Raw genomic sequence first — 229101 nt, forward strand, 5'->3', positions numbered from 1 at the left:
TTGCCCTATGACACGCCCAGGCTGGGCGAATTGCCGCTCTTGAGAAAAGCGAGCGCCGCCTGCCGTGCGCCGGCAATCGCAGCCGCCTCGCTTTCGAATACGGTTTCGTCGACCACCCATTGACGGGGCAAGACTGCGGCCGCCGGTTCGTCGGCAGCGGCCTCGACCGCGTGGATCGCGGCAAACGCGGCCCAGCCGCCGTTGTGAATCATTTGCCGGGCCGAGAGTTCGACCTCGAAATGTCCGAGTCTTTCGGTGTGCATCGAAGAGCTCCCGAGGTTTCAGCGGGTTTCAGGATTGCTGGGCCTGTGCTTCGAGTTCGGTGATGCGTTTCTTGAGCGCGCGCTCCTCCTGGAACCGCACCGTCTCGTCGCGGATCACGGCGACGATGCCGTCGAGTTCGCCCTGCGGCGAGTGCAGCAACGCCACGGTGAAGGCAATGGAAAGCGCCTTGCCCGCCTTGTCCACGGCCGGCACGCGCAGCACGTCGTTGCCATAGCGCGTCTGGCCGGTCGCCATCGTCTTGTGATAGCCCTCCCAATGGCGCCCGCGCAGCCGCTCGGGAATGATCACGTCGAGCGTCTTGCCGAGCGCTTCTTCCTGGGTATAGCCGAACATGCGCGTGGCCGCGGGATTCCAGAAGGTGATGTCGCCGGCTGCGTCCGAGATGACGATGGCGTCCCCGATGGCGTTTGCGAACTGCTCGAAATCGATGGCGGATTGCATGGCGATGACTATGTGGGGTGAGTCGTTTATCGTCGCCGCGCGGCACGCATTGCACATGCCGCGCGGCGTCCTGCCTGCCAGTCTGGTATTGCGGTGCTGCGCGGGCACAGCGTTGGCCGCGCCCGCTTCCTGCGTTCAGCTTGTGGAACTCGATGCGGAACTCAAACCGCGCGCACCTCGTGCAGCGCCGCGATCTGCTGCGGCGTGTAACCGAGGTCGGCCAGCACCTGGTCGGTGTGCTCGCCGAGCAGCGGCGAACCCGTGATCTCCGGCTTCAGCTCCGAGAACTTGATCGGGCTGCCCACCGTGAGGTACGAGCCGCGCTCCTTGTGCGGCACCTCGACGATAGTACCGCTAGCGCGCAGCGACGGGTCATTGGCAATTTCCTTCATGCTGAGCACCGGCGCGCACGGGATGTCGAACTTGCGCAGGATGTCGACCGCTTCGAACTTGGTCTTGTCGGCGAGCCACGCTTCGATCGTCGCGAAGATGTCGAAGATATGCGGCTGACGCGCCTGCGCCGTAGCGTAGTTCGGATCGTCGATCCATTCGGGTTTGCCCAGGGCGCGGCAGATCGGCTCCCACGCGTGGCCCTGCACCGTGAAGTAGATGTACGCGTTCGGGTCCGTCTCCCAGCCCTTGCACTTCAGAACCCAGCCCGGCTGTCCACCGCCGCCCGCGTTGCCACCGCGCGGCACGACGTCGCTGAAGGTGCCGTGCGGATACTGCGGGTATTCCTCAAGGAAACCCTGGCGGTCCAGACGCTGCTGGTCGCGCAGCTTCACGCGGCACAGGTTGACCACGCTGTCCTGCATCGATACGGCCACCTTCTGGCCCTTACCGGTCTTGTCGCGGCCGATCAGCGCCGTGAGAATGCCGATGGCGAGGTGCATGCCCGTGTTGCTGTCGCCGAGCGCAGCGGCGCTCACCGTGGGCGGACCGTCCCAGAAGCCCGTGGTCGAAGCCGCGCCGCCCGCGCACTGTGCGACGTTCTCGTAGACCTTGAGGTCGTCGTAGTGGTGGCCTTCGCTGAAGCCCTTCACCGAAGCGACGATCATCTTCGGGTTGAGTTCCTTGATGCGCTCCCACGTGAAGCCCATGCGGTCCAGCGCGCCGGGGCCGAAGTTTTCGACCATCACGTCCGATTCGCGAATCAGCTTCTCCAGCACTTCCTTGCCTTCGGGCTTCTTCGTGTCGAGCGTGAGCGAGCGCTTGTTGCTGTTGAGCATGGTGAAGTACAGCGCATCGACTTCGGGAATGTCGCGCAGCTGCGAGCGCGTCACGTCGCCGGCGCCCGGGCGCTCCACCTTGATCACGTCCGCACCGAACCACGCGAGCATCTGCGTGCAGGCGGGACCGGCCTGTACGTGCGTGAAGTCGATGATCTTGATACCGTCGAGGGGTTTGCTCATTTCTCGTATCTCCTGGTCTACCTGATCTATGGGGCTTATTTCTTCATTGCCGCGCTTTGCGGATTCAGATTCGTGAGACGGCCGCTTTCGGTCCCGGCCGATTCGTCGATGACTGCGTTGATCAACGTGGGCTTGCCCGACGCGATCGCTTCGAGCAGCGCGCTCGTCAGTTCTTCCGGTGTCGTCGCCTGATGGCCGATGCCGCCGAAGGCCTCGATCATCTTGTCGTAGCGCGCGTTCTTCACGAACACCGTCGGCGCGACGTCGCAGCCGCCGCTCGGGTTGACGTCCGTGCCGCGATACACGCCGTTGTTGTTGAACACGATGGTGCAAACCGGCAGGTTGTAGCGGCAGATCGTCTCCAGCTCCATGCCCGAGAAGCCGAACGCGCTGTCGCCCTCGATCGCGACGACCTGCGTGCCGCTCGTCACGGCTGCGCCGATCGCGAAGCCCATGCCGATGCCCATGATCCCCCACGTGCCCGAGTCGAAGCGCTTGCGCGGCTGGTACATGTCGATGATGCTGCGCGCGTAGTCGAGCGTGTTCGCGCCTTCGTTGACCACATTGATGTCGGGACGCGTCTTGAGCACGTCGCGGATGGCGCGCAGCGCGCTGTGGAAGTTCATCGGCGACGGGTTCTTCGCGAGCGTCGCGGCCATCTTTTCCAGGTTCTTGTTCTTGCGTTCGGCCACGGCGTCGAGCCACTCTGCGGGCGGCTTCGGGAAGTCATTGCCGATGGCTGCAACGAGCGCTTCCACGCATGAACCGATGTCGCCGATCACGGGCGCTTCGATGGCGACGTTGCTGTCGATTTCCGTCGGCGCAATGTCGATCTGCACGAAGTGCTTCGGGCCGGCAGCCGCGCCCCAGGTCTTGCCCTTGCCATGCGAAAGCAGCCAGTTCAGGCGCGCGCCGATCAGCACCACGGCGTCCGACTCGGCCAGCACGAACGAGCGCGCGGCCGACGCCGACTGCTCGTGCGTGTCGGGCAGGAGACCCTTGGCCATCGACATCGGCAGATACGGGATGCCGCTCTTCTCGACCAGTTCGCGGATTTGCGCGTCGGCCTGGGCGTAGGCGGCGCCCTTGCCGAGCAGGATCAGCGGACGCTTCGCATTCCTGAGCACGTCGATAGCGCGTTGCACCGCATCCGGTGCGGGAATCTGGCGCGGCGCCGCGTCGACGACCTTGATGAGCGACTGCTGACCCTTCACCGCGTCGATGGTCTGCGCGAGCAGCTTGGCTGGCAGGTCGAGATACACGCCGCCGGGGCGGCCCGAGACGGCCGCGCGAATCGCGCGCGCCACGCCGACGCCGATGTCCTCGGCGTGCAGCACGCGATACGCCGCCTTGGCATAAGGCTTCGCCGCGTTGAGTTGGTCCATCTCTTCGTAGTCGCCCTGCTGCAGGTCGACGATCTCGCGCTCGCTCGAACCGCTGATGAGGATCATCGGGAAGCAGTTCGTGGTCGCGTTGGCCAGTGCCGTGAGGCCGTTCAGGAAACCCGGCGCGGAGACTGTCAGGCAGATGCCCGGCTTCTTCGTCATGTAGCCCGCCACGGCCGCGGCGTTGCCGGCGTTCTGCTCGTGCCGGAAGCCGATGAAGCGCATGCCCTCGGCCTGCGCGAGACGGGCGAGATCGGTAATCGGAATACCGACGAGACCGAAGATCGTGTCGATATCGTTGAGTTTCAGCGCGTCGATGACGAGATGAAAGCCATCGGTCGTTTGCTGCGCTTCCGGCACAGGGTTCTGCTGTGCCTCGTTGATGCCTGCTTCTGCCATGACGTCTCCTCTTTGGCGGGGCGTTGTGTGATTAGTGATATACAATATTCCACACACAATATTAGTCAAGACGTTTTTTTACCCACGCCGCGTTTGCTGCACTGCGTCGCGCCGCGCTCCACCGTTGCTGTCTCGTGCGATCGCTCGCCAGGCGGCAAACTTTGATGCGGCACACCATGGGCAGGCACCTTCAATCGGCCCAAACGTCCTGACGAACTTGTTACGGACTCCATACCTTTCTTTCAGCATCGCGACGCGCATTCAGACGAGCTGCGTATCGATGCCGCTGACTCATGCGCCGAACCGATATGAACCGGCGGCTCGACGCGGCGCGCCCTACACTTCAGTCCAGAAAATCGCAGTTGGCTTCCACGAACAGCGCGAGTTCGATCGAGTGCTGCCGCACGAGCTGCTCGACACGCTCGGTGTCGCGCGCCTCGAGCGCTTCGATAATGCGCATGTGCTCGACGATCGAGCGCGACGCGCGATCGCTCTGCGCGATCGTCATGCGCCGGATCGCGCGCACATGCATGAAGATGTTCTTGATGGTGTCGACGATGATGGGCGACTTCGAAAGCTCCACCAGTGACTGGTGAAACATGATGTTCGCTTCCGAGTATTCCTCGATATGGTCCGAGGGCGTCGAATCGCCGAAGGTCGCGAACATGCGCCGCAGTCCCGCGATGTCGTCGTCCGAGGCGCGCTGCGTGGCGAGACGCGCGGCGATGCTTTCGAGCGCGGCCCACATATAGATCATCTCGACGATCTCTTTGCGCGTCTTGCGCAGGATGTAAACACCGCGGCGCGGCACCGTGCGCAGAAAACCCTCCTGTTCCAGCAGCGTCATCGCCTCGCGAACCGGCGTCCGGCTCACGCCGAGCTTCTCGGTCAATTCCTTCTCGTCTAGCCGGATCTCGTCTCGCGAGCGGTAGATGTCGGTTTCGGCAATGGCCTGCTTGAGCTTCGCGTAAGCCTGATCGCGCAGCGAAGCGGTTGCGTTGATCGGCTCCAGCGTCAAGGTGACCGGGGGCATCCCGGTGACGAGTTCTCTTTCGGCGGACATCGGTCGCTTGTCTCCAACGTTCTGTTTAGCCGGCGCTGCTGGGGAATTTAATATTTGCAATACAATATATCAGTAACACGCTCGTGGCTAAGCGGGTTTACGCGTACCGGGTGCGTGTCTCGCTCGATTCGCGGGCTTACCCGCGATCCATACAGTCTTTCTTATATTTTTCGAAAAAAACTTTAACTATCGTTTATTCATTGGCGCTTCTACTCTTGCTTCACGCCACTCGACATGAGGAGACAGCCATGAGCCACCTGGACACCCGCCACGATCGTCAACTGGAAGCGCAACTGTGCGCATTCAATACGGCATTTGCCGAGCTGGGCCTGCGTTTTCGTTGGGATGCGCGCACGCTCTATTCGCTCGCGTCGATTGCCGGTGAACATGCGCGCGTCGCCGCCTATATCGAGACGAATCACCCGCATCTGCTGAAGGCGTACAGCATGGAATTTCTGTGCGAGGCGATCCTTGCCCGCAAGAACGCCCAGGCGCCCGGTGAATGGCCGCTCAGCGCGCCCGCTCCACGCGGTTCGCAGGAATGGGGCATGCCAGCCGCCATGGAGCAGGATTGGCGCGAAGGCGGCTTGCCCGCGCTTGCCGGCGCCTGATGCACACGCACGAACGTGCGAGCCCGATAAGAACGAAACCCGTCTGGATCGGCGCGCACTAGCGCGCCGATCCAGACGGGCTCGAGATTGAAGGACAACGAAGAGAAATCGCGCAGGCCTGCGCGCTCAGGCGTTGCCGCGCGCCTCGGCCTCTTCTTCCTGCAGCTTGCGCCACAGAATCTTGCCGCTGCCCGACTTCGGCAGCGCGTCCACGAACTGCACGATGCGCGGCGCCTTGTACGCGGCCATGTTGTCGTGCGCCCAGGCGATGATGTCGTCTTCGTTCACGCTGCCGACCTGTTTCGGATCGAGCACGACCACGGCTTTCACGGTCTCACCGCGGCGCGCGTCCTGCGCACCGATGATGCACACTTCGTTGATCGCCGGGTGCCGGTACATCAGCGCCTCGACCTCGGCCGGCCAGACCTTGTAGCCCGACGCGTTGATCATGCGCTTGAGGCGGTCGGTCATGAAGTAATAGCCTTCCTCGTCGCGCCGCACGAGGTCGCCCGTACGCAGGAAGCGCTTGCCGTCGCGTTCGATGAACGCTTCGCTCGTCGCCTTGGGGTTGCGCCAGTAGCCCTGCATTACCTGCGGCGCATGCATGATCAGTTCGCCCGACTCGCCTGGCGGCACCTCCTCCAGCGTGATCGGATCGATCACGCGCGAGTCGACGTCGAATACCGGAATGCCGAGACACTGCGGCTTGGGGCGCTGCGGCGGATTGATATGGGTGCCTGCCATGGTTTCCGACATGCCGTAGCCCTCGACGAAGTCGAGCCCGGTGAGATCCTTGAGCTTCTTCACCACCGCGTCGGGCATCGTCGCGCCGCCGCCGCGCATCCAGGCGAGGCTCGACAGGTCGTACTCGTGAATGCGGGGGTTCGAGATGAAGTCCACCACCATCGTCGAGATCGCCTGCCAGCCGTTGATGCGGTAATGCTCGATCGCACGCGCCGCGGCATCGCGATCCCAACGCGGCAGCAACACCACGGTCGAGCCGTTGTAGATCGGGCTGTTCATGCCGCCCTGCATGCCGGTTACGTGAAAGAGCGGCAGTACCGAAAGTTGTACGGCATCCTGATTACTTCCGAACCAGTTGCAGCCGCCCACGGCGGTCGCCATCACGCTGCGATGCGTGTGCATGCAGCCTTTGGGCTTGCCCGTCGTGCCCGAGGTGTAGGGCATCACGCAGAGGTCGTCGGGACCGGCGGTGAGTGCTCCGGGTACGCAGCGCGCCTCGAGCACGTCGGCCCAGTGCGCGACGCCCGGGCCGCTCACGGAGCGCGGCGCGCTCACGAATTCGGGCGGCGGCGAAAACGGCTCGCACTTCAGATAGTCGCTATACGTCGCAACGAGCAGGTGCTTGAGGCCCCCGCCCTCCTGGACGAGCGGCGCAACACGCGGGTAGAGATCCTGCGCGACGAAAGCCGTCGTCGCGCCACTGTCTTCCACGTAGTGCGCGAGTTCCTCGGTGAGGTTCATCGGGTTGACCGGCACGACCACGGCGTTGGCGCGCAGGATGCCGTAGTAAGCGATGACCCATTGCGGGCTGTTCTGCATGTAGAGCAGCACGCGGTCGCCGGCCTTCACGCCGCACTCCTGCTGCAGATAGCCGGCAATGCGCTCGGCCTCGTCCTTGAACTGCGCGAACGTAATGGGCGTGTCGTAGAAAACGATGAACGGCTTCTCGGGATAGCGCGCCGCCGAGACCTCTGCGTTATAGAAGAGGTTCGTTTGCGGAATGCTCAGATGCGGCGAAAGATGCGCGGGCCAATGCGGCGAGGCTGGCTGGGGCGATGCCGGCGAAGGTACGGAAAGCGTCGGGGCGGACGTGGACATGGCGGGCTCCGTCAGGCAAGACTTGTGAAGAACGCGGCCGCCAACTGCTCGCTGAGCGCTGGCGCCGCGTACCGCGCGGAATCAGACGATGCTCGAGCCGCCATCCACGGCGAGATACTGACCCGTCATATGCCGCGAGGCCTGGCTCGCGAGAAACACCACGGCGCCCTTGAGATCGTCGTCGTCGCCGAGACGGTGCAGCGGCGTGTGGTCGATCACCACCTGCCCCAGCTTGTCGAGCAGCCCGGCCGACATCTTCGAGGGAAAGAACCCCGGGCAGATCGCATTCACGTTGATGTTGTACTTGCCCCATTCGGCAGCCAGCGCACGCGTAAAGTTGATGGCCGCCGCCTTCGAGGTGTTGTACGCGATGGTCTGCATGGGCCCGAGCGACCCCTTCAGGCCCGCAATCGAAGCCACGTTGATGATCTTGCCACGCTGGCGCGGGATCATGCTGCGCTTGCCCACTTCGCGCGCGAGGAAGAACGGCGCGGTCACGTTCAGGTTCATGACCTTGTGCCACGCCTCGTCGGGATAATCCTCCGCGGGGGCGCCCCACGTGGCGCCCGCATTGTTCACGAGAATGTCGATCTGACCGCCGGCCGCCAGCGTCTCGTCGACGAGCGGCTTGACGGCCTCGGCGCGCTGCAGGTCGCTCACGATCGTGGTCGCCTTGATGCCGAGCGCCTGCAGATGGCTCTGCGCCTCACCCAGTTCGTCGGCCTTGCGCGCCGTGATCACCACGTGGCAGCCCATCTCGCCGAGCGCCTGCGCCATCTGCAAACCCAGCCCGCGCGAGCCGCCGGTGATGAGTGCGACCTGACCGCCCAGCTCGAACATTTCCCTGACCCGCATGCTTTCGTCTCCTTGATGTCTTGTGGACCGGCCGACGTTCCCGGATGGCGGAACGCGATGAGATGCCAACGATTCTAGCGAGGCCCGCTAGTCAGAAAAATAGGGAAAAGCACGACCGTTCATTAAACGGTATTTGTGCTGTTGCCACCGGCCGTATGCGGGTTGGGTAGGCTGAAAAAGCAAACATGCGGGGAGTTAATTGCGCGCGCAACCGTTGCAAGCGCGCGACAGCCCGCGTTTTCACCCCTTCACCAAGCGTCTATCATCGGCCCCCCGGCCAGCATCCACTGGCCGGCACACGAAAAATTCGGGCCCCGGCACCCCGGCGGTCCGACGGACTGACAACACGCAGCAGAAGAAAAGGATTTCACCGTGAGACACACCCAGATCGCATCCTCCGTCGGCGGCCTCGCCCTCGCACTGGCTTGCCAGCACAGCTTCGCGCAAAGCTCGGTCACGCTCTACGGAATCGTCGACACCAGCATCCGCTACCTGACGAACGCCAACGCGCACAACGACAACGAGCTGCAGATGACGCAAGGCCCGATCACCGGCAGCCGCTGGGGCCTGAAGGGCGCCGAGGATCTGGGCGGCGGCCTCTCGGCCGTGTTCCGCCTCGAGAACGGGTTCAACCTCTGGAACGGCCAACTGGCGAGCTCGAATACGCTGTTCAACCGGATGGCGTACGTGGGGCTGTCGAGCAACAAGTACGGTACGGTCACGATGGGCCGACAGAACACGCCCCTGTTCGACCAACTGGGCAACACCTTCGACCCGCTGACCGTTGGCAATTTCGACCAGGACGGCTGGCTGCCGGGCGCGCTCGGCTACGGTCTGCGTGAGAACAACTCGGTCAAGTACGACGGCAAGTTCGGCGGCCTCGAAGTCGAAGGCATGTACAGCTTCGGCGGCGTGGCGGGCAGCGTCGGCGCGAGCAACATGTACGGCTTCACGGCCACCTACGCAGCCGGTCCGGTCTCGCTGCTCGCGGGCTACCAGCAGAATAGCGACGCACACAACAACAAGTACCGCGTGGCCAACCTCGGCGCAGTCTATGCGCTCGGTCCGGTCCACCTGTACGGCGGCTGGCTGTGGGGCCAGGACAATACCGGCGTGGTCGACCAGTCCATGGCAGCCGCGAACTCGCCCGCGGCGATCAACTTCGTGACGCCCGTGACGAAAACCAACCGCATCGACAACGGTCTCTATGCCGGCGCAACGTGGCAGGTCAGCTCGCCGCTGCAGCTGACCGCAGCGTATTACTACGACCATGCAAAGAACGGCCTGAATGAAGACCGCGTGACGCTCAGCACCGGTGTGCGCTACTCGGCAGTACTGCTGGCCGAGTACTCGCTGTCCAAGCGCACCGAGGTGTATGGCACGATCGACTTCATGCGCGGCACCGGCTCGACAACGGCCGACTTCCCGGGTCGCAACAACCAGACCGGCGTCGCCGTCGGCTTTCGCAACATCTTCTAATAGCGGGTTGCCTCGCCGGGTCTGATCACCGGCACAACGGCGGCGCGGCGCTTCGAGCGCGGCGCCGCCGTTTTTCTTTGCGACGCGCCGGCGGCGCCGTCCACGCGATATCTATCATTCGTCCGATTCGAGCGGGTAAATGCCCGCTCGTTTGCATTCGTTCATGCGCATCGATTAACTCATTCGCGCATTGAGTTACCTTCATTTAAATTACATTTAAATTACGCATAAAACAAAAAGCTTTCGCCTTTACCCGAATTCCCCAGGGATTACTACGGGTTCCAGTCAAGATGCATGCAAATGTTTAATGCCGGGCGTACACTGCTGGCGCGTGGCCCATTGCGGGGGGGCCGCCCAAGCCACACAACCAGGCCACACAAGGCAATGCCGACACGTGCATGAGATCGCGCGAGGTGCACAAGCGCCCATCGCGATCGACAGGAGACATGGCATTGCCCCCAGTATCAAAGGAGAACAATCAACATGAGCTGGACGCGTGAACAGAAGAACGTCACGATCGCGGCGTACCTGGGATGGACGCTCGATGCATTCGATTTCTTTCTGATGGTTTTCGTTCTGAAAGACATCGCCACCGAATTCAACACCAAAATCCCGGCAGTGGCATTTGCCATTACGCTGACACTGGCCATGCGCCCGCTCGGCGCGCTGATATTCGGCCGCCTCGCCGACAAATACGGCCGCCGTCCCACGCTGATGATCAACATCGCGTGCTACTCGATACTCGAACTGCTCACGGGCTTCTCGCCCAACCTCACGACCTTCATCGTCCTGCGCGGGCTCTTCGGCGTCGCTATGGGCGGCGAATGGGGCGTGGGCTCGGCGCTCACTATGGAAACCATTCCGCCCAAGTCGCGCGGCATCATTTCCGGGCTGCTGCAGGCGGGCTACCCGAGCGGCTATCTGCTCGCCTCGATCGTGTTCGGCGTGCTGTATCAGTACATCGGCTGGCGTGGCATGTTCTTCGTCGGCGTGCTGCCCGCGCTGCTCGTGGTCTATGTGCGTATGCACGTACCCGAGTCGCCGGCTTTCAAGGAGATGGAAAAGCGCGCGCGTCCGAGCCTGCTCACCACGCTCAAGCACAACTGGAAGCTTTCCCTGTACGCCATCGTGCTGATGACGGCGTTCAACTTCTTCTCGCACGGCACGCAGGATCTGTATCCGACCTTCCTGCGCGAACAGCATCACTTCGATCCGCACACGGTTTCGATCATCACCATCGTGCTCAATATCGGCGCGATCGTGGGTGGCCTCTTCTTCGGCCGGATTTCCGAAAGTATCGGCCGACGCAAGGCAATCTTCATCGCCGCGCTGATCGCGCTGCCGGTGCTGCCGCTGTGGGCATTCTCGCAAGGGCCGGTGCTGCTCGCGCTCGGCGCGTTCCTCATGCAGATTTCGGTGCAGGGCGCCTGGGGCGTGATCCCGGTTCACCTCAACGAAATTTCGCCTGACGAAGTGCGCGCGACCTTCCCGGGCCTCGTCTATCAGCTCGGTAACCTGTTCGCTTCGGTGAACGCCACGCTGCAGGCGTCGCTCGCCGAAACGCACAACCAGGACTACTCGATGGCCATGGCGATCGTCGCCGGCACGGTCGCCATCGTGATCGCGGTGCTGATCCCGTTCAGCCGCGAACGTCGAGGCATCGACATGACGCAGACCGCGAAAGAGGTGTCGGGCGTCTGACGTGCCGCACGCGGCCGCCCCGTAACGCCGCACCGCAGCACCACGATGAAAGGCCGTGCCGGGTTCGCCCGCACGGCCTTTTTTGCTGGTTTTGGCGATGGTCGAGCCGCCCGCGCCCGCACACCGGGTAAGACCTCCTGGCCGCACGGCGCGTGGCGTTGCATGATGAAAGGCACTCGGTTGCCCTACCGTCCGGAGATCCATCATGAGCGAAACGCCCCAGCCCGATCCGGCGAGCCCCGTGGCAGCTTCCGCACCTCAGGCGGCCACACCTCAGGCGGCCGATCCCAACACCGACGGCATCTGGTACGCCTCGTACCCTCCCGGCGTGCCGCGCGAAATCGCCGCGAGCCAGTACGCCTCGCTCACCCATTTCTTCGACGACTGCACGGCGCGCTTCGGCGAGCGCGTCGCCTACGTGAGCGCCGGCTCGCCGATGACCTACGCCGCACTCGCCCGCAGGGCCACGGCGTTCGCGTCCTGGCTGCAAGGCGCGGGCGTGCAGCCGGGCGAGCGCGTCGCGATCATGCTGCCCAACACCTTGCAGTATCCGGTTGCCCTCTTCGGCGCGCTCAAGGCCGGCGCCGTGATCGTCAACGTCAACCCGCTCTACACCGTGCGCGAGCTCGAGCATCAGTTGCAGGACAGCGGCGCGCAGACCATCGTCGTGTTCGAGAACTTCGCCGCCACGCTCGAAGCGGCGCTGCCCGGCACGCAGGTGCAACGCATCGTCGTGACGGCGCTCGGCGACTTGCTGGGCGAAGGGCTGAACCTCAAGGGCCGCTTCGTCAACATCATGCTGCGCCACGTGAAGAAGATGGTGCCGCCCTACCACCTGCCGCGTGCGGTGCGCCTGCTCGATGCGCTCGCGCAAGGCGCGCGCGCCCCGCACGCGCCGGTGGCGACCCATGCCGACGATCTCGCGTTCCTCCAGTACACGGGCGGCACCACGGGTGTCGCGAAGGGCGCGATGCTCACGCACGGCAACGTGCTCGCGAACGTGCAGCAGGCAAAGGCGTGGATTGGCAACCAGTTCGACGCCAACGCCGAGACGGTGCTTACGCCCTTGCCGCTCTATCACATCTATTCGCTCACCATCAATGCGCTGATCTTCCTCGCACTCGGCGGACGCAACATCCTGATCGCCAATCCGCGCGACATGAAGCGCATGATGAAGGTACTGGAGCACGAGACGTTCAGTTGCATCAGCGCGGTCAACACGCTCTATAGCGCACTGCTCGACAACGCGGCGTTCCGCCAGCGCGACTTCTCGGGCCTCAAACTCGCGATGGCGGGCGGCATGGCCATGCAGAAGGCCGTCGCCGACCGGTTCCGGGCCGTCACGGGCAAGCCCGTCGTGGAAGGCTACGGTCTCACCGAATGCTCGCCGATCGTTTCGATGAATCCCGTCGATATCGCGCATGCAGAGGGCGACGAGGCGCATCCGGAAGGCTCGATCGGGCTGCCCGCGCCGTCCACGCAGGTGCGCTTTCGCAGGGACGACGGCACGTGGGCCGGCATCGGCGAAGCCGGCGAGCTCTGTGTCAAGGGTCCGCAAGTGATGAAAGGCTACTGGAATCGCCCGGACGAAACGGCGAAGGTATTCGCCGATGGATGGCTCACGACCGGCGACATCGGCGTGATGGATGCGCGCGGCTATATCCGCCTCGTCGACCGCAAGAAGGACATGATTCTCGTGTCGGGCTTCAACGTGTATCCGAACGAGATCGAGGACGTGGTGGCGATGCACCCCGGCGTGCGCGAGGTGGCGGCGATCGGCGTGCCCGATCCGGTGCAGGGCGAGCGCGTGAAGGTGTTCATCGTGAAGCGCGATCCCGCGCTCACGGAGGCCGCGCTGATCCAGTTCTGCCGTCAGCAGCTCACGGGCTACAAGGTGCCGCGCATCGTGGAGTTCCGTGAGTCCCTGCCGCAGTCGACCATCGGCAAGATCCTGCGCCGCCAGCTGCGCGACGAGGAAATCGCGAAAGCGGCGAAGAAGCCGCCGACGTGAGATGTCGATGCGCGATCGCCAAGGTTGCCTAAGCGAAGTCGCGCAGCGTCACCCCGCGCGCGCTGGCGAGCCGCGCGAGCACGAAACGGTCCGAGGGACGCAACGCGCCAGTCAAGGCCGCACCGGGCTCGAGCCGCGTTGCAATGCGTGCGTGCCACAGGGTGCCGATGTCGCTAGCGGCCGTGTCGGCGCAGCCGTCGCCGATGGCCCACGCAACGCATCCCGCGCGCGCCGCGGCGCGTGCGAGCACGCGGCCCTGGGCGAGCGCCGGATCGTACACCGCAACACCACGCGCATACGCTGCACCCGCGCGAGGCGCGCGTTCGCCAAACGCAACGCTGAGCGGATGCGCCTGCCATGCCGCGCCTAGCGCCACGGCACCGGCATCGCAGAGAAAAGCCCGCCTGTCCATCGAGTCCTCCGTGCGCCTTTCAACGAATCCTACCCGCCAATCGATACGCAGTCTTGATTAAATCGATCACGTATAGCCGCGCTCCGCACGCCACGCCTCGGGCCAGATGCCCTGCTTGCCCGGTGAGAGCACGCCTTGTGGATCGAGTGCGTCTTTCACGGTTTGCGCGAGGCGCAACAGCGCGCCGTCGTTGAAGGCGTACTGCGCCGCGGCGTAATCCATGTAGAGCAAATGCGAACGGTAGACGCCGTAGCCGGCCGCGCCCGCGTCGCTCATCAGCGCGCGTAGAAGGTCCCCCGCGCGCGCAGCATCGTCACGGCGCTCACGCGCGAAGATCGCGGCGAATACGTGATGCAGATAGCGCCCCGCCGCCGTGAAACCGCCGTAGTAATCGAAACCGTACTCGGCCGCGCGCGCCTTGACGAGCGCGTACTGACGCAGCGCGTCGCGGCCGTCGGCGGGACACAGCGGCGAGAAGTCCACGTGCGCGCCGTCACCGCCGCGCCAGTCGAGCATGCGAAACGCGCTCATCGCGGGAATGCCGGCGAGATTGCGGTCAGCGCCGCCCTGCGGTTCGTCGCCTTCGGCATAGCGCCGCGCCGAGAAACGCACACCCGGCACGCCGGCAAACGCACGCTCGACGATGCGCCGCTCCACGTCGATCACCTCGGGCTCGCCATAGAGCGCGTAATGCAGATTCCAGCGGCCCACGTTCAGATCGCGCTGCATCGCGGCGACGGCGGACTCGGGCATCGCGCCCTCGCCTTCGTACCAACGGGCACGCGGCGCGAGGCTCGCGGCGCGGCGGATCGCGCCTTCGATCGCCGCGTGCTGGCGTATCGTGCCGCCGAGTTGCAGCGCGCGCAGCGTATCGACAAGCACGCCGAGATCGTCCTCGCGCGCGAACTGGATCTCGCCGATCACGAACGCCTGCGGCGCCGGCATGAGCCAGAGCCCCATCTTCGTGACGACGCCGTAGTTCGACTGCGTAAAGAGTGCATCGAACGAGGGCCCATAGCCCGGCCGGTAGAGTTGCCACGCCGTGCCGTTGGCGATCGCGCCCATGCCGGTGCGCACCACGTCGCCGTTGGCGAGCACGACCTCCATGCCACACTGCGACGCGGCGTGGTCGCCGTAGGCGGTCGTACCGAAGCCGCGCTCGAGCGTGTTGCCGACCACGCTGCCCCAGCCCGCCGCGGGCGGATCGACCCACAGGCGCAGATGCTGCTCGCGCAGATGCGCGTGCAAATCGAAGTAGCTCACGCCCGGCTCGACGCGCGCCCATGCAAGGCGCTCGTCCACCTCGAGGATGCGGTTCAGGCGCTGCAGGTCGAGCACGACCGAGCCCGCCAGACGCGGCGCGGCGCCGCCGTAGGCGAAGTTGCGCCCCGTGGACACGGTCCACAGCGGCACGCGCGTTTCGTTCGCGACGCGCAGGATCGCGCGGATCTCTTCGACACTCGCGGGGAGGATCGCAGCGGAAGGGGCGAAGGCGTGCGCATCGGCGAGCGGCACGAACGGATCGAAATACGGATCGAGCGCTGCGCCGCCGCGGCAGACGTTCGGCGCGCCCACGATGCCTTCGAACGCAGCGAGCGCACGCGCGAAACGGGCCGCGTCGATGCGGGGAGGCAAGGTGGGCGCGGGATGGCGCGCGGCGTCGCTCATGGGCCCGCTCCGCCGGCGTCGCGCATCACCACTGCCCGGGCTTGCCGCCCAGCGCGCCGCACACGTCGAGCGCGATCTCGCGCAGCTTGGGTTCTGTCTGCGGACCGGAGAGCGCGTAGCCCGTGCGTTCGGTGCTCCAGTAAAACGTGCGGCGGTTGCCATCGCGCAGAAGGCGCACGGGGTCCCTATCCCTTGCCGAACTGCCCACGTAGAGCGTGAGGCGCTCGCCCGCATCGTTCTCGTACATGAATTGCGCAGCCGGCCCCGTGTTGCCGGGCAAGAGACGCCCGCCCACGAGCGTGTAACCGTATTCGGCCAGCGACGGCACCGAGAGCGGCTTGCCGAGCCGCTTGGAGAGCCACGCGACGAGGTGTGCCTCGTCGGCCGCGCCCACTTCCACGGGATGCCGCTGCTCCGGCGAATACACCGCGTAGGCGATGTCGGCGCGGCGCGCGAACGCCTCGGGCGTTTCGCTGCGCACGGCCGCCGGCGCCGAGACGGCCGCCAGTTCTGGAGCCAGGCCCGGCGCGAGGCGCGGCACGAGCGCGGTGGCCGCCACCGCGAGCCCCGCACCCACCGCCACCCACGACGCCGCGATGCCGGCGCGCCACCACCACGGCACGCCCGGACGCAGAATGAGCACGGCGGGCGCACTGTCTGCCTTTTCGGCGGCGCCGGGCGCTGCATCCTCGCCCGACACGCGCGCGCCTTCGCACAACGCCTGCAGCGCGGCCTTCTGAGCGCGCCAGGCCGCGACGCGTGCCGCCGCGCGCGGGTCGTCCGCGAGGCGCCCCTGCAGCGCCTCGCTCTCGCCCGCCGGCAGTTCGCCGTCGACGAAAGCGCCCAGCATCGTGAGGTCCTCTTCAGGCGAAGCAGGCGGCACGCCTTCGCCGTCGCGTCCGTGGCCGAGATCGTTGTCGTTCATCGTAGCGTCCCCACCACCCTGAGCGGCGCGGTGCGTTGCGACGGATCGCGCCCCGGGTCCTGCACCGGCCCCGTATCGAGCAACGCTCGCAGATGCTCGCGCGCCCGCGACAGGCGTGACATCACCGTGCCGGCCGGCACCCCGAGCACCGCCGCCGCCTCGCTGTAGCTCAACTCCTCGACGCACACGAGCAGCAGCACCTCGCGCTGCGCCGCCGGCAACGCATAGAGCGCGCGCTGCAGATCGCGCAGCACGAGGCCGTCCACCTCGCCGTGCGGCGCCTCGAGCGTGCGCCACGGCGCGGCTTCGTCGTCGACGGCGATCTCGCGCCGGCCGCGCAACTGATCGATGTACAGATGCCGCAGGATCGTGAGCAGCCACGCGCGCAGATTGCTCTGCGGGCGAAACGAAGTCCAGCGCGAGAGCGCACGTTCCGCGGCGTCCTGCACGAGGTCGTCAGCCCAGGCGGCGTCGCCGGTCAAGGCGCGCGCATAGCGGCGCATGGGCCCGAGCTGAGCCACGACCTGCGCTTCGAACTCCGGCGACGGATGACGCAACACGCCGCACGCCGCTCAGTAACCACCGCCCGACGAGCCGCCCGAACTGCTCGACGACGCCCCGCCTGTATTCATGTCGCTGCAAGCCGTGAGGCCGGCACCCGCGACGCCTGCCAGCGCCGCACAAACGAGACACGCGAGAACTTTGCGAAACCGCTCCATGACCACCTCCATTGAGTTCATCGCCGATATCGCGTTAAACGTTGCAAGCGGTGCGCTTATTCCGCGCAAGCGGTGATTTCGCCTTGCGTGTGCCGCCGCACGGAACGAAGCCCCCGGGCACCGCGAGAATCGTCGCAAGCGGATCGAAATCCATCGTGTAAGCGCGGGCCCGGCCTCGAATCGGTCGAGCATGGCCTGCCGTCATGGACTACGCTGTGTGAATGAGTTCATGCGCGTCGAAAGGTCGCGCGGGTCTGACAACCCGCGGGCGTATCGTCGGCAGGCCTCTTTCCGAAAACCGCTGTCGCTGCCCATCGCAACCTGTCATCCGGACGCGCCGCTTGCCGGCAGCCGACGACGAGGGACGCAGCGATACATTTTTCGTCAATCTGCGGTCGCGGCCGCGAGCCGGTATAGTTCTGCAGTAAGCTTACTTTCCCGCACGCGCGCTTCGCCGACACAAGGTAGAATCGCGGCGAGCAAACGTTTCCAACTGATTGCGGCATTGCGCCGCCTGGCCAAATCTAGTCCATGCCTTCCGCAGAATCGCACCCGCAAAACGACTTCATGAACGCCGCGCGTAAGGAAAGAAAGCGCGTCGAAATCTATCTGGTCAACGGCATTCGCCTGACCGGATGCATCGAGTCGTTCGATCAGTACCTGGTGATGCTGCGCACGCCCGTCGGCCTGCAAGGCATTTACAAGCGCGCCATTTCGACCATCCAGCTCGACACCGGCACCCGTCCGGGTCCGCGCCCCGGCGGCGCTCGCAGCTCGCACGGCGAGCATACGAGCCGCGGCCCGCACGGCAGTCACGGCGGCCATGGCCCGCGTGAACAACGAGAACCGCGCGAGCCGCGCGAGAGCTGGTCGGCGCCGTCCGGCGCGCCATCGGGCGCATCGAGTGCGCCCGGCAATGACCGTGGCTCGCAGGACGGCCCAGTCGTCGTGACGCGCCGCCGTCGCCTCTACGGCGCGGTGAACAACGGCGGTAACGGCGGCGAAGGCTCGGGCAACAGCTAAGCCGCTGATGGCTGGCGCACCTGCTGCACGGTACGCCGACCACGCCGACATTTCAGTACAGTACGGGCGCGCCTTGGCGCGCCCGCTTGTTTGCGCGCGCAGTTTCGTACAACTGCGGTGCAGTCGCGTTCAGTTTCGTCCCGTGTCTTCTGAAGCGCTCTGGCAGCCGTGGCTCACGGTCACGATTCTGGCTTTGCGTTATTCTGGGGCTGACGCATATCGCCACGGAGGCCGCCATGAGCGCATCCAAGCCGAAAGCCCCGCAACCCTCGCAGGAAGACCCGCTGGACGAAGCGCTCGACGAGACCTTCCCCGCGAGCGATCCGATCGCCGTCGATCCCTCGCCGACCGGCTCTCAACCGAAGCCCGGCTCTCAACCGAAGCCCCATTCCGCAGACGAAACCCACAAGGGCCGCGACACGCATCGCCACGGCAAGCACTGAGCGCGCCCTGAACGATCGCACCATGAAGAAAGGCGGAGCGCCCACGACGCTCCGCCTTTTGCGTGTCGCATCGGCGTGTCTTGCTCAACCGGTGGCACGACCCGGCGCCTGGCGAGCATCCTGGCCACACCGCATACCGGCGATCAGCGGATCGGCAGACCGCCTTCCACTTGTTGCTGCAGCTCACGCACCTGACGCTGAACCGTACGCAGTTCCGCCTGGGCAGCCGTCTTCTGCGCCTGCAATGCGTTCGCCTGATCGCGGCCCTGCTTCTGCCGGTCCGCGACGAGCGCCTGTTGCTCGCGCGCGATGGCCAGATCCGCCTGGAGCCGGTTCGCGTGGTCCTGCGTGAGGGCGATCATGCGGTCCGTGAACGCCTTCTGCGCTTCGAGGCGCGTGCGGCGGATTTCCACTTCGGCGAGTTGCCCCGACTTCACCGCGAAGTCGCGATAGATCGCTTCAGCGCGCGTCTCGTCGCTCGTCTTGATCACGCGCCAGAACGTCTTGTTCTGGAACAGCGTGACGTAGTACGTCATTTCCTTGCCGTAAAACAGCAAGCTCGCGCCATACGAGCCGTTGTAGGTCGTGCGTAGCTCGGCGAGATCCGAGCCTCGCAGCATCTGCTGCAACTCGGCGACGTTGCCCGCGGCGTTCTGCTTCGCTTCATCCGGCGTTAGCACGCCTGGCTGGCTCGCTGCCAAAGGCAGCGCAGGGGTCGCGGCCTGCTCGTCCTGCACTGCGGGTGCGGCGGTGGTCTGTGCTACGGGCGCCGCTGCTGCATTCGCTGCTGCTGAATTGTCAGGCGGCGTCTGTGCGCAGCCCGTACCGATTCCCCCGATTAATACCAGCGCCGCCAAGGCGGTGCGACGAACTCTCCACTTGTAGTCCATGTAGTACCTGCTTTGAACAGTTCTAATTTTTACAAATCGGCACAATTATTACTCACTTTCACATGTTTCGGGCCCCTCGTAGAAAATTTGCCGATTACGTATCTTTTCCCACAACACCTGGCAAGAAATTCCTGGAAATTGCGCGGTGTCCTTGCATCGCCCGCCGTTTTGGTCCAGCGCGGCGAGAGGCCGACCAAACTAGAGTGCCTTCTCTCAAACGCGCGCGATGCTTTCCAGTATCCTGCCCTGACCTTGCGGCGTGCCAGGCGCGACGCAGGGTCGGCATCGACACGACAAACAACATCAGTGGAGGAAGACATGAACCGAGTCATCGGACGCGCGGCGCGCCATGTCGCGCTTGCGAGTGCCCTGCTGTGCGGCGCCCTCGCCGCACACGCTCAAACCGACACGCCCGTCGGCGTCTGGCAGACCATCGACGATCACACCGGCCAGCCGAAAGCGCTCGTGCAGATCAGCGCCGACGCCAACGGCGATCTGAGCGGCAAGGTCATCAAGGGACTGGGCGCGAATGACCAGCCCGACCGGCGCTGCACGGCCTGCACCGACTCGCGCAAGGATCAGCCGATCCTCGGCATGACGATCATCGACAGCATGAAGAAGACCGGCGAGGGTTATGACGGCGGCCACATTCTCGACCCTGAGAACGGCAAGCTGTACCGCTGCAAGATGCATACGGAAGACGGCGGCCAGAAACTCGTCGTGCGCGGCTATATGGGCATTTCGCTGCTCGGCCGCTCGCAGACGTGGGTGCGTCAGCAGTAAGTGGATGCGTGAGCGGATCGACCTGAGGACCGGTGCGCAAACCGGCAAGGGGACCTGAGAGACGAAACCGGCCGGAGCGCGCGCAAGCGCCGCTTCGGCCGGACCTCGTCAGCGCCAGGATTACGCCGTGTGACGATACACGGAGCGATAGTGGAAAGGCTGCGATTGCGCGGAGGCGCTCGCCACCGGCACGAACGGCGAATTGCGCGGCGTGTTGCGCGCCGCTTCCTGCCTGCGCGCCGCTTTTTCCGCACGGCTCGCGTGCTTGCGCATGCGCGTTTCGATGGTGCCGCACAACCTCACGCCGTCTTCGCCGAACAGCTCGCCCATCACGCGCTTGAGCGCGCCGTTGTAGTGCCAGGTCTTGAAGCGGCGATGGCAGGTTTGATACGAAGGGTAGCGGCGCGGCATGGCCGACCAGTTCGCACCGCTATACATGACCCACAGCACGCCGTTGAGCACCGAGCGCGTATTGGCGAGCGGCCGGCCGCGCAACTCGGTGCGCGGGCGCAGTTCGGGCAGGAGCAGCATCACGCGCTGCCATTCTTCGTCGGTGATATCGCGATGCGGGGTCATGGAAGGTCCTTTGTCAGAGGGTGTGCTGACAAACGATATCCACTCGCCCCCGTCGCCCATATCAGACGAGTCCGAATCTTGAAAATGGTGCCGCCGCGCTATTTTGAGACTGGCTCGGCACCGGCGTGGCGCCAGCTCGACATGGGTGTGTCGCCGCAGATGCGCCCACAGCTCGCAGGTGCGGCGCGGACGCCGTACGCTCAGGTCAGGGCCGTATCGACGATGCGGCGCGGCGTTTCGAGATATTCCTTCGACTGCATTTCGACGATGCGCGACACCGTGCGCGTGAACTCGTTGGCCATCGGGCCTTCCACGTAGAGTTCCTCGGGCGGCACCGCGGCCGACATCAGCAGCTTGACCTTGTGGTCGTAGAACACGTCGATGAGCCAGGTGAAGCGGCGTGCTTCGGACTGCATACGAGGCGTCATTTGCGGCACGTCGGAGAGGATCACGGCGTGAAAGCGGCTCGCCAGCTCCAGATAGTCGTTCTGCGAGCGCGGACCGCCGCACAGCGTCGCGAAATCGAACCACACCACGCCGTCCGCCTTGCGCAGCGCCTTCAGTTCGCGCTTTTCGATGCGCAGCAGCGGGCTTTCGTCGGGGACGGCGGCCAGCTCCGCGAACGAGTGGCGCAACGCCTTGTCGGCGGCGGCGCCGAGCGGCGTGTGATAGACCTCGACCTGCGCGAGCGTGCGCTGGCGATAGTCGATGCCCGCATCGACGTTGAGCACGTCGAGCTTGCTCTTGATCAGCTCGATCGCAGGCAGCATGCGGTCGCGATGCAGGCCATCGGGATAGAGCAGATCGGGATCGTAGTTGGACGTCATCACGAACTGCACGCCGTTCTCGAAGAGACGGTCGAGCAGACGGTAGAGGATCATCGCGTCGGCGATGTCCGAGACGTGGAATTCATCGAAGCAGATCAGGCGATAACGCCTTGCAATGCGGCGCGCGAGTTCGTCGAGCGGATCGGCCTGGCCCTTGAGCTCTTCGAGCTCGCGGTGCACCTCGCGCATGAATTCGTGAAAGTGCAGACGCGTCTTGCGCTGCAGCGGCACGACCGCATAGAAGCTGTCCATCAGGAAACTCTTGCCGCGCCCGACCCCGCCCCACATGTACACGCCGCGCGGCAGGTCCGGGTGAATGAGAAACTTCTTGAAGGCGTTCGAACGTCGCGACTTGTAGGCGACCCACTCGTCGTAGCACCGCTGCAGCCGGTCGATCGCGACGCGTTGCGCCGTATCGGGCTTGTATCCCCGCTTCTGCAGTTCGTTTTCGTAGTATTCGGTGACGTTCATTTTCCGGGCCGCAAATGAGGAAAGGCGGGAGAGCAAAAGCCCACCCGCCTCCGTACGTAATGCTGGGTACTGCGGGGCAGCGCGGCCAGAAAAGTCGGCCGCCCTGCCCTTCGCGCTTACATGTTGAGCGCGCGCTTGTCAGTGGCGAGTGCAGCTTCGCGCATGACTTCGGACAGCGACGGGTGCGGATGGCAGATGCGGCCGATGTCTTCGGCGGCAGCCTTGAATTCCATCGCCACCACGGCTTCCGCGATCAGGTCCGATGCGTTGGCCGAGATGATGTGCACGCCGAGCAGCTCGTCGGTCCTGGCGTCGGCGATCATCTTCACGAAGCCGTCCGCCTTGTTGATGCCCAGTGCGCGGCCGTTCGCCATGAACGGGAACTGGCCCGTCTTGATGTCGCGGCCTTCTGCCTTGAGCTGCTGCTCCGTCTTGCCGACCCATGCGATTTCCGGCTCGGTGTAGATCACCCACGGAATGCAGTTGTAGTCGATGTGCGGCTTCTGGCCGTCGATGATCTCGGCCACCAGCACGCCTTCGTCTTCGGCCTTGTGCGCGAGCATCGGGCCACGCACCACGTCGCCGATCGCGTACACGTTCGGCACCGACGTTGCGCAGTGGTCGTTCACGTCGATGAAGCCACGCTCGTTGGCCTTCAGGCCGATCGCTTCGAGACCGAGGTTGTCGGTGTTCGGCACGCGGCCAACCGACACGATCAGGCGGTCGGCTTCGAGCTTCTGCGCGTTGCCGTCCTTGTCCGTGTAGTTGATCGTGACGCTCTTGTCGGTCGTCGTCACTTCGCCGACCTTCACGCCGACGTGAATGTCGAGACCCTGCTTCTTGAAGAGCTTCGCCGCTTCCTTCGCGAGCGCCTGGTCAGTCGCGCCGAGGAATTCCGGCAGCGCTTCGAGGATCGTGACGTCGGCACCGAGACGGCGCCACACCGAACCCAGCTCCAGACCGATCACGCCTGCGCCGATCACGGCCAGCTTCTTCGGCACGCTGTCGAACGTGAGCGCGCCTTCGTTGTCGGAGATGATCTTGTTGTCGACCGGAATGCCCGGCAGATGGCGCGCCTTCGAGCCCGTCGCGATGATCACGTTCTTCGCCGTGACGACTTCGGTTTCGCCTTCGCCGCTCACTTCGATCTGCACGCCGGCTTCGTTCTTGCCGGTGAACTTGCCGTGGCCCTTGAGCCACGTGATCTTGTTCTTGCGGAACAGGAACTCGATACCCTTCGTCATCTTCTCGACGATGCTTTCCTTGCGGGCGATCATCTTCGCGACGTCGATCTTCACGTCGCCCACGCTGATGCCGTGGTCGACGAGGTGATGCTGGGCGTTTTCGAACTCTTCCGACGAGGCGAGCAGCGCCTTCGACGGAATGCAGCCGACGTTCAGGCAGGTGCCGCCGAGCTTCAGCGCGCCGGCCGGGTTCTTCCACTTTTCGATACACGCAACCGATTTGCCGAGCTGCGCGGCGCGGATCGCCGCGATATAGCCGCCGGGGCCGGCGCCGATCACGACGACGTCAAATTCTTTGGACATGACTATCCTTTGGATGGCGAGCCAGCGCGGCCGCGTTTCGCGGCGCGCGTGGCTTCAATACTGCGGAAATGCGAGAGACTTGCTGCCTAAGTTGACATCGCGACGGCGGCGCCCGGTTTCAAGCCGCACGCTGCCGTCGCGCGTCATGCAATTACAGGTCGAGCAGCAGACGAGCCGGATCTTCCAGCGCGTCCTTCATCGCGACCAGCGACAGGACGGCTTCGCGGCCGTCGATGATGCGGTGGTCGTACGACATCGCGAGGTAGTTCATCGGACGGATCACGATCTGGCCGTTCTCCACCACGGCGCGTTCCTTCGTCGCGTGCACGCCGAGGATCGCCGACTGCGGCGGGTTGATGATCGGGGTCGAGAGCATCGAGCCGAACACGCCGCCGTTCGAGATCGAGAACGTACCACCCGTCATTTCCTCGATCGAAAGCTTGCCGTCCTTGGCCTTCTGGCCGAATTCGGCGATCTTCTTCTCGATGTCGGCGAGGCTCATCTGGTCTGCGTTGCGCAGGATGGGCACCACCAGACCGCGCGGCGAGCCGACCGCGATACCGATGTCGAAGTAGCCGTGGTAGACGATGTCGTTGCCGTCGATCGAGGCGTTGACGAGCGGGAACTTCTTGAGGGCGTGCACCGCAGCCTTCACGAAGAACGACATGAAGCCGAGCTTCACGCCGTGTTCCTTCTCGAACTTGTCCTTGTACTTGTTGCGCAGATCCATGACCGGCGCCATGTTCACTTCGTTGAACGTCGTGAGGATGGCGTTGGTTTGCTGCGACTCGAGCAGACGCTCGGCGATACGCGCGCGCAGACGCGACATCGGCACGCGCTGTTCCGGACGGTCGTTGAGCCAGCTCGCAGCCGATGCCGGCGCGTTGACTTGCGGCAGCGACGGCTTGGCGGCAGCCGGCTTCGCAGCCGGTGCGGCGGCGGGAGCGGCCTTCGGCGCGCCTGCGCCCAGCACGTCCTGCTTCGTGATGCGGCCGTCGCGGCCCGTGCCGGCGACGTCGCCGCCCGACAGACCCTTCTCGGCCATCAGCTTGTTCGCTGCAGGCGAGGCGATCGTGCTGCTCGCAGTCGTTGCGGCGGCAGCGGCAGCCGGTGCAGCGGCAGGAGCCGCGGCGGCAGCCGGAGCAGCAGCGGCTGCGGGAGCCGCAACGGCGCCAGCCTTGGCTTCCGTGTCGATCTTTGCGATCACCTGTTCGCTGGTGACGGTAGCGCCGTCGCCGATGAGGATCTCGGCCAGCACGCCGGCAGCCGGCGCGGGCACTTCGAGCACGACCTTGTCGGTTTCGATCTCGATGACAACTTCGTCCTGGGCGATAGCTTCGCCCGGCTTCTTCTTCCACTGCAGCATCGTGCCTTCCGACACCGACTCCGAAAACTGCGGGACTTTGACTTCTACGATAGCCATGTGATTTTCCTGAATACGTATCTGGGTACGAACCGGGTCGCGCACTTGAGCGCGGGAAAGCGCGCGTCGTTCAGCACGCCTTCCCGGTTCGATTTGCTCTAGTGCTTACTTCGCGACCTGCGCGCCCTTCAGGCGGCCGAATGCACCTTCGATCAGCGCCTTCTGCTGCTCGTAGTGCTTCGCGTAGTAGCCAACAGCCGGCGATGCGGAAGCAGGACGGCCGCTGTACGCGAGCTTCATGCCTTCCTTCATGCCTTCCTTCAGGTGGTGCTCGATGTAGAACCACGGGCCCTGATTCTGCGGCTCGTCCTGCACCCAGACCACTTCGGTCGCGTTGTCGTACTTCTTCAGCTCGGCTTCGAACTGCTTGTGAGCAAACGGATAGAGCTGTTCGATACGGATGATCGCGACGTCGTTCGCCTTCGATTCGCGGCGGTGCGCGACGAGGTCGAAGTACACGCGGCCCGAGCAGGCGACCACGCGCTTGACCTTCTTCGCGTCGATGGCTTCGTCCACTTCGCCGATGACCGGCTGGAACGAGCCCTTCGCGAGTTCGGACAGGTCCGACACGGCTTCCTTGTGACGCAGCAGCGACTTCGGCGTGAAGATGATGAGCGGCTTGCGGAACAGGCGGATCATCTGGCGGCGCAGCACGTGGAAGATCTGGGCCGGCGTGGTCGGCTGGACGACCTGCATGTTGTGCTCGGCGCACAGCTGCAGGAAACGCTCGATACGCGCCGACGAGTGCTCCGGACCCTGACCTTCGTAGCCGTGCGGCAGCAGCATCGTGAGACCCGAAACGCGGCCCCACTTCACTTCGCCCGACGAGATGAACTGGTCGATCACGACCTGCGCACCGTTGACGAAGTCGCCGAACTGGCCTTCCCACGCGACGAGCGTGTTCGGCTCGGCGGTCGAGTAGCCGTATTCGAAGCCCAGCACTGCCTCTTCCGAGAGCACCGAGTCGATCACCGTGAACTGCGCCTGGTTCTCGCCGATGTTCTGCAGCGGCACGTACGTGCCGTCGTCCCAGCGCTCGCGGTTCTGGTCGTGCAGAACGGCGTGGCGGTGCGTGAACGTGCCGCGGCCCGAGTCCTGGCCCGTCAGGCGAACGGCGTAGCCCGAAGCGACCAGCGACGCGAACGCGAGGTGCTCGCCCATGCCCCAGTCGAGCTTCGCTTCGCCCTTGCCCATCGCGCGGCGGTCGTTGATGACGCGCTCGACCAGCGGGTGAACCTTGAAGTTCTCGGGGACCGTGGTGATGCGCTCGGCCAGACGCTTGAGTTCGGCGAGCGGCACGGCCGTGTCGGCAGCGTCGGTCCACTTGCGGTTCAGGAACGGCACCCAGTCCACCGCGTACTTGCTCTTGTAGTTCGAGAGCACGGGGTCGACCGTGTGGTGGCCTTCGTCCATCGCGGCGCGGTAGGCCTTGACGTAGTTGTCTGCGTCTTCGGCCGTGATCACGCCCTGCTGCACGAGCTTTTCGGCGTAAAGCGCACGGGTGCCCGGGTGCTTCGCGATCGTCTTGTACATGAGCGGCTGCGTGACCGCCGGGGTGTCCTGCTCGTTGTGGCCGAGCTTACGGAAGCAGATGATGTCGACCACGACATCCTTGTGGAACTGCGTGCGGAAATCGACCGCGAGCTGGATCGCCAGCACGACCGCTTCCGGATCGTCGCCGTTCACGTGCAGCACCGGCGCTTCGATCATCTTGACCACGTCGGTACAGTAGAGCGTCGAACGCGCGTCGCGCGGGTCCGAGGTCGTGAAGCCGATCTGGTTGTTGATGACGATGTGCAGCGTGCCGTGCGTGCCGTAACCGCGCGTTTGCGCGAGGTTCAGCGTTTCCATCACGACGCCCTGGCCTGCGAAGGCCGCGTCGCCGTGGATCTGCACCGGCAGCACCTGCAGGCCGTCTGCATCGCCGCGGCGATCCATACGGGCCTTCGCCGAACCCTCGACCACCGGGTTGACGATTTCGAGGTGCGACGGGTTGAACGCGAGCGACAGATGGACCGGACCGCCTTCGGTCGCGACGTCCGACGAGAAGCCCTTGTGGTACTTCACGTCGCCTGCCGGCAGGTCGTCGACGTGCTTGCCTTCGAATTCGGCGAACAGGTCAGCCGGCATCTTGCCGAGCGTATTGACCAGCACGTTCAGACGGCCGCGGTGAGCCATGCCGATGACGATTTCCTGCACGCCCTTCGCACCCGCGTGACGAACGACTTCGTCCATCGCGGCGATGAAGGACTCGCCGCCTTCGAGCGAGAAGCGCTTCTGGCCGACGTACTTGGTGTGCAGGAAGCGCTCGAGGCCTTCGGAGGCCGTCAGGCGCTGCAGGATGTGCTTCTTTTTTTCAGCCGTGAAGCTGGGCGTCGAGCGGATCGACTCGAGACGCTCCTTCCACCAGCGCTTCTGTTCAGGATCGCTGATGTACATGTACTCGGCGCCGATCGTACCGCAGTACGTATCGCGCAGCGCCTTGACGATCTCGCGCAGCGTCGCGCGCTCGAAGCCGAAGTACAGGTTCGTGGCGCTGAACGTCTGGTCCATGTCGGCTTCGGTGAAGTCGTAGAACGCAGGCTCGAGTTCGGGGATGTTCGGACGTTCGCGACGCTTGAGCGGATCGAGATTGGCCCATTGCGAGCCGAGGAATCGATAAGCGCCAATCAGGGACTGAACGTAGACTTGCTTGCGTGCCGTGGCGAGATCTTCGCCGCCGCCGCGCGGAACAAATGCATTGGCCTTCGCGCGTTGAGCGAAGGATTCGACGATCGGCCCGTGGGCGATGTCGTTGTCTGCCGTGCCACTCGACGACGGCACGTTTTGCAGTGCGTCGAAGTACTCACGCCAGTTGTCCGGAACGGACGCAGGGTTATCAAGATATGCTTCGTATAGCTCTTCGACATACGGAGCATTGCCGCCGAACAAATAGGAGTTCAGCTGGAATTGCTTCATCGTTTCCGACATTTACGCTCACCTTTCTTCGAGTTTCTCGAGAAATAGCGGGTTACTCAACCTTCCGCGCCACGGCCTGACCGTTTAGCGGATTGCGAATCAAGTCTGCTTGGAAGGACCTAAATCATGCATCCGCGGAGTATAGCGCATATGCGCATCTCGCCACAGGATGCAATGCGACCGAACACCACGCGGGAACCCTGTTTACACGGGCCCTTGCGGCATTCGCAACGCACTCTTCCCGCACCGCAATGCAATCCCCGCCAGACGCAAAAAAGCCGCCCGTAAAGCGGCGGCTTTTCTGTGAGTCTTTGTGCATTGCAGTGCAAAAAAAGCGCTAAAAATGCAAATTACTCGGCAGCGCCTTCGCGGCTCGCGCGGCGACGCTCGTGCTCTTTGAGGTGACGCTTGCGCAGACGGATCGACTGCGGCGTGACTTCCACGAGTTCGTCGTCGTCGATGAATTCGACGGCGTACTCGAGCGACATCTGGATCGGCGGCACGAGACGCACGGCTTCGTCGGTGCCCGAGGCGCGCACGTTGGTGAGCTGCTTGCCCTTGATCGGGTTGACGACGAGGTCGTTGTCGCGGCTGTGAATGCCGATGATCATGCCTTCGTACAGCGCGTCGCCCGGCTTCACGAACATGCGGCCGCGGTCCTGCAGCTTCCACAGTGCGTAGGCGACAGCGGCGCCGTCGTCCTGCGAGATCAGCACGCCGTTGCGGCGCTCGCCGAGCGAGCCTTCCTTGATCGGACCGTACGCGTCGAACACGTGGCTCATCAGGCCCGTACCGCGCGTGAGCGTCATGAACTCGCCCTGGAAGCCGATCAGGCCACGCGCCGGAATACGGTACTCGAGACGCGTGCGGCCGCGGCCGTCCGAAGCCATGTCGAGCATTTCACCCTTGCGGCGGCCCAGTTCTTCCATCACGCCGCCCTGGTGGCCGTCTTCGACGTCCACGGTCAGCATTTCGTACGGCTCCTGCTTCACGCCGTCGACTTCGTGCAGCACCACGCGCGGACGCGACACGGCGAGCTCGTAGCCTTCGCGGCGCATGTTTTCGATCAGGATCGTGAGGTGCAGCTCGCCACGGCCCGACACTTCGAACGTGGTTTCGTCGCCGGTGTCCTTCACGCGCAGCGCGACGTTGTGGTTCAGTTCCTTCGTGAGACGGTCGCGGATCTGGCGGCTCGTCACGAACTTGCCTTCGCGGCCGGCGAGCGGCGACGAGTTCACGAGGAAGTTCATCGTGAGGGTCGGCTCGTCCACCGTGATCATCGGCAGGGCTTCGGGGGTGTCGACCGCGCAGATCGTCGCGCCGATGCCGATGTCTTCGATGCCGTTGATCAGGACGATGTCGCCGGCTTCAGCCGATTCGACCTGCACGCGCTCGAGGCCGCTGAACGACAGCACCTGGTTGATCTTGCGGTTCATCACCTCGCCTTCCGGGCCGAAGCGCAGCGCCACCGGCTGACCCGGCTTGATGCGGCCACGCTTGATACGGCCCACGCCGATACGGCCGACGTAGGTCGAGTAGTCGAGCGAGGTGATCTGCAGCTGCAGCGGGCCTTCCGGATCGGCGTCGCGAACCGGCACGTGCTCGAGCACGGCTTCGAACAGCGGGCGCATGTCGCCTTCGCGCGCGTCCGGCGACAGCGAAGCGTAGCCGTTCAGGCCCGAAGCATAGACCACCGGGAAGTCGAGCTGCTCTTCGGTCGCGCCGAGCTTGTCGAACAGGTCGAAGGTCTGGTTGATCACCCAGTCGATACGGGCGCCCGGACGGTCGATCTTGTTGACGACGACGATCGGCTTCAGGCCGAGCGCGAGGGCCTTCTTCGTGACGAAGCGCGTTTGCGGCATCGGGCCTTCGACGGCGTCGACGAGCAGCAGCACCGAGTCGACCATCGACAGCACGCGTTCCACTTCGCCGCCGAAGTCGGCGTGGCCCGGGGTGTCGACGATGTTGATGTGGGTGCCTTCGTACTCGACCGCGCAGTTCTTCGAGAGAATCGTGATCCCGCGCTCTTTTTCGATGTCGTTCGAGTCCATGACGCGTTCGGCGACCTGCTGGTTGTCGCGGAAGGTGCCGGACTGGCGCAGCAGTTGGTCGACGAGCGTGGTCTTGCCGTGGTCGACGTGGGCAATGATGGCGATGTTGCGAAGAGCGCGGGACATAGGAACCTGGGTACAGTTGAGTGCGCCGCGCATGCCCTGCTGGCAGGCCCTGCGAGGGCGCGCGGCCGCCGCTTCGATCCGCCCCGGACTACTGCCGGCGGGTCAATTCAGCATCGCTGCGATGACGCACTTTTGGGAACCTGAAATTGTAGCACGCGCAGATGAATTGATCTCGCGCATATCAGGGAGCGCCCTGGATCGGGGCGGCCGGCGTCGCAACCGCGCAACGCGGGTAAAGATTCGACGGGCGCCGCGGCGCGCCGTTCACGCCGCATTCTCTCACTCTCATGGGGCCGGACTAAGCCCCTACTCTGCAAAGGTTTCTCGGCAAAGGCAGAATAAACCTTGCCGCGTCAACTAACCGCCCCTATAATCCCTGCCTGGTCAACCATTGCATTCGCAGCAGAATCATGACGGATCCGACTCCCACGCCCCCGCCCGAAGTCCGCGACTATGACCTCGGCGAAAGCGTCGGCTACCTGATCTCGCGGGTGAAATCGACGATGTCGAACATGGTCACCCAGCGTGCCGTCGCCGAACTCGGCGTCACGAGCCAGCAGGCCAGCATCCTCTTCATGGTCGCGACGGGCAAATGCACGCTCGCGGCCGAACTCGCGCGCGAGTACGGCATCGACGCGAGCGCCGTCACGCGGCTCGTCGACCGGCTGGAGAAGCGCGGCCTCCTGAAGCGCGTGCGCAGTTCCGAAGACCGCCGCGCGGTACGCCTCGCGCTCACGCCCGAGGGCCTTGCCATCGCCGCGCGCATGCCGGCGATTTTCCGCAGCGTCACGGAGCATCTGTCGGCCGGATTCACGCCCGAGGAAGTCGGCTTCCTGAAGAGCATGTTGCGGCGGATTCTTTCGAATAGCTGCGAAGCTAGCCAGAGTTCGAACCCGAATCCGTCCGAGAATTGATGACGGGGCAAGCAAATTTGAAAGCGCCGAACAAAAAAATAGCTGCATCGTCCAGTATCACCACACACTCTCACGCATCGAGACGAGCAATGAAATCCCAAACCGAGTTTGCGCCAGTTCCGGCCGTGCGGGCACTGTCCTGCCGGGCGGCGGTCGCCGCCGCGGTCGCGGCGCTCGCCCTTGCGGGTTGCGCGAACTACATCGGCATCAAGAGCGACAAGACCATCGATCAGCCGCAGCAGTTCGAAAGCTCGCAGAGCATTCCGGCGCAAGGCGGCCAATGGCCAACGCTCGACTGGGCGAACCAGTTCGGCGATCCGCAGCTGCCCAAGCTGATCGACGAGGCGCTCGAAGGCAGCCCGACCATCGCTCAGGCGCAGGCGCGCCTCGCGAAGGCGTCGTCGTATATCGAAACCTCGCGCTCGGCGCTGTTTCCGAAGGCCAACCTGAGCTACTCGTGGACCCGCGAGCTGTACTCGGCCAACGCCCTCTTCCCGCCCCCGTATGGCGGCACCTGGTATAGCGAGAACAACGTGCTCGCGAGCGCCTCGTGGGATCTGGACCTCTGGGGCAAGAACCGTCAGCGCCTCGCGCAAGCCGTGTCCTCGCAGCGTGCCGCGGAAGCCGACATGCAGCAGGCGCGCATCACGCTCGCCTCTTCGGTTGCGCGCACGTACAACCAGCTCGCCCAGCTCTACGAGCTGCGCGACATCGCGGTGCACGAGATCGACAACCGCAAGACCATCGGCACGATCACCAACGGCCGCGTGGTGGCGGGCCTCGACACCAACGTCGAAAAGCAGACCGCGAACGGCAACATCGCGACGAGCCAGGCGAACCTCTCGCAGATCGACGGCCAGATCGAATCCGTGCGCTATCAGCTCGGCGCGCTGCTCGGCAAGGGCCCCGACCGCGGCCTGCAGATCGCAAAGCCGGTGCTCAACCCGGTCGCCAACGTCGCCCTGCCCGACAATCTGCCCGCCGACCTGCTCGCGCGCCGCCCCGACATCGTCGCCGCGCGCTGGCAGGTGGAAGCCGCGATGCACGACGTGAAGGAAGCCAAGGCCGAGTTCTATCCCGACGTGAACCTCGCGGCCGGCTTCGGCTTCGACGCGTTCGGCTGGGGCAAATTCCTGAACTTCACGAGCCGCCAGATGAACATCGGCCCGGCCGTGCATTTGCCGCTCTTCGATGCGGGCGCGTTGCGCGCGCAACTCAAGGGCCGCTACGCCGACTTCGAGCTCGATGTGGCGAACTACAACCAGACGCTCATCGGCGCGTTCCAGGACGTGGCGACCAACGTGTCGACGATCCGCTCGGCCGACCGGCAACTGGTGGACGCCGATCGCGCGCTCGACGCATCGACGAAGGCCTGGCAGCTCGCCGTGATCCGCTACAAGGCGGGGCTCTCCGAGCAGCTCCAGGTGCTCACCGCCGACCAGAACCGCCTCGCCGCGGAGCAGACGGTGTCGAACCTGAAGGCGCAGCGCCGCGACCAGCAGATGGCGCTCATCAAGTCGCTTGGCGGCGGCTTCGAAGCGCAAGGCGCGGGGCTCACGCCGCCCGCCGAAGTCGGCAGCGAAGCACGCGGCCAGAGCGACGTAAACGGCGCACCGTGGCGCGGTACGCGCTCGCCGCAGAACGCGGCGGCCGCGGCGAATGCGGCCAACGCCGCGCCCGTGTCGAACTGAGTGTCGAACCGAGCGCCGAGCAGCACACGCACATCAAAAACTGAACGAACAGCACGCAAGCATCCGGAGATCCTTCCATGAGCACCCCCCAGCAGCCGGCGGCCAATCCGCAGCCGAACGCGAACAGCGGCAAGCGCAAGCGCATGATGACGCTGCTTGTCCTCGTGATCGTGATTGCAGCCGTTGCCTACGGCCTTTACTACTTCCTCGTCGCGCGCTTCACCGAAAGCACGGACGACGCCTACGTGAACGGCAACGTCGTGCAGATCACGCCGCAGGTCACCGGCACGGTGATCGCACTGAAGGCGGACGACACGCAAACCGTGAACGTCGGCGACCCGCTCGTGCTGCTCGACCCGGCCGACGCGCGCGTCACGCTCGAGCAAACCGAAGCGCAGCTCGCGCAGACGGTGCGCCAGGTGCGCGGCCTCTTCGCCGACGACAGCCAGTACGAAGCGCAAGTCGCGCAGCGCCAGTCCGACCTCTCGCGTGCGCAGGACGACCTGCGCCGCCGCATGCAAGTCGCACAGACGGGCGCGGTCTCGCAGGAAGAGATCTCGCACGCCCGCGACGCCGTGCGCAGCGCCGAAGCCGCGCTCGAAGCCGCCCAGCAGCAGCTCGCGGCGAACCGCGCGCTGACCGCCAACACGACCATCGCCAATCACCCGAACGTCGAGGCCGCCGCCGCCAAGGTGCGCGACGCCTATCTCGCGAACGCGCGCAACACGCTGCCCGCGCCGGTGACCGGCTACGTCGCCAAGCGCTCGGTGCAGGTCGGCCAGCGCGTCTCGCCGGGCAATCCGCTCATGTCGGTGGTGCCGCTGAACTCGCTGTGGGTCGACGCCAACTTCAAGGAAGTGCAGCTCAAGCACATGCGCATCGGCCAGCCGGTCGAGATGACGGCCGACGTGTATGGCTCGTCCGTCGTCTATCACGGCAAGGTGGTGGGCTTCTCGGCGGGCACGGGCTCGGCCTTCTCGCTGCTGCCCGCGCAGAACGCGACGGGCAACTGGATCAAGGTGGTGCAGCGTCTGCCGGTGCGTATCTCGCTCGATCCGGAAGACCTGCTGAAGCACCCGCTGCGTATCGGCCTGTCGATGCAGGTGGACGTGAACATCCGCAACGACGCGGGCACGCAGCTCGGCAATGCGCAGAACACCGTCTACGAGACCGATGTGTTCGCCAAGTACGGCGCGGAAGCCGATGCGGAAATCGCGCGCATCATCGCCGAAAACGCCGGTCCGAATGCGCACAAGGCAGCCAGTGCCAGCAATAACGCCAGCGGCGCGAGCAGCAACGCAGCCGCGAAGGCGCAGATGTCGTCCGCTCACGCGGCGAAGCCGGGCGCAAAAGGCTGATTGAAGAAGCCCTGATACAAGCACTCGCAAACGCCGGCGCGGGCTGATCCTCAGCCCGCGCCGCTTTGTTTCGCGCGGCCTCCAACCGGTCAACAAGAAAGGACGCAATGGCAGCAGCACAACAACCCGTCGCGCATCCGCCGCTACAGGGCGCGCAGCTCGTGATCGGCACCATCGCGGTGTCGCTCGCGGTTTTCATGAACGTGCTCGACACCTCGATCGCGAACGTGTCGATCCCGTCGATCTCGGGCGACCTCGGCGTGTCGTCGGACCAGGGCACGTGGGTCATCACCTCGTTCGCGGTGGCCAACGCGATCTCCGTGCCGCTCACCGGCTGGCTCACACAGCGTTTCGGCCAGGTGCGCCTGTTCATGGCGTCGATCATCCTGTTCGTGATCTCGTCGTGGATGTGCGGCCTCGCGCCCACGCTACCCTTCCTGCTCGCCTCGCGCGTGCTGCAAGGCGCCGTGGCCGGCCCGATGATCCCGCTTTCGCAAACGCTGCTGCTCGCGAGCTATCCGCGCGCGAAGGCGCCCATGGCGCTCTCGATGTGGTCGATGACCACGCTGATCGCGCCAGTGGCTGGCCCGATTCTCGGCGGCTGGATCTCCGACAATATCTCGTGGCCCTGGATCTTCTACGTGAACATTCCGGTGGGCATCGTCGCGGCGCTCGCCACGTGGGCGATCTTCCGCAATCGCGATTCGGAGGTGAGGAAGGCGCCGATCGACGGCGTGGGCCTCGCGCTCCTCATCATCTGGGTGGGCTCGCTGCAGGTGATGCTCGACAAGGGCAAGGACCTCGACTGGTTCTCGTCCACCACGGTCGTCGTGCTCGCGCTCACCGCCGTGGTCGCCTTCGCGTTCTTCGTGGTCTGGGAGCTGACTGCGGATCACCCGGTGGTCGACCTGTCGCTGTTCGCGCGACGCAATTTCACGGGCGGCACGATCGCGCTTTCGGTGGGGTACGGGCTGTATTTCGGCAATCTCGTGCTGCTGCCGCTGTGGCTGCAAACCACGCTCGGCTACACCGCAACGGACGCGGGCCTCGTGATGGCGCCCGTGGGCTTCTTCGCGGTCATGCTCTCGCCGATCACGGGCAAGATCCTGCCGCGCACCGACCCGCGCTATATCGCCACGACCGCGTTCCTCGTGTTTGCGCTGTGCTTCTGGATGCGCTCTCAATACACGACCGGCGTGGACACCTGGGCGCTCACGCTGCCGACGCTGATTCAGGGCATCGGCATGGCGGGCCTCTTTATTCCGCTCGTGTCGATCACGCTTTCCGGCTTGCCGGGCCATCGCATTCCCGCAGCATCGGGCCTATCCAACTTCGTGCGGATCATGTGCGGCGGCATCGGCACGTCGATCTTCGAAACCGCGTGGGATCATCGCACGACGTTCCACCACGCACGCCTGACCGACGTGGCGACGCCGGGCAACCCGGTGTTCAACCAGTCGATGCAGCAGTTCCAGCACGGCCTCGGCATGGACACTGCGCAGGCGCATGGCCTCTTCGACCGGATGCTCTCGCAGCAGGCCGCGCAGCTCGGCGTGAACGATCTGTTCTGGATTTCCTCGATGATCTTCATCGTGCTGATCGCGCTCATCTGGATCACGCGGCCCGAGCGCGCCGGTGGCGCGGACGCGGGTGCGGCGGCTTCGGCTGCGCATTGAGGTCGATGCGTTAGCCCTTGCGACTGTCGATAGCAAGACGGCACGTCCGGTTGTTCACCGGCGTGCCGTTTTTGTTGGTGCGTTTGTTTGTGCGCTCCGCGCGCGATGCGAGTGCGCTCAGGCTGCGCCGCTGACCACCAGCCGCTCCGGCGCAAGCACGCCGTTCGCTGCCTTGGCGACGCCGAGCAGGCGCCCGTCTTCCGCGTAGACGCGCACGCGCTCAGCCGCTTCGCAAACCGCGCGGTCGAGCACCAGCTCGTTCAGCGGCAAGCGCTGGCCATGCGTGAAGCGCCGCGCCGCCTCCGCGTCGAGCGTCACGGCGGGGAACGTGGAGAGCAGCGCATCGACGGGGCGCAGCCAGGTGTCGCGCTCGGGCTCGTCGGCGGCGGTGAGCGCGTCGAGCGTCACCGCATGCTCGAGCGTGAGCGCGCCCACACCCGTGCGCCGCAGCATCACGAGATGCGCGCCGCAGTCGAGCGCCTCGCCGATATCTTCGGCCAGCGTGCGGACGTACGTGCCCTTGCTGCACGTCACGCGAAACGTCACCTCGGGAACCTCGGGAAGTGCGCAGGCGATCATCTCCAGCGCAAGGATCTTCACCTCGCGCCCTTCGCGCTCGACCGTCTGGCCCGCACGCGCATATTCGTAGAGCGGCTTGCCGTCGCGCTTGAGCGCCGAATACATCGGCGGCACCTGCACGATGTCGCCGAGAAAGCGCGTCATCGCCTCACGGACGGCCGCTTCGTCGCAGGTGACCTCGCGCGTTTCGATCGCCTCGCCTTCGGCGTCGCCGGTGGCCGTGCGAATGCCGAGGCGCATGGTCGCCTCATAGGTCTTGTCGGCTTCGAGCAGATCCTGCGAGAACTTGGTCGCCTCGCCGAAGCACAGCGGCAGCAGACCCGACGCGAGCGGGTCGAGCGTGCCGGTGTGGCCGGCCTTCTTCACGCGGTACAGGCGCTTCGCACGAATCAACGCGTCATTGCTCGAAAGGCCAATGGGCTTGTCGAGCAGCAGCACGCCGTCGAGCAGACGGCGCGGAACTTTGGGTCGGGCCGCGTCAGGCCGCGCCGCGTCAGATCGCTGCCCGCCAAGATTCTGTTTCGATGATGCAGTCATTGCCCGCGTCAGTCGTCCTTCGCGCGCGTGGCGTTCGCTTCGTCGATCAGGCGCGACATCTCGACACCTTTCTCGACCGACTGGTCATAGTGGAAATGCAGCGTCGGCACCGTGTGAATGTGCAGGCGCTTGAAGAGCTGGTTGTGCAGATGGCCTGCGGCGTGATTGAGCGCTTCCTGCGTGGTCTTCGGGTCGCCCGTGAGGGTCGTGAAGTAGACCTTGGCGTGCGCGTAGTCGGGCGTGAGCTCCACGCTCTGGATCGTCACGAGCCCGATTCGGGGGTCCTTCACTTCGCGCATCAGCTCAGACAGATCGCGCTGGATCTGATCCGCGATCTGCACGTTGCGATTCGGGGAAGTACGTTTTTTCGGCATGATGGTTCCACCTCTTAATCTGCGAGGCATTCAGGCGGCGTTGCGTCCATGAAGGCGCACACGGCCGCGCAAAAAACAAAACGGGCGGAGCTGGCCAGCGCCCGCCCCGCCCGTTATCGGCAAACCCGCGGCAAACCCGCGGTCAGGCGGGCGACCCGAAGGTCTGCCCGCGGGCGCCGCTGTATTACAGCGTACGCGCGACTTCGGTGATCTCGAACACTTCGAACTGGTCGCCTTCGACGATGTCGTTGAAGTTCTTGATCGACATACCGCACTCGAAGCCTTGCTTGACTTCCTTGACGTCGTCCTTGAAGCGCTTGAGCGAGTCGAGTTCGCCGGTGTGGATGACCACGTTGTTGCGCAGCACGCGCACCGACGACGAACGCTTGACGATACCGTCCGTGACCATACAGCCCGCCACCGCACCGACCTTCGGCACCTTGAAGACCGCGCGCACTTCGACCATACCGGTCACGACTTCGCGCTTCTCCGGCGCCAGCATGCCCGACATCGCCGCCTTCACCTCATCCACTGCGTCATAGATGATGTTGTAGTAGCGGATGTCCACGCCGTTCGTTTCGGCCAGCTTGCGCGCCAGTGCATCGGCACGCGTGTTGAAGCCGATGATGACCGCCTTCGAAGCCGTTGCCAGGTTGACGTCGCTTTCGCTGATGCCACCCACCGCGGCGTGCACGATCTGCACACGCACTTCGCTCGTCGAGAGCTTGAGGAGCGCGTGAACCAGCGCTTCCTGCGAGCCCTGCACGTCGGCCTTGACGATGAGCGGCAGGTTCTGCACTTCGCCTTCGCCCATTTGCTCGAGCATGTTTTCGAGCTTCGCGGCCTGCTGCTTCGCGAGCTTGACGTCGCGGAACTTGCCTTGACGGAACATCGCGATTTCGCGCGCCTTGCGCTCGTCCGGCAGGACGATGACTTCTTCGCCCGCGCCCGGCACTTCCGACAGACCCTGGATCTCGACCGGAATCGACGGGCCCGCTTCCTTCGTGGGCTTGCCGGTTTCGTCGAGCATGGCGCGCACGCGGCCATAAGCGCTGCCAGCCAGCACCACATCGCCACGGTTCAGCGTACCGGACTGGACAAGGATCGTTGCAACCGGACCCTTACCCTTGTCGAGCTTCGCTTCGATGACGAGACCCTTGGCCGGTGCTTCGACCGGTGCCTTCAGTTCCAGCACTTCGGCTTGCAGCAGCACGTTTTCGAGCAGGTCGTCGATGCCCGCGCCGGTCTTCGCCGACACCGGCACGAACGGCGAGTCGCCGCCGTACTCTTCCGGCACGACGCCTTCGGCCACGAGCTCCTGCTTCACGCGCTCGGGGTTCGCATCGGGCTTGTCGATCTTGTTGATCGCCACGACGAGCGGCACACCCGCAGCCTTGGCGTGCGAGATCGCTTCCTTGGTTTGCGGCATCACGCCGTCGTCGGCTGCGACCACCAGAATGACGATGTCGGTTGCCTTCGCACCGCGGGCACGCATGGCCGTGAAGGCCTCGTGACCCGGCGTGTCGAGGAACGTGATGACGCCACGCGGCGTTTCGACGTGGTAAGCGCCGATGTGCTGCGTAATGCCGCCCGCTTCGCCCGCTGCGACCTTGGCGCGGCGGATGTAGTCGAGCAGCGAGGTCTTGCCGTGGTCGACGTGACCCATGACCGTGACGACCGGCGGACGCGGCAGTTGCTCGGCGTCCGTAGCCGTGCCCTGACCTTCGACCAGCAGCGCTTCCGGATCGTCGAGCTTCGCGGCAACCGCACGGTGGCCGAGTTCCTCGACGATGATCATCGCCGTTTCCTGGTCGAGCATCTGGTTGATGGTGACCATCTGGCCCATCTTCATCATCGCCTTGATGACTTCCGATGCCTTCACGGACATCTTGTGCGCGAGGTCGGCCACCGTGATGGTTTCCGGCACGTGCACTTCACGCACGATCGGCTCGGTCGGCGCCTGGAACGTCGACGCGTCCTGGTGACGGCCACGGCCCTTCGGGCCGCCGCGCCAGCCGCGGTCCACGCCGCCCGACGAGTCGCCGCGCGTCTTGATGCCGCGGCGCTTGGCCGCGTCGTCCTGCCAGCCGCCCTTGCCTGCGCCCGGCTTCTTGTTGCGGTCGCCCGCGCCGGCACCCGGCGCGCTCGTCGAAGGCGCGGCCGTCGTGGCCGGCTTCTTCGCCGCGGCGCCTGCACCGGCTGCCGGACGCGCCGGCGCACCTTCCGGACGGGCCGGCTTGTGCAGCGTGCCCTTGGCTTCGGCGGGCTTGGGCGGCTCGACCGGCTTGGGCGGCTCGGGCGCCTTCACTTGCGCCTTGCGCGGCGTGTTCATCATTTCGCGGATCGCGCGCGCTTCGGCTTCGGCAGCCGCACGGCGGCGGGCGATCTCGTCCTGTTCCTTCTGCGCCTTATCGGCGGCTTCGCGTGCGGCGGCTTCGGCCTTCTGGGCCGCTTCGCGCTGCGCGGCGCGCTCGGCTGCGGCGCGCTGTTCTTCCTGCTGGTCCTGCACTTGCTTCACTTCTTTCGCTTCCGCTTCGGCATTGCGCTGCGCAGCCACGGCCTGAGCGGCCAGCTCGCGAGCGGCGGCATCGGCCGATGCCTTCTTCCTGGCAGCTTCTTCTTCGGCACGGCGGCGCTCGGCCTCGGCGGCCTCTTCGCGCGCACGGCGCTCCGACTCTTCACGCGCGAGCAGTTCCTGGCGCTCCTTGAGCTCCTGGGCCTGACGCTCGAGCAGTTCTGCCTCGCGGCGCGCTTCTTCCTCGCGGCGCTGCAGCTCCGCCTCTTCGGCGGCAGCGGCTGCGTCGGCTGCATGATTCGATGCATCCGCCTCACCGGCGGACTCGTCGCGGCGGACGAACGTGCGCTTCTTGCGCACCTCGACCTGAATGGTGCGTGCCTTACCCGTCGAATCGGACTGCTTGATCTCCGACGTATGCCGTTTCGTCAGCGTGATCTTGCGTTTGTCTGCATCAGTCGAGCCGTGAGACTTGCGCAAGTGATCGAGCAGACGCGCTTTGTCGGTCTCCGACAAAGCATCGCTCTCGCTCGCTTTCGTGACGCCCGCCGCCTGCAGCTGCTCGAGCAGCACGCCGGCAGGCATTTTCAGTTCCGCGGCAAATTGGGCTACGTTGTTACTCGCCATTCATTCCTCTTAATGCAAGGACCGATTCCTTGCGGTTGACATCGGGTCATGCGGCCTTCGGTGCCTCGCGTTCTGCAAGGCTCCGCCGCGTTCAGTTCAGTGGGTCATGGTCGCTTCCTGCTCGTCGCGCCCTGATGCAGTTTCCCGTTGGCGGGTTACTGGAACCAGTGCTCACGTGCCTTCATGATCAACGCCTTGGCGGCGTCCTCTTCCATTCCCGTCATTTCGACCAGCTCGTCCACGGCCAGCTCGGCGAGCTCGTCGCGGGTGTGAACTTCATGCTGCGCCAGTTTCGCGAGCAGGTCCGGGTCGATACCGTCCAGGCTCTTCAGGTCCAGGGCGGCGCTTTCCACCTTCTCCTCGTTCGCGATGGCCTGCGTGAGCAGCGCGTCGCGTGCACGGTTGCGCAGCTCGTGCACCGTGTCCTCGTCGAACGCCTCGATTTCCAGCATTTCGTTGAGCGGCACGTAGGCGATCTCTTCGAGGCTCGTGAAGCCTTCGTCGATCAGGATGTCGGCGACTTCCTCATCCACGTCGAGACGCGCCATGAACAGGTCGCGCAGCACCGTGCGCTCCTGATTCTGCTTTTGCGCGGATTCATCCGGCGTCATGATATTGATTTGCCAGCCGGTCAGTTCGCTGGCGAGACGCACGTTCTGGCCACTACGGCCGATCGCGACTGCGAGTTCGCTCTCGTCGACCACGACGTCCATCGAGTGCTTTTCCTCGTCGACGACGATCGACTGCACGGCAGCCGGCGCGAGCGCGCCGATCACGAACTGGGCGGGATCTTCCGACCATAGCACGATGTCGACGTTTTCGCCACCGAGCTCGTTGCGCACGGCCTGCACGCGCGAACCGCGGATGCCGACGCAGGTGCCGATCGGATCGATGCGCTTGTCGTAAGCCACCACGCCGATCTTGGCGCGCACACCCGGATCGCGCGCCGCCGCCTTGATCTCGAGAAGGCCCTGTTCGATTTCGGGCACTTCCATTTCGAACAGCTTCATCAGGAACTCGGGCGCCGTGCGCGAGAGTTCGATCTGCGGGCCGCGCGCGGTGCGGTCGACCTTGCCGATCCAGGCGCGCACGCGGTCGCCCACGCGCAGGTTTTCCTTCGGAATCAGCTGGTCGCGGCGCAGCAGCGCTTCCACACGGCCGGATTCGACGATGAAATTGCCCTTGTCCATGCGCTTGACCGTACCGGTCATGATGCTTTCGCCGCGCTCGAGGAAGTCGTTCAGGATCTGCTCGCGCTCGGCGTCGCGCACCTTCTGCAGGATGACCTGCTTGGCGGCCTGCGCGCCGATACGGCCGAACTCGACCGAAGGTACCGGCTGCTCGACGAAACCGTCGATCTGTGCTTCCGGGTCCTGCTCGCGGGCCTCGAACAGCAGGATTTCCTGGTCCGGCTCCTGCAGGCCCGCCTCGTCCGGCACGACGCGCCAGCGGCGGAACGTTTCGTGTTCGCCGCTTTCGCGATCGATATGCACGCGGATATCCGCATCCTCGTCGAAGAGTTTCTTGGAGGCCGACGCAAGCGCCGCTTCAAGGGCGGCGAACACCACGTCCTTGTCGACATTCTTCTCGCGTGCCAGCGCATCCACCAGCATCAACACTTCGCGACTCATTGTTTGCGGCTCCTAAAGTCAACTTTGGGGACAAGGCGTGCTTTGTCGATGTCCGCGAGCGTGAAATCGAGCATCGCAGGACCCGCCTTCCCTTCGAATTCCAGACCGATGGATTCGCCTTCGGGAGCATGCACGATACCCCGGTACGATTTCCGTCCGTCCAATGGCTTTTTCAACGTGATTACCGCTTCGCAGCCTGCGAAGCGTTCGAAGTCCGCCAGTTTCTTCAGCGGACGGTCGAGACCCGGCGACGAAACCTCGAGTCGCTCGTAGTCGATGTTCTCGACCGTCAGAACGTGCTGCAGCTGACGCGTGACCTTCTCGCAGTCCTCGATCGCGATCCCCGCGGGCTGATCGATGAAGATGGTCAGCATGCCGCGCCCGGTGCGCTCGAGGTCGACCAGCTCGTAACCGAGCCCGGTGACCGTGGTTTCAATCAGTTCCGTCAGTTGCACAATGCCCACTCCAGATGTTCTGCGCAGCGGGCCAGCAACTTCCTTCGCTCTAATTCTTGCTTCGCTAGGGATTCGCGGGCCGCGCGCCAGGTGAGCGCGCGCGCTTCTCACCTACTGCCCCCCGATGACGAACGACCTGGATGGTTAGACGGCCCCCAAATTGACAATGCCGAACGTGAAACGTCGGCATCTGTTGGTATCCAATTTGGGGCGAACCAAAAAAAAATGGGCGAAACGCCCATCTTCTCACTTAGCCAGGTGGTCGCACCTGGGGCGCGAATTACTACCCAGATGACAGCCGCACGCCCAGCGACTTTGTGATTCTAGCCTTTTTTGCACATTAACGCAAATCACCGGTCAAGCCCAATGCGCCTTTTGCCGTTATTTATGGGCTCGCAAGGGGATTTTCCGGTGTTTTACGCGCGAACCGCGCGCATTGCCGCCGTTGCATGGCCGCGACGCCCGCCGCATGTCGCAGACGGACGTCGCGCGCTTCGCGCGTCAGTGGCCGCGAGTGCGGTTGCGCGGCGTGCCGCGCTGGCCGCCACGGCTGTTGCCGCCCGCGCGATTGCCATTGGGGTTGGCATTGCCGCCGCCGTTGCCGGGACCGCTGCGGCGATTGCCGCTGGCATTGCCGCCCGCACGCTTGCCCTGCGCGCCCGGCGCACGGTTGCCGTCGACCTCGCGGCCGCCTGCACGGTTGCCGCCACGGCCGCCGAAACCGGAGCCCGCGCCGAAATTGCCGTGACCGGCACCCGCGCCGCCGCCGAAGCCACCCGCTGCGCCGCGCCGTCCCTGGCCCTGACGCGGCTGACCCATCGCACCGTGCGAGCTCAGCACCGGCTCGCGGTTGATGAAGCCCATCGATGTCTGCATCGGATCGGGCTGGCGACGCTCCTGCTCCTTGCCGCCACGACCGCCCTTCTCTTCGCTCGGCGCCTTCAGGCCGACCGCGGCCATCAGCGCGCGCACCTGGTTGTCTTCGAGCTCTTCCCAGCGGCCGCGCTTGAGGCCCTTGGGCAGCGCGATCGGGCCGTGGCGCGTGCGGATCAGGCGGCTCACCATCAGGCCCGCCGCCTCGAACATGCGGCGCACTTCGCGGTTGCGGCCTTCGGCCAGCGCGACGTGATACCAGTGGTTCGTGCCTTCGCCGCCGCCATCGCGGATACGCAGGAAGCTCGCGGGGCCGTCCTCGAGCTCGACGCCCTTGAGCAGCTTCTGGCGGTTCCCCTCGGTCAGCTCGCCCACCACGCGCACGGCGTATTCGCGCTCCACGCTGTAGCGCGGATGCATGAAACGGTTGGCCAGATCGCCCGAGGTGGTCAGCATCAGCAGACCTTCGGTGTTGAAGTCCAGACGGCCGACGGCCAGCCACTTCGCCGTTTTCATCGGCGGCAGGCGGTCGAACACCGAGGGACGGCCTTCCGGATCGGCATGGCTCACGATTTCGCCGGTCGGCTTGTGATAGATCAGCACGCGCGGCGGCTTGTTCTGCAGCTTGCGCTTGATCGGCTTGCCATTGATGCGGACCTGGTCGGTCGGCAGAATGCGCTGGCCGATGTGCGCGGGTTCGCCGTTCACCGAGACGCGCCCGGCGATGATCAGCTCTTCCATGTCGCGGCGCGAGCCCATGCCCGCATCCGCCAGCACCTTGTGCAGCTTCGGTGCGTCGTCGTCCGGGCTCAGCACGCGCTTGGGCTGCTGGGCACGGCCGCGGCGCAGCATCGGTGCGCGCACGCCCGAACCGGCGCCGTTGTCGGCGTCGAACGCCGGCGACGTCACGTAGAGGAACAGGTCGTCCTGGGTGGACTCGCCCGCGGCGGCGGCCGGCTGGCCTTCGCCTCGGCCCTGGCCCTTCTGGCGCTTGCCCGCGCCCTGCTGGCGCTCGCCCTGCTGGCGTTCGCCCTGACGCTCACCCTGAGCGGCGGCGCCCGCGTTCTGCCGGCGGCCCGGCTTCTTCGCGCCTGCGTCCTTGCGCGGTGCGCGCCCGGCGGGAGCCCGCTCAGGCGCCGCTTCCGGCGCGTCAGCGGGCGCTGCGGCCACGTCGGCGCCTTCCGCGCCTTCGGTCGCTTTTGCCTTCGCGCCCGCGCGGCGGCGCGCGATCAGGCTGCGCGGCCCGCGGCGCAGACCGCGGCGTGGACGCTCTTCGCCCTCGCCGCCCTGTGCTTCGCCTTCGACCTGCGAAGCACGCGTGTCGTCGTCGCGCGCGGAGGACGCGCGGCGCGCGGATTCGGACGCGTCGGTCGAATCGGTGTCGTGGATATCAGTCAAAACAACCTCAAAATGTCAGGTTGCGCGCCCGCTTGCGGGGCGCGTCAAAAATGCTTGTTGCTTCAGATGCCGCGTCGTGCGGCTTCGTCGTCCGTCGTCGAGACGGGGTCGTCCTGCGCCGCGTCGCGGCGGTCTTCGTGTTCTTCTTCGCCCGCCGCATCTGCTGCGTGCGCGGCATCCTGCGCGTGAGCGTCGGGGGCTGACCCGTGCTGCGCGAGGCTGGTTTCTTCATGTACCGCTTCGCCCGAGGCAGCGGCTGCGTATGCAACGTTTGCGCCTGCCGCTTCGTGCGTTTGTTCCGCTTCTTCCGTTGCGTGCGTCTCGCGCGCTGCGCTTTCGGGCTGTGCGGGCGTTTCGAAGCCCGACTCATCGCCCGATGTTTCGACGCCCGACGCTTCGCCCTGCGCTACCGGCGCCAGCGCATCTTCCGCGCCCGCGACATCGGCGGCCGCCTCGGGCTGGCCTTCCGCGACGAGCTGCGCCGCGGCGCTGTCGGGAAACTCGATCGCATGCTGGGCAAGCAGTTGCTCGCCGAACTGGCTCGACGGATCGTCGAGCGGCGGCAATTCGTCGAGCGACTTCAGGCCGAGATCGTCGAGAAACTCCCGTGTCGTTGCATAGAGCGCCGGGCGGCCCGGCACGTCACGATGACCGATGACTTCGATCCAGTTACGGTCCTCGAGCTGTTTGACGACCTGCGTGTTGACCGTGACGCCGCGAATTTCCTCGATGTCGCCGCGCGTGACCGGCTGCCGGTACGCGATGATCGCGAGCGTTTCGAGGACCGCGCGCGAGTAGCGCGGCGGCTTTTCGGGGTGCAACCGGTCAAGGTAGGTCCGCATGGCCGGCTTGCTCTGAAAGCGCCAGCCCGACGCGAGCCCCACCAGCTCGACGCCGCGCCCGGACCATTCGTGCCGCAGGTCTTCGAGCAGGTTGCGGACCGTGTCGGCCGAAATGTCGTCGGCAAACAGTTTGCGCAGTTCGCCGATCTTCAACGGCTCCTGCGTGCAGATCAATGCAGTCTCGAGGACGATTTTCGCCTCTTGGGTATTCATGCAGCCAGGTCAGACCCTAAGTAAGGTAAATCAGGTTCAAGGAACCGGATCAGACAGACGAAAGACGATATGGAACTTGGAGACGCGCTCGCCCGATTCTGATCGGTCATATTGATGGGAGCACGCACCGGGGGGCCGAAATTCAGGCAAAGAGCCAGACCCAGCCGGAGGGAGCCGCGAAGTTCCCGCAGGGAATCGCTTGACTGAGCGCCATATTACGCAAAAACGCTGGGTGCGTAAAGACGCCATTCCGCATGGGTGGCCTCATTTTAATCCGGACCCCGCCACCGCTTTATGCCCGCTCGCGCCACGCCGGTGCATGGCGCGCCGCGAGCCGCGTCAGCGCGCTCCCACTGTCTCCAGGTAGCGCGCGAGTCGCTCGACGCCCGCGTCGAGCCGCGCCGGATCGCAGGCATAGCACCAGCGCACGAAGCCTTCCCCTTGCGGTCCGAAGGCGCTGCCCGGCGCGAGGCCGAGGCCCGCGTCGCGCACCAGCGCCTTGCACAGCTCGAGGCTGTTCTGCGCGGCCAGCCGGAAAAAGAGGTACATCGCGCCGTGCGGCACTTTCACATCGACGCCGGGCAACTTTGCCAGCGCCGCGGCGAGGTGGTCGCGCGAGGCCCGCAGATCGGCCACCAGCGCGTGCGTGAACGGCTCGCCGTGCTCGACTGCCGCAATGCCGGCCTGCTGTACGAACGACGGCGCGCACGAGGTGTTGTACTCGACCAGCTTGCTCAGATCGTCGGTCAGGCTGCGCGGCACGACCATCCAGCCAAGCCGCCAGCCGGTCATGAGCCAGGCCTTCGAGAACGAATTGACGCAGATCAGACGCTCTTCGCGCGACGCAAGATCGAGGAACGAGGGCGCGGTCCGCTCACCCGCGTCGCCGTAGTAGAGGCGCTCGTAGACCTCGTCGGCGACGATCCAGATGCCGAGGCGCCGGCAATGCTCGAGCACCGCGCGCTGCTGGTCGCGCGTCATCACCCAGCCGGTCGGATTGTTCGGCGAGTTGATCATCAGCAGGCGCGTCTCGGGCGTGAGCGCCGCCAGCAGCCGGTCGAGATCGAGCGTCCAGCCGCGCTCGCCGTAGCCGAGCGAGACCGTCTCGACCGTGGCGCCGAGGATCTTCGGGATTTCGACGAGGTTCGGCCACAGCGGGGTCACCGCCACCACCCGGTCGCCCGCGCCGACGACGAGCTGTGCCGCCAGCATCAGCGCGTTGACGCCGGCGCTCGTGACCGCCACGTTGTCCACCGACGTCGCGCCGTGCAGTTCGCTCACGTAGCGCGCGAGCGCTTCGCGCAGCGGCGCGATGCCGAGGTTGTGGGTATAGAACGTGTCGCCGCGCCCCAGCGCCTCGGCCGCCGCCTCGCGGATGAACGGCGGCGTCACGCGGTCGGACTCGCCGAACCAGAACGGCAGCACGTCGGCAACGCCGAACCCGGCATTCGCCACTTCGCGGATCTGCGACGAGCGCAACGCACGCACCGCTTCTCGCGGCAGGGAGAGGGAGGACGACGGTTCGAAATCGCTCATCGGGGTTCCGGGTGGCACAGCATGTGGGAAAGCATCGAGTGTAGCGCGCGGCCCCGCGCGACGAGGGCGGCGCCTGCAAGCGTGAGCACAGCGGCTTCAGTGCTGCGCTTCGGGCTGACCGGCAAGTTGACGGATCAGCGACCAGACCGCTTCGGCGGCTGGCGAAAGCGAGCGGTCGCGCCGCCGCACGAGCTCGACGGTGCGCTCCGCGCGCGGCACGAGCGGCCGCGCAAGCAAGGGCGCGCCCGCCGGCACGGGTAGCGCGAGCCAGGGCAGCACGCTGATGCCCACGCCCGCCTCGACGAGTCCGAAGACCGTGGCCGGATGGCCCAGCTCCTGCACCACGCGTGCGCGTACGCCCTGCTCGCTCATCACGGCGTCGATGAGCGGACGGCTGCCCGATGCGTAATCCAGCATCACCAGACGCTCGCCGTCCAGCTCCTTCCACGAGACTTCCTGGCTCAACGCGAGCGCGTGATCGCCGCGCACGACCACGCAGAACGAATCCGTGGTCAGGCATTGCGTTTCGAGATCCTCGGCGGCAAAGGGTCCGATGATGACGCCGAAGTCCACTTCGCCCGAGCGGATCTTGCGCACGACGTCGCTCTGCACGTCGTCGCGCAGTCCAAGCGTGATGTAGGGAAACTGCCGCCCACATGCGGCGACGACCTGGGGCATCAAGCGGCACGCGACCGTCGGACTGGCCGCCACGACAACGCGGCCGCGCCGCTGCTCGCCGATCTCGCGAATCTCGCGCAAGGCGTCGTCGAGATCGCCCAGCAGGCGCGGAATGCTCGCGATCAGGTTCGCGCCGACATCGGTGAGCTGCACCTCGCGCGTGGTCCGGTCGACGAGCTTCACGCCGATCTCGGCTTCGAGCTCGCGCACACAGCGGCTCACCGCCGACTGCGTGAGCCCGATTTCGTCCCCAGCCCGGCTAAAGCTCTGCAACCGGGCGACCTCGATGAACACCCGCAACTGCCGCAGCGTCACATTCATCCGCTTGCCTCATGAATTGTCCATTTTCATGCAATTTTATGCCGGACACCCATCGTTGCGGGTAGAGGAACCTCGCTGCCCATTGTTCGCCGCAATGCAGCAATACGGCGCAAACGCACGTCCGACGGGCTTGCCTGCACAAGATTGGTGATTCTCCCGATTTTCTCGATAAGTGTTTTCGAGTCTTATACGCCCCTGGCAATCTCCCGCGCGGGCTTGGCGCCACGCGGCTTCAAGACGAGAACGTACGTGCTGGCACGGTTTTCGCATTAAGGCACGCACAGGTTCGATGGACGTCCCGGAAGCATGCAGTCCGGGACGATCCAGCCGGGCCCGCCTGGTACTCCGGCATCCGGCCGGGAGTACATGAAGAGTGCGCAGCGCGGGGCAGCGCACCGGAGATAGCTTCGCTGAGGTGAAACATGATGCTGTTCGACGATTTGAGAGACAACGAATGGGCGCTGGTCGAGGCGTTGTTCTGTGCTGAACCGGCACGGAGCGAGCGGCGCGGACGGCCTCGCGTCGAAGCGCGTGCTGTGGTCAACGCGGTGCTCTGGGTGCTTTCGACGGGTGAAGGCTGGTCCAAGCTGCCGGGCCGCTACCCCTCGCCGCCGACTTGCCGCCGTCGTTTCGACGAGTGGCAGGCGGACGGCACGCTTGCGGAGATCGTCAAGCGACTGAGCACGAACGGGCGTGAAATTTCGCTGCGCGGCCGTATCGGCGCCACGGCGACCAAGCCGCCCGCGCCGCCCAGCCGTGATCGCCTGCGCGGCGCGTTCTGGACCAATCCGGAATCGTGGCGCGCGCCGGTCAAGATGGCCTGAGCCACGCTTGAACTGCTTTTCCGCCGGGCGCTACGTGCGCCCGGCGTGTTTTTCTCCCAACCCTTCCGCACTGCGTGGCCGCTGCAGACCGCTTTCCGGTCATTGACTGACAGCGCCGCCCCTCTCCTGACGATGCAGGCTGCATCGACCTCGCTGCGTCCGCAACCAGGCGACCGGCACCGCGCGATACATCTCTTTACCAATATTTACAGCGCGCTTTCGCGCCCGACGTTAGTTTAGGAGCATGTCCACTAACGTCAAGAAACTGGATTGACGGGGAACCACCATGAAATCCATGAACCTGCACATCCGGGGCATCATGGTTTCGCTGTCCGCCCTCGCCCTTTTCGCGCCGACGGCCTCGTTCGTGTCGTTCAGCGCCGCGGCCCAGCCGCCGCATGCCTCCGTACCGAAATGGTCGATCTCGCGCACCGGCGCGCGCGCCATGCCGCCCGTAGCGCCTGGCCCGAACGCGGGCAAACCGCCCGTGCCGCGCGGCGACCTGCGCGGCGACATTGCGGACAATGCCCGCCGCAGCGCGCCGCAGAGGCAGGAACCAACGCAGCGCCGCTAAGCCGGCCAGCGAAACACCATCGAGGGGACTGCCGGAACCGATGAAAGAGCCGCGATGACGGAGGACGGCAAGCGCCTCCGGTACGTCGCGGCTCAGCATATACCCTGCCCCGGGGAACCACCGCGCTTCGTGTGCGGTCTACCCTTACGCCATCAAGCACAGCGTGGCAGCAGTAATTCCGGTAAGCCCGTATCTTTCGATGCGGGCTTTTTTTTGGCGGGACGAAGAGAACAGAGTGCTACTGGCTGGCTTCAAGGCCGGATTGGGGCACGCGCTCGGCGACGTAGTCGGCCACGCGATGGGCGCTCCACTGCATCGTGCGCTCGTCGCGAGCGAGCCGGGCGAATTCGGCGCGGCCGCGATCGGTCAGCACCGCGATATCGACCGGCGCATGGAAACCCGGCGCCGGCGCAACCGTGCGTTGCCGGACGATGTCCATCATGCCGAGATCGCGCAAATACTGGAACACTTCAGGACGACGCGCCCACGGGACCTGCCGATACTGCACCCGCCTCAGCGCTTCGAGTACTGCTTCGTTGGAATACGTGGTCATCTCACTTCTTTCTTAAAATGCAGTCCTGCGACCATTGAGCCTCGCGCGAACCGGCTGCGGCGCAATGCGGACCTGAGAACGGCGCAGTCTGTGCCCTGGCGGGCCCACGCGCCCTATCCGTGCGACGTGCAGCGGCAGGGACTGCAGGTTATCCGGGCCCCCGTGAAAGCGGCTTCACCGCTTCCCGCACGGCCAACGCCGCGCCACGCTCGCGGCGCAAAGGTCGGTTGGACGCGCATTTTCCCGAAAACAATACGTTACCTCATCCAAATTGATTCTATTCGTTTTGTTTGTGCTATTTGTTGCGCTCGGCCTGCTGTGGCGCAGCGCGCGCTGGCGTGTCGCGGCCTGCGCGGCCGGGGTCTTCTGGCTGCTCGCGACCGGCTGGCTCACGGGGGTGCTGCTCGATATCGCCCAGCCGGAGTTGTATCGCACTCCCTACGATCAGGCGAAAATCGGCCCGGCGCACTTCGGTGCGCGTACTGCCATCATCATGCTGGGCGGCGGCACCGAATCCCGCGGCGGCCAGCTGGTCCCCGCGCGCGACGTCTACGCACGCATTGCCCTTGCCGCCGACCTGTACGCGCAGTGCGCGCGCGCGGGCGGCATGTGCCGCGTGATCGTGAGCGGCGGCAACCCGGAGCACCATGCGAGCGCCGAGGCCGACAACTACGCGCCCTACCTGCTGCGCGCCGGTGTGCCGGGCGCCGATCTCGTGCTCGAAAACCAGAGCCTCACGACGTATCAGAACGCGCGCAACGTTGCGCCCATCGTCCGGGCCGGGAACGATGAAACGCTCCTGCTCGTGACGTCCTCGTACCAGATGCGCCGCGCGATGCTCGATTTCCGGCGCTTCGACATGCACCCGCTGCCCGCGGTTGCCAGCGTGCGCCACGTCGAGCGCGGCCTGCTCCCGCGCATCGCGAATCTCAAGTCTGCCGAAACGGCGCTCCACGAATCGATTGGGGTTGCGCAGTTTTATGTCTATCGGATGATCGGCTGGTTCTAGTATGACGGTTAGGCGACATCAGATGTAACGAGATGTAACTCCCGTGCGAACGGCTTACGTGATGTCATCTGGCGCGAGTATTTGATCGTTAGAATGGCATGTCCATCCTGCTTGGACAGGTAACGGCTGGGTCCATAAACCGCTCCTTCGGAGGTAGAGATGAAAAAAGTGTCCCTCGCAGTCCTGATTTCACTTTCCGCACTGGCGGGCGCTGCGCATGCGCAGTCGGATAACGGCATCACGATGAGCACCGATCCGGCCAAGGCCGACGACGTCCTGCAACGCGCGCAGGCCCTGCAGCAGCAACAGGAAGCCGCGCCCGCGCCGGCGCCCATGCCGCATCACAAGTCGGGGCATCCGCATCACAAGAAGGCCCCTGCCCAGTAAGATCGGGCGAAGCCTGGCCGCGCGCTGCCCAGCGTACGCGGGCAGCGCCTTCCCTGGAAAGCAGCCGATGCCGGTCTAGCCGCCATCGGCTTTTTTTCGCCGCGCCACTCCGCTGCGCTTGCGGTCCCGCGCGCATCGCCGCCGCGCCGGCGCGCCGGCGCGGTATGCTAAAGTCGCGCACCTCGAAAACGCCCCGGTCGGCAGACGCGGTCGGCATAGACCCAACCTTTTGTGCGCGCCACGCGCGGAGAAACGCAATGAGCAACATCCAGCTCGACATCGAATGGACCGAAGCGGCCTCACGCAAGATCGAAAAACTGATGCCGCGCGGCGGCAACCAGGACGCGTATCTCGCGCTGCCCCCCATCGAATGCCTGCCGATGGAAGGCGACGTGCTGTTTCTCGGCCCGGCGGGCAAGCAGCAGCCATTCATCGTGGCGGAGCGTCAATACCATCACGAAGGCGACGCGGACTGGACCATCATCCTGATTCTCGACGTGCCCAACACGGCGCACTGAGCGGCAAACCAGGCCGCCAGCAGGCGGCATGCGAGGCGCTCGCACCCGACGCGGGCGCCCTCTCGCGGCATCACCTCCTCCCGCCTTGCATGGCATGCCTCGCCGCGCCAGGCACGGCGAGTGCGCGCAGTTTTTACCCATAGTCCCAGACTTGACGACAGGCCCTGGCGGTGACCGCCGTCGGGCGAGCGCCTGCTTTGGACGGCAGTTGCGCGGCCCGCGCGGTAGAGGCGCCCACGCACCGCCCGCGCCGCCGTGCGTCCCGAGCCATGCCGAACGATCCGTCGAACGCGAAGGCGACTGCCACCGCCAGCCTGCTCGCCCAACTGCAGCCGCATACCGACAGCTGGGGCGCGCAATGGCATGGTTGCGCGCTCGCCAGCGCATTCCAGCCGGTGCTCTCCATCCCGCATCAGCGCGTGGTCGGCTATGAGGCGCTGTTGCGGGTCACCGACCAGTCGGGCCGGGCGCTCGCGCCCGAGGAGCTGTTCGCCACGGTGCAAGGCGCCGAGGCGCAGCAGCTCGATGAACTGGCCTGCGCCCTGCACCTCGCGAATTTCGTCCAGCAAGGCGTGGGGAGCGGCTGGATCTTCCTGAACACGCTGCCGCGCAGCGCACGCGCCGCCGACCCCGCGCACGCCGCCATCGACGGGCTGTGTCGGCACTTCGGCTTCCCGCACGAACGCGTGGTGATCGAGGTGCTCGAGCAGCGCGGCGGCGACGAGCCCGGCGCGTTCGTCGACGAAAGGGCGCCTGCCGGCGGCCGTGACTTCCTCGTCGCACTCGACGACTTCGGCGCCGGCTTCTCCAATTTCGACCGCGTCTGGCGCTACCGGCCCGACATCGTCAAGCTCGACCGCTCGCTCGTCACGCGCGCGGCCAGCGGCGAGAGTCACGTGGCATTCATCTCGGAGCTCGTCTCGATCCTGCATCATGCGGGCACGATGGTGCTGGCAGAAGGCGTCGAGACCGAGCTGCAGCTCATGGTGCTGATGCGGGCCGACATCGATCTCGTGCAGGGCTTCTGGTTCGGCGAGCCGCAAGCTTCGGTACGGCAAGCGGGCGCCGCTGCGCCCGCGCTCGCGCAGTCGATGTGGCGGCGCTTCGCCGCTTACCAGCGCAGCACCGAGATCATCGAGCAGGTCAATTTCGGCGCACTCTCGCACGCCATGCTGCGCGGCGCGCGCGTGCTCACGGGCGGCGGAACGCTCGAAGCAGCGGCCGAGGCCATTTTCGGCGACAACGGCAGCCACGCGCAGCGCGTATTCACCGCGGATGAACACGGCGAGCAGCACGAGCCTTCGATCGCCATGCCCGGCGTCGGGCCGCCCGCGCGCCTCGCGCCTTTCTATCCCGACACGGACAGCAACTGGTCGCGCCGCGAGTATTTCCGGCGCGCGCTCGCCGCGCCCGGCCGGGTCGCGGTGATGGGTCCGCACTATTCGCTCAACGACGGCGAGCTCTGCTACACCGCCGCCATCGCGCTCGACTACGGCGGCGCGACGCACGTGCTGTGCGCGGACTTCCCGCCCGAGCACGGGCCGCGCGAGCGCCCGTGGCGCGAGCCGGGTTGAGCCGCGTCGCAGGCCGGCAATCCGCCGCGCGGTCCGGGGAACTATTCGATGACGCGCCGGCGCCCCGCCTTCAGCTCACCGGTGCGCGCCTTGCCGTCGAGCCGGCGCAGCTTCGAGGCGCGCGTAGGGCGCGTCGCCACGCGCGCCTTGCGCGTCACGCTCACGCTGTCGACCAGCTCCTCGAGGCGCGCAAGCGCGGCCACGCGGTTCTGTTCCTGGGTGCGGTGTTCCTGCGACTTGATCACGACGACGCCCTCGCTCGTAATCCGCCGGTCGGCGAGCGCGAGCAGGCGCATCTTGAGCACCTCGGGCAACGACGAGGCGCGGATGTCGAAGCGCAGATGGATCGCGCTCGACACCTTGTTCACGTTCTGGCCGCCCGCGCCCTGTGCGCGAACGGCGACGAGTTCGATTTCCTGCAACGGGATGGGCGCGCGTGCGGTCATGGGCAACCAGAAAGAAAGCAGGCCGCATCGGGCCGGACACGCGGCAGTGTCGCACAGCGCGGCTGAGTCGGCACAGGCATGACATACGCGTGACACCTCCTCGCGCAAGCGGCAAACCGATCCGCCGCGGGCATGCGCAATGCCGCCCAGCCGTCGGCCCGCTGCGCAGCCAGTTTGCCGCCGCGCGGCGCATGAACCATACTTGCGACATTCCCTTGGGCGAACCCTCAGGAGCACGCACCCCATGAAGCTGCGTCCCGCATTCGTTGCCGAACTGGCGGTCAACCTGCTGCTTCCCTGGGTCGCCTACCGTCTCGCCGAGCCGCACTGGGGCGAGGTCGGCGGCCTCATTGCCTCGGCCGCGCCGCCGCTTGCCTGGAGCATCGTCGAACTGGTGCGCTTTCGGCGGGTGGATGCGCTCTCCGCGGTCATTCTGCTCGGCATCGTGCTCTCGCTCGTCGCCGTGGCGTTCGGCGGCAGCCCGCGCGTGCTGTTGATGCGCGAAAGCCTCGCCTCGGGCGCAATCGGCGCCGCGTTCCTGATCTCGCTGCTCGCGAAGCGCCCGCTCGTGTTCTATCTCACGCGAGCGACGGTCGCGCGCGAGACCCGCGAGGGCGTCGCGCGGCTCGAACAGCTCTGGAAGGAGAATGCGAGCTTCGCGGCGGCCATGCGGCTGCTCACGTTCATCTGGGGCTTCGGGCTTTGTCTCGATTCCGCGCTGCGCACTTATCTGGCCGCCACCTGGCCGATCGAGCGGTTTCTCGTCGTCTCGCCGATCATCGGTTATGGCGTGTTCGGCGGCCTGATGGCCTGGACCTTCTGGTATCGCACGCGCATGCGGCGCATTCACGGCACGCACGGCCTGCTCGGCGACGCGGCCGCGGCAACGAACGCAAGCACGCTCAGCGTGGACTGAGACGCCCGCGCCGCCTTCGGCCCGTCCCGCACGCATCGGCGGTCAGATCGCGCCCGAAATACGTTAGACTCAGCGCCACAGTCCGCGGCGTACCGTCCGCTCTCGAACTTCCCCGGCAGTCGATGCGCTACTCCGTAGAAATCAGGAAATTCCTCTATAGCCAGTACTTTTACGGCGGCCTGCGCATCGCGATCGGCATCTCGCTTCCCGCCGTCCTGTGCCTGTTCGTCTTTCACAAGAGCGAGCTGGGCTTCACCATCTCGACCGGCGCGCTCGGCGCCTGCGTGGTCGACATGCCGGGGCCGCTCAAATACAAGCGCAACGAAATGCTCGCGTGCAGCGTGATCGGGTTCCTCTCCGCTTACGCCACGGGCCTCGCCACCTTCAGTCCCATCGCGCTCTGGGCCACCGTGGTGCCGCTCACCTTCGTGCTCTCGCTGATCGTGGTCTACGGCAACCGCTGGCCGCAGATCAGCTTCGCCACCCTCTTCATGATGGTGATGACACTCGAAGAGCATTTCACGCCGCACCTCGCGCTCGTCAATGCGTTGTGGATTCTGCTGGGCGGCCTCTGGTACACGGCGTGGTCGACCTTGATCAGCCAGCTCATGCTCGATCGCATCGAGCAGCAGGCGCTCGCCGAAAGCGTGTTCGCCTGCGCCGACTACCTGCTCGCGCGCGCCCAGTTCTTCGACCTCGACAACGATCTCGACGAGTGCTATCGCAACCTCGTCGCGAAGCAGATCGCCGCTGTGGAGCGCCAGGACGCGGCGCGCGACATCGTACTGCGCAACCTGCCCAAGCTCAGGGCCGGCAAGGTCGATGCGCGGCGCGCAATGCACTTCAACCTGTTCATCAACACGGTCGATCTGCACGAGCTGTTCGTGGGCGCGCACACCGACTACCCGCTCGTGCGCAACACCTTCGGCGGCTCCGACCTGCTCGTGTTCTACCGCGACCTGATCCGCAAGGCCGCCGCCGATCTCGAAGACATCGGCCTCGCGGTGCTGCAAAACGAGGCACCGCGCGCGAGCGTGAACGTGAAGGCCGAATTGCGCGCCATCGAATACGAACTCGAGCTGCTGAAAAAGCGCGACCTGGCCGCGACCGACCCGGAGGCCTATGCGGCGATCTCGGCGTCGTTCCGGCGCATCTGGAGCGCGACACGCCTGATCGACCGCATGCGCCGCAGCCTCGCGAGCGAAGTGCCGACGACCGAGACCGAGCTGCGCATCGACGAGGCGCTCACGCGCTTCGTGACGAACCGCCGCGTGTCCTGGCTGCAGATCTTCTCGAATCTCACGATGGCCTCGCCGAGCTTTCGCCACGCGCTGCGCGTGACGATCGCCGTGGCGGTCGGCTTCTGGCTCGGGCGGCTTCTGCCGCTCACCAACGCCTACTGGATCGTGATGACGAGCATCATCATCCTGAAGCCCGGCTACTCGCTCACGCGCCAGCGCAACGCGCAGCGTATCGTCGGCACACTGATCGGCTGTATCGCCAGTATTGCGTTGATCCTGCTCGTGAAGCAGCCGCTCGTGCTGCTCGTCTCGATGTTCGCGGCGATGGTGATGAGCTACAGCCTCCTGCTCTTCAACTACACGGCGAGCGTGGTGTTCACGTCGGCCTACGTGCTCCTGATGTTTCATCTGCTCGCGCCGGGCAGCATGCGCATCATCGGCGAGCGCGCGATCGACACGGTGGTGGGCTGCATGATCGCCATCGCCGCGAGCCATCTGTTCCCGTACTGGGAATACCGCCTGATGGGCAAGCTCGTGCACGACATGATCGCCGCGACGCGCAGCTATCTCGAGGCGAGCTGGTGGTGGAGCGGGCGCACGAGCGCGCCGCAGCCGGCGTTCGCGGGAGCCGCGGTGAGCGAGGCCGGCGCACGCGTGGCCGCCCATGCGGCGCCCGCGGCGACGCGCGCAACCGATGCGGGTGGCGCGGCGAATCCGCTGCCGCCCGGCAGCGTGAGTGCGATGGCGAGCGCTTCGGCGAACGCGGCGAGCGTCATCGAGGAACCCGTCGTCGCCACCGCCGCGACCCTCGACGACTCGCCCACAGCCGGCGCGCCGGGCTCGCCCGTGTCGGCCGTGGGCGCGAAGGCCGCTGCGCAAACCGCGCAGGCCACCGCGGGCGCGGCCGCTGCGGCACCGTCGCTCGCGCGCGACTTCCGCTACCGGCTCGCGCGCAAGAACGTGCACGTGGCGTTCGCGAATCTCGGCCAGGCGTTCCAGCGCATGATGCTCGAACCGAAGGCCGCGCAGAAGTTCGTGCCCGAGCTCAACGACCTGCTCGTGCGCAGCCACGTGCTCGCCTCGCAGATCACGGCCACCGCCCCGCTCCTGCGCAGCACGGCGCGGCCCGACCAGCCGGAGGTCAAGCTCGACGCGCTCGAGCGCGCGCTGTCGTGCGTGCGCGAGAACCTCGTCGCCGCCGAAGCGGGCATGGCGGCGCCCGCCGATCAGGCCGACATCACGAAGCAGCTCACGCGCGAACTCGATGCGATGGTGGTGGAAGCCGAGCGGGCACTCGGCGCCTCGGCGGAACTGGCGCAGGAACTCAAGCTGCTCGCCCACCAGTGCAAGCAGATGATCACGGCGTCCTGGCTGATTCGCCGGGACGCGAGCATCATCCGGCTACCGGAGGAATAAGCACGCGAAGGCCCGGCGCGTCACTGCGTCGAGCCGCCGGCTTGCGAGGCGGCCGTGCTCGCGGACGCATGCGCCGCGCCGGCGCCCACGGTCTCGTCGTACTCGCGCTTGCTCTTCAGCGCGTTGAACAGCACGGTGCCGATCACGAACAGCACCACCACGACGATGAGCACGGCAACGCCAACGGTGGGGTTCTTCTTGCGCGGTTCGTTCATCGGTCGTGCCCAGCCTCGAATTGGATGACAGGAACGGGCATTCTACGCCGCCATGCCTTGCAGACGGCTTGCGCCGCGGGCCGCCGGGTGCCGCTAGGTGCCGCTGCGCACCGGCAGCGCCGTCGAATATTTGAGCTGCTCCATCGCGAAGCTCGAACTGACGTCGAACAGCGGCACGGCGCGAATGAGCTGCTTGTAGACGCGGTCGAAATCGTCGATATCGGAGACCACGATGCGCAGCAGATAGTCGGTCTCGCCGCTCATGCGATACGCCTCGACGATCTCGGGAATCTCCTGCACGGCGCGCGTGAAGGTCTGCGCCCATGCCTCGGTGTGCTGGTTCGTGCGCACGGCGACGAACACCGTCGTCCCCACGCCGAGCTTGCGCGGGTCGCACAGCGCGACCTGCGCGCGGATCACGCCCGTTTCCTTCAGGCGCTGCACGCGCTTCCAGCACGGCGTTTGCGAAAGATTGACGCGCTGCGCCAATTCCGCGACCGGCATGGTCGCGTCCTGCTGCAGCAGCTCCACCAGCTTTCTGTCGATGAGATCCATTTCCGCACTCCCCGAAGCGTAGAAATTTATTCTACACGATGGGCAAACGGGAAAAGAATAGGAAAACTCTTTCTCGGTGCGAACGGCTATAAATCTTCTTGTAGATACCGGAAGAAGAACACGCCATGAACGCCCCTGCCGAACTCGCCCTGTTGAGCGCCGTCCATACCGCGGAGCAGCATGCTGCCGCCATCGCGCGCTTCACCGCCGCACTCGACGCCGCCTTCGATGCCTGCGCGACGCCCGCCGACCCGTCGCGCTGCGCCCGCTTCGCGCGCGGCATGCGCGCGGCGCTCACGCGTGCGCTCGCCGACCCGGCGCTCGTCACGCACGCGCAGCGCGAAGGCAGCGCCGAGACGTACCGGCGTCATGTCATCGCGGCCGACCGCCGCGGCCGCTACACGGTCGCGGCGCTGGTCTGGCAGCCGGGCCACGCGAGCCCGATCCATGCGCATCACACGTGGTGCGGTTACGCCGTGCTCGACGGCACGCTGACCGAAACGCTCTACGCGTGGGATGACGCACGCCAGGGCGCCGACGTGGTTCGCTCGCATCCGCGCGCGAGCGGCGCGATGTCGTTCGGCGGTCGCGGGCGCACCGGCATTCACCGGCTGTCGAACGGCAGCGACGCGCAGGCCGTCTCGCTGCATGTCTACGGCGTCGCCGCCGAAGACATCGGCACGCAGGTCAACGACGTGCTGCCGCTCGTGCGCAAGACGGCGCTCGTGTCTTAACGCGACTGCCCCATATCCATCGAAGGCGCCATAGTGCGTTGCCGTGCGCCCTCGTTGATTGGGGAGCGCGCCGCATTGCCTGGCCGACACGATATCGCCAATCATCAGCATACCGAACGAAAGCACAAGCTGACCGAGCAACGCCGCCGCGCAACCGCCCGGCGCTCGCGCAACTGCGGCGCGACAAGGTGATTTGAGTCGGCCTGAGCGCCGCAGCCGTTCAGCCGCGGCTGCCCGCGGTGGGAATCTGCGGCGGCGCGCCCTCGGGGCCCGCTGTGGGCGGCGGCGCAGGCCGCGGCTCGTGCGAGGCATCGCGCGCGACGCCGCCCCCCACGTGCACGCCAGACGGATGCGGATGACCATGCGGCTCCTCGACATCGCCGCCGCGCGAGGACATGTGCACCTGCATCTGCGGCACCGGCATCTCGATGCCGGCCTCGTCCATGTGGCGCTTCAGGCGCGCATTGAACGCACGCGCCACGCTCCACTGCTGCAGCGGCCGCGTCTTGATCTGCCCTTTCACGACCATCCAGTTCGGGTCGAACCGGTCGAGTCCCCACACTTCCACGGGCCCGAGTATCTCGCGGCGATAGCGGAAGTCGGCCACGAGTTCCGCGCCGGTCTCGCGAATCATCCGCGTGACCGTATCGAGATCGACCGAGAATGGCACGCGCACTTCGAACACGGCGAACGCGAAATCGCGCGAGAGGTTCTTCACGATCTTGATCTGCGAGAACGGAATGGCGTGGATCGCGCCCTGCCCGTCGCGCAGCCGCACGGTGCGGATCGACAGATGCTCGACTGTGCCCGCATGGCCGTTGTCGATGTCGATCCAGTCGCCCACCGAAATCGTCTCCTCGATGATGATGAACAGACCGGTGATGAGGTCGGCCACCAGCGACTGCGCGCCAAAGCCGATGGCAAGACCGATCACGCCAGCGCCGGCGAGCAGCGGCGTGACGTTGATGCCGAGATTCGCCGCGGTGACGATGCCGGTGATGGTGAGGATCGTCACGAGCACCGCATTGCGCACGAGCGGCAGCATGGTGCGCGCGCGCGTGCTGGGCGCGCGGCCCTTGGTGCGCGGACCGCTCGGATTGAGCGCTTCGAGAATCGCAGTATCGACCGTGATCCAGACGAGCCAGGCGAGAAACACCGTCGACACGATCGCGAAAATGGCGTGCGCGATGCCGCGCGCGGCCACGCTCGCCTCGATGATCGCGGCGAGCGAAATGTCCCAGAGGCGCGCGCACGATTCGAAATACGCGAACCAGATGAACACCACGAGCAGCGTGCCGGCAAAGCGCAACAGGCGCCGCAGATACGGCGAGCGCCGCCGCACGCGCGCGGGGTTCGGCCGCGTGATGCGCAGCACGACCGCCGAGAGGAAGAACGCGAGCACGAGCAGGAGCGCGGAGACCACCGAGATCTGCAGCACGTCGTCGCGGCTGCCGATGCCGCCAAACGTCGCAACGATCGAAGCGCCGGCGAGCAGCAGCATCGGCAGTTGCCAGAGCGAGGCGAGCACGTCGAGGACTTCGGTGAGCGCCTTGTGGCCGTGGCGCAGCGAATAGCTGCGGTTGCGGATCAGATGCGCGACCGGCCGCCGGAAGCCAAAGGCGAACATCACCGTCAACACCGCGGCCGCCATGTTCGCGGCGGTGCTGACAAGGGCGGCCAGGTTCGCGCCCAACTGGCGCGCGACTTCGAAATTGGTCGCGGCGTCGCCGAGCGCGGCCAGCACGCCGATCGCAAAGAGCAGCCGGCGCGAGCGCGCGATCAGGAGGCGCACGGCCGCGCGCCGGTGCCCCGAGCCGAACAGCGAAAACATGATCAGGCAGATCGACGAGAACACCGCGCCCGCGACGATCGCGTACGCGATCACGAGCGCGAGCGTGCGCCCGAGCGCGTCCGGCAGCGAACGCTCGACCACGAGCGCGCCAAGGAACGCCACGATCCATGGCGCCGCACGATGCACGACGAAAATCAGCAGATCGATGGTGCGCGGATCGGGCCGCAGGCCGGTCTCGACATCGAAACGCCTGAGCAGCCGCCGCTCGATCCAGCGCAGCACCGCGGCGCACGCGCCCCAGCCGGCCAGCATGGCGAACAGATCGAACACGATGCGGCCGAGGCTTTCGCCCTCCCCGCCCGAGGCGATGTCGTAAAGCTCGACGCCGGCTGCCCTGAAGCGCCCCGCCCAGTAGTGAAACGGACTGCGGCCGCGGCGCGCGTCCGCCTCGACCGAGGCGAGCCCGGATGCGATCGCGCCCAGCAGCCCCGGCGAGTTCGCCGCCGCGCCCGAAGCGGGCGCGGGCGCCACGTTTTGCGATGCGCTGCGCAGCTTCTTGAGCTGATTCAGGAGCGCGGTGCGCTGGCGCTCGTTGTCGAGCGTGGTAATGACGCTGTCGAGCGAGCGCGTGAACTCGGCCTGGCTCGCCGCTGACGGCGCCGAGGCCGCCTCGGCCGCAGAAGCCCCCGAGGCCGCCGCCGGCGCCCCGGTGATGATGCTCTTGAGCACCGGCAGCACGGGCGCCGGCGCGGCCTGGGCGGCGGCCCGCATGGGCATGGCGAGGCACGCCGCGAGGCATGCGAGGAGCATGAGCGCGCGCAGGAACGCGCGTACACACCAGCGCGCCGGCGCGGCGCGCGAAAGAAGTGCACGATCCGCCGGTCCGAAGCGCATGCGCGACGGCCCGGCGCCCGCGCCATCGCGTCCGATGCTGGAATTCATGGCGGAGGGGCAAAAAACAGGACGTTCCAGTTTAGCCGCACTCCACCTCGCCGCGCCGCGCGCGTGCGTAACAGTTTGTCAGCGCGCGGGGCGCGCCTCAGTAGGCCACCGTTGTGATCTGACGAATAAAGCGGCCCTGCTCCAGTTCGTCGACGAAGGCGATCGCGTAGTCCTCGGCCGAAATGCGGCTCTCGCCCTTCGCATCGGCGATCAGCGTATTGGCGCCCGTGCGGAACGTGCCCGTGCGCTCGCCGGGTGCGATGATCGCGGCCGGCGCGAAGAAGGTCCAGTCGATGTCGGCGACCGTGCGGTAGTAGTCGAACGCCTCGCGATGGGCGAGCGCGATCGCCTTGTAGGCGTCGGGGAAGCCCGCGGTATCGACGAGCTGCTTGCCGGGCGCGACTTCCAGCGAACCGGCGCCGCCCACCACCACGAGACGCTTGAGCCCTGCAGCGCGCACGCCGTCCACGAGCGCGCGGCTCGCGACCAGCAGGTCGTCGAGCTGATCCTTGGGCGGCGCGTAGGCGCTCGCCACTACATCGTGGCCGCGCACCGCGGCGGCGATGCTCGCCGCGTCGAGCAGATCGGCCTTCGCCGCGTGGACGTTCGGTGCGGCCGCCACGCGTTCCGGCTGGCGCACCAGCGCGCTCACCTCGTGGCCGCGGCGCGCCGCTTCGGCGGCGATGCGCGAACCGACCATGCCCGTTGCGCCAAAGAGGGCGATTTTCAGCGTCTTGCTCATGAACTGACTCCTGTTTTCCGTATTTATGTAACTAACGAAGTTACATTTGAGGGGCGAAAAAACGGGGCAATGCCCCGCTGATGACTCTGGTTGCGCGCAACCCGCTCAGGCTCGCCGCGCCCGCGCGCGTTCGAGCTTGCGCTCGCTGCGCGCCATGTCGTCGACGACGTCCGCGAGCGTGCGGGTGGCGAGCGACGCCTCCATGGCGCGCTGTGCATCGTCGATCACGCCGCGCAGCGTCTGCTGGATATGACGCCCGACGAGGCAGGCCGGATTCGGCTCCTCGCGGTGCATGGCGAACAACTGCGCGTCGTCGACCGCGTGGTAGACGTCGAGCAGCGTGATTGCCTGCGGCTCGCGCGCCAGCAGCGCGCCACCGCCCGCGCCCAGTTGCGACGTCGTGAGGCCCGCGCCGGCAAGCATCGACAGGAGCCGGCGAATCAGCGCCGGATTCGTGTTCACGCTGCCCGCGATGATCTCCGACGACAGCGGCACGCCCTCCTGCTGCGCCAGCAGCGCGAGCACGTGAACGGCAAAAGCGAAACGGCTACTCGTATTCACGGCGAACCTGCCACTGCTGAGCGGCGCGCGAATGGTGCGAACCCCCTGCGCCAAAAAGTGTAACCATCATAATTACATTAATTCGTAGCGTCAAGTCGTGAGCCGAGGGCCGCACGGCTGCGGCCTTACTTCCCGGCATCCGATGCCGGCGCCGACGCGGCGGCGTTGCTCGCCCAGCGTTGCAACGAGTGTCCCGCACTCGTCAAACCGGTGCCGGTGGCCGCGGCGGCCTGCCCGAGCAAGGCTTGCGCCGTGCTTGCCGCGCCGCGCAGCTGGCCCTGCGCCGCCGAAGCCAGCTCGGCCGTGGACGCGCTCGCCTGCTGACCTTGCGAGGCCGCCGAATCGAGCTTCTGCTGCGCTGCACCGAGTTGCTGGTTCACGAAGCTCGCGGCCTTGTCGAGCGTTTGCGCCGCCTGCTGCGCGGCCTGGCTGGCGGCGTCCTGGGTGGCCTGCTTCACGGCGTCGGCGGACTGCTTGCCCAGATCGGGTGCGGAAGCGTCGTGCTTGTTACAGCCGGCGGCGAGCGCCGCACACACGAGCAGGGAGGCAAGCGTGAGCCTTTGCGTCGAAACCTTCGAATACATGGTCATCCTGAAAAATTCGCCGCATGAAGCGGCTTGCATAGATGAAAACGCGGCAATGATACGCCGTCGCGCAACACCGTTTCTGACGAAATCAGCGAAAAGCCCGCGCGCTCGAAGACCGGCCGCGACACCGCGCTCGCATCGGCGCTCAACACCGTCGAGCGCGCCTCGCGCGCGAGCGCTTCGAGCCGCGCCAGCATCGCCGTCGCGAGGCCGCGGCGCGACCACGCCGGCGCGACGTAAAGCATCTCGACGTGATCGAGCGGAAAGAGCTGCCCGAACGCCGCCGCCGCGCCGTCACAGTGCGCCACGAGCGTGACGCCGCGTGCCAGGCGCGCGTCGAAGTCCGCGAGATCGTCGGCGGCCGCGGCCCACGCGCTGCGCTGCGCCGCGTCGTAGCGCGAGGCCGCGAGCGTGGTCACGGACGCGCGAAACAAGGCGGCCAGCGCGCTCGCATCGCGGCCCGGCACGTAGCGCCGCCAGTCGATGGTTTGCAGTGCGTCGCCCGCGACGCCGCGCTTTGCGAAATCGTCAAACATGATGGAGTAGACTGCCCACGCGCACGATCTGTTCCACCGTCCACCTCTGGAGACAAACGATGGCCGTCAAGAAGATCCTGTTCCTCACCGGCGATTTTGCCGAAGACTATGAAACGATGGTGCCGTTCCAGGCGCTGCAGGCCGTCGGCCACCGCGTCGACGCCGTGTGCCCCGGCAAGAAGGCCGGCGAGCGCGTGAAGACCGCCATCCACGACTTCGAGGGCGACCAGACCTACACCGAAAAGCCGGGGCACCAGTTCGCGCTCAACGCGACCTTCGACGAAATCGACGCCGCCAGCTACGACGCGCTCGCCATTGCGGGGGGCCGCGCGCCCGAATACCTGCGTCTCGACCCGAAGGTCATCGAGATGGTGCGTCACTTCGCCCACGCGAACAAGCCCATCGCGGCGATCTGCCATGCGGCCCAGCTGCTCGCCGCGGCCGAGGTGATCCGCGGCAAGCGCATTTCGGCCTATCCGGCGTGCGCGCCCGAGGTGCGGCTCGCGGGCGGCGAATACGCCGACATCGCCATCGACAGCGCCGTGACGGACGCGCCCTTCGTCACCGCGCCGGCGTGGCCCGCCCATCCCGAGTGGCTGCGCCAGTTCCTCGCGCTCCTCGGCACGCGCATCGAGCCGTGAGCGAGCGCTGATACTGTCGCACGTCGCCCCCGTTTCGCACGGGGCGCGGCGCGCGCCGGCCGCCAATTCGGACTGGTCCGATATCACCGCAACGCCCCGCTGGCCAGAATAGCCGCCACTTGTTCTGGAGTACGGAGTGCGTGTCGTGGAGCTAACCGACTGGCTGGTGATACTCGCGGTCGCCCTGGCGGCGATCCTCTTCTTTTGCAGGCGCGGCGGCCGCAAAGGCGGCTTGAGCGACCGCGCGCGCCACGTGCACGGCACGCGTCTGCTCCTGCTGGGCGCGTTGGCGCTGTGGGCCGCGCTGCTCATGCTCGTGCGCAGCTTCGCCTTGCCGCTGGGCGAGCCGTTCGGCATCGCCATCAGTCATCACACCATGCTGGCCATCGCGCTGGCGCTCGCTGGCGTGGGCGCCATCTGGACGTTTCGCGCGAGCCGCCTGCTCAAGCCGCGGCGCATCTTCAGCCCGTGCTGAGCGCTGGTCTGGGGGGCTAAGCGCCCGCCGGTGGTCGCAACGCCGTGGCGGGTGCCGTCCGCAATTCGCTTCGCACGCTGCCCTTCGGGTTCGCACCACCCGCGCCGCCCGCGCCATCGCCGGCAGCATATCCTGCCAGGCCACCGGGCGAAGCTTCCGAACGCTCCGCGCGTTCGAGCGCGCTGATGATCTGTTCCGCGTCGCCGGGCAACGGCGGCGCGACTGCAAGCGCATCGGGCAGCGACAGATAGAACGTCGTCCCCTCGCCTTCCGTCGACTCCACCCAGACGCGCCCACCGTGCCGCTCGACCACGCGGCGCACGAGCGCGAGCCCGATGCCCTCGCCCGCCGCCACGTTGCCGTGCATGCGCTGGAACGCCTGAAAGAGCCGCGGCAGGCCCACCTCGGGGATGCCGAGCCCGTTGTCGCGCACATAGAAAATCTGCAGCGACTCCACGCCCGGCGGGGCATGAGCCGTGCCGATCTCGACGCGCCCGTCGCGCGCCGGATCGAGATAGTTCAGCGCGTTGCCGATCAGGTTTGCAAACACCTGCTCGAGCGCCGTCGGGTCGCCCCATACGTCGGGCAGCGTTTGCACGCTCACCTGCGCGCCGCGTGCGCGGATCGAGGCGTGCATCGCGTCGACCACGCGCTGCACCAGCTCCTGCACGCTCACGCGCTGTCGCCGGTACTCCACGCGCCCCACGCGCGCGAGCCGCAGCAGCGCGTCGATGATGTGCGATGCGCGCAGCACGGCCGTTTGCAGATAGCGCAGCGCCTCGCCGATGTCCTCGTTGATGGTCCGCTCGATGCGCGCGCGCGCCTGCGGCGAGAGCGAAGAATGGGCGATGCGCTCGCGCAGGTCGTTGCATGCGTGATTGAGCTCGCGCGAGAAGCCCTGCAGGTTCACGAGCGGCGCGCGCAGATCGTGCGACACGCCGTGGATGAACATCTCGTTTTCCTGCGTCTGCTGGCGCAGGTTTTCGTTGATGCGCGCGAGCTGGTCCGCGCGCCGCGCGAGGTCCGCCTGAAAACCGAGGCGCAGCCGCTCGGCTTCGATCAGCCGGTGGCTGATCTGGTGCAGCGTCAGGTCGAGTTCGGCGATTTCGTCGCTGCCCGCCGTGAGCGGCGTGAGCGGCTCGTTCGCGGCCAGCCGGTTCGCGTTGTCGGACAGCGCATCGAGCCGCCCGCGCACGCCGCGCGTAAACACCCAGACGGCAAGCGCGACCAGCACGATCGAGCCGAGCACGGCCGTCATCACGAGCGTCTGCTGCTGGGCGCGCGCCGCTTCGGCGGCGGACACCCGCAACACGTCGAGGCGGCGCTCCTCGGTCTGTAGCGAGACGATCTGCGTGCGCACGCGGTCCAGCACGTCGGCGGCCATCAGCGCGCGAAAGCGCTCGGCGAGGTCGGCGCGCCGACCCGAGCGCAACAGGTCCTGCACGCGGTCCGACCATTGACGATAGTTCTGCACGGCGTAACGGATCTGCACGGCGCGCTCGACCTGCGAGGGATTATCGGAGACGAGATCGACGAGCCGGTCGATGCGGCGGTCCACGTCCATCCACATCGAAACCGGTGTGGCGTAGCTCGTGTCGTTGGCCGCCACCGCACCGCGCAGCTTGACCGACTCGACCAGCACCGGTTCGAGCACGCGCGAAGCCTGCGCCAGCACGGCCTGGCTGTGCTGGCCCCAACGCTCCGCGGCGGCGGCGTCGGTCTCGGCCTTCACGATGGCCGACAGCAGGCTCAGTTCGAATACGGCGGGAATCGCGATCAGCAGAAGCCCTTTGGTCGTGAGGCGCATTGCGTGGCGGGTACCGGGCGACCGGACGTGCGTGAGGTGGCAATCTGGCCATTATGTCGGCGTTTGCGCCCTATGTCCGCCCGAAGTTTATCCTTCACGAAAACGCGAGATGATTTCGATTAGCCGACAATCCGTTGATCCGGAAAGGAAAATCGAATCAATCGCCCTATTCTGGCGCGCGATTTCCCCACCTTTGCGCGCAGGCCCGAGTTTGTGCCGAAACATGGTGCATGTGCCCCAGATCTCAGCACGCGCTCTGACGACACGGTATCGACTATTTTTCCGCATCGGTGCACGGCCGCACCGGCTTGACGCCTGTTGCGGCCGCAAATTCACCAGTTTGGCGCCGAAGCTGGCCCGCATCTTGCTCACTATGCGCCCATTTTGGGCAAACTGGGTACGCCAGATGGACAATCTAAAAACCGGCACCGACACGCTATTTCTGCTGCTGGGTGCCGCCATGGTGCTCGCCATGCACGCGGGGTTCGCGTTTCTCGAACTCGGCACCGTGCGCAAGAAGAACCAGGTCAATGCGCTCGTCAAGATCCTCGTCGATTTTTCGATTTCGACGATCGCCTACTTCTTCATCGGCTATACGCTCGCCTACGGCGTGCAGTTCTTCTCGCACGCCGACGTGCTCGCCGAGCACAACGGCTACGCGCTCGTGCGCTTCTTCTTCCTGCTCACCTTCGCGGCGGCCATTCCGGCCATCGTGTCGGGCGGCATCGCCGAGCGCTCGAAGTTCAATCCGCAGCTGTTCGCGACCTTCGTGATCGTCGGCTTCATCTACCCGTTCTTCGAAGGGATGGTGTGGAACAACCGCCTCGGTTTCGAAGATGCGATGACGCACGTGTTCGGCGTGCCGTTCCATGACTTCGCGGGGTCGGTGGTCGTCCACGCGTTCGGCGGCTGGATCGCGCTGCCGGCCGTGCTGCTGCTCGGGCCGCGCCACGGCCGCTATACGCGCGACGGCCGCATCGCCGCGCATCCGCCTTCGAACATCCCGTTCCTCGCGCTCGGCGCGTGGGTGCTCGCGGTGGGCTGGTTCGGCTTCAACGTGATGAGCGCGCAGACCATCGACAAGATCAGCGGTCTCGTCGCCGTCAACTCGCTCATGGCGATGGTGGGCGGCACGCTCGCCGCGTGGTTCGCGGGCCGCAACGATCCGGGCTTCACCTACAACGGGCCGCTCGCGGGGCTCGTGGCCGTGTGCGCGGGCTCGGACATCATGCATCCGCTCGGCGCGCTAGTGACGGGGGCGGTGGCCGGCGCGCTGTTCGTCTATATGTTCACCTGCGTGCAGAACCGCTGGCGCATCGACGATGTGCTCGGGGTGTGGCCCCTGCACGGCCTGTGCGGCGCATGGGGCGGCATCGCCGCAGGCATTTTCGGCCAGCGCTGGCTCGGCGGGCTGGGCGGCGTCTCGCTCGGCGCGCAGATCGTCGGCACGCTTGCAGGCATCGTGATCGCCTTCCTCGGCGGCCTCGTGGTGTACGGACTGTTGCGCAAATTCGTCGGCCTGCGCATCGATCGCGAACAGGAATTCAACGGCACCGACCTGTCGATCCACAAGATCACGGCCACCCCGGAACGCGAAACGGTTTCCTGACCGGTGCGCAACACGCTCATGCGGGCGGCGCCCTGCCGCCCGCACGCCGCACGCATCACTAACTAGCCATCAAAGCTGGCCCATGCCGCCGGCGACGATCACTTCGGTGCCGATCATGAAGGCCGATTCGGCCGCGCTCAGATGCAGCACGGTCGAAGCGATCTCCTCCACCGTTGCAAAGCGCTTGAGCGGCACCAGCCCACGAATCGATTCCTCGGCCGCCGCGAGCGTGGCGGCATCCATGCCGAACTTGTTGTAGAGCGGCGTCTTCACGGGACCGGGGCTCACGACGTTCACGCGAATGCCGCGCGGCAGCAGTTCGGCCGAAAGCGTCTTGGCGAACGAGATCAGCGCGGCCTTGCTCGCCGCATACACCGACGAAGTGGGCATGCCGATATGGGCGTTGATCGAGCCGTTGAGCACGATGGCCGCACCGTCGTTGAGCACTGGCAGGAGCGCCTGAATCTGGAAGTAAGCGCCCTTCACGTTGGTGTCGAAGGTGACATCCCAGAGCGCTTCGTCCACTTGCTCGAACGGCGCGAGCTTCGCCACGCCCGCGTTGACGAACACCGCGTCGAGGCGCAGGCCGGCGTCGCGCACGGCGGCGGCCAGTTCGCGCGCGCCGGTGATCGAGGCCGCGTCGTTGCGCCATGCGTGTGCGTTCGCGCCGAGCGCGCGCCGAGCGGCTTCGAGACCGGCTTCGTCGCGGCCCGTGACGATGACGTGCGCGCCTTCGGCGGCGTAGGCTTGCGCGGCCGCGAGGCCGATGCCGCTGGTTCCGCCGGTGACGAGGACAGTTTTGTTTGCAAAGCGGTTCATGACGTTCTCCTTGAAGGGGATAGTCTCGATCTGAGACTGTGATGCCATATTGCCGGGCAGCGCGCTTTCTGCCGTACGACGGTTTTGGCGCAAACGTTCGAAGCCGTCGAACGTTTGCGCGGGCAGCCGGCTTCAGCCCGTGACCTCGATCCCGTCAACGAGGCGCCTGGCAAGACGCGGTTCGCGCAGCCTGTCGATCCACCATTGCAGTGCGCGCCCCACGTGTTCGCCGCGCCACGCCACGTAAAGCATGTTCGGCTCGCGCGGATTCGCCGTGACCTTCTCCACCAGTTCGCCGCGCTCGATGAGCTTCGCGGCGCGCCGCCGCGGCACCCAGCCGACGCCGAGGCCCTCGCGCTGCGCGAGGATCTTCGCGCGCATCGACGGCACCGCCAGCACCTCCTGCCCCCCGAACAACCCGTAGCCGCGCCCCGGCGTGAGCCGCGCCGAATCGCCGACCGCCACGCCGCGCTCGGCCAGCATACGCTCGCGCGTGAGCGGCGCCTGCTCGCGTGCGAGCCGATGGCGCGGCGCCACGGCGAACGCCCACTCCACCACGCCGAGTTCGAACCAGTGCAGGCCGTCGATGGCGGGCGGCTCGTTGGTCGCGCCGACGATGAGATCGGCGCGGCCGTCGCGCAGCGCCTCCCAGGTGCCGGCGAGCACCTCGTGCGTGAAACGCAGCTTGACCCCCGACTGCAGCGCGTCGAAGTCGCGGATCACTGGCATCAGCAATTCGAATTCGACGATCTCGTCGGTGACGATCCACAAGCGGTCTTCCCAGCCGTTCGCGACCTGCCGCACGCGCTGCGTCATGCGCGCCACGTCCTGCATCAGGCGGCTCGCCTCCTCGGCGAGCAGATGGCCGGCCGGAGTGAGTTGCAGCCGGTAGCGCCGGCGGTCGAACAGCAGCGCGTCGAAGCGCGCCTCGAGTTGGCGCGCCGCGTGCGAAATCGTGGAAGGCGCCTTGTTCAGGCGTGCCGCCGCGCGCGACAGGCTGCCGGTTTCGCGGATGGCGTCGAGCAACGCCAGTTCCTCTTCGGAGAGCATGTGCGACTCCATCGAACGGGTGATCACGCGATGGTATGGCAGAAATGCGGCGCGGGTCGGATCACATGACGCCGCGGCCGTGCGCGCAGACTGTCAAAGTCGCCTTGACGGTCTGTCCAACAAAATTGTCGTTGCCTCGCGTAATGACCCGCCCGAGAATCGAACGCACGTTCACAAACCGTGAAGCGTGCCCGCGCGCCCATCAGAAGGGAGGCCATTGCGCAAGAGAACCGCATCACGCCACCGCGAAGCCATCTTTCCAGTGAGGTATGAGGCCATGTCCGTGCAGTCCCCGTCACCCGACTCCCCGTTCGTCGACTTGACCGCCATGATTCGCCAACGCACGGTGGAACACGGCGCGCGCGCGGCCATTGTCTGCGAAGACGAGACGGTCACGTTCGCCGCGCTCGATGCGCTGATCGACCGCTGCGCTGCCGCGCTGCAGCGTGACGGGCTGGCTCCCGAAGACGTCGTTGCCATCTGTGCGTCGAGTTCCATCCCATATGCCGCCGTTTTCTTCGGCGCGCTTCGGGCGGGCCTCGCGGTCGCCCCGCTGTCGCCGTCGACGCACCCGGACAGCCTCGTCGCCATGCTGGAGAACTCGCGGGCGCAGATCCTCTTCGCCGACGACACGGTTCGCCAGTTGCTCGCGGGCGTCACGCTGCCGCCAGCGCTGCGCGTCATCGACATCAGTGCAGCCGGGCAATACGATGCCTGGCTCGCGCCCGTGGGCGCCGCGCCCCGGCAGGTGGAGATCCGGCCGGAGTGGGCCTTCAACATCATTTACTCGTCCGGCACGACCGGCGCGCCCAAAGGGATCGTCCAGTCGCACGCGATGCGCTACGCCTATACGCTGCGAAGCCTCGAGCGCGGATACGGGCCGGAGTGCGTTACCTTGATTGCGACGCCCCTCTATTCGAACACCACGCTGGTGAGCTTCTTCCCGACCCTGGCGCTCGGTGGAACGGTTGTCCTCATGCCGAAGTTCGATGCGAAGCAGTATCTCGAGCTTGCCGAGCGCAAGCACGTCACGCACACCATGCTGGTGCCGGTGCAATACCAGCGCATCCTCGGCCATCCGGACTTCGATCGCTACGACCTATCCCGTTTCCACACGAAGTTCTGCACGAGTGCGCCGTTCGCGGCGGCCCTCAAGGCGGACGCCCTGCGCAGATGGCCCGGCAAGCTCACCGAGTTCTATGGCATGACCGAAGGCGGCGCGTCATGCGAGCTTTGCGCGGACGAGTTTCCCGACAAGCTGCACACCGTTGGCCGCCCGCTGAACGGCCATGAAATGCGCCTGATCGATGCCGACGGACGCGAGGTCGCCACCGGGGAAGCGGGTGAAATCGTCGGGCGTTCGCCAGCCATGATGACCGGCTACTACCGGCAACCGGACAAGACGGCGCAAGCCGAGTGGTACGACAGCGATGGCCGGCGCTTCATCCGGACCGGGGATGTCGGCCGCTTCGACGCAGACGGCTTCCTCGTGCTGATGGACCGCAAGAAGGACATGATCATCTCGGGCGGCTTCAATATCTACCCGAGCGATCTGGAACAGGTGCTCGCCCGGCACCCCGAAGTCCTTGAATCCGCAGTGGTCGGCGTGCCGTCGGCGCGCTGGGGCGAAACGCCGGTGGCGTTCGTCACGCTCCGGCGCGCTTCGGCATTGACCGCCGACGCGCTCGCCGACTGGGCCAACGGACAATTGGGGAAGATGCAACGACTTGCCGACGTGGTGATCGTCGACGCGCTGCCGCGCAGCCCGATCGGCAAGGTGCTCAAGCGCGAGTTGCGCGAGGGTTTTCGCGGCGAGGTTGCATGACCGGCCGCCAGGCGCGGGAGTGCCCGTTTGCCCGTTTGCCTGTTTGCAGCCGGGCGGAAAAAAAAGCGCCACGTTTGCACGTGGCGCCTTGAAAAGTTCTAGCCATTCCGAGGGCCGTGCTAGAACCTGAGAGACGGTATTCGGATGCGCCGTGCCATCGGAAAAAGATACGCAATTATGCGAATTGCATAACACGAGGCACATTAAAACCCCGCAATGTTGCGGGGTCGAGGCGGATTGCCGAAATCGGGTTCCATTTTTTACCTACATGCTGACTAAGTCAAGCAAAATCTCGCCAAAATGCGCCAATCGTCGAGCTTCTGGCATCCATTACAATCGTCTGATAATTTGCACCCTAATTTAAGGAGCGACGTGTTGATCGAACGCAAACGACCGTACCGCGCGGCACGCCGCGCTGACTTTGTAACGCCTCGCGCGAAATCTCAAAACTGAAATCCTGTTTCGGAAAATTGTCCCGCCAATGACTTCCGCACCCGATTCGCGCCATCTTGATGAACCTCCGCGAGATAAAGACGGCGGCGCCGACGAAGTGACCGCGCTCGCGCGCGGCCTTGCCGTCCTGCGCTGCGTCGCGGCCGCCGACGCGCCGCTCAGCAACCGCGAACTGACCGAGCTGACCGGCATTCCCAAGCCCACGCTTTCGCGCCTCACGGGCACGCTCGTGAGCACGGGCTTTCTCGCCCGGCTGCCCGACAGCGAACGCTTCGTGCTCACCTCGTCGGTACTGGAGCTGTCTAACGGCTTCCTGCGCAACTCCGACATTCGCAGCCGGGCGCGGCCGTTTCTCACGCGGCTGGCCGAGCGCACCGCGCTCTCGGTGCACCTCACCGTGCGCGACCGTCTGGACATGGTCGTGATCGACGCGATCCGCCCGCGCACCGCCGTGCTCGTCACGCGCCTCGAGGTCGGCTCGCGCATCGACATGGGCCGCACCGCCGTCGGGCGCGCCTACCTCGCCGCTCTCGATCCGCACGCGCGCGCCGAACTCACCGCCGCGTTGCAGACCTCGACCGGCAACGACTGGGGCGTCTTCGGCAGCCGGCTCGACGCGGCGCTCGCCGAGACCGCCGCCCACGGCTACGGCCTCGCGATCGGCGAGTGGTACGAGGGGCTCAACGCCATCGCCACGGCGTTCGCGGGTCCCAACGGCGAGATCTACGCCATCAACTGCGGCGGCGCCGCGCAGCAGTGCCCGCGCGAGTGGCTCGTCAGCCACGTCGTGCCGCTGATGCGCGAATGCGTCGCGCGCGTCGTCGACGAAATCGGCGGCGCCCTGCGCCTGCCCCACGCGACCTGACAACCCGAGCGTCTGCGCCTTACAAAAACACACGAAGGGTGTAACGCTCGTAACGTCTCGAAAGAAACGGCACTGGACTGTAACGAAGCGGGCAACGTAGCATCATGCTTTTTGGCGGCAAGGGCCAGCGCCGCCGCCCTTCGCCCGTAACGCCAGCCAGCCGCCGGCAACGCCTTCCATGCCCGTGAGCGCATGGCGCGGCATGCGGGCCGCAGCGCGGCGCGTCCCGACATCTTGCTTGCGCACGGCCTGCGTAGCATCGGCGCGCGCCCGCTGCGCCGGCGCCGTGCGCTGCTGCGCGCGCTTCTGCGAGCGCTTCGCGGCCGGCCCCCTGTATTGCGCTCCGCCAAGAGCCTTCGAGAACCCCGCTTCGAGAACCTGTTACCGACCTGACCGATGGATCAACAAGAAAAGCGCCCGGATTCCCCCCGTAAAGACACGACGCCGCAGTCCCCCGCTCCGGCCGCCGCGAGGCGCGGCAAGGGCAAGTTCATCGCGCTGGGCGTGGTCATCGTGATCGCCGGCATCGTGCTTGCGCGCTGGCAGCCGTGGAACAAGGCGCTCTCGGGCGGCAACGCCGCACCGGCGGCCGGCGCGCACGCGCGTCGCGGCGGTCCGGGCGCCATGGCCAACATGCCGCAGCCCGTGAGCGTGGCCACGGCGAAGGCCGGCGACATGCCCATCGTCATCACCGCGCTCGGCACGGTCACGCCGCTCGCCGACATCACGGTGCGCACACAACTATCCGGCACGCTTCAGGACGTGTACTTCCAGGAAGGCCAGATGGTGAAAAAGGGCGACGTGCTCGCGCAGATCGACCCGCGCCCGTACCAGATCTCGCTCGCCAACGCCGAAGGCCAGCTCGCCCGCGACCAGGCGCTGCTCGCCACGGCGCGCCTCGACCTCAAGCGCTATCAGACGCTGCTCTCGCAAGACTCGATCGCGAGCCAGCAGGTCGACACCCAGGCCTCGCTCGTCAAGCAATACGAGGGCACCGTCAAGTCCGATCAGGCCAGCGTCGATACCTACAAGCTCGACCTCACCTACGCGCGCATCACGGCACCCGTCTCGGGCCGCGTGGGCCTGCGCCAGGTCGATCCGGGCAACTACGTGACGCCCAGCGACACCAACGGCATCGTCGTGCTCACGCAGCTCGAGCCGATCAGCGTGATCTTCACGACTTCGGAGGACAACCTGCCCCCCATCATGAAGCAGCTGCGCGCGGGCACCAAAATGTCGGTCACGGCCTACGACCGCAGCAACACGACGATGCTCGAAGCCGGCTCGCTGCAGACCATCGACAACCAGATCGACACCACCACGGGCACCGTCAAGCTGCGCGCGAGCTTCACGAACCACGAACAAGGGCTCTTTCCGAATCAGTTCGTGAATGCGCGCCTGCTCGTCGATACGATCCACGACGCCGTGATCGTGCCCACATCGGCCGTGCTCAACGGCTCGCAGGGGCAGTACGTCTATGTCGCGAAGCCCGACAACACGGTCACGGTGCGGCTCGTGAAGGTCGGCCCCGTCGATGCCGAGCGCACCAGCATCGCATCGGGCCTCACCGTGGGCGAGCGCGTGGTGACCGACGGCTCCGACCGTCTGCGCGAAGGCGCGAAGATCACGATTCCCGCCGAGCATCCGCAACACGCGAAGGGGGCGTCGGGCGCCGCGGGCGCGCAAGGCGCCTCGTGGGCCGGCGCGGCCTCGGGCGCGCGTCATGGCCATCGCCACGCCTCGCAGACGCAAGCCCAGTAAGCCAGCATGAATCCATCCCGCGCCTTTATCCTGCGGCCGGTCGGCACGGCGCTGCTCATGGCGGCGATCATGCTGGTCGGCCTCGTCGCGCTGCGCTTTCTGCCGCTTTCCGCGCTGCCCGAAGTCGATTATCCGACCATCCAGGTGCAGACCTTCTATCCGGGCGCGAGCCCGGACGTGATGACGTCCTCGGTCACGGCACCGCTCGAACGTCAGTTCGGGCAGATGCCGTCGCTCAACCAGATGTCGTCGCAGAGTTCGGCGGGCTCCTCGGTCATCACGCTCCAGTTCAGCCTCGACCTGCCGCTCGACGTCGCCGAACAGGAGGTGCAGGCCGCCATCAACGCGGCCGGCAACCTATTGCCCTCGGACCTGCCCGCGCCGCCGATCTACGCCAAGGTCAACCCCGCCGACGCGCCGATCCTCACGCTCGCGATCACCTCGAAAACGCTGCCGCTCACGCAGATCCAGGATCTCGCCGACACCCGCCTCGCGCAGAAAATCTCGCAGGTGGCGGGCGTGGGCCTCGTGAGCCTCTCGGGCGGCCAGCGCCCTGCCGTGCGCATCCAGGCGAATCCGCGCGCGCTCGCGGCCTACGGCCTGAACCTCGACGACCTGCGCACGAGCATTTCGAACCTGAACGTCAACACGCCCAAGGGCAACTTCGACGGCCCCACGCGCGCCTACACGATCAACGCGAACGACCAGCTGACCGACGCGGACGCTTACAAAGACGCCGTGATCGCCTACCGCAACGGCCGCCCCGTCATGCTCACCGACGTCGCGAACATCGTGCAGGGCGCGGAAAACACCAAGCTCGGCGCGTGGGCGGACGGCACGCCCGCGATCATCCTGAACGTGCAGCGCCAGCCGGGCGCGAACGTGATCCAGGTGGTGGACAGCATCAAGGCGCTGTTGCCGCAGCTGCAGGAAGCACTGCCCTCTTCGCTCGACGTGCAGATCGTCACCGACCGCACCACCACGATCCGCGCCTCGGTGCGCGACGTGCAGTTCGAGCTGCTGATGTCGGTGGTGCTCGTGGTGCTGGTGATGTACCTGTTCCTCGCGAACATCTACGCCACGATCATTCCGAGCCTTTCGGTGCCGCTCTCGCTGATCGGCACGCTCGCGGTCATGTACCTGTGCGGCTTCTCGCTCGACAACCTGTCGTTGATGGCGCTCACCATCGCGACCGGCTTCGTGGTGGACGACGCCATCGTCATGATCGAGAACATCGCGCGTTACGTGGAGGCGGGCGACACCCCGCTCGAAGCGGCGCTAAAGGGTTCGAAGCAGATCGGCTTCACCATCATATCGCTGACGGTGTCGCTGATCGCCGTGCTGATTCCGCTGCTCTTCATGGGCGACGTGGTGGGCCGCCTGTTCCACGAGTTCGCCATCACGCTCGCGGTGACGATCGTGATCTCGGCCGTGGTCTCGCTCACGCTCGTGCCGATGATGTGCGCGAAGATGCTGCGCCACACGCCGCCGCCCGAAAGCCACCGCTTCGAGGCGCGCGTGCATGCGTTCTTCGACTATGTGATCGGCCGCTACGGCGTGGCGCTCGAATGGGTGCTCGCCCGCCAACGCCTCACGATGATCGTGTTCCTCATCACGCTCGTGCTCACCGGCATTCTCTACGTGATCGTGCCCAAGGGCTTCTTCCCCGTGCAGGACACGGGCGTGATCCAGGCCATCACGCAGATGCCGCAGTCGGTGTCGTATGCGTCGATGGCCGAGCGCCAGCAGGCGCTCGCCGCGGAGATTCTCAAGAACGAGAACGTGGAGAGCCTCACCTCGTTCATCGGCGTGGACGGCACCAACATCACGCTCAACAGCGGCCGCATGCTCATCAACCTGAAGCCGCGCGACGACCGCAGCGAAACGGCGAGCGAGATCATCCGCGACCTGCAAACGAGCGTGGCCCACGTGCCGGGCGCGACGCTCTATATGCAGCCGGTGCAGGACCTCACGATCGACTCGACCGTGAGCCCGACGCAATACCAGTTCATGCTCACCACGCCGAACATCCAGGACTTCGCGACCTGGGTGCCGAAGCTCGTGCAGCGCCTGAGGCAGCTGCCCGAACTCGCGGATGTGGCGACCGACCTGCAGGACCAGGGCAGCTCCGTGTTCATCGAGATCGACCGCGCGAGCGCGGCGCGCTACGGCATCACGCCCGCGACGGTGGACAACGCGCTGTACGACGCCTACGGCCAGCGCATCATCTCGACGATCTTCACGCAATCGAACCAGTACCGCGTGATCCTCGAAGCCGATCCGGTTCTGCAGCACTATACCGACGCGCTGAATTCGATCTACCTGCCCTCTTCCACCTCGACCACGGGCCAGGTGCCGCTGTCGGCCATCGCGAAGTTCCACGAGCGGCCCGCGCCGCTGCTCGTCACGCATCTCTCGCAGTTCCCGGCCACGACGGTCTCGTTCAACCTCGCGCAGGGCTCCTCGCTCGGCGCGGCGGTCAAGGCGATCCAGCAGGCGGAAAAGGACATCGGCCTGCCGGGCTCGTTCCAGACGCGCTTCCAGGGCGCGGCGCTCGCGTTCCAGGCGTCGCTGTCCAACGAGCTGTTCCTGATCCTCGCGGCCATCGTCACGATGTATATCGTGCTCGGCGTGCTGTACGAGAGCTTCGTGCATCCGATCACGATTCTCTCCACGCTGCCGTCGGCCGGGATCGGCGCGCTGCTCGCGCTGATCCTGACCGGGCACGACCTCGACATCATCGGCATCATCGGCATCGTGCTGCTGATCGGCATCGTGAAGAAGAACGCCATCATGATGATCGACTTCGCGCTCGAGGCCGAGCGCCACGAAGGCAAGCCGCCGCGCGAGGCGATCTACCAGGCGTGTCTGCTGCGCTTCCGGCCGATCATGATGACGACGATGGCGGCGCTGCTCGGCGCCGTGCCGCTGATCCTCGGCTACGGCGCGGGCAGCGAGCTGCGCCGGCCGCTCGGCATCGCGATCGCGGGCGGCCTGATCGTGAGCCAGGCGCTCACGCTCTTCACGACGCCGGTGATCTACCTCGCGTTCGACCGGATCGCGCAGCGTCTGCGCCAGCGTTTCGGCGGTGGTTCGCACGGCGCGGCGTCGTCTTCGTCGGAGAGCTGACGCGATGAATCTCTCGCGCCCGTTCATCTCGCGCCCCGTCGCGACCACGCTGCTCGCCGTCGGCATTGCGCTGGCCGGCCTCTTCGCGTTCACGAAGCTGCCGGTCGCGCCCTTGCCGCAGGTGGACTTTCCGACCATCTCCGTGCAGGCCACCTTGCCGGGCGCGAGCCCCGAAACGGTGGCGACCAGCGTGGCGAGCCCGCTGGAGCGGCACCTCGGCTCGATCGCCGACGTCTCGGAGATGACCTCGCAAAGCTCGGTGGGCAGCACGCGCATCACGCTGCAATTCGGCCTGAACCGCGACATCGATGGCGCCGCGCGCGACGTGCAGGCGGCGATCAACGCCGCGCGCGCGGACCTGCCCACGAGCCTGCGGCAGAACCCGACCTACCACAAGGTCAACCCCGCCGACGCGCCGATCCTGATTCTCGCGCTCACCTCGCCCACCTTGAGCGCGGGCCAGCTCTACGACTCGGCGGCCACGGTGCTGCAGCAGTCGCTCTCGCAGGTGGACGGCGTGGGCGAAGTCGACGTGAGCGGCTCGGCCAATCCGGCCGTGCGCGTGGAGCTGGAGCCGCATGCGCTCTTTCACTACGGCATCGGCCTCGAAGACGTGCGCGCCGCGCTCGCCTCGGCCAACGCGAACAGCCCCAAGGGCGATATCGAATTCGGTCCGCAGCGCTTCCAGCTCTACACCAACGACCAGGCGAGCAAGGCGAGCCAGTACAAGGACCTCGTGATCGCCTACCGCAACGGCGCGGGCGTGAAGCTCTCCGACGTGGGCGAAGTGGTCGATTCGGTGGAAGACCTGCGCAACATCGGCCTCGCCAACGGCAAGCGTTCCGTGCTCGTGATCCTCTACCGCCAGCCGGGCGCGAACATCATCGAGACCGTGGACCGCGTCGTCGCCATGCTGCCGCAGCTCAAGGCGTCGCTGCCCGCCGACGTCGAGGTGATCCCGACGTCCGACCGCTCGGTCACGATCCGCTCCTCGCTCAAGGACACTGAGCACACGCTCATCATCGCCGTGGCGCTCGTCGTGATGGTGGTGTTCCTGTTCCTGCGCAACTGGCGCGCGACGCTCATTCCGAGCGTGGCCGTGCCCATCTCGATCATCGGCACCTTTGCGGCGATGTACCTGATGGGCTTCTCGCTCGACAATCTCTCATTGATGGCGCTCACCATCGCGACCGGCTTCGTCGTGGACGACGCCATCGTCGTGCTGGAGAACATCTCGCGGCATATCGAAAACGGCGTGCCGCGCATGAAGGCGGCGCTGCTCGGCGCGCGCGAGGTGGGCTTCACGGTGCTCTCGATCAGCGTCTCGCTCGTCGCCGTGTTCCTGCCGATTCTGCTGATGGGCGGCATCGTCGGGCGCCTGTTCCGCGAGTTCGCGCTCACGCTCTCGCTCGCCATTGCGGTGTCGCTGGCCGTCTCGCTCACGCTCACGCCGATGATGTGCTCGCGCCTGCTCGAAGAGGCGCACGAGAAGAAGGAAGAAGGCCGCTTCGCGCAGTGGCTCGAACGCGGCTTCCAGCGCCTGCAGGGCGGCTACGAGCGCACGCTCGGCTGGGCGCTCGCGCATCCGTTCGTCATCCTGCTCACGCTCATGGCGACGATCGCGCTCAACGTCGCGCTCTACGTGGTCGTGCCCAAGGGCTTCTTCCCGCAGCAGGACACGGGGCGCCTGGTCGGTGGCATCCAGGCCGACCAGTCCACCTCGTTCCAGGCGATGAAGGTGAAGTTCGCCGAGATGATGCGTATCGTGCAGGCGAACCCGGCCGTGGAATCGGTCGCGGGATTCTCAGGCGGGCGCGCGACCAACTCGGGCTTCATGTTCGTCTCGCTCAAGCCCAAGAGCGAGCGCAAGCTTTCCGCCGACGAGGTGATCGCGCAACTGCGCGGGCCGCTCTCGAACGTGGCGGGCGCGCGCACCTTCCTGCAGGCGGTGCAGGACATTCGCGTGGGCGGCCGGCAGTCGAACGCGCAGTACCAGTTCACGCTGCTCGCGGACAACACCGCCGATCTCTACAAGTGGGGGCCGAAGCTCACCGAGGCGCTGCAGGCGCGTCCCGAACTCGCCGACGTGAACTCGGACCAGCAGCAAGGCGGCCTCGAGTCGATGATCAACATCGACCGGCAGAGCGCCGCGCGGCTGAACATCACGCCCTCGCAGATCGACAACACGCTCTACGACGCGTTCGGCCAGCGCCAGGTCTCGACGATCTACAACCCGCTCAACCAGTACCACGTGGTGATGGAAGTCGCGCCGAAGTACTGGCAGAGCCCGACCATGCTCAACGAGATCTGGGTGAGCACCTCGGGCGGCACGGCGAGCGGCGCGCAGAGCACCAACGCGACGGCCGGCACGGTGACGGGCCCCACCACCGCCTCGACGGGCGGCACGGCCGCCACCACGGCGACGAGCGCCGCGGCCATCGCCGCCGATTCGGCGCGCAACCTCGCGACCAACTCGCTCGCCGCGAGCGGCAAGTCGAGCGCGTCGTCGGGCGCGGCGGTGTCCACGTCGAAGGAGACCATGGTGCCGCTCTCGTCGATCGCCTCGTTCGGCCCCGGCACGACGCCGCTTTCGGTGAATCACCAGAGCCAGTTCGTGGCCTCGACGATCTCGTTCAACCTGCCGCCCGGCAAATCGCTCTCCGACGCCACCCAGGCGATCTACGACACGATGGGCGAGATCGGCATGCCCGCGACGATTCACGGCAGCTTCCAGGGCACGGCGCAGGCGTTCCAGCAGTCGCTCGACAACCAGCCGCTGCTGATTCTCGCGGCGCTCGCGGCCGTGTATATCGTGTTGGGCATTCTCTACGAGAGCTACATCCACCCGCTCACGATTCTCTCCACCTTGCCGTCGGCGGGCGTGGGCGCGCTGCTCGCGTTGCTGCTCTTCAAGACGGAGTTCAGCATCATCGCGCTGATCGGCGTGATTCTGCTGATCGGCATCGTGAAGAAGAACGCGATCATGATGGTGGACTTCGCGATCCAGGCGTCGCGTGAGGGGCTGAGTTCGCGCGATGCGATCTACCAGGCCTGCCTGCTGCGCTTCCGGCCGATCATGATGACCACCTGTGCGGCGCTGCTCGGCGCGCTGCCGCTCGCGTTCGGGCGCGGCGAAGGCGCGGAGCTGCGCGCGCCGCTCGGCATTTCGATCGTGGGCGGTCTGATCGTGAGCCAGATGCTTACGCTCTATACGACGCCGGTGGTGTACCTGTACATGGACCGGCTGCGCGTGTGGTGGGATGCGAAGCGCGGGCGCGCGGCGCCCGCAGCGCAGGCGGAGTGAGCGTTCCTGCTGTAGACAACGGCTGAAGCGTGGCTTCAGCCGTTTCTTTATGCGCGTGCCCGTCGGGGCTCGCGCCGGCGCAAATGCGCCGGCAGGCACCGCACGATCAGATGCAGCAACAGCGGCACGATGATGCCGTCGTCCACGACACCGGCGACCGGCATCGCGAGATTGAACGGATCGAGCGCATAGAGCGCGAGCAGCGCCGTGGCGGGCACGAGCCACACGGGACGCCCCGGCTGGCGCAGCGCGTGCCACAGCACGCGCGCATCGCCCTTCACCACATGCCATAGCAACGCGATACGTTTCATCTGCTTCCTCCTTGCGGCTGGCGCGATCGATGCGCTCGCCGACTCAATGCTGTTCGTGGCCCGGTGCGTCCGAGCGCGACGTCCTCACCACGAGTCCATCCGGCGCGAAATGGGCGTTGAACATGCCGTCCCCCGCCACGCCGCCTTCGGCCCAGTGCCAGCTCCACACTTCCTCGTGGCTCAACGCGTATTTTGCTACCGTGGCCGGCTTGCCGAGCAGGCGCCGCACTTCGTCCTGCGGCATGCCCGGCACGACCTGCGCGATATTCTGCGCCGTGAGCGCCTGGGTCATCGCCACGAGCCTGCCGTTCGCGTCGAAGTCGAGCATCCACGTGGTGAGGCCGTTGGGCCCGCGCGGGTATTCGAGGCGCTGCGCGCCGTCGTCGTCCTCCCACACCATTTCGGGCTTGCCCGCCTGCCGGCGTACGTCCTCGACCGTCGACACGCCAATGCGCAGGCCGCCGAACGCCATCGAATCGGGCTTGATCGCGTTGACGGCGTCGGCGACCTTTTGCTGGTCGCACGCCGCGAGCAGCGTGGCGCAGACGGCGATCAGGGCCGCCGCGATCCAGGGTTTTCGTGACATATCGAGTGTGCGTTGCCGGCCTGGAGTGCCGGGAACTTGTTGGGACAGCGGCGCGGCCGGAACGTTCGACGCGGTTGCGACGCTCAGAGTTTCTGCGCGATCGCCAGCGTGAAAATGCGCGCCCAGCGCTTCGCTTCGCGCTCGCTTTGCATCGGCAGTTGCCAGAGCGGGTGCTTCGGATCGGCCACACGCAGCGCCACGTGCCAGCCGTTGGCATCGCGCGCCGGCTGCGCGCCTTGCAGGTCGGCGAAGATATACGCGCCATGCGCGCCGCCCTGCGTCAGCTCGCAAAAGCGCTTGCCCGCCGCGAGACGGGCCTCGCCCCAGGCGCCGGCTACGCGGTGCGTCCAGTCGCCTTCGCCGCGCACGTTGGGCGCCACGTCGCGCATCCGGCGCCACCACCAGGCGATGAGCGCGACGAACAACGCCGCGGCCAGCACGGCCGCGCCCACGGCAACGCCCGTGCCGAACTGCGTCGCGATGGCGTTGAAGGACCAGTACGCGCCGTAGACGAGCGCGGCGAAGGCTAAAAGAACAACGACGATCGGCATGCGAGGAATCCGTGCGGCGGGAGAGAAAGGCCAGGGCGAAACGCGGAGGGATGTCTGGGATAGATCGCGACAAGGCCCGCGCGCATGGCGGGCCTCGTTCGACTACGGTTTGCGATGACTCGCGATCACTACTGCTGCGGATGCTGCGCGGCCCATTCCTTCAGGGCGCGCAACGTGTTCGTCACGTGCTGGTCCGGCGACAGGCTCGTGTATTCGTAGATGATCTTGCCGTCCGGCGCGATCACATACGAGACGCGATTGGCCATCGACTCGTGCATCGGCATCGACGCGTCGTACGACTTGATGATCTTCGAGTCTTCGTCGGCGGCCACCGGGAACTTGCTGCGGCACTCGCTCACCGAGAACTTCGTGAGCGTGTCGATGTTGTCGTGCGAAACGCCGATCACGGTCGCGCCGTACTGCTTGTACTGATCGACCGCTTCAGCGAATTCGTGCGCCTCGATCGTGCAACCCTTCGTGAACGCGGCCGGGTAGAAGTACACCACCACCGGCCCTTTCTTCAGCTCCGAAGCGAGCGAATAGGTGTAGGTCTTGCCACCCAGCGATGCCTGGGTCGTGAAGTCGGGTGCGGCATCGCCCGGCTTCAGTGTCGCCTGTGCAGACAGCGTAAAGAGCGCAAGCCCGGCGCAGACGAGCGCCGCGGCTCCCGCCGCAAAGAACCTCGGTTTCATGTCAAATGCCCTCGAGTTGAATCGCCACGCCGGCGCGCGTTTTGCCCGCGGGTCTTGCCCATCATGCAAATGAGACGCATGACGCTGCGGCGATACCAATATTGGATCACACAATTGCGGCACCCGCAGCGCGCCCCCCCGGCGCCAACCTTACGATCTGGTTTCAACCCTCGGCATACGCCGTGAACCACGCGCCGGCCCACAGGTTCAACTCGCCGAGCAGCGGCGGCGTGAGCGCGTTGAACATGCCGCCCGCCTCGCGCGCGAGACGCTGCGCGCCGTCGTGATCGCCGCGCTCGGCCGCGGTCGCGATGCGCAGCAGCGTGCCGAGCTCGCCGCGATGACCGTCGACGGCCTCGACGATCTCGCGCGCAAGGCCGAGACGATCGAGCGTGTTCTCAGGCGTCGAACCCACCAGCACGTGCACGAGGGAGAAGATGCCGGTCATGAAGGCGGCATCGGCGAAATCGGGGTCCTGCGGGCTCAGGCTGCGTGCGGCAAGCTCCATGAAGTGCGAGCGCGTGCCCGCGAGCTGCACGAGCGGGTCCGAGCCCCAGGGCAGGTCGCGTCCGCTCGCGTAAAGCAGCAGTTGCGCCCAGCGCGCGATCTGGCGCGTGCCCGCCGCGAGCACCGCTTCGCGCAGCGACGAAATCGGCCGCCCCGGCGAGTACGCGCTCGAATTGACGAGGCGCAGCAGTTGCACCACTACGCCCGGGTGACTGCGCAGTTCGCGCTCGAGTTCGGCCGTGCCGACGTCGTTGGCCACCAGCGCGAGCAGGCGTACGAGCGCGAGGCGCGAAGCGCGCACGCGCGGCGCGCGCAGCACCTGCGGGCGCGCGAAGAAGTAGCCCTGAAACAGCTCGAAGCCGAGCGACGAGGCCAGTTCGAAGTCCTCGCCCGTCTCGACCTTCTCGGCGATCAGCGTCTTGCCGTGCGCGGCGAGGCTCGCGACGAGGCCAGGCAGCGCCGCGCGCTCGGTCTGCAGCAGGTCGACCTTGATGATGTCCGCGTACGGCAAGGCGCGCAGCAGGTTCTCCGTGATCTCGCACACGTCGTCGAAGGCAATGCGGTAGCCGGCGCGGCGCAGTTGCGCGAGACGCTCCAGCACCGCGGCGTCGAAGCGCACGTGTTCGAGCACCTCCAGCACGAAGCGGCCCGGCGGCAGCAGATGCACGATGTCGTCGAACAGCAGCTCGCGGCTGATGTTGACGTAGCCGTAGTGACGGCCGAGCACCGCGGGCACGCCGAGCTGGCCGATCGTGCGCGTCATCACCTGGGCCGTGGCGAGCGCGTCGTCGTCGACGTCCGCGCGGTTCTGCGCGCCGCCGCGGAACAGCAGCTCATAGGCGTTGAGCGCGCCATTGCGATCGAGAATAGGCTGCCGCCCGAGATAGACGAACGGCTGCGGACCGGTTGATGACCCGGGAGCAAGGCCGGGTTGTGAAGCTGACGGCATAGAAGGCGCGGAACCAGGGGTGCCCCTGCCCGCATCGTCTCGCGCAGCCTCGCTTGCCGGCGCGGCAAACGCTGACGATGAATCGGACATGGCGGATGACTCGTACGGATGGAATGGCCGGTAATGGCCGCCGACGCGCCGGGCCGCCCCTGCGGCCCGCAAGACGGGCGCTTCACGCGCGCCGACCCATCGCGCATGGCGAACGGCGTCTCGACCGGCGCCACTTTAACCGAATCTGGACGCCACCGCACCGATCTCCCGTCACGTTTATGCGTGAGGTGTTTTTTCGGCCGCCGCGGCTAAAGATTTCTCGTCCGGGGTCGATAACCTGCTCTGATGGGCGGCTTCAGCCGGATATGGAAACCGGCCGGGACGCCACAGACAAACAAAGGGTTGCCAGCGACAGACATGGAAGCGAACAGGATCTCCGCGCCCCGCCAGGGCTGGTTGCGCACGGTCGTCGACCGGTTTTACGCGCTTGCCGGCCTCAAGGGCATCGCCGGCGACCCGCCCATGCCTGGCGACGTGAACGCCTCTCATGCCGCCCAAGCACTGGGTGCAGCGCAAGCGGCCGAAGCCGCCGTCGACCAGGGCGCCGCGCCGCTCGTGCCCCTCTCAACTCCCGCAGCCGGACCCGACTACGCCGACGCCGTTTCGCTCTCGTTCGAGAACACAGCCGCGGCGGTGGACTTCCTCGTCCACGTGGACGCGAGGCTGCACTTTCTTTACGTCTCCGACGCGAGCCTGCGCTTCGCGGGGTATCACCGTGAGTTCCTGCTCGGCGCGACGCTCGCCGACATCGTCACGCCCGAGCATCACGAGCGCCTCGAGGCGCTGATCGCGCGCGCCGCGCACAGCGGCGCCGTGGAAAAAGACACGGTCGACCTCGTCAAGGCCCTCACCTACCCGCTTCCCGTGGAGCTGCGCGTGCAGCGCGCACAGTATGGCGAGACGGCCGGCTTCGCCGTGGCGGGCTTCGACGTCTCCGGCTGGCAAGGCACCGAGGCCGCGCTCACCCACGCGCTCCATCACGACCCGCTCACCGGCCTGCCCAACCAGACCGCGCTTGCGCCCGCGCTGCAGCGTGCCCAGGCCGACGCGGACCATTTCGGCGTGCCGGTGGCGCTGCTGCTGCTCGACCTCGACGATTATCAGCGCGTGAACCGCGCGCTCGGCTATGACGCCGGCGACGAGCTGCTGCGCGAAACCGCGCGGCGCCTCACCCACCTCGCGCTGCAGGGCGAAATGATCGCGCGCATCGGCAGCGACGAGTTCGCCATCCTGATCACGCCGCAACGCCACGCCGCGCCCGACGAAGTGCGCGCGGCCGCCGAAGCGCTCGGCCGCCGCCTGCTCACCTCCATCCTGCAGCCGTACTCGTTTCGCAACCAGCCCGTGCACCTTTCTGCGAGCATCGGCATTGCGTTCCATCCGGACCAGCGCCCGGATGCCTCCGGCCTGAGCGACGCCGATGCCGGCGCCGACACCACGCCGCTCATCCGCCGCGCGGACCAGGCGCTGCAGCAGGCCAAGGCGATCGGCGGCAACACGCTGACATTGCACGTGCCCGTCGACGATCCCACCGACGCCATGCGCCTGAAGCTGGAGTCGGACCTCTACGACGGTGTGCGCAACGGCGAATTCTCGCTACACTTCCAGCCCATCACGAGCAGCGCGTCGCGCGGCGTGGTCGGCGTGGAGGCATTGATCCGCTGGCAACATCCATTGCACGGTCTCGTGCCGCCTTCAACATTTATTCCGCTTGCGGAATCCGTCGGCCTGATTAATTATCTCGGCAACTGGGTTTTGAAGGCTGCCTGTATGCAACTGACCCAATGGGACGAGCAAGGCATCGAGCTGCAGTACGTGGCGGTCAATGTCTCGCCCCAGCAGTTCCGCAATCCGCGGTTCAGGGAAAGTGTCGAGGAGGCGATCGAGCTCACCGGAGTCGATCCGTGCCGGCTCGTGTTCGAGATCACCGAAAGCCTGCTCATGCACGATCCGCAGCATGCGAAAACGCTGCTCGAAGAGCTCACGTCGCTTGGCATTCGCTTCGCGGTGGACGACTTCGGCACCGGGTATTCGAGTCTCGCGTACCTGCAGCGCTTCCCGCTCTCGAAGCTGAAGATCGATCGAAGCTTCGTCGAGAACCTCATCACTTCGCGCAACGATCAGGCGATCGTCAACGCGGTGGTGGGGCTCGCGCGTACGCTCGATCTCGAGCTCGTGGCCGAGGGCGTGGAGACGGAGGCGCAGCGCGAGCTGCTGACGAACATGGGTTGCGAGCACATCCAGGGATGGCTCGTCTGCAAGGCGCTGCCTTCAGAAGAATTGCAGCAGCGCTTCGTTTCGGGTGCGTTGCACGTGCACGAGGTGCAATGATGCGGGCATCGCAAACAGCAGGGCTTTCGCGAAATTGACATGGTTCAGATGGTAAAGGCCGTCCTGCTAGACCGCTTGTGGGCCCGCATGAATGAACGCGGGGACTTCCCCTTGCTGTCGCAATCGCTGCGCACCACGGTCGCGGCGATGACCAACGATGACTACGATTTCAGCGCGCTCGTGAAGGTCGTGCTCTCGGATTTCGCGCTCACGCAGAAGGTGCTGCGTCTCGCCAATTCGGCCATGTACATGGCGTTCGGCGGCAATATCACGACCGTCACGCGCGCGCTGATGGTTCTCGGCATGGACGCGGTCGGCCATCTCGTCGTCGGCCTGAAGATCGTCGATCACTTTCACCACAGCGCGCCGCGCCGCATCGACGCCAAGCTCGAACTGAACCGCACCATGCTCTCGGGCTGCGTCGCACGCAAGCTCACCGAGCACGGCGACCTGCGCGCGGGCGAAGAGGCCGTGGTCTGCACGCTGATGCGCCAGGTGGGCAAGCTGCTCGTGGTGTTCTATCTCGAACCCGAGTGGGACCAGATCCGCCGCGAGATCGATGCAGGCTCGAGCGACGACGAAGCCTGCCTCGAAGTGCTCGGCGTGACCTTCGAAGAACTCGGCCTCGAAGCCGCCACGCGCTGGCGCCTGCCCGACACGATCCGTGCGGGCATGCGCCAGTACGACCCGGCCGACAAGGAACCGCGCGACGTGCAGTGGCTGCGCGCCATCACCAACTATTCGACCGAAGTCGCGCGCGTGCTGACCACCCAGGGCCTCTCCGAAGAGATGCGCGAGACGCATATCGCCGAGCTTGCGCAGCACTACGGCCGCGCGCTCTCGACCGATGCCGATGTGCTCGTGCAGATGAGCCTCGCGCTCGCGCGCGAGGAAGCCGAAGACGGCGTGATGCGGGAGATCGTCGAATTGCGCGCCAACGCCGACGCCATCGCCCGCGAAGCGCTCGATCCCGAGGCGCGCATTGCGGCCGGCGTCGAGGACCTGCGCGCATTGCCGGCCGACAGCGCGCTGAGCACCGCCCTCACGCTCGCAACCGAAACCGTGCTCGCGGGCCTCGGTTTCGCACGCAGCGTGGTGTTCGTGCGACGCGGCGCGAACATGTTCGAGGCGCAGCACGGCTTCGGCCCCCACATGGGCGACGTGCTGCCCAAGCTCGCGTTCTCCGCCGCGTTCCAGCCCGACGTGTTTCACCTTGCCATCGCGAACAAGGTCGGCATCTTCATCGAGAATGCACGCGACGCGAAGATTCTCGCGCGCCTGCCCGGCTGGTATCGCTCGAGCTTTGAAGACGCGCGCGCATTCGTCCTGCTGCCCGTGGGCGCGCCTGGCGTCGAACCCGTTGCGCTGATGTACGGCGACTGGCTCGTGAACCAGGAGCCGCGCCGCATTTCACAGAAAGAGATGAGCGCGTTGAACGACCTCGCCCAGCAGCTCGCGCGCTTCTTCACGCACGTTCCGCAGACCGCCTGAGTCCTGCCTGTCCCGACTGAATCTTGACTGAGCGCGGCGCCGCATCGCTTCGCGGCACCGCCCCGCCCGCTCAATCCTCGATCCGTTCCAGCCCTTCGTCTTCCGCGTCGCGGCCCGACGTGCCCGCCCATTCCGCGGCCGTGAGCGTGATCGCCGCGACCGTCGCGGCGTCGAGCGGCTCGAGTTCGGCGCACAGCGCATCCACGCGGGCCCAGTCCGCACGCTCGAGCGCCTCGGAAAGTTCGAGCAGCCGCCCGAGCGCGCCCTCGCGCTTCACGATCGCCGTGCGGATCGGCTTGGCCAGCGTGAGCACTTCGAGCGTGCTTTCGAGCGGACCGCCGAACACCGCCTCGACGAACGAGAACACGCCCACGAGGAACGCCGCGTCTTCCTCTTCGAGGTGTGCCTTGGCAAGCTGCGTCACCGCGATTTCCATGAAGCGCGCGCGCGTGGCCACGAGTTGCAGCAGCGGGTCGTCTTCGGCGGCGATCTTGCGGCCGTCGGCGTAGAGCAGCAACTGCGTCCAGCGCGCGATCGCGTTGGTGCCGGTCGCATTGATCGCCTCGCGCAGCGTCGTCACCTTGCGGCCGATGTTCATGCTGCCCGAGTTGGCGAGCCGCATCAGATGCATCACGAGCACGGGGTTGAGCTTCAGTTCCGCTTCGAGCTGCGCGACGGTGGGTTCGGCCGCAAGCAGATGCAGCAGGTTCAGCAGCGCCTGGCGCGGCGCGCTGGAGCGGCGCGCGCCGCCGTGCGGTTTCGCGAAGAAGTAGCCCTGGAAGCGGTCGAAGCCGAGTGCGTGCGTGCGCTGATAGTCTTCCTGGGTCTCGACGCCGATGGCCACGAGAAGCTTGCCCGCCGCCTTCATCACGCTCGCGAACTTCGGCAGCACCTCGGGCGCGATCTCGCGGATATCGATCTTGATGGCGTCCACATATGGCAGCAGTTTCGCGAGCGACTCATCCGCCTTCGACACGTGGTCGAGCGCGAAGCGGTAGCGGCGGCGGTGCAGCTCGACGAGCCGCGCGATCAGGTCCGCGTCCGCGCCGATGTCCACGGGCAACTCGAGCATGACGCGCTCGGGGCTCACGCGCAGCAGGCCGTCGTGGAAAAGCGCATCGCGCGTCATGTCGAGCCAGGCGGGATGGCCCGCGAGCGAGGCGCGCAAGCCGGGCGCGGCGAAGCTTTTGAGGAGCGCGGTGCTCGTGGCGGAAGGCTTGGGCGTCAGGCCCGAGGCCTGGTCTTTGGCGGCCGCTTCGGCCTCTTGTTCGATTTCGGCGCTTTCGCGCCGGTCCACGAGGCGCGGCGACGTCTCGAATGCGCAGAGGAGGCCCTCCCGGTCGAGCATCGGCTGGCGCGCGAAATACACGTCGATGGGCGGGCCGGCAAGTTCCGGCGACTGCGTGCTGCCCGCGACTCCTGACATCTGCGGCCGGTCTGCGGCGTTGAAGCTCATGGGGTCCCCCCGCGCGGCGCCGCGCGCATGGCGGCGCTTTGGTCTTGTTTCCTGGCATGCCGCAACCGTTTGCGCTTCGCACACATTGCGCGGCGGACGCGGCACTTTCTTGTGTCGATTTTATCCTGGCAAGTAAGGCGCGGAAATGAAGTTCTGCGCGATCCGCGGGATTTTTTTGTAGTTTTTGCAGTGCCGCACGCGTCACCGGCGCTGCGTTGCCGCTCGACGCAAGAACGATTTGATACGCAATCCGAAGTAAAGGCGCAAAAAAACCGGCCGGCTGGATTTCGTCCAGCCGGCCGGTCTATCGATCTATCGATGCGGGCCGATTACTTCAGCACGACCTTCACGTCGAAATACTTCGCCGCGATGCGGTCGAGCGTGCCGTCCGCCTTCAGGTCCTTGAGCGCGCCGTTCAAGGCGGTCTTGAGCGCCGCATCGTTCTTGCGCACGCCGTAGCCCACGCCCTCGCCGAGCAGTTTGACATCCACGACCTGCGGGCCCGCGAACGCGAAGGCCGCGCCCTGCGGCTTGTTCAGGAAGCCCTTGGAGGCAGCTTCGGCGTCGAGAAACGAGGCGTCGAGGCGGCCCGAGACGAGGTCCGCGTAGATCTGGTCCTGCGTCGGGTACGGCACGACGTCGACGCCCGCCGGCGCCCACTTCGCTTTCGCGTAGGTTTCCTGGATCGTGCCCTGGAGCACGCCCACGTGCTTGCCCTTGAGCGACTCGGGCGTGGGCTGCAGCGTGCTGCCCTTCTTCGCGATCATCTGGTTCGGAATCGCGTAGATCGGGTCGGTGAAGTCGATGGCCTGGCGGCGCTGGTCCGTGATCGACATGTCGGAATTGATCGCGGCGAACTTGCGCGCCTGCAGCGCCGGGATCAGGCCGTCGAACGAGTTTTCCACCCACACGCACTTTGCCTTGAGCTTCGCGCAGACGGCATTGCCCACGTCGATATCGAAGCCCTGCAGTTCGCCTGCGGGCGACTTCGATTCGAACGGCGCGTACGACGCCTCCACGCCAAAGCGGATTTCCTTGATATCGGCGGCGTGTGCGGCCCCTGCCGCGCCTGCCGTCATGGCGGCCGCGCAGAATGCGAGCGTTGCCAGCTTGTTCCAGTTCGTCTTCATCAGTGTCTCTTTCCAGTCAGATTGGGTGCGCCGGCGAAACCCGTTCTTGCCGTTTCATGGTTCGATTCGCGGCTAAAAAACGGCTTCCCGGCGCCGGCACAGGATCGCTGCGCCAACCACACGGCTCAATCGCGCGCACCGTGTGTGGTGCGCCGCAACAACCGCGAGGGCGCGATTGTACCGCGACAGTGCCGGCGCCCTGCCGCGCGGGCCGCAAGCGGCGCAATGCGCGCCCACGCTCGACGGCGCGAGCACGCAGTGCGTTCGAACATGCAAGTGGGTGTCGTGGATGCGCAAGCGCGTGACAGCGCGTGCGCTAGCGGTGAGCGCTCAGGCGAGCGCGGCGAGCGTCTCGCGCGTCGTATCGACGACGAGCAGGCCCGCGCGCAAGCCCGGCTTCACGCCCGGATTCGGAAACACGATGCGCTCCTCGTCGTGCTGCACCACGTAGCGGTAGGCACCGTCTTCCGCCAGCACCTCGCCGCGCGGGAACGGCGTGAAGTTGGGCACGTCGGCGGCCACGTTGAGCTTGAGCGCCGCGCTCTGCTTCGTGATCTGGCCGATCACCGTGAAAATGCGCGGCATCTGCGCGCCTTTCGGCAAGGCCATTTCCCCCGCCACGAGACGGCGCACGGCGGCATCGGCGCCCGCGAAGCGAGCGAGATCGTTCTGGCCGAACGGACGCACCTTGCCGAGTTCGAGCGTGCAGGCAAGCGCCCCGCACGTTTCGGCCGTAAACGACGACAAGGTCGCGCCCTTCTCGGTGTGGATCAGTACGGCCGCGATGCGCGCGTCGGCGAGCCATTCGAGCATCGCGCGCGCGGGCGGCTCGCCCGTATGCGGCAACAGCGCGAACTGCTCGAATGCCGAAGCGCGGATCGCCGTATGCATGTCGAGGTGCCAGCGCGCGAATGGCGCATCGGCAGAACTCGCGGCCTTCGCGAAGAAACGCTGCGCCGCCGTTTCGAGCGCCACGGCGCGCGGCGCCTCGCGGCTCGCCGGCACACGCGCATGGCGCCCGCCGAACAGGCGGTTGAGATCGTCGTCGAGATAACGCTCGCCCGCGCGCATTGCGCCTGCATTGCCGAGCACTGCGAGCACGCGGCAGGCGAGCGGCGCGCCGCCCGCCGCGATGTCGGCCACGAGTTGCGAGAGCAACTCGATCGGCGCCGTCTCGTCGCCGTGCACGCCTGCCGAAAGCAGCACGCTGCGCGTCGTTTCGTCGATGTGTGCCGGTTCCAGCTCCAGCACGCCCTCGTCGAGCCATTGCCAGCGCACGCCGCCCGCGCATTCGCCACGCGCCGCTTCGGGCGTGGCCGGACGTGCGCCCGAAAGCGTGTACGCGAGAAAGTCCGCGAGTGGGGTATCAGCGCTGGAAGTCATAGAGCGATCCGAGGCCGAGAATCTGCGTGAGTTCGTCGAGCGCCGTGCGCGACTCGACAAGCAGCGCCGGATCGGTCAGGTCCTGCGGCGCGAGCCGGTCGCGATAGTGCCGCTCGATCCAGCCGTCGAGGCGCGTGAAGAGCGCGTCGTTCATCCACACGCCGGGGGCCGTCGCCGCGCGCTCCTCCGCGCTGAGCACCACGCGCAGACGCAGGCACGCCGGGCCGCCGCCGTTCTTCATGCTCTCGCGCAGGTCGAACACGAGCACTTCGTCGACCGGCCCGCTGCTCGCGACCAGTTCGTCGAGGTAGATCGCCACGTGCGGATTCTCGCGGCACTCCTGCGGCACGACGAGAATCTGCGCGCCGTCCGCGCGGCTCAGCAACTGGCTGTTGAAGAGATAGGACGACACCGCGTCGGCCACGCTCACGCGCGCTTCGGGCACTTCGATCACGTGGAACGGCGCGTCGTACGCCGCGAGCTTCGTGCGCAAGTCGTCGTAGACCGCCTTCTGGTCGACGAACGCGCGCTCGTGGCAAAACAGCGTGCTGCGGTTGCCCACGGCGATCACGTCGTTATGGAACACGCCGGCGTCGATCACGTCCGGATTCTGCTGCGCGAACACGGTGCCCGCATCGGTCAGGCCGTGGCGCTGCGCGATGGCGCGGCTCGCCTCGAACGTCTGCCGCGCCGGGAAGCGTTTGGGCTCCGGTCCACGACGGTATTCGCTGCGCCCGTACACGAAGAACTCCACGCCGCGCTCGCCGTACTGCGCGCTGAAGCGCGTATGGTTGGCCGCGCCTTCGTCGCCGAGCGCGGGCGTGCCGGGCAGCGCCTCGTGCACGACGAAGTGCGACGGGTCCGCGAACACCGTGGAAAGCGTGCGGCGCGTGGCCTCATGCTCGATCGCGCGATGCAGCTTGCTGCACAGGTTCGCGGGTGTGAAGTGCACGCGCCGGTTCGGCGTATCCGCCGAAGGGCTCACCGTCGCCGCATTCGCGGTCCACATGGCCGACGCGGAGCTTGCCGCAGCGAGCAGTTCGGGCGCGTCCTTCGCGGCGCGCGCAATCGCTTCGGCATCCTTACCGCCGAAGCCCAGCTCGCGCAGCAACCGCATGGACGGCCGCTCCTGCGGCGGCAGCACACCTTGCGCGAAGCCGAGGTCGGCGAGCCGCTTCATCTTGCGCAAGCCCTGCTGCGCCGCGGCGCGCGGGTTCGCGACGGACTTCTCGTTGCTCTGCGAGGCGACGTTGCCGAACGACAGCCCGGCGTAGTTGTGCGTGGGGCCGACGAGTCCGTCGAAGTTGGCTTCAAGGGTTTGCATCGTCGTTCCTTAGAAGTGAAGACCCGGCGATACGCTCGCGGGCATCTGCAGTTGCGCGCTCTCCACCGAGGCCATCGGGTAGGCGCAGTAGTCGGCGGCGTAGTACGCGCTCGGCCGGTGGTTGCCCGAGCGGCCCGCGCCGCCGAACGGCGCGCCGCTCGACGCGCCGTTGGTCGGGCGGTTCCAGTTCACCACGCCCGCGCGGATCTCGCGCGTGAAGCGCTGCCACAGCGCTTCGTCGTCGGCGAGCAGGCCCGCCGAGAGGCCGTACGCCGTATTGTTGGCCTGCGCGATGGCGTCGTCGAAACCCGCGTAGCGGATCACCTGGGCGAGCGGCCCGAAGTGCTCTTCATCGGGCAGGTCGGCCACGCCCGTCACGTCGAGAATCGCCGGCGTCACGAAGCCGAGCGCCGGGTCGCGCTGTGTCATCGGCAGCAAGGCGCGTGCGCCGCGCTCGAGCAATTGCGCCTGCGCACCCATCAGCTTGCCCGCCGCGCGCGCCGAAATCACGGCGCCCATGAAGGGCTGCGGCTCGGCGTCGTACTCGCCCACCGTGATGCGCGAACTCACTTCGACGAAGCGCGCAAGGAACTGCTCGCCGAATGCGTCTGCGGGCACGAGAATGCGGCGCGCGCACGTGCAGCGCTGCCCCGCCGAAAGAAACGCCGACTGGATCGTGTGATGCACGGCGGCATCGATATCCTCGACCGGCGCGACGACGAGCGGATTGTTGCCGCCCATCTCCAGCGCGAGCACGATCTCGGGCCGGCCGCCGAACTGGCGATGCAGCAGCGTGCCCGTGTCCGAGCTGCCCGTGAAGAAGAGCCCGTCGATCTGTTTGTGATTCGCAAGCGCAATGCCTGTGTCGCGCTCGCCCTGCACGAGGTTGAGCACGCCCGCGGGCAAGCCGGCTTCGCGCCAGAGTTCGACCGTGACGCGCGCCACTTCCGGAGCGAGCTCCGAAGGCTTGAACACGACCGCGTTGCCCGCGATCAGCGCCGGCACAATATGGCCGTTGGGCAAATGGCCCGGAAAGTTGTACGGACCGAACACGGCGACGACGCCATGCGGGCGATGGCGCAGCACCGCCACGCCGTCGGCCATCGGCGCACGCTTCTCGCCGGTGCGCTCGCCGTAAGCGGTGATCGAAATCGCGACCTTCGCGGCCATCGACGCCGCTTCGGTGCGCGCTTCCCAGAGCGGCTTGCCGGTCTCGCGGCCAATCGCCTGGGCGAGCGTTTCCTTCTTTTCGGTAACGAGCGCGGCGAAGCGCTGCACGATCTCGCAGCGCGCTTCGAGCGGCGTTTGCGCCCACGCGGCGAACGCGCGGCGCGCGGCGTTCACGGCGCGCTCGACCTCTTCGGCGCTCGCGGCGTTGCCGCTCCACACGGTCTCGCCCGTGCCGGGGTTGCGCGAAGCGAACGCGGGGCCCGAGGCCGCGCACCATTGCCCATCGATGTAAAGCTCGTTCATGGTCATCCCTGTTTTTGCTTTGCTGCCGGGCCGAGCACGCGCACCGGCTCGCCCGCCGCGACGTTCAGCGCCGCCGCTTCCGTGGCGCTCAGCGTGAACACGCCGTCGTGCACGACGCCCGGCGCGAAACCCACGCGAAAATCGCCGAGCGACGTATTGGATACGAGGGAGCGCACGCCCTCTTCGGCATGCGCCTCGCCGATCTCGACCGGCACGACCACGCTGTCGCGCACCGTGCGCAAATCGCCGATATGGCATTCGAGCACCGGGCCCGCGTCGAAGATATCGACGTGATTCTCGTAGCGCAGCCCCTCGGCTTCGAGCATGCGGCGTGCGGGAATCGTGTCTGCATGCGTGAGGCCCACGCAAGCCTGCGCTTCCTCGGGCAGCAGTTCGACGTACACCGGGTAACGCGGCATCAGCTCCGCGAGGAACGACTTGCGCCCGTGCGAGCTGAGGTAGTCGGCAGCGTTGAAATCGATTTGATAGAAGTGCGAGCCGACCGCGCGCCAGAACGGCGACGTGCCTTGCGCGTCGAAATGGCCGCGCAATTCCGCGCACAGGCGCTCGGGAAAGCGCTCACGAAACTGCGCGATGAACATGAAGCGCGAGCGCGACAGCAGGCTGCCCACCCCGCCCGTACGATAGCGCGGCGAAAGAAAGAGCGAGCACACTTCGGCGTAGCCCGTGAGATCGTGCGAGATATTGAGCGCGCGCATGCGCGTCCAGATGCCGAGCTCCTGGCTTGCGTGCACCACGGTGCTCACGCGGTAGTTGTAGAACGGCTGCTCCAGGCCCACGGCCGTTTCGATGCCGCAAACGCCCGCCACGTCGCCCGTGGCCGTGTCTTCCATCACGAAGAAGTAGCCCGCTTCGCGTGGCGCGGCCTCGCCTGCGAGCGTGCGCCGCGCGCGCTCGATGCGCGCCTTGAGCGCCTCGCGGTCGGGCTTGAAGGTGGTGAGGCCGGGGCCCGTTTCCTGGGCGAGCGCGACGAGCGCGTCCACGTCGCCCGTTTGCACGACGCGTACCACGATCATTGTGCGTCTCCCATATAAGCGTCCTCTGTTTGCGGGGTGGCGCGATACAGCGGCGCACAGCGCACCGGCTCGCCGTCCTGCACGCCGAGCGCGGCGCGCGCGCTCGCGTCGAGCGGCGCGATGATGCCGGCGCCCTTCTCGCTTTCGGGCAGCGTCGCGAGCACGCAGCGGAACTCGCCCGCATGCTGGCTCGCGACCAGATACGCCGCGCCCTCTCGATTCGTTGCGAGCGCAACTTCACGCACCGTGCGCGTCTCGCTTCCAGCGACGGAAGCCGTGCGATCGACCTGCGCGGTGAGCACCGGACCCGCATCGAAAATATCGACGTAGCGGTCGGGCTCGAAGCCCTCTTCCAGATGAATTTCGTAAGCGAGCAAGGCGCTCGGATCGGGCTCGCCGAGCACGCGCTGCGCGGGCTCCGGCAGCAGCGGCACGTAGAGCGGATAAGCCGGCATCACCTCGGCGATGAAGGTACGGCTGCGTCCGCCCGACGCCAGTTCGATGTCCTTGAAGTCGCGCCCGAAGAATTTGCGCCCGACGGCCTCCCAGAACGGCGACACGCCCTTGTCGTCGGTCACGCCGAGCAGCAGCGTGAACACTTCAGGCGTGAAGCGCCGGCGGTTCATCGCGACGTACATCATGCGTGCGCGCGACATGAGATGCGCGGCCGCGTCGCCGCGCAGCGACGGCTCGATGTAGAAGCCTGCGAGGCGGCTCTTGCCCGTGAGTTCGTGCGACATCGTCAGCGCGTGAATCTTGCGGTTCACGTGCAGCTCGCGCGACGCGTGAATCAGCGCGTCGTTGCGAAACGCGTAGAACGGCTCGGCGTAGCCGGCCGCCGCCACGATGCTCGAGGTGCCGACGAGCCGCCCCGTGGCGGAATCTTCGAGCACGAACAGATAGAACTCCTCACCGGGGAAGTCCACGTCCGCGCGAAACGAATCTTCGGAAAGCGCGATGCGCGCTTCCAGCGCCGCGCGGTCGTGCGGCAGCGAATGCAGCACCGGCTGCGCGGTGCGCGCCATGTGGGCGATCGCGTCGAGATCGGAAAGCCTGGCGGGGCGAACGAATAGCATCGTCGATCCTGTGTGTGCGCTGGGTTGCGGCTGGGTTGCGATTTAGCGTGCGCCGATCACGTCTGCGCAGGCCTGCTCGAAGCGCGCAAAGCCTTCGTCGAGGTCCGCTTCGGGAATGATGAGCGAGGGCGCGAAGCGCAGCACATCCGGCCCGGCAATCAGCATCATCACGCCGCGATTCGCGGCCGCCCCGTTGAAGTCCTTGGCGCGGCCCGCAAAGCGCGCGTTCAGTTCGGCGCCGATCAACAGCCCCTTGCCGCGCACTTCCTTGAACATGTCGAAGCGCTCGTTGAGCTTCGCGAGCTTGCCGCGAATCGCTTCGCCGCGCGCACGCACGCCAGCCAGCAGCGCCGGATCGCTCACGAGCTCGACCACCTTGCCCGCCAGAGCGGCGCCCAGCGGATTGCCGCCATAGGTCGTGCCATGCACGCCCACCTTGAAGTGCGCGGCAATCGCTTCGGTCGTGAGCATCGCGCCGATCGGGAAGCCGTTGCCGAGCGCCTTGGCGGTCGTGAGGATGTCGGGCGTGACGCCCGTATCTTCGTAGGCGTAGAAGTGGCCCGTGCGGCCCACGCCCGTTTGCACTTCGTCGAAAATCAGCAGCGCGCCGTGCGCGTCGCACGCTTCGCGCAGCGCGCGCAGGAACGCGGGATCGGCGGGAATAACCCCGCCCTCGCCCTGCACCGGCTCGACGATCACGGCGCAGGTCTGCGCGCCGATGGCGCGCTTCGCCGCTTCGATGTCGTTGTACGGCAGATGCGTGATGCCGCCCGGCACGGGGCCAAAGCCCTCCGAATACTTGGGCTGGCCGCCCACGCTCACGGTGAAGAAGGTGCGGCCGTGGAACGACTGCGTGAACGAGACGATCTCGAACTTGTCGGCGCCGTGCCGATCGAACGCCACGCGGCGCGCAAGCTTGAGCGCCGCCTCATTGGCCTCCGCACCCGAGTTCGCGAAGAACGCGCGATCGGCGAACGTGAGCGCTTCGAGCTGGCGCGCGAGGCGCAGCACCGGCTCGTTGGTGTAGCCGTTGCCGATGTGCCAGAGCTTGCTGCCCTGCTCCTGCAGCACGCGCAGCAGCTCCGGATGCGCATGGCCCAACGACGTCACGGCGATGCCGCAGGCGAAGTCGATGTAATCGCGGCCCTCGGTGTCCCACACGCGCGAGCCGACACCGCGATCCGGCACGAACGGCGCGGGCGAGAAACACGGCACCATCACTTCGTCGAAGGTCTTGCGGCTCACAGTCTGGTCGTTCATGGCGATTCCTCTTTTACTCAGTGCGTGTCGAATTCGGGGTCGGTGTGCGTTGGGGCCGTGCCCTTTCGCTCAGGTGGCGTTGCATGGGACGGGACTAAGCGCTCCAGCGCCAAGCCCGTCGACACCTGTGCAGTGTAGGCAAGCTGCGCGCAAACGTCTTGCGCAGGCGCGACGCGTTTTTTCGTACGGAACCTGCAAGGTCCGGGCGCTTGCTGCGCCGCGGCCAGCTTCACTGCACTTCCGGCGGCTCGACGAGCGCGCCCGCGCGCGGTTCGGCGGCGGCCCCGCCGTGCTGGCGCTCGATCCAGTTGCGGCGGTCCTCGCGCGGCGTCACGCCGAAGCGCTCGCGGTACGCATTCGAAAAATGCGCCGCCGACGAAAACCCGCACGCGAGACTGATCTGCACCACCGACTTGCTGGTGCGCTGCAATTGCGAGCGCGCCTTGGCAAGGCGCAGGCCCAGGTAATACTTCGACGGCATCGCGCCGAGGTACTGGCGAAACAGCCGCTCGAGCTGCCGCCGCGACACGCCCACGAGATTCGCGATCTCGTCGGTCGTGAGCGGGTCCTCGATATTCGCCTCCATCAGCTTGAGCGCGTCGTTCAGGCGCGGGTGCCGCTCGCCGGGCGCGGTCACGAATGGAATGCGCTGGCGCTCGTCGCCGCTGCGCAGCGTGCTGGCGCCCAGCGCGTCGGCAATGCGCTCGGCGAGTTCCGGGCCATGGTCGCGGCCGATCATCGCGAGCATGAAGTCGAGTGTGGCCTGGCCGCCCGAGCAGGTCGCGCGGTCGCGGTCGATTTCATAGATGTGCTGCGTGACGATGGTGCGCTCGAACTGCTCGGCGAACTGCTGGAAGGTTTCCCAGTTTGCGGCCACGCGGTAGCCCTGCAACTGCCCCGCCATCGCGAGCCACCAGATGCCGTGGTGAATGCCCGTGACGAGTGGCGTGCGCTGCCCCACACGCGCGAGGCTCGCGAGAAAGAGCCGGTAGTCGGCGAACTGCTGGTAGCGCTCGGTCACGACGATCAGCCAGTCGGCTGAAACGGCGTCGCCGAACGCGCAGTCGGCGGGCCACTGCGCGCCACCCGCGAGCGGCACGGGGCGGCCGTTCCACGAGCACATCTGCCAGCGGTACAGCGCGCGGCCGTCGATCTCGTTGGCGAGATTGAGCGCGTCGACGATCGGGCCCACGCCCGACATCGAAACGGGCGGCAGCGCGACGATCGCCACCTGGGTCGTGCGGCTGGCGCGCGCGAGCGGCACCTGGCCCCCGGGCGCGGCGGCCGGAACTGAAGCGGAAGGAAGAGCGGCGGAACGGACCATCGGCAAGACGCGGCGCGAGACTGAACGCGCCGCTTACTTGAGACTGCCGGAGAGGAACTGACGCAAGCGATCGCTCTTCGGCGCGCCGAGCACATCGGCGGGCGAGCCCTCTTCCTCCGTGCGCCCCTGGTGCAGGAACATCACATGATTCGAGACGTTGCGCGCAAAGCCCATTTCGTGGGTGACGACGATCATCGTGCGGCCCTCTTCGGCCAGCTTTTGCATCACCTTGAGCACTTCGCCCACGAGTTCGGGGTCGAGCGCCGAAGTCGGTTCGTCGAACAGCATCACGTCGGGATGCATCGCGAGCGCGCGCGCAATCGCCACGCGCTGCTGCTGGCCGCCCGAAAGATGCGACGGATATTGCTTCTCCACGCGGGGCGCGAGGCCCACTTTCTCCAGATACTGCCGCGCGCGGTCCTCGGCTTCCTTGCGCGGCACGCCGAGCACGTGGATAGGCGCTTCCATCACGTTCTCGAGCACGTTCATGTGCGACCAGAGATTGAAGTGCTGGAACACCATCGCGAGCTTGGTGCGGATGCGCTGCAACTGCTTGTGGTCGGCCACATCCAGGTCGCCGTTGCGGCCCGCCTTGGTGCGCACGGCCTCGCCGTCCACGACGATCTCGCCGGCGTTCGGCTTCTCGAGGAAATTGATGCAGCGCAGGAAGGTGCTCTTGCCCGAACCGCTCGCGCCGATGATGCTGATCACGTCGCCCTTCTTCGCGTCGAGCGAGACGCCCTTGAGCACCTCGTTGTCGCCGTAGCGCTTGTGGATGTCGCGCGCGACGAGCTTGCTATCTGAGGATTGCGTCTGAGCCAAGATGGTCTCCAGTTTCCGGTGTTCCAGTGAATCAGCGGGTGCGCACGGCGAGATGGCCGAGCCAGCGTTTTTCGGCGCGGCGGAACGCGGCCACCAGCACGAACGATACCGCACAGTAGATCAGCGCCGCGAGGCCGAACGACTCGAACGAGCGGTAGGTGGCCGAGTTGGCGTCGCGCGCGACCTTGAGAATGTCGGGCACCGTCGCGGTGAAGGCCACCGTGGTCGCGTGCAGCATCAGGATCACTTCGTTACTGTACAGCGGCAGTGCGCGGCGCAGCGCCGAAGGCAGGATCACGCGCCAGTACATCGTGAACGGGCTCATGCCGTAGGCGCGCGCCGCTTCCACTTCGCCGTGCGAGGTCGCGCGGATCGCGCCCGCGAAAATCTCCGTCGTGTACGCACAGGTGTTGAGCGCGAACGCGAGCACCGCGCAGTTCAGGCCGCTGCGGAAGAACGCGTCGAGCAGCGGCTCCGAACGGATGAACGCGAGACTGTACACGCCCGTGTAGATGAGCAGCAACTGCACGTAGAGCGGCGTGCCGCGAAACACGTAGGTGTAGAAACGCACCGGCAGCGAGAGCCAGCGGCGGCTCGAGACGCGCGCCACGGCGAGCGGCACCGCGCACACGAAGCCGAAGGCGACGGAGATCACGAGCAGCCACAGCGTCATCGCGAGGCCCGAGACATGCTCGCCGTCCCAGTAAAGGAACGCGCGGCCGAATTGCTGGATGATTTCGTTCATGACGGCCTTTTCCTCACAGTTGCGCGTGACGCACGCCCACCGAATAGCGGCGTTCGAGCCAGACGAGCGCGAAGTTCGAGAGCGTGGTGATCGCGAGATAGATGAGCGCCGCGATCACGAGGAAGAAGAACAGGTTGAAGGTGCTGCGGCCCGCGTCCTGGGCGGCCTTCACGACATCGGCGAGACCGATGATCGAGACGAGCGCCGTCGCCTTGACGAGCACCTGCCAGTTGTTGCCGATGCCGGGCAGCGCGAACCGCATCATCTGCGGAAAGAGGATGCGGGCGAACACGCGCGCCCCGCTCATGCCGTAGGCGTGGCCCGCTTCGAGCTGGCCGCGCGGCACCGCGAGAAACGCGCCGCGAAAGGTTTCGGTGAAGTACGCGCCATAAATGAAGCCGAGCGTGACGACGCCGGCCACGAACGGATCGATATCGATCTGCGCCATGCCGAGCGCGTCGGTGGCCTCGTTCACGCCGATCTGGATGCTGTAGAAGAGCAGCAGCATCAGCACGAGGTCGGGCACCGAGCGGATCAGCGTCGTGTAGGCGGTCGCCACGGCCGCGAGCGGCCGGTTGAACGAGAGCTTGGCCGCCGCGCCCGCCAGGCCGAGCAGGACAGCCACGCCGAGCGAGAGGAGCGAAAGTTCGATGGTCTGGATCGTGCCGGCGAGCAGCACCGGGCCAAAGCCGTAAAGGATCACGCGCGTCTCCGGAACAAAGTTGTTTTGTCGTTTCGGGCGGCCTCGCGCGGCACGTGGGCGCCGCCGAAACCGATGAACTGGCGCGGATCGTCTCAGTGCAAAATGGATTGCTCAAACTAGCGCGGCGCGGATATTGCAGTGCAGCATTGCCGCGCGACGCGTCGGCGCGTGCGGATCAGGCCCGCACAGCCGCGGGCGCGATGCTTTTGAAAGGCGGAAAAAAATGCCCCGGCACGCGAGGCGCGCGGGGCATTTACGCAAGTTTGGGGTCGCTTTTTCGATAGGCGCGCGGCGTGCGCGCCGCGACCCGGCGGAGCTTACGCGGCGCGCGTTTGCGTGCCGCGTGCGCTGCCCGCACGGGCGTTCGCGCCGAGCAGCTGTTCGGCGAGCGCGCCGAACAGCAGGCCGATCGTGGTCCAGAGAATGAGCTGCATGCCGATCGACACCGTGCGGAACTTCCACAGCAGCACGGCCGGGAACGCGGCGGGCACCTCGTTGATCGTCGGCAGCGCGAGCTGGACCGCGCCGATCACGACGACGAACAGCACGAGCGCCACGATCGAAGCGTTCCAGACGCCCAGACGCGGCACGAACGCGGCGCGCACCTTGAGCGATAACACCGACACGGCGATCGAGATCGCGATCATCAGGAAGAAGAGCCCGGTTCGATAGCCGATCGTCTCCGGGTCGCCGACCGAGGGCGGATTCGACGGATACTTGATGTTCGGCACCATGTAGATCGCGACGAACGCCGCGAGCGCGAGCCAGGCCGAGAGCGCGCGCGGCGAAAGACGCCCCGCGCGGCCATTCGCATACGCGAAGACGAGCGCAAAGAGCCCGCCGATCGACGCGCCATAGACCATCACGCCCGTGAAGAGACCGAAGCTCGCCTGGGTCTCGCGGCTGACGATTTCGGGCTCGGGCGCTTCGCCCTTCGCGGCGTCCGCTTTCTCCTCGAAGGAAATCGCCTGATCGACCTGGGGCTCGCCCGCGATCTTCGCGAAGCCGAACGTGAGGAGTCCCGCGGCGATGCCTGCGAGCATGCCGCGTACCAGCAACTTGCCAACCATGTTCAGCTCCCGGTCAGTGGCAGGGGAAGCCGAGCAGATGGCGGCCGTCGTGAACGAACTCGTGGACGTACATGCCCGGGAAGATCGCGGTGGCGCCCTGCTCGGCGCCCACGAAGTACAGGGCCAGCAGCAGCATGAGGCCGCCGAAGATCGCCCAGGGCAGGATCTCCCGCAGCGGAATGGGCGCCGGCGCGGCCGGTGCGTGCTGCAAGGGGAATGTGGTTTCGGACATGCTGACTTCTCCTGGGGTTACGCGCCCCGCTAGTCGTTGAAAGAGTGGTTCACGACGCGCAGGTCTGACTTCCGTTGCTTCGATGTTTTCGACGGCAACCAGTTACAGTGGCGCGACCGCGCCGGACTTGCACCGGCTTCCGCGTGTCGTGGAGCCTGTATTCTACGCGCTGCGGCGGCTGGCCGCGGCTCGAATGTCAGCCACAGAGTGGCGAAGCAAAAGGAGAAGCATGTCGACGACAGTCTGGCTGGTGAGCCATGCGGCCAATGCCGCGCTGCGCTCGGGCACGTTCCCGCACGAGCCTGACGTGCCTGTAGCGGGCGGTGACGCCGAAGCAGCGCTCGACGCGCGCGCACTCGAGGCGCTCGCCGCCTGGCGCGAGCGCTGGCACGTGCGGCTGGCCGGCGGTCATCGCCATGGCGAGGCGCCGTGCGCGCTCACGAGTCCCGCAGCGATCGCGCGCGCGAGCGCACGCGCGGCAGGCTTCGCGGGGGCAACGCCAGCTGACGCGCTCGCCGAAGCCGCCTTCGGCGCGTGGCAAGGCCGGCGCCTGACGGATCTCGCGCGGGAAGCGCCCGAAGCCCTTGCGGCATGGACGCGCGATCCAGGCTTCAGGCCGCCAGACGGCGGCGACTCGTTCGACGATGTCCGCGCGCGCGTCGGCGCCTGGCTCGATGCGCTGCCCGAATCGGGACACACCCTGATCGCCTTCACGCACTCGAGCGTGATCCGGGCGGCGATTCTTCACGCGCTGGGCGCGCCGTCGTCGGGTTTTCGCTCGATCGAAATCGCGCCGCTTGCCGTGACGGCGCTGCGCCGCTCGGAGCACGGCTGGGTATGGCTCGCAGCGATGGACTGAGACAGGGACGGCATTCCTTGATCTGCGTCCATGCGCCGCGAAACTACACGTATCAACGCGTTGACACACACCTATCCGAGGCCTAGCATCGGGACTGTATCAACCACGTAGATACACCGCGATCAGGTATGGACATCAAGCTCAACACGTTATTGGCCAGGCGGCTGATTCAGTACGAGGACGAAATGGCGATACAAACCCTGAAGCGTTGGGGAAACAGCCTTGCGGTGCGCATTCCGGCCAGCCTTGCCAGCAAGCTGGCGTTGGCAGAGGGACAGGAAGTCGAGGTGGAAGTCGAAGATGGGTCGCTCACGGTTCGCCCGCATACGGCGATCCGGCGCTTCTCGCGCGAGCGCTATTTGCAGCAGTTGCGCGAGAGGAAGCTCGAGCCGCACCCGCTCGTCGACTTCGGCCAGCCGCAAGGCACCGAGATCGGCGGACCCGATGACCCCACGCGTTTCGACCCATGGTAAGGAACGCATGAAGAACGCCACACCAGACGCAGGCGACATCCTCTGGCTCAACGTCGGGCCGGGTGCGGGCAGCGAGCAGGACGGCTATCGCCCTGCGCTCGTCCTCACCGACGCCGAGTTCAACGAACTGACAGGCCGCTTCATCGGGCTGCCCATCACCAGCACCATTCACGGGTGGGAGTCGGAAATCCCCATCGGCGGCCTTGCCAGGCCTTGCGTCGCGATGGCCGACCAGATCACCACGCTTTCGCTCGCGGGCAGAGTCTGGCGGCACAAAGGGGAAACGGCGACAGCCGAGGAACTGGAGGCAGCGAAATTCGCCGTCGCCGGCATTCTGGCGCTGTAGCCAGCAACACACTGGAAGCGCCCTAATCCAGTCCCAACTGCGCCTTGATGGCCGGCATCATGTACTGCACGGCCGCGCGCCCTTCCTCGATGGCGGGCGCGGCGCGATGAAAGTCGAAGATCCCCATGCCGCCCAGGCGCGGCTGGATCAGCACGTCGGCGGGCTCGCCTGCCAGGCGGCTGCGCGTAATGCGCACCTGCATGATGTCGATGCTCTGCGCCACCGAGCTCAACACGGAAGGCACGCGCGTGCTGGGCGGCGGCGCCACGCGCACGTCCGGGCCGCCAGCCGCGCCGGGGCCTGCAGGCTGCAGCCAGCGCGGAAAGCGCTTGCCGTTGCGGCGCAGGAGCGGTTCGGGCGCCGCTTCGCTGGTTTCAGCACCATTGGCGCCACCGCTGGCCGCTCCGGCAGCCGATGCCGCCGTCACCGCGTCGCTCGCCTCCACGGGCAGCTCGCGCGGCATCGTGTCGATCGCGCCGCCCAGGTCGCGGCCGTTGAGAATGTCGTGATTGAGGTCGATGGCGATCACGGTGTCCGCGCGCATCGCCCGCGCGGCGGACACCGGCACCGGGTTGCTCAGTCCGCCGTCCACGAGCCACACGCCGTCATGCCAGATCGGCGTGAAGATGCCGGGAATCGCGATCGACGCGCGCACGGCATCCACCACGCCGCCGTCGCGCAGCCAGACTTCGCGCCCCGTGTCGAGTTCGGTGGCGACGGCCGTGAACGGCAGCTTCAGGTCATCGATCGAGCGGCCGTTGAACTGGTGCGCAAACAGGTCGATCACCTTGCGCCCGCCGAGCAGGCCGCCCGAAAAACGCAAGTCGAGCAGGCGCACCACGGTCTGCCAGGTGAGCTTGCCCACCCAGTCCTCGAGCCAGTCGAGATCGCCGTTCGCGTACACGGCACCGACCAGCGCACCAATCGACGTACCGCACACCACGTCGGGCTTGATGCCGGCTTCCTCGAGTGCACGAATCGCGCCGATATGCGCCCAGCCGCGCGCCGCTCCACCGCCGAGCACGAGTCCCACACGCTTGGGCCGTCGCCGGTTCATCATGCGCGCCTCCTTGCGTGGCCCTGGGTCGACTGAATCAACTGAGTCAACTGAGTCAGCGACCGCGGATCACGTCCGAGCGCGAGGTCGTCGTGACCCGCCCGTCCGGTCCGAAATGCACGTTGAAATACGCTTCGGGCGTCACGCCCCCTTCCAGCCACTTCCAGCTCCACACCGTCTCCTTCTTCAAGCGATAGCCGGCCACCTGCCCAGGTTTACCGAGCAAACGGCGGACCTCATCCTCACTCATGCCGACATGGATCTTCGCGAAGTTTTCCGCCGTGAGCGCCTGAGTAATGGCCACGAGGCGCCCGTTCGGACCGATGTCGACCATCCAGGTCTTGAGGCCCTGCGGGCCGCGCGGATATTCGAGGCGGCGCGAGCCGTCGTCGAACACGCGCTCGGTCTCGGGCTTGCCCATTTGCCCGCGCACCTGCTCGAGCGTGGAAACGCCGGGCGTGAGGCCCTTGAGCAGCAGCGCGTCGGGCTTCACGGAATCGAAGAACGCCTTGAATCCCTGCCGGATGGTGTCGAGCATGGCATCGAACTGGCGATCGTCGCAGCCGGAAAGCGTGAACGCCGCCGTGGCGGCGCACGCGAGCGCGAGCGAACGCGTGAGTGAAAACGTGGGCTTCATGTCCTTGCTAACGCATCAACATGGGCTTGCGTCTACGCGCGCCGATCCGGCGCGCCACGACATGCCCACAATGTACCGTCAATGGACCTGATCGTGCTGCGAGTCCCGCTTCGGACGGAGCGCGCGTGCGGACACGCTCGCCGCGGCGGGCAGCGCATCGGCAGACTGTGTGGCAGACTGCGCGCCGTAGCGCATGGCGCGACGCGTGCGAACGATTTCCGCGGCCTGCCACGAGAGCAGCGCGAACACGCCGAACACCACTTCGCGCATGCGCTTGACGAGCGCGAGCGAGAACGCCACGTCCTGGCTCACGCCAAAAAGCTGCGCAAGCAGCACCACGGCGACTTCCTGCACGCCGAGGCCCGCGGGCACCATGAAGGCGGCATGGCGCACGGCCTGGGTGATGGCCTCGATGGCGAGCGCGTCGCCCACCGTCACCGGATGGCCGAGCAGCGCGAGCGCCCACCACGTCTCGAACGCGCCGAGCATGTAGCCGGCGAGCTGCCAGAAGAAAGCGCGAAACATGAGGCCCGTGCGCGACATCAGCGCGTCGAGATCGGCATCGAGCTGCTTGCCGTCGATGCCGAGCATGAGCGGATTGTCGGCGCCGAGCAGCTTCGCGGCCCAGCGTTCGATCGCATGGAAAACGCCGCCGCGCCGCACCAGAAACACCGCGAGCACCGGCAGCGGCGCCGAGAGCACGAGCGCCAGTGCGAGCGTGACGATGGTGCGCAGCGAACCGCCATCGCCGGTCGCCGCGACGATCAGCACGACGCCGAGCGCCGAGAACGCGTATTGCACGGCGATCGTCACGAACACCTCGACGATCACCGAAGCCGTGACCTCGCTCGCATTGCGCACCTTCCAGCGCGCGAGGCGAATACCGACGAGTTCGCCGCCCACGCCGACCACGGGCAGCAACCGGTTCACGGCCTCGCGCACGGTCGCGGTCCACCAGAGGAAGCTCAGCGGTGCGCGCTTGTCGAGCAGGAGGCGCCACGCGTGAGCGTCGAGCAGGAGCGGCAGCGCGTGGAACGGCACGAGCCAGAGCAGCATGGGGCCTGCCGTGCCGATCACGCGCAGCACGTCGTGCGCGCCGTTATGGACCACGAGACCGATCAGGATGGCGATCCCGACGGGCAGGCCCAGCCATTGCAGCCACTTCATGACACCTGCACCTCGGGGCCGCGCGACGCGGCGGGATCGGAGCCCGAAGCCGCGCCGAAGAAGACGTCGGTGAAGCCGCCGCGGCGCACGCCCGCCTGCGCGAGCGCTGCGGCCACGCGCGGCGAGATCAGCGCGCCGAATTCGTCGGCGTGGCGATATGTCAGCATCGACGGCGTGATGGGTCCTTCGTGCGCTTCATCGGCGAGCGCCGGATGGCAGTAGATCTCGCCCACGCCCTGCGCGGGCAGATGCGCGAGCGCGTCGAGCACGGCGGCCTCGTCCATTGCGCCAGTCTTCGCGATGCCGACCACGTAGTCGTTGTGCGCAACCCCCGCACGCGCGAGCCGCGCGCGCACGAGCGCGAGCCAGGGCTTGAGCGCGAACGGCGCGCCTGCCTCGAGCGGCAGACGCATCGCGCGCAGACCGTAGTCGCGGCCGATCTCGAGGATCAGCGCGAGCACCGTGGGATGCAGATGAAAATGCTTGTGCGTGTTCACGTGATCGAGCGCGAGCCCGGTCGCCGCGAACGCTTCGAACTGCGCGCGGATCTCCTTCGCGAGCTGCCTGCGCACGTGCGGCAGGAAGAAGAAGCGCACGCCGTCGCGGACCATGTTGTCGCCGAAACGCCCTTGCGCATCGACGAGCGCGGGAATCTGCTCGCGCGGCAGCATGGCCGCGCCGTCCGCCAGCACCAGATGCAGCCCCACGCGCAAACCCGGCGTGCGGCGCGCCCGCGCCACGGCGTCCGCCGCGGCGGGCGCGGCCACCATCAGACTCGCGCAGTCGAGCACGCCCTCGCGATGCGCACGCTCCACCGCCGCATTGACCCGCTCGTGCAGGCCAAAGTCGTCGGCGGTGAAGATGAGCGCGCGCGCATCGGGGGACGAGCGGTCCATCATGCCTCGTGTGCGCGCAGGAAGCGGAAGAACTCCACGCCTTCGCGCAGACGCCGCTTCATCATGTCCCAGCTCGTGAGCATCTCTCGCACGATCTCCCAGATCTTCGACGGACGGAAATAGAACTGGCGATAAAACTGTTCCAGGTGGTGATAGATCTCGTCGCGCGACAGATGCGCATAGCCGATCGCGGCCAGTTGCACGCCCGATTTCGAAACGAGGTTGATGGTCTTGTTCTCTTCCATCCAGCCGTTTTCCACGGCCTGCTTGTACAGCGTCGTGCCCGGATACGGCGCGGCGAGCGACACCTGAATCGTATGCGGATTGATTTCCTTCGCGTACTCGATCGTCTTCCTGATCGTTTCCTGCGTCTCGCCCGGCAGCCCCAGAATGAAGGTGCCGTGCACCTTGATGCCGAGCTTCTTGCAGTCGGCGCTGAAGCGGCGCGCGAAATCCGTGCGCACGCCCTTCTTGATGTTCACGAGAATCTGGTCGTCGCCCGACTCGAAGCCCACGAGCAGGAGGCGCAGGCCGTTTTCCTTCATGACCTTCAGCGTCTTGTACGGCACGTTCGCCTTCGCGTTGCACGACCACGTCCAGCCGAGCTTGCCGAGGCCAATGGCGATCTCTTCAGCACGCGGCAGGTTGTCGGTGAAGGTGTCGTCGTCGAACATGAGTTCCTTGACTTCCGGCATGTTCTCGCGGATCCACTTCGCTTCCTCGAGCACGTTCTCGACCGAACGCGTGCGGTAGACGTGGCCGCTCACGGTCTGCGGCCACAGGCAGAACGTGCAGCGCGACTTGCAGCCCCGGCCCGTGTAGATCGACACGTACGGGTAGTTCAGGTAGCCGATGAAGTAATTCTCGATCTTCAGGTCGCGCTTGTAGATCGGCGCGACGAACGGCAGCGAGTCCATGTCTTCCAGCACCGGACGGCCCGGGTTGTGCTCGATCGAGCCGTCCTTCGCGCGCCAGGAGATGCCCTTGACCTCGGCGAGCGGCATGCCTTCGGCGATTTCCTTGCAGGTGAAGTCGAATTCCTCGCGGCAGACGAAATCGATCGCCTCGCTTGCCGTGAGCGAATTGTGCGGATCGACCTGCACCTTCGCGCCCACCAGCCCGATGACGATCGACGGCTTGCGCTTCTTGAGGTCTTCGCAGAACAGCGCGTCGGTCGGGAACGACGGCGTGCTCGTGTGGATGATGACGAGGTCGTACGCGGCTGCAATCTTCAGCGTCTCTTCGACGGAGAGGCTGTCGGCCGGCGCGTCGAGCACGCGGCTGTCGGGCACGAGGGCCGCGGGCTGCGCGAGCCAGGTGGGATACCAGAACGAGCGGATCTCGCGCTTTGCCTGGTAGCGCGAGCCCGCGCCACCGTCGAAGCCGTCATACGACGGGGCCTGCAGAAACAGCGTTTTCATGCGATGAGTGCTCCGGGTACCCGTACTGTGTCGGGTGATGATTGAGGTGACAATTCGGTAAAAAGCGCGCTACAAAAGCGCGGTATAAAAGCGACGCCTCAGCGAGCGTCCGATCCTTCGACGGCAGGCCGCCGCGTGCTCGCGGGCCTCGCCATGGCGGAATGCGCTTCGGCCTCGGGGTTGGCGACGCTCACGCGCACGCCGCGCCAGATCACGTGCGAGCCGAACGCGGCCGAAAGCCACTGCAGGGCCAGCAGCACGTCGCGCAGCGGCACGAGCGGCAAATCGCGCCAGAACCCGCGCCAGCTTCCGCTCGCTCGCGCGTGCAGTATCAAACGCGCAATGATACCCGCCATCGTGGCCGTGGCGAGCCCGGCCAGCGCCGCGCGCGTCGTCGCGCACGCGCCGATGCCCGCGCCCGCAGCGAGCAGGCCGTAGAACAGCGCGCCCAGCACGAGCCACGGCGTGGGAAACGTAATGAACAGCGAAGCGAAGCCCGCCGGATTCACCGAGCGGATGGTGCGCAGCCAGCGCGTCTCGCGCAGCCAAAGCGAGCCGAAGGTCGGCTCGATCACGTCGGTGGCGACCACCACGGGCGCCAGCACCGTGGCGAGGCCGTGATCGCGCGCATAGCGGGCGAGCAGATAGTCGTCGGCAAGGCAGTCCTTGAGTGCGGCGAAACCGCCGATGCGCTCGAGCGTCGCACGGGAAAGCGCGAGCGTCGCGCCAAAACCGAACGCGCGCGAACCTGTGGAATGCGCCACGCGCACCGAAGGCGCGAACCACTCGTTGATGAAGAGCGCGCCCACGCGGGGCCAGAAACCGCCGATGCTGCGGGCGCTGTAGAGACAGGTCACGACGCCCACGTCCGGGTCGGCGAGCGGCGCGGTGACGATCTCCAGATAGTCGGGCTCGACGGCGATATCGCTGTCGGCCACGACGATCGCGTCGTAGCGCGCGCGCGCCGCCAGATTGATGAGGTTGCTCACCTTGAGATTGCTGCCGTGCACACGCGGGTCGATCACGAGCTCGATGTCGTGGCCGGGATATGCCGCCTGCAACCGGCGCACCACGGCAATGGCCGGGTCCGCCGGCGACGACACGCCGAACAGCAACTGAAAACGCGGATGCCGCTGCTCGCAGAAGGTCGCGAGATTCTCATAGAGGCGCGGCTCGGCGCCGCACAAGGGCTTGAGCACGCTCACGGGCTGCGGTTGCGCACGGCGCGCGCGGCACGCCGCTTCGCGTACGAGCGCGGCCGAACCGAGGCGCGGCATCGTCAGCGCGGCAACGAGGCCGTAGAAAGCGGCCACGCCGCACAGCACGACCACGACCCAGACGAGCACGGGCCAGGGCGCCGGGATGGCGAAAACCTGCGCCACCGTCATGACGCGCCGCCTTGGCCGGTCACGTGGGCCGAGCCGCGCTCGCCGCGGGCTGCGCGCAAGGGGAGAAGCTCCTGCGGTGCCCCGACCCGAATTCGCGTTTCACCACGTACCATTTCCCTGCCCTGAAAATCCAGAAATAAGCCGCGCATCTTAGCCGCATTACGCATTTGAAGCGTGAAACCAGACAACGGATGCCGGTTTGCAGGATGCGAGGTCATTGAACAAACAACGAATGGAGATAAACCATCGTATGAAACCGTTGGACATGGTCGATCCCCGATTCGACGCCAAAAATTGTATCAGCAAGCTCCGTCAGTTGCTTCCGACGGACGCGGGAAAATGCGTTGCCAAAGTTGTAAAAGCGTAACTATTTCAGCGATTAAACAGCCGCCTTCCAGGGCTTTTCCGCCCCGAAAAAATTCGGTAAGCATATAGAAATGATTCTTTAATAAATCTGAATTGAAAGCGCGCCTTTTGCATTGAAACAGGAGTAGTTCTCGTTAATATTCAAATCGACTGGACGCAAAAGCAATCAGCCACTCTGAACCCACGCCGGCTGCATGGGTTCCCGAAGGCCGCCAGCACGAACGAAAGTGGTTTGGCACAATGGCCGCACCTTGCGACTGCCTTGCGGCCTCGCGTCGGGCAACCGGCGCACGGCACGCGCGTCGCGCTCTCCACACCACGCCCCACGCTAGCCCATGACCCTCTTCTCCGTACTCGACCTCTCGCCCATCCCGGCAGGCTCCCATGCCGGCGCCGCGCTGCACAACACGCTCGATCTCGCCCGCCACGCCGAGCGCCTCGGCTACCACCGCTTCTGGCTGGCCGAACATCACAACATGACGGGCATCGCCAGCGCGGCGACTTCGGTGGTGATCGGTTACGTGGCGGGCGGCACGCAGACCATCCGCGTGGGCTCGGGCGGGATCATGCTGCCGAACCACGCGCCGCTCGTGATTGCCGAGCAGTTCGGCACGCTCGAAGCGCTCTACCCCGGCCGCATCGACCTCGGCCTCGGGCGCGCGCCCGGCACCGACCAGACCACGGCGCGCGCGCTGCGCCGCGACCTGCAGGGCAGCGCCGACAGCTTCCCCGACGACGTGGCCGAGCTGCAGCGCTATTTCGCCGCGCCCGTGGAAGGCCAGCGCGTGCGCGCCGTGCCCGGCGCGGGTTTGAACGTGCCGCTCTACATCCTCGGCTCGAGCCTCTACGGCGCACAGCTCGCGGCGGCCATGGGTCTGCCGTTCGCGTTCGCCTCGCACTTCGCGCCCGACCATCTGCTCACGGCACTGCGTCTGTACCGCTCGCAGTTCCGTCCGTCGGCGGTGCTCGCCAAACCCCATGCGATGGTCGGCGTGAACGTGTTCGGCGCGCCCACCAACGAAGAAGCGCGCTTTCTCTTCACCTCGCTGCAGCAGCAGTTCGTGAATCTGCGGCGCGGTACGCCGGGGCAGTTGCCGCCGCCGGTCGAGCAGATCGCGGCCAACGAGTTCGAACTCGCCGGCGTGTCGCACTCGCTCGCCTGCTCCGTGGTCGGCGACCAGGAGACCGTGCGCGCGGGCCTCGCCTCGGTGATCGAGCAGACCGGCGCGGACGAGCTCATCGTCACCGCGCAGATCTACGACCACGCGGCGCGCCTGCGTTCATTCGAGATGGCGGCGCAGGCGCGCGATGAATTGAAGGAAGCCGCCGCGGGACGGTAACCGCGCCCGCCCTCGAGCGCGCCCTCACTGCGCGGTGTTCAACGCGTCGAGACCCTTGAGCAGCGCGGCATGAAACGCCCGCGGATCCTGCATTTGCGGCGCGTGCCCGAGATCGGCGAACTCCACCAGCGTCGCGTGAGGAATGGCGCGCTGCGCGGCTTTGGCCAGCACCGGATAGTGCCCGAGCTGCGCGCGCACCTCGGGCGGCGCGAGATCCTTGCCGATGGCGGTCGTGTCCTTGTCGCCGATGAGCAAGAGCGTCGGCATCTGCAACTGGCCGAACTCGTTGATCACCGGCTGCGTGTAGATCATGTCGTAGAGCAGTGCCGAATCCCACGCCACCTGCGTCTTGCCCGGCCCGCGATACATGCCCGCCAGCATCTGCACCCACGGCTCGTAGGCCGGGCGCCACTGGCCCGCGTAATAGGTGGCCTGCTCGTAGCGGCGAATGCCGTCGGCGTTCGTCTTGAGCTCGCGCGCGTACCAGTCGTCCACCGAAATCGACGGCACGCCCTTCGCCTTCCAGTCTTCCAGCCCGATCGGGTTCACGAGCACGAGCTGCTCCGTTTCGCGCGGATACATGAGCGCGTAGCGCACCGCCAGCATGCCGCCCGTCGAATGGCCGACGATCGTCGCGTCATGCACGCCGAGCGCCGCGAGCAGCGCATGCGTGTTGCGCGCGAGCTGCTGGAAGCTGAACTGGTACGCAGCGGGCTTGCTCGACTTGCAAAAGCCAATCTGGTCCGGCGCGATCACGCGGTAGCCCGCGGCGTGCAACTCGCGGACGGTGGCGTCCCACGTCGCCGAGCAAAAGTTCTTGCCGTGCAGCAGGACCACTGTGCGCCCGTTCGGTTTCGCGGGCTGCACGTCCATGTACGCCATATGCAGCGTTTGGCCCTGCGAAACGAACGCAAAGTCATGCACGGGATGCGGATACTCGAAGCCCTGCAGCTCGGGACCATACGCGGGGCCGTCGGGCGTCTCGATCGCGGCTTGCGCTGACGACGCCGCCGAAGCCGCAGCCCCGCTCGCCTCGGAGTCGGCAGCGAGGGCGACGTGACAGAGCGCGGCCGCACTCAGCGCGGCAACGAAGGGAGCAAGGCGGGCAAGCGAGTGGTTCAGGATGGCTCTCATCGACGGGAGATCGGGCGAAAGGTCGGACAGAAAAAACAGGACGGTGAAATGGCGCCGGTACAGCCAGCGATTCTAGCGGTCCCGCCCCGCTCATGCCGGCTTTCTCGCCCGGCGAACCTTAGCGGCATGCCGTTTGCTGCTCGTCAGCGCCTCGCACGACTGCGGCGCGCATCTCCGGCCCCGGGCACTGGCAATTCGCGCTACGCTGCATTCGGTGCTAGAACAATCAATACAGGACGCACGAGACGTCCGCGACGCGAAATACGCACGCGTGTTGCACCGCGAAACGCGCCGCGTCAGGGACGCGACAAGTACGCGAAAGAAGGACCGCACCGGCCCGGGCACGACGAGGCGGGCCGCGGCGGCCGTACCGGGGGGCACAACAAGGAGACGACCATGGAAACTCCGGCAAGCCTCAACGATCTGCAACGCACCACCCTCGCCATCGTGCTCGCTGGCGGCCGCGGCACGCGCTTAGGGCCCCTCACCAACAAGCGCGTGAAGCCGGCCGTGTACTTCGGCGGCAAGTACCGCATCATCGATTTCGCCCTCTCGAACTGCCTGAATTCGGGCATCCGCCGCATTGCGGTCGTCACCCAGTACAAGGCGCACTCGCTCTTGCGCCATCTGCAGCGCGGCTGGGGCTTCCTGCGCGGCGAATTCAACGAGTTCCTCGACCTGTGGCCCGCGCAGCAGCGCGTGGAAGGCGCGCACTGGTATCGGGGCACCGCCGACGCCGTGTACCAGAACCTCGACATCATCCGCTCGATCAGTCCGAAGTACGTGGTGGTGCTGGCCGGCGACCACATCTACAAGATGGACTACACGCGCATGATCGCCGACCATGCCGCGAGCGGCGCCGACTGCACGGTGGGCTGCATCGAGGTCCCGCGCATGGAAGCGCGCGCGTTCGGCGTGATGGCCGTGGACGAGTCGCGCCGCGTGACCGGCTTCGTCGAAAAGCCCGACGATCCGCCCGCCATGCCCGGCCGCCCCGACATCGCGCTCGCGAGCATGGGCATCTACGTGTTCGACACGAACTATCTCGTCCATCTGCTCGAAGAGAACATTTCGCGCTCGGCCACCGACCACGACTTCGGCAAGGACATCATTCCGCGCGTGGTGAGCGACGGCCACGCCATCGCGCATCCGTTCAGCATGTCGTGCGTGTCGTCGGACCCGTCCGCCGAACCGTACTGGCGCGACGTGGGCACGGTCGACGCCTACTGGTCCGCCAACCTCGACCTCGCCTCGACCATCCCCGCGCTCGATCTCTACGACCGCAACTGGCCGATCTGGACCTACCAGGAGCAGTTGCCGCCCGCCAAGTTCGTGCGCGACCTCAACGGCCTGCAAGGCTCGGGCACCAACCTGATCGTGTGCGGCGGCAGCGTGATCTCGGGTTCGCAGATTTCGCGCTCGGTGCTCTCGTCGAATGTCGTCGTGCAGTCGTTCTGCAACATTGCCGAGGCAGTCTTGTCGCCACAGGTGACGGTGGGCACGAGTTGCCGGCTGCGCAAGGTCGTCGTGGACCGCGGCTGCACGATACCCAACGGCACCGTGATCGGCGAAGACGCCACGCGCGACGCCGAACGCTTTTATCGCACCGAGAGCGGCGTCGTACTCGTCACGAGCGAGGCGCTGGCGAAATTGCCTGGCTAGTCATGCGTCTGGCGAAGCCGGTCCGCCAGATCGGCTTCGCCTAAGGACGCGCCAAACCCTTAAGCAACCCGAGCACCGAGAGGACTGACTCCCGATGACCATTCGCGTCCTGCACGTAGCCAGCGAGTTGTATCCGCTCCTGAAGACCGGCGGCCTCGCCGACGTCACCGCCGCCCTGCCTGCCGCGCTGATCGAACAGGGCGCCGACGCCCGCCTGCTGCTGCCGGGCTTCGCGCCCGTGGCGGCGGGGCTCGAGGACCTGCGTACCGTCGCGCGCCTCGCGCGCACGTTCGGCGCGCCCGAGGCGACGCTGGAACTCGGGCGCCTGCCCGGCAGCGAGCTGGCCGTCTACATGATCCGCGCCGATGCGTTCTACGCGCGCCCCGGCAACCCCTATCTCGACGCTGAGCACGTGCCCTACGGCGACAACGCCCAGCGTTTCGCGCTGCTCGGCTGGACCGCCGCGCAACTCGCGCTGCACCTCGATGCCGACTGGGCGCCCGCCATCGTGCAGGCGCACGACTGGCACGCGGGGCTCGCGCCGGCCTATCTGCGCGCGGCGGCGCGCGAGCGCGGCACGAGCATGGCGCCCGGCGGCGCGCGCTCGATCTTCACGATTCACAACCTCGCGTACCAGGGCATCTTCCCCGCGCAGCAGTTCGAGACGCTCGGCCTGCCGCGCGACTTCTTCGACATGCATGGCGTGGAGTTCTACGGCCAGCTTTCATTTCTGAAAGCTGGCCTCTATTTCGCCGACAAGATCACGACGGTGAGCCCGACCTACGCGCGCGAGATTCAGACCGTCGCCCAGGGCGGCGGCCTCGAGGCGCTGCTGCGCGGACGCACGCACGATCTCGTCGGCATCCTCAATGGCGTGGACTACGCCGTCTGGAATCCGTCGAGCGACGCGGCCATCGCCACGCGCTATTCGGCCACGCGCCAGAGCGGCAAGATGCGCTGCAAGGCGGCGCTGCAGGCGCGCCTGAAGCTCGCGCAGAAGCACGACGCCCCGGTGTTCGGCGTGGTGAGCCGGCTCACCGAGCAAAAGGGCCTCGACCTGCTGCTCGCGGCGCTGCCCGAGATCGTCGCGCGCGGCGGGCAGCTCGTCGTGCTCGGCACCGGCGACCCCAGCCTCGAACAGGGCTACGCGCGCGCCGCGCACCAGCATCCCGAATCGGTGGCCGTGGAACTGGGCTTCGACGAGACGCTCGCCCACGAGATCGTCGCGGGCGCCGACGTGATGATGGTCCCCTCGCGCTTCGAGCCGTGCGGCCTCACACAGCTCTATGCGCTTGCTTATGGCGCCCTGCCGCTCGTGCACCGCGTGGGCGGACTCGCCGATACGGTGGTCGACGCCTCGCTGGAAAATCTCGCCGATAGTCTCGCCACCGGATTCGTGTTCGAGCGTTTCGAGCCCGACGCGCTCACGGCCGCGATCCGCCGCGCCTTCGCGCTCTATGGGCGCAGCCGCGACTGGCGCGACACGCGCACGCGTGCAATGCAGCAGGACTTCGGCTGGGCGGCGTCGGCGCAACGCTACATGGCGCTCTATCGCGAGCTGGCCGGTCAACACGTCGTGGCCTAGCGCCTGCCCAGGCGCAGCGCTGGCGCTCGCGGCAGGCGCACACGCAACACCCCGCCCACGCATCCATCGACTGGGCGCAGCGAATTCGGTTATCGTTGCTGCACCTGCGCAAAGGCGCGCTGCTCGAAGCGCCGCAAGCGATAACGAAATCTGGACCGGCCATGAAAAACGTTTTGAGCATCCAGTCGCACGTCGTGTTCGGTCACGCGGGCAACAGCGCCGCGGTGTTTCCCATGCGCCGCCTGGGCGTCAATGTCTGGCCGCTCAACACGGTGCAGTTCTCGAATCACACGCAATACGGCCACTGGACCGGCGCCGCCATCGGCTCGGACGAGGTCGTGGATCTCGTCGAAGGCATTGGCGCGATCGGCGTGCTGCCGCGCTGCGATGCGGTGCTGTCGGGCTACCTCGGCACCCCCGAGCAGGCCCAGGCCGTGATCGACGTGGTGCGCGCCGTGAAGGCCGCCAACCCGCAGGCGCGCTACTTTTGCGACCCGGTGATGGGCACGCTCAACGCCGAGAACGGCTGCCGCGTCGAACCCGGCATCCAGGAGTTCCTCGTGCGCAACATGCCCGAGGTCGCCGACGCGATGATCCCCAATCACATCGAGCTGCAACGGCTCGTGGGCCGCGAGATCGAGACCGCGGAAGAAGGCGTGCTCGCGTGCCGCGAACTGTTGCGCCGCGGCCCGAAGCTGGTCCTCGTGAAACATCTGCTCGACCGCAACAGCCCTGCCGACCGCTTCAACATGCTCGTCGTGACCGAGCATGAAGCGTGGCTCGGCCAGCGCCCGCTCTACCCGTTCGCGCGCCAGCCGGTGGGCGTGGGCGACGTGACGAGCGCGGTGTTCGTCGCGCGCCTGATGCTCGGCGACTCGCTGCGCCGCGCGTTCGAACACACGCTCGCGGCCGTGAACGCCGTGGTGAAGGCGACTTACGACGCAGGCCGTTACGAACTGGAAATCGTCGCGGCGCAAGACCAGATCGCGCGCCCGCGCGAATGGTTCGACGCCTGGGCGGTGGAAGCCGCCTAAACTGAAGCGGTGCGCGCGCGGCCTATAATGCCGTCCGCATGACTTGCGGCGGCCAGACACAGCGCACGGCCGCGGCGCCCACCGTCTTTAGAGAATGACCGATGTCCGATTCAATCCGTAGCGAACAGGAAGAGTATTTCGAGCAGCTTTGCCTCGCCGTCGACGCCGGCGAGACCCACGAGCAGGAAGCCATCGAATACTTCGAGGAACAAAGCCACGAAAGCGATTTCGATCCCGCCGTGTGGCTCGACATCGCGCTGTACCATGCGCCCGACGTCGCACGCGGCATCATCGACTTCGTCGACGAGAGCGACCGCCAACGCAGCGACATCGCCCAGACCATTGCCGACACGCTCGACATCTCGTACGGCGACGACGAATGCGAACGCTTCGAAGCGACGATTCGCTTTGCGCTCGCCAACGGCATTCCCGTCGATCTCGACGTGGTGCTCGACGGCTGCAACCGCGCGCTCGACGACCTCGAAGGATGGGCGAGCGCCGACACCATGGCGCCGCTCGTGCACCTGCGCGACGCGCTCTTCGAACTGCAAAGGGGCGAGTAGCCCACCCGCGCGACACGGCGTGAGCGATTGACCCGGCGGCCTGCTATATTGCTCGCCATCCGCCGCCTCACGAAGGCGCGCGCCCAGCCGGCGCACATGGGGACCCGGCTGAGCCACCCCACCCACGCGCGCAGCCGTCGCACAGCCCGTCCCGGCAAGCCGCAGTCGCAAACCGCAAGACGCAAGACCGGAAAACGAGACGCCCAGCCTCCGCGCCACGCCGGCGCGCGGCGCGGCGTACCCGGACAAAACGCACACAAGAACACCGCGCCGCTGTCGCGCAAGGAGTCACCATGAGTCTCGCTGCCGCGCCTGGAACCGCTAGCGCCTGCGCATTCGCCCAGCCGTACCGTGCGTGCCGCAAGCTTGCGGCCGGGCTCCTGATCGGCGCGCTGGCCACCGTCGGGACGCTCGGCGCGAGCCGCAGCGCCCTGGCCGCCGGCCCGCTCGACGTGCGCATCGGCTTTGTCTCGCCGCTCTCGGGCGACTACGCCAATTACGGCCGCGATCTGCAAAACGGCGTGCAGCTCGCCCTCGACGATGCGAACGCGCAAAACCTCAAGATCGGCGAGCAGACGGCGCACTTCGAACTCGTCCCCATCGACGACCGCAGCGACCCGCGCCTCGGCGTGCAGGCCGCCGCGACGCTGGCGAATCAGGGGGTGAACGCCGTGGTCGGCCACTTCAATTCGGGCTCGGCCATTCCCGCCTCTCGCATCTACGAGAGCGCCGGCATTCCGATGATCAGCCCCGCGGCCACCAATCCCGTCATCACGTCGCAAGGCTTCGCCAACACCTTCATGGTGATTGCAAACGACGCGCAGAACGCAGGCATCGCCGGCGCGTGGGCCGTGGACGTGATGAAGGCCAAACGCGTGGCCATCATCGACGACCGCACCGCCTTCGGCCAGGGCGAAGCCGACGTGTTCGAGCGCGCGGTGCGCGAGCATGGCGGCAACGTGGTGGCGCGCGAGTTCGCGGAAAGCATCGCGAGCGACTTCGGCCCGCAGCTCGCGAAAATCAAGGCCGCCGATGCCGATCTGCTCTACTTCGGCGGCCTCGCGCACCAGGGCGCGGCGCTCGCGAAGCAGATGAAGGCGCGCAGCATGAACGCGCAGTTCGTGGGCGGCGGCGGCGTGGCGAACGCCGACTTCACCCAGGCCGCGGGCGCAGCCGCCGAAGGCGCGATGGCCTGGGAGTATGGCCGCCCGCTCGCGCAGCTGCCGGAGGGCCCGCGTTTCGAGCAGGCTTTCAAAGCCCGCTTCGGCGCCAACGTGCTCGCCTACGCGCCGTTCGGCTACGACGCGGCGTGGGCCGCGATCCACGCGATGGTCAATGCGAAATCGGCGCAGCCCGAGGTTTACCGCAGCGCGCTCAAGGCGCTCGCCTTCGACGGCGTGACGGGCCGCATCGCCTTCGAGCCGGACGGCTCGCTCAAGAACGGCGCCTCCACGCTCTGGCAGGTGAAGAAAGGCGTGTGGGTGCCGGTGACGACGCGCGGCGGCTGAGCCCCGCTCACGGTTGCTGCGGCGCACTCGCCGCCCGCACGACGATCTGCGCGTGTGTGTCGCGCTCGATGCGCACGAGCGCGTCGCGCATCTGCGCGAATTCGTCGGCCGTGCACATCTGGTGGCCAAAACGCGCCGCCAGCCGCCGCTCGATCTGCAGCGTGCGCGAGCGCGCGTCGAACACGTAGTGCGACGTGTAGTCGAGAAACGTGTCGCTCACCTGCGTGTCTTGCGGCACGTCGGTCACGCGCGCGAACGCGGGCAGCACGATCTGCGCGCTCTCGGTAAATTCCCCGCCGATGCACGCCCAGGGCTGCGTGCGGCGCGGCTGCGCGAGCCAGCTGTCGATCTGCGTGGCAATGCCGCCCGTGAAGCTGCTCGTCGCGGGTATCGCGGTCGTGCCGTCGCGCCAGACCACGTGATCGAGCGTGCCTTCCATCGTCACCGAGAACGGTCCGTCGGTCGCATCCGTCGCGCTCGTGCTCACGTGCGCGGTGCCGGCGAGTCCGCTGAGCCGCAGGCGCTGCGCCGCGAGTTGCTGCGCTCCCGTGTGCGTCGCGCGGCGAAACGAGTTGCGCTCGGGCTCCGCGCCCGCGCCTTCGTCTTCCACGTAGTAGCTGTAGGCAGCGTCGCCGCTCGCGCCCACCTCGAGCGACAGGCGCGCCGTGCGCTCGCGCCGCTCGGTCGCGGGCGTGCGCGAGAGCACGCCGTCGTCGACGAGCAGCACGGGCCGGTCCATCACGCCCGGCGGCAGGTAGCCGAACGCGTAGCCGCCCGAGGAAGTGTCCGCATACACGCTGAGGTCGGGCAGCCACGCGATCGCATGGTTGATCGCATGCGCGCCATAGCCCGGCGCATCGGGCAGCGTATAGACGGGGCCGAGATTGAGCAGCACGGGCTCGGCGCGTATGCCGACGGCCGCGAGCAGCGCGCTGAAGAGCGCCACGTGGTCCTTGCAGTCGCCGTAGCGGTTGCGCAGGATGTCGGTCGCGCGATGCGGCACGGCCGCGGTCTCGCCAAGAAACAGCGCGACGTAGCGGATATTGAAGCGCATCCAGTCGTAAATGCGGCGCGCCTTGTCGCGCGGGTCGCTCACGCCCGCCGTGAGCGCCTGCGCGAGCGCTGCGATGGCCGGATCGGTCGAGGTGGGATCGGCGGCGGCATCGCGATAGCGCGCGGCGAACGCGGCAAAGTCGGGCACCGCCGACACCATCAGCCGGTCGCCCCAGTTCACGTACGCCACCGCCCCCGCTTCGAGCGGCGCATAGGGGCCGTGCCGGTAGTCGAACGCGTAGCGGGTACGGCCGTTCGCCGTCTCGGGGGCGAGCGCCGTGTAGCCGCGCGCGTCGGCGTGGAGCGGCACGTCGGCGGGCAAATCGAAGATGAGGCGCTGAAACTCCACCGGTTCGCCGGTCGGCTCGACGAAGTACGAGAACGTGCCCGCGTCGAGCGCCTTCGCGCGGCGTTTGGCGAAATGCAGATGCACGCGCGACCCGACCTGGACGCCCGGAAAGATCACCGTGCGCAGCACGCCGTCCTCGAACGTGGGCGCGCCCGCCGAGCGCGGCTCCTGCACGTCGCGGATGCCGCTCGCGCCGACCGCGTGTGCGCTGCCGTCCGGATCGATGGTCTCGGCCGAGAGCTGGGTAATCGTTTCGATATCCTTATTGAACCAGACGTAACGCTGGGCGATCTCGTCCACGCCGGCGGTGGTGTTGGCGCGCAGCACGGTGTCGTCGTCCTCGACGACCGAGCCGTCCTGCTGCACGACGAACAGATGCACGTCGCGTTCGAGCGTGTATGGCGGGACGTCGGTTTGCGCAGCGCGATCGGCGGTCTCGACGCGCGCCGCGCTGTCGGGACTTCGGTCGCTCGCCTGGGCACGGGCATGGCCGCTCGCGATCGTCAGAATCAACGCGAGGCTCAACGCAAAGCACGACGCGACGCACCGGGCGCCGCGCCTGATCTCCTCGCCTCGCGTCATGAGCGTCTCAGGCGCGCGCCGCTGCTTGCGCGGCGTTCGGCCAAGACGTCCGCGCGAGGTGACGCTCGCGCTGCGCAGCACGCCATGCGCGGGGACTCGCGCCGAACTCCGTGCGAAACGCCGCGTTGAAGTTCGACAGATCATTGAAGCCGCTTGCGAGCGCAACATCGACGATCTTCGTTTCGTCGTCGTCGGCGAGACGCAGTGCGGCGGCGCGCAATCGCGCGCGCAGCAGATATTGATGCGGGGTCACGCCGGCCACCGCCGCGAAGGTGCGCAGAAAATAGAACTCACTCACGCCCGCCGCGCTCGCGAGGCTGGCGAGCGTATGCGCATCGTCGGGCGTTTCGTCGATCAGGCGCAGCGTCGCCACCACGCGTGCCGCCGCGGCGGCGCCCGGCGTGGCAGAGGTGGCCGCGTCCTTGCCGCTCGCGACCACCCGCAAGGTCGTGAGCGCCAGTTTCAGCGCGATTTCATCCCAGGCGGCGGCGCCCAGTCGGGGCGCCTGACGCCGCTCTTGCGCGAGCGCGTCGGCGCAAGCGTGCGCCACGAGCGGCGCGAGCGCGCGCACCGGCGGCACCCGCGCGGCCCGCCAGCGGCGCGCCCCGGGTGCGAGGCCCGCGGCCGCGGCCTGCTCGTCGAGCCAGGCGGGGTCGTAATGGAACGAGAGGCAGCGGTCGCCCGCCGCGTGACGGTGGCCGCATTCGAAGCAGGCGCCGGTTTCCCCGAGCATGAGCGCGCCGGGCGTCATCAGCGCGCGCGCGTTGCCGCTGCGGTAGCCGAACACGCCGGCCGCCACGACGGCGAGGCACGCGCTCGTGTGGCGCTCCTCGTAGGGCCGGTCGCCGGGCCCGAGCGTGCAGACGACGTCGTCGACCGACCAGCCGGCGCCCGCCGCGAGCGGGCGCGCCGTGGGCGCACGGCCGCTAGCGGCGCGGCCTTCGCGCTCGCGCCGGGCGAGCGCGCGTTGCAATGAAACGGCGAGACCTTGCACGGCAACCTCGCGGGAAGTTGGCAACGTTCGTTGGCTACGTCTGCCGTTGTAACACATCGCCGCGAGCGCCGCCGGAGCCGCCCCGGCCGCTATCCCCGCCGTTCTTCGATGGCGCGCAGCAGCGACAGCGCAATGCCCTCGGCGGCAAGGCGCACCTCGTCGAGCGCCGGAAACGACGGCGCAATCCGCAGATGGCTGTCGTGCGGATCGACGCCATACGGGAACGCCGCGCCCGCGGGCGTGAGGACGAGTCCCGCCGCCGCCGCGAGTTCGACCGTGCGGCGCGCGCAACCCTCGGGCGCATAAAGGCTGATGAAATAGCCGCCGCGCGGCACGTTCCAGCTCACGCCGGGCACGCCGGCGAGGCGCGCGCGGAACACCTTGTCGACCGCATCGAACTTCGGCTTGAGCAGCGCGCGATGGCGCGCCATCAACGCGGTGAGCGTCGCGCGGTCGCGCAAAAAGCGCACGTGGCGCAACTGGTTGAGCTTGTCCGGCCCGATCGTGCGCACGGCTGAGTGCTTCTGCCACCAGGCCACGTTGCGCGGCGCGGCGGCGAGCCACGCGAACGCGCCGCCGCCGAACGTCACCTTCGAGAGCGACGCGAACATCAAGGCGCGCTCTGCGTGGCCCGCCGCCGCGCAGGCCTCGAATACGTCGAGCGTCGTGTGCGCTTCGTCGCTGAGGTGGTGGAAGCGGTAGGCGTCGTCCCAGAAGAGCCGGAAGTCGGGCGCGGCGGGCATCGCGGCCAGACGCCGGATCACCTCGTCGGACCAGATCGCGCCCGTCGGGTTGCTGTAGAGCGGCACGCACCACATGCCCTTGATCGATGGATCGTCGCGCACGAGCGCTTCCACGCGGTCCATGTCGGGGCCGTCTTCGCGCATCGGCACGGCGATCATGCGCACGCCCAGTGCCTCGCAGATCGCGAAGTGGCGGTCGTAGCCCGGCACCGGGCACAGGAACGCGATCTCGCCCTGCGCCCGCCACGGCGCGCCACTCTCCGCGCCCTCGCCCGCCGGCACGCCGTGCAGCAGCGCGAAGGTCAGCGCGTCATGCATCAGTTCGAGGCTCGAATTGCCCGCCGCGATCACCTGGGCGGCCGGCACGCCGAGCAGCCCGGCGCCCAGCTCGCGCGCCTCGGGCAGGCCGCTCGCCAGGCCGTAGTTGCGGCAGTCGAAGCCGTCGCGCGCGAGATAGCCGGCCTGCGCGGCTTCGTCGATGAGCGCCTGCGAGAGATCGAGCTGTTCGGGCGAAGGCTTGCCGCGCGACATGTCGAGCCGCATCTGCAGTTGCTGGAATCGTTCGTAGGTCAAATCGACGGGCGGCGACATCAACATGGGCTTCTCCGAAAAGCGAAAGACGATGCGAAGAACAACGCGAAGGGTCGGTACGGCCCCAGTATCGGCGCGTCCCCGCGTTCAGACAAACGCGTTATATTGAAGCCTTCGATCAATTTTTCTTATACCAATGAAGACCCTCGACCTCGACGTGCTCGCCATGGTGGTGGCCGTCGCCGACGCCGGCAGCTTCGTGCGCGGCGCCGCGCTCGTGCACCGCTCGCAGGCCGCGCTCAGCATGCAGATCCGCGCGCTCGAGGAATCCATCGGCAAGCCGCTGTTCATCCGCGCGCCGCGCAGCGTCACGCCCACGCCCGACGGCCAGACGCTGATCGCCTACGCGCGGCGCATGCTCGCGTTGCGCGACGAAGCGTGGGCCTCGCTCGCGCACCCGGAGGTGACGGGGCGCGTGTCGATCGGCGTGCCCGACGACTACGCGTCCTCGCTCATGCCGCCGGTGCTGCGCAAGTTCTCGGCGAACTGGCCAAAGGTGGAGATCCAGGTGATCGGGCTGCCGAGCAGCGCGCTCCTGCCGCTCCTGAAGGACAACAAGATCGACCTCGCCTGCATCACGCGCACGCGCGGGTTGGCGGGCGAGTTCATCCGCTTCGAGCCGATGGTGTGGGCCGCGCCCCCCGCGGCGGTGAGCGCGGCGAGCGGGCGCGAGATCTGGCGCGAGCGTCCGTTGCCGGTCGCCCTCTTCGGCGGCGGCAGCGTCGCGCATACGAATGCGATCCAGGCGCTGGAGCGCGCGAAGATCGCCTATCGCACATCGTATGAAAGCCCGAGTCTGATGGGCCTGTGCAGCATGGTGGCCGCGGGGCTCGCCATCGCGCCGCTCGCGCGCTGCGCGGTGCCCGAGACGTTCGTCACGCTCGGCCGCCAGCATGGCCTGCCGGCACTCCCCGAGCTCGAAGTGGTGCTCGCGCGCAGTGCGCGCTCGAACCGACCGCCGTGCGACTTTCTCGCCGACCAGATCCTCGCGGAGCTGCGCGTCCAGGAGCGATGATCTTCCGACGATGATTCGGGCAACGAATCAGTCAGTCGTCACCCAGCCGCGACAGCAGCGCGTAGAGGCGCGAGACGTGCCGCAGCAGCATTTCGCGATGCTTCTCGATCTGCTCGAGGCGGCCTTCGAGATCGGCGCGCACGCGTTCGTCGGGGTCGGCGTAGTTGATCACGTCTTCGATACGCGAGCGCAGCACCGCCGGCTCGACCGGCGGCACGCTCAGGTAGCGCTCGAGCTTGCGCACGTCCTGCGCGGCGAGATCGCGGATCTTGCGCGTGCCCGCGAGACGCCGGTGCGCCTCGGGCGTCGCCGTCGCTTCCTCGCGCTTTGCGCCCTGGCCGAAGATCGGCTCGACGCGCAGCACGGGCGCCTTGCGCACCGGATGCGCGGTGCCGCGAAAGCGCGCGCGCGGAGTCTCGCTCGCGATCGCCTCGCGCGTTTCGTCGGGCACGTCGGCGCTATCGTGCTTCACGTCCATCCAGCCTTCGGGCAGGCCCGTGACGGCTTCCACGCCGCGCACGAACTCCGCGCTGAAGTCGCGCTGGCCCGACACGATCAGCTTCATGTAGCTCGCGGAAAACGTCATCATGCGCGCGAGCCGGGTGGCGGACCCGACCTCGCGCGTGAGCAGCGCCAGATTGGCCCGCCACATCGGCATGAGCGTGGCGTTGGCATCGTCCATTGCGGAACTCCTCCTTCGTTCGCGTCATCTCCCAATGATAAGGGCTGCGGCGCACCACGCGCGCTTTCGCGGGCCGTCTGGCCCCATACGCGCGCCGCAGCCGGCAGTTCGGTCAGCCATCTGTAAAGCGAGCAAGACGTATGCCGATGACGGTCGGCCACGCACAGGGAAAAGACTGAGGAAATCGCGGCGAGCGGCGCGGATGGCCTTGGACCGCCCGACCTCAACCGCCTTTAGAAATGCCCCGTGAAGCGGTAACGGCTGCCCGGATGCCAGAGATTGGCGACCGAAGCGACGAGCCCGCGCGAGCGGGTGCGCCGATGCAGCACGAGGCACGGCTCGGCCTCGCCCATGGCGAGGTGGACGCGCGTCTGCGCCTCGGGGGCGAGCGCCTCGATGCGGTACTCCACGCCCTGCAGCGGCGCGACATGCACGAGGTACTGGTTCGGCGTGATGTGCGTGAAGTCCTGCGCCGCGTAATCGGGCGCGACGGCGGGATTGACCCAGCGCTCTTCGAGCTGCACGGGCTCGTCGTTTTCGAAGTGGAGCACGCGCGAGTTGAACACCTGATCGTTCGCGGCGAGTCCCATTTCGACGGCGAGCGCCTCGTCGGCGCGATGCACGCCGATCTCGAGCACCTCGGCGCGGTAGCGGTGCCCGCGCGCGAGGATTTCGTCGGAGATGCTGCGAATGGCGACGAGCGTCGATTCGTACTTGGGCCGCGCGACGAAGGTGCCCGCGCCCTGCACGCGCGTGAGCACCTGTTCCGCGGTGAGTTCGCGCAATGCCCGGTTCACGGTCATGCGCGCGACCTTGAACTCGCGCGCCAGTTCGTTCTCCGAAGGCACCTGGTCGCCCTCGCTCCACTCACCGGCGTGAATGCGCGCGAGGATGAAGTCCTTGATGCCCTGGTATGCGGGAGCGTTCATCGCGTTGGCCCGTGCTTTGGCTTGGCGCCTGTTTGCGCGTGGTTGCGTGTTATTGCGCCTCGGATTCGAACGCGAACGGGCTGTGCGAAGCGATCGCACCGTTCTGCACGAGACGCGTGATCGCTTCGATATCCGGCGCGAAGTAGCGATCGAGGTCGTAATGCGGCACCTCGGCGCGCACCGACTGCATCACGTGCGCGAGCGCCGGGCTCGTGTGGTGCGGCGCGCGCAGGTCCACGCCCTGGGCAGCGGCGAGCAGTTCGATCGCGAGGATGTTGGCCGTGTTGTCGGCGATGTCGGCGAGCTTGCGCGCGGCGAACGTCGCCATCGACACGTGGTCTTCCTGGTTGGCCGAGGTCGGCAGCGAATCGACCGAGGCCGGATGCGCGAGCGTCTTGTTTTCCGACGCCAGTGCAGCCGCTGTGACGTGCGCGATCATGAAGCCCGAGTTCACGCCGCCGTCCTTGACGAGGAAAGGCGGCAGGCCCGAAAGCGTCGCGTCGATCAGCAGCGCGATGCGGCGCTCGGCCAGTGCGCCGATTTCGGCCGCGGCCAGCGCGAGGTTGTCGGCGGCGAAGGCCACCGGTTCCGCGTGGAAGTTGCCGCCCGAGAGCACTTCGTTCGTTTCCGGGAAGATCAGCGGATTGTCCGACACCGCGTTCGCCTCGATGAGCAGCACCTGCGCCGCGTGGCGCATCTGGTCCAGACACGCGCCCATCACCTGCGGCTGGCAGCGCAGCGAGTACGGGTCCTGAACCTTGCCGCAGTCGCGGTGCGAGAGGTTGATCGCCGAACCTTCGAGCAGCGTGCGATAGGCCGCGGCCGCCTCGATCTGGCCGCGATGGCCGCGCAGTTCGTGAATGCGCGCGTCGAACGGCTTCACCGAACCTGCCGCCGCGTCCACGCAGAGCGCGCCCGAGACGAGTGCCGTGCGGTACAGGTCCTCAATCGCGAACATGTTGTAGAGCGCGAGCGCGGCGGAAGCCTGCGTGCCGTTGAGCAGCGCGAGACCTTCCTTCGCCTGCAGCGCGAGCGGCTTGAGGCCCGCAGCCGCGAGACCCGCTTCGGCGCTGGCGCGCTCGCCGCGGATGAACACCTCGCCGATGCCGAGCAGCACCGCCGACATATGCGCGAGCGGCGCGAGGTCGCCCGAGGCGCCCACCGAGCCCTTCACGGGAATGAGCGGCAGCACGTCGGCGTTGAACAGCGCGATGAGCGCGTCCATCACTTCGCGGCGGATGCCCGAATAGCCGCGGCCGAGGCTCGACAGCTTCAGCGCCATGAGCAGACGCACGACCGGACGCGACATCGGCTCGCCCACGCCCACGGCGTGCGAGAGCACCAGATTGCGCTGCAGCAGTTCGAGCTGGTCGCTCGGGATATGCGTGCTCGCCAGACGCCCGAAGCCCGTATTGATGCCGTAGGCGGGCTCGCCCTTCGCCGTGATCTCGGCAACGGCGCGTGCGCCCGCGTCGATGGCGGCGAAGCTGGCCGGATCGAGCTCGAGCCGCACCGCCTCGCGCGCGATCTGGCGCAGTTGGGGCAGGGTCAGATGGCCGGGCGTGAGGCGAAGGGTCGGGAGCATGGTCGAATCCTGTCTATACAAGTCGCGAAAGTGGCCGAAGTCTAGCCTGGCGCGCCTGTCTATACAACTCCCCTTTGCGGCCCGTGTAGCCTGGGACTATCCACGAGAGCGCCGCCAGTGCCCGTCACCCGTCGAGTTGCAGCCTGCCCCCAATAAACGCGAGAAAACACTGCACGCGCGCCGCGAGCGCCGCGCTGCGGTAGTAGACGGCGTGGATCGGCTGGCGCGATTCGATCAGCGCGTCGTCGAGCACGGTGACGAGGCGGCCCGCGTCGCGGTCGGCCGTGGTGAGGAAGTCGGACAGGCACGCAACGCCGCTGCCGGCGAGCGCGAGCTGGCGTATCGTCTCGCCGCTCGACGCCGAAAGCGCGGGCGCGATCGTGTAGCCGGGCTCGATCTCCTGGGTCTTCGTGGTCGCGCGCGTTTGGTCGCCGCCCGCCACGCGCAGCGGCCAGCCGTTCAGATGCGCGGGCGCCGTAAAGCCGATCAGCCGATGGTCGCGCAACGCGGCCACGCTGCGCGGCGTGCCGTGCGCCGCGAGATAGCCCGGGCTCGCGACAATGCGCAAACGGCTCGTGCCGAGCGAGCGCGCGTGCAGCGTGGAGTCCTGCAGCGTGCCGATGCGAATGGCGATATCGACGCGCTGCTCCAGCAAATCGACGATGCGTTCGTTGTTCGTGAGTTCGAGTTCGATCTCGGGATACGCGTCGGCGAATGCCGCGACGTGCGGCACGATGCAATGAAGCATGAACGGCGTGGCCGCATCCACCCGCAGCCGCCCGGAGGGACGCTCGCGGTGGCGCGTGACGGCCTCCTCGGCGTCGGCCAGCGCCGCGAGAATCGTGCGGGCGCGATCGAGGAACAGCTCGCCCTCTTCGGTGAGTTGCAGGCGCCGCGTGGTGCGCAGGATCAGCGCGACACCGAGCTGCTTTTCGAGCCGCGTCAGCGCGCGGCTCACGCCCGAGACGGTCTGCTCGAGCTTTTCGGCCGCGGCGGTAATCGACCCCGCATCGATCACGGTGACGAATACGAGCAGTTCGTCGGTCGATGTCTTCATCGTGGCTATTTTTGATCCGCAGTCAATATTCATTTGAGACTAACATGGTTTTTGCAAAACCCGGATGCCCCGATACTGGCTGCCATCGCAATCAAGACAGGATCAGGAGCCACTCATGAAAGTCTTCGTGACAGGCGCAGGCGGATTTATCGGCGGCACGATCGCGGCGCATCTCGTGCGCGCGGGCCACACGGTGCGCGGCCTCGTGCGCCGGCCCGAGCAGTTCGCCGACCTCGAAGCGCTCGGCATCACGCCCGTACAGGGCGATCTCGACGACCGCGCGACGCTGATGGCGCAAGCACGCGCCGCCGACGCCGTGATCAACGCGGCGAGCAGCGACCACCGCGGCGCGGTCGAGGCGCTGATCGACGCGCTCGAAGGCTCCGGCAAGACGCTCCTGCACACGAGCGGCTCGAGCATCGTGGGCGACGCGTCGGGCGGCGAGGCGACCGCGCACGTCTATCGCGAGGACGCTCTGCCCGAGCCGACCGCCGACAAGGCGCCGCGCGTGGCCATCGACAATCTCGTGCTCGCGGCCGCCGCGCGCGGCGTGAAGAGCGCCGTGCTCTGCAATACGCTGATCTATGGCGTGGGCGCGGTGCCGGGCGCCGCGAGCGTGCAACTGCCGCGGCTCATCCGCCAGGCGCAGAAGAGCGGCGTGATGCGCCACGTGGGGCGCGGCCTGAACATCTGGTCGAACGTGCATGTCGACGACGTCGCCGAACTCTATCGCCTCGCGCTCGACAACACGCCCGCGGGCACGTTCTACTTCGTGGAAAGCGGCGAGGCGAACTTCCGCGACATGACCACGGCGCTCGCCGAAGTGATGGGTCTGGGCGCGCCGCAGGACTGGCCGCTCGCAGCCGCGATCGAAGAATGGGGCTACGAAATGGCGTCGTACGGCCTCGGCTCGAACAGCCGCGTGCGCGGCGAGCGCGCCCGCACGCTGCTCGGCTGGCAGCCGCGGCGCACCTCGGTCACGGACTGGATCCGTTCAGCAATGCCCAAAGTGCCGATCGCGCAAAAATAAGTGTTGTAGCGCACGTAATTGTTGCGTATCCGTAAGGTCGCCCCGCTAAAATCCGAGCGTCTTGCACTAGCCGCCGGCGCGCTGCGCGCCGGTACCGGATACGCCGATGCTCCTCGCGCTGAACTTCTACTGGCTAACCAATCTGCTGGCCATCTTGTTCATCGTCGCGTGCCTCTACGATACGCGCTACGACGAATATGGCACGCTGACGCTCGCCGCCGGCGCGATGGGACTCGTCGTGATGGCGATCGAAGTGCTGCTGCGCCCCGCGTTCGATATGTCGCTCTAACGCGCTTTTTTCACGACTCTTTCGCGACCGGCGCAGCTTTCTTTGTTTGCGCTAACCACTGTCCGCCCAACGCATTTACTGCTTCTCGTGCGCACAGCACGACGCCGGCGCGGGCGCGTCTTCATAGCGATCGTGGTGGCGCATCCACTCGCGCATGTCCTTCTCTTCGTTGCGTCCCTTTGCGGTCAACTCCAGCATCGCATAGGTGCCGATCAGCATCTCCCCGCCGCGCGCGTAGGTCGAATACGTGTGGTACACGTTGCCCGCTTCGTCGCGATAAAACGCGCTGACGCCGGGCAGCTCGTCGCTCATGTAGTCCTGCTCGATGTAGTTGTAGATCGCCTTGCCGCGCGCCTTGTCGGCCTCGCCGAACGACACGTGATAGTCGAAGTTGAAGTCGCTCGCATACGACGATACCCACGGAAAACGCCAGCCCATGCGTTGTTTGAACGCCTCGATCTTCGCGAGCGGCGCGCGCGAAACGGCCACGTAAGTCACGTCGTGATGCTCCAGATGCGGCAGCATGCCGTCCACGTGGTCGGACAGGAACGAGCAGCCCGGGCACCCCTCTTCCCAATCCGGCCCGAGCATGAAGTGGTAAATGATCAGCTGGCTGCGCGGCCCGAATAGCTGCGCAAGCGTGCGCGGGCCTTGCGGTGTCTCGAATGTATAGGTCTTCTCGACCTTCACCCACGGCAGTGCCTGGCGCTTGGCCACCAGCGCGTCCCGTGCATGCGTAAAAGCGCGCTCTTCGGCGAGAAGCGCCTTACGGGCCTCCAGCCATTCGGTCTGCGAAACGATCTTGTGCGATTCCATCTTTCGATTCCTCCTTGCGCTTGAATGAGCGCCGTTCAGTCGAACAGCGCCACCAGTTGATCGATCGAACTCGTCCAGCCCTCGTTGTGCGAGTCGCGCGCTGCTTCGTCGAAGAAGCGTTCGTGCTCGAGCGTGAGTTCGGTGGCGGACCCGTCGGCGCGCAGCGTCACCGTGACGAGCGACTCGCGCTCCGGTGTGCTGCGCCACGCCCACGTGAAGACGAGCTTTGCGTCGGGCACGACTTCGAGATAGGTGCCGCTCACGTCGTGGTCCTCGCCGTTCGCGCCGCGCATGATCACGCGAAAGCGCCCGCCCACGCGCACGTCGGCTTCTGCGTGAATGCAGGTGGTATCGAACGGGTGCATCCAGCGCATCAGTTGCGACGGCTGCGTCCACGCGGCGTAGACGTTCGCGGCCGTGGCGTTGAGGCGTCGCCGGATGGTGAGGCTGGGAGCTTGATGGGCAGCGCTGGGTCCGGCTGCGGGTTGGGTAGACATGCATCTTCCTCCACGAAAGCGGCGAGTCGATCGAGCGTTTCACTCCAGAAGCGTTGATAGTGCGCGAGCCACTGCATCGCGTCCTCCATCGGCCCCGCGGCGAGCCGGCACGCCACGGTGCGGCCGGTCTTCGCGCGCGTGACGAGGCCCGCCTGAGCGAGAACGTCCAGATGCTTCATGACCGCGGGCAGCGACATCGCGAACGGCTGCGCGAGCGCGCTCACCGAGAGCTCGTCGTGCTGCGCGAGGCGTGCGAGCAGCGCGCGCCGCGTGGGATCGGCGAGCGCCGCGAAGGTGCGGTCGAGGGTAGCGTCTTCATACTTAACCATGTGGTTTAGCATAGGCGACAAGCGAGCGATGTCAAGACATGCGTAAATCGTTCGCGAGCGGCGGCGCGCACGGCCGCATCGGCGCCACTAGAATGGCGATTTCTGCGCGCCGCGCCCCGCTATCTCCGCCACGTCACGTCATGCCGTCCAAAATCCGCAACTCGCTGCTCTGGATCTTCGACGCCTTCGAGCGCGAGCCCGGCTATATCCGCAAGCCCATGTTCGGCTGCGACGCCGCGTATCTCGACGGCCTGCTGTGCCTCGTCGCCGCCGACCGCGATCCGCCGTTCAACGGCGTGCTGGTCTGCACGTCGCGGGAGAACCATGCGTCGCTCATCGATGCGATGCCGGCGTTGCGAGTGCACCCCGTGCTCGGCAAATGGCTCTATGTGCCGCAAGCCGATGCGGCGTTCGAAGACACGGCCGCGCAGTTGAGTGCGCTCGTGCTCGCGCGCGACCCGCGCATCGGCGTGGAGCCCAGGCCACGCAAGCCGCGCAAAGCGGGCAAGACGCGCAACAGCGTGCTGCCGGAGTAACGCGCTACACAGCAGCGCGCAAAAGCCACACGGCCCGCGCCGCCGTGAAGCGACGCGGGCCGTGCAGCCGCCCGGGCGGGCCGCCGTGGCCGCCGGGCGAATGACCGGGTCATCCGATGGTCAGATGGCCCAGCCGCCCAGGTAGAACGCGGCCAGCACGCCGGCGATCACCACCGTGCCCACGTTCAGCTTGCGGATCTCGCCGCTCACCACGCGGCCGATCACGAGCGTGCAGAAGCCCAGCATGATGCCCGTGACGATGTTCGCCGTGAGCACGATGAACACGGCGCACACGAGGCCCGACATCGAATCGACCATATCGGCCATGTCGAGGCGGCTCACGCTCGAGAGCATCATGAGGCCGACGTACATCAGCGCGGGCGCCGTCGCATACGAGGGCACGAGGCCTGCGAGCGGCGCGAAGAACATCACCGCGAGGAACAGCACGCCCACCGTGGCGGCGGCGAGGCCCGTCTTCGCGCCCGCTGCCACGCCTACCGTCGATTCGATATAGGCCGCCGCCGGTGCGCCGCCCAGGAAGCCCGAGAAGATCGAGCTGACCGAGTCGGCCGTGAGCGCGCGCCCGCCGTTGACGATGCGCCCGTTCGCGTCGAGCTGGCCCGCCTGCCCCGCCACGGCGCGGATCGTGCCGGTGGCGTCGAACACGGCTGTCATCACGAGCGCCAGCACGCTCGGCAGCACGGCGAGCGAGAGCGCGCCCTTGATGTCCATCGCGCCGATCAGCGAGGCATGGCCCGGCGCCGACAGCGAAGGCCACGCGAACACGCCATGAAAGCTCACGGCCGGATCGATGGCGAGACCGAGCGCCGAGATCGCGACGATCACGATCAGGATCGAGCCCGGCACGCGGCGGCGCACGAGGCCGAAGATCGCGGCGAGGCCGACCACCGAAAGGATCACGGGCAGCGAGGTGATATGGCCGAGCGAAACCGGCAGGCCCGCGCCCGGATTCTTGACCACGAGGCCCACGTCATTGGCGGCGATCAGCAGCAGGAACAGGCCGATGCCGATGCCCGTGCCATGCGCGATGCCGTGCGGCAGGTTGCGCAGGATCCACGAGCGCACGCCCGTCACCGAAATGCCCGTAAACACGAGGCCCATCAGGAACACCGCGCCGAGCGCCACTTCGGGCTTCAGGCCCTTGCCGAGCACGAGGCCGAAGGCGGTGAACGCCGTCAGCGAGATGGCGCAGCCGATGGCGAACGGCAGGCGCGCCCACAGGCCCATGAGCAGCGAGCCGAACGCCGTGGTCAGGCACACGGCCACGAACACGGCGCTGGTGTCGAAGCCCGCCTTGCCGAGCATGCCCGGCACGACGAACACGGAATAGACCATCGCGAGGAAGGTCGTGACGCCCGCAATCGCCTCCTGACGCAGCGAGCTGCCGCGCGCGGCGACGTCGAAATAACGGTCGATGAATCCCGAGGCCGGGCCCAATGCATCTGTGGACTCGACTTCGGCGGCGGTCGCACCGGCAAGCGGCTGCGCGTGGGGTTCGATCATGGTGAGTGCCTCCTTTATCAGCATGCTGAAACGGTTCACGGCTCACCAGCCCGATCCGTCATCAGGTTCGTCTCGAATTGAATTAGTCGTGTCGACGCGTTGCCGGCGCCTTCTTCCACTTCCAGGCGCTCATCGTTTTGACATCTCTTTATGGATGGAGCGAAGGTTAGGCGAACACGATTTGCGCTCCCATCGCACGATTCGCATTGAGTTCATGCCGCGATGCTTATATGCCCGTGTACAGGGCGCGACGTGAGGGCCGGCCCCGCGTTTACACCTGGGCGTGAAGCGCGTCGTTACCGCGCAGACCGGGACCGGTTTCGTATGACGAAGCGCGATCGTCCCGGCGCGGCGCTTGCGGCGAGTTGCCCAGCCGGTCGACCGCGCCGGTCGCCCGCGCCGTTCGCCCGCTCTGTCCGCCGACGCCGTTCGCTCACGCCGTCATTAAGCGGATCGGGCCGGTGCGCGGGTTACACTCACGCATCCCGACCCGGTTTCCCCCTGCCGCGCGCGCGCCGCGCCGGCCGCTCCAAGGAGTTTCAGTAGATGAAACGCGGCTTCTTGCGTTCCACACGTCCCGTTTTTCACTTTCCGTACGCCCTGACGCTGCTGATGCTGCTCACGCTTTCGGGCTGCAGCCTGTTCCGGCCGGCCCCGCCGCCCGAACCGGAAGCGCCCGTGGCCACGGAGCCCGAGCCGGCCGCGAGCGAGCCCGAGGCCGCGTCCGCGCCCGAGGCGGCGAGCGAGCCGGAAACGGAGGCCACGATCAAGCCCTCGCCGAAGAAGCCGCGCCCCGCGCCGGTGCACCGCCGCCGACCGGCGCCGCCGCCGCCCGCGCCCGCCAGCGCCCCGCCGGCGCCGCCCCCGGCGCCCATCGTGCAGGTGCGCACGCTCGAGCGCGGCACCTTCCGCACGCTGCTCGACAGCGAAGTGCAAAAGACCGACGGCAAGGTCGTGGGCCGCGCCGTCGACATGGTCACGGGCCCCGGCGGCAAGCCCGTCGACGTCGTGGTGAACCTGCAAGGCTTCATGGGCATTGGCGACCGCAAGGCCAATTTCCCGTGGAGCGGCGTGCACGTGAACACCCAGGCGAAAACGCCCGCCATCACGCTCGCCCTGCCGGCCAGCCAGCTGCAGATCCCCGACCGTCCCAAGGCCGGTGCGCCGCAGCCCGGCAACCCCGAAGCGAGCGCGACGCGCCTGCCCATGCTCGATGCGGACGTGGAACGCGCCAACGGCGGCAAGGTGGGCCGCGTGGTCGACGTGCTGCTCGACGGCAGCGCCGCCCCGCAAGCCGTGGTGCTCGACGTGAGCGGCACGCTCGAGAAACGTCATACGATCGCGGCCGACTGGTCGGCGCTGCACTTCGTCACGAAGAACAACACGCTCGAAGCGCAGCTCGAAATGAGCGATCAGCAGGTGGATGCTTCGCCGCCCTACGCGCCCGACCAGCCGGTGCACGCGGTGACGCCCGCCGCCCCGCCGCCGGCCCCGGCCCCGGCCGCTTCGGCTGCCTCGGCGGCGCAAGCAGCGCCCGCTGCATCGCCCGTCGCCTCGGCGGCCAATGCCCACGGTGCCAAATGACGGACGGCACCATGCAACAACCCAATCCAAGCCAGCGCAGCGTGCGCGCGCTCGACTGGCTGAACTTCTTCGTCGCGAACGTGCAGACGGGCTTCGGGCCGTTCATTGCCTCGTATCTGGCGTCGCACAAATGGACCCAGGGCGAGATCGGCCTGGCGCTGTCGGTGGGCACGATCAGCGCGATGGTGAGCCAGGTGCCGGGCGGCGCGGCGGTGGACGCCCTGCGCAACAAGAAGGCCGCCGCCGCGTGGGCGATCATCGCGATCATCATCTCGGCCGTCCTGCTCGCCGCGAGCCCGACCGTCGTGGCGGTGATGGCCGCCGAGATCTTCCACGGCTTCGCCAGCTGCATGCTCGTGCCGGCCATGGCGGCGCTCGCGCTCGCGCTGGTGGGCCGCCAGAACCTGGGCGACCGGCTCGGCCGCAACGCGCGCTGGGCCTCGATCGGCAGTGCGGTGGCCGCCGGCCTGATGGGCTTGTGCGGCGAGTACTGGTCGCCGCGCTCCGTGTTCTGGCTGACGGCCGCGCTCGCGTTGCCGGCGCTCGTCGCGCTCGTGATGATCGAGTACGACCAGAACGCCGCCTACGCCAAACCTGCGGCCAGGCCCGGCAAGGCCGGCGCGGCAGTCGCCGGCGAACCGCGCGAAACGATCTTCGACCTGCTGCGCGACCGGCGCATGCTGACCTTCGCGGCCTGTGTGGTGCTGTTCCACCTCTCGAACGCCGCGATGCTCAACCTCGCCGCCGGCGAGGTGACGGCCGGCATGGGCGACAACGTTCAGCTCGTGATCGCGGCGTGCATCATCGTGCCGCAAGCCATCGTCGCGTTGATGTCGCCCTGGGTCGGCCGCACCGCGCAGGCCTGGGGGCGCCGCCCCGTGCTGATTCTCGGCTTTTGCGCGCTGCCGCTGCGCGCGCTGCTGTTCGCCGCCGTCGGCAACCCGTATTTCCTCGTGCCAGTGCAAATGCTCGACGGCCTGTCGGCCGCCGTGTTCGGCGTGATGCTGCCGCTGATCGCCGCCGACGTGGCAGGCGGCAAGGGCCGTTACAACCTCTGTATCGGGCTCTTCGGGCTTTCGGCGGGGATCGGGGCGACGCTTTCGACGGCGCTGGCCGGCTTCATCGCCGATCACCTTGGCAATACGGTGAGCTTCCTCGCGCTCGCGAGCGCAGGCGCCGCGGCGGTGCTGATGGTCTGGCTGGCAATGCCCGAGACGCGCGACGCGCTCGAAGAGGAAAACGCCCGCGATGCCACCGTGTGAGCGGTGCGCCGCCGGGAGGGCCGGTTGCGCCCGCCCCGGCGCACGGTGGCGACCCGCCTTTCGACCGGCAAACGAACAACGGCGCCCCTTGGGGCGCCGTTTTGTTCCTGTGCAGCTATGACATGGGCATGACGAGGTGTGGCTCAGCCGCGTGGCAGATGAACGGGTGGCATACCCGCGCGGGCGACCGGTGCGCCCGGGGACGCCGCGCTCAGGCGGCCAGCGCCTCGTCCAGACGCGCCGCGACCACGGCGTTGGGAAGGTTGTCGAGCTTGCTCGCAAGGATCATCGCATCGGCGTTGGCCGGGCGATGACGGCGATTCGGGCTCGGCCGGAACACCGCGTCGCCGCGGCGGATCTTCTCGCCGGTCAGCGCACAGACCGCGCTGCGGCGCGCCGTGCACACCCGCCACAACTGGTCGGAGTAGCGGCCATAGGTGGCGTCGCTCCAGCAAACGGTGATGCTGTCCCGATCATGCCGCCGGATCAAGGTGATGCCCTGCGCATCCCACGAACGGACGGTGGCGCGCCGCCGGTTGGCCGCCTCCGATGCGCCGCGTGTGATGGGTACCGGTTTGCAGCTTCTGCCGCCTTCGAATTCGCTGTCCAGGCTCAACGGCTCGGAAGCTGCGGACAGAAGGTCAATGGTTTGTTGCCAAACGCTGCCGGTATCTAATTTCGTCATAATGCACCTCGTGCACGTGGAAACGATTCAAATATGCCGGTCGAATAAGCACTCTGCCACGTCCGGATTATAGCGTGTCCAACTCGCAATCCACAGGAAAAACGCAATTTTCACACGATAATGCCAAACGCAAAAAACGAGATGGCAGAGCTTTCAGTTCCGACTGCAAGCCTCCAATGTTGGTTTCTTTACATCCGTGAACTTTTTTGCCGATTTGATGATACTTAACAATCTCGCTGCGGAAAAAATAACCGGTTTCAGGGTGGATGTCACTAGTCGCACGACTTTTCCACATAACTGAATTGTTGCAGCACCCGCTTCGCCGCGCGCAGGCATATAGCCTGAAATGCCCGTCCATGGCCGCTCTCATAGGCTGTACCGGGATCGCACGGACTCCACTCTTACACACGGGACGTGACCGATCAATGAAACGCAATGCACCTATTCGACATAGGTGCATCAGACATATCACATACTAAACGTCAGTCTATTGGACGCGGAATTCTCGCACGAAGCTTGCGTTCTCCACACCCATGGAATATCGAAGCATTCCACTATTCGAAAAGTAATTAATGGATTTCGAATATTGCTTTAGCCGCATTGCCGCGCGCCAATGCCGACATTGTGCAACTCACAGGAGACGAATAGCAACAATACGGTGATCTGACAAGCACTGTCGTCCGCACCGAAAGTCAGCACACTAATCCACCATTGAATCCGCGGATAAAGACAAACGAATGAAGATATCGTGCGGCGCGCGTCTTACGCGCCGCGGCCCTGATCGAGAAATTCGCCGGCGCGCACCTTGAGCATGGCGCCGAAGTCGTCGAGCCAGCCAATGGAAAGCCGCCAGCTCTGCCAGTACAGTTCGACATCGAGCGCGCGGCCGGGCGTGAGTTCGACGAGTTCGCCGCGCGCGAGATGCGGCGCGATCATGCGCTCGGGGCACATGCCCCAGCCCAGACCGTTCAGGCAGCAGCGCAGAAACCCGGCCACGTGGGGAATCCAGTGCAGCGGCGCGTCGATCTGCGCGCGCGTGATACGGCGAATGAAGCGCTTTTGCAGCTGATCCTTGGGGTTGAACTCGACGCACGGCGCGTGGCGCAGCGTGTCGCGCGTCACCCCTTGCGCGAAATGCCGCTCGAAGAACGCCGGCGAGCACACCGCGAGGTAGCGCATGCGTCCGAGGCGCGTCGAGCGGCAGCCCTGCACGGGCTCGGCCTGCGTCGTGACGGCGCCCTGCACGCTGCCGTCGCGCATGCGTTGCGCGGTGTGATCCTGGTCGTCGATCACGAGGTCGAGCAGAACGCCGCGTTCGACGCAGAAGCCCGCCACGGCGTCGATGAACCAGGTGCCCACGCTGTCGTCGTTGACGGCCACGCGCAGTGTCGGCCGCGCCGCCCCCAGCGCGCTCGTGAAGGTCGGCATCGCCCCGCCCAGCTCCGCCTCGAGCAACTGCACGCGCTCCGTGTGACGGCACAGCAGCGCGCCGGAAGCCGTCGCGACGCAAGGCTGGCCGCGCTTCACGAGCACGGTGCCCACGCGCTCCTCCAGCAGCTTCACGCGCTGCGAAACCGCCGACGGCGTGACGTTGAGCGCGCCCGCGGCGCGATCGAACGAACCATGCCGCACGACGGCGGCAAGCGCATCGAGCAAGGCATAGTCGAGCATTAGCGTTCCTTAATCCGGTTAATGAAAATGAGCTTTTCTTATGCGGCTCCTGGCGGCAGACTAGCGCCATTCCCTGTCGATGTCCAATGACCGCAGGCGCCGCGCCCCGCGCCGCCCGCGGCGCCTACTTTCTCCGCAACCGTCATGAACTGGCTCGCTTTCACTCACGGCGCGGCGCTCTGCGCCTCGCTCATCGTCACGATCGGCGCACAAAATGCGTTCGTGCTGCGTCAGGGCATCCTGCGCTCGCACGTCGGCAAGATCGTCCTGCTCTGCGCACTGTCCGACTTCGTGCTGATCGGCGCGGGGGTGGGCGGCGCCTCCGCGCTCGTCGAGCGCTATCCGACCTTCGTGCACATCGTGCTGTACGTGGGGCTCGCCTGGCTCGTGTGGTTCGGCATCGGCGCACTGCGTCGTGCGGTGCGCCCGTCGCACGCAGTGCTGGAGAGCCAGGCCGCGGCGGATGCGCCCGAGCAACGCGCCTGGCCGATCATCCTCATGACGCTCGCGTTCACCTGGCTCAATCCGCACGTGTATCTCGACACCTTCCTGCTGATCGGCACGGCCGGCGCGCGCGAACCGCAGGGCAGCCGCCTCGCCTTCGCGATCGGCGCGATGTCCGTGAGCGCAGTGTGGTTCGTCGCGCTCGGCTACGGTGCGCGCGTGCTCGCGCCGCTGTTCCGGCGTGCGGGTGCATGGCGCGTGCTCGACGGCGCCATCGGCGGCATGGTCCTGTTGATCGCCTTCGCGCAATTGCGCTGAAGTCCGCGAAAGCGCCGAGCGCGCGTTACGCGTTCGCCGCGTTTTCCATACGACCCGCTACTGCGCCGCGCCCCGCGCCTTCTGCTGCTGCAGCAGGCCCTCGACGAGCTCCGGCGACATGTAGTGCGGGCCGTCGAAGAGATACACGCGATAACCGTGATACGCCTCGAGCTGCGGCGCCAGCTCGGCGGCCGTGGCCGCGCGAAAGCCGCCGCCCTGTTTGGGCCGGAACGCCTCCGCGATGATGCGCACGCGCTTGTGGCCCAGATGCGCGGAGAGCGCATCCGCATATTCGCGCGCTGCCGCCGGGCCGCGCGCATAGACGCCGCAGCCGTCCTGCAGCAACACGCCGACATCGCGCGGCAGCCAGGAGTCGAGCCATTTCGCGAGCGCTTCGCCGCCGATGTTGCTGGTGTCGTACACGCTGATCCACAGCGGATGCGGCAGCTTCTTCAGTAGCGGCGCCATGCGTGGCGCGTCGGTCCAGGTGGGATCGACTTCGACCGGAAAATACCAGCCTGTGATGTGCACCGGCGGGCGCACGGCCGCGAGCTTGAGCGAACGATCGACGAGCGTTTCGAGGTTCTCGCGCGCCTTCTTCTCGTCCGAATAGCCCGCGAGGCCGACGATCACGCCGCGCGCCCACGGTTCGCTGGCAATGCGCACCCAGTCGGGCACGCGCGGCGCGGGAATGCCCGCGCCCGCCATGAACGCGACGTCGTCCACGGCGATCCATTGCACCAGCAGCTCGTTGACGCCCAACCGGTCCCAGTCGCCGCGCAAGTCGAGATGGTCGTTGTCGGGCTGCCAGACGATGCCTTGCGCGAGCGCATCCGCGTGTGCGGGCACCTGCAGCGTGCATCCGGCGGCAGCGAGCGCGCACAGCGCCGCGCATGCGAGGCGCGCGTAGCGCGGCCGCGCACGCAAGCGCGTTCGGCTGCCCGCCTCAGCCTCGTCCGCGATGCCTCGAGCCTTTCTGCGCACCATCATCAGGTTTCCTCAATAAGAGAGCACGGCACCGAAGAACACGCCGCCCGCCCGGTCGTCGCCCGTGATGCGCCAGCGGTACTGCACCGTCACGTCGACGTAGGAGCGCGGCGCGTCGTAGAAGCTGTCGCGGAACCAGTAGCGCGTCGAGACGCCCACGCCCATGCCGACCGGCGCGCTGCGGTTGATGCTCGAATCGTAGTCCACGCCGGCCACCGCGTACGGAAAGACCGTGAGCTTCGGGCTGATGGTGTCGAGCCGCCAGGTACGGCCCGCCTCGATATAGCCCGTGCCGTAGTTCCAGCCGTTGCTCACGTAATGGCCGATTTCGCCATAGTCCTGCACCGTCCACCACGAAGGCACGTCGAGCCGTCGCTCGGTGCCGATGCCGCCCGAGTAGGCGAGGCGCAGCAGCCAGTCGGAAGGCGCGCGCGAGCCGATGGGGATGAGCCGCTCGAACGCCACCACCGCGTTGATCGACTCGAACGGCTTGGCGCGCGCGCCGATCGCGCCGAGCGCCGTGGAGATGCCGCTCGGCGCGTCGCCCTTTGCGCCGACGTCCTGATAGACGCGCGCGTAGACCTCGAAGTTGCGGTCGCCGAGCGAGCCGAACGGCCGCCAGTATCCTTCGACGCCCATCTGCCAGTTGTTGTACGAGCCGGGCACTTCGCCGGTCGAGACGCCGGGCTGCAGGCCTGCGCCGCGATAGTTGACCGAGGCGATCGCGCCCCAGTCGCGCGTGACGTCGGCGTGGGCATTGCGCAGGTCTTGCAGCTGCACCAGCGTGGCGGGCGCGACGCCCGGCGGCGCCGAGGTGCCGTAATCGATCGCGCGTTTGAAATAGCTCGCGGCCAGCGCGTCGAACGTCGCGCGGTACGCGCTGTAGCCGGCATCGCCAGTGGCCTGCTCGGGCAACTGGCCGGCTTCGTCGGCCTGCGCGAAGTACGTGGACGCGCGCCGGTCGTCTCCCGCGCGCTGCGCGACGTACGCGGCGGAAAGCGGCGGCAGCGCGTCGAGCAGGCCCGCGTCGGCCATCGCGCGCGCTTCGCGCGTCGCGCCTTCGGTATCGCCCACGGCCGTGAGCGCGTCGATCAGTTCGAGCCGATGCTGCGGATTGCGCGGGTCTGCGGCGACGGCCCGGCGCTGCGCGTCGAGCGCGGCCGCCCGATCGCCGCGCTGCGCAGTGACGATTGCCGCGCGCCGGTACGCAAAGCCGGGATCGGCCGCGTAGACGTCGCAAGCGCTGCCGTACTGGTCCACCGTGCAGTCGAGCACCGGGCGCGCCGCCGTGGCCACCCGCTCACCGGGCGTAGCCGGCGAGGTCGGCGCGGCGGCCTGCGCGAGCGCCGCGCGCGCGTAGTACCGGCGCATCGCGATCAGCGCGTCGGTATCGTCGCCGACGGGCGGCAGCGTGGCCAGCAGGTCGAGCGCGCGCTGCGGCTGGCCTTCGGCCGTCCACACATCGGCGATGATCGCGTGCGCCACGCGCTCGTCGCGCAGCGAGGCGCCTTCGCTCAGCAGCGCCTGCGCGAAATCCTCATCGGCCTGCGCCGACCTGCCCTGCGCTGCACGTGCATAGCCGCGCAACACGTACGGCATCAGCGTCGGCGTGGCACCCGATGCAATCGCCTCGCCCGCCGCCGCTTCGAGGCCCGCCATGTCGTTCTGTTCGAGCAGCATCTCGCACAGCAGCAGCCGGTTGCCCAGTTGCAGCGGCGCGTAGCCGATCGCCTCGTGCATGAGCGCGACAGCCTGCGCGGTGTCGCCGCGCGTGCGCGCCGCCTGGGCCGCCTGCACCGCCGCGGGCGCGAGCCGCGCGCCGATCTGCGTGCGGCGCTCGCGCAGCGCCTCGCTGTCGCCGAAACGCCGCTGCGCGTCCTGCGCAGCCTGCCAGGCTTCGCGGTCGTGGCCGCCCGCCGCGGAGGCGTCGATGGCGAGCAGCCGCAGACGCAAGATGTCGGGCCGCAATGCGATGACGGCATTCGCCTCCCGCCACGCGGCGTCGTATTGCTTCGCCCCGTATGACTGGTAGGCATCCTGAGCAAGCTGCCATGCGCGGCCGGTCAGATAGTCGGGCGGACCGGAACCCGGCGGCGGCGCGGCGCGCGCCGTGCGGCCGCCAGCGGTTGGCGCGCCCGGCCGCGCCAGCGCCGCCACCTGCGCATCGACCTCGCGCCGCCGGGCCGTGAGCGCCGCGTCGGGACCGACCTGCGCGATCGCGTCGGAGAGCGTGCGGCTCGCCTCGCGCCATTGCCCGCGCGCCGCCTGGGAGTTCGCGAGCAACAAGCGTAGCGTGGCGAGATCGGGCCGTTGCCGGATCGCCTCGCGCGCATAGCGCTCCGCCGCCGCGTAGTCGTGGCGCGCATAAGCGTCGTAGCCTTGCTGGGCGACGCGATAGGCCGCACCGCTCAACGGCAACGGCTGCGTACCCTGCGGCAACGCCTCGGCCTGAGCGCGCCCCGCGCCCGCGAGCGCCGCCCACAACGCGGCGAGCAGGAACACACGCGGCATCGCCGCACGACGCGGCACACCCCCACCCCAGCCGGATGAAGATCGCGTCGCCGGAAAACGCTTCGGAGTCCGTCTCATGACGCGGCTGCACCTTCGGCGCGCAGGCGTTCCTGCTCCGCGATCGCCGCAGCCAGCGCATCGCGTGTGATCACGCCCTGCTCCACCATGAAATCGCCGATCCGTCCGTGCTCGGCGGGCCGATAGCGTTGCAACGCGCCTTCAAATGCGGCGCGCTTGACCGCACCGCGTTCGATCAGTAGATCGCCCAGCAGCGGCACGCCCGGGGTAGCGGCGCCCTGCGCCTCGGCGTTCGCCTTCGCTTCATGCGCCTCGCGCACCTGCGCCGGCGGCACGCCGCGCAACAGGCGCAAGCCGTCCGCCACCTCGCCCTCGCGCACGATGCGTTGCACGATCGGCAACGCGCATTGGGCCTGCAATTCAGCGAGCGCCGCCTCCGCGAGCGGGCTCGCGCACAGCAGCACTTCGTGCCCCTTGCCGTCGTCGCCTTGCGGCAGCACGCGGTAACGGACCGCAAATTCGATCGGCAGATCGCTCGCGTAACGCGTGAGCCGTTCGCGATCGAGCCGGCCGCGCGGCAGGTCCGCCTGGAACGCGATGGCCTCCGCGAGCGTTTCCTCGTCGAGCCAGCCCTGCGCCATCAGCACGCGCCCGAGCGGCGCTTCCTGCGCGTGCTCCTGGGCCAGCGCCTGCTCCAGCTCCTTCGGGCCAATCGCCTGCCACGAAAGCAACAGTTCGCCGAGGCGTTGCCGGCGGTCCGTGAAGCCGTCCGACGAGGGGAAGTCGTGCATGGTCTTGTCCCACACGAGCCGCTTGCCGGTAACCAGATACGCGAGATACATCTTCCACGCGCGCGAGACCGCCATGAAGTTCACGAAGTTGCCGATCACCATGCGCGGCACCGACAGCACGCCATGCTCCCAGCCGTAGAGCCGCGAGACGAAATAGACGCGCTGGATCACGCGCAGCAGCAGCGCGACACCGTTGGCCCACAGCACGATGGTAAGAAAGCGCGAGCCCGCGAACGGCGAGGCGACCAGTTCCGGCCGAATGCCGAGAAACTCGGCGTACGCGAAGAGCAGGAACTGCGCGAGCAGCACGTAGGCAATGATGCCGACGAACGCGGTGACGATGCCCTTGCGGTCGCGCGCGAGCAGATACCGGTTGGCGATCGTGCCGACCCAGCCCGTCTGCTCCCAGCCTTGCAGGCCGATGCCGAGCGTCCAGCGCGCGCGCTGACGGTAAGCGGTCCGAAACGTATCGGGAAAGAACTCGCGCACGCACAGCGGCATGGTCAGCGTGACGTCGCGCTCGGGCCCGAAGCCGAACCACGACTTGCGCCGCGTGGCGAACTCCACGGGAAAGCGCGCAAAAATCGAATGCATGCCCATGCGGCCAAGGCGCTCGCCCACGTCGTAGTCTTCGGTCAGCGTTTCCGTGTTGAAGGGCTGGTTCTGCGTTTCCTCCGCGAGCCCGGCCAGCGCGCGGCGCGAGAAGCACGTGCCCACGCCGGCCGACGGCACCGTGCCGGCCAGGCTCTCGCGCACCACGAGATCCTTCGCATGCCATTCGGCGAACTCGTCCATATAGGTGCCCGCGACGAGTTCGTACCATTCGCGCTCGAGCGACGCCACCGGCAACTGGATCATGTCCTTGCGCGGCAACAGGTAGTTGAAGAAGCGCAACTCGAGCGGATGCAGCACGTCCTCGCTGTCGTGCAGGATCACGCCCGCGAATTCGATGCCGGTTTCCTTCTCCATGCGAAAGATCGCCTGCACGATCCAGTTCAGGCAATCGGCCTTGCAGGTGGGGCCGTCGTGCGGCACCTCCACGCGGTGGAGCTGCTTGTAGCGCCGCCGCATGCGCTCGACTTCGGCAATCGTCGCCGCGTCGTTCTGGTAGGTGCCGGCGAACACGACATAGTTCTTGTAGTCGAGCACGCGCACGAGGTCGGTGACCATCGAGGCGATCACATCCTCCTCGCGCCACGCGGGCACCATGATCGCCAGCGGCTGCTGCTCGCGCGTGTAGAGCTGCTCGGCGCGCAACGGCTCGTAGCGGCGCTCGATCGTGTAGTGGCGGATGATGCGGCGGACCCAGTACCACGCATCGATGAAGAGATCGTCGATGCTCGACAGCAGGATCACCACCGCCACCACCGCGGCGAGATACTCCATGCCCTCGTAGTAACGGCCGGCATAATAGTTGAGCCACCAGTCGATGGCGTTCGCGCTCACGATCCGCTCTGCTTGTTGTCCGGGTTTTCGGCGCTCTCCTGCGCCGCGCGCGCCGCGGCGGCCGCCGCCGTCCTCGCCCGCGCCCGCTTGCGCGCGAAGCCCGCGGCGAGCAGCAGCAGCACCATCACCGCGATGGCAATGCTCGGCACGCCCCAGCCCGCCCAGTGACGCGTGAGCCACGCGCGCTGATCGTCCGTCGGCGGCACGCCGCCGGGATACTGCGTGTCGAAGGTCTTGAGCACGCCGCTCGCATCGACGATCGCCACGTCGCCCTGCTGCAACTGCATGCCGGGCGGCAGAACCGGCGCTTCGCCCACGCTGCGGTAGACGATGCCAGGCGTCGTGCCCGAGCGCACCACCTGGATCAGGCCGAGATTCGCGAGACCCGACATGTCGACGAGCATCGAGCCGCCGCGCCCCTTGAGCGTGAGGCGGCCGTTTGCAAAGCTCGCGTGGCCCGCCTCGCTGTCGAGCGCGACATCGGCGGCGAGGAACGCATCTTTCGGCTGCGCGCTCTGGCCGTTCGGCACCACCCGGAGCGTCGCGCGCGTGGGCCCCACGCCCGCCGCGTTGGCGAGCCGCGCCACGCGCGGCAGCGTCGTTACCGGGGCGGCCAGATAGGCGTCGGGCACGAGCACATTCGCCGTGCGCGAAAAACGCGCCACCATGCCCGTGAAGTTCTCGCCGAGCGGTCCCTTGCCGATGACCAGATGGCTGCCCGGCAGCACGGCCGCGGGATAGCCCTGCTCGCGCGGGCGGCAGCCGCCCGCCGGCTGACGCTGGAACAGCACGCGCAGCGCATTGGTGGTGCCGAGCGCATACACGGGGATGTCCGCGCTCACACGTTGCGCGTGGCCGTCGGTGTCGAGCAGGTGCGAGCCGATCAGCACGCCGTTGAAGAAGATCGACGCCGTCTGGCCGTTGCGGTCCGCCGCGGGCGCGGCAGCGAGATCGAGCACCACGCGGCGCGGAATCCGCCCATCGCCCGAGACGGCCGCGAGATCGAAATTGGCCTCCCATGCCGCGCTCGTCAGCACCTCTAACGTTCGCGGCGTTCCGCCGATCAGCGAAAGCGCGATCCGGTCGCTCGAACCCCCTGCGCTCAGGTTCGGCGAAGCGGCCAGTTCGTGCACGACGAGCCGGCGCGACACGTCGATGCCGCTCCACGTGCGCGAAAGCGCGCTCACGCCGGTGTCGTCGCCGACCACCACGGTAGGCAGGCCCCCCAGATGCGCGAGGCGCAATTCGCCCTTCTCGAACGGCGCGGCAAGTGCGCCGCCGGAATGCGTGCGCCACGCGTCGAAGGCGCTCGCGGCGTCGGCGGAAACCGCCAGCACTTCGCCGCGCAATGCATCGAGCGCCGCGCCCGCTTGCGCGCGCAGCGCGTCGTCGGCGACCACGACGTTGGGCGCGAAGGCGCCCGCCGGCGCGAGCGCGATGAGTGCACCGAGTTCCGCCGGATTGGCGATCTTGTGCGAACCGCCCGCTGCCAGCGCAGCAAAAGCGGGCACCGCCTGCAACGCGGCCGGCACCTGCACGGTGCCGGGATTCACGGTGTCGCCCACCGCGGGCATGCGCGTCGTGACGGGCGTGGCGCCGCCGCGCATCAGCAGGGCTTCGAGCCGCCACGCCACGTCGTAAGCCGCGCCATCGAGCTTGCCGCCGCTCACGAGCACCACGGGTTTCGCAGGCAGCGCGCTCCACGCGGTGCGCACGTCGTTCACGGCCGACGTGTCGAACTGATACGTGAGGCGCGTGGTGGGCGCGACCTTCCAGACGTTGCCGATCGCCGTCTGGTCCGTGCAGACGTTTTCGTTGAGCACCGACGACCATTGCAGCCCCACGCGCACGAAGCCCGAAGGGCGCGGCCCGCCATCCACGCCGATGCTGAGCGAGCCGTCGCCCTGCGCGTCGGTGACGTTGCGCGCCTGCACGGGCGAGCCGTCGAGCGAGAGCAGGAAGGTCGTGCGCCCGCCGTTGCCGCGCAGATAGTTCGCGTCGAGCTGCAGCGTCGCGTTGCTGATCGGCAAGCCCGCGGGCACCGGCAGATAGAGTTCCTGAGTCGCATCGGGGGCGCGCAGCACGACCGGATCGCGCACGCCGAGATCGGCCAGCGACACGGTTCGCGATTCCACGCGCCCGGCTCCAAGCTGTGCGAACGCACCGGCCAGGTCGCCAGGCGCCGCATATGCACAGTGCCCCAGCACCGCGAGAAACGCTGCGGCCACATAGACGCAAACCGGCGCGCCCACGCCCTTGCGCCCCGCTGCGCGCCCCTGCCCGATCGGATCGAATCTCACGTGTGATGCCTCATGGTGTCGGCGCGGCGGCACATCCGCCGCGTGGCGGTCCTTGCCATCCCGCCTTTGGAATGCACTGATTGCCTGGCACTGCGATGCAACTGATGCGTCGGCATCGAACCGCCGTCAAGGCGCCGCGTCGGCCTCGTCCGCCTCGCCGGGCTCCGGCCGCATGGCGACCACCGGATGCCGGTAGCCTGGCAACTCGCGACTCGGGAACGGCTCGAACGGCTGGCCGGTGAGCGCCGCGACGATGCGCTCCGAAGCGTGCCCGTCGCCGTACGGATTGACTCGCCGCGCGTAGGCGCGCCGCTCGTCCTCGTTCTCGACGAGTTCGAGCACCGCGCGCACGATCGCCGTCCGGTCGGTGCCGATGAGCTTCACGGTGCCCGCGGCGAGCGCTTCGGGGCGCTCCGTCACGTCGCGCATGACGAGCACCGGCTTGCCGAGCGCGGGCGCCTCCTCCTGCACCCCGCCCGAATCGGTCAGCACGATCGCCGCGCGCTGCATGAGGCGCACGAACTCGGGGTAGTCGAGCGGATCGGTGAGATGAACGTTGGGCGCGTTGCCAAGCGTGGCGAGCACGGGGCCGCGTACGTTGGGATTCAGATGCACGGGATAGACGATCTGCATCTTGCCGGAATGCGCGAGCGTGGCGAGCGCCGCGCAGATATGCTCGAAGCCCGCGCCGAAACTCTCGCGCCGATGGCCGGTAACGAGCAGCAACGGGCGGCCGGTGTCGGCGGGTTCGAGAAACGGAAACTGCGCGTCGAGGCGCTCGCGCAACGCCGCGTCGTTGTCGAGCCGCTCGCACATGAGGTGCAGCGCATCGATCACGGTATTGCCCGTCACGACCACGCGCCCCGCCAACGCCTCCGCTTCGAGGTTCGCCTGCGAGCTAGCGGTCGGCGCGAAGAGCAGATCGCTCACGACGTCCACCACACGCCGGTTCATTTCCTCGGGCCACGGCTCGAACAGATTGCCGGTGCGCAGCCCGGCCTCCACGTGCCCGACCGGGATGCGCCGATGAAAGGCGGCAATGGCGCCCGCCATGCTCGTCAGGGTGTCGCCGTGCACGAGCACGCGCTCGGGCTGCTCGGCGGCGAGCACGTCGTCGAGCCCGGCGAACAGACGCCCGGCGAGTCCGTTGAGCGTCTGGTTCGCGGTCATCGCGCCGAGGTTGTGGGCGGGCACGATGCCGAACAGGTCGAGGACCTGCTGCAGCATGGTCTGATGTTGTCCCGTCACGCAGACGACCGACTGCACGCCGGGTTGCGCTTCGAGACGTTTGACGAGCGGCGCCATCTTGATGGCTTCGGGCCGCGTACCGAATATCGACAGGATGCGCACAGGCAGGTTTCCGGTTAGCTGGAGTGTCCAGGCGCCGCGGCGTTGCCCGCATGCGACGCCCCCTTGACCGACTGTCTTCATGCCGTTGCCGCCGGCCCCCGTTGCTGCGCCGCCGCCTGATTCAGGGCGACGCAGCAGGGGGCCAGCCAGCAGTACTCTACCTGCTTAATTAGACCATTGCGCGCATTCGTGCCGCGCAGCAATGTTCGGGCACGACCGTTCGCACCGCGAATGTTGCGTTCGTTCAGCGAATCGATATGGACCGGGTCATTATTGCGTCGAACGAGACGGATTGAATATTGAAGCCGCATGCGGCGTGCATGCGCGACGTATGAGCGTTAGCTAACGATTCAATGGAGCGCCGTGCCCGTCGCGCGTTGCGCCGGTTCGAAGTAAGCTCTTGCGACGACGGCAGTCTCTTATGCATCCCGGCGACCGCGAAAACATCGCGTGCGTTAGCCACCAGCAAAAGAACAGCGAGATGGACGACCTGATCCTTGACGCCTTCGATGCGTCGCAATTCATTCCCGGCTTCAGCGCGCCCGCGTTGCCCGTCGAGCGTCCAGACCGCGAGACGCTCGACGCCGCCGAGCGCAACACGCGCCATTGGACGAGCCGTGTCACCGGTGCGCTCACGCCCGGCTCCGACGTGCATCGCGACGAGATGTGCCGCATGTTCCGCGAGACCTTCAATCCTTACCGGCCCTCGGTACTCGACTGGCCGCAGCTCGAACCCGCGGCGCTCAAGCGCATTACCGACCTGCCCATCTGGGACATTGCCGTGCAAACGGAAGGCCGCGCGCGCCTGCGCATGGCCGCCTATGCCGCCTCGCTCGACGACGCCGTGATGCGCGATGCGCTCGCACTCAACGCGTGGGAGGAGAACCGCCACAAGGAAGTGCTCTCGCGCATGGTGGCGGCGTACGGCATCAAGCTCGCGAGCGAGCCGCCCTACGTGTATCCCAAGGACGCCGAATGGGCCTACCTCGTGACGGGCTACAGCGAATGCGTCGACAGCTTCTTCGCGTTCGGCCTCTTCGAAGTGGCGCATCGCTCGGGCCTCTTTCCGCCCGAACTGATCGACACGTTCGAGCCCGTCATGCAGGAAGAATGCCGCCATATCCTGCTGTTCGCGAACTGGGTGGCCTGGCATCGCGCCCGGCTCAACTGGTGGCAGCGCATTCGCTTCGAGCTGAAGGTGGCCGGCGTCTGGGCGTTTCTGGCGTGGGAACGCGTCGGCCTCGCGCGCGCCATGGATGCCGAGGGCAACGAACACCGGCACGACAACAACTTCACGATGAACGGCGCGCAGCAGGTGACGGACGTCGACATCAGCGTGCCGGAACTCATGCACCTGTGTCTCGCCGAAAACGAGCGGCGCTTTGCGGGCTACGACAAGCGTCTGCTGCGGCCCGAAACCATGCCGCGGCTCGTGCGCTTCGCACTGCGCTTCGTGCGCGACAAGAAGAACTGACACTCCCCTCTCGCTTCCATGCGCGCCGCTTCGTTCGAACGGACGATTGCGGCGCGCGCTGCTTTCATGCGACGCTTCGCGCCCATGCAGGTTGCGCGGCGCCGCTTTAGCGCGCTCGAAGCACGCCTTCCACAAAGCTGAATTCCGCGCAGCTCACGCGTCTGTCACAGTGACGAAGGTCTTCGTCAGCGACGAAAGCATTGCCCCTATCGAGGAGAAAGAGCTTGAAAATTCTGGTGCCCGTCAAGCGCGTGGTCGATTACAACGTGAAGGTTCGAGTGAAGTCGGACGGCACGGGGGTGGATATCGCCAACGTGAAGTTCTCGATGAACCCGTTCGATGAAATTGCCGTTGAAGAAGCGGTGCGTCTGAAGGAAGCCGGCGTGGCGACCGAGGTGATCGCCGTTTCGTGCGGTGTTGCGCAGGCCCAGGAAACGCTGCGCACGGCCCTCGCTATCGGTGCGGATCGCGCCGTGCTGGTCGAGTCGAACGACGATCTGCAGCCGCTGGCAGTGGCGAAGCTTTTGAAAGCGCTGGTCGACAAGGAACAGCCGCAACTGGTCATTCTCGGCAAGCAGGCCATCGACGACGATTCGAACCAGACCGGGCAGATGCTCGCTGCGCTGGCGAACCTGCCGCAAGCGACGTTCGCTTCGAAGGTGGTCGTAGCAGACGGCAAGGCCACGGTTTCGCGCGAAGTGGACGGTGGCGCGGAAACGCTGTCGCTCAAGCTGCCTGCTGTTGTGACGACGGACCTGCGCCTGAACGAGCCGCGCTACGTCACGCTGCCGAACATCATGAAGGCGAAGAAGAAGCCTTTGGAGACGATCCAGCCGTCGGATCTGGGTGTCGACGTCGCGCCCCGCCTTAAAACGCTGAAAGTTGCCGAGCCGCCGAAGCGTTCGTCAGGCGTGAAGGTGCCGGACGTTGCCGCGCTGATCGAGAAGCTGAAAACCGAAGCCAAGGTGCTGTAAGGGGAGCGAAACAAGATGACGAATCTGGTGAATCTGGTAATAGCCGAACACGACAATGAGTCGATCAAGGCCGCGACGCTGAACACGGTCGCCGCAGCGCGGAAGATTGGTGGAGACGTGCATGTGCTGATCGCAGGCCACGATGCGCAAGCCGCTGCCGACACAGCCGCGAAAATCGTAGGCGTTACGAAGGTGCTGTTGGCCGACGCGCCGCAACTCGAGCAGGGCCTCGCGGAGAACGTCGAAGCGACGGTCCTCAATATCGCAAAGGACTACTCACACATCCTGGCTCCGGCAACCGCTGCGGGCAAGAACGTCACCCCGCGTATCGCGGCGAAGCTCGACGTCGCCCAGATCAGCGACATCACCGCGGTGCACAGTGCCGACACGTTCGAGCGTCCGGTCTACGCGGGCAATGCGATCGCGACGGTGCAATCGGCCGATCCGGTCAAGGTCATCACCGTGCGCACGACGGCGTTCGATGCGGTTGCGGCCGAAGGCGGCAACGCAGCGGTCGAGAAGATCGAAGCCGCAGCGGACAGCGGACTCTCACAGTTCGTGAGCCGTGAAGTCACGAAGCTCGACCGTCCGGAACTCACGAGCGCGAAGATCATCGTTTCGGGTGGCCGGGGTCTCGGCAGCGGCGAGAACTACACGAAGGTGCTGGAGCCGCTCGCGCACAAGCTCAACGCAGCCCTGGGCGCCTCGCGCGCAGCCGTCGACGCTGGCTACGTCCCGAACGACTATCAGGTCGGCCAGACCGGCAAGATCGTCGCGCCGCAGCTGTACGTGGCAGTGGGCATCTCGGGTGCGATCCAGCATCTGGCCGGCATGAAGGACTCGAAGGTCATCGTCGCGATCAACAAGGACGAGGAAGCGCCAATCTTCAGCGTGGCCGATTACGGCCTCGTGGGCGACCTGTTCACGGTCGTGCCGGAACTCGCTGGCGCTATTAGCTAATACGGTTCCCTGGCGAGCCGCAAACAAGAAAGGCGCATTTGTGAAAACAAAGGCGCCTTCTTTATCGACTGCATCGCGGCAACTTCAACGACAGCGGCCAGCGTTCAAACACCCAGAATCCGCCGCGCCTTGAGGATAACCGGCATGTCGACCATCTTGCCGTCGAGCGCCACCGCCGCCCCGCCACTCGCCTGCACCGCATCGAGCACGCGCTGCGCCCATGCGCGCTCCGTCTCGCTCCATGCGTACGCGCGATGCACGGGCTCGATCTGCTTCGGGTGTATGCACAGCTTGCCGCCGTAGCCGAAGCGCCGCCCGCGGCGCGCTTCACGCTCGAGCCCGTCGGCATCGTCGAAGACGGTCGAAACGCCGTCCACGGGCGCCCCAATGCCCGCAAGCCGCGAGGCCAGCACGATCTGCGAACGGAACGCGTCGAGTTCCTCGCCGTCGCCGTCGATGCCCATATCCACCTGAAAGTCGAGCGTGCCGAACGCCACGCGCAGCACGCCTTGCGCGCCACACAGCGCATTCAGGCCCGCAATGCCGCGCGCCGTTTCCACGATCGGCAACACGTGCAGCGTGCCGTGCGCGCCCGAGCGCACCGCCGCGACCTGCTCCGCGCTTTCCGCCTTCGGCAACATGATGCCCGCCACGCCCGCATGTCCGGCGAGCGCGGCGGCGTCATCGGCGAACCAGGGCGTGTCGGTACCGTTCACGCGCACCCACACGGGGCGCGCGGCGTCCAGCGCCGCAAGCACGGCGTCGCGCGCCGCGCCCTTTTCCACCGGCGCAACCGCATCTTCCAGATCGAGGATCACGGCATCCGACCCTGCGCCGCGCGCCTTCTCGAAGCGCTCGGGCCGGTCGCCCGGTACGAAGAGATACGAGCGGGAAAACGCGGCGCTCATACGATCGCCCCCTCGCCGAACAGCGTGCTCACGCGTTGAGCCTCGGCGATGCCCCACGCCGCGTCGAGCAGGCGCTGCGCATCGCTTTCGCTCGCAGCGCCCGAAAATGCCGCGAGCCGCACGAACTTCGCGCCGATCTCCTCGCGCGAGAGCGTATTGCCCGGGTCGCCCTTCGGCTCGTCCACGCGGCCCTGCAACGTGCGGCCGTCGCGCGTCGTCACGCTCACCTTGCCGATCCAGCGGACGGGATATGCGCGATCCACTTCTTCGTCCAGCGCCATCGTCACGCGTTCGCGAAACGCGGCGATATCGGCCGCAGAGTAGTCGCGCTCGAACTCGTTCACGCCCGCATAGCCGCGCCAGGCGACCAGTCCGAGCACGGTCCCCATGTTGAATTTCGCCTGGTGAACGGTGCTCGGTACCACCACGCTGCCGAGCACGTCGATGGCGCCTTGATGCACATGCGCCGTCACGCTCGCGATATCGTCGGGATTCAGACGGTGCGCTGCGATCACGGACAGCAGCGCGTCGGCGGCCGGATGCGTGTGACGGCACGCGGCGTGATACTTGAACGACGTTTCGACCGTGGCCCACCGCTCGCCCAGGCGATCGACCAGCTTAGCGGGATCGGCGTCGCTCGACATGCCCGCCGCCATGCCCTGTGCGCCTTCGAGAATGCGTTGCGCGCCGCGAAAACCGTCCGCCGCGAGCTGGGCGGCCATCAGGCCGTTCGCCGCCGCCATCGCCGTGTGCAGTTGCTTCGAATCGGCCGCATCGCGCAGGAACTCCCACAAGCCGCTCGCCTGCGTGCCCGCCGATCCGAGCGCGTCGACCATCTGCTCGGGCGTGAGCTTGAGCAGACGGCCCGCGGCGGCCGCAGCCGCGATCGTGCCGACCGTGCCCGTGGTGTGAAATATCTTGTAGTGCGAACGCCCCATGAATTCGCCGACGCGGATGCCCACTTCGTAGCCCGCCACCGAGGCCGCGATGAACTCCTGCCCCGAGACGCCCAGCGCCTGCGCGAGCGCGAGCGTCACCGGAAACACGACGGTGGCCGGATGCAGCACCGAGCCGTTGTGCACGTCGTCCTGCTCGACGAAATGCGAAGCCGCGCCGTTGGTCATGGCGGCGAAATACGCCGTCGTGCGTGTGCGGTCGATGATGACATCGCACGGTCCCTGCGTTTCGGGCGCGCCGCGCGCGGCGCGTGCGAAACGCGCGATCGTCTCGACCGGACGCGCGCCCTTGCCGCCCAGCGCCGAGCCGAGCCAGTCCACGTAGAGATTGACAGTGCGCTCGACCACGTGAGTCGGGATCGAATCGAAGCGCAGTTGCGAGGCGAACGCCGCGAGTGCGCGGCTGGGATGATCTGTCATGGCAGCGTAGTTCAGTGAAGTCGGTTTGCGAGGCGCGAGGCGCGTTCAGATGGCGCCGGCTTCGCGCAGCGCACCGATGCGCGCCGCGTCATAGCCAAGCTCACGCAGGATTGATTCGGTATGCTGACCGAGCGCCGGCACCGCATCCATACGCGCATCGAATGCGGATGGCGCGCCCGGCGGCAACAAGGCTGGCACGATCCCCGCCGAGGTCTGCACATCGCGCCAGCGCTCGCGCGCCTGCAATTGCGGATGCGCCCACACGTCGGCCATGGTGTTCATCTGGGCGTTGGCAATGCCGGCGCGCTCGAGCCGCTCGATGACCTGCGCCGCGGTCAGCTTCGAAAATGCCTCGACAATCAGCTCGCGCAGTTCCGCACGGCGCGCGGAACGCTGGGAGTTCGCGGCAAAGCGTTCATCGGTGGCGAGTTCCGGTTGCAACACCACGTGCTCGCAAAAGAGCTTCCATTCGCGATCGTTCTGCAGGCCGAGCATCACCGACTTGCCGTCGCCCGCGGGAAACGGCCCGTACGGGTAGATCGTCGCGTGCGACGCGCCCGCGAGCGGCGGCGGCGTTTGTCCGTCGATCGCGTAGTAGAGCGGATAACCCATCCACTCCACCATGCTCTCCAGCATGGAAACGTCGATGCGGCAGCCGCGCCCGGTGCGACCGCGCATCAGCAACGCGCTCAGGATGTTCGAGTAGGCATACATGCCTGCGGCGATGTCGGCGATCGAGCAGCCCGCCTTCGCGGGCTCGCCGGGCGACCCCGTGATGGAAAGAAAGCCCGATTCGCTCTGGATCAGCAGGTCGTAGGCCTTGCGCTCGCGGTAAGGACCGTCGTCGCCATAGCCGGAGATGTCGCACACGATCAGCTTCGGGCAGCGCTCGCTCAGCGCCTCGTAGCTCAGCCCAAGCCGCGCCGCAGCGCCCGGCGCGAGATTCTGCACGAGCACGTCGGCGTCCGCGAGCAGCGCGTCGAGGATTGGCGCGGCCTCCTTGTGCTTGACGTCGAGCGAGAGGCTTTCCTTCGAGCGGTTCGTCCACACGAAGTGCGATGCGAGTCCATGCACGCGCTCGTCATAGCCGCGAGCGAAGTCCCCGACACCAGGCCGTTCGATCTTGATCACGCGCGCGCCGAGATCGGCAAGCTGACGCGTGCAGAAGGGCGCGGCGATCGCGTGTTCGAGCGTGACGACGTTGATGCCGTCGAGTGGTCTCATGGCGCGCGCCTCCGGTCAGAACGAACGCGGCAGGCCGAGCACATGCTCCGCCACGTACGAGAGGATCAGGTTGGTCGAGATCGGCGCGACCTGGTAGAGGCGCGTCTCGCGGAACTTGCGCTCCACATCGTACTCGCAGGCGAAGCCAAAACCACCGTGGAATTGCAGGCAGGCATTCGCGGCTTCCCACGACGCGTCGGCGGCCAGCAGCTTCGCCATGTTGGCCTGCGCGCCGCAGGCCTCGTGCGCGTCGAAGCGGCGTGCGGCCTCGAAGCGCATCAGACTCGCGGCTTCGACGTTGACAAACGCGCGCGCGATGGGGAACTGCACGCCCTGGTTCTGGCCGATCGGCCGCCCGAACACGATGCGCTCTTTCGCGTAGGCGCTCACCTTGTCGATGAACCAGTAGCCGTCGCCGATACATTCGGCCGCGATCAGCGTGCGCTCGGCGTTCAGGCCATCGAGGATGTACTTGAAACCCATCCCCTCCTCGCCGATCAGGTTTTCGGCCGGAATTTCGAGGTTATCGAAGAAGAGTTCGTTGGTCTCGTGATTGACCATGTTGAGAATCGGCTGCACCGTGAGGCCGTTGCCGATCGCCTCGCGCAAGTCCACCACGAAAATCGACATGCCTTCGGACTTCTTCTTCACGTCGGCAAGCGGCGTGGTGCGTGCAAGCAGAATCATGAGGTCCGAATGCTGCACACGCGAGATCCACACCTTTTGCCCGTTGATCACGTAGCGGTCGCCCTTGCGTACCGCCGTGGTCTTGATCCTGGTGGTATCGGTGCCCGTGGTGGGTTCGGTCACGCCCATCGATTGCAGGCGCAGTTCGCCGCTCGCGATCTTCGGCAGGTACTTGCGCTTCTGCTCGGCCGAGCCGTGGCGCAGCAGCGTGCCCATGTTGTACATCTGGCCGTGGCAAACGCCCGAGTTGCCGCCGGAGCGGTTGATCTCTTCCATGATGACCGAAGCCTCGGTCAGGCCCAGACCCGATCCACCGTACTCCTGAGGAATCAACGCAGCGAGCCAGCCGGCTTTCGTGAGCGCATCGACGAATGCCTCGGGATAGCCTCGCGCCTCGTCGATCTTGCGGAAATATTCACCGGAGAACTGCTGACACAGATCGCGCACGGCTTCGCGGATGTCCTGAAACGAATCTTGTTGCGTGGTTTGCATGATCGATATGAATTCGCTATGAATAATCGTGTTGCCGTTCAGGCCAGCGTGGCGGTGGCCTGCATCGTCAGATAGCCGTCGTGGTCTTTCGCCCAAAGTTCGACCGAGCGCGCGTCGTCCGCGAGCTTGCCGCACAGCGTGAACGGGTTGCCCGCGAACGTGGGCCGTACCGCGCGAAACGCGAACGTCGCGATGGTGGCGCCGGGCCGCTCGCGGTGCACGAGGTCGAGCAGCAGCGTGGCAATGAGCGGGCCGTGCACGACGAGGCCCGGATAGCCCTCTTCCAGCGTGACGTACGGGAAGTCGTAGTGAATGCGATGGCCGTTGAAGGTCAGCGCGGAATAGCGGAACAGCATGAGCGCGCTGGCCGTGAGCGTTCGCGACCATGTCTCGCCTTCGGGAGCCACGACTGGCTTGGGCGCGCTCGCGCCGGGCTGCGGCGCGTCGCGATAGACGATGTCGTGCTCTTCCTCGATGCACAGCGCCCCGCCACTTTCATAGCGATGTTGGACGGTCACGAACACGAGTCGGCCGCTGCGGCCGGTTTTGTCCTCGATGTTGGCGATGGTGGAAGTGCGCGCGGCCTCGTTGCCCGCATGCAGCGGCGCGTGAAAGGTCAGGCGCCCGCCCGCCCACATGCGGCGCGGCAGTTCGACTGGCGGCAGGAAGCCGCCGCGTTTCGGGTGGCCATCGGGACCCGCTTCCGCGAGCGGCGAGACAGGCAGGAAATAGAGCCAGTGCCACAGCGGCGGCACGGCGCTATCGGGGGCCTCGCGATCGAGCGTGGCCGCGAGCGCGCGCAGCGGAAACGCGGTGATGTCGTCGGTGAGCGTTTCGGTCTTGTCGAGCCACGTACTGAGCGTTGGCGTTTGCGATTCCGGCATGGCGTTTCTCCGTTTCGAGACTGTTGGCCATACTATGAACGGCTAGCGACGCTTCGCGAAGTTGCCTTTGCCGAATCAGCCCTTTCGCTTTCGTTAATCCCCCGACCATTGTGGCCCGATACTTGCGCGCGGCTTACAACCCTGGCCGCGCGCCGGCCTCACGCTTCCCCGCGCAAGTGCGCGGAGGCCTCGTCTTCCACGCGCTGCCACAACTCGAACGACATGGGGCGCTCGCCTTCTTCGAGCAGATGACCCACGAGGCCGATCGCGCGCGCCATCACGCCGAAGCCGCGCACGATGCGCCACGGGAAGCCGAATTCGCAGCAGATCGCGCCGATGGCACCCGTGGCATTGATCGGCAGCGCTTTGCCCGAGACACGCTCGGCTTCCGCGCCAATCAGTTGCATGAGCTTCACATAGCGCCCCGACATGCCGTTTTGCGCGGCCAGTTCGAAAAGGCGCGGCGTGCGCGGATCGATGGGCTTGTGCAGCGGATGGCCGAGCCCCGGAAGCGGCGTGCCGCGCGCGCGCCATGCGGCGACGGTATCGACCGCGAGTTTCTCGAGGTCGTCGCAGTGGCCGTCATAAGGCAGCGTTTCGGACAGCATGCGGCACGCACCTTCCATGCTGCCGACGAACACCGAGCCGAGCCCGCATAGCCCCGCTGCGACAGCCGCCTGCAGCGACTCGGGCGCGCCCGCGTAGGTCATGCGCGCGGCGATCGCGCTCGGCGTCATGCCATGCTCGACGAGCGTGATGACGATGGCGTTGAACATCGCGGACTGCTGCGGCGTGGCCGTCTTGCCCGTGAGTTGCAGAAACGCGAAGTCGCCGAGATTCATGTGGCCGAGCACTTCGTCGGGCAGGCTCTTGCCGCGAACGACGATACGATCGGGCGTGCTGTACGCGATATCGGAACGCACGAGCGGTTTCGGTTGACGGGCCATAGTCTCGATTCCTTCGTTATACAGAATAGCGTTCAGCGCAATTGTGCGCGGCCGTGGTTGAGCACCAGCACGTCGCGTTCCAGCACGCGCGCGCGGAAACTCACCTCGTTGCCGTCGCGCCACATCTCGGTACGGATCGTCTCGCCCGGATACACCGGCGCGGTAAAGCGCGCGTGAAAGGCCGCGAGGCGTTGCGGGTCGCTCGCGCACAGCGTCTTGAGCACGGCATGCGCGGCCACGCCCCACGTGGCGAGCCCGTGCAGGATAGGCCGCTCGAAACCCGCCGCACGCGCGACCTGCGGGTCGGCATGCAACGCGTTGTCGTCACCGCACAGACGATAAATCAGCGCCGTTTCCGGGCGCGTAGGCAGATCGCAATGATGATCGGGCGCGCGCTCGGGCATCGGCGGCGGCGGCGCGGGCGCTTCATCGCTCAAGCCGTCGTTCGCGCTGAAGCCGCCGTCGCCACGGCAGAACGTGAGTTGCGTGACAGTGGCATACCGCTCGCCGCTTGCCTTGTCCGTAATGCTACGCTGGATTTCGAGCAGCGCGCCCTTGCCTGCGCCTTTGTCGACCACGCGTGTAATGCGCGAACGGCCGATCACGGTCGCGGCCGGCGGCAGCGGCTTGTGCATCACGAGGCTCTGCTCGCCGTGCAACAGCCGTACCCAGTCGATCCCCGAGCGCGGGTCGCGTGCCCAGAAGCCGGGAAAGCCGAGCACGACGGCAAGCGTGGGCGGCACGCGCAGCTCTTTTTCGTAGACGAATGCCAGGTCGTCCGGATCAACGGGATCGGCGCCGTATCCCACGGCGAGGCTATAAAGCATGGCGTCGCGCGCGGTATAGGTCTGCTCGACGTCCGTGAACGGCCAGTTGCGCAGGGTGTGATAGTCGATCGTCATGGCGGTGCGTTCGGTGAAAGTTCAGGCCTCGGCGGCGGGCCACTTGAAGAGCGGATCGGCCTTGTCGCGAAAGCGCTTCGCGGCTTCGCGATGGAATTCGGTCGTGAACGCAATGCCCTGCGCCGCCGACTCGATTTCGAGCATCGCACGCAGGTCGCTGCCAAGCGACTGGTTCAGCGCGCGCTTGGCCAGACCGAACGCGATGGGCGACGCCGTCGCGAGGCTCGCCGCGACCTGCGTCGCGCGCGCATGAAGCTGGTCGGGCTCGACGACTTCGAGCACCGCGCCGATCTCCTTCGCTTCCGCAGCGCGGATTTCTCGCGCCGTAAAAACGAGATCCTTCGCGCGCGCGAGTCCCACCACGCGCGGCAGCGTATAGAACGCCCCGCAATCGGGCACGAGACCGACTTTCATGAAAGGCATGCAAAAACGCGCCCGCGTGCTGGCAATCACGAAATCGGCGGCGAGCGCGAAGCTGAAGCCCGCGCCGTAGCACACGCCATCCACGGCCGCGATTACCGGGCGGTCGAGGTCGATCAGCATGCTCACCCAGCCGTGCAGGTCGTCGATCCGGTCGCGTCCGGCTTCGGCGCTCGTCACGTTCATGCCGCGCACGTCGCCGCCCGAGCAGAAGTCGTTGTCCGCGCCGCGCAAAACGACCGCGCGCACGCTGCGGTCGGCACGGATGCGCTGCACGGCGTCGAGCAATTCCACCCGCATCTCGCCGTTCAACGCGTTCTTCGCCTCCGGACGATTGAACGAGAGCGTCGCCACGCCCGCGTGCTGTTCGATCAGCAAGGATTTTTCGCTCATGCGCTCACCCCGGCGCTTGCGAGTTCGGCGAGCGCCTTGTCGAGCGCCGTGATGAGATGCACCGGCTCGACGCCTGCGAACTCCACGTCGGAACGCGCGAGAAATGCCTCGATGTGCGCCGCGCACGCCTCGCGTGTGGCGGCGAGTCCGCTGAAGCCGTCTTCGAGCCAGGCGACCGAGGCCAGCGGACGCGGGTGCCAGTCGCCGTTGACGATCGCCTTGACCACCGTGCCGTCACGCACGAGCAGGCTCAGCCAGATCAGACCGGCCGGCGCCTTTTCGCGTCCGCGCACGATACGGTCGCCCGTCAGGGTAACCGGGCTGTAACGCGTGGCCTCGCTCTTTTCATGAAACCAGCTTTCCTCGTGCAGTTCGCGCTCGTATTGCTGGGCGAAAACGCGTTCGTCGCTGCCTAGTGCGCCAGATTCGAGCGCCATTTCACCGAACGTGCGGCGAACGCAGGCCGTGACCCAGGCGGTCAACTCATCGGCGCTCACCGCGCGGCCGAGTTCCTGCTCCAGAAACGTGTAGCGCGAGCCGAGATCCTTGTGCTTCTTGTCCTTGACCTTCTCGGGCGCCATCGGCATGGCGCGCGCCGCGATCGCCGTGTTGATCGCCTTCACGTTCAGCAGAATGCGGAACGTCAGCACCCCACCTTCGATCTTGAGCGACGTGGCCACCAGCTTGCGGCCGTCGATCTCGACGTCGTTCAGCGGCCGGTAAGCGGCCTGCAGGCCGAACACATCGCGCAGCGCTTCGGCGACGTGGCCCAGTATCGTGGGAAACGCCTGCGCCGCCGTTTGGGGCACGCCCGGCAGACCGACCGGCAGATAGAACGCGAGAAATGCCGAGCCGCGCCCTGCGTAGATCGCACCGCCGCCGCTCACGCGTCGCCGCGCGAGCACGTTGTTGTCGCGGCAGAACGGCAGATCGAGCACCTGGTTCGGATCTTCGTTCACGCCTACCGTGATGCTGTCTTCGTTGAAGATGTTCAGATAGACCGTGGGCGGCGCGAGATTCTCGGCCACGGCACGCTCGACGGCCGGCGACACCGAAATCGAAAAGTCCGCGTAGCTGTGGCCGCCTACGACGAGGCGCCACGGGGTTGGGGTCTGCGTTGCGCTTGCACTCATGTCGTCTCTCTCCGTTGATCTTCTACCAGGGCCGCGCCTTCGATCTTCGCGACCGTCTCGATGGCGTCCGCGTGTATCAGCGTCTGGCGCTTGAAGCGCTCCGCGATGGCCTCGATCGCGCCGCCCTGCACCGCCCCCTCCACCTGCAGCGTGAGATGGTCGCCGCCATGAGCCTTTGTGCCGACCACGAGCCGATACGCGCCCGTCGCGCCCTCCACGCCCAGCAGCACCGTCTTCAGCTCGGAGGGGTACACCTTCACGCCCTTGATCTTCACCATCGAATCGGCGCGGCCGAACACCACGCGCGGCAGCGACACCGTGCGCCCATGCACGGGCGCGGTGCGCTCGAGCACGGTGAGGTCGCCGGTGCGATAGCGCACGAGCGGTTGCAGTTCCTTCTTCAGATGGGTGAGCACGAGTTCGCCACGTTCGCCCTCGGCAACCGGCATGCCGGTGTCCGGGTCGATGACTTCGGCATACAGCAGTTCGTCGAACACATGTACACCCGTGCCGCCGGGAAACGTACGCGCCACGGGCAGGCATTCGGAAAGCGAGTAACTGTCGATCAGCAACGTACCCGGCATCGCTTCGCGCACGCGGGCGTACAGCGCGGCATTGCCGGTGAACGCTTCTCCGCCCGCGAAGAACACGCGCGGCACGGGGCAGCCCGCTTCGATGAGCTTGAGCGCGTGCGACGGATTGCCGGCCAGCACCGTCACGCCGCATTGCTGCGCAACGCGCGCCGCGCGCTCGGTCTCGCCGGGACCATGCGGAATGCACGCGACGCCGCGCGCTTCCATCTGGGTCTGATAGAAAAGCCCCGCAACGAAGAGGTGATAGCCGAACGTCACCATGCACACGTCGCCGGGACCGATGCCGCACGCGTCGAGATGCTGGCCACACGCGGCTTCGATCGCGCGCAGATCGGCCGCGCTCTGCAGAATCGGCACGAGCGACGCGCCCATCGGCGTGAGGTGCACGCGCACCGGCGGCACGGCCGGCGCGAACGCGCCGTAGCCCGGACGATTCATCTCGGCCACCAGTTCGGCGCGCGCCATGAGCGGCACGCGCTCGGCGTACTCCGCCGCGCTCGCGACGCTACGCGGCAGACGTCCTTCATAGAACGGATGCGTGTGCAGCCGCGCAAGCTGCGCGTTGAGTGCATCGAGCATCGTCTCCTCCTTCTTATGTTCAGTAGGGATGCGAAGCGTTCGTCCTCAAGCCGCCCGTTCGAAGATGGCCGCGATGCCCTGCCCGCCACCCACGCACATCGTTTCGAGGCCATAGCGGCCCTTGCGGCGCTGCAGTTCGTAAAGCAAGGTCGTGAGCATGCGCACACCGGTCGCGCCGATCGGGTGACCGAGCGAAATGCCCGAGCCGTTCACGTTCAGCCGCGCTTCGTCATGCCAGCCCCAGCCCTTGAGCACCGCGAGCACCTGGCACGCGAAGGCCTCGTTCAGTTCGACGAGATCGAGTTGATCGAAGGTGAGCCCGGTCTTTTGCAGCAGCTTTTGCACGGCCGGCACCGGGCCGATGCCCATCGTCGCGGGCTCGCATCCCGAAGCCGCCCAACCCGTCAGGTAGCCAAGCGGCGTGAGACCCAGATTGTCGAGCTGATCTTCGGCGACGATCAGGCACGCAGCCGCGGCGTCGTTCTGCTGGCTCGCGTTGCCCGCCGTCACCGTGCCGCCTTTCATGAGCGGCTTGAGCTTCGCGAGCGACGCCTCGGTCGCGTCGGCGCGCACGCCTTCGTCACGTGCGAACAGCACCGGGTCGCCCTTGCGCTGCGGCACCGAAACCGCCACCACCTCTTCGGAGAAGCGGCCCGACTCCCATGCCGCCGCCGCGCGCTGGTGGCTGCGCACGGCATAGGCGTCGGCTTCCTCGCGCGTGATGCCGTATTCCTTCGCGAGGTTCTCCGCCGTTTCGATCATCCCGGAGATGTAGCCGAAGCGCGCTTCGGGCTGCGAGCGTTCGCGGCCGCGCTCGAGACGATCGTGCATCTTCACCGAGCCCGCGCGGGCGCCCCAACGCATGTCGGTCGTGTAGTATTCGATGTTGCTCATGCTTTCCACGCCGCCGGCCACCACCACGTCCGCCGCGCCGCTCTGCACCATCATCGCGGCGGTCACGACCGCCTGCAGGCCGCCGCCGCAACGGCGATCGAGCTGCATGCCGGGCACCTGCACGGGCAGCCCCGCTTCGAGCGCGGCCCAGCGGCCGATGCAAGGCGTTTCGCTGTTCGCGTACGACTGCGCGAAGACCACGTCTTCGATGCGCGCCGGGTCCACGCCGCTGCGCGCGATGGTTTCGCGCAGCACCGTGGCCGCGAGCGTCTCGACGGAAACAGGGCGCAGGCTGCCGCCGAACGTGCCGACCGGCGTGCGTACCGGTGCAGCTATCGCTGCTCTTCTCATTTCGGATTCCTCTGCATGGTATCTGGTTGTTGTTCGCCGCGTCATGCGCCCTGCGTACCGTCAAACCGCTATCGCATCCCGCCGTGCATGGTGTTGCGCGGCCAGCTGTTCGCGCCACTCCGGCGGCGCGATGGCGAGCATGCGTTCAGTGCGTTGCGCGAGCGTAAGCCCTCGCAGGTCGGCCACGCCGTGCTCGGTGACGATCACCGCCGCGTCGCTGCGCGGCGTGCTGACCGGCCCTGAAAGTTTCGCGACGATGCGGCTGCCATGCCGCGTGCTCGATGCAAGCGCGACGATCGCGACGCCTCCGTGCGAGCGCGCCGCGCCGCGCATGAAATCGAGCGCCCCGCCCACCGCGCCCACATAGCGGCCGCCGGCGGCCTCCGCATTGACTTGCCCCGTCAAATCGACTTCGAGCGCCGAGTTGATCGCGACGAACCGCTCCAGGCTGCCGAGCACGTCGATGTCGTGCGTATAGGCCGTGGCGCGAAACTGGATCTGCGCGTTGCGGTGCGCATGCGCGTAGATCTTGCGCGTGCCCATCATCGTGCCAGCCACGCTCACTCCGCAATCGCGCGACTTGCGGGCATTCGTCACCACCCCGGCTTCGATCAGATCGACCACGGCGTCGCCGATAGTGCCGCTATGCACGCCAAGGTCGCGCCGGTCGCGCAACTGCGCGACGATGGCCTCGGGCAGCGCGCCCAGCCCGAACTGGATCGTCGAGCCGTCTTCGATCAGGGAAGCGGCGTGCTGCGCGATGCGCCGCTCGATGTCGCCGGCCTGCGTGGCCGGCGCTTCCAGTGGCGCGCGCTCGGTATGGATCAACACGTCGAAATCGTCGGCGTGCAACATGCGCTCGCCATAGGTCCAGGGCGCCGCCGCATTCACTTCCGCAATGACCACGCGCGCGCTGTCGATCAGCGGCACGAGATACTCATGGGCGATCGAGAGGCTGTAGCGGCCCGCCTCATTGGCGGGGGCCACTTGCAGCAGCAACACGTCGATGCGGTTCGGACCGCTCGTCAACGCGCTGCGAAACTGCGAGTAGTGACACGGCAGGATGTCGAGCACGCCTTCGCGTTCGAGCCGCCGGTTCGTTCCCGACGCGCCATAAGCCATGAAGTCCACGCAGTCGGCATACGCGGGCTCGAGCGTGTCCGACCACGACGCCCCCACGAACACGCGAAAGCGCCCGCCGATCGCCTTGCGCTGCGCCATCAGCAGCGCGGTGAGCGTGCATGGCTCGGCTCCGCACTGGCCCCATGCGAGCGTGTCGCCGGGGCGTACGTACTGCGCGAAGTCGAGCTGCGCGGCGTCGACGATGCGCGCCGCGCGCGGGCCGCGCGTCATCAGACGGGGTCCCAGCTGAAGACATCGGCGGAAACATCGAGCGTGTGGAACGACTTGCGCAGCGCCGGCATGGCATGCTCGGCGATCGTCTCCGGCGTCCACCCCTCGCCGCGATGCACCGAACGCACGGGGCGCGGCTGGCTCATCAGGAAGATTTCGTTGTTGCGCACCGCGAAAATCTGACCCGTCACGTCGGCGGCCTGTTCGCTGGCGAGGTAGACGGCAAGCGGTGCGATCTTCGCGGGCGTCATCTGCTTGATCTTGGCGACGCGCGCTTCCTGTTCCGGCGAATCGATCTTGATCGAGTTGATCATGCGGCTCCAGGCGAACGGCGCGATGCAGTTCGAACGGACACCGAACTTTTCCAGATCGAGCGCGATGGATTTCGAAAGGCCCGCAATGCCGAGCTTCGCCGCGCTGTAGTTGGCCTGCGCCAGATTGCCGATCAGCCCGGACGTCGACGTCATATGCACGAACGCCCCGCTGCGCTGCTCCTTGAAGTGGTCGGCGGCGGCGCGCGAAACGTAGTAAGAGCCGTAGAGGTGAACCTTCAGGACGGCGTCCCACTCTTCTTCGCTCATCTTGTGGAAGAAGCGGTCGCGCAGGATGCCCGCGTTGTTCACCACGCAATCGATACGGCCGAACACGTCCAGCGCGTTCTGCACGATGCGGGCGGCGCCGGCGGCGTCGGCCACGCTGTCGGTGTTCGCCGTGGCCTGGCCGTCGAACGCCTTGATCTCGTTCACCACGGCTTGCGCGGGACCGTCGTTATGGCCCTCGCCGGTGAGCGAGGCGCCCACGTCGTTCACCACGACTTTCGCGCCGTGGCGCGCCATCATGAGCGCGATATCGCGGCCAATGCCGCCGCCCGATCCCGTCACCACCACGACCTTGCCGTCCAGCATCCGTTGCGTCGTCATCGTTTTCGCTCCTCCAGCCCGCATGGCGCCGGGCATTCATTCAATTTGAATCGTTATGCGGCAAGCTGTGCCGTTCGTGTTGCAGCTTGACGCATCGGCCAGGGCTGCACAATTTGGATATGCCGAACGCCTGTTTCGGCCAGGATTAACCCGTACTATCGCTAATGGCGTGCATTGCGCTGCGGCGCAATAATGGCTGGAGTCTGCTCGTACCGCATGTTTTTTGCATCCCTCGAACGAACGAGCTGACGGACACTGGAGTCACGGCAAGCCAACCCATGCATTTCGATCTCGTCGACCTGAAGCTCTTCACCCACGTAGCCGAAGCGAGCAGCCTCACGCGCGGCGCGGAACGCGCGCACCTGTCGCTGCCCGCGGCGAGCACGCGCATCAAGAATCTCGAAGAACAGGTGGGCGTGAAGCTCCTGAGCCGCACGAGCCAGGGGGTCACGCTGACGGGCCCCGGCGAGACGCTGCTCGCGCATGCGCGCCGCGTGCTCAAGCAGCTCGAGCAACTGACGGGAGACCTGCAGGAATACTCGCAGGGGGTGAAGGGCCATGTGCGCGTGTTTGCGAACACCACGGCGATGAGCGAGTTCCTGCCTGCCGTGTTGCGCACCTACCTCATCAATCACCCCGACGTGTACGTGGACATTCACGAGCGCCTTTCGCCCGATATCGTGCGCGCCGTGCAGGACGGCACGATCGACATCGGCATCGTGGCCGGCAATGTGCGCACCGAGGGACTGCAGGTGCTGCCCTACCGGCGCGACCGGCTCGTGCTCGTCACCGCACTGAGCCACCCGCTTTCGCAGGCGAGCGAGATGGCGTTTGCCGATACGCTCGACTACGACTTCATCGGGCCGCCCGACGAAAGCGCGATTTTCTCGTTTCTCAAGCGCGCTTCGTCGGATTTGCAGCGCACGATACGCTGGCGCATCCAGATCGGCAATTTCGAATCCGCGTGCCGCATGATCGAGGCGAACATCGGCATTGGCGTGCTGCCCGAGGGCACGGCGCGCCGCCACGCGCAAACCATGTCGCTCAAGATCGTGCCGCTCACCGACGAGTGGGCCGTGCGCAAACTGCAGATCTGCATGGCCGATCGCGACGCGCTGCCGCTGTTCGCGCGCAAGCTCGTCGATCTGCTGGTGGCCGACGGCATCGGCCGCCTCGAATAAACCCTTGACGCGGCGCGCGCGGCGCGCCGCCCTCTCGCCTAGCGCCCGGCCGCCGCGCGGATCATGTTGCGCGCGATGACGATCTGCTGGATCTGACTCGTGCCTTCGTAGATGCGGAAAATGCGCACATCGCGGTAGAAGCGCTCGATGCCATAGTCGGACATATAGCCCGCGCCGCCGAAAATCTGCACCGCGCGGTCTGCGACCCGTCCGCACATTTCGGATGCGAAGAGCTTCGCGCACGCCGCCTCCGTGCTCACGCTCTGGCCGGCGTCGCGGCGGCGCGCCGCGTCGAGCACCATGCAGCGCGCAGCGTAGAGTTCGGTCTGGCTATCGGCGAGCATGGCTTGCACGAGCTGGAACTCGGCGATCTTCTCGCCGAACTGCTCGCGCTCCATCGCGTAGCGCAGCGCGTCGTCGAGCATGCGCTGCGCCACGCCCACGCAAATCGCCGCGATATGGATGCGCCCTTTGTCGAGCACCTTCATCGCGGTCTTGAAGCCCACGCCTTCCTTACCGCCGATGATGTTTTCCGCGGGCACCTTCACGTCCTCGAAGATGACATCGCAGGTATGCGCGCCGCGCTGCCCCATCTTCTTGTCGCGCTTGCCGAAGCTGATGCCGGGCGTTTTCGCGTCGACGATGAACGAGGTGATGCCGCCCGCGCGCGGCTCGTCGGGATTGGTGCGCGCCATCAACGTGAACATGCCGGCCTGCGGCGCATTCGTGATGAAGCGCTTGGTGCCGTTCACCACATAGTGGTCGCCGCGCCGCTCGGCGCGCGTCTTGATCGAGGCGGCGTCCGAGCCCGCGCCCGGCTCCGTGAGCGCAAAGCTCGCGATGATCTCGCCGCTCGCAAGCTTCGGCAGCCACGTGGCCTTTTGCTCGTCGGTGCCGTCGATCACGATGCCCTGCGAGCCGATGCCCACCGTCGTGCCGAAGATCGAGCGAAACGCGGGCGACGTCTTGCCGAGTTCGAACATCACGAGCACCTCTTCTTCCATCGTGAGATCGAGCCCGCCGTACTGTTCCGGGATGGTCAGGCCGAAGAGGCCCATGGCCTTCATGTCGTCGACGATATCGGCCGGAATTTCATCGGTTTCGGCCACGCGCTCTTCGTTCGGCACGAGACGCTCGCGCACGAAGCGCGCGACGTTGTCGAGCAGAACGTTCATCGTTTCCTGGTCGCGAATCATGGTGTAGGCTCTGCAATCGTTGAGCGGGCGGCATAACGCCGCCCGTGATGATGAGAAAAATCAGGAATGCTCAGTGAGCGCGTACGGCGCGTTTGGCCATTTCGCGCAGCGGCTGCTTTTGCAGCTTGCCGCTGGCCGTGGTCGGAATCATGTCGATGGCCACGATCTCCGAGGGGCGCTTGTAGGCCGAGAGCCGCTCGCTCAGGTAGTGGGCGAGATCGGCCGTGTCGATCGTTGCGCCCTCCTTCGCTTCCACGAAGGCCACGACTTCCTCGTTGCCTTCGGCGTCGCGCCGCCCCACCACTGCGCTCTGGCGCACCGCCGCGTAGGTGTTGATGACCGACTCGACCTCGATCGGATACACGTTGAAGCCCGAACGGATGATGAGATCCTTCGAGCGGCCCACGATGAAGAGCGCACCGTCCGCATCCAGCCGGCCGAGGTCGCCGGTCTTGAGCCAGCCTGCTGTGTCGAGCACTTCGGCGGTGAGGCCCGGCTCGCGATAGTAGCCGCGCATGACGCCGGGACCGCGCACCCACAACTCGCCCGCTTCGCCGCGCGGCACGTCGTGGCCATCGGGCCCGACCACGCGCAACTCGGCGCCCTCGACGATCTCGCCCGAGGACACGTCCTTGCGCGGCCGGTCCATGCGCGTAATGAAGAGCGAGCCCGCATACTCGGTCATGCCGTAGCCGTGATGCAGCGGCATGCCGAAGAGCGCTTCGACCTGCTGCTTGAGCGTGGGATCGAGCGGACCGCCGCCCGTATAAAGGTAGCGCAGACGCGGCGCATGCACCGCGCCGCCGTGCTCGCGCACATAGGCGACGATGCGCGTGAAGAGCGTCGGCACGCCCTGCAGGATGGAGATTTCGGAGGCGCCGAGCGCCTTCACGACCTCCTCGGCCGAGAAGCGCGCGGCCAGATGCAGGCTCGCGCCCGCCTCGAAGGTGGCGAGCAGCAGCGTGGCGAGGCCGAAGATATGCGACATCGGCATGACCGCGTATGCGCAGTCCGCCTGTGTCATGTCGCGCGAAGTCGCCGAGACATGCGCGAAATGCAGCAAGCCGCGATGCGTGGCCATCACGCCCTTCGGCTGGCCCGTCGTGCCCGACGTGTAGATGAGCACCGCGACCTCGTGCGCGAGCGCCTCGGCCTCGCGCACGGCGTTGACGTCGGGCGCGGCCATCATCAGCGGGCCGAGTCCGGCGGGCGCGATTTCGCGCGCGCGATAGCGCACGCCGTGGCGCAGCGCGTCAGGCGAAGCGCCGTGCGTAAACAGCATCAGACGCGGCCCGCAATGCGCGCGGATCGTCTCGATCTCGCGCTCCGAGAGCCGCGCATTGACCACGGCCGGCCACGCGCCGATTTCCGAAAGCGCGAACAGCAGCGTCACCACGGCCGAGCAGTTTTCGGCCACGATCAGCACGCGGTCGCCCACCTCCACGCCCTGCTCGCGCAAAAACCGCTGCGCCTGCCCCACGTCGCTCCAGAGCTGCCCGAAGCTCGTCACCTTTGCTTCTTCGCGTATCGCCACGGCCTCGGGCGACGCCTCCGCCCAGTGCCGCGCGATATCGCTGATCTTGCGCGCCGCTCGCCTCACCACTGTCACCTCCCGTCGTTGCTCTTTGACTGCGTACGGCGCGCCGTGGCACGCCGCATCGCGACAGGTATCAGTGTGGTTCAGGCGCGGCCTGCCAACAATTCGTTTTCGAGAAAGCCGGCATTCGTCTGCCGAGAAGTCGGAATTCACCCCGATGGCCGGAGCTTCGAGGCGATTATCTGCTCGACCGGCTGCGTGCCTGGCGGGCGCTCAGCCCTCTTGCGTGCCGCGTGCGAGGCACCGGCGCCGCCCTGCGCAGGCGCTGGCGCCAGTCACTCCATCTGCGCCGCCGCACGCTCGCCTCCCATCGTGCCCCTGGAAGCGCCATTCGCCCGATGAATCGCTACGATGCCCGCGAGCGACACACAGGCCGGCACGGCAGCCGCGAGAAAGAGCGCCGAGGACGACCATTGCAGGTGCAGGAGCGCGCCGCCCAGCACCGGGCCGACGACCGAGCCGATACGCCCCACGCCGAGGCTCCAGCCGATGCCGGTCGAGCGCAGCGAGGTCGGATAGTAGGTCGCGGCGAGCGCGTTGAGCGCGGGCTGGCCGCCGATGATCGTAAAGCCCGTGACGAAGATCGCCACGAACATCGCGGCCACGGAGACCATCACGGCCGGATTGCCGATGGCGGCCGTCGAGACGATCGCGAGCAGGAACGTCGTGGCGAGCACGCGCGTAAAGCCCGCGAAGTCGATGATGCGACCGAGCAGCAGCGTGCCGATCACCCCGCCGCCCCACAGCGCCGTGCCGGCGAACACGGCGGTCTGGGTCGAATAGCCGGCGTCGCGGATCACGGTCGGCAGCCAGTTCGAGAGGAAATACATGGCGAGCAGGTTCGCGAAGTTCACGACCCACAGCAGCATGGTTACCCGCGCGCGCCCTTCTTTGAACAGCTCGACGAACGGCACGCCGCGCGAGCGCGTTTCCGCGCTCGTGAACTGCACGCCGGCCGGCCACGCGAGCGCGGGCGCCACGCGGGACAGATTGCGGCGTACGCGCGCCTGAGTCTGCTCACCACGGCCGCGAAACAGCAGGAACTGGATCGACTCGGGCAACGCGAGCCACATCAGCACGCCGAGCACGAGCGGAATCGCGCCGCCCACGAAGAACACGGCGCGCCAGCCGAACGCGGGAATCAGCGCCGCCGTGATCAGGCCGCCCACCACGCCGCCCAGTGTAAAGCCGCACGAGACGATCATCATGAGCGTGACGCGCATGCGGCGCGGGCTGTACTCGCCCGCGAGCGCCATCGCATTCGGCATGATGCAACCCAGACCCAGCCCCGCAACGAAGCGCCAGGCCACCAGCTCCGCGATCGAATGCGCGAAGCCCGTCGCGACCATACACGCGGAAAAGAACAGCGTCGCGCCGATCAGCACCGGGCGGCGGCCGATCTTGTCGGCGAGCGTGCTGAACGTGAGCGAGCCCACCAGCATGCCGAACAGGCCCGCGCCGAACACCGGCGAGAGCGTTTCCTTCGCAATGCCCCACTCGCGGATCACGACCGGCGCGACATAGCCCATCGCCTGCACATCGAAGCCGTCCATTACGAGGCACAACGCGCACAGCGTGACCACGAGTAGCTGATACGGCCCGAACCGGCTTTCGTCGATGATGCCGGTAACCTCCACCGCCTTGTTCATGCAATGTCTCCAATATTGTTTTGTCGTCATTGATCGCTCTACGGCGACTAAAGTTCGAGGATCAATCGCCCGCTCCTTGCTCGTGAGCAGCAGGTCATCATGCGGGTTTGCGTGTCGCGCTCGGCGCGCGTGAGCACCACGTCGCGGTGGTCGATCTCGCCCGCCAGCACGCGCACCTCGCACGAGCCGCACAAGCCCTCTTCGCAATCGCTTTGCACGTCGATGTTCGCGCGGCGCAGCGCGTCGAGCACGGTCTGGTCCGCGCCCACGTTGAGCACGAGCCCCGAGTCTTTCAACTCGACTTCGAACGCGTGCTCCTGCGAGGGGTCGAGCTTGCCGCCGGTCGCCGCGAAATGCTCCACGCGCAGCGCATCCTCGGGCCACGCCTCGCTGCAGGCTTCGAGTGTTTCGAGCATACGTGCGGGGCCGCACGCGTAGACGCGTGTATGTTCGTCCACGGGCAGCGCGGCAAAGTCGTTGCGCGTGCCTTCGTCCGAAACGTGCAGATGCAGGCGCTCGCCGTGCAGCTGCGCGAGTTCGTCGACGAGCGCCATCGTCTTGCGCGAGCGCCCGCTATAGTGCAATTCGTAGTCGATGCCCAGCTGGCGCGCGCGGCGCGCCATGGCGCTCACCGGCGTGATGCCGATGCCGCCCGCAATGAAGATCGCGCGCCGCCCGTCTTCGTCGAGCCGGAAGTGGTTGCGCGGGCCGCGAATCTTCAGGCGCATGCCTGCGCGCAACGTGTCGTGCACCCAGGCCGAACCGCCGCGGCCTTGCGTTTCGCGCAGCACGGCGATCTCGAAGGCGCCCGTGTCGGCAGGGTCCGAGCACAGCGAGTACTGGCGCGAGATGCCGGTCTCGCCGCACTCCACGTCGATGTGCGCGCCCGGCGCCCAGCGTGGCAGCGCGCCGCCGTCCGGTGCGACGAGACGCAAACGGACGATGCCTTCGGCCACGGCGTCCACACGCTCGACCACCACGGGCCGCGAAAGCGAGTGTGCCGACGGCTCGCCGATACGCACCGCAGCGTGCGCGCCGAGCAGCGCCGGATTCGCGCGCTCCGGGTTTTGCGCGGGGTCCCATTCCACCAACACATGCTCAGGACCCCGGAACGACGTGTTGGGCACATACGTGAACGTCTGCTCGGCCAGACGCATGTGCGGCAAGCGGCGCGTGAACTCTTCGAGGAAGATCTGCATCTCCATGCGCGCGAGGTTCTTGCCCATGCACTGGTGCGAGCCATAGCCGAACGTGACGTGGTCGCTCGCGTTGTCGCGGCGAATGTCGAACAGGTCGGCATCGGCGAAATGGCGCTCGTCGTGGTTCGCCGAGGACGTTACGATGAGCAGTTTCGAGCCCGCCGGAATGTCGATGCCGCCAATCTGCACGTCCTTCGTCGCGAGGCGCCGCCAGGCCGCCACCGACCCGTTGTGGCGCAGACACTCCTCCACCGCGTTCGGAATCAGGCTCGGGTCCTCGCAGATCTCGCGCCACGCGTGCGGGTGCTGCAGCAGCAGCTTCATCGCGTTCGCCGTGGCGTTGGCCGTGGTCTCGTGCGCGGCCACGATGCCGGCCATCATCATCGAATGCAGATAGGAATCCGTGACGACTTCGGGATGCGTCTTCTGCTTGCGAATGCCGTATTGCATCCAGCCCGGGCCATCCGGATTCTGGCGCATCTTGTCCAGCACCTTGCCCGCGAACTGCCAGAAGTTGCCCACAGCGTGGGCGACTTCGACCTGCTCGTCGGGGCGCGGCCGGCCCCACGTATTGACCGTGTGCGCGATCGAGTACTTGCGCAGCAGGTCCATATCCTCCTCGGGTACGCCCAGGAAATGCAGCGCCACGGTGAGCGGCACTTCCCAGAGCATCTGGTCCACGAGGTCGGCGCGGCCCGCGTCGATGAAACGGTCCACGTATTCGCGTGTGAGGCGCCGCACCATCGGTTCGTGGTGCTTGAGATGTTCGGGCGTGAACGGCTCCATCAGCGCGCGGCTGCGCGGCATGTGGGCAGGCTCGTCCTCGTTCACCAGCGTGCGGTTCATGGCGTAGCCGTACGACTCCAGCACGGCGTTCGCCTCGGGACCGGTGGGCGTGATCTTTTCGAGCGCTATGGAGGGCGAGAACGTGAGGTTGTCGCGAAAGATCGCCTTGATGTCGTCGTAGCGCGTGACCACCCAGTAGCCAAGCTGCGGGCTATAGAACACGGGCTCCTGCTCGCGCGCCCAGCGCACGTACTCGGGTGGGTCCTGCTGGTAGCCGTCGCTGAAGGGGTCGAATTCTGCGGCATTGGCGCTGACCGGGCAGCGCGGCGCGACGTTTGCGTCGTTACTCACTGCGTGGGGGAACGGGCAGCGGCCCGTCGATGGGGAAGGTGTCTCGCTCATATGCCTCTCCTGCATCTTGCATGAAATACGTTTTGCGTAACTCTAGTACGCATTGCGTAATTACGAGATAGGGGTTAACGTGCAAGCACAGCAGGCACTATGCTGCCGCTATGCGCCCTAAAATCCGCGTGAACTCAACCGATATGCCAGCCTCTCCGTCCAGCATGGAAAGCAGGAAAACCACCCCCCGTCGCCCCGCGGCAAAAATCTCCGAAGCCACCGCGTCCCCCAAAGTCGCGAAAGAGACGAAGGCCGTAGCCGCGCCGCGCGAGCGCCGCCAGCGCGTGCAATCCGCGCAAACGGGCATGGCCGTGCTCAAGGGTCTTGCGCGCCTGGGCGGCCGCGCGAGCCTCTCGGGTCTCGCCGCCTGCGTGGGCGAGAGTCCCGCGAAGGTGCATCGCTATCTCGTGAGCCTGATCGAGGAAGGCCTCGTCGCGCAGGACACCGTCACCCAGCAGTATCGGCTCGGCGTCGAGGCGATGATGATCGGCGTGGCCGCCATGCGCCAGGCCGATCCGGTGCGCATTGCGGAGCCCGCGCTCGTGCGCCTGCGCGAGACGCTCGAAGTGACGTCGTTCGTCGCGGTGATGGGCAACAAGGGGCCGACGATCATCCGTTTCGAGGAGCCGGGGCTGCCCGTGACCGTCAATGTGCGGGTGGGTTCGGTGATGTCGCTGCTATGGTCGTCCACGGGCCGCGTGTTTCTCGGCCTGCTCGACGACACGCGCGTGCTCGCGCAAGCTGAGGAAGAACTCGCGCACGCCGACGCTTCGTTGCGCGCGCAACTGAGTGCGAGCGAACCGATCGGCACGCTGCGGCGCGACGTGCAGCAAGCGCGCTGCGCGAGCGTGCGCGACACGAATCTCAAGGGCATCAGCGCCGTTTCTGCGCCGCTCTTCGATCACACCGGCAAGCTCTGCGGCGTGCTCACGGCGCTGGGCGCCACGGGCGGCTTCGACGCCACGCCCGAGGGCCCGAATGGGCGCGCCGTGCGCCGCGAAGCGGACGCCGTGAGCGCCCTCCTCGGCTACGTGGCGCGCGGCGCTTAGCGCTTCGTCAGCGCATAAAAAAACCCGGTTCAAAACTGGCCGGGTTTTTCCTTTTTCTGAACGACGTTAGCGAGCCACCGTCTTTGCGTCCGCGTCGGTGAGGGTATCCAGGAACGCCATCACGTCGCGGATATCCGCGTCTGACCAGACCGGTTTGCCGCCCAGGTGATTCGTCAGCGGCTCCGTCTTGGTATCCACATTACTGCGCAGATTCTTCGGCAAGTCGTCAAACTTCACGACGTGGCCGTGCGCGTCTTTCGAATACCACTTCTCCGGGTTCGTGTCGCGCTCGACATAGAAGCGTAACGAATCTTCGAGGGTGTGGTACATGCCATTGTGAAAGAAGACGCGTCGCGTGGCGACGTTGCGAAGCGTGGGCGTGCGGAACATCCCGCAGAACCACTTCTGCTGCTTCGCCTCGTCTTGACGCAGCGGCCCACATAACCCCATGTCGAAGAATTTCGGATCGCGGTTGGCCGGAATTTCCATGTTGCGTGGCACACCCAGCGTCTGAAAGTTGTAGTCCGTCAATGCCGGATGTGCGCCGTGAGCGCCTTTGTTGATCAGGTGACAGCTCGCACAGTTGCCCTTGTCCGGGTCGCTGAACAGCACCAATCCGTGCGCTTCCTGTGGCGTGAAATGATCCTTGCCGTCGAGCACCCGGTCGAACTTGCTGGAGTACGGCGCGAACGACGGATCGTTGAACTGGAATGCCTGCAATACCTTTCCAAGGTCCGCCAGCGCCTGCGCCGGTCGCGAGAAAATGTCCTGACCGAATGCTTCCCGGAACTGCTGTGCGTAGGCGCTTTTGCTCAGCTTCTGCGCCACGTCGTCCGCGCTGCTGTTTGCCATTTCATCCGGATTGAGCAGGGGAAATGCAGCCTGATCCGCAGGGGAGTTGTAGCGTCCATCCCAGGTGTATCCGCCGCTGGGCTGATTGTCTCCGTCCTCGAGACGCTCTTTCAGGCTATTTGCCTGCGTGAACGTCCAGTAAGGCACAGCACGCAGATAGCGCAGCGACGGCGCCGCGCGCAGTCCGGCGTGATCGAGGTTGGGACCACCCAACTGGACAGCCAGACCGTTCGGCGGCCCATAGGCATTCGCAGGGCTGTGACAGGAGGCACATGACTGCTTGCCGGAAGCCGAAAGCGACGGATCGAAGAACGCTGCCTTGCCGATAGCTGCCAGATCAGGCGCACGTGCTTCTACCGTGGCTGCTTGAGCGTCCGGTGCGTGTTTGCCGCACGCGGACAGAAGGAAAATGCAAAGGGCCGTTGCGAGAACAGCCCTTGAAGAACAATGGCGCATAACGGATCAAGAAAATAGCCCGGTTCGAACCGAGAACCGGGCCAGGACAACAAAGTTCTTGTGAGACCGCTAGGGATTAGCGGTTATCAATGTTGGCCGATGTGAAGATCGGCTTGAGCGATGCATCATCTGCGTAGCCGAGATACGAGCCCATGCCGAAGTTGTCTTCGAGCGAACGCAGCAGCGCGTAGTGGTTGTAGCCCGTACCATCCACGTGACCGCCTTTGATGAACGGCGACAGCAGAAGCGTACCAATCTGATCGCCGCCGACTCCCAGGTAGTTCAATGCAATCGAGACGTACTGCACAGTTGCAGGCAGCGACGCCGTGCTAATTCCGAGCAGGCCTGCTTGAGCCACCGGCAGCGTGGACATCGTGACCTGCTCCGGACGCGTCACGTTCGGACCCGTTTGCTGATTGCAGCCAGGGCACTGGTCGCCCATCTCCGGCTCCAGCACAGAAAATGTCGTGCCATCAGTACTGAGTTGCGTTGACGGCGTAAGTCCGGTCACGACACCTTCGTCCGTGGTGATGATGATCAGGCCGTCCTGCTTGTAGGCGGGAGACGCCTGGATCAACGGGATCGTCTGCTTCAGGAACGCGTCGATCGAAGTCAAGCCGCCGGGCTGACCATTCTTGCAGCCCTTGCCCGCAGCACCCGTACCGTCTCCATCATGACCATCGTCACACAGGTTCGGCGTGATGAAGGAGAAGTTCGGCGTGGTGGCAATCGACTGAAGATCCGTTGCCAGGTTGTCTTGCAGATTGACCACGTGCGCGTCACAGTTCGCCAGATCATCGATGGTCGAATGGAAATACGGGAACGGATTGTGACGCGTTGCGTACTCGTCGCCCGCCACGTCACCCGAAGCAGAAGGAGCCTGCGCAGCCTGCGTGCCGTCCACAGCCTTCGTCGGGTCGGAGCCCGCAAGCTGCGCGGTGCGGCGCGGGAACGAACAGGTTCTCGTGCCGTCACGGTTCAGGTCGTTGCCCATGTCCTCGTTGTAGCTGCGCCACGTGAGCCTGGCCTGTTCCATCTGGTTGCCAATATGCTGCACGCGAGCCGGGAACACGCAGCCGCCGCTCGCGTGGCCGTTTGCGTCCGTACCTGCCTTGAGAACTTTGGGGTTCGCCGAGTCGTTGCCGGCATCCACGATATCGGACCACAGCTGGAAGCAGTCCGTTTCGGTGTCGTGCGTCGACGGCTGACCCGACACCATCGAGATGTAGTTGTCCAGCGAAACGTGGCCAGTGCCGTAGTAGTTCGAAAGGTACGTGCCCTGCGGAACCAGCGATTTCAGGTACGGGTCCTGGCTCGAATCCGAGGCCGTCGTGCCGTACGTCGATTCCGCGCTCTTGTTTTCGAGCACGATAACCCACACGTGCTTGATCGCCTTGCTCGAAGCGACGGTTGCAATGTACTGGTCGCTCGCTGCCTTCACCGCGGCGTTGCCGTTGGTGTTGAAGTCGCCCAGCAGGGCGTCCGGCGTCGTGCCGATCTTGTTCGCCAGTTGCGTTTGAGCATCCGACCGCGACAGGCCGCTGTCGATCAGTTGCGAAAGCTGCGTGGTGATCGCGCTGACTGAACTGACGCCGCGCGGCGAACGGAACGTCGCCGTGCTGTTGAATGCCGTGCCCATGTTCTTGCCCGATGCGTCGTTCTCCGTGGCGCCGCTCAGGTCGGCAACGATGTACTTCCACGACCCGTTGCTCGTATCGGAGATCGAGAACTTGCCCTGGGCATCCGAGCGCGCGACCGGCTCGCCCTGGTCGCACTTGCCATTGTTGTTCACATCGAGGCAGATCGCCGCATTCTGGATATAGCTGCCGAGCACCTGACCGGTGACCTTCGGTCCGCCGTCCGAACCATTGCTTCCGCAACCAGATAACCCCGCCAATACGCCGATGCTCGCCAGCATCGCGAGCGCCCCCCTGCGCGACTGTATTTTCTTCACAACTGTCCCTCGTTATAAGTCGGACACACCCGACGGATTTTGTCTCGCCGAAAGTCTATGTAAGCTGTGTTACACGCCTGTTAAGGAGTTGTTAGATAAATATAAAAAGACTGCGTTTTACGAGCGCACGCTCGAAAAACGTTCAAAGGAACCATGCTTGCGCACACAACCAACCTGCGCGCCAGGCGACTCACGGCCATCGCGATTCCCGGCCCGCCGCGGTGCAACCGGCTATCATGTGAATTCACACCGTAGATGGAACGAATCAATCACATGGCTTCCCCCCAGGAAAACGTCAGCATGGCGGTGTTCTGCGACTTCGAGAACGTCGCGCTCGGCGTGCGCGACGCGAAGATCGACCGCTTCGATATCCAGCCCGTGCTGGAGCGGCTCTTGCTCAAGGGCAGCATCGTCGTGAAGAAGGCCTATTGCGACTGGGAGCGCTACAAGGGCTTCAAGGCCGCGATGCACGAGGCGAGCTTCGAGCTGATCGAAATTCCCCACGTGCGCCAGTCGGGCAAGAATTCGGCCGATATCCGCCTCGTCGTGGACGCGCTCGATCTCTGCTATACGAAGTCGCACGTCGACACGTTCGTGATCGTGAGCGGCGACTCCGACTTTTCGCCGCTCGTCTCGAAGCTGCGCGAAAACGCCAAGAAGGTGATCGGCGTGGGTGTGAAGCACTCCACCTCCGACCTGCTCGTCGCCAATTGCGACGAGTTCATCTTCTATGACGACCTGGTGCGCGAACTCGTGCGCGACCAGCACGCGCACGGCAAGGGCAAGAACAAGGACGGCGGCGCGAAACGCCAGGGCGGCGACGAACGGCAGCCGAAGCAGGACGGCGACGAGCGCAAGTCGAAGGCCGTGGCCTTCGCGATCGAAACGCTCGACGCGCTCGTGCTCGAGCGTGGCGAAAGCGGCAAGATCTGGGCTTCGGTGCTCAAGAGCGCCATCAAGCGCCGCCGGCCTGACTTCAACGAAACGCGCTACGGCTTTCGCGCATTCGGCAACCTGCTCGAAGAGGCGCAGTCGCGCGGCCTGCTCGAAGTGGGCCGCGACGACAAGTCGGGGACCTGGGTGTCGCGGCTGAACCCGCCCCCGCTCCCGGCTGCCGCCGCGAGCGTCTCAGCGCCGGAAAGCCCGGCGGCGCGTGCCGAGGAGCCGCGCGGTCGGCGCAAGGGCCGTCGCAACGGGCGCGGAAGCGGCGCCGCGGACGTGCACGAAGCCGCCGTCGAGCAACCGGTCGAGACGCAAGGCGAAATTCCGTTCGAGCCGGTCGAGGCGCTCGCGCAGGCAGCGCATCGGCACGAAGCCGTGCCGCCCTTCTCCGCCGAACCGTTCGACGCGAACGAGAGCACCCACGCGCCGCAAGAGGCCTACGAGGCGCATGCGGCAGCCGAGCCGGCTGCCGATGTCGAGCCCGCCGCACCCGCCCCCGCGCGAGCGCGCAAGACGGCGGCCCGCAAGAGCCCTGCGCGCAAGAAGACAGCGAAGAAAGCGGCCGAAACGCCGGCCAGCACCGGCGAGGAACCGGCGGCCGCCGCAGCAGCGCCGGTCGAGCCCGCTGCCAGGAAAGCGCCGTCGCGTGCGCGTCGCGCGCGCAGCAAGGCCGCTGCGGAAGAAAGCTGAAAATCGCGCCACGCGCGCCGCTCGAACTGGGCGGCGCGCGGCGCATCGATCAATCGCCGAACGGATTCGTGGGGCGCTTGCCCTTCGCAGGCGGCGCTTCCCCGCTCTCGGGCGTGGTATCGCCGAATGGATCGGGCTTGCCCGACGGCCCCGCCTCTCCAAACGGGTTCGCGGCCTGCGCGGGTTTCGATCCGCCAAACGGATTCTGTGCGGCGGCGCGCTTCGCTCCGCCGAACGGCTCGCGCGGGTCGGCCGCCTCGCCGGCATCGTCCTCCACGGCTTCATCCTTTGCCTGCGCGAGGTTGTATTCGGCCTGCACCTGCTCCAGCACGCGCGCCACGCTCGCTTCGAAGCCAGCCGCGTTATGAAAGTGCTGCATCGTCCAGTTGCAGCCGCTGCGGTCGGGCTCCTGCAGCTGCGGGCGCGGCACGCCGATCTTCACGCCGTCGTCGACCACCTCCTGGAGCTTGTGGATGCGCCGGTGCACTTCCTCCTGCAGCCGCGAAGCATTGAGCGTCTTGCGCAACATTGCGGACCTCCTTTCCTGTACGCGTCACGTCGCGCGAGTCTATCGAGCTCGATCAGGTCGGCGGCGTAGGCGCGCATGTCGTTGGTCGCCGTATCGAAGCTCGATTTCGCGGACGCGGTGAGCAGGCTCAGCACGAGCGCCGCAAAGGTCACCAGCATGCCGACCACGAGTTGCACGAGCTGCACCGTTTCATGCTTGCGATGCTCCTCGGGCAATAGCGGCCGCAACAACACGCTGAGGCCCGTGCCGCCGAGCAGCAGCGCGAACACGAGCAACGCCGACTGGATTTCGGTCATGGCGACGGCCTGTGCTCCTCGGCTGCGGCGTTGACCACCTGCGCGGCGGTGTCGGTGTGCGTCTTTGCAGGCTCTGCGTGGGCTTGGGCGCCGCCGACGCTCAATGCGTCGATGCGCGTATGAATCTCCTTCGCGTGTGCCTCGCCCGGCACGAGATCCGGATGCGCGCGCGGCACCGCGAGCTTCCACGCGGCGTCCAGCTCGCGCCGGATCGAATCGTAGATCTCCTTCGAAATCGAGCGGTCCTCGTACATGGCCTGTACGCGTTCGCGCCCTTCACGCAGCGCGTAGAGCAGCAGCATGCGCCGCTCGAGCACGTCCGAAGCCTGGCCGAAGCAGCGGCGCACGTCCGCGAGCCCATGCTCGGCGGTCGCGATGCGCGCCTTGAGTATCGTCTTGAGCAGCGCCGCGAGACGCTCGCCCAGCAGCGGGGTCAGGCTGCGGTCGTTGAAGACGATCAACTGATGCAACACCACCCGGCGACACATCAGGAGTTCGAAGCGGTCGGCGAGCGCGTCGCCATACGGCTGCCGCACGCGCAGCCAGCGATACAGCAGGCGCGCGACGCGCATCTCGATCGTATCGGCCAGTATTTTTGCGGCCGCGCGCTGATAACCGAGGCGCCCGCCCACGCGCGCCTCTTCGATCATGGCGTCGGTGTTACGCATCATGGCGTCGAGATTGCGGATCGTAATGATGCCGCTGCCATACTGCGGAATGAGGTCGCGCTCCTTCGCCGCGAGCGTCACGAGGCCGATGACGAGACGCTCGCGGTCCGAGAGCGCCGCTTCGAAATCGAATGCCGTCGCGCTCATGTCGACGCTGCGCCGGAACGTATGGCAGGCCTGGTCGGCGATCGCATCAGGAATGTGAAAGGTGCGTGCCGCCATATGCACGCGCTCGGATACGCCGATCGACGACAGCTGCACCGCCTTTTGCTGCAGCGCCTGCTCCTGCGGCGACAGCAGATCGAGGCGCAGCCGCCGGATCAGCAGCTTGAGCGACGTGCCGTTCACGATCAGGCTCACGAGCACGAAACCCGTCGCGAGGATCGCGACGAAGCGGCGCGTGGAATCGGGCAGCGCCGTGTCCTGCGCGAGGCCGAGCGCGAGCACGAGCGTCACCGCACCGCGCAGCCCGCCCCAGGCGATCACGAGCTTGTAGGCGGCGCTCACGGGCTCGGTGAGCCGCAGTCGGCTCAGTAGCGGCAGCATGCCGAACACCACGACGACGCGCGCCGCGAACGCCGCCACCACCACGACGGCGAGCGCGACGAGATCGAGCCACTGCGCGTTGCGCAGCGTGGCCGGAATCTGCATGGCCGCGAGCAGAAAGATCGCCGCGCCCGCCATGGCCGCAATCTGTTCCCAGATCAGTTGCAGATGCTTCCAGTTGACAGGCGACAGGCGCGTGCTTCCCAGCCCGCTGATGACGAGCCCGGCCGCGACCACGGCCACCACGCCCGAGACGTGCAACATCTGGTCGGCGAGGAGATAGAGCGGATACGGCAGCGCGAAACTGAGCGAGATCTCGGCTTTGCCCTCGCCGCCCAGGGCCGGCAGGAGCCACGCGAACGCGCGCCCGGCCAGCGCCCCGACCAGCAGCCCGCCGCCGAGCGCGATGCCGAGCGCGCGCAGCGCGGACGTTGCCGGGACATGGGCGGCGTCTCCCGTGATCGCGGCGATCAGCACACTGGCAATGGCGATAGCGGCCGCGTCGTTGAGCAGGCTCTCGCCTTCCACGAGGCGCACGAGCCGCTCGGGGGCGCCCACTTCGCGGAACACGGCGAGCACGGCGGAAGGGTCGGTCGTCGCGATCATGGCGCCGAGCAGGAGGCCGTCGGCGAGCGGACCGAGGCCCGTGAGCCGGACCGCGCCGCCCACCATGCCGGTCGCCACGAACACGGCCACCACGGCAAGCAGCAGAATGGGCGCCGCGTCGCCGAGCATCTCGCGCACGTTCACGCTGAGCGCGGCCTGGAATAGCAGCGGTGGCAGGAAGATCCACAGGTAAGCCTCGGGCGGCAGTCGAGGCGCAAGCGCGGGCATCACGAAGTTCGCGGCGAGCGTGGGCCAGGCCTCGCCGCTCACGAGATAGATGCCGCCCAGCGCGAAACCCCACGCGGCGAGCAGGACCGATTCGGAAATCGACCAGCGCAGGCTCACCGCCTGCACGAGCGCGATGCTCGCCAGAAGGAAGCCGCTCAGGAGAAGGACGTGGATGACCATGGCGTGCAACCGTCACGGCGCCGGCAGCCACACCACGGTCAACGACCTCACCCCTTGTGCCCCCTGGATCAACACACCTTCGATATCGGCCGTCGCGGACGGCCCTGTGACGAGCGCCGCGTAGCGCGCGCTGCGAAAATCGTCGCGCCGGTACGCGTCCTGCAGCCCCGCCACCAGTTGTGCGGGATCGAGCAGCACCACGAGATGCTGCACGATATAGCCGAGCGCGTTCACCACGTACTCGCGCTCGCTCAGCCAGAGCGATCCCGTTTCCGCCACGCCGAAGCGCGCGCGCACCACGCCCACGTCGACGTCTTCGAGCGAGGCCGGTTTCGTGGCGGCGCTGATCTCGCGCGTGCCCGGCACCTCCGGCGTGGCCGATGCGATGCGCGCCTCGCTGCCAAAGCGGCGCAAGATCATGGCGCGCACCTCGGCCGCGCTTTGCACCTGCGTCTCGCCGCCGCCCATCAGTTTGAGAGCGACGCCGAAGCGCTCGCGCAGATCGCCGGCGGGCGCTTCGAACAGCGGCACCTCGGGCAACGGTTCGTGCGCGGGTTGCGCGGCGCGCACGCGCGCGAGAAACGCCTCACGATCCGCCATCGCCACCTCCCTTGCGGTTTTTCCGGTACCAGGCATGAAATGTCGTGTGCGGCACGTGCGGCAGATCGCGCTGCTTGCCCCAGATATTGAGCGGGTTGTAGAGCATGAAATTCGGCAAGCGCCGCAACGCGCCCTCGAGCGACTTCACCGTGCCGCGATAAAGCGTCGGACTGCCGAGCAACCGGCCAGCCATCTTCAGTACTTCCTGCTTCACGAACGGGACTTCGTGCTGTGCCGCGATGACCTGCCGCCACTGGTAGATCTGCTCGTGAATATTGATCTTCACCGGGCACACGTTCGTGCAGCTGCCGTTGAGCGTCGAAGCGAACGGCAACGCGCTGAAGCGTTTGAGGTCGAAGGTCGGATTGATGATCGCCCCAATCGGCCCCGCATAGGTGCTGCCGTACGAGAGCCCGCCGCTGCGCCGGTACACGGGACAGGTATTCATGCATGCGCCGCAGCGAATGCACTTGAGCGAATACCAGAACTCGGGCATGGCGAGCCGCTCGGACCGGCCGTTGTCGACGAGCACGAAATGCATTTCGGCGCCGGGCCGCGGCGCACGGAAATGCGAGGTGTATTGCGTGATCGGCGAACCGAGCGCGCTGCGCGAGAGCATGCGCACGAATACGCCGAGATCGGAAAGACGCGGAATCAGCTTCTCGATGCCCATCGAGACGATGTGCAGCGGCGGCACGTTGGCGGAAAGGTCCGCGTTGCCCTCGTTGGTGCACACCACCACCGTGCCCGTTTCGGCCACTGCGAAATTGCAGCCGGTCATGCCCGCCGTCTTCTCGCGCACGAACCACGGCCGCGTATTCATACGCTGGCTTTCCGCGAGATAGTGAATGTCGTTGTTGTGCGGGTCCGTACCGATGGTGCGGCCGAACACTTCGGCCACGTCGTCGCGCAGCTTGTGCACGGCGGGTACGACGATATGGCTGGGCGGCTGCTTGTCGAGCTGCTGGATGCGCTCGCCAAGGTCGGTCTCCATCACCGAAATGCCGCGCGATTCCAGGTACGGACGCATCTCGCACTCGTCGGTGAGCATCGACTTGCTCTTCACGAGCGCGGTCATGCCCCGCTCGCTCAGGATGCGATAAACGATTTCGTTGTGTTCCTCGGCCGTATCCGCGAAATGGACCTGCACGCCATTGGCTTGCGCCGTGCGCGTGAAATGGTCGAGGTAGTCGGCAAGATGCGAGAGCGTATGCGCCTTGATTTGCGAGGCGAGCGTGCGCAGCATTTCCCATTCGGGGATGGCATGCGCCTGGGCGTCGCGCTTCGAGCGCAAGTCCCACAGACGCTTGTCGTGGAAGGCGACATGCTCGGGCCGCGAGAGAAACGTGCCGGCGAGCTTCGCGTGTTCGACTCGCTTCATTCGCGCGCTCCGTTCAGCACCTGGGCAATATGGATGAAGCGGATGTCCGCGTTCATGCGCTCGGCGCAGCCCTGCTGGTGCATGAGGCAGGACATGTCGGCCGACACGATGTATTGCGCGCCCGCGCTCACGTGATCGATCACCTTGTCCTGACCCATGCGCACCGACACCGCCTCTTCGGTCACGGCGAACGTGCCGCCGAAGCCGCAGCATTCGTCGGGGCGCGCCGGCTTCACGAACTCGATGCCCTTCACATGTTCGAGCAGCGCGAGCGGCTTCGAGAAGGTCGGACCCGCGATTTCCGAAACCGAGGCTTCCTTCAAGTGGCGTAGTGCGCTGCAGCTATTGTGCAAACCCACGCGCCAGGGAAATTCGGCCCAGGGGAACTCGCGCACACCCAGCACGTCATGCAGGAACTCGACGAGTTCGTAGGTGCTCTCGCGCACCTTGCGCACGGTCTCGGTCTGCTCGATCGCGGTGAGGTGGTCGCGCACGTGATTCACGCAGCTCGCCGAAGGCCCGACGATATAGTCGTAGCCTGCGAAGGCGCGCGCAAACACGCGCTCCGCGCCGGCTGCCTCGGCCTGCGCGCCGCTGTTGGCCATGGGCTGGCCGCAGCAGGTTTGTTCGAGCGGATAGTCGACCCCGCAGCCTAAACGCTCCAGCAGTTCCAGTGTGGCGATTGCCACCTCGGGGTAGAACGCGTCGATGAAGCAAGGGACGAACAAGGCAACTTTCATGCGCGGGCTCACACGAAAAGCGGACCCGAACATTCTACTGCCGAACGGCGCGGGCGTCGCGCCAAGCGTGTGCGCGCCGCGGGTTGCCGCGGCGCATCATGCGCGATGGCTTTTCGCTCAAAAGTTGTGGCGAATGCCCGCGATCACGGCAAGCTGCTTGTCGGTGTTCGAATTCACGAGATTCGGAATCTGCGCCAGGCTCTGCGTCGCGCCGCTCGCGGCATCGATCCCGAGACCCGCCCCCGACGACTTCTGGCCGATCGCCACCGCATAAACCGCCGTGCGCTTGGAGAGGCTGTAGACCGCGCCAAGGTTGATCTGGTGAAGCCGTGTGGACGAGCCGCCGTCCGGATGCGCGTCGTTGAAGATATAGGCGAAGCCGAACTGCAGCGCGGGCGAGTATTGCCACGACGTATTCAGCTCGGCAATATCGAACGAGATGTCCGCGCCACGCGGCCGCGCCGCGTCAGCGAAATACAGACTCTGCGAGAGAAGCGTATGGGTATAGCTGAGCGCCACGCTGACCTTGTCGAACGCGTACGAGCCGCCTGCGCCGAAAATACTCACGCGCTGCGCATTTTGTAGTTCGCAGTACGATGCATTCGGATTGCTGCAGCTGAAGTCGCCGATATAGCCGGTCTCGCCGCCCAGCGCTGCCTGCAGCGGATTGCGCAACTCGAGGTAGCCGGCGGATAGCGAAAGCGGCCCGTTGGCGTAGTTCGCCGCCACCGACCAGCCGCGGTTCTGCGAGAAGTTGCCCGCCACGCCGCCAAAACTGAACAGGCCGCCCAGCGTGAAGCCGCCGAAACTCGGGCTCACGTATTTGATCGAGTTATTGAAGTTGAACGCTTCGTTGAGATTGTCCACGTCGCCGAAGTGCGAGCCATAGAGCGTCGCCCAGTTGTTGCTCGACACATAGGCGCCCAGATCGTCGGAAAACGGATCGTACTGGCGGCCCAGCGTGAGCGTGCCGTAGTGGCTGTTCGCCACGCCCACCCAGGCGTTGCGGTTGAAGAGCGTGCCACCCTGCAATAGCGCGCCGTTCTGCGAAAAGAAGCTGTTTTCGAGCGTGAAGTTCACGCTCGTGCCGCCGCCGATGTCCTCGCTGCCCGTGAGGCCCCAGCGCGACGGCACGAGATTGCCGCCGCCCAGTTGCCAGTTGGCGTGGCCGCTCGTGCTGCCGTCGGCGTGCGTAGTCTGCTGGTTGGTCGAATAGATGAGGCCCGCGTCCACCGTGCCGTAAAGCGTGACTGAAGATTGCGCGAGTGCGCCAGTCGCGAGGGCGCACGAAGCCAGCGCCAGCGCCGAGCGCTTGACGAGATTTGTCATGTCGTTGTCTTGTCTAAGAGAGGTAGGCAGCTGCGCTGCATGCACGTGCGCGCCCGGAGCGCGGCGCCAGGGGGCGCGCCGCGCTAGTCAGGAACTGCGCGAATCGAGGACTTGGCGCGAGGCGCGTCCCGGGCGTCTAGTTATTGGCCGAAGCGCGCGTAGATGTCCGGCCGCGAACGCTTGAGCACGAAGGCGATCATCACGCCGATCAGCGCCACCGCGAGCACGACCCACGGGAACGCGCGCACGACGGGACTATCGGAGCCGGCGAGCGCGTCGAGATTGCCGATCAGCACGATGCCGATGGAGAGCAGACCGCAACCGCCCAGCACCGGCGCGAGGAAAGCGTGCCACAGGCGCGTGTCCTTCTTCGTGGCGCGGAAAAACGCCGCCACCGAAAAACTCGTGACCGCCTGCAGCATGACGATGCCGATGGTGCCGAGCGCCGAGCCCCAGCTGAACACGATATTGAACGGATCGCTGCCCGCGAGAACGAAGAAGCCGACCGGCACAGCAACCGAAAGCGTCTGCAGATAGCTCGCGAGATACGGCGATCCATACTTCGGATGCAGGCGATCGAGCACCGCGGGAAGAATCCCCTCGCCCGAGAGCGCATGGATGTAGCGCACGATCGTGTTGTGGAACGACAGCAGGCTCGCGAAGATGCTGGAAAGCAGCAGGAAGCTCATCGTCGTGGTCATCGCGCCGCCCAGGTACTTCGTCGACTGGATGAACCAAAAGTCGCCTGGCTGTTTCGTCGCGACGTCCGCGACGTTGCTGATGCCGTAGGCGCAAACGATGGCCCACGTGACGAACGCAAAGAACACGAGAATCAGCGTAACGGAAACATAAGTGGCGCGCGGCACCGTGACCTTCGGATCGCGGCACTCCTTGCCGTAGATCGCCGTGGCCTCGAAGCCGATGAACGACGCGAGCGCGAACATCACCGCGATGCCGAGGTGGCCGCTGAAGACGTGACGCGGCGAAAACGGCGCGAGCGTGAGGCCGTCCGGTCCGCCATGATGAATCACGATCGCGAGGCTCAGCAGCAGCAGGATGCCGAGTTCGAGACACATCAGCACGCCGAGCAGGCGGCTGTTCAGGTCGATGCCGCGAATGCCGGTGAACTGCACGACGACGAGGCACACGAATGAATACGCGTACCACGGCAACGAACTATGCAGCAATGGCCCGAGCACCACCGTGCAGAAGAAGCCGAACAGGCCGTACAGCGCAATCTGGATGCTCGTGTACGAGAGCAGTGCGACGAGCGCGCCGGCCATGCCGACGGGGCGGCCGAAACCCGCCGTGATGTACGCGTAGAACGCGCCGGCGCGCACGATGTGGCGGCTCATCGAAGCGAATCCCACGCTGAACACGAGCAGCACCACGCCCGCGATCACGAATGCGCCGGGAATGCCCGCGCCATTGCCAAGGCTGATGGCCGGGGGCACCGCGCCCAGCATGCCGGTGAGCGGCGCCGCTGCGGAAATGACGAGAAAGACGATCTGCCAAAGCCCGAGCAGGCTGCGCTGTGAGTCCACTGCCGCGTTGTCTCCAACGAGGTGAGCGGGAGAAGAATACGGTTCGTTCATCGTTGCCTCTGCTGGTGTCTGTTCTGGGTTCGCCATACGACACGATGAAGAACCGCGTGCCTCCGGCGCTCGACGAATCGAATTTCCCGATTCGGATTGAGCGCATGGTAGGCAGCTAATAAAGTCGCCGACCTGGCACAACGCGCCAATTACTCGATAAAGTACGCCAGGGCTGGAGCGGGTTTTCACTTAACCGCGCTGAAGCGGTCGATATTACCTTCGACATCCTGATTAATGCCGCGAGCTGGGAATTCGTACTTTATTCAGCCCACAAACTTACCGAAAGCCATCAGTCAGCTTTCACGATTTGCGCGCTAGCGGGTTCGTTTCGCGCCTCCACGGCCCCAGTTGCGCGTCGCACGCCATAGCACCGTGGCGTCGGCATAACCCACCGCGCGGGCGACGGCCGCGTTGGTCATGCCCTCCTGCTCGCGCAGCACCGCAACGCTGCGCTCGCGCTCTTCACGAATGATCTGGCGCACGGAGGTGCCGGCGTCGGCCAGATGCCGCTGCAAGGAGCGGTCCGAAAGCCCGAGGTCCTTCGCGATATCGCCGACCACGAGCTTCTCGCGCGCGAGCCGGCGCGTCACGAGATCGCGCACCTGGTCGACGAGCGTATGCGGGATCGTGTCGCGCGAAATGAGGTCGGTGGCGTGGCGCTCCATCATGCGCGCCATCTGCACGTCGGCGCTCTTGAGCGGCGTGTCGAGATCGTGCGGGTGCAGGACCACGCCGTTGGCCGGCTGCTGGAACCGCACGGGCACGCGAAAGAGGCGCAAATAAGGCTTGAGGTCCTCGGGCGCTGCGTGCTCGAAATGAATCTCGCACGGCGTCCACGCGGCGCCCCGCACCTGGCGAATCATGTGGCACATGGCGGATACGCTGTACTCGGCGTCCTGCCGGCGCGGCCAGATCTGCGTATGCGCGATGCGATAGCTCCACATCGGCCAGGCGTTGTCGCTCACGAGATCGACGGCCGTCGCGCTTTGCCACGAGCCGAGCGTATCGGTGAACTTACGGATTGCGGCGCCGAGCGTGGGCGACGACATGAACACGAGGCCAGCCGGCCCCAGTTCCGTGAGCTGCAATTCGGCGCCTAAACGCAGGCCGAGAAAGGGCTCGTCGAGCACTTGCGCCGCGCGTTCGAACGCGCCCACATAGCGCCCCAGCGCCACGATTTCATAGGGATTGGAAAGCTGCCGGCGACTCAGTCCGAAGTCGGCCAGCAATGCATCGCAGTCCGCACCAGCGGCGTCGAGGGCACGCACGATGGGACCCATCACGGCACCGCGAATCATCGGAAACCCGCTATTGACAGGCACTCTTTTCATGTCTCGCTCCATTAGGGCCTGTATGCGTCGACAGTTTTAACCATCGATCTACTCTGGCGCACTCTATCGCCCCTTTGGCGCGTTTTGCAAGCGCGAAAAAAATACGGCGTTTCTACGATTCACCCATCGACATCGCACGAGACGAATGCGGATTCTTCATACCGTCCCATGCCCTGTTGCGCCCAACGTCTTCCTTACGAAATGCTTATGAACACGAATCTGAACGCGCATCCGCTCGACCCGTTGAGCCTCGCCGAAATGCAGCTTGCCTGTGACATCGTGAAAGCCGCCGAGCAGCTCGATGAATATGGGCGTTTTCCTGTCACCGAATTGCGCGAGCCGCCCAAGGCGGAAGTGCTGGCATACAAGCACGGCGATTACTACTCGCGCCGCGCCTTCGTCATCGCGATCGATCGCACCCGCAGCCAGACGCTCGAACTCGTCGTGGACCTGCGCGAGAAGAAAGTGGAATCGCGCAAGGCGCTCGCCTTGCAAAGCGCGCCCTATGGCCAGCCGCCCGTGATGATCGAAGACTTCATGAATGCGGAGCGCATCGTCAAGGAAGACACGGCATGGCGCGAGGCCGTAAAAAAGCGCGGCGTCACCGATGATGAACTCGAGCGCGTGCAGGTCGATCCGTTCTCCGCCGGCGCGTTCGACCGCCCGAACGAGAATGGCCGCCGCCTCGTGCGCTGTGTGAGCTACTACCGCGAGTCCCTGACCGACAACGGTTACGCGCACCCCATCGAAGGTGTCGTCGCCGTGGTAGACCTGCTCGCCCACAAGGTGATCGAGCTGATCGACGACGGCCGCATCATCCCCATTCCGCGCGCGAAACACAACTACGACGCGCCGAGCCTCGGCGAGCCGCGCACCACCGTCAAGCCGCTTTCGATCAGCCAGCCCGAAGGCCCGAGCTTCACGATAGACGGCTGGCAGGTTAGTTGGCAGAACTGGAAATTCCGTGTGGGCTTCACGCCGCGCGAAGGGCTCGTGCTGCATCAGATCACGTGGGACGACGGCAAGAGCGCGCCGCGCCCGATCGTCTACCGCGCGAGCGTGACCGAGATGTGCGTGCCCTACTCGGACCCCACCACGAACCACTACTGGAAAAGCGCCTTCGACGCCGGCGAATACGGACTCGGCAAGCTCGCGAACCAGCTCGAACTGGGCTGCGACTGCCTCGGCACGATCCGCTATTTCGACATCCCCTCCGCCGACGACTTCGGCAACGGCTTCACCATGAAGAACGCCGTGTGTCTGCACGAAGAAGATTACGGCACGCTCTGGAAGCACTACGAGTTCCGTACCGGCGTGTTCGAGATGCGCCGCTCGCGCCGCCTCGTGATCTCGTTCTTCGCGACCGTGGGCAACTACGACTACGGCTTCTACTGGTACTTCTATCAGGACGGCACGATCCAGCTCGAATGCAAGCTCACGGGCATCATCCAGACCTCGGCGGTCGCCGATGGCGACACGTACCCGTGGGGCGGAATGGTCACCGAAAACCTCGGCGGCCCGACGCATCAGCACTTCTTCAACGCGCGCCTGCACATGATGGTGGACGGCGAGAAGAACGCCGTCACCGAGCACGAATTCGTGCCGCGTGCAATGGGTGCGGAGAATCCGTACGGCAACGTGTTCGATACGACCAGGCGCGTGCTCAAGACGGAGCAGGAAGCGGCGCGCAACGCCAATGGTCAGACGGGGCGCTTCTGGAAAGTGGTGAACCCGAACGTGAAGAACCGCGTGGGCGCGAACCCGGGCTACAAGCTCATCATCAACGACTCGCCGCTCATGCTCGCCGATCCCAACTCGAAGGTGCGCCAGCGCGGCGGCTTCGCCACGCGCCACGTGTGGGTCACGCCGTACGACGCGACGCAGCGCTACGCGAGCGGCGACTACCCGAACCAGCACGCGGGCGGCGACGGCCTGCCGCGCTATATCGAGGCGAACCGCAACGTGGAGAACGAGGACATCGTGCTGTGGCACAGCTTCGGCCACACGCACGTGTGCAAACCCGAGGATTTCCCCGTGATGCCGGTGGAGTATGCGGGCTTCATGCTCAAGCCCAACAACTTCTTCTATGGCAATCCCGCGATGGACCTGCCGGGCGGGCGCGATCCGCACAGCGTGCAGGACGGCACAGACGCGCCCGAAGCAAAATCGTGCTGCCACAGCAAGCAGTGAGCACGCGATGATGCCGCGTAAGCGCCGCCTGGCTGTGATGCACGCCGCGCGCCTGCTGTGTGTCTGGGCGTCGATCACCGGTGGCGCGAGCGCGCTTGTGGGAGGCGTCATGATCGCGGCAATGCAGGCCGGCGCGCCGTTCACCGCATTCGCCGCGAGCGCGCTTGCCTTGCTTGCGATGGCGCTGATCCCGGGCACGCTCGCGCGCGGCTTCGCCACGCGTGCCACCGTGCCGATCGCGAGCGCACTCGTACTCACGACGGCGGCAATGGGCGCCGGTGCTCACGCAGGAGCAACGTTCGCGCCGACGCCGCTCATCCTGGGCGGCATCGTCCTGCTCGCCGCTGGGTGCATGCACTTGCGGCGCACGCGTGATAGCGCGGCAAGATCGGTGCATACGCATACCATCGCGCCGGCATGGCGCAACGGCATGCTGCTGATCGCACCCGCGCTGCTTGCGGGCCTGTCGAGCGGCGTGCTCGCGCGCTTCCAGTTTTTCGCGCTCTGCGGCGGCGCCGCGATGTCCGTGACGCAGGTCGTGACGTCAGTCGCAATGGTGAGTCTCGCAGGCTGGCTCGCCGATCGCGTCGATTACCGGCGCGCGCTGCTCGCGCTCTTCGTGTTGCGCGGCGCGCTGCTCGCCGCGCTCACGTTCGATTGCCTCGTGCCGTGGGCCGCGCTCGCTGCCCCCGCATTCGCCGTGCTCGACTACCTGACGCTCCCCACGCTCATGCGCGGTGGGCGAGCGTCGCGCGCGTCGGGCGCCGGCTGTCCCGGCCTCGCCCATCACGCGGGCATGCTGGCAGGCGCGGCGTTCGCCACCACGTCATGGGGCTTTGGACAAGGCTTTTACGCGCTGTTCCTCATTGGCGGCACGCTCAATCTTGCATGCGCATACGCATTCGCGACGCCACGCCGATTCCGTACGCGCGCGCCCTACCCTGCTTCAGCCGCACTCGCTGCGGGCAACGCAATCGAATTACGCTGAGACACTCACCGAATAAACGTACGCATTACTACAGAAATCAGGAGACGGAATGGACCGCCATGACTTCACGCACACGATCCGCACGCAGATGTTCGTCGACGGACGTTTTAGCGAAAGCGGCAACGGCCGCACGTTTGCCGTATTCAACCCCGCCACGGGCGCGGAGATCGCGCAGGTGCCCGACGCCAGCGACGCCGACATCGACGCCGCCGTCACCGCCGCGCGCCGCGCATTCGAAGCCGACACGTGGCGGCGCATGCCGCCCGCCGCGCGCGAGCGCCTGCTACTCAAGCTGGCCGACCTCGTCGAGCAGCACGGCGACGAACTCGCCGCGCTCGAAACGCTCAACCAGGGCAAGCTGCTCGGCTTCTCGAAGATGCTCGAAGTGGGCGGCAGCGTGCAATGGCTGCGCTATATGGCCGGCTGGGCGACCAAGATCGAGGGCAGCACCGTGGATCTCTCGCTCGCGTTCCCGCCCAGCGTGCGCTACAACGCCTCCACGCGGCGCGTGCCCGCGGGCGTAGTCGCCGCGATCGTGCCGTGGAATTTTCCGCTGCTGATGGCGGTCTGGAAAATCGCGCCCGCGCTCGCCTGCGGCTGCACCGTGGTGCTCAAGCCCGCCGAGGAAACGCCACTCACCGCCATCCGCCTCGCCGAACTCGCGCACGAAGCCGGCTTTCCGCCGGGCGTGTTCAATGTCGTCACGGGCCAGGGCGAAACGGCGGGCGCCGCACTCGTGCGCCATGCACAGGTCGACAAGGTCACCTTCACGGGCTCGACCGAAGTGGGCCGCATCATCGGCAAGCAATGCGCAAGCGACCTCAAGCGCGTCTCGCTCGAACTAGGCGGCAAGAGTCCCGTGATCGTGCTCGACGACTGCGATCCGCAGCGCGCGATCGAAGGCGCGGCCGGCGCAATCTTCTTCAATCACGGCCAGGTCTGTACGGCAGGCTCGCGCCTGTATCTGCCGCGCGCGCGTTTTGATGAGATCGTCGACGGCATTGCACAGGTTGCGCGCGCAACCGTGCTCGGCTCGGGTTTCGACACGGCCACGCAGATGGGCCCGCTCGTTTCGGCACGCCATCGCGCCAAGGTCGCCGGCATGATCGCGCAGGGACGCGCCGAAGGCGGCGAGATCGTGGCAGGCGGCGGGGACGGCAATCGCCCCGGCTTCTTTATCGAGCCCACAGTGATTGCGAACGCGGCCAACAAGCCGCTTACCGTCGTGCGCGAAGAAGTGTTCGGGCCGGTGCTCGTCGCCATGCCGTATGACGACGTCGAAGAAGCCGTCGCGGCGGCGAATGCTTCGGAGTACGGTCTGGGCGCGAGCGTCTGGACCAACCAGCTCGACCGCGCGCTGCGCGTGGTGGATGGCGTGCAGGCCGGCACGGTATGGGTGAACACGCACAACATGGTCGATCCGGCGCTGCCCTTCGGCGGGTTCAAGGCCTCGGGCATCGGCCGCGAGCACGGCCGCGCGATCATCGACGCGTACACGGAGACGAAATCCGTCTGCATCGCCTACTGAGCGCCGCCCTGCAGCATTGTTAATCGAAATGGAATGATGAAACCCGGCGGCGCGCAATGATCGCCGCTGCGGTTTCGTCCATGATCGAGCCCGTTCTCACCACTCACGAGAAGGACTCCGATCATGAATGCATCCACGAATTCGCGCGGCGTCGCCATCATCACGGGCGCCTCGCGCGGCATCGGCGCCGCCATTGCCGAACGTCTCGCGCACGACGGTTACGCCGTCGTCATCAACTACGCTTCGCGCAGCGCGGAAGCCGAGGCGCTCGTCGCGAAGATCGCGGCGGGCGGCGGGCGCGCCGTCGCCGTGCAAGCGAACATCGCGAAGGCCGACGAGGTGCGCCGCCTCTTCGCAACCACCGCCGAAGCGCTGGGCCAGCCCACGCTGCTCGTGAACAACGCAGGCATCATGAAGACGGTTACGGTTGCCGACTCGACCGACGCGATCTACGACGAAACCTTCGACATCAACGTGCGCGGCACGCTCAACACGCTGCGCGAAGCGGCGACGAAGCTCGCGGACGGCGGCCGCGTAATCAACTTCTCGACCTCCGTGCTCGCGATGAATCTGCCCGGTTACGCGCTGTATACGGCGAGTAAGGCGGCCGTGGAGACGATCACGCGCGTGTTCGCACGCGAACTGCGCGGCCGCTCGATCTGCGTGAACGCGGTTGCGCCGGGGCCGGTGGCGACAGAGTTGTTCCTCAGCGGCAAAACCGAAGAGCAGGTCCAGCATTTCGCGAACATGCCGCCGCTGCAGCGCCTCGGGCAACCCAACGACATTGCGAGTGTCGTGTCGTTCCTCGCGGGCCCGGACGGCGGCTGGGTCAACGGCCAGGTGCTGCGCGCGAACGGCGGGATCGTCTGACACGCCGCCCGGCGCGGGTTCAAGAAAGAAGCTGGACAAGATATGGTCTGAGGGCAAGCCGCCGTGGCGTGAAACCGCCGGTCCCGGCCGGTGCTACACTCCGTGCTCGAAAACGGTAGACAGACAGGGCCGTCAGCGCATGGCGCACCGGCTCATATTGCGCCCTCAACCACTCCAGACCATGTATTTGTCCATCTTCGCCGTCGGCCTTGGCGGCGCGCTCGGTTCGCTGCTGCGCTGGGTTCTCGGGATACGCCTGAATGCCCTCTACCCTGAACTGCCGCTCGGCACGCTAGCGTCGAACATCATCGCGGGCTATGTGATCGGCCTCGCGGTCGCCTACTTCGGGCGCATGCCCCAGCTCTCCGCCGAATGGCGCCTCTTCGTCATTACCGGGCTCATGGGCGGCCTCTCCACGTTTTCGACCTTCTCCGCTGAAGTCGTTTCGCATCTGCAGCACGGACGTTTCGGCTGGGCCGCGGGCGAGATCGCGATTCACGTGTGCGCCTCGGTCGTCATGACGATCCTTGGCATCGCAACGGTCTCGGCACTGATTCGCTGATCGGCAACGAAAACGGCCGCGTTCGCCATTGGCGCAACGCGGCCGCATCGGCGAGGCGACGGGAAGATCAGGCAGGACGCCGATAGCCGCCCAGCAAACCGTTCTTCGAAAACACCCACTGCCACAGCTGGATGTCGCGCGCACGGAACGCCCCGGCACACGAAAGCAGGTAGTAACGCCACATGCGGTAGAACCGCTCGCCCATCTGCGCCTTGAAACGCGGCCACGCGGCCTCGAAATTCGCGTGCCACGCCATCAGCGTGCGGTCATAGTCGGCGCCGAAGTTATGCAGGTCTTCGGCCACGAAGAGGCCGCCAGAAGCGTCGGCGATCTGGCCGATGGTCGGCAGCTCGCCGTTCGGGAAGATGTATTTGTCGATCCACGGATCGGGCGTGGTGTCGCGGCGGTTCTTGCCAATGGTGTGCAGTACGAACAGACCGTCGTCGACAAGACACCGCTGCGCGACTTCCATATAGGTGCGATAGTTCTTCGGGCCTACGTGCTCGAACATGCCCACGCTCGCAATGCGGTCGAACTTCTCGTCGAGCAACCGGTAGTCCTGCAGGCGGATTTCGACGGGCAGATCCTTGCAGCGCTCGGCGCCGAGCGCGGCCTGCTCCTTCGAGATCGTCACGCCCACGCACGACACGCCATAGTGTTCGGCCGCGAACTTCATAAGGCTGCCCCACCCGCAGCCGATGTCGAGCAGGCGCATGCCGGGCTTCAGACCCAGCTTGCGGCAGATGAGATCGAGCTTGGCGTCCTGCGCCTCGTCGAGCGTCTTCGCGCCGCCCGACCAGTAGCCGCAGGTATAGGCCATGTTCTTGTCGAGCATCGCCTCGTAGAACTCGTTGCCGATATCGTAGTGCTGCTGGCCCACCTTCCATGCCCGGCGCACGGTCTGGCGGTTCATGAGGCGCGCCTTGAGCGCGTAGAAGACGAGACGGGAGGGATCGATCTGGTCATCTAGATGCGCGCGCAACACATGCGCGAAGAATTCGTCGAGCTGCTCGCAGTCCCACTGGCCGTCCATGTAGGCCTCGCCGAGGCCCAGGTTGCCTAGCGCCAATACGCGCTCGGGCAACTGCGGATCGTGGATGCGCATGTCCCACGGCCGGGTGCCATTGAACTTCACGTCAGCGCGCGCCAATAGCTGGGCTATGAACCGCCAGGCCCCGGAAACGGTGGCCTCACGAACGGGTTGAGCTGCTTCGAGATCAGTCGTTGCCATACGTGCTCCATGCGGCAGGAGTCGGGTCCTTGGTACCTTGCTCCGATGCCATTCAAGAGGTTGCTATCAAGACATTCGTCGTCGCGCGCGCTGCGAGAAACTCTATGATGCACCTACTTCAAAAATTGTGCAGGAACACGCACAGGCCATACGGGGCGGGCCATAATCGCAAACTCGACGAAACCCATCGCCCCTGCGCGAGCAAACGGCGCGCCCGAACTGGAGAGACTGACCATGGCCTACGACGACAAGAACATCTTCGCGCGCATCCTGCGCGGCGAAGCTCCCTGCATCAAGGTGTACGAGGACGACGCGACGCTCGCGATCATGGACGTCATGCCGCAATCCGAAGGCCATCTGCTCGTGCTGCCGAAGGAAGGCGCCGAGTTCATCTATGAGCTTTCGCTGGAAGCCGGCGCCGCCGCGATGGCGACGGTGCAGAAGATGGCGGTCGCGATGCGCAAGGTGCTTGCACCCGAAGGCCTGTTGATCGCGCAGTTCAACGGCGCCGCCGCCGGGCAGACCGTACCGCACGTGCACTTTCACCTGATTCCGCGCCGCGCGGGTGAAGAGCTGCGTCCGCATGCGCGCGAAATGGCCGACATGGCGCAGCTCGAAGCGCTGGCCGCGCGCATTCGCGCCGCTCTGTAAGCAATATGTATTGCTATCGTTAGTTATTCATAAGATTTAAATGCCGTCGAATTGCACGAACTCGTCGAGCGGGACGCGCGCCGAGCGCCACTGGTTGATGGGCGCGTCCGCGTCTTCGTGACCGATCGCCATGCCGCAGAACACCATGCGTTCGCGCGGCAAGGCGAGAAACTCGCCAACGCTCTGCGCGTAGCGCGCCCAGCATTCCTGCGCGCAGCTATGCAGGCCGGCTTCGCGCAGGAGCAGCATCACCGTCTGCAGGAACATGCCGAGGTCGGCCCATTGCGGCGGCCCCATCTGACGATCCACGCTGCAAAAGAGCGCGAGCGGCGCATCGAAAAACGCATAGTTGCGCGCGAATTGCCGTAGCCGGCCGGGCCGGTCCTCGCGCGCCACATCGATGCTGCGGTAAAGATCCTCGCCCACCTGATAACGACGTTCGCGATACGGCGAACCCAGCTCGCGTGGATACACGTCGTACTCCATCGGCTCGCCCGCCGGCGCCTGCGCAATGCGATCGGCCATGATCGACTTGAGCTTCGCGAGCGATTCGCCGCCCACGACATGGACATGCCACGGCTGCAGATTGCCGCCCGAGGGCGCGCGCGCAGCGGTATCGAGCACGCGGCGAATGATGGCGGGATCCACCGGACCGGGCAAAAACTGGCGCACGGACTTGCGGCTGGTGACGGCTTCGCTGACTTTCAAGCAGATTCTCCTCGGGGGATCGCCGAAGCATTATCGGCGATCCCCCGTGCGGCTGCCGACGCTCGCCGCATAGGTCCGCGCTGGCGTCAGAACTTGTGACGGATCCCCACTACGACGAGCGCCTGATTGTCGGCGCCCGAACTCACGCCAAAGTCGCCGATCGATGACTGCGCAACGACACTCGAACCCTTCGCGTCGAGTGTGCGGCCGCTCGCCTTCTGGTAACCGGCGAGCGCGGTCCTTGCGAGGCGGCTGCAAGGACCGCGCGGCAACGTTACGGAATGCCCGGCAAGCGGGGAACGAACGATTTCTGCGTTGCTTGAGCGGCGCCGGAGACTTTGCCGAGCGCAGATCGTGCCAGGCGCCGCGCGGGCGCTTTCCTCCGGCGCGCGGAGTCTGCTATAATTCGCCTCCCGCCGGAGAGATGGATGAGCGGTTTAAGTCGCACGCCTGGAAAGCGTGTATAGGTTAATAGCCTATCGGGGGTTCGAATCCCCCTCTCTCCGCCAGAACGAAACGCCGAAACCCCGTAAGCTCAATGGCTTACGGGGTTTTTGTTTTTCAAGCCCGTCAAATAGCCCGCCCGAGAGAGAGGGAACAACGTGCGCGAGGCACGTCCAAACGCCCTCAATTACACCCACTCACCGTGCAATACTTGTTGTACACGAGCCCTTTCCCATCCATCCCCGAGATCGTTCTTGTGCCGTTGCCGTAGTTCGTGATCGTCTCGGTCCACGTCGACCCATCGGCGGCCTGCCCCGTGATGAACGTCGTGTCGCCAATGGATGCGCCGGTCTGCTCCCAGGCCTCTCCCGGCAGCTTTTGCTGATACCCGTTGACCGTAGACGTGTTGCCGAAGCGCTGCACCGTGTACGAATTGCCCGATTCGTCGACGCAGTTCTGGAAGGCGTCGTTGCCCCAGCATTTGGCAAAAGCGGCGGGCGCCGCAAAGGCGCCGACAATGATCAGGCTGAGTGCAATGCGCTTCAATGACTTCCCCGAGAAAACGCCTATTTTTCTGGCTCGATTCACCGCGAGTCCCAGCCGGCGGCGCGCGAAATTGTACCGTAGCCGCCAAGGCGATCTACTGGATGCGCCGGACACGCGTGCGTCGCACGCTCCCGCTGGTTATCGGACAAAAAGCGGATGACTTGATGGGCGCAATGAGAACAGCGGCGCCGCCGGTCGTTGAACACTCAACGTTGGAAGGAAGTCCGAATCGACCAGATCAGGCAAGAGAAAAGGACGTCGGGCCGCAGCCCGACGCCGAATTCCCGCGTACTGCTTCGAGGACCGGCGCGGGAACGAGAGGACTTCAGTATCGCCTCGCCCGCCCGTTTTTTAAGTGCTCGACCGCACACCGGCAATCAGGTCCCCACCCTTACGGGTGGCGGATATAGTCCACCAGCGCGAGCGTATACGCGTCCGGCTTGCGATCGAGCAGACTCACGCCGATCGCCACGAGAAAGCCAGCGGGCACACCGAACACGCCCGAGCTGATGGGCTCGATGCCGAACCATCGCGGGCCCGCGAAGCCCGTGAGCTGCGTAAAGAACGGGTACGTCGAGACGATGTAATAGACGCACACGCTCAGGCCCGCAATCATGCCGGCCACGGCGCCCAGGCGCGTCGTGCGTTTCCAGAACACCCCAAGCACGAGCACGGGAAAGAGACTCGACGCCGCCAGCGAAAACGCCGCCCCCACCAGAAAAAGAATGTTCCCTGCGTTGAGCGACGCCACATACGAGGCGAACAGCGCCACGCCGAGCAGCAGAATCTTCGACATCGTCACGCGCCGTTGGCTCGACGCGCTCGGATCGACCATGTGGTAGTACACGTCGTGCGAAAGCACGTTCGAGATCGTGAGCAGCAGACCGTCCGCAGTCGAAAGCGCGGCCGCGAGCGCACCTGAGGCAATGAGCCCCGACATCACGTACGGCAGTCCTGCGATTTCCGGTGCCGCGAGCACGACCATGTCGGGCTGCATCTGGATGTCACTCCAGCGCACCACGCCGTCGCCGTTCACATCCGCAATGCTGATGAGGTACGGCTCGACGCGCCGCCACTGCATGACCCACTGCGGCAGATCGTCGAAGCGCTGCCCCATCAGATGCGTGAGGATCTCGAACTTGATCAGCACCGCGAGCACCGGTACGGTCAGATAGAACAGCGCGACGAAGAAGAGCGTCCAGCCCACCGAGCGCCGCGCCGAGGCCACCGAGGTCGTCGTGTTGTAGCGCGTGAGGATGTGCGGCAGGCTCGCGGTGCCAAGCGAAAGGCACAGGAGCAGCGAAAGGAAGTTGCGTTGATGAAGGCGCCGCTCGGCATCGTCGGCGGCGGGAAACGGTTCATTCATCGGCACGGGCGGTGAGGCGCGCTCGAGCAGGTCGTCGCGCTGGCGCGTCCACACCATGCGTGCGGCGTCCACGTCACGCGGGAAGGCGTTCAATTCACGCTCGAGCGAATCGATATCGCGCAGCGGGCCGTTGTGGCGGCGCAGGTTCGCGAGCGATTCGACGAGGTGCGTCTTCTCCGCGACGTACGACTGCGGCAGCGTGTCGAGGCGCGTCTGCCATTGCGCCGCGCGCTGGCGGTAGGCGTCGCGCACGGTGGCTTCGGCACTCGCGCCGCGCACGTCGCGCTCGAGCGCTTCCACGCGCTGCATCACGCTGCCGTAATCGACTTGCGGCAGCCAGCCGAGGCCGTCGCGGTGCGCGATCAGCGAAACCGGAATCAGGATGGCCGCGATGAGAATGATGTATTGCGCGACCTGCGTCCACGTCACGGCGCGCATGCCGCCGAGAAACGAACACACGAGAATGCCCGCCAGCCCGCAGAAAATGCCGATGGCAAAATCCACGCCGATGAAGCGCGTGGCGATCAGCCCCACGCCCTGGATCTGCGCGACGAGATAGACGAACGAGCAGAGGATTGTCGCGAGCACGGCGAGCGCACGCACGAGGTTGCTCGAGAAGCGCGTGCCGAGGAAGTCGGGAATCGTGTAGCGGGCGAGCTTGCGCACATACGGCGCGAGCAGGAAGGCGACGAGGCAGTAGCCGCCCGTCCAGCCCATCAGGTAAGCGAGGCCGTCGTAGCCGCTCGCGTAGAGCGAACCCGCGAGGCCGATGAACGACGCGGCGGAAAGCCAGTCGGCGGCCGTCGCCATGCCGTTGAAGAACGAGGGCACGCGCCGCCCCGCCACATAGTATTCGACGAGGTCCGAGGTGCGCGAAAGCAGCCCGATCACCGCGTACACCGCGATCGGCACGAACAGGAACACATAGCCGATCCACATGCCGGGGCCGGTGGAAAGCTCGATCCGCCACATCACATAGACGAAGGCGAGAAAGCCAAGCGTGTACAACGCGTAGGAGCGTATGAGCCGGTGCGCAAGCCTCATCGTTGCTGTGCCTTGCTGGCTTCGCGAATGGCGATGTCGGCTTCGAGCGCGGCTTGCAGCACGCGGTCGGCGCGCTGCATCAGCACGATATAGATCGCGACGAGCAGCACATAGAGCAGGATCGCGCCCTGTGCGCCGAGGTAGAACGGCAGGCTGAAGCCCGCGAAGCGCAGGCCGGCGAGCTGTCGCGCAAAGAGCGGCGCAACGAACGAGACGAGGAAGCCGATCGTCATCAGCACGGCGATCAGCGCGAGATTGAAGCGCCAGTAGCGCCGATGCGCGCGCGCCATCGCCTCGCTCACCGGGGGCGGCTCGGGCAAGGGATTGAGATTGTTCTGCGGAGTAGTGTGTGGCGCGGCCATGCGCCTGTGTAGCAAAAACGCGTATGGCCGGCAATCCGGGGCAATGCGGGGATCGATGCGGCGCGCGGCGCCAGCCAAGGCGCCGCGCGAACCTCGGCGTTTAGAGCGATTCGCCGAGCTGGTCCAGAATCGCCGGGTTTTCCAGCGTGGAAACGTCCTGCGTGATCGCCTCGCCCTTCGCGAGCGAGCGCAGCAGACGGCGCATGATCTTACCCGAGCGCGTCTTCGGCAGGTTCTCGCCGAAGCGGATGTCGCGGGGCTTGGCGATCGGCCCGATCTCCTTGCCCACCCAGGCGCGCAGATCGTTGGCGAGCTTCACGGCCTCGTCGCCCTGCGGACGCGTGGCCTTGAGCACCACGAACGCCACCACGGCTTCGCCGGTGGTGTCGTCGGGGCGGCCCACCACGGCGGCTTCGGCCACGAGCGGGTTCGCCACCAGCGCCGACTCGATCTCCATCGTGCCGAGGCGGTGGCCCGAGACGTTCAGCACGTCGTCGATCCGGCCCATGATCGTGAAGTAGCCCGTGTCCTTGTCGCGCACGCTGCCGTCGCCGGCCAGATAAAGCTTGCCGCCGAGTTCCTCGGGGAAATAGCCCGACTTGTAGCGCTCGGGTTGTCCCCAGACGTTGCGGATCATCGCGGGCCACGGACGCTTCACGACGAGAATGCCGCCCTGCCCGTTCGGCACGTCCTGGCCGGTTTCGTCGACGATCGCGGCCATGATGCCCGGCAGCGGCAGCGTGCACGAACCCGGCACGAGCGGCGTCGCGCCCGGCAGCGGCGTGATCATGTGGCCGCCGGTTTCGGTTTGCCACCACGTGTCGACGATCGGGCAGCGCTTGGCGCCCACGTTTTCGTAGTACCACATCCACGCTTCGGGATTGATCGGCTCGCCGACCGTGCCGAGAATGCGCAGCGAAGAAAGGTCGTAGCTCTTCGGATGCACCTTCGCGTCGGCTTCGGATGCCTTGATGAGCGAGCGGATCGCCGTGGGCGCGGTGTAGAACACCGTGACCTTGTGCTTGGCGATCATGTCCCAGAAGCGGCCCGCGTTCGGGTACGTCGGCACGCCTTCGAACACAACCTGGGTCGCGCCGATCGTAAGCGGACCATAGGCGATATAGCTGTGGCCCGTGATCCAGCCGATGTCGGCCGTGCACCAGAACACGTCCGAGGGCTTGTGATCGAAGGTCCACTTCATCGTTTGCGCGGCCCACAACAGGTAGCCGCCCGTGCTGTGCTGCACGCCCTTCGGCTTGCCCGTCGAGCCCGACGTGTAGAGGATGAAGAGCGGGTGTTCCGCGCCCACCGGCACAGGCGCGCAGGTGTCGCTCTCGGCCGCCGAAAGTTCGTGCATCCACTGGTCGCGGCCTTCGTGCCAGGCGACCTTGCCGCCCGTACGCTTGTAGACGATCACGCTGTGCACCGCTTCGCAGCCGCCCATGGCGAGCGCTTCGTCGGCGATGTTCTTCAGCGGCAGCGCCTTGCCGCCGCGCATCTGTTCGTCGGCGGTGATGAGCGCGACCGCGCCCACATCGACCATGCGTTCGTTGAGCGACTTCGACGAGAAGCCGCCGAACACCACCGAGTGCGTCGCGCCGATACGCGCGCAAGCCTGCATGGCGACCACGCCTTCGACCGACATCGGCATGTAGATGACCACGCGATCGCCCTTCTTCACGCCGCGTTTCTGCAGCGCATTGGCGAAGCGCGACACGCGCGCGAGCAGGTCCTTGTAGGTGACGTTCGTGACGGTGCCGTCGTCGGCTTCGAAGACGATCGCGACGCGCTCGCCATTGCCCGCTTCGACGTGGCGGTCGAGGCTGTTGTACGAGGCATTGAGTTCGCCGTCTTCGAACCACGTGTAGAACGGCGCCTTCGATTCGTCGAGCACCTTCGTGAAGGGCTTTTGCCAGCTCAGGGTTTCGCGCGCGAGGCGCGCCCAGAAGCCTTCGTAATCGCGTTCGGCTTCGGCGCACAGCGCCTTGTATGCGTCCATGCCGGACACCGTGGCGCCCGCCACCGTTTGCTCGGAAGGCGCAAAGACGCGGCGTTCCTGAAGAACCGATTCAATCGCAGACATCGACAACCCCTTGGTGAAGATGAAACGTCAAATTCGTGGACACGCATGAGCATCTTCAATGCCCGTGCGCGCCGTCTCCGTGCGCCGCCGCCCGCATGCGGGCACGGCGCTATTGGCTTGCGCCGGGAGCCGCCATTGTGGCATCCCGGCATGCATGGGCGCGCGATACAGGCACGATCGTGCGCGATCTTCGCAAACTACCCATGCCGGCAAGATTAAGCGTAGCAACTTACCGGCCACTTACGCGCGCCCATGCAGACCATGCAAGCGGCGCGCCATGGCACGCAGGTAAGCAGACATTTAGAATGCTAACTGAACTGCGCACCCGGATTCCAGCTTGAATCGCTATTCCCTGTTTCTCATTGCCTCGATGCTGCTCGTGGGCAGCAACGTCGGCATCGGCAAGTCGATTGTCGCCTTCATTCCCGTTCCACTCTTCGCGCTGCTGCGCTTCGTGATCGCCCTCGCGGTGCTCGGCCCGCTCCTGCGTCGCTCCAGAATGCAACAGGTGAAGCGCGGCGAATGGATCAATCTGTTCCTCCAGGCGCTGTTTGGGACATTCGGGTTTACGCTGCTGATGCTCGGCGGCGTGCATCGCACGAGCGCGGTCGCGGCCGGCGTCATCACGAGCACGATCCCCGCCGTGGTCGCCCTCTTCTCCTGGCTCCTCCTGCGCGAGCGCCCCGACGCGCGGGCGCTCGCTTCCATCGTGCTCGCCATTGCGGGCATCGCGGTCATCAATCTCGCGCACGTGGGCGGCGGTGGCGACAGCGGCGCCAGCTCGTTGATCGGTAACCTGATGGTGCTCGGCGCGGTGTGCTGCGAATCGCTCTATGTGATCCTGTCGCGCCGTCTCACCCAAACGCTCGCGCCGCTCGATATCTGCGCATACACACACCTGTTCGGCTTTCTGCTGATGCTGCCCGTGGGGCTGCCCGGCGCACTGTCGTTCGATTTCTCGAGCGTGCCCGCTGGCATCGGGTGGCTCGCGCTCTGGTACGGACTTTCGGCGAGCGTGTTCTCGTTCTGCCTCTGGATGATGGGCATACGCCACGTGCCGGGCAGCATCGCCGGCGTGTTCACGGCCGTGCTGCCGGTGGCCGCGGCCGTCTATGGCATCGCGTTTCTCGGCGAACGCCCCACCCCCGCGCACGGCATTGCGCTCGCCTGCGTGGTGGCCGGCATCGGGCTCGCGAGCCTCAAGATGAAGCGCCTGCCGCCGGTGGCCTCGTGACCATTCCGTAATCAGGTTGAAAGCATCGGGGCGCGGGCGGCGCTGCCGGAATCCCGGCGAGCCCCTCCTGCGACGCTGTACAATAGCGCCCGCCCGGCCCCTCGCGCGCGTCTTCTGGCCCTAACCAGACGACTGCACCAGGGCAGCCCCGCTTAGGCAGCCCCACTTAGGCAGCCCCGCCCGAATTCGCCACCGTGATTGCCCATGTCCGCCGCACGCCCCCAGCCGCCTTCCGTCGCCGCACCGGGTAAAGCCCGTCGCCGCATGCGTCCGTTGCCCAGCATCATCTTCATGAGCCGCTGGCTGCAGGTGCCGCTCTATCTGGGCCTGATCGTCGCGCAAGCCGTGTACTGCGTGCTGTTCCTCAAGGAGATCTGGCACCTCGTGAGCCACGCCACCACGCTCGACGAAACCAGCATCATGCTGGCTGTGCTCGGCCTGATCGACGTGGTGATGATCTCGAACCTGCTCATCATGGTGATCGTGGGCGGCTACGAGACCTTCGTCTCGCGCCTGAATCTCGAGGGCCATCCCGACGAGCCCGAATGGCTCGACCACGTGAACGCCGGCGTGCTCAAGGTGAAGCTCGCCATGGCGCTCATCAGCATTTCGTCGATCCATCTGCTCAAAACCTTCATCAATCCCGATGCCGCCTCGACGCATACGGTGATGTGGCAGGTGATCATCCACGTGGCGTTCCTCGTCTCCGCGCTCGTGATGGCGTGGATCGACCGCATCACCACGCATACGCACCCCGAACACTACCAGGAGCTCGCCGCCCGCCATCCGGTGCCAGGCGGGCACGCCGCGGCGCGTCGAGCGGTTCCCGAGCACGCCGAGTCCGACTGAACCGCGCACACGGCAGACATGATTCAAAACACCCGTCCCCACAGAAGCTAGCCATGACCGTCATCAAACAGGAAGACCTCATCCAGAGCATTGCGGATTCGCTGCAATACATCAGCTACTACCATCCGCAGGACTACATCGAGGCGCTGGGCCGCGCCTACGAACTCGAAGAGAGCCCGGCCGCGAAGGACGCGATCGCGCAGATCCTCACCAACAGCCGCATGTGCGCCGAGGGCCGTCGCCCGATCTGCCAGGACACCGGCATCGTCACGATCTTCGTGAAGGTCGGCATGGACGTGCGTTGGGACGGCGCCACGATGGGCGTGACCGACATGATCAACGAAGGCGTGCGCCGCGGTTACCTGAACCCGGACAACGTGCTGCGCGCCTCGATCGTGAGCCCGCCCGAAGGCGGCCGCAAGAACACGAAGGACAACACGCCGGCCGTGATCCACTACGAGATCGTGCCGGGCGACAAGGTCGACGTGCAGGTTGCAGCCAAGGGCGGCGGCTCGGAGAACAAGTCGAAGTTCGTGATGCTGAACCCGTCCGACTCGATCGTCGACTGGGTGCTCAAGACCGTGCCGACGATGGGCGCGGGCTGGTGCCCGCCGGGCATGCTCGGCATCGGCATCGGCGGCACCGCTGAAAAGGCGATGCTGATGGCGAAGGAATCGCTGATGGAATCCATCGACATCCAGGACATCATCAAGCGCGGCCCGAAGGACTGGATCGAAGAACTGCGCGTGGAACTGCACGAGAAGGTCAACGCGCTCGGCATCGGTGCGCAGGGTCTGGGCGGTCTCGCCACCGTGCTCGATGTGAAGATCATGGCCACGGCCACGCACGCGGCTTCGAAGCCCGTCGCGATGATCCCGAACTGCGCCGCCACGCGCCACGCGCACTTCGTGCTCGACGGCTCGGGCCCGGCCAAGCTCGAAGCGCCCTCGCTCGACGCATGGCCGAAGGTCAACTGGGAACCGAACACGGAAACGAGCAAGCGCGTCGACCTCAATACGCTCACGCCGGAAGAAGTCGCTTCGTGGAAGCCGGGCCAGACGCTGCTGCTCTCGGGCAAGATGCTCACGGGCCGCGACGCGGCGCACAAGCGCATCGCCGACATGCTCGCCAAGGGCGAGAAGCTGCCGGTGGACTTCAAGAACCGCGTGATCTACTACGTCGGCCCGGTCGATCCGGTGCGCGACGAAGTGGTCGGCCCGGCAGGCCCCACCACGGCCACGCGCATGGACAAGTTCACGGAGCTGATGCTCTCGCAAACGGGCCTCATTTCGATGGTCGGCAAGGCCGAGCGCGGCCCGGTCGCCATCGAGGCGATCAAGAAGCACAAGGCGGCTTACCTGATGGCGGTGGGCGGCGCGGCTTACCTCGTGTCGAAGGCGATCCGCGGCTCGAAGGTCCTCGCGTTTGAAGACCTCGGCATGGAAGCCATCTACGAGTTCGACGTGCAGGACATGCCGGTGACGGTCGCCGTCGATTCGTCGGGCACCTCGGTCCACAAAACCGGCCCTGCCGAATGGCAGGCGAAGATCGGCAAGATTCCGGTCGCCACGGTTTGATGCCTGCCTGATGCCTGTTTAAAAACCGGGGCCGCGCGCCCCGGTTTTTTTTGCATCACGCGCGGCGTACTGAGATTAATTCTCAGCGCTGAGTAAATCGCCGATATACACCGCAATTCAATGTGGATTCGGCCTTGGCTTTTGTGTATTGAGCGTTTATTGTTGGAAACCAGTCACCGCCCCACAAAGAAAGGAAAGACTATGCAAGGCGACAAGAAGGTCATCGAATATCTGAACGCGCAGCTCAAGAACGAGCTCACGGCTATCAATCAGTATTTCCTGCATGCCCGCATGTACAAGCACTGGGGCCTCGAGAAACTCGGCAAACATGAATATGACGAATCGATCGGCGAAATGAAGCATGCCGATATGCTCATCGAGCGTATTTTCATGCTCGACGGTCTGCCGAACCTCCAGGACCTGCATAAGCTGCTGATTGGCGAAGAAACCAAGGAAATTCTCGAGTGCGATTTGAAGCTCGAGCAGATTTCACAGTCCACCTGCAAGGAAGCGATTGTTTATTGCGAATCGGTGCGCGACTTCGTTTCGCGCGAGATTTTCGTGACGATTCTCGAAGACACCGAAGAGCACATCGACTGGCTCGAAACGCAGATCGACCTCATCGGCAAGATCGGCATCCAGAATTACCAGCAGTCGGCCATGGGTTCGGTAGAATCCTGATCGCGCGCCTCGCGCCCGCGCGCATCCGTCCGCCTTGCGGGTGCGCCCCAACCCTTTAGCGCCCATCCCCGTGAACCTTCCGGCCTCTTCCAGTGCTGCGCCCATCGGCATCTTCGACTCCGGCCTCGGCGGCCTGTCGGTGCTGCGCGCCGTGCGCGCGCTGCTGCCCGCCGAGCGGCTCGTGTATGCCGCCGACTCGCGCTACGCCCCCTACGGCCAGCGCGACGACGACTTCATCGCCGACCGCACGCTCGCGATCTGCGAATGGCTCGTGGCGCAGGGCGCGAAGGCGCTGGTGGTGGCCTGCAACACGGCCACGGCGCAATCCATCGCGCTCGTGCGCGAGCGGCTCCCCATCCCGCTCATCGGGGTGGAGCCGGGGATCAAACCCGCGGCGCTGGTTTCGAAATCGCGCGTGGCGGGCGTCCTCGCCACCCAGGTCACGCTGCGCAGCGCGCGCTTTCAGGCGCTCGTGGAGCGCCACGCGGCCGACCTGCGCGTGCTGTGCCAGCCGGGCCATGGCCTCGTTGAAGCCGTGGAGCGCTGCGACATCGGTTCGGCCGACTTGCTCGCGCTGCTGCGCGCGTACGTCGAGCCCATGCTCGACGCGGGCGCGGACACGCTCGTGCTCGGCTGCACGCACTACCCGTTTCTCGACGCGGCGATCCGCTCGATCGTCGGCGAACGCATGACGCTCGTCGACACGAGCGTCGCCATCGCACGGCAGCTCGAACGCGTGCTCGACCAGCACGGCCTGCGCGCGAGCGGCGAGCCGGCCGGCGCGGGCAGCGACGAGATTCGCTTCTGCTCGACGAGCGACGGCGCGCACCTGCACGAACTCGCGGCCGCGCTGCTGGGTCTGAACGCCAACGTCGAGCGCGTGGCCATCCCCTCGCGCCGCACGCGGCAACTGGAAGCGAACGCGGCCTGACGCGCCGGCGCCACACGCCGCGCGCGATGCGAGGTTCGAGATTCGCGCCTCGCCCTGGTGTTCACGTTTCAACCCCGTTTCTACCCATCTGACTCACCCGCTTCGTTGTGCCTGGCTCCTGCCAGAAGTCCCTGTTGGGCTCCCGCGGCGATGCGCCACCCTGCCGACAGTAACGCAACGGATAAGCTCTAGGCGGCTCACCAAACGCCTTGACGAGCGCCCCACCCTGGCTCGCCTTTTCCTGATGCAAAGCAAAACCCCTGCTAGGCCTCCGGTTATGTTACAAAAAATCCGCCTACGCGCTTGCCAAACCCAGCAAACATAATGATAATAATTCGCATTAACTCTCTCTATTGCGGTCCATCATGATTGTCTGCGTTTGCAAATCCGTCTCCGACCGGACGATCCGCGCCTCCATTCAGGAAGGCATGGATTCTTTCGACGAGCTACAGTTCGAGCTCGGCGTCGCGACCTGCTGCGGCAAGTGCGAAGAATCCGTTCGTGACGTGATGGCGCAAAGCGGTGTCTGTGCGAGCCGCTGCGGGGTCACGCAACCGGCGCACCCCGCCGTGGTCCCCCATGCGGTTCCGCTCACGTTTTACGAGCGCAAGGCTGCCTGAAGCCATGACGCGCATCCGGCCACCGATGCGCGTCCGCCCCGTCCGCCCGTTTAGCCAAAGGCGCCTCAGGCGCCACGCGCCGCGGACGTCAAATCGCCGCCGACAGCAAGCCCGTCTCCCGACCAGCCAGCTACCGCTCGTACCCCTCAAAGGAGGTCGTGATGGAATTGCTGCTCGGATTCGTAACGACGTTGTGCATCTCGCTGTTGATCTTTCGCAAATAAAGCTGCCCGACACGGCGCGTAGGTTCGCCTGCGCGCCGTCGTCCGCATGGCAGCCACGCTAAACATGCAGGCTCTCCAAACCACCGCTGGCACGCTGCCGTCTCCCTCCGTTCGCGTCAATCGCCGTGTCGTCACGGCGAGCGCGATCGTGGTCGCGCTGCATGCCGCGCTCATCGCCGTCGTGCTGATGAAGCGCGAACCCGTGACGCCCGTCGCGCTCCAGTCGCAGACGATGATGGCCGAACTGCTCAAGCCCGAGCCGGTCGCCGCCCCGGCTGCAATCCAGTCCACGCCTACGCCGCCTCCGCCCAAGCCGGTCCCGCACGTGACGCGCGAGAAGCCGAAGGTTCAGCCCAAGCCCAAGCCCACTCCGCTGCCCGTGGCCGAAGCGCCCTCGCAGCACGCGATCGAGTCGGCCGCGCCCACTGCGCCTACGCCGCCGGCTCCGACGCCGCCAGCACCCGCTCCGCAAGCCGCGGCGGCCACGGACGCTAAGCCGACCATGGCGCTCTCGGCGCCGAAGAACGTCTCGCATCTCGACTGCCGCATCGTGCAGCCCGACTACCCGACGCTCTCGCGCCGGCGCGGCGAAACCGGCACGGCATTCGTGCACTTCGTCGTGGGCCTCACGGGCAAGATCGAGAACATCGAGCTGAAGAAGTCGAGCGGCTCCAGCCGCCTCGACGACGCCGCGCTCGATGCGATGCGCCAGAGCTCGTGCAAGCCGTACCTGGAAAACGGCGAAGCCGTCCGCGCGGCCTATACGCAACCATTCGAGTTCAGCCTGAACAATTGACCGGCTGAAGTCACACGCTTCCATGAATTGAATAAAGAGGATCAGGAATGCAGAACTACGGTATCGCCCACGTCTGGGCGCAAGGGGATTTCGTGACACGCGGCATCGCGCTCGCGCTGTTGATCATGTCGGTGCTGTCGTGGTGCGTGATCGTCGTGAAGGGCTGGAATGTCGCGCGCCTCAAACGCCTCACGAAGAACGCCGAGCAGCAGTTCTGGCACTCGGACGATCTCGCCGACGGCGTGAAGAAGCTCGGCAGCGGCTCGCGTGAAGACAACCCGTTCCTCGCACTTGCGCTGTCGGGCCAGGAAGCCGCCGACCACCATCACCAGACGCAGCCGCATCTGCACGACCGCATGGACGTGTCGGACTGGGTCACGCGCTGCCTGAAGGACACGATGGACGAATCGGTCGCGAAGATGCAAAGCGGCCTCGCCATTCTCGCCTCGATCGGCAGCACGGCGCCGTTCGTCGGTCTGTTCGGCACGGTGTGGGGCATCTATCACGCACTGCTTACGATTGGCGCGACGGGTCAAACCTCGATCGACGCCGTGGCCGGTCCGGTTGGCGAAGCGCTCATCATGACCGCCTTCGGCCTCTTTGTCGCGATTCCCGCCGTGCTCGGCTACAACGCCCTCACCCGCGCCAACAAGGCGATCGTCACGAAGCTCAACCGCTTCGCGCACGGCCTGCATGCCTTCTTCGTGACGGGCGCGCGCCTCACCTCCACCGCACGTAGCGGCGCAAAAGACGGCAACACGAGCAACCTGCGTGTCGCTGCACGTAGCCACTAAAGAGCGGAGGCAAGCATCATGGCGATGAGCCCCTTTGCCAGCGACGACGACGATGGCCTGATGAACGAAATCAACATGACGCCGCTCGTCGACGTCATGTTGGTTCTCCTGATCGTTTTCATGGTGACGATTCCCGTGATCCGTCACGCCGTGAAGATCGACCTGCCGCATGCGAGCAGCCAGAAGGAAGACGCGAAGCCCGCGCAGATCAACATCTCGATCGAAGCGGACGGTACGGTGCTGTGGGACGGCACGCAGGTCGACGACGCGGCGCTGAACCAGAAGATCGCAGCCGCGGCGCAAACGACGCCGCAACCGGAACTGCATCTGAATGCGGACCGCAAGGTGCAGTACGAACGCGTGGCCCAGGTGATGTCTGCCGCGCAAAGTGGCGGCCTCACGAAGCTCGGCTTCGTCACCGACCCTGCGCATCACTGATCGCGTCACTGCACGCAGCACGCAAAATTGAGCGGTACAAAGTAAAAGGCCTTCATCGTCAGATGAAGGCCTTTTTTCGTGCGCACGCGGCGCATTCGGGCGGTGGCGGCGACTCCCCGACAATCGATCGGTTCACACCGGCACATGCGACTGCCGTGGGCAACACGGACTGCGCTTTCGGCCCTGAAGGCCCACTATGATAGCGGCCATCAATCCCCACTCAAGACCGGTGCTTGGCGAGGAGGACTTCAATATATTCCTCTCGCTTCGTACCTTCAAGAGTTAGGCCATTGAAAGTAGCGATGGCCGCTCACGCTTGAATGCCTAAAAACAAATGGCGCTAGACGTTGCGCACAAATGCACTGCATGAAACTCAAGTTTCATACAAGCGCACGCGCGTGCACGTTCGCAAAGCTTCATGCAGTTTCGATCCTGCTTGTGCTCTTTGTGCGCGAGAGCCCAACCTTGCCGCTGGATGCATTCTCGCTTTCTGCCTGCGTTCCAGGCGCAGCGATCTCGCTTCTGAGCGGACATTCCTGCTGCAAGCCCTTATCGGCATCGAGCACTTCGACGAGGTAATCGACGAAGGCACGCACGGCCGGAACCATGCCCTGGCGCGAGAGAAATACCGCATAGAGCTGCGGCACCGGCAGCGTCCAGCCCGGCATCACCGGAGAAAGCTTGCCCGAGCGCAGCGCGGCGCCATACATCATCTCCGGCAACGCCGCGATGCCGAGGCCCTGCAGCGCCGCTTCACGGATCGTCGTGAGGTCCGCGGTGATGAGGCGCGGCTCGTGTTCGTGCGCGTGGCGCGTGCCATCGGGCGCGATGAGCTGGAACACGTGGCGGCCGTCGCCCGTGGGCGTATCGAGCGTTTCGAAGCGCGCGAGGTCTTCGGGCGTGAGCGGCGGCGCGTTCTGCGCGAGCAGGCTCGGCGCGCCCACCAGCATCTGCTCGGTGCGCCACAGCGGACGCACCACGATATTGGCGTTCTGCGGCGGCTCCGAGCGCACGCGCAGCGCGATATCCACGGAATCTTCGAACAGGTCGATCACGCGGTTCGTCACGCGCATCACCACCCGCACCTCGGGGTAGCGATGCATGAATTCCGGTATGACCTGCGAAAAGATCGTTTGCGAAAGCGTGACCGGCACGCTCACGCGCACCGTGCCGCGCGGCGACGAGCGCAGCGACTGAACGACGTTCACCGCGGCCTGCGCCTCGGCGAGCATCGAGCGGCAATGCTGGTAGAAGAGTTCGCCCGCCTCGGTGAGCGCGAGCTTGCGCGTGGAACGCTGCAACAGGCGCACGCCGAGCGAGGCCTCGAGTTCGCTCACCCGCCTCGACAGACGCGACTTCGAGATGCCGAGCACGCGTTCCGCAGCGGAAAAGCCGCCATGCTCGATCACCTGCGAAAAGTACATCAGGTCGTTGAGGTTATGCGAATCGATTTTCATGTCGTCGTTCCAGCGATGGGACAATCCATTGCGATGAGGCCGTAAAACAGGCCAAATTGGCTACCTATAATAGCGGTTTGTTTCGCATATAACGCAATTCCCACAATTCGAGGTGATATCCATGACCACGACCCGTACGATCGAGCGCGTTTATCCCGCGGTTCGCACCACCGAGGGTGGCGGATTCATCGTCCATCGGCCGTTCCCGACCCGCCAGTTGATGGACTTCGATCCGTTCCTGTTGCTCGACGAAATGGGCCCCGTCGATTACGCCCCCGGCGAGGCCAAGGGCGCGCCCGACCATCCGCACCGCGGCTTCGAAACCGTCACCTATATGGTCGAAGGCCGCTTCGGCCATAAGGACTCGGCGGGCCATTCGGGCACGCTGCGACCCGGCGACGTGCAATGGATGACGGCCGGCGCGGGCGTGATCCACAGCGAGATGCCCGACCCCGAATTCACGCGTGCGGGCGGCCGCATGCATGGCCTGCAGCTGTGGGTGAATCTGCCCGCGCGCGACAAGATGATGGCGCCGCGCTACCAGGAACTGCCCACGGAGCAGATTCCGGTGGGCCGCTCGAAGGACGGCAAGGTTGCGGTGAAGGTGATCGCCGGCGAAGCGCTGGGCGTCAAGGCTGCGATCGAAACGCGCACACCCATCCTCTACCAGCACTTCACGCTCGCGCCCGGCGCGCGAGTGGAGCAACCGGTGCCGAGCGAGTATCGCGTGTTTGCGTATGGTCTCTCAGGTACGGGTCTGTACGGGCCCGATGCGCAAGCCATCGATGCCCAGCAGATGGTGACCTTCGCGAGCGACGGCGACACCGTCACGCTCGCCGCCCCGGCCGACGCGAGCGCGCCGCTCAGCGTCCTGCTGATCGGCGGCGTGCCGCTGAACGAGCCGGTCGTGCGCTACGGCCCGTTCGTCATGAACACGGAGCAGGAGATCCGCCAGGCCGTGCTCGACTATCAGGCCGGGCGCATGGGGCGCATCGCTCACTGAAGCCGGACGGCGCAGCGACGCGGGTTTCCGAAGCATCGCCACGGGCCCGCCCGCTTTCCGTCACAATAAGGTTTCCGGGGCGCGCATCGCAGGTTGCGCGCCCGTCCCTCTTTAACCGTCCCGCCCGCGAGGAGCGCATGGCCGAACCCGCAGTCACCGCACACATTGGCTCGACGAACTACCAGGTCCAGTTCGACGACGGCACCCACACCTGGATCGCCGACGAACCCGCCTCGCTCGGCGGCGGCGACCGCGGACCGTCGCCCTTCTCGCTGTTGCTCTCGAGCCTTGGCGCCTGCACCTCCATCACGCTGAAGATGTATGCGCAGCGCAAGGAGTGGCCGCTCGAAGGCGTACGCGTGAAGCTCACGATGGAAACCGGCAGCGAAGGCACGAAGATCGACCGCCAGATCGTGCTCGAAGGCGCGCTCACCGACGAGCAGCGCGAGCGCCTGCTGCAGATCGCCAACGCCTGCCCGGTCCACAAGGTCCTCACGAACACGATCACGATCCGCACGGGTCTCGTCGTCGCTTGAGCGGCGACGCGCGGACACAGACACAGGAAGGCGCCGCCTTGAATTTCGAACACCTCATCCAGATCAACGATCCGCTGAACCCGCTCGTCGAGGCCATGACGCGCGAACAGCTCTGGGAAGGGCTCGTGCTGCGCGCCGAGCAGCCGCAGCTCTTCGTGATCGGGCTCGACAGCTGCACGATCCTCTCGCGCACCGAAAGCACGATGGAGCGCGAGTTGCACTATGGCCACGCCACGGTACGCGATCGCGTCACGCTCACGCCCAACGAGAGCGTGCGCTACGACATCATGGCGACCGCCGAGTACGTGGGCGGCTCGCTCACGATGACGATCGAGCAGCCCGATCCGTTGCAGCTCTTTCTGCGCTTCGAGTACCGCACGACGCTGCCCACCGCCGATACCGAGGACGATCGGCAGACTTCCGAGATCGTGAAGTCGGCCTATCGCGAGTCGGACATCGACACCGTGCGTCTCATCCGCCAGTTCGTGCAGGGCGACGGCAGCGCGCCGAACGCGCTGCACTGAAGCCTCCGGCGCTTGCCCTCCTGCCCTGCGCGGCACGGCGAGCGCCGATTCACACGACAGCACGCTTCGGTACAGGCTATCGGCGTTCGATTCCGATGGATATCTCGCAGTTGCAAATACGAACTATTATCATTTAGAATTCATCCATCGAATCGAGACAAAGACGTCACGTTCATGACCGAACTGAACCGCACCTCCACACTAAGCTTGCGCCGCAACGGCAGCTCGGCATTGACCAGCGCGCGGCCCAAGCCTGCCGTCGCCCAGCCCAAGCCGCGCAAGAGCGCCGAGCCGGCGGCCGCCGCGGCAAGCGACGAGAGGAAACTGGATAGCGCGGCGCTGCTGCAAGGCCGCAGCCATGTGAGCATCATGCACAACGGCGAAACGTATCAGCTGCGGGCCACCCGGCTTGGCAAGCTGATCCTGACGAAATAGGTTTCACGCAGGTTTCAACCGGGTATTGTGGGGACCGCCTCCACCGAGAGGCGTTGGGGCATTAGCCAGCAACGACGGCTTGCACGCGAGATCTAGACCCCTTCGTGCAGACATCCTTCAAGCTTCAAGCCGGCCGTCGAAGCAAGCCACGCCATTTTTTTGTTCTCGTACCAGATCGGGGCGGCGCGCGAAGCGTGTGCCGCCCGAGACAAACGCCGCGGCATCCGTCCGCGGCTTTTGTTTTTTCTGGCGTCGTCGAGCGCGACAGTGGATCGAATTACTCCACCCCGAGCGCCGCGATGCCCGCACGCGCAATGGAGGCATCCTGGTCGGACTTCACGCCCGAGACCCCGACCGCGCCAATCACGTCGCCGTTCACGCTCACGGGTACGCCGCCTTCCAGCATGCCGGTGAGCGGCGCACTCAGGAACGCCGTGCGGCCCTGCTTGATCACGTCCTCGTACACCTTGCTCTCGCGGCGGCCCAGCGACGCGGTGCGCGCCTTGGCCACGGCGATCTCGGCGCTGATGGGCGCGGCGCCGTCGAGGCGGCGCAGATACAGCAGATGGCCGCCCTCATCGACGACGGCGATCGTCACGTGCCATTCATTCGAGCGGGCGTGCGCGACGGCTGCGTCGCCTACCCGGATCACGTCTTCATCGGTCAGTACTGCTCGCGTTCGCATGCGTCTCTCCGAAAAGTCAAAAACCGGGTTTGGCGAAATCGCCAACCCGGTTTCGAGAGTAACACTCAGACTTGTGCCGCGACGCGCGGATCCCTCGTATGTCGCCTATATCAGCGGCAGATGAAGAAACGCCGAAGCAGGCTCAGCGCACCCAGCCCCAGAACATGAGCCACCACGCGCTGTCCACCACGGCGAGCGCGAGCGCGAAGCCCGCGAGCGCGAGCGCGCGCTGCCAGAACCGCGAGCTGTAGCGGCCCGTCACGCGCCACGCGAGCCAGGCGCTCCAGAGGTTCGTGATGACCAGAATCGCAATGCGCACCTCGGCGGCCCAGTCGAGCGGCACGTGCTCCGCGCGCAGCAGCGAGAGCGTCGTGGCCGACAGGCCGAGGAACACGCCCGCCCCCGCCAGCGGGATCAGCGACTGCGCGAAGTGATGCAGACGCCGCATCTCGAAACGCCCGAGCACGGCGGTCGAACCCGCGAGGATCGCGAGCAGCGCCGTGCCATAGACGAGCCCCGTCGCGACGATATAGCCGACGATCATCGCGCCGTCGAGCCACGAGAACACGTCGTTCTGCGCCGGGTAATGCGTGAGCAGGAACCACGGCGCGTTGGTGTCGAGCGGCCAGGTGATGTCGCGGTCGATGAGCCAGCCCGCGAGCCACTGCTTGATGCCGATGAACCACGGCGAGCCGGTCCAGTGGAACGCGCCGATCGCCACGCCGAGCAGGCCGTAGAGAATCAGCGCCGTGTCCCACGCGCTGGCCTGGCTGTCGCCGAGTTCGACCACTTCTTCGGCCGGCGAGCGCCACGAGAGCGCGATGGCGTCGCGATGGCCGCTGCAGCGGCCGCACATGTGGCACTGCGCGGCGCCCTTCATGTTGCGCAGCGGCACGAGCGGCGCGCAGTTCACGGGAATCACGCGATGCCCGCCGTGCTCGCCGTGCGTGTAGGAGTTGCGCCAGGCGTCTTCGTCGACCTTGTAGCGAAACGGCGCGAGACGCGCCAAAAGCGCGAAAACCCCGTTCACGGGGCAGAGATACTTGCACCAGACGCGCTTCTCGCGTCCGTACAGGAAGCCGATCACCATCGCGCCGAGCGTCGATCCGCCCAGCACCAGCAGCACCGCCTTGGGGTACTGGTAGACGCTCACCATCTGTCCATAGATCGTGGTGAGGCCGAAGGCCACGAAAGGCCAGCCGCCCCAGCGCATCCAGTGCGGGATGGCGCGGCCGCGGCCGAACTTGCTCGCGAACTCGGTGAGAGCGCCTTCGGGGCACAGCACGCCGCACCACACGCGGCCGAGCATGACCATCGAGAGCAGCACGAACGGCCACCAGATGCCCCAGAACACGAACTGCGCCGCGAGCGTGAGGTTATTCCACAGATGCGCCGTATCGCCGGGCAGCGGCATTGCCGCCGGCACGAGAATCAGGAATGCGTAGACAGCGACCACGACCCACTGCACGGCGCGGATCGCCGCGCCGTTACGTTGCATCCACTGGCCCGCCTGGGCGAGCTTGCCTGGGCGACCCGTTGCCTGTGTCGGGCGAGCGGATGCACAACTCATGCTGCCTTCCTCTTCGCAACCGCGCCCGCGCGGCCGGTGGCGCGCCGCACGAGGAACCACACCACGAGCCAGTACACGGCATAGGCGATCAGGTTCATGAGCGCCGGATGCGCGCGGTAGCCCGTGAGCGTCGCGACGAGCGAGCCGAAGGTGCTCGAGTCGTCGAGGATCGCCGAGGAGTTCCACACCTGGTCGACGATGGTCGGCAGGATTTCCTTGTCGATCAGCTTGTCCACACCGGTCTGGAACAGGCCCGCGCCGAGGAACAGCAGCATGATCTCGGTGACGCGGAAGAAGTGCCGCCACGAGAAGATCTTGCCGCCCAGCTGCAGGAGATAGAACGTGAGGAACGCAAGCGCAAGGCCGATCAGCACCGCGAGGTACTGACTCGCATCGACATGGCCCGACTGGCCGAAGCCGAGGCCGTAGAGAAAGATCACCGTCTCACTGCCCTCACGCGCGATGGCAAGTGCGACGAGAATCGTCACGCCCCACCAGTTCGCGTCCTGCGTGCTCTTTTCCAGCGACTCTTCCATCTCGCGTTTGAGCGTACGGCCGTGCTGCTTCATCCACAGCACCATCTGCACAATCAGCACGCATGCCACCAGCACCATGCCGGTCTGGAAGTAGTCCTGCGCATCGCCCGACAGCACTTCGGTAAAGCCGACCAGCGCCGCACCGAGGCCGATGGCGGCAAGAATGCCGAGCGCCACGCCGCCCCACAGGTACGGCACGCCGCGCCGCGCATCCGCGTCGCCGTTTTTCAGCCACGCATAAAGAATCCCGACGACGAGCAGCGCCTCGACGCTCTCCCGCCATACGATGAACATCACCTGACCCATTCAACACCTCCTGCTACCGGCGCTACGCGCCAGCGGCCTGACTTCGCAACGCTCATTTGGCGACGCTCATTTGGCGACAATCACGCCCTGCGCCTGCTGATGGAAATCGTCGAAAAACTTGTACTCGCCCGGATCGAGCGGCGCGATCACGACGAACGAGTCCGCGCCCGGCGCCAGGACTTTTTCCTTGCGCAGCTGAACGCTCTCGAACTCGGCCGCGCCCTTGCCCGTATTGCGCACCTCGATCTTGATGCGCTTGCCCGCCGGCACTTCGATGCGCGCGGGGTTGAGCTTGCCGTCGGTCATTTCGAGCTTGAACGTGGGCAGATCTTCGGCGTGCGCCGTCGTGGCCACGCCCGCCAGCGACACCGCAAACGACGCGCTGAGTGCGAGCGCCGCAAACTTCCGCATTCCAGTCATTGGTTTTACCTGCTCCTTGCTGCCATTCATGCGGCGGCGCTGCACGAGATGCGCGCCGCCGCCCGAGCTGCTTCGCGACGGCTTAGTAGCCGCCCTTCTTGCCGATGCCCGCGAACGGGAAATCGTATTCCAGCGTGATGGGCTTGAACCACGGGCCCACCCCCGTTTCCTTGTCGACGTGACGGCCGAACGCCATGTGGCCCGTCTGCATCGGCGCGTCCACGATCAACTTAAGGTGGTACTTGCCGGGACCGGCCAGCTTCACGTTGTCGCCATAGTGCGGGCCGTCGTTCGCGACCATCGGCATCAGGTCGCCCTTTTGCGCGTAGCTCGAACCCGGCTTCGTGAGTTCGTAGTGAACCTGCAGATACGGCATCCAGTCGCCTTCGGCGAAGCCGGTCGGGTTGTTCTTGACCGCGTGGATGTCCGATTCGAGGTGAATATCGGAATCCGATGCCTTGCGCATCATGCCTTCCGGCTCCATCGTGATCGGCTGCAGATAGACCGCGCCGATTTCCATGCCGCCCTGGATGGCCTGCTTGCCGATCGGGTATTCCGCTGCGTTGGCAGTCAATGCCGCCGTGGCCGCCGCGATGACGGCGGTGCCGCGCAAGAGGGTGTGAATCCGCATCGAAACTCCTGGTTTTTATATGAGGGTGACTTCCCACTGAGCCTGCCGCATGCACATAGAAAAGTTAATGCGAACAATTCTCAATAATGGCGAAGTTTAACACCGATGCAGATGAGGGACAAATTCGGCGCCATGAAAAGCCTCAGTGGAACAGGGTTTTAGCAGCGTTTAGTTAACAGAGGCTTAGGGTGCCTTACAGCACGGTTCCGGGGCCGCGAATACGCGCAAGGCAATCGAAGGCATACTGCGATCGAGGCCGGCGCAGAGCGGCGTGCATGCCGCCCTGCCCGCCCGAACGAACAGCCTGCTCGAAACCCGTCAGATCGGATGGTCGCCCACGTTCGCCCCGAACACGCGCTGGCGCAGCACGGCAAGCTGGTCGCGCGCCTGCGCGGCCTTCTCGAATTCGAGGTTCTTCGCGTAGTCCATCATCTGCTTTTCGAGCTTCTTGATTTCCTTGGCGATCTGCTTCTCGGACATGTCCTCGAACTTCGCGCGCTCCTGCTCCTCGCGCAGCTCGGCGCGGGCTTCATCGACGTTGTAGACGCCGTCGATGATGTCCTTGATGCGCTTCACGACGCCGCGCGGCACGATGCCGTGCTCCTCGTTGAAGTGCATCTGCTTGGCGCGGCGCCGCTCGGTTTCGTCGATGGCACGGCGCATCGAGTCCGTGATGCGGTCGCCATAGAGGATCGCCTTGCCGTTCACGTTACGCGCGGCGCGGCCGATCGTCTGGATGAGCGAGCGCTCGGCGCGCAGGAAGCCTTCCTTGTCGGCGTCGAGAATCGCCACGAGCGAGACCTCGGGAATATCGAGGCCCTCGCGCAGCAGGTTAATGCCCACGAGCACGTCGAACGTGCCCAGACGCAGGTCGCGGATGATCTCCACGCGCTCGACCGTGTCGATGTCGCTGTGCAGATAGCGCACCTTCACGCCGTGGTCGGCGAGGAACTCGGTGAGCTGCTCGGCCATGCGCTTGGTGAGCGTGGTCACCAGCACGCGCTCGCCCACGGCCACGCGCTCGTTGATCTCGCCGAGCACGTCGTCGACCTGGGTCGATGCGGGCCGCACTTCGATCACCGGGTCGACGAGGCCCGTGGGACGCACGACCTGCTCGGCGATCTGGCCCGTCACCTTCTTCTCGTAGTCGGCCGGCGTGGCCGAGACGAACACCACCTGGCGCATCTTGCGCTCGAACTCGTTGAACTTGAGCGGCCGGTTATCGAGCGCCGAAGGCAGCCGGAAGCCGTAATCGACGAGATTTTCCTTGCGCGCGCGGTCGCCGTTGTACATGCCGTTGAACTGGCCGATCAGCACGTGCGACTCGTCGAGGAACATCATGGCATCGGTCGGCAGGTAATCGACGAGCGTGGGCGGCGGCTCGCCGGGCAGCGCGCCCGAGAAGTGCCGCGAGTAGTTCTCGATGCCCTTGCAGAAGCCCAGCTCCTGAAGCATTTCCAGATCGAAGCGCGTGCGCTGCTCGAGGCGCTGCGCCTCCACGAGCTTGCCTTCCGCATGGAAGAACTCGAGGCGCTCGCGCAATTCCGACTTGATGGTTTCGACGGCGCGCAGCACGGTCTCGCGCGGCGTCACATAGTGCGACGACGGATACACCGTAAAGCGCGGAATCTTCTGGCGCACGCGGCCCGTGAGCGGATCGAACAGCTGCAGCGTCTCCACTTCGTCGTCGAACAGCTCCACGCGCACCGCCATTTCGGCGTGCTCCGCCGGGAAGATGTCGATGGTGTCGCCGCGCACGCGGAAGGTGCCGCGCTGGAAGTCCTGCTCGTTGCGCGTGTATTGCATGGCGATCAGGCGCGCGATGACGTCGCGCTGGCCGAGCTTGTCGCCGTGGCGCAGCGTGAGAATCATCTGGTGGTATTCGGACGGATTGCCGATACCGTAGATCGCCGAAACCGTCGCGACGATCACCACGTCGCGCCGCTCCATCAGGCTCTTGGTGGCCGACAGCCGCATCTGCTCGATGTGCTCGTTGATCGACGAATCCTTCTCGATGAAGAGATCGCGCTGCGGCACATAGGCTTCCGGCTGGTAGTAGTCGTAGTACGAGACGAAGTACTCGACGGCGTTGCGCGGAAAGAATTCGCGGAATTCCGCATAGAGTTGCGCAGCGAGCGTCTTGTTCGGCGCGAACACGATGGCCGGGCGGCCGAGGCGCGCGATCGTGTTCGCCATCGTGTAGGTCTTGCCCGAGCCCGTCACGCCGAGCAGCGTCTGGAACGAGAGGCCGTCTTCCACGCCTTCGACGAGCGTTTCGATGGCCGTAGGCTGGTCGCCGGCAGGCAGGTACGGCTGGTAGAGCTGGAACGGCGAGCCTTCGTACTGGATGAATTTCGACTCGTCGAGCGCGGGCGCGTCGGCGACGGGGTGGTCGGACATGGGGGGCATCCTGTGCGCGGAGCAAACAACTATTCTAGCGTCTCGCCGCATCTTGCCGAGGGGCGAGCCTGGGTGGATCTGGGTGAACCTGAGGGTCTGCATGCTAGATGGGGTGCGGCGGCCGGCCCTGCAAGGGCCGCGCGCGGCGATGGCGGCCGGCGGCCGGTGAACGCTGCGCAACGACGCGGCAGAAATCGCCCAATCGCGCCGGAAATAGCCCCGAAAACGGCGCGGGGAATGGCAAATCCGCGGAAATCCCGCTTGAGGATTCGTTACAATAGCGAGTTCCGTGGCCGGTGCAGCATGTGGCCCAACCGATCTTCCTTCACTTTTGCCGAACGATCATGTCCCTCTTTTCCGCTGTCGAACTCGCCCCCCGCGACCCGATCCTGGGTCTGAACGAAGCCTATAACGCCGATGCGCGCGCGACCAAGGTGAACCTCGGCGTGGGCGTGTACACCAACGAGGAAGGCAAGATTCCGCTGCTGCGCGCGGTGCGCGAAGCAGAAAAGGCCCGCGTGGAAGCCGGTCTGCCGCGCGGCTATCTGCCGATCGAAGGTCTGGCCGCCTATGACGCCGCGGTGCAAAAGCTGCTGCTCGGCGACGACTCGCCGCTGATCGCCGCGGGCCGCGTCGTCACGGCGCAGGCGCTGGGCGGCACGGGCGCGCTCAAGATCGGCGCCGACTTCCTCAAGCGCGTGAACCCGAACAGCAAGGTCGCGATCAGCGACCCGAGCTGGGAAAACCACCGCGCCCTGTTCGAAAGCGCGGGTTTTGAAGTCGTCGCGTATCCGTACTACGACGCGCAAACCAACGGCGTGAACTTCGAAGGCATGCTGAGCGCGCTGAACGGCTACGCCGCCGGCACCGTCGTCGTGCTGCACGCGTGCTGCCACAACCCGACCGGCGTGGACCTCACGATCGACCAGTGGAAGCAGGTCATCGAGGCCGTGAAGGCGCGCGGCCTGGTGCCGTTCCTCGACATCGCCTATCAAGGCTTCGGCGACGGCATCGCGGAAGACGGCGAAGTCGTGCGCCTCTTCGCCGCTTCGGAACTCAACGTGTTCGTCTCGTCGTCGTTCTCGAAGTCGTTCTCGCTGTACGGCGAGCGCGTGGGCGCGCTGTCGATCCTCACCGCCAGCAAGGAAGAGTCGGCGCGCGTGCTCTCGCAACTCAAGCGCGTGATCCGCACGAACTACTCGAACCCGCCGACGCACGGCGGCTCGGTGGTCGCAGCCGTGCTCGGCTCGGCCGACCTGCGCGCCATGTGGGAAGCGGAACTCGGCGAAATGCGCAACCGCATCCGCGCGATGCGCACGGGCCTCGTCGAGCGTCTCACGGCCGCCGGCGTGGACCGCGACTTCAACTTCATCAACGTGCAGCGCGGCATGTTCTCGTACTCGGGCCTGACCGCTGCCCAAGTCGACCGCCTGCGCGAAGAGTTCGGCATCTATGCCGTGAGCACGGGCCGCATCTGCGTGGCCGCCCTGAACACGCGCAACCTCGACGTCGTGGCGAGCGCAGTCGCCCAAGTGCTGAAGTAAGCGCGTTCGCCAGCAAGACGGGCCGCTGCGAAGCGGCTTGCTGGCGCGATAAAAAAGGCGTCCGTTCTTGCGAACGGACGCCTTTTTCTTTGGCGAACGCCCTGGAAAACTTCGCCGGAAAACGTCAGCTGCCGTGGCCTCGCGAATCGCGATGGATATCGTGCGTGACGAAGCCCGAGTCGTTGTCCGGCTTGTCGAGCCAGTCCGGCTGCGCGAGCGAGGCGCGGATATCCTGCAGGCCGCTAGCCCAGTGCTCGTGCATGGTCGAGAGGCCGAACTGGTAATCCTTGAAGTGCCCCTCGTATTCCTTCTGCCGGTAGATGAGGTGGATCACGTTGTACTTCTTCGAGCACGAAAGCTCGTCCGCCAGCGCGACCCACGGGTCATTGCGATGCTCGGGCGCGACGCGGTCGAGCACCTCGCGCAGCACATGCCGGTAACGCTGCGAGCGCTGCAGAATATCGGTCACGAGGCGCGTGCGGCTCGAATACTGAATGTCCTTCACGCGTCCCTGCACGTCGATGAGGTTGTCGGGCACCGGCCCGCGCGCGCTCCAGAGATCGACCTGAAACGCGAGCG

195 protein-coding genes, 1 tRNA gene, 5 pseudogenes and 1 riboswitch (1 of these 202 cut by a window edge) are annotated in these 229101 nt (G+C 66.3%); of the genes and pseudogenes, 73 read left to right on the plus strand and 128 right to left on the minus strand.

Translation table 11 applies throughout. The annotated features are described in order from the left end of the window. Nucleotides 1-5: 5 nt before the first annotated feature. From AB4Y40_RS03265 to AB4Y40_RS03285, 5 genes are all read right to left on the minus strand, one after another. On the minus strand, nt 6-263 hold the full coding sequence (locus AB4Y40_RS03265) for a hypothetical protein (protein WP_368686418.1): 258 nt from the start codon (nt 261-263) through the stop codon (nt 6-8). 28 nt (nt 264-291) lie between these two features. Beyond that, the gene (locus AB4Y40_RS03270; RefSeq protein ID WP_368686419.1) at nt 292-726 is read right to left on the minus strand and encodes a PAS domain-containing protein; all 435 of its coding nucleotides are present in this window, start codon (nt 724-726) and stop codon (nt 292-294) included. 161 nt (nt 727-887) lie between these two features. Further along, complete coding sequence (frc, locus tag AB4Y40_RS03275; protein ID WP_368686420.1) at nt 888-2138, minus strand: formyl-CoA transferase; 1251 nt, start codon at nt 2136-2138, stop codon at nt 888-890. A 35-nt stretch (nt 2139-2173) separates the two neighbouring features. Continuing rightward, a complete protein-coding gene (gene oxc, locus AB4Y40_RS03280; RefSeq protein ID WP_368686421.1) occupies nt 2174-3922 on the minus strand; it encodes an oxalyl-CoA decarboxylase in 1749 nt (582 codons plus the stop codon). Nucleotides 3923-4265: 343 nt separating this feature from the next. Continuing rightward, complete coding sequence (locus AB4Y40_RS03285; RefSeq protein WP_368686422.1) at nt 4266-4985, minus strand: GntR family transcriptional regulator; 720 nt, start codon at nt 4983-4985, stop codon at nt 4266-4268. A 248-nt stretch (nt 4986-5233) separates the two neighbouring features. Here AB4Y40_RS03285 and AB4Y40_RS03290 point away from each other — a divergent pair, with 248 nt between their 5' ends. Further along, a complete protein-coding gene (locus AB4Y40_RS03290; protein ID WP_368686423.1) occupies nt 5234-5596 on the plus strand; it encodes a hypothetical protein in 363 nt (120 codons plus the stop codon). A gap of 126 nt (nt 5597-5722) precedes the next feature. Here AB4Y40_RS03290 and AB4Y40_RS03295 read toward each other — a convergent pair whose 3' ends face one another. Together AB4Y40_RS03295 and AB4Y40_RS03300 are read right to left on the minus strand one after the other, a co-directional pair. Beyond that, entirely contained in the window at nt 5723-7438 is a 1716-nt protein-coding gene (locus AB4Y40_RS03295; protein ID WP_368686424.1) for a long-chain fatty acid--CoA ligase, read from the minus strand. 81 nt (nt 7439-7519) lie between these two features. After that, nucleotides 7520-8293: an SDR family oxidoreductase gene (locus AB4Y40_RS03300; protein WP_342920633.1), complete on the minus strand. Its 774-nt coding sequence runs from the start codon at nt 8291-8293 to the stop codon at nt 7520-7522. Nucleotides 8294-8665: 372 nt separating this feature from the next. Here AB4Y40_RS03300 and AB4Y40_RS03305 point away from each other — a divergent pair, with 372 nt between their 5' ends. The 3 genes from AB4Y40_RS03305 to AB4Y40_RS03315 all read left to right on the plus strand — a co-directional run bounded on the left by AB4Y40_RS03305 (nt 8666) and on the right by AB4Y40_RS03315 (nt 13484). Then, complete coding sequence (locus tag AB4Y40_RS03305) at nt 8666-9772, plus strand: porin (protein WP_368686425.1); 1107 nt, start codon at nt 8666-8668, stop codon at nt 9770-9772. 483 nt (nt 9773-10255) lie between these two features. Further along, entirely contained in the window at nt 10256-11473 is a 1218-nt protein-coding gene (locus tag AB4Y40_RS03310; protein WP_368686426.1) for an MFS transporter, read from the plus strand. A 205-nt stretch (nt 11474-11678) separates the two neighbouring features. Continuing rightward, nucleotides 11679-13484 carry an AMP-binding protein gene (locus AB4Y40_RS03315; RefSeq protein ID WP_368686427.1) on the plus strand — a complete coding sequence of 602 codons (1806 nt, stop codon included), beginning with the start codon at nt 11679-11681 and terminating at the stop codon, nt 13482-13484. Between the two features lie 28 nt (nt 13485-13512). On the opposite strand, the gene AB4Y40_RS03320 is transcribed toward AB4Y40_RS03315, so the two are convergent. From AB4Y40_RS03320 to AB4Y40_RS03340, 5 genes are all read right to left on the minus strand, one after another. Beyond that, the gene (locus AB4Y40_RS03320) at nt 13513-13896 is read right to left on the minus strand and encodes a hypothetical protein (RefSeq protein ID WP_368686428.1); all 384 of its coding nucleotides are present in this window, start codon (nt 13894-13896) and stop codon (nt 13513-13515) included. Between the two features lie 66 nt (nt 13897-13962). Continuing rightward, nucleotides 13963-15564: an FAD-binding protein gene (locus AB4Y40_RS03325; RefSeq protein ID WP_368686429.1), complete on the minus strand. Its 1602-nt coding sequence runs from the start codon at nt 15562-15564 to the stop codon at nt 13963-13965. A 25-nt stretch (nt 15565-15589) separates the two neighbouring features. Continuing rightward, nucleotides 15590-16414 carry an anti-sigma factor gene (locus tag AB4Y40_RS03330; RefSeq protein WP_368686710.1) on the minus strand — a complete coding sequence of 275 codons (825 nt, stop codon included), beginning with the start codon at nt 16412-16414 and terminating at the stop codon, nt 15590-15592. 71 nt (nt 16415-16485) lie between these two features. Then, nucleotides 16486-16992: an RNA polymerase sigma factor gene (locus tag AB4Y40_RS03335; RefSeq protein ID WP_368686711.1), complete on the minus strand. Its 507-nt coding sequence runs from the start codon at nt 16990-16992 to the stop codon at nt 16486-16488. 69 nt (nt 16993-17061) lie between these two features. After that, a complete protein-coding gene (locus AB4Y40_RS03340) occupies nt 17062-17229 on the minus strand; it encodes a hypothetical protein (protein ID WP_368686430.1) in 168 nt (55 codons plus the stop codon). A gap of 510 nt (nt 17230-17739) precedes the next feature. Between AB4Y40_RS03340 and hfq the strand changes: the two genes are divergently transcribed. Together hfq and AB4Y40_RS03350 are read left to right on the plus strand one after the other, a co-directional pair. Further along, entirely contained in the window at nt 17740-18231 is a 492-nt protein-coding gene (gene hfq, locus AB4Y40_RS03345; RefSeq protein WP_368686431.1) for an RNA chaperone Hfq, read from the plus strand. A 236-nt stretch (nt 18232-18467) separates the two neighbouring features. Beyond that, nucleotides 18468-18674: a hypothetical protein gene (locus AB4Y40_RS03350; protein WP_368686432.1), complete on the plus strand. Its 207-nt coding sequence runs from the start codon at nt 18468-18470 to the stop codon at nt 18672-18674. Nucleotides 18675-18817: 143 nt separating this feature from the next. Here AB4Y40_RS03350 and AB4Y40_RS03355 read toward each other — a convergent pair whose 3' ends face one another. Then, nucleotides 18818-19564: a DUF2968 domain-containing protein gene (locus AB4Y40_RS03355; protein WP_368686433.1), complete on the minus strand. Its 747-nt coding sequence runs from the start codon at nt 19562-19564 to the stop codon at nt 18818-18820. Between the two features lie 48 nt (nt 19565-19612). Then, nucleotides 19613-19756, minus strand: a pseudogene (locus tag AB4Y40_RS03360) (sigma-54-dependent Fis family transcriptional regulator); the annotation flags it as partial. Between the two features lie 126 nt (nt 19757-19882). Between AB4Y40_RS03360 and AB4Y40_RS03365 the strand changes: the two are divergent. Beyond that, nucleotides 19883-20347, plus strand: coding sequence for a DUF2147 domain-containing protein (locus AB4Y40_RS03365; RefSeq protein ID WP_342920643.1), 465 nt, complete (start codon nt 19883-19885; stop codon nt 20345-20347). Nucleotides 20348-20467: 120 nt separating this feature from the next. Here the strand turns inward: AB4Y40_RS03365 and AB4Y40_RS03370 are convergent, their stop codons facing one another. From AB4Y40_RS03370 to typA, 6 genes are all read right to left on the minus strand, one after another. After that, nucleotides 20468-20923: a transposase gene (locus AB4Y40_RS03370; protein ID WP_368686434.1), complete on the minus strand. Its 456-nt coding sequence runs from the start codon at nt 20921-20923 to the stop codon at nt 20468-20470. 200 nt (nt 20924-21123) lie between these two features. After that, a complete protein-coding gene (gene zapE, locus AB4Y40_RS03375) occupies nt 21124-22221 on the minus strand; it encodes a cell division protein ZapE (protein WP_368686435.1) in 1098 nt (365 codons plus the stop codon). A 116-nt stretch (nt 22222-22337) separates the two neighbouring features. After that, nucleotides 22338-23768 (minus strand): dihydrolipoyl dehydrogenase, encoded by a 1431-nt coding sequence (gene lpdA, locus AB4Y40_RS03380; RefSeq protein WP_368686436.1) that lies wholly within the window; start codon nt 23766-23768, stop codon nt 22338-22340. Nucleotides 23769-23919: 151 nt separating this feature from the next. After that, the gene (gene odhB, locus AB4Y40_RS03385) at nt 23920-25191 is read right to left on the minus strand and encodes a 2-oxoglutarate dehydrogenase complex dihydrolipoyllysine-residue succinyltransferase (protein ID WP_342920646.1); all 1272 of its coding nucleotides are present in this window, start codon (nt 25189-25191) and stop codon (nt 23920-23922) included. 105 nt (nt 25192-25296) lie between these two features. Then, on the minus strand, nt 25297-28161 hold the full coding sequence (locus AB4Y40_RS03390; RefSeq protein ID WP_368686437.1) for a 2-oxoglutarate dehydrogenase E1 component: 2865 nt from the start codon (nt 28159-28161) through the stop codon (nt 25297-25299). Between the two features lie 338 nt (nt 28162-28499). Further along, the gene (gene typA / locus AB4Y40_RS03395; protein ID WP_342920648.1) at nt 28500-30326 is read right to left on the minus strand and encodes a translational GTPase TypA; all 1827 of its coding nucleotides are present in this window, start codon (nt 30324-30326) and stop codon (nt 28500-28502) included. A gap of 410 nt (nt 30327-30736) precedes the next feature. On the opposite strand from typA, the gene AB4Y40_RS03400 reads away from it, so the two are divergent. From AB4Y40_RS03400 to AB4Y40_RS03415, 4 genes are all read left to right on the plus strand, one after another. Continuing rightward, complete coding sequence (locus AB4Y40_RS03400) at nt 30737-31240, plus strand: MarR family winged helix-turn-helix transcriptional regulator (RefSeq protein ID WP_028204820.1); 504 nt, start codon at nt 30737-30739, stop codon at nt 31238-31240. Nucleotides 31241-31329: 89 nt separating this feature from the next. Then, nucleotides 31330-32931, plus strand: a complete 1602-nt coding sequence (locus AB4Y40_RS03405) for an efflux transporter outer membrane subunit (RefSeq protein ID WP_368686438.1) — start codon at nt 31330-31332, stop codon at nt 32929-32931. A gap of 77 nt (nt 32932-33008) precedes the next feature. After that, the gene (locus tag AB4Y40_RS03410; protein WP_368686439.1) at nt 33009-34289 is read left to right on the plus strand and encodes an EmrA/EmrK family multidrug efflux transporter periplasmic adaptor subunit; all 1281 of its coding nucleotides are present in this window, start codon (nt 33009-33011) and stop codon (nt 34287-34289) included. A 107-nt stretch (nt 34290-34396) separates the two neighbouring features. Further along, a complete protein-coding gene (locus AB4Y40_RS03415) occupies nt 34397-35965 on the plus strand; it encodes a DHA2 family efflux MFS transporter permease subunit (RefSeq protein ID WP_368686440.1) in 1569 nt (522 codons plus the stop codon). Between the two features lie 117 nt (nt 35966-36082). Here the strand turns inward: AB4Y40_RS03415 and truB are convergent, their stop codons facing one another. From truB to AB4Y40_RS03460, 9 genes are all read right to left on the minus strand, one after another. After that, a complete protein-coding gene (gene truB, locus AB4Y40_RS03420) occupies nt 36083-37081 on the minus strand; it encodes a tRNA pseudouridine(55) synthase TruB (protein ID WP_368686441.1) in 999 nt (332 codons plus the stop codon). A gap of 8 nt (nt 37082-37089) precedes the next feature. After that, complete coding sequence (gene rbfA, locus AB4Y40_RS03425; protein WP_042272510.1) at nt 37090-37455, minus strand: 30S ribosome-binding factor RbfA; 366 nt, start codon at nt 37453-37455, stop codon at nt 37090-37092. Between the two features lie 184 nt (nt 37456-37639). Then, nucleotides 37640-40597 (minus strand): translation initiation factor IF-2, encoded by a 2958-nt coding sequence (gene infB / locus AB4Y40_RS03430; protein WP_368686442.1) that lies wholly within the window; start codon nt 40595-40597, stop codon nt 37640-37642. A 155-nt stretch (nt 40598-40752) separates the two neighbouring features. After that, nucleotides 40753-42228, minus strand: a complete 1476-nt coding sequence (nusA, locus tag AB4Y40_RS03435; RefSeq protein WP_069267875.1) for a transcription termination factor NusA — start codon at nt 42226-42228, stop codon at nt 40753-40755. Further along, nucleotides 42225-42683 (minus strand): ribosome maturation factor RimP, encoded by a 459-nt coding sequence (gene rimP / locus AB4Y40_RS03440; RefSeq protein ID WP_028204813.1) that lies wholly within the window; start codon nt 42681-42683, stop codon nt 42225-42227. Before rimP ends, nusA begins: the two co-directional genes overlap by 4 nt. A 501-nt stretch (nt 42684-43184) precedes the next feature. Further along, nucleotides 43185-44954 carry a 23S rRNA pseudouridine(2605) synthase RluB gene (rluB, locus tag AB4Y40_RS03445; protein WP_368686443.1) on the minus strand — a complete coding sequence of 590 codons (1770 nt, stop codon included), beginning with the start codon at nt 44952-44954 and terminating at the stop codon, nt 43185-43187. 62 nt (nt 44955-45016) lie between these two features. Next, complete coding sequence (scpB, locus tag AB4Y40_RS03450; protein WP_368686444.1) at nt 45017-46009, minus strand: SMC-Scp complex subunit ScpB; 993 nt, start codon at nt 46007-46009, stop codon at nt 45017-45019. Between the two features lie 339 nt (nt 46010-46348). After that, nucleotides 46349-47545, minus strand: coding sequence for a pyridoxal phosphate-dependent aminotransferase (locus tag AB4Y40_RS03455; protein WP_368686445.1), 1197 nt, complete (start codon nt 47543-47545; stop codon nt 46349-46351). A 96-nt stretch (nt 47546-47641) separates the two neighbouring features. Continuing rightward, complete coding sequence (locus tag AB4Y40_RS03460) at nt 47642-48544, minus strand: LysR substrate-binding domain-containing protein (RefSeq protein ID WP_368686446.1); 903 nt, start codon at nt 48542-48544, stop codon at nt 47642-47644. Nucleotides 48545-48969: 425 nt separating this feature from the next. Between AB4Y40_RS03460 and AB4Y40_RS03465 the strand changes: the two are divergent. Further along, a pseudogene (locus AB4Y40_RS03465) lies at nt 48970-49356 on the plus strand (transposase); the annotation flags it as partial. Between the two features lie 307 nt (nt 49357-49663). Next, the gene (locus tag AB4Y40_RS03470) at nt 49664-49942 is read left to right on the plus strand and encodes a hypothetical protein (RefSeq protein WP_368686447.1); all 279 of its coding nucleotides are present in this window, start codon (nt 49664-49666) and stop codon (nt 49940-49942) included. A 238-nt stretch (nt 49943-50180) separates the two neighbouring features. On the opposite strand, the gene AB4Y40_RS03475 is transcribed toward AB4Y40_RS03470, so the two are convergent. Continuing rightward, complete coding sequence (locus AB4Y40_RS03475) at nt 50181-50495, minus strand: hypothetical protein (protein WP_028212156.1); 315 nt, start codon at nt 50493-50495, stop codon at nt 50181-50183. A 286-nt stretch (nt 50496-50781) separates the two neighbouring features. Between AB4Y40_RS03475 and AB4Y40_RS03480 the strand changes: the two genes are divergently transcribed. From AB4Y40_RS03480 to AB4Y40_RS03495, 4 genes are all read left to right on the plus strand, one after another. Beyond that, complete coding sequence (locus AB4Y40_RS03480; RefSeq protein WP_368686448.1) at nt 50782-51504, plus strand: YdcF family protein; 723 nt, start codon at nt 50782-50784, stop codon at nt 51502-51504. Between the two features lie 159 nt (nt 51505-51663). Further along, nucleotides 51664-51891 (plus strand): hypothetical protein, encoded by a 228-nt coding sequence (locus AB4Y40_RS03485; RefSeq protein ID WP_342920661.1) that lies wholly within the window; start codon nt 51664-51666, stop codon nt 51889-51891. 257 nt (nt 51892-52148) lie between these two features. Beyond that, nucleotides 52149-52409: a hypothetical protein gene (locus tag AB4Y40_RS03490; RefSeq protein WP_028212153.1), complete on the plus strand. Its 261-nt coding sequence runs from the start codon at nt 52149-52151 to the stop codon at nt 52407-52409. A 269-nt stretch (nt 52410-52678) separates the two neighbouring features. Then, a complete protein-coding gene (locus tag AB4Y40_RS03495) occupies nt 52679-53983 on the plus strand; it encodes an EAL domain-containing protein (protein ID WP_368686449.1) in 1305 nt (434 codons plus the stop codon). 41 nt (nt 53984-54024) lie between these two features. On the opposite strand, the gene arfB is transcribed toward AB4Y40_RS03495, so the two are convergent. Then, entirely contained in the window at nt 54025-54429 is a 405-nt protein-coding gene (arfB, locus tag AB4Y40_RS03500; protein ID WP_368686450.1) for an alternative ribosome rescue aminoacyl-tRNA hydrolase ArfB, read from the minus strand. A gap of 244 nt (nt 54430-54673) precedes the next feature. On the opposite strand from arfB, the gene AB4Y40_RS03505 reads away from it, so the two are divergent. After that, a complete protein-coding gene (locus AB4Y40_RS03505) occupies nt 54674-55345 on the plus strand; it encodes a VC0807 family protein (protein ID WP_368686451.1) in 672 nt (223 codons plus the stop codon). A gap of 122 nt (nt 55346-55467) precedes the next feature. Continuing rightward, complete coding sequence (locus AB4Y40_RS03510) at nt 55468-58002, plus strand: FUSC family membrane protein (protein ID WP_368686452.1); 2535 nt, start codon at nt 55468-55470, stop codon at nt 58000-58002. A gap of 20 nt (nt 58003-58022) precedes the next feature. Here AB4Y40_RS03510 and AB4Y40_RS03515 read toward each other — a convergent pair whose 3' ends face one another. Beyond that, on the minus strand, nt 58023-58217 hold the full coding sequence (locus AB4Y40_RS03515) for a hypothetical protein (RefSeq protein ID WP_368686453.1): 195 nt from the start codon (nt 58215-58217) through the stop codon (nt 58023-58025). 93 nt (nt 58218-58310) lie between these two features. Continuing rightward, nucleotides 58311-58772: an Lrp/AsnC family transcriptional regulator gene (locus tag AB4Y40_RS03520; RefSeq protein WP_028204798.1), complete on the minus strand. Its 462-nt coding sequence runs from the start codon at nt 58770-58772 to the stop codon at nt 58311-58313. Between the two features lie 125 nt (nt 58773-58897). On the opposite strand from AB4Y40_RS03520, the gene AB4Y40_RS03525 reads away from it, so the two are divergent. Then, nucleotides 58898-59506 (plus strand): cysteine dioxygenase, encoded by a 609-nt coding sequence (locus tag AB4Y40_RS03525; RefSeq protein WP_368686454.1) that lies wholly within the window; start codon nt 58898-58900, stop codon nt 59504-59506. Nucleotides 59507-59726: 220 nt separating this feature from the next. Here AB4Y40_RS03525 and AB4Y40_RS03530 read toward each other — a convergent pair whose 3' ends face one another. The 5 genes from AB4Y40_RS03530 to AB4Y40_RS03550 all read right to left on the minus strand — a co-directional run bounded on the left by AB4Y40_RS03530 (nt 59727) and on the right by AB4Y40_RS03550 (nt 64666). After that, a complete protein-coding gene (locus tag AB4Y40_RS03530) occupies nt 59727-62069 on the minus strand; it encodes a mechanosensitive ion channel family protein (RefSeq protein ID WP_368686712.1) in 2343 nt (780 codons plus the stop codon). A gap of 268 nt (nt 62070-62337) precedes the next feature. After that, a complete protein-coding gene (locus AB4Y40_RS03535) occupies nt 62338-62982 on the minus strand; it encodes an NAD(P)-dependent oxidoreductase (protein ID WP_368686455.1) in 645 nt (214 codons plus the stop codon). Between the two features lie 105 nt (nt 62983-63087). Next, entirely contained in the window at nt 63088-63543 is a 456-nt protein-coding gene (locus tag AB4Y40_RS03540; RefSeq protein ID WP_368686456.1) for an Rrf2 family transcriptional regulator, read from the minus strand. Between the two features lie 125 nt (nt 63544-63668). Then, nucleotides 63669-64127 (minus strand): hypothetical protein, encoded by a 459-nt coding sequence (locus AB4Y40_RS03545; RefSeq protein ID WP_368686457.1) that lies wholly within the window; start codon nt 64125-64127, stop codon nt 63669-63671. Nucleotides 64128-64129: 2 nt separating this feature from the next. Continuing rightward, nucleotides 64130-64666 (minus strand): GNAT family N-acetyltransferase, encoded by a 537-nt coding sequence (locus AB4Y40_RS03550; RefSeq protein WP_368686458.1) that lies wholly within the window; start codon nt 64664-64666, stop codon nt 64130-64132. A 59-nt stretch (nt 64667-64725) separates the two neighbouring features. Here AB4Y40_RS03550 and AB4Y40_RS03555 point away from each other — a divergent pair, with 59 nt between their 5' ends. Both AB4Y40_RS03555 and AB4Y40_RS03560 read left to right on the plus strand, forming a co-directional pair. Next, nucleotides 64726-65307: a DJ-1/PfpI family protein gene (locus tag AB4Y40_RS03555; RefSeq protein WP_342920672.1), complete on the plus strand. Its 582-nt coding sequence runs from the start codon at nt 64726-64728 to the stop codon at nt 65305-65307. Nucleotides 65308-65452: 145 nt separating this feature from the next. Further along, nucleotides 65453-65782, plus strand: coding sequence for a hypothetical protein (locus tag AB4Y40_RS03560; protein ID WP_368686459.1), 330 nt, complete (start codon nt 65453-65455; stop codon nt 65780-65782). A 16-nt stretch (nt 65783-65798) separates the two neighbouring features. On the opposite strand, the gene AB4Y40_RS03565 is transcribed toward AB4Y40_RS03560, so the two are convergent. Beyond that, on the minus strand, nt 65799-67589 hold the full coding sequence (locus tag AB4Y40_RS03565) for an ATP-binding protein (protein WP_368686460.1): 1791 nt from the start codon (nt 67587-67589) through the stop codon (nt 65799-65801). Between the two features lie 406 nt (nt 67590-67995). Between AB4Y40_RS03565 and AB4Y40_RS03570 the strand changes: the two genes are divergently transcribed. Beyond that, nucleotides 67996-69198 (plus strand): ammonium transporter, encoded by a 1203-nt coding sequence (locus AB4Y40_RS03570; protein ID WP_254314253.1) that lies wholly within the window; start codon nt 67996-67998, stop codon nt 69196-69198. A 69-nt stretch (nt 69199-69267) separates the two neighbouring features. On the opposite strand, the gene AB4Y40_RS03575 is transcribed toward AB4Y40_RS03570, so the two are convergent. Together AB4Y40_RS03575 and AB4Y40_RS03580 are read right to left on the minus strand one after the other, a co-directional pair. Continuing rightward, nucleotides 69268-70017 (minus strand): SDR family oxidoreductase, encoded by a 750-nt coding sequence (locus AB4Y40_RS03575; protein ID WP_368686461.1) that lies wholly within the window; start codon nt 70015-70017, stop codon nt 69268-69270. Between the two features lie 132 nt (nt 70018-70149). After that, entirely contained in the window at nt 70150-71067 is a 918-nt protein-coding gene (locus AB4Y40_RS03580) for a LysR family transcriptional regulator (RefSeq protein ID WP_368686462.1), read from the minus strand. Nucleotides 71068-71344: 277 nt separating this feature from the next. Here AB4Y40_RS03580 and AB4Y40_RS03585 point away from each other — a divergent pair, with 277 nt between their 5' ends. The 5 genes from AB4Y40_RS03585 to AB4Y40_RS03605 all read left to right on the plus strand — a co-directional run bounded on the left by AB4Y40_RS03585 (nt 71345) and on the right by AB4Y40_RS03605 (nt 82404). Then, on the plus strand, nt 71345-72892 hold the full coding sequence (locus AB4Y40_RS03585) for a class I adenylate-forming enzyme family protein (RefSeq protein ID WP_368686463.1): 1548 nt from the start codon (nt 71345-71347) through the stop codon (nt 72890-72892). 481 nt (nt 72893-73373) lie between these two features. Next, nucleotides 73374-74210, plus strand: a complete 837-nt coding sequence (locus AB4Y40_RS03590; RefSeq protein WP_368686464.1) for an IclR family transcriptional regulator — start codon at nt 73374-73376, stop codon at nt 74208-74210. A 396-nt stretch (nt 74211-74606) separates the two neighbouring features. Beyond that, nucleotides 74607-75971 (plus strand): MdtA/MuxA family multidrug efflux RND transporter periplasmic adaptor subunit, encoded by a 1365-nt coding sequence (locus AB4Y40_RS03595; RefSeq protein WP_368686465.1) that lies wholly within the window; start codon nt 74607-74609, stop codon nt 75969-75971. A 6-nt stretch (nt 75972-75977) separates the two neighbouring features. Beyond that, complete coding sequence (locus AB4Y40_RS03600; protein WP_368686466.1) at nt 75978-79100, plus strand: MdtB/MuxB family multidrug efflux RND transporter permease subunit; 3123 nt, start codon at nt 75978-75980, stop codon at nt 79098-79100. A gap of 4 nt (nt 79101-79104) precedes the next feature. Next, nucleotides 79105-82404 (plus strand): efflux RND transporter permease subunit, encoded by a 3300-nt coding sequence (locus tag AB4Y40_RS03605; RefSeq protein WP_368686467.1) that lies wholly within the window; start codon nt 79105-79107, stop codon nt 82402-82404. Nucleotides 82405-82451: 47 nt separating this feature from the next. Here AB4Y40_RS03605 and AB4Y40_RS03610 read toward each other — a convergent pair whose 3' ends face one another. The 5 genes from AB4Y40_RS03610 to AB4Y40_RS03630 form a co-directional block, all read right to left on the minus strand. Continuing rightward, entirely contained in the window at nt 82452-82715 is a 264-nt protein-coding gene (locus AB4Y40_RS03610; protein WP_368686468.1) for a hypothetical protein, read from the minus strand. Between the two features lie 43 nt (nt 82716-82758). Then, nucleotides 82759-83301: a hypothetical protein gene (locus AB4Y40_RS03615; RefSeq protein ID WP_368686469.1), complete on the minus strand. Its 543-nt coding sequence runs from the start codon at nt 83299-83301 to the stop codon at nt 82759-82761. Between the two features lie 83 nt (nt 83302-83384). Continuing rightward, the gene (locus AB4Y40_RS03620) at nt 83385-83852 is read right to left on the minus strand and encodes a hypothetical protein (protein WP_368686470.1); all 468 of its coding nucleotides are present in this window, start codon (nt 83850-83852) and stop codon (nt 83385-83387) included. A 128-nt stretch (nt 83853-83980) separates the two neighbouring features. Continuing rightward, on the minus strand, nt 83981-84544 hold the full coding sequence (locus AB4Y40_RS03625; RefSeq protein ID WP_368686471.1) for a peroxiredoxin: 564 nt from the start codon (nt 84542-84544) through the stop codon (nt 83981-83983). A 163-nt stretch (nt 84545-84707) separates the two neighbouring features. After that, nucleotides 84708-86000, minus strand: coding sequence for an EAL and HDOD domain-containing protein (locus AB4Y40_RS03630; RefSeq protein WP_368686472.1), 1293 nt, complete (start codon nt 85998-86000; stop codon nt 84708-84710). Between the two features lie 408 nt (nt 86001-86408). Here AB4Y40_RS03630 and AB4Y40_RS03635 point away from each other — a divergent pair, with 408 nt between their 5' ends. Both AB4Y40_RS03635 and AB4Y40_RS03640 read left to right on the plus strand, forming a co-directional pair. Beyond that, the gene (locus tag AB4Y40_RS03635) at nt 86409-88382 is read left to right on the plus strand and encodes a putative bifunctional diguanylate cyclase/phosphodiesterase (protein WP_368686473.1); all 1974 of its coding nucleotides are present in this window, start codon (nt 86409-86411) and stop codon (nt 88380-88382) included. Between the two features lie 48 nt (nt 88383-88430). Further along, nucleotides 88431-89873 carry an HDOD domain-containing protein gene (locus AB4Y40_RS03640; RefSeq protein WP_368686713.1) on the plus strand — a complete coding sequence of 481 codons (1443 nt, stop codon included), beginning with the start codon at nt 88431-88433 and terminating at the stop codon, nt 89871-89873. A 70-nt stretch (nt 89874-89943) separates the two neighbouring features. Here the strand turns inward: AB4Y40_RS03640 and AB4Y40_RS03645 are convergent, their stop codons facing one another. From AB4Y40_RS03645 to AB4Y40_RS03710, 14 genes are all read right to left on the minus strand, one after another. Further along, the gene (locus AB4Y40_RS03645; protein ID WP_368686474.1) at nt 89944-91329 is read right to left on the minus strand and encodes an EAL and HDOD domain-containing protein; all 1386 of its coding nucleotides are present in this window, start codon (nt 91327-91329) and stop codon (nt 89944-89946) included. 329 nt (nt 91330-91658) lie between these two features. Continuing rightward, a complete protein-coding gene (locus AB4Y40_RS03650) occupies nt 91659-92459 on the minus strand; it encodes an ABC transporter substrate-binding protein (protein ID WP_368686475.1) in 801 nt (266 codons plus the stop codon). A gap of 330 nt (nt 92460-92789) precedes the next feature. Continuing rightward, complete coding sequence (astE, locus tag AB4Y40_RS03655; RefSeq protein ID WP_368686476.1) at nt 92790-93842, minus strand: succinylglutamate desuccinylase; 1053 nt, start codon at nt 93840-93842, stop codon at nt 92790-92792. Continuing rightward, on the minus strand, nt 93826-95166 hold the full coding sequence (gene astB, locus AB4Y40_RS03660; RefSeq protein WP_368686477.1) for an N-succinylarginine dihydrolase: 1341 nt from the start codon (nt 95164-95166) through the stop codon (nt 93826-93828). Before astB ends, astE begins: the two co-directional genes overlap by 17 nt. Before the next feature lie 9 nt (nt 95167-95175). Continuing rightward, a complete protein-coding gene (gene astD / locus AB4Y40_RS03665) occupies nt 95176-96639 on the minus strand; it encodes a succinylglutamate-semialdehyde dehydrogenase (RefSeq protein WP_368686478.1) in 1464 nt (487 codons plus the stop codon). 2 nt (nt 96640-96641) lie between these two features. Next, nucleotides 96642-97676: an arginine N-succinyltransferase gene (gene astA, locus AB4Y40_RS03670; RefSeq protein WP_368686479.1), complete on the minus strand. Its 1035-nt coding sequence runs from the start codon at nt 97674-97676 to the stop codon at nt 96642-96644. After that, nucleotides 97673-98752, minus strand: coding sequence for an arginine/ornithine succinyltransferase subunit alpha (gene aruF / locus AB4Y40_RS03675; protein ID WP_368686480.1), 1080 nt, complete (start codon nt 98750-98752; stop codon nt 97673-97675). The genes astA and aruF overlap by 4 nt, the downstream gene beginning before the upstream one ends. 42 nt (nt 98753-98794) lie before the next feature. Next, nucleotides 98795-100012 carry an aspartate aminotransferase family protein gene (locus AB4Y40_RS03680; RefSeq protein ID WP_368686481.1) on the minus strand — a complete coding sequence of 406 codons (1218 nt, stop codon included), beginning with the start codon at nt 100010-100012 and terminating at the stop codon, nt 98795-98797. Between the two features lie 229 nt (nt 100013-100241). Beyond that, nucleotides 100242-101336 carry a GlxA family transcriptional regulator gene (locus AB4Y40_RS03685; RefSeq protein ID WP_368686482.1) on the minus strand — a complete coding sequence of 365 codons (1095 nt, stop codon included), beginning with the start codon at nt 101334-101336 and terminating at the stop codon, nt 100242-100244. A 33-nt stretch (nt 101337-101369) separates the two neighbouring features. After that, nucleotides 101370-102158, minus strand: a complete 789-nt coding sequence (locus tag AB4Y40_RS03690; RefSeq protein ID WP_368686483.1) for an ABC transporter ATP-binding protein — start codon at nt 102156-102158, stop codon at nt 101370-101372. Between the two features lie 31 nt (nt 102159-102189). Further along, complete coding sequence (locus tag AB4Y40_RS03695) at nt 102190-102903, minus strand: ABC transporter permease (protein WP_158758056.1); 714 nt, start codon at nt 102901-102903, stop codon at nt 102190-102192. A gap of 13 nt (nt 102904-102916) precedes the next feature. Beyond that, on the minus strand, nt 102917-103606 hold the full coding sequence (locus AB4Y40_RS03700) for an ABC transporter permease (protein ID WP_028204762.1): 690 nt from the start codon (nt 103604-103606) through the stop codon (nt 102917-102919). A gap of 317 nt (nt 103607-103923) precedes the next feature. After that, a complete protein-coding gene (locus AB4Y40_RS03705) occupies nt 103924-104676 on the minus strand; it encodes a CbtA family protein (protein ID WP_368686484.1) in 753 nt (250 codons plus the stop codon). A gap of 13 nt (nt 104677-104689) precedes the next feature. Continuing rightward, nucleotides 104690-104908, minus strand: a complete 219-nt coding sequence (locus AB4Y40_RS03710; protein ID WP_368686485.1) for a CbtB-domain containing protein — start codon at nt 104906-104908, stop codon at nt 104690-104692. 39 nt (nt 104909-104947) lie between these two features. Beyond that, a riboswitch (cobalamin riboswitch) is annotated at nt 104948-105093 on the minus strand. 44 nt (nt 105094-105137) lie between these two features. Here AB4Y40_RS03710 and AB4Y40_RS03715 point away from each other — a divergent pair. From AB4Y40_RS03715 to AB4Y40_RS03725, 3 genes are all read left to right on the plus strand, one after another. Further along, nucleotides 105138-105767: a histidine phosphatase family protein gene (locus AB4Y40_RS03715; protein ID WP_368686486.1), complete on the plus strand. Its 630-nt coding sequence runs from the start codon at nt 105138-105140 to the stop codon at nt 105765-105767. A gap of 128 nt (nt 105768-105895) precedes the next feature. After that, nucleotides 105896-106240, plus strand: coding sequence for an AbrB/MazE/SpoVT family DNA-binding domain-containing protein (locus tag AB4Y40_RS03720; protein WP_368686487.1), 345 nt, complete (start codon nt 105896-105898; stop codon nt 106238-106240). Between the two features lie 7 nt (nt 106241-106247). Beyond that, nucleotides 106248-106586, plus strand: a complete 339-nt coding sequence (locus AB4Y40_RS03725) for a type II toxin-antitoxin system PemK/MazF family toxin (RefSeq protein ID WP_368686488.1) — start codon at nt 106248-106250, stop codon at nt 106584-106586. A gap of 22 nt (nt 106587-106608) precedes the next feature. Here AB4Y40_RS03725 and AB4Y40_RS03730 read toward each other — a convergent pair whose 3' ends face one another. The 6 genes from AB4Y40_RS03730 to hpnI all read right to left on the minus strand — a co-directional run bounded on the left by AB4Y40_RS03730 (nt 106609) and on the right by hpnI (nt 113152). Continuing rightward, a complete protein-coding gene (locus AB4Y40_RS03730; protein WP_368686489.1) occupies nt 106609-107646 on the minus strand; it encodes a patatin-like phospholipase family protein in 1038 nt (345 codons plus the stop codon). Between the two features lie 52 nt (nt 107647-107698). Then, nucleotides 107699-108280 (minus strand): hypothetical protein, encoded by a 582-nt coding sequence (locus tag AB4Y40_RS03735; protein ID WP_368686490.1) that lies wholly within the window; start codon nt 108278-108280, stop codon nt 107699-107701. Nucleotides 108281-108358: 78 nt separating this feature from the next. Beyond that, nucleotides 108359-109447 (minus strand): lysylphosphatidylglycerol synthase domain-containing protein, encoded by a 1089-nt coding sequence (locus AB4Y40_RS03740; protein WP_368686491.1) that lies wholly within the window; start codon nt 109445-109447, stop codon nt 108359-108361. Then, a complete protein-coding gene (gene hpnK, locus AB4Y40_RS03745) occupies nt 109444-110343 on the minus strand; it encodes a hopanoid biosynthesis-associated protein HpnK (protein WP_368686714.1) in 900 nt (299 codons plus the stop codon). Before hpnK ends, AB4Y40_RS03740 begins: the two co-directional genes overlap by 4 nt. Beyond that, complete coding sequence (hpnJ, locus tag AB4Y40_RS03750; RefSeq protein ID WP_368686492.1) at nt 110343-111764, minus strand: hopanoid biosynthesis associated radical SAM protein HpnJ; 1422 nt, start codon at nt 111762-111764, stop codon at nt 110343-110345. Before hpnJ ends, hpnK begins: the two co-directional genes overlap by 1 nt. 98 nt (nt 111765-111862) lie before the next feature. Next, nucleotides 111863-113152, minus strand: a complete 1290-nt coding sequence (hpnI, locus tag AB4Y40_RS03755; protein ID WP_368686493.1) for a bacteriohopanetetrol glucosamine biosynthesis glycosyltransferase HpnI — start codon at nt 113150-113152, stop codon at nt 111863-111865. A 701-nt stretch (nt 113153-113853) separates the two neighbouring features. Between hpnI and AB4Y40_RS03760 the strand changes: the two genes are divergently transcribed. Then, a complete protein-coding gene (locus AB4Y40_RS03760) occupies nt 113854-114858 on the plus strand; it encodes an LLM class flavin-dependent oxidoreductase (RefSeq protein WP_368686494.1) in 1005 nt (334 codons plus the stop codon). A 24-nt stretch (nt 114859-114882) separates the two neighbouring features. On the opposite strand, the gene AB4Y40_RS03765 is transcribed toward AB4Y40_RS03760, so the two are convergent. After that, nucleotides 114883-115992 carry an alpha/beta fold hydrolase gene (locus AB4Y40_RS03765; protein ID WP_368686495.1) on the minus strand — a complete coding sequence of 370 codons (1110 nt, stop codon included), beginning with the start codon at nt 115990-115992 and terminating at the stop codon, nt 114883-114885. Nucleotides 115993-116388: 396 nt separating this feature from the next. Here AB4Y40_RS03765 and glgC point away from each other — a divergent pair, with 396 nt between their 5' ends. The 5 genes from glgC to AB4Y40_RS03790 all read left to right on the plus strand — a co-directional run bounded on the left by glgC (nt 116389) and on the right by AB4Y40_RS03790 (nt 122344). Beyond that, a complete protein-coding gene (gene glgC / locus AB4Y40_RS03770) occupies nt 116389-117654 on the plus strand; it encodes a glucose-1-phosphate adenylyltransferase (protein WP_368686496.1) in 1266 nt (421 codons plus the stop codon). 94 nt (nt 117655-117748) lie between these two features. Further along, nucleotides 117749-119239: a glycogen synthase GlgA gene (gene glgA, locus AB4Y40_RS03775; RefSeq protein ID WP_368686497.1), complete on the plus strand. Its 1491-nt coding sequence runs from the start codon at nt 117749-117751 to the stop codon at nt 119237-119239. Between the two features lie 161 nt (nt 119240-119400). Then, nucleotides 119401-120273: a pyridoxal kinase PdxY gene (gene pdxY, locus AB4Y40_RS03780; protein WP_368686498.1), complete on the plus strand. Its 873-nt coding sequence runs from the start codon at nt 119401-119403 to the stop codon at nt 120271-120273. A gap of 101 nt (nt 120274-120374) precedes the next feature. Beyond that, nucleotides 120375-120836 (plus strand): hypothetical protein, encoded by a 462-nt coding sequence (locus AB4Y40_RS03785; RefSeq protein WP_368686499.1) that lies wholly within the window; start codon nt 120375-120377, stop codon nt 120834-120836. 293 nt (nt 120837-121129) lie between these two features. Continuing rightward, nucleotides 121130-122344 (plus strand): branched-chain amino acid ABC transporter substrate-binding protein, encoded by a 1215-nt coding sequence (locus AB4Y40_RS03790; protein WP_368686500.1) that lies wholly within the window; start codon nt 121130-121132, stop codon nt 122342-122344. Nucleotides 122345-122351: 7 nt separating this feature from the next. On the opposite strand, the gene AB4Y40_RS03795 is transcribed toward AB4Y40_RS03790, so the two are convergent. The 3 genes from AB4Y40_RS03795 to AB4Y40_RS03805 form a co-directional block, all read right to left on the minus strand. Then, the gene (locus tag AB4Y40_RS03795; protein ID WP_368686501.1) at nt 122352-124328 is read right to left on the minus strand and encodes a DUF3857 domain-containing transglutaminase family protein; all 1977 of its coding nucleotides are present in this window, start codon (nt 124326-124328) and stop codon (nt 122352-122354) included. A 7-nt stretch (nt 124329-124335) separates the two neighbouring features. Beyond that, nucleotides 124336-125322, minus strand: a complete 987-nt coding sequence (locus AB4Y40_RS03800; RefSeq protein ID WP_368686502.1) for a helix-turn-helix domain-containing protein — start codon at nt 125320-125322, stop codon at nt 124336-124338. Nucleotides 125323-125411: 89 nt separating this feature from the next. Next, nucleotides 125412-126656, minus strand: a complete 1245-nt coding sequence (locus AB4Y40_RS03805; RefSeq protein ID WP_368686715.1) for an aminotransferase class I/II-fold pyridoxal phosphate-dependent enzyme — start codon at nt 126654-126656, stop codon at nt 125412-125414. 136 nt (nt 126657-126792) lie between these two features. On the opposite strand from AB4Y40_RS03805, the gene AB4Y40_RS03810 reads away from it, so the two are divergent. Continuing rightward, on the plus strand, nt 126793-127671 hold the full coding sequence (locus AB4Y40_RS03810) for a LysR substrate-binding domain-containing protein (protein ID WP_069269346.1): 879 nt from the start codon (nt 126793-126795) through the stop codon (nt 127669-127671). Nucleotides 127672-127702: 31 nt separating this feature from the next. Here the strand turns inward: AB4Y40_RS03810 and AB4Y40_RS03815 are convergent, their stop codons facing one another. The 4 genes from AB4Y40_RS03815 to AB4Y40_RS03830 form a co-directional block, all read right to left on the minus strand. Next, nucleotides 127703-128353 (minus strand): hypothetical protein, encoded by a 651-nt coding sequence (locus AB4Y40_RS03815; RefSeq protein ID WP_321926769.1) that lies wholly within the window; start codon nt 128351-128353, stop codon nt 127703-127705. Nucleotides 128354-128586: 233 nt separating this feature from the next. Beyond that, on the minus strand, nt 128587-129282 hold the full coding sequence (hutC, locus tag AB4Y40_RS03820) for a histidine utilization repressor (RefSeq protein WP_368686503.1): 696 nt from the start codon (nt 129280-129282) through the stop codon (nt 128587-128589). A gap of 49 nt (nt 129283-129331) precedes the next feature. Next, entirely contained in the window at nt 129332-130867 is a 1536-nt protein-coding gene (gene hutH, locus AB4Y40_RS03825; RefSeq protein WP_368686504.1) for a histidine ammonia-lyase, read from the minus strand. Nucleotides 130868-130991: 124 nt separating this feature from the next. Beyond that, nucleotides 130992-131924, minus strand: coding sequence for a LysR substrate-binding domain-containing protein (locus AB4Y40_RS03830; RefSeq protein WP_368686505.1), 933 nt, complete (start codon nt 131922-131924; stop codon nt 130992-130994). Nucleotides 131925-132039: 115 nt separating this feature from the next. On the opposite strand from AB4Y40_RS03830, the gene AB4Y40_RS03835 reads away from it, so the two are divergent. Beyond that, nucleotides 132040-132954: an NAD-dependent epimerase/dehydratase family protein gene (locus tag AB4Y40_RS03835; RefSeq protein WP_368686506.1), complete on the plus strand. Its 915-nt coding sequence runs from the start codon at nt 132040-132042 to the stop codon at nt 132952-132954. Between the two features lie 106 nt (nt 132955-133060). Continuing rightward, nucleotides 133061-133243, plus strand: coding sequence for a hypothetical protein (locus AB4Y40_RS03840; RefSeq protein ID WP_069262451.1), 183 nt, complete (start codon nt 133061-133063; stop codon nt 133241-133243). A gap of 75 nt (nt 133244-133318) precedes the next feature. On the opposite strand, the gene AB4Y40_RS03845 is transcribed toward AB4Y40_RS03840, so the two are convergent. The 3 genes from AB4Y40_RS03845 to AB4Y40_RS03855 are packed head-to-tail and all read right to left on the minus strand — an operon-like array spanning nt 133319 to nt 134885. Then, complete coding sequence (locus AB4Y40_RS03845) at nt 133319-134059, minus strand: DUF899 domain-containing protein (protein WP_368686507.1); 741 nt, start codon at nt 134057-134059, stop codon at nt 133319-133321. 35 nt (nt 134060-134094) lie between these two features. Continuing rightward, on the minus strand, nt 134095-134424 hold the full coding sequence (locus tag AB4Y40_RS03850) for an SRPBCC domain-containing protein (RefSeq protein WP_368686508.1): 330 nt from the start codon (nt 134422-134424) through the stop codon (nt 134095-134097). 8 nt (nt 134425-134432) lie between these two features. Continuing rightward, nucleotides 134433-134885: an ArsR/SmtB family transcription factor gene (locus tag AB4Y40_RS03855; RefSeq protein ID WP_368686509.1), complete on the minus strand. Its 453-nt coding sequence runs from the start codon at nt 134883-134885 to the stop codon at nt 134433-134435. A 140-nt stretch (nt 134886-135025) separates the two neighbouring features. Here AB4Y40_RS03855 and AB4Y40_RS03860 point away from each other — a divergent pair, with 140 nt between their 5' ends. Continuing rightward, entirely contained in the window at nt 135026-135421 is a 396-nt protein-coding gene (locus AB4Y40_RS03860; RefSeq protein WP_368686510.1) for a hypothetical protein, read from the plus strand. 120 nt (nt 135422-135541) lie between these two features. Here AB4Y40_RS03860 and AB4Y40_RS03865 read toward each other — a convergent pair whose 3' ends face one another. Further along, nucleotides 135542-136945, minus strand: a complete 1404-nt coding sequence (locus AB4Y40_RS03865) for an NCS2 family permease (protein ID WP_368686511.1) — start codon at nt 136943-136945, stop codon at nt 135542-135544. 546 nt (nt 136946-137491) lie between these two features. On the opposite strand from AB4Y40_RS03865, the gene AB4Y40_RS03870 reads away from it, so the two are divergent. Next, nucleotides 137492-138529: a PRC-barrel domain-containing protein gene (locus AB4Y40_RS03870; protein ID WP_368686512.1), complete on the plus strand. Its 1038-nt coding sequence runs from the start codon at nt 137492-137494 to the stop codon at nt 138527-138529. An 11-nt stretch (nt 138530-138540) separates the two neighbouring features. Continuing rightward, nucleotides 138541-139791 (plus strand): MFS transporter, encoded by a 1251-nt coding sequence (locus tag AB4Y40_RS03875; protein ID WP_368686513.1) that lies wholly within the window; start codon nt 138541-138543, stop codon nt 139789-139791. Between the two features lie 211 nt (nt 139792-140002). Here AB4Y40_RS03875 and AB4Y40_RS03880 read toward each other — a convergent pair whose 3' ends face one another. After that, a complete protein-coding gene (locus tag AB4Y40_RS03880; RefSeq protein WP_368686514.1) occupies nt 140003-140476 on the minus strand; it encodes a DUF3331 domain-containing protein in 474 nt (157 codons plus the stop codon). A gap of 762 nt (nt 140477-141238) precedes the next feature. Next, entirely contained in the window at nt 141239-142147 is a 909-nt protein-coding gene (locus AB4Y40_RS03885; protein ID WP_342925092.1) for a LysR family transcriptional regulator ArgP, read from the minus strand. A 144-nt stretch (nt 142148-142291) separates the two neighbouring features. Between AB4Y40_RS03885 and AB4Y40_RS03890 the strand changes: the two genes are divergently transcribed. Beyond that, nucleotides 142292-142909, plus strand: a complete 618-nt coding sequence (locus tag AB4Y40_RS03890) for a LysE/ArgO family amino acid transporter (protein ID WP_342925091.1) — start codon at nt 142292-142294, stop codon at nt 142907-142909. A 57-nt stretch (nt 142910-142966) separates the two neighbouring features. Here AB4Y40_RS03890 and AB4Y40_RS03895 read toward each other — a convergent pair whose 3' ends face one another. The 5 genes from AB4Y40_RS03895 to wecB form a co-directional block, all read right to left on the minus strand. Further along, nucleotides 142967-143899 carry a hypothetical protein gene (locus tag AB4Y40_RS03895; RefSeq protein WP_368686515.1) on the minus strand — a complete coding sequence of 311 codons (933 nt, stop codon included), beginning with the start codon at nt 143897-143899 and terminating at the stop codon, nt 142967-142969. Nucleotides 143900-143908: 9 nt separating this feature from the next. Beyond that, on the minus strand, nt 143909-146485 hold the full coding sequence (locus AB4Y40_RS03900) for a tetratricopeptide repeat protein (protein ID WP_368686516.1): 2577 nt from the start codon (nt 146483-146485) through the stop codon (nt 143909-143911). Beyond that, a complete protein-coding gene (locus tag AB4Y40_RS03905; RefSeq protein ID WP_368686517.1) occupies nt 146482-148662 on the minus strand; it encodes a glycosyl transferase family protein in 2181 nt (726 codons plus the stop codon). The genes AB4Y40_RS03900 and AB4Y40_RS03905 overlap by 4 nt, the downstream gene beginning before the upstream one ends. Continuing rightward, nucleotides 148659-150962, minus strand: a complete 2304-nt coding sequence (locus AB4Y40_RS03910; protein WP_368686518.1) for a cellulose synthase — start codon at nt 150960-150962, stop codon at nt 148659-148661. The genes AB4Y40_RS03905 and AB4Y40_RS03910 overlap by 4 nt, the downstream gene beginning before the upstream one ends. Nucleotides 150963-151088: 126 nt before the next feature. After that, nucleotides 151089-152312, minus strand: a complete 1224-nt coding sequence (wecB, locus tag AB4Y40_RS03915) for a non-hydrolyzing UDP-N-acetylglucosamine 2-epimerase (RefSeq protein ID WP_368686716.1) — start codon at nt 152310-152312, stop codon at nt 151089-151091. Between the two features lie 481 nt (nt 152313-152793). Here wecB and AB4Y40_RS03920 point away from each other — a divergent pair, with 481 nt between their 5' ends. The 3 genes from AB4Y40_RS03920 to AB4Y40_RS03930 all read left to right on the plus strand — a co-directional run bounded on the left by AB4Y40_RS03920 (nt 152794) and on the right by AB4Y40_RS03930 (nt 155720). After that, on the plus strand, nt 152794-153786 hold the full coding sequence (locus tag AB4Y40_RS03920) for a ferritin-like domain-containing protein (RefSeq protein WP_368686519.1): 993 nt from the start codon (nt 152794-152796) through the stop codon (nt 153784-153786). A gap of 224 nt (nt 153787-154010) precedes the next feature. Then, nucleotides 154011-154760 (plus strand): electron transfer flavoprotein subunit beta/FixA family protein, encoded by a 750-nt coding sequence (locus tag AB4Y40_RS03925; protein ID WP_368686520.1) that lies wholly within the window; start codon nt 154011-154013, stop codon nt 154758-154760. A gap of 24 nt (nt 154761-154784) precedes the next feature. After that, nucleotides 154785-155720 (plus strand): electron transfer flavoprotein subunit alpha/FixB family protein, encoded by a 936-nt coding sequence (locus tag AB4Y40_RS03930; RefSeq protein WP_368686717.1) that lies wholly within the window; start codon nt 154785-154787, stop codon nt 155718-155720. A 104-nt stretch (nt 155721-155824) separates the two neighbouring features. On the opposite strand, the gene AB4Y40_RS03935 is transcribed toward AB4Y40_RS03930, so the two are convergent. The 13 genes from AB4Y40_RS03935 to AB4Y40_RS03995 form a co-directional block, all read right to left on the minus strand. Further along, on the minus strand, nt 155825-156628 hold the full coding sequence (locus AB4Y40_RS03935) for a CoA ester lyase (RefSeq protein WP_368686521.1): 804 nt from the start codon (nt 156626-156628) through the stop codon (nt 155825-155827). Further along, nucleotides 156625-158004, minus strand: coding sequence for an MmgE/PrpD family protein (locus AB4Y40_RS03940; protein ID WP_368686522.1), 1380 nt, complete (start codon nt 158002-158004; stop codon nt 156625-156627). Before AB4Y40_RS03940 ends, AB4Y40_RS03935 begins: the two co-directional genes overlap by 4 nt. 45 nt (nt 158005-158049) lie before the next feature. Next, nucleotides 158050-159228 carry a CaiB/BaiF CoA transferase family protein gene (locus AB4Y40_RS03945; protein WP_368686523.1) on the minus strand — a complete coding sequence of 393 codons (1179 nt, stop codon included), beginning with the start codon at nt 159226-159228 and terminating at the stop codon, nt 158050-158052. A gap of 15 nt (nt 159229-159243) precedes the next feature. Continuing rightward, entirely contained in the window at nt 159244-160407 is a 1164-nt protein-coding gene (locus AB4Y40_RS03950) for an acyl-CoA dehydrogenase family protein (RefSeq protein WP_368686524.1), read from the minus strand. Between the two features lie 38 nt (nt 160408-160445). Next, complete coding sequence (locus AB4Y40_RS03955) at nt 160446-161291, minus strand: MaoC family dehydratase N-terminal domain-containing protein (protein ID WP_368686525.1); 846 nt, start codon at nt 161289-161291, stop codon at nt 160446-160448. Nucleotides 161292-161449: 158 nt separating this feature from the next. Continuing rightward, nucleotides 161450-162238, minus strand: coding sequence for a citryl-CoA lyase (locus AB4Y40_RS03960; protein ID WP_368686526.1), 789 nt, complete (start codon nt 162236-162238; stop codon nt 161450-161452). A 32-nt stretch (nt 162239-162270) separates the two neighbouring features. Beyond that, entirely contained in the window at nt 162271-163140 is an 870-nt protein-coding gene (locus AB4Y40_RS03965) for a MaoC/PaaZ C-terminal domain-containing protein (RefSeq protein WP_368686527.1), read from the minus strand. A gap of 21 nt (nt 163141-163161) precedes the next feature. Next, on the minus strand, nt 163162-163953 hold the full coding sequence (locus tag AB4Y40_RS03970) for an enoyl-CoA hydratase/isomerase family protein (protein WP_368686528.1): 792 nt from the start codon (nt 163951-163953) through the stop codon (nt 163162-163164). Next, the gene (locus AB4Y40_RS03975) at nt 163950-165086 is read right to left on the minus strand and encodes a biotin/lipoate A/B protein ligase family protein (protein WP_368686529.1); all 1137 of its coding nucleotides are present in this window, start codon (nt 165084-165086) and stop codon (nt 163950-163952) included. Before AB4Y40_RS03975 ends, AB4Y40_RS03970 begins: the two co-directional genes overlap by 4 nt. Next, on the minus strand, nt 165083-166258 hold the full coding sequence (locus AB4Y40_RS03980; RefSeq protein WP_368686530.1) for a phenylacetate--CoA ligase family protein: 1176 nt from the start codon (nt 166256-166258) through the stop codon (nt 165083-165085). The genes AB4Y40_RS03975 and AB4Y40_RS03980 overlap by 4 nt, the downstream gene beginning before the upstream one ends. Nucleotides 166259-166303: 45 nt before the next feature. Next, a complete protein-coding gene (locus AB4Y40_RS03985) occupies nt 166304-167503 on the minus strand; it encodes an acetyl-CoA C-acetyltransferase (RefSeq protein ID WP_368686531.1) in 1200 nt (399 codons plus the stop codon). Nucleotides 167504-167563: 60 nt separating this feature from the next. Beyond that, entirely contained in the window at nt 167564-168856 is a 1293-nt protein-coding gene (locus AB4Y40_RS03990; protein WP_368686532.1) for an acetyl-CoA hydrolase/transferase family protein, read from the minus strand. Beyond that, a complete protein-coding gene (locus tag AB4Y40_RS03995; protein ID WP_028208307.1) occupies nt 168856-169761 on the minus strand; it encodes an SDR family NAD(P)-dependent oxidoreductase in 906 nt (301 codons plus the stop codon). Before AB4Y40_RS03995 ends, AB4Y40_RS03990 begins: the two co-directional genes overlap by 1 nt. A gap of 293 nt (nt 169762-170054) precedes the next feature. Here AB4Y40_RS03995 and AB4Y40_RS04000 point away from each other — a divergent pair, with 293 nt between their 5' ends. Continuing rightward, the gene (locus tag AB4Y40_RS04000) at nt 170055-170957 is read left to right on the plus strand and encodes a LysR substrate-binding domain-containing protein (RefSeq protein WP_342921940.1); all 903 of its coding nucleotides are present in this window, start codon (nt 170055-170057) and stop codon (nt 170955-170957) included. Between the two features lie 38 nt (nt 170958-170995). Here AB4Y40_RS04000 and AB4Y40_RS04005 read toward each other — a convergent pair whose 3' ends face one another. The 4 genes from AB4Y40_RS04005 to AB4Y40_RS04020 form a co-directional block, all read right to left on the minus strand. Further along, nucleotides 170996-172153, minus strand: a complete 1158-nt coding sequence (locus AB4Y40_RS04005; RefSeq protein WP_368686533.1) for an acyl-CoA dehydrogenase family protein — start codon at nt 172151-172153, stop codon at nt 170996-170998. Between the two features lie 70 nt (nt 172154-172223). After that, nucleotides 172224-173756, minus strand: coding sequence for a class I adenylate-forming enzyme family protein (locus AB4Y40_RS04010; RefSeq protein WP_368686534.1), 1533 nt, complete (start codon nt 173754-173756; stop codon nt 172224-172226). A 269-nt stretch (nt 173757-174025) separates the two neighbouring features. After that, nucleotides 174026-175399, minus strand: coding sequence for an MFS transporter (locus AB4Y40_RS04015; protein WP_368686535.1), 1374 nt, complete (start codon nt 175397-175399; stop codon nt 174026-174028). A 47-nt stretch (nt 175400-175446) separates the two neighbouring features. Continuing rightward, a complete protein-coding gene (locus tag AB4Y40_RS04020; protein WP_368686536.1) occupies nt 175447-177786 on the minus strand; it encodes a cytochrome P450/oxidoreductase in 2340 nt (779 codons plus the stop codon). 164 nt (nt 177787-177950) lie between these two features. On the opposite strand from AB4Y40_RS04020, the gene AB4Y40_RS04025 reads away from it, so the two are divergent. Continuing rightward, entirely contained in the window at nt 177951-178835 is an 885-nt protein-coding gene (locus AB4Y40_RS04025; protein WP_368686537.1) for an IclR family transcriptional regulator, read from the plus strand. Between the two features lie 66 nt (nt 178836-178901). Here AB4Y40_RS04025 and AB4Y40_RS04030 read toward each other — a convergent pair whose 3' ends face one another. Further along, nucleotides 178902-180143: a cytochrome-c peroxidase gene (locus AB4Y40_RS04030; RefSeq protein WP_368686538.1), complete on the minus strand. Its 1242-nt coding sequence runs from the start codon at nt 180141-180143 to the stop codon at nt 178902-178904. A gap of 76 nt (nt 180144-180219) precedes the next feature. Next, the gene (locus AB4Y40_RS04035; protein ID WP_368686539.1) at nt 180220-182097 is read right to left on the minus strand and encodes an alkaline phosphatase family protein; all 1878 of its coding nucleotides are present in this window, start codon (nt 182095-182097) and stop codon (nt 180220-180222) included. Nucleotides 182098-182370: 273 nt separating this feature from the next. Here AB4Y40_RS04035 and AB4Y40_RS04040 point away from each other — a divergent pair, with 273 nt between their 5' ends. Next, on the plus strand, nt 182371-183729 hold the full coding sequence (locus tag AB4Y40_RS04040) for an NYN domain-containing protein (RefSeq protein WP_368686540.1): 1359 nt from the start codon (nt 182371-182373) through the stop codon (nt 183727-183729). A gap of 295 nt (nt 183730-184024) precedes the next feature. On the opposite strand, the pseudogene AB4Y40_RS04045 reads toward AB4Y40_RS04040, so the two are convergent. The 9 genes and pseudogenes from AB4Y40_RS04045 to AB4Y40_RS04085 form a co-directional block, all read right to left on the minus strand. After that, nucleotides 184025-184258 (minus strand): annotated as a pseudogene (locus tag AB4Y40_RS04045) (hypothetical protein); the annotation flags it as partial. 47 nt (nt 184259-184305) lie between these two features. Continuing rightward, nucleotides 184306-184554 (minus strand): annotated as a pseudogene (locus AB4Y40_RS04050) (hypothetical protein); the annotation flags it as partial. Beyond that, the gene (locus tag AB4Y40_RS04055) at nt 184551-186782 is read right to left on the minus strand and encodes a cation:proton antiporter (RefSeq protein WP_368686541.1); all 2232 of its coding nucleotides are present in this window, start codon (nt 186780-186782) and stop codon (nt 184551-184553) included. The gene AB4Y40_RS04055 and the pseudogene AB4Y40_RS04050, both read right to left, overlap by 4 nt. A 12-nt stretch (nt 186783-186794) precedes the next feature. Continuing rightward, nucleotides 186795-187382, minus strand: coding sequence for a lactate utilization protein C (locus AB4Y40_RS04060; protein WP_368686542.1), 588 nt, complete (start codon nt 187380-187382; stop codon nt 186795-186797). After that, nucleotides 187369-188763, minus strand: a complete 1395-nt coding sequence (locus tag AB4Y40_RS04065; protein WP_368686543.1) for a lactate utilization protein B — start codon at nt 188761-188763, stop codon at nt 187369-187371. The genes AB4Y40_RS04060 and AB4Y40_RS04065 overlap by 14 nt, the downstream gene beginning before the upstream one ends. Next, nucleotides 188760-189503 (minus strand): (Fe-S)-binding protein, encoded by a 744-nt coding sequence (locus AB4Y40_RS04070; RefSeq protein ID WP_368686544.1) that lies wholly within the window; start codon nt 189501-189503, stop codon nt 188760-188762. Before AB4Y40_RS04070 ends, AB4Y40_RS04065 begins: the two co-directional genes overlap by 4 nt. A gap of 117 nt (nt 189504-189620) precedes the next feature. Next, on the minus strand, nt 189621-190832 hold the full coding sequence (locus AB4Y40_RS04075) for a porin (protein ID WP_368686545.1): 1212 nt from the start codon (nt 190830-190832) through the stop codon (nt 189621-189623). A 140-nt stretch (nt 190833-190972) separates the two neighbouring features. Next, the gene (locus AB4Y40_RS04080) at nt 190973-192427 is read right to left on the minus strand and encodes an APC family permease (RefSeq protein ID WP_368686546.1); all 1455 of its coding nucleotides are present in this window, start codon (nt 192425-192427) and stop codon (nt 190973-190975) included. 314 nt (nt 192428-192741) lie between these two features. Then, complete coding sequence (locus tag AB4Y40_RS04085) at nt 192742-193758, minus strand: AraC family transcriptional regulator (protein WP_368686547.1); 1017 nt, start codon at nt 193756-193758, stop codon at nt 192742-192744. Between the two features lie 207 nt (nt 193759-193965). On the opposite strand from AB4Y40_RS04085, the gene AB4Y40_RS04090 reads away from it, so the two are divergent. From AB4Y40_RS04090 to crcB, 5 genes are all read left to right on the plus strand, one after another. After that, complete coding sequence (locus AB4Y40_RS04090; RefSeq protein ID WP_368686548.1) at nt 193966-195948, plus strand: primary-amine oxidase; 1983 nt, start codon at nt 193966-193968, stop codon at nt 195946-195948. A gap of 7 nt (nt 195949-195955) precedes the next feature. Then, on the plus strand, nt 195956-196936 hold the full coding sequence (locus AB4Y40_RS04095) for a hypothetical protein (protein WP_368686549.1): 981 nt from the start codon (nt 195956-195958) through the stop codon (nt 196934-196936). A gap of 88 nt (nt 196937-197024) precedes the next feature. Further along, entirely contained in the window at nt 197025-198464 is a 1440-nt protein-coding gene (gene styD / locus AB4Y40_RS04100; protein WP_368686718.1) for a phenylacetaldehyde dehydrogenase StyD, read from the plus strand. A gap of 123 nt (nt 198465-198587) precedes the next feature. Beyond that, nucleotides 198588-199334, plus strand: coding sequence for an SDR family oxidoreductase (locus AB4Y40_RS04105; protein ID WP_368686550.1), 747 nt, complete (start codon nt 198588-198590; stop codon nt 199332-199334). Nucleotides 199335-199515: 181 nt separating this feature from the next. Beyond that, nucleotides 199516-199896 carry a fluoride efflux transporter CrcB gene (gene crcB, locus AB4Y40_RS04110; RefSeq protein WP_368686551.1) on the plus strand — a complete coding sequence of 127 codons (381 nt, stop codon included), beginning with the start codon at nt 199516-199518 and terminating at the stop codon, nt 199894-199896. Between the two features lie 67 nt (nt 199897-199963). Here crcB and cfa read toward each other — a convergent pair whose 3' ends face one another. Beyond that, nucleotides 199964-201127, minus strand: coding sequence for a cyclopropane fatty acyl phospholipid synthase (cfa, locus tag AB4Y40_RS04115; protein ID WP_368686552.1), 1164 nt, complete (start codon nt 201125-201127; stop codon nt 199964-199966). Between the two features lie 234 nt (nt 201128-201361). Here cfa and AB4Y40_RS04120 point away from each other — a divergent pair, with 234 nt between their 5' ends. Further along, nucleotides 201362-201778, plus strand: coding sequence for an HIT family protein (locus AB4Y40_RS04120; RefSeq protein WP_069262497.1), 417 nt, complete (start codon nt 201362-201364; stop codon nt 201776-201778). A gap of 36 nt (nt 201779-201814) precedes the next feature. Here the strand turns inward: AB4Y40_RS04120 and AB4Y40_RS04125 are convergent, their stop codons facing one another. Together AB4Y40_RS04125 and AB4Y40_RS04130 are read right to left on the minus strand one after the other, a co-directional pair. Beyond that, nucleotides 201815-202486: a nitroreductase gene (locus tag AB4Y40_RS04125; RefSeq protein WP_368686553.1), complete on the minus strand. Its 672-nt coding sequence runs from the start codon at nt 202484-202486 to the stop codon at nt 201815-201817. Nucleotides 202487-202572: 86 nt separating this feature from the next. Next, nucleotides 202573-202722: pseudogene (locus AB4Y40_RS04130) on the minus strand (porin); the annotation flags it as partial. A gap of 182 nt (nt 202723-202904) precedes the next feature. Here AB4Y40_RS04130 and AB4Y40_RS04135 point away from each other — a divergent pair. Beyond that, nucleotides 202905-202995 (plus strand) — tRNA-Ser (locus AB4Y40_RS04135). A gap of 118 nt (nt 202996-203113) precedes the next feature. Here AB4Y40_RS04135 and AB4Y40_RS04140 read toward each other — a convergent pair. The 4 genes from AB4Y40_RS04140 to acs form a co-directional block, all read right to left on the minus strand. Beyond that, on the minus strand, nt 203114-203476 hold the full coding sequence (locus AB4Y40_RS04140; protein ID WP_368686554.1) for a hypothetical protein: 363 nt from the start codon (nt 203474-203476) through the stop codon (nt 203114-203116). Between the two features lie 391 nt (nt 203477-203867). Continuing rightward, nucleotides 203868-205886: a VC_2705 family sodium/solute symporter gene (locus tag AB4Y40_RS04145; RefSeq protein ID WP_368686555.1), complete on the minus strand. Its 2019-nt coding sequence runs from the start codon at nt 205884-205886 to the stop codon at nt 203868-203870. After that, entirely contained in the window at nt 205883-206248 is a 366-nt protein-coding gene (locus tag AB4Y40_RS04150; RefSeq protein ID WP_342921918.1) for a DUF4212 domain-containing protein, read from the minus strand. The genes AB4Y40_RS04145 and AB4Y40_RS04150 overlap by 4 nt, the downstream gene beginning before the upstream one ends. Nucleotides 206249-206348: 100 nt before the next feature. Next, nucleotides 206349-208331, minus strand: a complete 1983-nt coding sequence (gene acs, locus AB4Y40_RS04155) for an acetate--CoA ligase (protein WP_368686556.1) — start codon at nt 208329-208331, stop codon at nt 206349-206351. A gap of 337 nt (nt 208332-208668) precedes the next feature. Here acs and AB4Y40_RS04160 point away from each other — a divergent pair, with 337 nt between their 5' ends. The 9 genes from AB4Y40_RS04160 (at nt 208669) to AB4Y40_RS04200 (ending at nt 216475) form a co-directional block, all read left to right on the plus strand. After that, on the plus strand, nt 208669-209565 hold the full coding sequence (locus tag AB4Y40_RS04160; protein WP_368686557.1) for a DMT family transporter: 897 nt from the start codon (nt 208669-208671) through the stop codon (nt 209563-209565). A 204-nt stretch (nt 209566-209769) separates the two neighbouring features. Continuing rightward, on the plus strand, nt 209770-210414 hold the full coding sequence (locus AB4Y40_RS04165; protein WP_368686558.1) for a TIGR00645 family protein: 645 nt from the start codon (nt 209770-209772) through the stop codon (nt 210412-210414). Between the two features lie 53 nt (nt 210415-210467). Further along, complete coding sequence (locus AB4Y40_RS04170; RefSeq protein ID WP_069262504.1) at nt 210468-211991, plus strand: fumarate hydratase; 1524 nt, start codon at nt 210468-210470, stop codon at nt 211989-211991. A gap of 201 nt (nt 211992-212192) precedes the next feature. After that, nucleotides 212193-212672, plus strand: coding sequence for a bacterioferritin (bfr, locus tag AB4Y40_RS04175; protein ID WP_110857464.1), 480 nt, complete (start codon nt 212193-212195; stop codon nt 212670-212672). Between the two features lie 70 nt (nt 212673-212742). Beyond that, the gene (murI, locus tag AB4Y40_RS04180; protein WP_368686559.1) at nt 212743-213603 is read left to right on the plus strand and encodes a glutamate racemase; all 861 of its coding nucleotides are present in this window, start codon (nt 212743-212745) and stop codon (nt 213601-213603) included. 365 nt (nt 213604-213968) lie between these two features. Continuing rightward, nucleotides 213969-214223 (plus strand): bacterioferritin-associated ferredoxin, encoded by a 255-nt coding sequence (locus tag AB4Y40_RS04185; protein WP_028208420.1) that lies wholly within the window; start codon nt 213969-213971, stop codon nt 214221-214223. Between the two features lie 288 nt (nt 214224-214511). Next, nucleotides 214512-215243: an energy transducer TonB gene (locus AB4Y40_RS04190; protein ID WP_368686560.1), complete on the plus strand. Its 732-nt coding sequence runs from the start codon at nt 214512-214514 to the stop codon at nt 215241-215243. 47 nt (nt 215244-215290) lie between these two features. Next, nucleotides 215291-216037, plus strand: a complete 747-nt coding sequence (locus tag AB4Y40_RS04195; protein ID WP_368686561.1) for a MotA/TolQ/ExbB proton channel family protein — start codon at nt 215291-215293, stop codon at nt 216035-216037. A gap of 18 nt (nt 216038-216055) precedes the next feature. After that, the gene (locus AB4Y40_RS04200; protein WP_028208423.1) at nt 216056-216475 is read left to right on the plus strand and encodes a biopolymer transporter ExbD; all 420 of its coding nucleotides are present in this window, start codon (nt 216056-216058) and stop codon (nt 216473-216475) included. Nucleotides 216476-216891: 416 nt separating this feature from the next. Here AB4Y40_RS04200 and AB4Y40_RS04205 read toward each other — a convergent pair whose 3' ends face one another. Further along, nucleotides 216892-217932, minus strand: coding sequence for a LysR family transcriptional regulator (locus tag AB4Y40_RS04205; protein ID WP_368686562.1), 1041 nt, complete (start codon nt 217930-217932; stop codon nt 216892-216894). Nucleotides 217933-218053: 121 nt separating this feature from the next. On the opposite strand from AB4Y40_RS04205, the gene AB4Y40_RS04210 reads away from it, so the two are divergent. The 4 genes from AB4Y40_RS04210 to hemP all read left to right on the plus strand — a co-directional run bounded on the left by AB4Y40_RS04210 (nt 218054) and on the right by hemP (nt 220430). Beyond that, entirely contained in the window at nt 218054-218935 is an 882-nt protein-coding gene (locus AB4Y40_RS04210; RefSeq protein WP_368686563.1) for a pirin family protein, read from the plus strand. A gap of 137 nt (nt 218936-219072) precedes the next feature. Then, nucleotides 219073-219471 (plus strand): OsmC family protein, encoded by a 399-nt coding sequence (locus AB4Y40_RS04215; protein ID WP_368686564.1) that lies wholly within the window; start codon nt 219073-219075, stop codon nt 219469-219471. Between the two features lie 38 nt (nt 219472-219509). Then, entirely contained in the window at nt 219510-219995 is a 486-nt protein-coding gene (locus tag AB4Y40_RS04220; RefSeq protein WP_133183540.1) for an SRPBCC family protein, read from the plus strand. Nucleotides 219996-220169: 174 nt separating this feature from the next. After that, a complete protein-coding gene (gene hemP / locus AB4Y40_RS04225; RefSeq protein WP_368686565.1) occupies nt 220170-220430 on the plus strand; it encodes a hemin uptake protein HemP in 261 nt (86 codons plus the stop codon). A gap of 277 nt (nt 220431-220707) precedes the next feature. Here the strand turns inward: hemP and AB4Y40_RS04230 are convergent, their stop codons facing one another. The 6 genes from AB4Y40_RS04230 to uvrB form a co-directional block, all read right to left on the minus strand. Beyond that, nucleotides 220708-221115 carry a heme-binding protein gene (locus AB4Y40_RS04230; RefSeq protein WP_368686566.1) on the minus strand — a complete coding sequence of 136 codons (408 nt, stop codon included), beginning with the start codon at nt 221113-221115 and terminating at the stop codon, nt 220708-220710. A gap of 142 nt (nt 221116-221257) precedes the next feature. Further along, entirely contained in the window at nt 221258-222685 is a 1428-nt protein-coding gene (locus AB4Y40_RS04235; protein ID WP_368686567.1) for a 4Fe-4S binding protein, read from the minus strand. After that, complete coding sequence (locus tag AB4Y40_RS04240) at nt 222682-223527, minus strand: FTR1 family protein (RefSeq protein ID WP_368686568.1); 846 nt, start codon at nt 223525-223527, stop codon at nt 222682-222684. Before AB4Y40_RS04240 ends, AB4Y40_RS04235 begins: the two co-directional genes overlap by 4 nt. Nucleotides 223528-223593: 66 nt before the next feature. After that, the gene (locus AB4Y40_RS04245; RefSeq protein WP_042261500.1) at nt 223594-223947 is read right to left on the minus strand and encodes a cupredoxin domain-containing protein; all 354 of its coding nucleotides are present in this window, start codon (nt 223945-223947) and stop codon (nt 223594-223596) included. Nucleotides 223948-224029: 82 nt separating this feature from the next. Further along, nucleotides 224030-224578: an iron transporter gene (locus AB4Y40_RS04250; protein ID WP_368686569.1), complete on the minus strand. Its 549-nt coding sequence runs from the start codon at nt 224576-224578 to the stop codon at nt 224030-224032. A 318-nt stretch (nt 224579-224896) separates the two neighbouring features. After that, nucleotides 224897-226978 carry an excinuclease ABC subunit UvrB gene (uvrB, locus tag AB4Y40_RS04255; protein ID WP_368686570.1) on the minus strand — a complete coding sequence of 694 codons (2082 nt, stop codon included), beginning with the start codon at nt 226976-226978 and terminating at the stop codon, nt 224897-224899. A 344-nt stretch (nt 226979-227322) separates the two neighbouring features. On the opposite strand from uvrB, the gene AB4Y40_RS04260 reads away from it, so the two are divergent. Continuing rightward, nucleotides 227323-228522, plus strand: coding sequence for an amino acid aminotransferase (locus AB4Y40_RS04260; RefSeq protein ID WP_368686571.1), 1200 nt, complete (start codon nt 227323-227325; stop codon nt 228520-228522). 124 nt (nt 228523-228646) lie between these two features. Here AB4Y40_RS04260 and AB4Y40_RS04265 read toward each other — a convergent pair whose 3' ends face one another. Then, nucleotides 228647-229101, minus strand: partial view of a DUF3734 domain-containing protein gene (locus tag AB4Y40_RS04265; RefSeq protein WP_368686572.1) — the end only. It continues 826 nt past the right edge of the window; 455 of the gene's 1281 nt are visible here — the last part of the coding sequence; the start codon falls outside the window, past its right edge; it ends in the stop codon at nt 228647-228649.

Origin of the sequence: Paraburkholderia sp. EG287B (genome assembly GCF_040965595.1) — a bacterium.
In the GTDB taxonomy this organism is placed as follows: domain Bacteria; phylum Pseudomonadota; class Gammaproteobacteria; order Burkholderiales; family Burkholderiaceae; genus Paraburkholderia.

Coding starts and splice junctions, on each gene's coding strand:
- AB4Y40_RS03515 (WP_368686453.1), bottom strand. CDS start 58,217: ATGAACGAACCGCGCAAGAAGAACCCCACCGTTGGCGTTGCCGTGCTC.
- AB4Y40_RS04150 (WP_342921918.1), bottom strand. CDS start 206,248: ATGGCCGCGCCACACACTACTCCGCAGAACAATCTCAATCCCTTGCCC.
- AB4Y40_RS04075 (WP_368686545.1), bottom strand. CDS start 190,832: ATGACAAATCTCGTCAAGCGCTCGGCGCTGGCGCTGGCTTCGTGCGCC.
- AB4Y40_RS04165 (WP_368686558.1), top strand. CDS start 209,770: ATGTCCGCCGCACGCCCCCAGCCGCCTTCCGTCGCCGCACCGGGTAAA.
- AB4Y40_RS03640 (WP_368686713.1), top strand. CDS start 88,431: ATGGTAAAGGCCGTCCTGCTAGACCGCTTGTGGGCCCGCATGAATGAA.
- AB4Y40_RS03410 (WP_368686439.1), top strand. CDS start 33,009: ATGAGCACCCCCCAGCAGCCGGCGGCCAATCCGCAGCCGAACGCGAAC.
- AB4Y40_RS03945 (WP_368686523.1), bottom strand. CDS start 159,228: ATGAGACCACTCGACGGCATCAACGTCGTCACGCTCGAACACGCGATC.
- AB4Y40_RS03965 (WP_368686527.1), bottom strand. CDS start 163,140: ATGACGATCGACTATCACACCCTGCGCAACTGGCCGTTCACGGACGTC.
- hfq (WP_368686431.1), top strand. CDS start 17,740: ATGCCTTCCGCAGAATCGCACCCGCAAAACGACTTCATGAACGCCGCG.
- AB4Y40_RS03880 (WP_368686514.1), bottom strand. CDS start 140,476: ATGACGAAATTAGATACCGGCAGCGTTTGGCAACAAACCATTGACCTT.
- infB (WP_368686442.1), bottom strand. CDS start 40,597: ATGGCGAGTAACAACGTAGCCCAATTTGCCGCGGAACTGAAAATGCCT.
- AB4Y40_RS03415 (WP_368686440.1), top strand. CDS start 34,397: ATGGCAGCAGCACAACAACCCGTCGCGCATCCGCCGCTACAGGGCGCG.
- AB4Y40_RS03390 (WP_368686437.1), bottom strand. CDS start 28,161: ATGTCGGAAACGATGAAGCAATTCCAGCTGAACTCCTATTTGTTCGGC.
- AB4Y40_RS03740 (WP_368686491.1), bottom strand. CDS start 109,447: ATGAAGTGGCTGCAATGGCTGGGCCTGCCCGTCGGGATCGCCATCCTG.
- AB4Y40_RS04040 (WP_368686540.1), top strand. CDS start 182,371: ATGGCTTCCCCCCAGGAAAACGTCAGCATGGCGGTGTTCTGCGACTTC.
- AB4Y40_RS03350 (WP_368686432.1), top strand. CDS start 18,468: ATGAGCGCATCCAAGCCGAAAGCCCCGCAACCCTCGCAGGAAGACCCG.
- AB4Y40_RS03705 (WP_368686484.1), bottom strand. CDS start 104,676: ATGGTTGGCAAGTTGCTGGTACGCGGCATGCTCGCAGGCATCGCCGCG.
- AB4Y40_RS04215 (WP_368686564.1), top strand. CDS start 219,073: ATGGCCGAACCCGCAGTCACCGCACACATTGGCTCGACGAACTACCAG.
- AB4Y40_RS03365 (WP_342920643.1), top strand. CDS start 19,883: ATGAACCGAGTCATCGGACGCGCGGCGCGCCATGTCGCGCTTGCGAGT.
- AB4Y40_RS03625 (WP_368686471.1), bottom strand. CDS start 84,544: ATGAAACCGAGGTTCTTTGCGGCGGGAGCCGCGGCGCTCGTCTGCGCC.
- astB (WP_368686477.1), bottom strand. CDS start 95,166: ATGCAAACCCTTGAAGCCAACTTCGACGGACTCGTCGGCCCCACGCAC.
- AB4Y40_RS04120 (WP_069262497.1), top strand. CDS start 201,362: ATGGCCTACGACGACAAGAACATCTTCGCGCGCATCCTGCGCGGCGAA.
- AB4Y40_RS03320 (WP_368686428.1), bottom strand. CDS start 13,896: ATGGACAGGCGGGCTTTTCTCTGCGATGCCGGTGCCGTGGCGCTAGGC.
- AB4Y40_RS03760 (WP_368686494.1), top strand. CDS start 113,854: ATGACCCTCTTCTCCGTACTCGACCTCTCGCCCATCCCGGCAGGCTCC.
- odhB (WP_342920646.1), bottom strand. CDS start 25,191: ATGGCTATCGTAGAAGTCAAAGTCCCGCAGTTTTCGGAGTCGGTGTCG.
- pdxY (WP_368686498.1), top strand. CDS start 119,401: ATGAAAAACGTTTTGAGCATCCAGTCGCACGTCGTGTTCGGTCACGCG.
- lpdA (WP_368686436.1), bottom strand. CDS start 23,768: ATGTCCAAAGAATTTGACGTCGTCGTGATCGGCGCCGGCCCCGGCGGC.
- AB4Y40_RS03505 (WP_368686451.1), top strand. CDS start 54,674: ATGAAGCTGCGTCCCGCATTCGTTGCCGAACTGGCGGTCAACCTGCTG.
- AB4Y40_RS04070 (WP_368686544.1), bottom strand. CDS start 189,503: ATGAAAGTTGCCTTGTTCGTCCCTTGCTTCATCGACGCGTTCTACCCC.
- AB4Y40_RS03950 (WP_368686524.1), bottom strand. CDS start 160,407: ATGCAAACCACGCAACAAGATTCGTTTCAGGACATCCGCGAAGCCGTG.
- AB4Y40_RS03285 (WP_368686422.1), bottom strand. CDS start 4,985: ATGTCCGCCGAAAGAGAACTCGTCACCGGGATGCCCCCGGTCACCTTG.
- AB4Y40_RS03335 (WP_368686711.1), bottom strand. CDS start 16,992: ATGCGCCGCTATGCGCGCGCCTTGACCGGCGACGCCGCCTGGGCTGAC.
- AB4Y40_RS03815 (WP_321926769.1), bottom strand. CDS start 128,353: ATGGACGATGCCAACGCCACGCTCATGCCGATGTGGCGGGCCAATCTG.
- AB4Y40_RS03865 (WP_368686511.1), bottom strand. CDS start 136,945: ATGATCGAACCCCACGCGCAGCCGCTTGCCGGTGCGACCGCCGCCGAA.
- AB4Y40_RS03960 (WP_368686526.1), bottom strand. CDS start 162,238: ATGGCCCGTCAACCGAAACCGCTCGTGCGTTCCGATATCGCGTACAGC.
- AB4Y40_RS04090 (WP_368686548.1), top strand. CDS start 193,966: ATGAACACGAATCTGAACGCGCATCCGCTCGACCCGTTGAGCCTCGCC.
- AB4Y40_RS03830 (WP_368686505.1), bottom strand. CDS start 131,924: ATGAAGACATCGACCGACGAACTGCTCGTATTCGTCACCGTGATCGAT.
- AB4Y40_RS03510 (WP_368686452.1), top strand. CDS start 55,468: ATGCGCTACTCCGTAGAAATCAGGAAATTCCTCTATAGCCAGTACTTT.
- AB4Y40_RS03695 (WP_158758056.1), bottom strand. CDS start 102,903: ATGAACGAAATCATCCAGCAATTCGGCCGCGCGTTCCTTTACTGGGAC.
- AB4Y40_RS03850 (WP_368686508.1), bottom strand. CDS start 134,424: ATGCACCCGTTCGATACCACCTGCATTCACGCAGAAGCCGACGTGCGC.
- AB4Y40_RS03685 (WP_368686482.1), bottom strand. CDS start 101,336: ATGGTCCGTTCCGCCGCTCTTCCTTCCGCTTCAGTTCCGGCCGCCGCG.
- AB4Y40_RS04240 (WP_368686568.1), bottom strand. CDS start 223,527: ATGGGTCAGGTGATGTTCATCGTATGGCGGGAGAGCGTCGAGGCGCTG.
- AB4Y40_RS04015 (WP_368686535.1), bottom strand. CDS start 175,399: ATGAACAAGGCGGTGGAGGTTACCGGCATCATCGACGAAAGCCGGTTC.
- AB4Y40_RS03735 (WP_368686490.1), bottom strand. CDS start 108,280: ATGAAGCCCACGTTTTCACTCACGCGTTCGCTCGCGCTCGCGTGCGCC.
- arfB (WP_368686450.1), bottom strand. CDS start 54,429: ATGACCGCACGCGCGCCCATCCCGTTGCAGGAAATCGAACTCGTCGCC.
- AB4Y40_RS04105 (WP_368686550.1), top strand. CDS start 198,588: ATGAATGCATCCACGAATTCGCGCGGCGTCGCCATCATCACGGGCGCC.
- AB4Y40_RS04235 (WP_368686567.1), bottom strand. CDS start 222,685: ATGAGTTGTGCATCCGCTCGCCCGACACAGGCAACGGGTCGCCCAGGC.
- AB4Y40_RS04190 (WP_368686560.1), top strand. CDS start 214,512: ATGCAGGCTCTCCAAACCACCGCTGGCACGCTGCCGTCTCCCTCCGTT.
- AB4Y40_RS03325 (WP_368686429.1), bottom strand. CDS start 15,564: ATGAGCGACGCCGCGCGCCATCCCGCGCCCACCTTGCCTCCCCGCATC.
- AB4Y40_RS03310 (WP_368686426.1), top strand. CDS start 10,256: ATGAGCTGGACGCGTGAACAGAAGAACGTCACGATCGCGGCGTACCTG.
- AB4Y40_RS03475 (WP_028212156.1), bottom strand. CDS start 50,495: ATGACCACGTATTCCAACGAAGCAGTACTCGAAGCGCTGAGGCGGGTG.
- AB4Y40_RS03610 (WP_368686468.1), bottom strand. CDS start 82,715: ATGAAACGTATCGCGTTGCTATGGCATGTGGTGAAGGGCGATGCGCGC.
- AB4Y40_RS03615 (WP_368686469.1), bottom strand. CDS start 83,301: ATGTCACGAAAACCCTGGATCGCGGCGGCCCTGATCGCCGTCTGCGCC.
- AB4Y40_RS03980 (WP_368686530.1), bottom strand. CDS start 166,258: ATGCTCGATGCACTCAACGCGCAGCTTGCGCGGCTGCACACGCATCCG.
- AB4Y40_RS03805 (WP_368686715.1), bottom strand. CDS start 126,656: ATGTCGCCGCCCGTCGATTTGACCTACGAACGATTCCAGCAACTGCAG.
- AB4Y40_RS03845 (WP_368686507.1), bottom strand. CDS start 134,059: ATGGAATCGCACAAGATCGTTTCGCAGACCGAATGGCTGGAGGCCCGT.
- AB4Y40_RS04170 (WP_069262504.1), top strand. CDS start 210,468: ATGACCGTCATCAAACAGGAAGACCTCATCCAGAGCATTGCGGATTCG.
- AB4Y40_RS03840 (WP_069262451.1), top strand. CDS start 133,061: ATGCTCCTCGCGCTGAACTTCTACTGGCTAACCAATCTGCTGGCCATC.
- AB4Y40_RS04025 (WP_368686537.1), top strand. CDS start 177,951: ATGGAAAGCAGGAAAACCACCCCCCGTCGCCCCGCGGCAAAAATCTCC.
- AB4Y40_RS03485 (WP_342920661.1), top strand. CDS start 51,664: ATGAAAAAAGTGTCCCTCGCAGTCCTGATTTCACTTTCCGCACTGGCG.
- zapE (WP_368686435.1), bottom strand. CDS start 22,221: ATGAACGTCACCGAATACTACGAAAACGAACTGCAGAAGCGGGGATAC.
- AB4Y40_RS03810 (WP_069269346.1), top strand. CDS start 126,793: ATGAAGACCCTCGACCTCGACGTGCTCGCCATGGTGGTGGCCGTCGCC.
- AB4Y40_RS04230 (WP_368686566.1), bottom strand. CDS start 221,115: ATGCGAACGCGAGCAGTACTGACCGATGAAGACGTGATCCGGGTAGGC.
- bfr (WP_110857464.1), top strand. CDS start 212,193: ATGCAAGGCGACAAGAAGGTCATCGAATATCTGAACGCGCAGCTCAAG.
- AB4Y40_RS03565 (WP_368686460.1), bottom strand. CDS start 67,589: ATGCGCCTCACGACCAAAGGGCTTCTGCTGATCGCGATTCCCGCCGTA.
- AB4Y40_RS03835 (WP_368686506.1), top strand. CDS start 132,040: ATGAAAGTCTTCGTGACAGGCGCAGGCGGATTTATCGGCGGCACGATC.
- AB4Y40_RS04060 (WP_368686542.1), bottom strand. CDS start 187,382: ATGGCGGATCGTGAGGCGTTTCTCGCGCGCGTGCGCGCCGCGCAACCC.
- frc (WP_368686420.1), bottom strand. CDS start 2,138: ATGAGCAAACCCCTCGACGGTATCAAGATCATCGACTTCACGCACGTA.
- AB4Y40_RS04260 (WP_368686571.1), top strand. CDS start 227,323: ATGTCCCTCTTTTCCGCTGTCGAACTCGCCCCCCGCGACCCGATCCTG.
- AB4Y40_RS03595 (WP_368686465.1), top strand. CDS start 74,607: ATGGATCAACAAGAAAAGCGCCCGGATTCCCCCCGTAAAGACACGACG.
- AB4Y40_RS03555 (WP_342920672.1), top strand. CDS start 64,726: ATGGCCGTCAAGAAGATCCTGTTCCTCACCGGCGATTTTGCCGAAGAC.
- hemP (WP_368686565.1), top strand. CDS start 220,170: ATGACCGAACTGAACCGCACCTCCACACTAAGCTTGCGCCGCAACGGC.
- AB4Y40_RS03600 (WP_368686466.1), top strand. CDS start 75,978: ATGAATCCATCCCGCGCCTTTATCCTGCGGCCGGTCGGCACGGCGCTG.
- styD (WP_368686718.1), top strand. CDS start 197,025: ATGTTCGTCGACGGACGTTTTAGCGAAAGCGGCAACGGCCGCACGTTT.
- AB4Y40_RS03520 (WP_028204798.1), bottom strand. CDS start 58,772: ATGGATCTCATCGACAGAAAGCTGGTGGAGCTGCTGCAGCAGGACGCG.
- AB4Y40_RS03890 (WP_342925091.1), top strand. CDS start 142,292: ATGAACTGGCTCGCTTTCACTCACGGCGCGGCGCTCTGCGCCTCGCTC.
- aruF (WP_368686480.1), bottom strand. CDS start 98,752: ATGCTATTCGTTCGCCCCGCCAGGCTTTCCGATCTCGACGCGATCGCC.
- AB4Y40_RS04210 (WP_368686563.1), top strand. CDS start 218,054: ATGACCACGACCCGTACGATCGAGCGCGTTTATCCCGCGGTTCGCACC.
- AB4Y40_RS03580 (WP_368686462.1), bottom strand. CDS start 71,067: ATGCTCTCCGAAGAGGAACTGGCGTTGCTCGACGCCATCCGCGAAACC.
- AB4Y40_RS03405 (WP_368686438.1), top strand. CDS start 31,330: ATGAAATCCCAAACCGAGTTTGCGCCAGTTCCGGCCGTGCGGGCACTG.
- AB4Y40_RS03330 (WP_368686710.1), bottom strand. CDS start 16,414: ATGCTGGGCGCTTTCGTCGACGGCGAACTGCCGGCGGGCGAGAGCGAG.
- AB4Y40_RS03535 (WP_368686455.1), bottom strand. CDS start 62,982: ATGAGCAAGACGCTGAAAATCGCCCTCTTTGGCGCAACGGGCATGGTC.
- AB4Y40_RS03370 (WP_368686434.1), bottom strand. CDS start 20,923: ATGACCCCGCATCGCGATATCACCGACGAAGAATGGCAGCGCGTGATG.
- AB4Y40_RS04245 (WP_042261500.1), bottom strand. CDS start 223,947: ATGACTGGAATGCGGAAGTTTGCGGCGCTCGCACTCAGCGCGTCGTTT.
- AB4Y40_RS03765 (WP_368686495.1), bottom strand. CDS start 115,992: ATGAGAGCCATCCTGAACCACTCGCTTGCCCGCCTTGCTCCCTTCGTT.
- AB4Y40_RS03680 (WP_368686481.1), bottom strand. CDS start 100,012: ATGAACGACCAGACTGTGAGCCGCAAGACCTTCGACGAAGTGATGGTG.
- AB4Y40_RS03885 (WP_342925092.1), bottom strand. CDS start 142,147: ATGCTCGACTATGCCTTGCTCGATGCGCTTGCCGCCGTCGTGCGGCAT.
- AB4Y40_RS03975 (WP_368686529.1), bottom strand. CDS start 165,086: ATGAGTGCAAGCGCAACGCAGACCCCAACCCCGTGGCGCCTCGTCGTA.
- AB4Y40_RS03585 (WP_368686463.1), top strand. CDS start 71,345: ATGTCCGTGCAGTCCCCGTCACCCGACTCCCCGTTCGTCGACTTGACC.
- astA (WP_368686479.1), bottom strand. CDS start 97,676: ATGATCGTGGTACGCGTCGTGCAAACGGGCGACGTGGACGCGCTCGTC.
- AB4Y40_RS03340 (WP_368686430.1), bottom strand. CDS start 17,229: ATGAACTCAATGGAGGTGGTCATGGAGCGGTTTCGCAAAGTTCTCGCG.
- AB4Y40_RS03590 (WP_368686464.1), top strand. CDS start 73,374: ATGACTTCCGCACCCGATTCGCGCCATCTTGATGAACCTCCGCGAGAT.
- AB4Y40_RS04205 (WP_368686562.1), bottom strand. CDS start 217,932: ATGAAAATCGATTCGCATAACCTCAACGACCTGATGTACTTTTCGCAG.
- hpnI (WP_368686493.1), bottom strand. CDS start 113,152: ATGACGGTGGCGCAGGTTTTCGCCATCCCGGCGCCCTGGCCCGTGCTC.
- AB4Y40_RS03970 (WP_368686528.1), bottom strand. CDS start 163,953: ATGAGCGAAAAATCCTTGCTGATCGAACAGCACGCGGGCGTGGCGACG.
- cfa (WP_368686552.1), bottom strand. CDS start 201,127: ATGGCAACGACTGATCTCGAAGCAGCTCAACCCGTTCGTGAGGCCACC.
- oxc (WP_368686421.1), bottom strand. CDS start 3,922: ATGGCAGAAGCAGGCATCAACGAGGCACAGCAGAACCCTGTGCCGGAA.
- AB4Y40_RS03650 (WP_368686475.1), bottom strand. CDS start 92,459: ATGAAGACGAACTGGAACAAGCTGGCAACGCTCGCATTCTGCGCGGCC.
- astD (WP_368686478.1), bottom strand. CDS start 96,639: ATGAACGAGCTTTACATCGATGGGCAATGGTGCGCGGCCTCGGGCCCC.
- hpnK (WP_368686714.1), bottom strand. CDS start 110,343: ATGGACCGCTCGTCCCCCGATGCGCGCGCGCTCATCTTCACCGCCGAC.
- AB4Y40_RS03790 (WP_368686500.1), top strand. CDS start 121,130: ATGAGTCTCGCTGCCGCGCCTGGAACCGCTAGCGCCTGCGCATTCGCC.
- typA (WP_342920648.1), bottom strand. CDS start 30,326: ATGTCCCGCGCTCTTCGCAACATCGCCATCATTGCCCACGTCGACCAC.
- AB4Y40_RS03855 (WP_368686509.1), bottom strand. CDS start 134,885: ATGGTTAAGTATGAAGACGCTACCCTCGACCGCACCTTCGCGGCGCTC.
- AB4Y40_RS03795 (WP_368686501.1), bottom strand. CDS start 124,328: ATGACGCGAGGCGAGGAGATCAGGCGCGGCGCCCGGTGCGTCGCGTCG.
- AB4Y40_RS04055 (WP_368686541.1), bottom strand. CDS start 186,782: ATGGTCATCCACGTCCTTCTCCTGAGCGGCTTCCTTCTGGCGAGCATC.
- acs (WP_368686556.1), bottom strand. CDS start 208,331: ATGTCTGCGATTGAATCGGTTCTTCAGGAACGCCGCGTCTTTGCGCCT.
- scpB (WP_368686444.1), bottom strand. CDS start 46,009: ATGAATACCCAAGAGGCGAAAATCGTCCTCGAGACTGCATTGATCTGC.
- hutC (WP_368686503.1), bottom strand. CDS start 129,282: ATGAACGCTCCCGCATACCAGGGCATCAAGGACTTCATCCTCGCGCGC.
- AB4Y40_RS04065 (WP_368686543.1), bottom strand. CDS start 188,763: ATGAAGCGAGTCGAACACGCGAAGCTCGCCGGCACGTTTCTCTCGCGG.
- glgC (WP_368686496.1), top strand. CDS start 116,389: ATGGAAACTCCGGCAAGCCTCAACGATCTGCAACGCACCACCCTCGCC.
- AB4Y40_RS04020 (WP_368686536.1), bottom strand. CDS start 177,786: ATGAGCGAGACACCTTCCCCATCGACGGGCCGCTGCCCGTTCCCCCAC.
- AB4Y40_RS03300 (WP_342920633.1), bottom strand. CDS start 8,293: ATGCGGGTCAGGGAAATGTTCGAGCTGGGCGGTCAGGTCGCACTCATC.
- hutH (WP_368686504.1), bottom strand. CDS start 130,867: ATGCTCCCGACCCTTCGCCTCACGCCCGGCCATCTGACCCTGCCCCAA.
- AB4Y40_RS03460 (WP_368686446.1), bottom strand. CDS start 48,544: ATGAATGTGACGCTGCGGCAGTTGCGGGTGTTCATCGAGGTCGCCCGG.
- rbfA (WP_042272510.1), bottom strand. CDS start 37,455: ATGCCGAAAAAACGTACTTCCCCGAATCGCAACGTGCAGATCGCGGAT.
- AB4Y40_RS04080 (WP_368686546.1), bottom strand. CDS start 192,427: ATGAACGAACCGTATTCTTCTCCCGCTCACCTCGTTGGAGACAACGCG.
- hpnJ (WP_368686492.1), bottom strand. CDS start 111,764: ATGAAAACGCTGTTTCTGCAGGCCCCGTCGTATGACGGCTTCGACGGT.
- AB4Y40_RS03545 (WP_368686457.1), bottom strand. CDS start 64,127: ATGTATTCGAAGGTTTCGACGCAAAGGCTCACGCTTGCCTCCCTGCTC.
- AB4Y40_RS03785 (WP_368686499.1), top strand. CDS start 120,375: ATGTCCGATTCAATCCGTAGCGAACAGGAAGAGTATTTCGAGCAGCTT.
- AB4Y40_RS03710 (WP_368686485.1), bottom strand. CDS start 104,908: ATGTCCGAAACCACATTCCCCTTGCAGCACGCACCGGCCGCGCCGGCG.
- AB4Y40_RS03920 (WP_368686519.1), top strand. CDS start 152,794: ATGGACGACCTGATCCTTGACGCCTTCGATGCGTCGCAATTCATTCCC.
- AB4Y40_RS03860 (WP_368686510.1), top strand. CDS start 135,026: ATGCCGTCCAAAATCCGCAACTCGCTGCTCTGGATCTTCGACGCCTTC.
- AB4Y40_RS03630 (WP_368686472.1), bottom strand. CDS start 86,000: ATGCCGTCAGCTTCACAACCCGGCCTTGCTCCCGGGTCATCAACCGGT.
- AB4Y40_RS04200 (WP_028208423.1), top strand. CDS start 216,056: ATGGCGATGAGCCCCTTTGCCAGCGACGACGACGATGGCCTGATGAAC.
- AB4Y40_RS03725 (WP_368686488.1), top strand. CDS start 106,248: ATGAAGAACGCCACACCAGACGCAGGCGACATCCTCTGGCTCAACGTC.
- crcB (WP_368686551.1), top strand. CDS start 199,516: ATGTATTTGTCCATCTTCGCCGTCGGCCTTGGCGGCGCGCTCGGTTCG.
- AB4Y40_RS04195 (WP_368686561.1), top strand. CDS start 215,291: ATGCAGAACTACGGTATCGCCCACGTCTGGGCGCAAGGGGATTTCGTG.
- AB4Y40_RS03955 (WP_368686525.1), bottom strand. CDS start 161,291: ATGCCGGAATCGCAAACGCCAACGCTCAGTACGTGGCTCGACAAGACC.
- AB4Y40_RS03620 (WP_368686470.1), bottom strand. CDS start 83,852: ATGCCGATCGTCGTTGTTCTTTTAGCCTTCGCCGCGCTCGTCTACGGC.
- AB4Y40_RS03265 (WP_368686418.1), bottom strand. CDS start 263: ATGCACACCGAAAGACTCGGACATTTCGAGGTCGAACTCTCGGCCCGG.
- truB (WP_368686441.1), bottom strand. CDS start 37,081: ATGACTGCATCATCGAAACAGAATCTTGGCGGGCAGCGATCTGACGCG.
- AB4Y40_RS03720 (WP_368686487.1), top strand. CDS start 105,896: ATGGACATCAAGCTCAACACGTTATTGGCCAGGCGGCTGATTCAGTAC.
- AB4Y40_RS03635 (WP_368686473.1), top strand. CDS start 86,409: ATGGAAGCGAACAGGATCTCCGCGCCCCGCCAGGGCTGGTTGCGCACG.
- AB4Y40_RS03400 (WP_028204820.1), top strand. CDS start 30,737: ATGACGGATCCGACTCCCACGCCCCCGCCCGAAGTCCGCGACTATGAC.
- nusA (WP_069267875.1), bottom strand. CDS start 42,228: ATGAGTCGCGAAGTGTTGATGCTGGTGGATGCGCTGGCACGCGAGAAG.
- AB4Y40_RS04085 (WP_368686547.1), bottom strand. CDS start 193,758: ATGAAAAGAGTGCCTGTCAATAGCGGGTTTCCGATGATTCGCGGTGCC.
- AB4Y40_RS03940 (WP_368686522.1), bottom strand. CDS start 158,004: ATGACAGATCATCCCAGCCGCGCACTCGCGGCGTTCGCCTCGCAACTG.
- AB4Y40_RS03645 (WP_368686474.1), bottom strand. CDS start 91,329: ATGAGCTTCAACGCCGCAGACCGGCCGCAGATGTCAGGAGTCGCGGGC.
- AB4Y40_RS03495 (WP_368686449.1), top strand. CDS start 52,679: ATGCCGAACGATCCGTCGAACGCGAAGGCGACTGCCACCGCCAGCCTG.
- AB4Y40_RS03715 (WP_368686486.1), top strand. CDS start 105,138: ATGTCGACGACAGTCTGGCTGGTGAGCCATGCGGCCAATGCCGCGCTG.
- AB4Y40_RS04095 (WP_368686549.1), top strand. CDS start 195,956: ATGATGCCGCGTAAGCGCCGCCTGGCTGTGATGCACGCCGCGCGCCTG.
- AB4Y40_RS03875 (WP_368686513.1), top strand. CDS start 138,541: ATGCAACAACCCAATCCAAGCCAGCGCAGCGTGCGCGCGCTCGACTGG.
- AB4Y40_RS03470 (WP_368686447.1), top strand. CDS start 49,664: ATGAACCTGCACATCCGGGGCATCATGGTTTCGCTGTCCGCCCTCGCC.
- AB4Y40_RS03900 (WP_368686516.1), bottom strand. CDS start 146,485: ATGAGACGGACTCCGAAGCGTTTTCCGGCGACGCGATCTTCATCCGGC.
- AB4Y40_RS03550 (WP_368686458.1), bottom strand. CDS start 64,666: ATGTTTGACGATTTCGCAAAGCGCGGCGTCGCGGGCGACGCACTGCAA.
- AB4Y40_RS03315 (WP_368686427.1), top strand. CDS start 11,679: ATGAGCGAAACGCCCCAGCCCGATCCGGCGAGCCCCGTGGCAGCTTCC.
- AB4Y40_RS03870 (WP_368686512.1), top strand. CDS start 137,492: ATGAAACGCGGCTTCTTGCGTTCCACACGTCCCGTTTTTCACTTTCCG.
- AB4Y40_RS03570 (WP_254314253.1), top strand. CDS start 67,996: ATGGACAATCTAAAAACCGGCACCGACACGCTATTTCTGCTGCTGGGT.
- AB4Y40_RS03270 (WP_368686419.1), bottom strand. CDS start 726: ATGCAATCCGCCATCGATTTCGAGCAGTTCGCAAACGCCATCGGGGAC.
- AB4Y40_RS04030 (WP_368686538.1), bottom strand. CDS start 180,143: ATGCGCCATTGTTCTTCAAGGGCTGTTCTCGCAACGGCCCTTTGCATT.
- AB4Y40_RS03295 (WP_368686424.1), bottom strand. CDS start 7,438: ATGTCCACGTCCGCCCCGACGCTTTCCGTACCTTCGCCGGCATCGCCC.
- AB4Y40_RS04250 (WP_368686569.1), bottom strand. CDS start 224,578: ATGCGGATTCACACCCTCTTGCGCGGCACCGCCGTCATCGCGGCGGCC.
- AB4Y40_RS03730 (WP_368686489.1), bottom strand. CDS start 107,646: ATGATGAACCGGCGACGGCCCAAGCGTGTGGGACTCGTGCTCGGCGGT.
- AB4Y40_RS03990 (WP_368686532.1), bottom strand. CDS start 168,856: ATGACGCGCGGCCCGCGCGCGGCGCGCATCGTCGACGCCGCGCAGCTC.
- AB4Y40_RS03525 (WP_368686454.1), top strand. CDS start 58,898: ATGAACGCCCCTGCCGAACTCGCCCTGTTGAGCGCCGTCCATACCGCG.
- AB4Y40_RS04185 (WP_028208420.1), top strand. CDS start 213,969: ATGATTGTCTGCGTTTGCAAATCCGTCTCCGACCGGACGATCCGCGCC.
- uvrB (WP_368686570.1), bottom strand. CDS start 226,978: ATGTCCGACCACCCCGTCGCCGACGCGCCCGCGCTCGACGAGTCGAAA.
- AB4Y40_RS03605 (WP_368686467.1), top strand. CDS start 79,105: ATGAATCTCTCGCGCCCGTTCATCTCGCGCCCCGTCGCGACCACGCTG.
- AB4Y40_RS03985 (WP_368686531.1), bottom strand. CDS start 167,503: ATGAGAAGAGCAGCGATAGCTGCACCGGTACGCACGCCGGTCGGCACG.
- AB4Y40_RS03455 (WP_368686445.1), bottom strand. CDS start 47,545: ATGAGCGATTTCGAACCGTCGTCCTCCCTCTCCCTGCCGCGAGAAGCG.
- AB4Y40_RS03290 (WP_368686423.1), top strand. CDS start 5,234: ATGAGCCACCTGGACACCCGCCACGATCGTCAACTGGAAGCGCAACTG.
- astE (WP_368686476.1), bottom strand. CDS start 93,842: ATGACTTCCAGCGCTGATACCCCACTCGCGGACTTTCTCGCGTACACG.
- AB4Y40_RS03935 (WP_368686521.1), bottom strand. CDS start 156,628: ATGAGCGCCGCGTTTTCCCGCTCGTATCTCTTCGTACCGGGCGACCGG.
- AB4Y40_RS03490 (WP_028212153.1), top strand. CDS start 52,149: ATGAGCAACATCCAGCTCGACATCGAATGGACCGAAGCGGCCTCACGC.
- AB4Y40_RS03530 (WP_368686712.1), bottom strand. CDS start 62,069: ATGCGGGCCGCCGCCCAGGCCGCGCCGGCGCCCGTGCTGCCGGTGCTC.
- AB4Y40_RS04000 (WP_342921940.1), top strand. CDS start 170,055: ATGCATTTCGATCTCGTCGACCTGAAGCTCTTCACCCACGTAGCCGAA.
- glgA (WP_368686497.1), top strand. CDS start 117,749: ATGACCATTCGCGTCCTGCACGTAGCCAGCGAGTTGTATCCGCTCCTG.
- AB4Y40_RS03895 (WP_368686515.1), bottom strand. CDS start 143,899: ATGATGGTGCGCAGAAAGGCTCGAGGCATCGCGGACGAGGCTGAGGCG.
- AB4Y40_RS03995 (WP_028208307.1), bottom strand. CDS start 169,761: ATGCTGGACGGCAAGGTCGTGGTGGTGACGGGATCGGGCGGCGGCATT.
- AB4Y40_RS04005 (WP_368686533.1), bottom strand. CDS start 172,153: ATGATTCGCGACCAGGAAACGATGAACGTTCTGCTCGACAACGTCGCG.
- AB4Y40_RS03355 (WP_368686433.1), bottom strand. CDS start 19,564: ATGGACTACAAGTGGAGAGTTCGTCGCACCGCCTTGGCGGCGCTGGTA.
- AB4Y40_RS03575 (WP_368686461.1), bottom strand. CDS start 70,017: ATGAACCGCTTTGCAAACAAAACTGTCCTCGTCACCGGCGGAACCAGC.
- AB4Y40_RS04145 (WP_368686555.1), bottom strand. CDS start 205,886: ATGAGGCTTGCGCACCGGCTCATACGCTCCTACGCGTTGTACACGCTT.